The organism is Paenibacillus sp. FSL M7-0802, from assembly GCF_038004945.1.
Taxonomy (GTDB): domain Bacteria; phylum Bacillota; class Bacilli; order Paenibacillales; family Paenibacillaceae; genus Paenibacillus; species Paenibacillus polymyxa_B.
In genome coordinates this window covers 5,849,632-6,080,317 of sequence record NZ_JBBOSD010000001.1, presented here as the reverse complement: position 1 = coordinate 6,080,317, position 230,686 = coordinate 5,849,632, and the positions used below count along the sequence as shown (strand labels likewise).

At 42.6% G+C, this 230,686-nt stretch carries 194 protein-coding genes, 1 rRNA gene, 6 pseudogenes and 1 riboswitch (2 of these 202 running past the window's edge); of the genes and pseudogenes, 147 read left to right on the top strand and 54 right to left on the bottom strand.

Translation table 11 applies throughout. The features are described from left to right. A pseudogene (locus tag MHB54_RS27655) lies at window positions 1-2,130 on the top strand (Tn3 family transposase); its annotated part reaches 468 nt to the left of the window's first position; the annotation flags it as partial. Here the strand turns inward: MHB54_RS27655 and MHB54_RS27650 are convergent. After that, on the bottom strand, window positions 2,129-2,293 hold the full coding sequence (locus MHB54_RS27650; RefSeq protein WP_319640948.1) for a helix-turn-helix domain-containing protein: 165 nt from the start codon (window positions 2,291-2,293) through the stop codon (window positions 2,129-2,131). The pseudogene MHB54_RS27655 and the gene MHB54_RS27650 sit on opposite strands and share 2 nt — an antisense overlap. Before the next feature lie 168 nt (window positions 2,294-2,461). Between MHB54_RS27650 and MHB54_RS27645 the strand changes: the two genes are divergently transcribed. Then, window positions 2,462-2,740 (top strand): DUF6809 family protein, encoded by a 279-nt coding sequence (locus tag MHB54_RS27645; RefSeq protein ID WP_076295897.1) that lies wholly within the window; start codon window positions 2,462-2,464, stop codon window positions 2,738-2,740. A gap of 89 nt (window positions 2,741-2,829) precedes the next feature. On the opposite strand, the gene MHB54_RS27640 is transcribed toward MHB54_RS27645, so the two are convergent. Beyond that, window positions 2,830-3,048, bottom strand: a complete 219-nt coding sequence (locus MHB54_RS27640) for a helix-turn-helix domain-containing protein (RefSeq protein WP_044645949.1) — start codon at window positions 3,046-3,048, stop codon at window positions 2,830-2,832. Window positions 3,049-3,610: 562 nt separating this feature from the next. Between MHB54_RS27640 and MHB54_RS27635 the strand changes: the two genes are divergently transcribed. Beyond that, window positions 3,611-3,907, top strand: a complete 297-nt coding sequence (locus tag MHB54_RS27635; RefSeq protein WP_264453801.1) for a hypothetical protein — start codon at window positions 3,611-3,613, stop codon at window positions 3,905-3,907. 90 nt (window positions 3,908-3,997) lie between these two features. Beyond that, on the top strand, window positions 3,998-4,186 hold the full coding sequence (locus MHB54_RS27630; RefSeq protein WP_149094206.1) for a hypothetical protein: 189 nt from the start codon (window positions 3,998-4,000) through the stop codon (window positions 4,184-4,186). Window positions 4,187-4,656: 470 nt separating this feature from the next. On the opposite strand, the gene MHB54_RS27625 is transcribed toward MHB54_RS27630, so the two are convergent. Together MHB54_RS27625 and MHB54_RS27620 are read right to left on the bottom strand one after the other, a co-directional pair. After that, window positions 4,657-5,403 (bottom strand): class I SAM-dependent DNA methyltransferase, encoded by a 747-nt coding sequence (locus tag MHB54_RS27625; protein WP_023988515.1) that lies wholly within the window; start codon window positions 5,401-5,403, stop codon window positions 4,657-4,659. 413 nt (window positions 5,404-5,816) lie between these two features. Next, the gene (locus MHB54_RS27620; RefSeq protein WP_264453800.1) at window positions 5,817-6,929 is read right to left on the bottom strand and encodes an alpha/beta fold hydrolase; all 1,113 of its coding nucleotides are present in this window, start codon (window positions 6,927-6,929) and stop codon (window positions 5,817-5,819) included. 146 nt (window positions 6,930-7,075) lie between these two features. On the opposite strand from MHB54_RS27620, the gene MHB54_RS27615 reads away from it, so the two are divergent. From MHB54_RS27615 to MHB54_RS27600, 4 genes are all read left to right on the top strand, one after another. Beyond that, on the top strand, window positions 7,076-7,273 hold the full coding sequence (locus MHB54_RS27615; protein ID WP_075154177.1) for a TetR/AcrR family transcriptional regulator: 198 nt from the start codon (window positions 7,076-7,078) through the stop codon (window positions 7,271-7,273). A gap of 146 nt (window positions 7,274-7,419) precedes the next feature. After that, window positions 7,420-9,060: a helix-turn-helix domain-containing protein gene (locus MHB54_RS27610; protein ID WP_053325389.1), complete on the top strand. Its 1,641-nt coding sequence runs from the start codon at window positions 7,420-7,422 to the stop codon at window positions 9,058-9,060. Between the two features lie 128 nt (window positions 9,061-9,188). After that, window positions 9,189-10,160: an ABC transporter substrate-binding protein gene (locus tag MHB54_RS27605; protein WP_075154179.1), complete on the top strand. Its 972-nt coding sequence runs from the start codon at window positions 9,189-9,191 to the stop codon at window positions 10,158-10,160. Between the two features lie 24 nt (window positions 10,161-10,184). Beyond that, complete coding sequence (locus tag MHB54_RS27600) at window positions 10,185-10,973, top strand: hypothetical protein (protein WP_053325390.1); 789 nt, start codon at window positions 10,185-10,187, stop codon at window positions 10,971-10,973. A gap of 95 nt (window positions 10,974-11,068) precedes the next feature. Here the strand turns inward: MHB54_RS27600 and MHB54_RS27595 are convergent. After that, window positions 11,069-11,320, bottom strand: a pseudogene (locus MHB54_RS27595) (alpha/beta hydrolase); the annotation flags it as partial. A gap of 134 nt (window positions 11,321-11,454) precedes the next feature. On the opposite strand from MHB54_RS27595, the gene MHB54_RS27590 reads away from it, so the two are divergent. After that, window positions 11,455-12,030: a TetR/AcrR family transcriptional regulator gene (locus MHB54_RS27590; RefSeq protein WP_264453799.1), complete on the top strand. Its 576-nt coding sequence runs from the start codon at window positions 11,455-11,457 to the stop codon at window positions 12,028-12,030. 165 nt (window positions 12,031-12,195) lie between these two features. Here MHB54_RS27590 and MHB54_RS27585 read toward each other — a convergent pair whose 3' ends face one another. Genes MHB54_RS27585 through clpP form a run of 3 tightly spaced genes read right to left on the bottom strand, consistent with a single transcriptional unit; the run spans window position 12,196 to window position 13,759 of the window. Beyond that, the gene (locus MHB54_RS27585) at window positions 12,196-12,861 is read right to left on the bottom strand and encodes an MBL fold metallo-hydrolase (RefSeq protein ID WP_264453797.1); all 666 of its coding nucleotides are present in this window, start codon (window positions 12,859-12,861) and stop codon (window positions 12,196-12,198) included. Between the two features lie 47 nt (window positions 12,862-12,908). Continuing rightward, complete coding sequence (locus MHB54_RS27580; protein ID WP_053326565.1) at window positions 12,909-13,115, bottom strand: hypothetical protein; 207 nt, start codon at window positions 13,113-13,115, stop codon at window positions 12,909-12,911. A gap of 59 nt (window positions 13,116-13,174) precedes the next feature. Further along, on the bottom strand, window positions 13,175-13,759 hold the full coding sequence (gene clpP / locus MHB54_RS27575; RefSeq protein ID WP_013310269.1) for an ATP-dependent Clp endopeptidase proteolytic subunit ClpP: 585 nt from the start codon (window positions 13,757-13,759) through the stop codon (window positions 13,175-13,177). 200 nt (window positions 13,760-13,959) lie between these two features. Here clpP and MHB54_RS27570 point away from each other — a divergent pair, with 200 nt between their 5' ends. Next, entirely contained in the window at window positions 13,960-14,685 is a 726-nt protein-coding gene (locus MHB54_RS27570) for an RNA polymerase sigma factor (RefSeq protein ID WP_068939465.1), read from the top strand. A 43-nt stretch (window positions 14,686-14,728) separates the two neighbouring features. Then, window positions 14,729-14,932: a hypothetical protein gene (locus MHB54_RS27565; protein ID WP_068939464.1), complete on the top strand. Its 204-nt coding sequence runs from the start codon at window positions 14,729-14,731 to the stop codon at window positions 14,930-14,932. 287 nt (window positions 14,933-15,219) lie between these two features. Here MHB54_RS27565 and MHB54_RS27560 read toward each other — a convergent pair whose 3' ends face one another. Continuing rightward, a complete protein-coding gene (locus MHB54_RS27560) occupies window positions 15,220-15,750 on the bottom strand; it encodes a DUF4303 domain-containing protein (RefSeq protein ID WP_068939463.1) in 531 nt (176 codons plus the stop codon). A 248-nt stretch (window positions 15,751-15,998) separates the two neighbouring features. Between MHB54_RS27560 and MHB54_RS27555 the strand changes: the two genes are divergently transcribed. Then, window positions 15,999-16,493 carry a hypothetical protein gene (locus tag MHB54_RS27555; protein ID WP_053325395.1) on the top strand — a complete coding sequence of 165 codons (495 nt, stop codon included), beginning with the start codon at window positions 15,999-16,001 and terminating at the stop codon, window positions 16,491-16,493. Between the two features lie 216 nt (window positions 16,494-16,709). Here MHB54_RS27555 and map read toward each other — a convergent pair whose 3' ends face one another. Then, window positions 16,710-17,456 (bottom strand): type I methionyl aminopeptidase, encoded by a 747-nt coding sequence (map, locus tag MHB54_RS27550; protein WP_068939459.1) that lies wholly within the window; start codon window positions 17,454-17,456, stop codon window positions 16,710-16,712. 26 nt (window positions 17,457-17,482) lie between these two features. Next, a complete protein-coding gene (locus MHB54_RS27545) occupies window positions 17,483-18,205 on the bottom strand; it encodes a TetR/AcrR family transcriptional regulator (protein WP_068939457.1) in 723 nt (240 codons plus the stop codon). Window positions 18,206-18,604: 399 nt separating this feature from the next. Here MHB54_RS27545 and MHB54_RS27540 point away from each other — a divergent pair, with 399 nt between their 5' ends. From MHB54_RS27540 to MHB54_RS27515, 6 genes are all read left to right on the top strand, one after another. Beyond that, window positions 18,605-18,877: a CD3324 family protein gene (locus tag MHB54_RS27540; protein ID WP_068939476.1), complete on the top strand. Its 273-nt coding sequence runs from the start codon at window positions 18,605-18,607 to the stop codon at window positions 18,875-18,877. 459 nt (window positions 18,878-19,336) lie between these two features. Beyond that, a complete protein-coding gene (locus tag MHB54_RS27535) occupies window positions 19,337-20,308 on the top strand; it encodes an alpha/beta hydrolase fold domain-containing protein (RefSeq protein ID WP_068939455.1) in 972 nt (323 codons plus the stop codon). Further along, window positions 20,308-20,439 (top strand): hypothetical protein, encoded by a 132-nt coding sequence (locus MHB54_RS27530; RefSeq protein WP_256253353.1) that lies wholly within the window; start codon window positions 20,308-20,310, stop codon window positions 20,437-20,439. The genes MHB54_RS27535 and MHB54_RS27530 overlap by 1 nt, the downstream gene beginning before the upstream one ends. A 98-nt stretch (window positions 20,440-20,537) precedes the next feature. After that, complete coding sequence (locus MHB54_RS27525; RefSeq protein ID WP_071558773.1) at window positions 20,538-22,604, top strand: thioredoxin domain-containing protein; 2,067 nt, start codon at window positions 20,538-20,540, stop codon at window positions 22,602-22,604. Window positions 22,605-23,004: 400 nt separating this feature from the next. Beyond that, on the top strand, window positions 23,005-25,005 hold the full coding sequence (locus MHB54_RS27520; RefSeq protein WP_023988532.1) for a methyl-accepting chemotaxis protein: 2,001 nt from the start codon (window positions 23,005-23,007) through the stop codon (window positions 25,003-25,005). A gap of 143 nt (window positions 25,006-25,148) precedes the next feature. Then, window positions 25,149-27,710 carry a hybrid sensor histidine kinase/response regulator gene (locus MHB54_RS27515; RefSeq protein ID WP_023988533.1) on the top strand — a complete coding sequence of 854 codons (2,562 nt, stop codon included), beginning with the start codon at window positions 25,149-25,151 and terminating at the stop codon, window positions 27,708-27,710. A gap of 5 nt (window positions 27,711-27,715) precedes the next feature. On the opposite strand, the gene MHB54_RS27510 is transcribed toward MHB54_RS27515, so the two are convergent. Beyond that, entirely contained in the window at window positions 27,716-28,402 is a 687-nt protein-coding gene (locus tag MHB54_RS27510; RefSeq protein WP_023988534.1) for a response regulator transcription factor, read from the bottom strand. A gap of 591 nt (window positions 28,403-28,993) precedes the next feature. Between MHB54_RS27510 and ectB the strand changes: the two genes are divergently transcribed. Continuing rightward, window positions 28,994-30,256 carry a diaminobutyrate--2-oxoglutarate transaminase gene (gene ectB / locus MHB54_RS27505; protein WP_023988535.1) on the top strand — a complete coding sequence of 421 codons (1,263 nt, stop codon included), beginning with the start codon at window positions 28,994-28,996 and terminating at the stop codon, window positions 30,254-30,256. Between the two features lie 88 nt (window positions 30,257-30,344). Here the strand turns inward: ectB and MHB54_RS27500 are convergent, their stop codons facing one another. The 3 genes from MHB54_RS27500 to MHB54_RS27490 all read right to left on the bottom strand — a co-directional run bounded on the left by MHB54_RS27500 (window position 30,345) and on the right by MHB54_RS27490 (window position 34,689). Beyond that, entirely contained in the window at window positions 30,345-30,863 is a 519-nt protein-coding gene (locus MHB54_RS27500; protein ID WP_028541334.1) for an NAD(P)H-dependent oxidoreductase, read from the bottom strand. A 170-nt stretch (window positions 30,864-31,033) separates the two neighbouring features. Continuing rightward, window positions 31,034-32,158 (bottom strand): GGDEF domain-containing protein, encoded by a 1,125-nt coding sequence (locus tag MHB54_RS27495; RefSeq protein WP_028541333.1) that lies wholly within the window; start codon window positions 32,156-32,158, stop codon window positions 31,034-31,036. A gap of 95 nt (window positions 32,159-32,253) precedes the next feature. Beyond that, entirely contained in the window at window positions 32,254-34,689 is a 2,436-nt protein-coding gene (locus tag MHB54_RS27490) for a GH36-type glycosyl hydrolase domain-containing protein (RefSeq protein WP_023988538.1), read from the bottom strand. A 224-nt stretch (window positions 34,690-34,913) separates the two neighbouring features. Here MHB54_RS27490 and MHB54_RS27485 point away from each other — a divergent pair, with 224 nt between their 5' ends. Then, on the top strand, window positions 34,914-35,648 hold the full coding sequence (locus MHB54_RS27485) for a thioesterase II family protein (RefSeq protein WP_076295940.1): 735 nt from the start codon (window positions 34,914-34,916) through the stop codon (window positions 35,646-35,648). Window positions 35,649-35,667: 19 nt separating this feature from the next. Further along, on the top strand, window positions 35,668-36,522 hold the full coding sequence (locus MHB54_RS27480) for a sugar phosphate isomerase/epimerase family protein (protein WP_068939447.1): 855 nt from the start codon (window positions 35,668-35,670) through the stop codon (window positions 36,520-36,522). Between the two features lie 92 nt (window positions 36,523-36,614). On the opposite strand, the gene MHB54_RS27475 is transcribed toward MHB54_RS27480, so the two are convergent. Continuing rightward, entirely contained in the window at window positions 36,615-36,983 is a 369-nt protein-coding gene (locus MHB54_RS27475; protein ID WP_013310289.1) for a DUF423 domain-containing protein, read from the bottom strand. Between the two features lie 316 nt (window positions 36,984-37,299). Here MHB54_RS27475 and MHB54_RS27470 point away from each other — a divergent pair, with 316 nt between their 5' ends. The 16 genes from MHB54_RS27470 to MHB54_RS27395 all read left to right on the top strand — a co-directional run bounded on the left by MHB54_RS27470 (window position 37,300) and on the right by MHB54_RS27395 (window position 54,995). Next, entirely contained in the window at window positions 37,300-40,248 is a 2,949-nt protein-coding gene (locus MHB54_RS27470; protein WP_264454841.1) for a glycoside hydrolase family 48 protein, read from the top strand. A 134-nt stretch (window positions 40,249-40,382) separates the two neighbouring features. Further along, window positions 40,383-40,886 carry a ferritin gene (locus tag MHB54_RS27465; protein ID WP_013310291.1) on the top strand — a complete coding sequence of 168 codons (504 nt, stop codon included), beginning with the start codon at window positions 40,383-40,385 and terminating at the stop codon, window positions 40,884-40,886. A gap of 289 nt (window positions 40,887-41,175) precedes the next feature. Next, window positions 41,176-41,724, top strand: a complete 549-nt coding sequence (locus MHB54_RS27460; RefSeq protein WP_023988541.1) for a GNAT family N-acetyltransferase — start codon at window positions 41,176-41,178, stop codon at window positions 41,722-41,724. Window positions 41,725-41,781: 57 nt separating this feature from the next. Then, a complete protein-coding gene (locus tag MHB54_RS27455; RefSeq protein WP_023988542.1) occupies window positions 41,782-42,900 on the top strand; it encodes an LLM class flavin-dependent oxidoreductase in 1,119 nt (372 codons plus the stop codon). A gap of 217 nt (window positions 42,901-43,117) precedes the next feature. After that, on the top strand, window positions 43,118-45,145 hold the full coding sequence (locus MHB54_RS27450) for a S9 family peptidase (protein WP_264453796.1): 2,028 nt from the start codon (window positions 43,118-43,120) through the stop codon (window positions 45,143-45,145). A 112-nt stretch (window positions 45,146-45,257) separates the two neighbouring features. Beyond that, on the top strand, window positions 45,258-46,361 hold the full coding sequence (locus tag MHB54_RS27445; RefSeq protein ID WP_023988544.1) for a hypothetical protein: 1,104 nt from the start codon (window positions 45,258-45,260) through the stop codon (window positions 46,359-46,361). A gap of 177 nt (window positions 46,362-46,538) precedes the next feature. After that, on the top strand, window positions 46,539-48,128 hold the full coding sequence (locus tag MHB54_RS27440; RefSeq protein WP_023988545.1) for an acyl-CoA synthetase: 1,590 nt from the start codon (window positions 46,539-46,541) through the stop codon (window positions 48,126-48,128). 47 nt (window positions 48,129-48,175) lie between these two features. After that, a complete protein-coding gene (locus tag MHB54_RS27435; RefSeq protein WP_076161231.1) occupies window positions 48,176-49,408 on the top strand; it encodes an aminopeptidase in 1,233 nt (410 codons plus the stop codon). 230 nt (window positions 49,409-49,638) lie between these two features. Beyond that, window positions 49,639-50,229: a TetR/AcrR family transcriptional regulator gene (locus MHB54_RS27430; RefSeq protein ID WP_023988547.1), complete on the top strand. Its 591-nt coding sequence runs from the start codon at window positions 49,639-49,641 to the stop codon at window positions 50,227-50,229. Between the two features lie 18 nt (window positions 50,230-50,247). Then, a complete protein-coding gene (locus MHB54_RS27425; RefSeq protein ID WP_023988548.1) occupies window positions 50,248-50,874 on the top strand; it encodes an HXXEE domain-containing protein in 627 nt (208 codons plus the stop codon). A 120-nt stretch (window positions 50,875-50,994) separates the two neighbouring features. Beyond that, the gene (locus MHB54_RS27420) at window positions 50,995-51,690 is read left to right on the top strand and encodes a YjgB family protein (RefSeq protein ID WP_264453795.1); all 696 of its coding nucleotides are present in this window, start codon (window positions 50,995-50,997) and stop codon (window positions 51,688-51,690) included. Window positions 51,691-51,840: 150 nt separating this feature from the next. Beyond that, entirely contained in the window at window positions 51,841-52,368 is a 528-nt protein-coding gene (locus tag MHB54_RS27415) for a TetR/AcrR family transcriptional regulator (RefSeq protein ID WP_076161218.1), read from the top strand. A gap of 213 nt (window positions 52,369-52,581) precedes the next feature. Next, window positions 52,582-53,172 carry a sulfurtransferase TusA family protein gene (locus MHB54_RS27410; protein ID WP_264453794.1) on the top strand — a complete coding sequence of 197 codons (591 nt, stop codon included), beginning with the start codon at window positions 52,582-52,584 and terminating at the stop codon, window positions 53,170-53,172. Further along, window positions 53,169-53,684, top strand: a complete 516-nt coding sequence (locus MHB54_RS27405; protein WP_049828400.1) for a DsrE/DsrF/DrsH-like family protein — start codon at window positions 53,169-53,171, stop codon at window positions 53,682-53,684. Before MHB54_RS27410 ends, MHB54_RS27405 begins: the two co-directional genes overlap by 4 nt. Before the next feature lie 76 nt (window positions 53,685-53,760). After that, window positions 53,761-54,027, top strand: a complete 267-nt coding sequence (locus tag MHB54_RS27400) for a metal-sensitive transcriptional regulator (RefSeq protein WP_013310304.1) — start codon at window positions 53,761-53,763, stop codon at window positions 54,025-54,027. 287 nt (window positions 54,028-54,314) lie between these two features. Beyond that, window positions 54,315-54,995 (top strand): YetF domain-containing protein, encoded by a 681-nt coding sequence (locus MHB54_RS27395; RefSeq protein WP_068939434.1) that lies wholly within the window; start codon window positions 54,315-54,317, stop codon window positions 54,993-54,995. A gap of 113 nt (window positions 54,996-55,108) precedes the next feature. On the opposite strand, the gene MHB54_RS27390 is transcribed toward MHB54_RS27395, so the two are convergent. Genes MHB54_RS27390 through MHB54_RS27380 form a run of 3 tightly spaced genes read right to left on the bottom strand, consistent with a single transcriptional unit; the run spans window position 55,109 to window position 59,079 of the window. Beyond that, entirely contained in the window at window positions 55,109-56,215 is a 1,107-nt protein-coding gene (locus MHB54_RS27390) for a GerAB/ArcD/ProY family transporter (RefSeq protein WP_264453792.1), read from the bottom strand. A 32-nt stretch (window positions 56,216-56,247) separates the two neighbouring features. After that, window positions 56,248-57,450, bottom strand: coding sequence for a Ger(x)C family spore germination protein (locus MHB54_RS27385; protein WP_023988555.1), 1,203 nt, complete (start codon window positions 57,448-57,450; stop codon window positions 56,248-56,250). Between the two features lie 9 nt (window positions 57,451-57,459). Beyond that, entirely contained in the window at window positions 57,460-59,079 is a 1,620-nt protein-coding gene (locus MHB54_RS27380) for a spore germination protein (RefSeq protein WP_068939432.1), read from the bottom strand. 234 nt (window positions 59,080-59,313) lie between these two features. Between MHB54_RS27380 and MHB54_RS27375 the strand changes: the two genes are divergently transcribed. From MHB54_RS27375 to MHB54_RS27355, 5 genes are all read left to right on the top strand, one after another. Beyond that, window positions 59,314-60,474, top strand: coding sequence for a trans-sulfuration enzyme family protein (locus tag MHB54_RS27375; RefSeq protein ID WP_068939431.1), 1,161 nt, complete (start codon window positions 59,314-59,316; stop codon window positions 60,472-60,474). A gap of 97 nt (window positions 60,475-60,571) precedes the next feature. Beyond that, window positions 60,572-60,688: ribosomal RNA gene (rrf, locus tag MHB54_RS27370) — 5S ribosomal RNA — on the top strand. Between the two features lie 274 nt (window positions 60,689-60,962). Continuing rightward, complete coding sequence (locus MHB54_RS27365) at window positions 60,963-61,814, top strand: alpha/beta fold hydrolase (protein ID WP_071558761.1); 852 nt, start codon at window positions 60,963-60,965, stop codon at window positions 61,812-61,814. A gap of 272 nt (window positions 61,815-62,086) precedes the next feature. Next, window positions 62,087-62,812: a YjjG family noncanonical pyrimidine nucleotidase gene (locus MHB54_RS27360; protein WP_071558760.1), complete on the top strand. Its 726-nt coding sequence runs from the start codon at window positions 62,087-62,089 to the stop codon at window positions 62,810-62,812. Next, the gene (locus MHB54_RS27355) at window positions 62,809-63,354 is read left to right on the top strand and encodes a GNAT family N-acetyltransferase (RefSeq protein WP_071558759.1); all 546 of its coding nucleotides are present in this window, start codon (window positions 62,809-62,811) and stop codon (window positions 63,352-63,354) included. Before MHB54_RS27360 ends, MHB54_RS27355 begins: the two co-directional genes overlap by 4 nt. A 122-nt stretch (window positions 63,355-63,476) precedes the next feature. Here MHB54_RS27355 and MHB54_RS27350 read toward each other — a convergent pair whose 3' ends face one another. Together MHB54_RS27350 and MHB54_RS27345 are read right to left on the bottom strand one after the other, a co-directional pair. Further along, window positions 63,477-65,753: an alpha-galactosidase gene (locus tag MHB54_RS27350; protein WP_264453790.1), complete on the bottom strand. Its 2,277-nt coding sequence runs from the start codon at window positions 65,751-65,753 to the stop codon at window positions 63,477-63,479. An 82-nt stretch (window positions 65,754-65,835) separates the two neighbouring features. Further along, on the bottom strand, window positions 65,836-66,822 hold the full coding sequence (locus tag MHB54_RS27345) for a LacI family DNA-binding transcriptional regulator (protein WP_025723649.1): 987 nt from the start codon (window positions 66,820-66,822) through the stop codon (window positions 65,836-65,838). 177 nt (window positions 66,823-66,999) lie between these two features. On the opposite strand from MHB54_RS27345, the gene MHB54_RS27340 reads away from it, so the two are divergent. The 16 genes from MHB54_RS27340 to MHB54_RS27265 all read left to right on the top strand — a co-directional run bounded on the left by MHB54_RS27340 (window position 67,000) and on the right by MHB54_RS27265 (window position 86,364). After that, window positions 67,000-68,808, top strand: coding sequence for a cache domain-containing sensor histidine kinase (locus MHB54_RS27340; protein ID WP_264453789.1), 1,809 nt, complete (start codon window positions 67,000-67,002; stop codon window positions 68,806-68,808). Next, window positions 68,801-69,904: a response regulator transcription factor gene (locus tag MHB54_RS27335; protein WP_028541314.1), complete on the top strand. Its 1,104-nt coding sequence runs from the start codon at window positions 68,801-68,803 to the stop codon at window positions 69,902-69,904. The genes MHB54_RS27340 and MHB54_RS27335 overlap by 8 nt, the downstream gene beginning before the upstream one ends. 197 nt (window positions 69,905-70,101) lie before the next feature. Continuing rightward, a complete protein-coding gene (locus tag MHB54_RS27330) occupies window positions 70,102-71,403 on the top strand; it encodes an ABC transporter substrate-binding protein (RefSeq protein ID WP_068938439.1) in 1,302 nt (433 codons plus the stop codon). 94 nt (window positions 71,404-71,497) lie between these two features. Then, a complete protein-coding gene (locus MHB54_RS27325) occupies window positions 71,498-72,376 on the top strand; it encodes a carbohydrate ABC transporter permease (protein WP_053325421.1) in 879 nt (292 codons plus the stop codon). A gap of 28 nt (window positions 72,377-72,404) precedes the next feature. Further along, on the top strand, window positions 72,405-73,247 hold the full coding sequence (locus MHB54_RS27320; RefSeq protein WP_025723644.1) for a carbohydrate ABC transporter permease: 843 nt from the start codon (window positions 72,405-72,407) through the stop codon (window positions 73,245-73,247). Between the two features lie 489 nt (window positions 73,248-73,736). Then, a complete protein-coding gene (locus MHB54_RS27315; RefSeq protein WP_023988571.1) occupies window positions 73,737-74,438 on the top strand; it encodes a response regulator transcription factor in 702 nt (233 codons plus the stop codon). Next, window positions 74,435-75,421, top strand: a complete 987-nt coding sequence (locus MHB54_RS27310; RefSeq protein ID WP_264453787.1) for a sensor histidine kinase — start codon at window positions 74,435-74,437, stop codon at window positions 75,419-75,421. The genes MHB54_RS27315 and MHB54_RS27310 overlap by 4 nt, the downstream gene beginning before the upstream one ends. A gap of 101 nt (window positions 75,422-75,522) precedes the next feature. Continuing rightward, the gene (locus tag MHB54_RS27305) at window positions 75,523-76,302 is read left to right on the top strand and encodes an ABC transporter ATP-binding protein (RefSeq protein ID WP_264453786.1); all 780 of its coding nucleotides are present in this window, start codon (window positions 75,523-75,525) and stop codon (window positions 76,300-76,302) included. Then, entirely contained in the window at window positions 76,268-78,280 is a 2,013-nt protein-coding gene (locus MHB54_RS27300; RefSeq protein WP_028541310.1) for an ABC transporter permease, read from the top strand. Before MHB54_RS27305 ends, MHB54_RS27300 begins: the two co-directional genes overlap by 35 nt. A 209-nt stretch (window positions 78,281-78,489) precedes the next feature. Further along, complete coding sequence (locus MHB54_RS27295; RefSeq protein WP_053325424.1) at window positions 78,490-79,593, top strand: TolC family protein; 1,104 nt, start codon at window positions 78,490-78,492, stop codon at window positions 79,591-79,593. Window positions 79,594-79,628: 35 nt separating this feature from the next. Continuing rightward, window positions 79,629-81,098, top strand: a complete 1,470-nt coding sequence (locus tag MHB54_RS27290; protein WP_264453785.1) for an efflux RND transporter periplasmic adaptor subunit — start codon at window positions 79,629-79,631, stop codon at window positions 81,096-81,098. After that, complete coding sequence (locus MHB54_RS27285; protein WP_076265399.1) at window positions 81,095-81,832, top strand: ABC transporter ATP-binding protein; 738 nt, start codon at window positions 81,095-81,097, stop codon at window positions 81,830-81,832. The genes MHB54_RS27290 and MHB54_RS27285 overlap by 4 nt, the downstream gene beginning before the upstream one ends. Continuing rightward, window positions 81,829-83,043 (top strand): ABC transporter permease, encoded by a 1,215-nt coding sequence (locus MHB54_RS27280; protein ID WP_028541307.1) that lies wholly within the window; start codon window positions 81,829-81,831, stop codon window positions 83,041-83,043. The genes MHB54_RS27285 and MHB54_RS27280 overlap by 4 nt, the downstream gene beginning before the upstream one ends. Window positions 83,044-83,111: 68 nt before the next feature. Next, window positions 83,112-84,005: a polysaccharide deacetylase family protein gene (locus MHB54_RS27275; protein WP_028541306.1), complete on the top strand. Its 894-nt coding sequence runs from the start codon at window positions 83,112-83,114 to the stop codon at window positions 84,003-84,005. 40 nt (window positions 84,006-84,045) lie between these two features. Continuing rightward, a complete protein-coding gene (locus MHB54_RS27270) occupies window positions 84,046-84,522 on the top strand; it encodes an RNA polymerase sigma factor (RefSeq protein ID WP_023988580.1) in 477 nt (158 codons plus the stop codon). Window positions 84,523-84,762: 240 nt separating this feature from the next. Beyond that, entirely contained in the window at window positions 84,763-86,364 is a 1,602-nt protein-coding gene (locus MHB54_RS27265) for an alpha-amylase family glycosyl hydrolase (RefSeq protein ID WP_028541305.1), read from the top strand. 333 nt (window positions 86,365-86,697) lie between these two features. Here MHB54_RS27265 and MHB54_RS27260 read toward each other — a convergent pair whose 3' ends face one another. From MHB54_RS27260 to MHB54_RS27245, 4 genes are all read right to left on the bottom strand, one after another. Further along, window positions 86,698-87,480 carry an HAD family hydrolase gene (locus MHB54_RS27260; protein WP_264453783.1) on the bottom strand — a complete coding sequence of 261 codons (783 nt, stop codon included), beginning with the start codon at window positions 87,478-87,480 and terminating at the stop codon, window positions 86,698-86,700. Window positions 87,481-87,510: 30 nt separating this feature from the next. Then, window positions 87,511-88,560 carry a 2-amino-2-deoxy-D-mannitol dehydrogenase GutB1 gene (gene gutB1 / locus MHB54_RS27255; RefSeq protein WP_028541304.1) on the bottom strand — a complete coding sequence of 350 codons (1,050 nt, stop codon included), beginning with the start codon at window positions 88,558-88,560 and terminating at the stop codon, window positions 87,511-87,513. Between the two features lie 33 nt (window positions 88,561-88,593). After that, window positions 88,594-89,835 carry an aspartate aminotransferase family protein gene (locus tag MHB54_RS27250; RefSeq protein ID WP_023988584.1) on the bottom strand — a complete coding sequence of 414 codons (1,242 nt, stop codon included), beginning with the start codon at window positions 89,833-89,835 and terminating at the stop codon, window positions 88,594-88,596. A gap of 114 nt (window positions 89,836-89,949) precedes the next feature. Continuing rightward, window positions 89,950-91,158, bottom strand: a complete 1,209-nt coding sequence (locus MHB54_RS27245) for an MFS transporter (protein WP_023988585.1) — start codon at window positions 91,156-91,158, stop codon at window positions 89,950-89,952. 491 nt (window positions 91,159-91,649) lie between these two features. On the opposite strand from MHB54_RS27245, the gene MHB54_RS27240 reads away from it, so the two are divergent. The 9 genes from MHB54_RS27240 to MHB54_RS27200 all read left to right on the top strand — a co-directional run bounded on the left by MHB54_RS27240 (window position 91,650) and on the right by MHB54_RS27200 (window position 102,491). Beyond that, window positions 91,650-92,558: an AraC family transcriptional regulator gene (locus MHB54_RS27240; RefSeq protein WP_023988586.1), complete on the top strand. Its 909-nt coding sequence runs from the start codon at window positions 91,650-91,652 to the stop codon at window positions 92,556-92,558. A gap of 117 nt (window positions 92,559-92,675) precedes the next feature. Beyond that, window positions 92,676-93,740 (top strand): Gfo/Idh/MocA family protein, encoded by a 1,065-nt coding sequence (locus tag MHB54_RS27235; RefSeq protein WP_023988587.1) that lies wholly within the window; start codon window positions 92,676-92,678, stop codon window positions 93,738-93,740. A 431-nt stretch (window positions 93,741-94,171) separates the two neighbouring features. Next, on the top strand, window positions 94,172-97,012 hold the full coding sequence (locus MHB54_RS27230; RefSeq protein ID WP_264453781.1) for an alpha-amylase family glycosyl hydrolase: 2,841 nt from the start codon (window positions 94,172-94,174) through the stop codon (window positions 97,010-97,012). A 265-nt stretch (window positions 97,013-97,277) separates the two neighbouring features. Beyond that, the gene (locus MHB54_RS27225; RefSeq protein ID WP_053325430.1) at window positions 97,278-98,306 is read left to right on the top strand and encodes a helix-turn-helix transcriptional regulator; all 1,029 of its coding nucleotides are present in this window, start codon (window positions 97,278-97,280) and stop codon (window positions 98,304-98,306) included. A gap of 158 nt (window positions 98,307-98,464) precedes the next feature. Next, entirely contained in the window at window positions 98,465-99,259 is a 795-nt protein-coding gene (locus MHB54_RS27220; protein WP_068938430.1) for an SDR family NAD(P)-dependent oxidoreductase, read from the top strand. Between the two features lie 93 nt (window positions 99,260-99,352). After that, window positions 99,353-99,655: a putative quinol monooxygenase gene (locus MHB54_RS27215; RefSeq protein WP_023988590.1), complete on the top strand. Its 303-nt coding sequence runs from the start codon at window positions 99,353-99,355 to the stop codon at window positions 99,653-99,655. 526 nt (window positions 99,656-100,181) lie between these two features. After that, window positions 100,182-100,709 (top strand): GNAT family N-acetyltransferase, encoded by a 528-nt coding sequence (locus MHB54_RS27210; RefSeq protein WP_023988591.1) that lies wholly within the window; start codon window positions 100,182-100,184, stop codon window positions 100,707-100,709. Further along, window positions 100,706-101,350 (top strand): SAM-dependent methyltransferase, encoded by a 645-nt coding sequence (locus MHB54_RS27205; RefSeq protein ID WP_080751617.1) that lies wholly within the window; start codon window positions 100,706-100,708, stop codon window positions 101,348-101,350. The genes MHB54_RS27210 and MHB54_RS27205 overlap by 4 nt, the downstream gene beginning before the upstream one ends. Before the next feature lie 373 nt (window positions 101,351-101,723). After that, on the top strand, window positions 101,724-102,491 hold the full coding sequence (locus MHB54_RS27200) for an S-layer homology domain-containing protein (protein WP_264453780.1): 768 nt from the start codon (window positions 101,724-101,726) through the stop codon (window positions 102,489-102,491). A gap of 936 nt (window positions 102,492-103,427) precedes the next feature. On the opposite strand, the gene MHB54_RS27195 is transcribed toward MHB54_RS27200, so the two are convergent. Next, window positions 103,428-104,813: an MFS transporter gene (locus MHB54_RS27195; RefSeq protein WP_264453779.1), complete on the bottom strand. Its 1,386-nt coding sequence runs from the start codon at window positions 104,811-104,813 to the stop codon at window positions 103,428-103,430. Window positions 104,814-104,924: 111 nt separating this feature from the next. On the opposite strand from MHB54_RS27195, the gene MHB54_RS27190 reads away from it, so the two are divergent. After that, window positions 104,925-105,812, top strand: a complete 888-nt coding sequence (locus tag MHB54_RS27190) for a LysR family transcriptional regulator (protein WP_075154203.1) — start codon at window positions 104,925-104,927, stop codon at window positions 105,810-105,812. 170 nt (window positions 105,813-105,982) lie between these two features. On the opposite strand, the gene MHB54_RS27185 is transcribed toward MHB54_RS27190, so the two are convergent. Beyond that, window positions 105,983-106,822, bottom strand: coding sequence for an AraC family transcriptional regulator (locus MHB54_RS27185; RefSeq protein ID WP_264453778.1), 840 nt, complete (start codon window positions 106,820-106,822; stop codon window positions 105,983-105,985). Window positions 106,823-106,971: 149 nt separating this feature from the next. Here MHB54_RS27185 and MHB54_RS27180 point away from each other — a divergent pair, with 149 nt between their 5' ends. From MHB54_RS27180 to MHB54_RS27170, 3 genes are all read left to right on the top strand, one after another. Next, window positions 106,972-109,032, top strand: a complete 2,061-nt coding sequence (locus MHB54_RS27180; RefSeq protein WP_264453777.1) for a beta-galactosidase — start codon at window positions 106,972-106,974, stop codon at window positions 109,030-109,032. A gap of 263 nt (window positions 109,033-109,295) precedes the next feature. Further along, entirely contained in the window at window positions 109,296-110,225 is a 930-nt protein-coding gene (locus MHB54_RS27175; RefSeq protein ID WP_023988598.1) for an ArsR/SmtB family transcription factor, read from the top strand. A 280-nt stretch (window positions 110,226-110,505) separates the two neighbouring features. Further along, window positions 110,506-112,266 carry a glycoside hydrolase family 2 protein gene (locus MHB54_RS27170; RefSeq protein WP_053325441.1) on the top strand — a complete coding sequence of 587 codons (1,761 nt, stop codon included), beginning with the start codon at window positions 110,506-110,508 and terminating at the stop codon, window positions 112,264-112,266. 364 nt (window positions 112,267-112,630) lie between these two features. Here MHB54_RS27170 and MHB54_RS27165 read toward each other — a convergent pair whose 3' ends face one another. Next, window positions 112,631-112,972, bottom strand: coding sequence for a winged helix-turn-helix transcriptional regulator (locus tag MHB54_RS27165; RefSeq protein ID WP_013310350.1), 342 nt, complete (start codon window positions 112,970-112,972; stop codon window positions 112,631-112,633). Between the two features lie 106 nt (window positions 112,973-113,078). Here MHB54_RS27165 and MHB54_RS27160 point away from each other — a divergent pair, with 106 nt between their 5' ends. From MHB54_RS27160 to MHB54_RS27145, 4 genes are all read left to right on the top strand, one after another. Continuing rightward, window positions 113,079-113,993 carry an arginase family protein gene (locus MHB54_RS27160; RefSeq protein WP_071558742.1) on the top strand — a complete coding sequence of 305 codons (915 nt, stop codon included), beginning with the start codon at window positions 113,079-113,081 and terminating at the stop codon, window positions 113,991-113,993. Between the two features lie 253 nt (window positions 113,994-114,246). After that, window positions 114,247-114,933, top strand: coding sequence for a cyclase family protein (locus MHB54_RS27155; RefSeq protein WP_264453776.1), 687 nt, complete (start codon window positions 114,247-114,249; stop codon window positions 114,931-114,933). A gap of 574 nt (window positions 114,934-115,507) precedes the next feature. Continuing rightward, entirely contained in the window at window positions 115,508-116,560 is a 1,053-nt protein-coding gene (locus MHB54_RS27150) for a glycosyl hydrolase (protein WP_071558741.1), read from the top strand. Between the two features lie 539 nt (window positions 116,561-117,099). Beyond that, window positions 117,100-117,204: a DUF6254 family protein gene (locus MHB54_RS27145; RefSeq protein ID WP_023988604.1), complete on the top strand. Its 105-nt coding sequence runs from the start codon at window positions 117,100-117,102 to the stop codon at window positions 117,202-117,204. 324 nt (window positions 117,205-117,528) lie between these two features. On the opposite strand, the gene dapA is transcribed toward MHB54_RS27145, so the two are convergent. Then, window positions 117,529-118,410 carry a 4-hydroxy-tetrahydrodipicolinate synthase gene (dapA, locus tag MHB54_RS27140; protein ID WP_264454840.1) on the bottom strand — a complete coding sequence of 294 codons (882 nt, stop codon included), beginning with the start codon at window positions 118,408-118,410 and terminating at the stop codon, window positions 117,529-117,531. 111 nt (window positions 118,411-118,521) lie between these two features. Between dapA and MHB54_RS27135 the strand changes: the two genes are divergently transcribed. The 3 genes from MHB54_RS27135 to MHB54_RS27125 all read left to right on the top strand — a co-directional run bounded on the left by MHB54_RS27135 (window position 118,522) and on the right by MHB54_RS27125 (window position 122,235). Beyond that, window positions 118,522-119,394 carry a LysR family transcriptional regulator gene (locus MHB54_RS27135; RefSeq protein WP_023988606.1) on the top strand — a complete coding sequence of 291 codons (873 nt, stop codon included), beginning with the start codon at window positions 118,522-118,524 and terminating at the stop codon, window positions 119,392-119,394. 669 nt (window positions 119,395-120,063) lie between these two features. Next, window positions 120,064-121,086: an NADH:flavin oxidoreductase/NADH oxidase gene (locus MHB54_RS27130; RefSeq protein WP_053325445.1), complete on the top strand. Its 1,023-nt coding sequence runs from the start codon at window positions 120,064-120,066 to the stop codon at window positions 121,084-121,086. 123 nt (window positions 121,087-121,209) lie between these two features. Further along, entirely contained in the window at window positions 121,210-122,235 is a 1,026-nt protein-coding gene (locus MHB54_RS27125; RefSeq protein WP_445671136.1) for an NADH:flavin oxidoreductase, read from the top strand. A gap of 163 nt (window positions 122,236-122,398) precedes the next feature. Here the strand turns inward: MHB54_RS27125 and MHB54_RS27120 are convergent, their stop codons facing one another. Beyond that, on the bottom strand, window positions 122,399-123,511 hold the full coding sequence (locus MHB54_RS27120; RefSeq protein WP_023988609.1) for a GerAB/ArcD/ProY family transporter: 1,113 nt from the start codon (window positions 123,509-123,511) through the stop codon (window positions 122,399-122,401). Window positions 123,512-123,689: 178 nt separating this feature from the next. Between MHB54_RS27120 and MHB54_RS27115 the strand changes: the two genes are divergently transcribed. From MHB54_RS27115 to MHB54_RS27070, 10 genes are all read left to right on the top strand, one after another. After that, window positions 123,690-125,219 (top strand): spore germination protein, encoded by a 1,530-nt coding sequence (locus MHB54_RS27115; RefSeq protein WP_028541285.1) that lies wholly within the window; start codon window positions 123,690-123,692, stop codon window positions 125,217-125,219. Beyond that, entirely contained in the window at window positions 125,200-126,423 is a 1,224-nt protein-coding gene (locus tag MHB54_RS27110) for a Ger(x)C family spore germination protein (RefSeq protein WP_028541284.1), read from the top strand. Before MHB54_RS27115 ends, MHB54_RS27110 begins: the two co-directional genes overlap by 20 nt. Window positions 126,424-126,428: 5 nt before the next feature. Beyond that, entirely contained in the window at window positions 126,429-126,659 is a 231-nt protein-coding gene (locus tag MHB54_RS27105) for a hypothetical protein (RefSeq protein ID WP_023988612.1), read from the top strand. 103 nt (window positions 126,660-126,762) lie between these two features. Further along, window positions 126,763-126,909: a hypothetical protein gene (locus MHB54_RS27100; protein ID WP_258296893.1), complete on the top strand. Its 147-nt coding sequence runs from the start codon at window positions 126,763-126,765 to the stop codon at window positions 126,907-126,909. Window positions 126,910-127,220: 311 nt separating this feature from the next. Continuing rightward, window positions 127,221-127,631: a MarR family winged helix-turn-helix transcriptional regulator gene (locus tag MHB54_RS27095; RefSeq protein WP_160790024.1), complete on the top strand. Its 411-nt coding sequence runs from the start codon at window positions 127,221-127,223 to the stop codon at window positions 127,629-127,631. Window positions 127,632-127,704: 73 nt separating this feature from the next. Continuing rightward, window positions 127,705-129,468 (top strand): ABC transporter ATP-binding protein, encoded by a 1,764-nt coding sequence (locus MHB54_RS27090; RefSeq protein WP_023988614.1) that lies wholly within the window; start codon window positions 127,705-127,707, stop codon window positions 129,466-129,468. Continuing rightward, on the top strand, window positions 129,461-131,311 hold the full coding sequence (locus tag MHB54_RS27085; RefSeq protein WP_264453775.1) for an ABC transporter ATP-binding protein: 1,851 nt from the start codon (window positions 129,461-129,463) through the stop codon (window positions 131,309-131,311). The genes MHB54_RS27090 and MHB54_RS27085 overlap by 8 nt, the downstream gene beginning before the upstream one ends. Window positions 131,312-131,431: 120 nt before the next feature. Further along, the gene (locus MHB54_RS27080) at window positions 131,432-131,740 is read left to right on the top strand and encodes a hypothetical protein (RefSeq protein ID WP_025723019.1); all 309 of its coding nucleotides are present in this window, start codon (window positions 131,432-131,434) and stop codon (window positions 131,738-131,740) included. A 344-nt stretch (window positions 131,741-132,084) separates the two neighbouring features. Next, window positions 132,085-132,438, top strand: coding sequence for a beta-xylosidase family glycoside hydrolase (locus MHB54_RS27075; protein WP_053325447.1), 354 nt, complete (start codon window positions 132,085-132,087; stop codon window positions 132,436-132,438). A gap of 245 nt (window positions 132,439-132,683) precedes the next feature. Continuing rightward, complete coding sequence (locus MHB54_RS27070; RefSeq protein ID WP_071558739.1) at window positions 132,684-133,103, top strand: ester cyclase; 420 nt, start codon at window positions 132,684-132,686, stop codon at window positions 133,101-133,103. Between the two features lie 224 nt (window positions 133,104-133,327). Here MHB54_RS27070 and MHB54_RS27065 read toward each other — a convergent pair whose 3' ends face one another. Then, complete coding sequence (locus MHB54_RS27065) at window positions 133,328-134,719, bottom strand: aminotransferase-like domain-containing protein (protein WP_264454839.1); 1,392 nt, start codon at window positions 134,717-134,719, stop codon at window positions 133,328-133,330. A gap of 107 nt (window positions 134,720-134,826) precedes the next feature. On the opposite strand from MHB54_RS27065, the gene azlC reads away from it, so the two are divergent. Next, on the top strand, window positions 134,827-135,558 hold the full coding sequence (azlC, locus tag MHB54_RS27060) for an azaleucine resistance protein AzlC (protein WP_264453774.1): 732 nt from the start codon (window positions 134,827-134,829) through the stop codon (window positions 135,556-135,558). Next, window positions 135,539-135,871 (top strand): branched-chain amino acid transporter permease, encoded by a 333-nt coding sequence (locus MHB54_RS27055; protein ID WP_023988622.1) that lies wholly within the window; start codon window positions 135,539-135,541, stop codon window positions 135,869-135,871. The genes azlC and MHB54_RS27055 overlap by 20 nt, the downstream gene beginning before the upstream one ends. A 182-nt stretch (window positions 135,872-136,053) precedes the next feature. Here MHB54_RS27055 and MHB54_RS27050 read toward each other — a convergent pair whose 3' ends face one another. Then, window positions 136,054-136,407 (bottom strand): winged helix-turn-helix transcriptional regulator, encoded by a 354-nt coding sequence (locus tag MHB54_RS27050; protein ID WP_023988623.1) that lies wholly within the window; start codon window positions 136,405-136,407, stop codon window positions 136,054-136,056. 131 nt (window positions 136,408-136,538) lie between these two features. On the opposite strand from MHB54_RS27050, the gene MHB54_RS27045 reads away from it, so the two are divergent. Genes MHB54_RS27045 through MHB54_RS27025 form a run of 5 tightly spaced genes read left to right on the top strand, consistent with a single transcriptional unit; the run spans window position 136,539 to window position 140,495 of the window. After that, the gene (locus tag MHB54_RS27045) at window positions 136,539-137,195 is read left to right on the top strand and encodes an ABC transporter permease (protein WP_264453771.1); all 657 of its coding nucleotides are present in this window, start codon (window positions 136,539-136,541) and stop codon (window positions 137,193-137,195) included. Window positions 137,196-137,204: 9 nt separating this feature from the next. Beyond that, entirely contained in the window at window positions 137,205-138,116 is a 912-nt protein-coding gene (locus MHB54_RS27040; RefSeq protein WP_028541278.1) for a glycine betaine ABC transporter substrate-binding protein, read from the top strand. A 14-nt stretch (window positions 138,117-138,130) separates the two neighbouring features. Next, the gene (locus MHB54_RS27035) at window positions 138,131-138,901 is read left to right on the top strand and encodes an ABC transporter ATP-binding protein (protein WP_264453770.1); all 771 of its coding nucleotides are present in this window, start codon (window positions 138,131-138,133) and stop codon (window positions 138,899-138,901) included. Further along, a complete protein-coding gene (locus tag MHB54_RS27030) occupies window positions 138,898-139,533 on the top strand; it encodes an ABC transporter permease (protein ID WP_339202175.1) in 636 nt (211 codons plus the stop codon). Before MHB54_RS27035 ends, MHB54_RS27030 begins: the two co-directional genes overlap by 4 nt. Beyond that, a complete protein-coding gene (locus tag MHB54_RS27025) occupies window positions 139,530-140,495 on the top strand; it encodes a zinc-binding alcohol dehydrogenase family protein (RefSeq protein ID WP_339202179.1) in 966 nt (321 codons plus the stop codon). The genes MHB54_RS27030 and MHB54_RS27025 overlap by 4 nt, the downstream gene beginning before the upstream one ends. Before the next feature lie 196 nt (window positions 140,496-140,691). Here the strand turns inward: MHB54_RS27025 and MHB54_RS27020 are convergent, their stop codons facing one another. Continuing rightward, the gene (locus MHB54_RS27020; RefSeq protein ID WP_340982065.1) at window positions 140,692-142,608 is read right to left on the bottom strand and encodes a right-handed parallel beta-helix repeat-containing protein; all 1,917 of its coding nucleotides are present in this window, start codon (window positions 142,606-142,608) and stop codon (window positions 140,692-140,694) included. A gap of 118 nt (window positions 142,609-142,726) precedes the next feature. Here MHB54_RS27020 and MHB54_RS27015 point away from each other — a divergent pair, with 118 nt between their 5' ends. Next, window positions 142,727-143,482 carry a helix-turn-helix transcriptional regulator gene (locus tag MHB54_RS27015; protein WP_053325454.1) on the top strand — a complete coding sequence of 252 codons (756 nt, stop codon included), beginning with the start codon at window positions 142,727-142,729 and terminating at the stop codon, window positions 143,480-143,482. 980 nt (window positions 143,483-144,462) lie between these two features. On the opposite strand, the gene MHB54_RS27010 is transcribed toward MHB54_RS27015, so the two are convergent. Then, window positions 144,463-145,356 carry a LysR family transcriptional regulator gene (locus tag MHB54_RS27010; RefSeq protein ID WP_023988631.1) on the bottom strand — a complete coding sequence of 298 codons (894 nt, stop codon included), beginning with the start codon at window positions 145,354-145,356 and terminating at the stop codon, window positions 144,463-144,465. A 346-nt stretch (window positions 145,357-145,702) separates the two neighbouring features. Here MHB54_RS27010 and MHB54_RS27005 point away from each other — a divergent pair, with 346 nt between their 5' ends. From MHB54_RS27005 to MHB54_RS26995, 3 genes are all read left to right on the top strand, one after another. Next, window positions 145,703-146,143, top strand: a complete 441-nt coding sequence (locus tag MHB54_RS27005) for a DMT family transporter (RefSeq protein ID WP_023988632.1) — start codon at window positions 145,703-145,705, stop codon at window positions 146,141-146,143. 21 nt (window positions 146,144-146,164) lie between these two features. Beyond that, complete coding sequence (locus MHB54_RS27000) at window positions 146,165-147,628, top strand: glycoside hydrolase family 1 protein (protein WP_340982064.1); 1,464 nt, start codon at window positions 146,165-146,167, stop codon at window positions 147,626-147,628. A gap of 86 nt (window positions 147,629-147,714) precedes the next feature. Further along, complete coding sequence (locus tag MHB54_RS26995) at window positions 147,715-149,577, top strand: beta-glucoside-specific PTS transporter subunit IIABC (protein ID WP_023988634.1); 1,863 nt, start codon at window positions 147,715-147,717, stop codon at window positions 149,575-149,577. 350 nt (window positions 149,578-149,927) lie between these two features. Here the strand turns inward: MHB54_RS26995 and MHB54_RS26990 are convergent, their stop codons facing one another. Next, window positions 149,928-150,842: a dihydrodipicolinate synthase family protein gene (locus MHB54_RS26990; RefSeq protein WP_279833697.1), complete on the bottom strand. Its 915-nt coding sequence runs from the start codon at window positions 150,840-150,842 to the stop codon at window positions 149,928-149,930. A gap of 207 nt (window positions 150,843-151,049) precedes the next feature. Next, window positions 151,050-151,694, bottom strand: coding sequence for a YczE/YyaS/YitT family protein (locus MHB54_RS26985; RefSeq protein ID WP_340982063.1), 645 nt, complete (start codon window positions 151,692-151,694; stop codon window positions 151,050-151,052). 114 nt (window positions 151,695-151,808) lie between these two features. On the opposite strand from MHB54_RS26985, the gene MHB54_RS26980 reads away from it, so the two are divergent. The 4 genes from MHB54_RS26980 to MHB54_RS26965 all read left to right on the top strand — a co-directional run bounded on the left by MHB54_RS26980 (window position 151,809) and on the right by MHB54_RS26965 (window position 153,742). Further along, a complete protein-coding gene (locus tag MHB54_RS26980) occupies window positions 151,809-152,261 on the top strand; it encodes a MarR family winged helix-turn-helix transcriptional regulator (protein ID WP_068938417.1) in 453 nt (150 codons plus the stop codon). Window positions 152,262-152,287: 26 nt separating this feature from the next. Next, window positions 152,288-152,806, top strand: coding sequence for a GNAT family N-acetyltransferase (locus tag MHB54_RS26975; RefSeq protein WP_338533596.1), 519 nt, complete (start codon window positions 152,288-152,290; stop codon window positions 152,804-152,806). 83 nt (window positions 152,807-152,889) lie between these two features. Continuing rightward, window positions 152,890-152,988: riboswitch (guanidine-I (ykkC/yxkD leader) on the top strand. Between the two features lie 94 nt (window positions 152,989-153,082). After that, window positions 153,083-153,424: a DMT family transporter gene (locus MHB54_RS26970; RefSeq protein ID WP_023988640.1), complete on the top strand. Its 342-nt coding sequence runs from the start codon at window positions 153,083-153,085 to the stop codon at window positions 153,422-153,424. A 3-nt stretch (window positions 153,425-153,427) separates the two neighbouring features. Then, window positions 153,428-153,742 carry a DMT family transporter gene (locus tag MHB54_RS26965; protein WP_023988641.1) on the top strand — a complete coding sequence of 105 codons (315 nt, stop codon included), beginning with the start codon at window positions 153,428-153,430 and terminating at the stop codon, window positions 153,740-153,742. Window positions 153,743-153,897: 155 nt separating this feature from the next. On the opposite strand, the gene MHB54_RS26960 is transcribed toward MHB54_RS26965, so the two are convergent. Then, window positions 153,898-155,451 (bottom strand): PucR family transcriptional regulator, encoded by a 1,554-nt coding sequence (locus MHB54_RS26960; RefSeq protein WP_340982062.1) that lies wholly within the window; start codon window positions 155,449-155,451, stop codon window positions 153,898-153,900. A 311-nt stretch (window positions 155,452-155,762) separates the two neighbouring features. Here MHB54_RS26960 and MHB54_RS26955 point away from each other — a divergent pair, with 311 nt between their 5' ends. The 3 genes from MHB54_RS26955 (at window position 155,763) to MHB54_RS26945 (ending at window position 158,628) form a co-directional block, all read left to right on the top strand. Beyond that, entirely contained in the window at window positions 155,763-156,728 is a 966-nt protein-coding gene (locus MHB54_RS26955) for a flavodoxin family protein (protein ID WP_340982061.1), read from the top strand. 536 nt (window positions 156,729-157,264) lie between these two features. Beyond that, entirely contained in the window at window positions 157,265-158,026 is a 762-nt protein-coding gene (locus MHB54_RS26950) for an SDR family oxidoreductase (RefSeq protein ID WP_340982060.1), read from the top strand. A 431-nt stretch (window positions 158,027-158,457) separates the two neighbouring features. Next, window positions 158,458-158,628 carry a hypothetical protein gene (locus tag MHB54_RS26945; protein ID WP_155613676.1) on the top strand — a complete coding sequence of 57 codons (171 nt, stop codon included), beginning with the start codon at window positions 158,458-158,460 and terminating at the stop codon, window positions 158,626-158,628. On the opposite strand, the gene MHB54_RS26940 is transcribed toward MHB54_RS26945, so the two are convergent. Beyond that, complete coding sequence (locus MHB54_RS26940) at window positions 158,625-160,328, bottom strand: helix-turn-helix domain-containing protein (RefSeq protein ID WP_068938413.1); 1,704 nt, start codon at window positions 160,326-160,328, stop codon at window positions 158,625-158,627. The two genes, MHB54_RS26945 and MHB54_RS26940, sit on opposite strands and share 4 nt — an antisense overlap. Window positions 160,329-160,525: 197 nt before the next feature. Here MHB54_RS26940 and nikA point away from each other — a divergent pair, with 197 nt between their 5' ends. The 8 genes and pseudogenes from nikA to MHB54_RS26900 all read left to right on the top strand — a co-directional run bounded on the left by nikA (window position 160,526) and on the right by MHB54_RS26900 (window position 168,391). Further along, the gene (gene nikA / locus MHB54_RS26935) at window positions 160,526-162,151 is read left to right on the top strand and encodes a nickel ABC transporter substrate-binding protein (protein ID WP_028541263.1); all 1,626 of its coding nucleotides are present in this window, start codon (window positions 160,526-160,528) and stop codon (window positions 162,149-162,151) included. Window positions 162,152-162,170: 19 nt separating this feature from the next. Next, window positions 162,171-163,112, top strand: a complete 942-nt coding sequence (locus MHB54_RS26930; RefSeq protein WP_025722474.1) for an ABC transporter permease subunit — start codon at window positions 162,171-162,173, stop codon at window positions 163,110-163,112. 4 nt (window positions 163,113-163,116) lie between these two features. Further along, window positions 163,117-163,998 carry a nickel transporter permease gene (gene nikC / locus MHB54_RS26925; RefSeq protein ID WP_023988651.1) on the top strand — a complete coding sequence of 294 codons (882 nt, stop codon included), beginning with the start codon at window positions 163,117-163,119 and terminating at the stop codon, window positions 163,996-163,998. Beyond that, complete coding sequence (locus MHB54_RS26920) at window positions 163,961-164,776, top strand: ABC transporter ATP-binding protein (protein ID WP_048481501.1); 816 nt, start codon at window positions 163,961-163,963, stop codon at window positions 164,774-164,776. The genes nikC and MHB54_RS26920 overlap by 38 nt, the downstream gene beginning before the upstream one ends. 15 nt (window positions 164,777-164,791) lie before the next feature. Next, window positions 164,792-165,655: an ATP-binding cassette domain-containing protein gene (locus tag MHB54_RS26915; RefSeq protein ID WP_049828393.1), complete on the top strand. Its 864-nt coding sequence runs from the start codon at window positions 164,792-164,794 to the stop codon at window positions 165,653-165,655. After that, window positions 165,652-166,881 carry a staphylopine family metallophore export MFS transporter CntE gene (gene cntE, locus MHB54_RS26910; protein ID WP_340982059.1) on the top strand — a complete coding sequence of 410 codons (1,230 nt, stop codon included), beginning with the start codon at window positions 165,652-165,654 and terminating at the stop codon, window positions 166,879-166,881. Before MHB54_RS26915 ends, cntE begins: the two co-directional genes overlap by 4 nt. Before the next feature lie 309 nt (window positions 166,882-167,190). Next, window positions 167,191-168,057, top strand: a pseudogene (gene xerS, locus MHB54_RS26905) (tyrosine recombinase XerS); the annotation flags it as partial. Window positions 168,058-168,178: 121 nt separating this feature from the next. Further along, on the top strand, window positions 168,179-168,391 hold the full coding sequence (locus MHB54_RS26900; RefSeq protein ID WP_023988655.1) for a zinc-binding dehydrogenase: 213 nt from the start codon (window positions 168,179-168,181) through the stop codon (window positions 168,389-168,391). Here the strand turns inward: MHB54_RS26900 and MHB54_RS26895 are convergent. Beyond that, the gene (locus MHB54_RS26895; RefSeq protein WP_028541262.1) at window positions 168,305-168,520 is read right to left on the bottom strand and encodes a hypothetical protein; all 216 of its coding nucleotides are present in this window, start codon (window positions 168,518-168,520) and stop codon (window positions 168,305-168,307) included. The two genes, MHB54_RS26900 and MHB54_RS26895, sit on opposite strands and share 87 nt — an antisense overlap. Window positions 168,521-169,043: 523 nt before the next feature. Beyond that, window positions 169,044-169,343 carry an NAD(P)-dependent oxidoreductase gene (locus tag MHB54_RS26890; RefSeq protein ID WP_179085403.1) on the bottom strand — a complete coding sequence of 100 codons (300 nt, stop codon included), beginning with the start codon at window positions 169,341-169,343 and terminating at the stop codon, window positions 169,044-169,046. Between the two features lie 157 nt (window positions 169,344-169,500). Between MHB54_RS26890 and MHB54_RS26885 the strand changes: the two genes are divergently transcribed. From MHB54_RS26885 to MHB54_RS26865, 5 genes and pseudogenes are all read left to right on the top strand, one after another. After that, window positions 169,501-170,085 (top strand): TetR/AcrR family transcriptional regulator, encoded by a 585-nt coding sequence (locus MHB54_RS26885; protein WP_023988658.1) that lies wholly within the window; start codon window positions 169,501-169,503, stop codon window positions 170,083-170,085. 159 nt (window positions 170,086-170,244) lie between these two features. Continuing rightward, window positions 170,245-170,513 (top strand): annotated as a pseudogene (locus tag MHB54_RS26880) (manganese catalase family protein); the annotation flags it as partial. 91 nt (window positions 170,514-170,604) lie between these two features. Continuing rightward, entirely contained in the window at window positions 170,605-171,036 is a 432-nt protein-coding gene (locus tag MHB54_RS26875) for an RrF2 family transcriptional regulator (protein ID WP_023988659.1), read from the top strand. A gap of 671 nt (window positions 171,037-171,707) precedes the next feature. Continuing rightward, window positions 171,708-172,358: an FMN-dependent NADH-azoreductase gene (locus MHB54_RS26870; protein WP_305953850.1), complete on the top strand. Its 651-nt coding sequence runs from the start codon at window positions 171,708-171,710 to the stop codon at window positions 172,356-172,358. A 749-nt stretch (window positions 172,359-173,107) separates the two neighbouring features. Then, window positions 173,108-174,076: a LacI family DNA-binding transcriptional regulator gene (locus MHB54_RS26865; protein WP_264453757.1), complete on the top strand. Its 969-nt coding sequence runs from the start codon at window positions 173,108-173,110 to the stop codon at window positions 174,074-174,076. A 211-nt stretch (window positions 174,077-174,287) separates the two neighbouring features. Here the strand turns inward: MHB54_RS26865 and rpoN are convergent, their stop codons facing one another. Then, window positions 174,288-175,670 carry an RNA polymerase factor sigma-54 gene (gene rpoN, locus MHB54_RS26860; protein ID WP_264453756.1) on the bottom strand — a complete coding sequence of 461 codons (1,383 nt, stop codon included), beginning with the start codon at window positions 175,668-175,670 and terminating at the stop codon, window positions 174,288-174,290. A gap of 273 nt (window positions 175,671-175,943) precedes the next feature. Between rpoN and MHB54_RS26855 the strand changes: the two genes are divergently transcribed. The 7 genes from MHB54_RS26855 (at window position 175,944) to MHB54_RS26825 (ending at window position 186,141) form a co-directional block, all read left to right on the top strand. After that, window positions 175,944-176,765, top strand: a complete 822-nt coding sequence (locus MHB54_RS26855) for a Cof-type HAD-IIB family hydrolase (protein WP_068938406.1) — start codon at window positions 175,944-175,946, stop codon at window positions 176,763-176,765. Window positions 176,766-176,814: 49 nt separating this feature from the next. Next, window positions 176,815-179,595 carry a sigma-54-dependent transcriptional regulator gene (locus MHB54_RS26850; protein WP_071558717.1) on the top strand — a complete coding sequence of 927 codons (2,781 nt, stop codon included), beginning with the start codon at window positions 176,815-176,817 and terminating at the stop codon, window positions 179,593-179,595. A 201-nt stretch (window positions 179,596-179,796) separates the two neighbouring features. Then, the gene (locus MHB54_RS26845) at window positions 179,797-180,216 is read left to right on the top strand and encodes a PTS sugar transporter subunit IIA (RefSeq protein ID WP_013309476.1); all 420 of its coding nucleotides are present in this window, start codon (window positions 179,797-179,799) and stop codon (window positions 180,214-180,216) included. A gap of 1 nt (window position 180,217) precedes the next feature. Next, a complete protein-coding gene (locus MHB54_RS26840) occupies window positions 180,218-180,700 on the top strand; it encodes a mannose/fructose/sorbose PTS transporter subunit IIB (RefSeq protein WP_023988665.1) in 483 nt (160 codons plus the stop codon). 39 nt (window positions 180,701-180,739) lie between these two features. After that, window positions 180,740-181,510 (top strand): PTS mannose/fructose/sorbose transporter subunit IIC, encoded by a 771-nt coding sequence (locus MHB54_RS26835; protein ID WP_264453755.1) that lies wholly within the window; start codon window positions 180,740-180,742, stop codon window positions 181,508-181,510. 28 nt (window positions 181,511-181,538) lie between these two features. Then, on the top strand, window positions 181,539-182,363 hold the full coding sequence (manZ, locus tag MHB54_RS26830) for a PTS mannose transporter subunit IID (RefSeq protein ID WP_013309479.1): 825 nt from the start codon (window positions 181,539-181,541) through the stop codon (window positions 182,361-182,363). Between the two features lie 163 nt (window positions 182,364-182,526). Beyond that, entirely contained in the window at window positions 182,527-186,141 is a 3,615-nt protein-coding gene (locus tag MHB54_RS26825) for a GH32 C-terminal domain-containing protein (RefSeq protein WP_413630575.1), read from the top strand. Window positions 186,142-186,413: 272 nt separating this feature from the next. On the opposite strand, the gene MHB54_RS26820 is transcribed toward MHB54_RS26825, so the two are convergent. Together MHB54_RS26820 and MHB54_RS26815 are read right to left on the bottom strand one after the other, a co-directional pair. After that, window positions 186,414-187,388 carry a carbohydrate kinase family protein gene (locus MHB54_RS26820; protein ID WP_023988671.1) on the bottom strand — a complete coding sequence of 325 codons (975 nt, stop codon included), beginning with the start codon at window positions 187,386-187,388 and terminating at the stop codon, window positions 186,414-186,416. Between the two features lie 22 nt (window positions 187,389-187,410). Beyond that, complete coding sequence (locus tag MHB54_RS26815) at window positions 187,411-188,445, bottom strand: LacI family DNA-binding transcriptional regulator (protein ID WP_264453754.1); 1,035 nt, start codon at window positions 188,443-188,445, stop codon at window positions 187,411-187,413. Between the two features lie 506 nt (window positions 188,446-188,951). On the opposite strand from MHB54_RS26815, the gene MHB54_RS26810 reads away from it, so the two are divergent. From MHB54_RS26810 to MHB54_RS26780, 7 genes are all read left to right on the top strand, one after another. Next, window positions 188,952-189,836: an ABC transporter permease gene (locus MHB54_RS26810; RefSeq protein WP_264454836.1), complete on the top strand. Its 885-nt coding sequence runs from the start codon at window positions 188,952-188,954 to the stop codon at window positions 189,834-189,836. Between the two features lie 14 nt (window positions 189,837-189,850). Further along, window positions 189,851-190,732 carry a carbohydrate ABC transporter permease gene (locus MHB54_RS26805; protein ID WP_028541253.1) on the top strand — a complete coding sequence of 294 codons (882 nt, stop codon included), beginning with the start codon at window positions 189,851-189,853 and terminating at the stop codon, window positions 190,730-190,732. Between the two features lie 18 nt (window positions 190,733-190,750). Next, on the top strand, window positions 190,751-192,370 hold the full coding sequence (locus MHB54_RS26800) for an ABC transporter substrate-binding protein (protein ID WP_023988674.1): 1,620 nt from the start codon (window positions 190,751-190,753) through the stop codon (window positions 192,368-192,370). A gap of 73 nt (window positions 192,371-192,443) precedes the next feature. Next, on the top strand, window positions 192,444-194,012 hold the full coding sequence (locus MHB54_RS26795; RefSeq protein ID WP_264454835.1) for a glycoside hydrolase family 32 protein: 1,569 nt from the start codon (window positions 192,444-192,446) through the stop codon (window positions 194,010-194,012). A gap of 1,737 nt (window positions 194,013-195,749) precedes the next feature. Beyond that, on the top strand, window positions 195,750-196,583 hold the full coding sequence (gene licT, locus MHB54_RS26790) for a BglG family transcription antiterminator LicT (RefSeq protein WP_023988677.1): 834 nt from the start codon (window positions 195,750-195,752) through the stop codon (window positions 196,581-196,583). Between the two features lie 221 nt (window positions 196,584-196,804). Next, the gene (locus MHB54_RS26785; RefSeq protein WP_053325476.1) at window positions 196,805-198,712 is read left to right on the top strand and encodes a beta-glucoside-specific PTS transporter subunit IIABC; all 1,908 of its coding nucleotides are present in this window, start codon (window positions 196,805-196,807) and stop codon (window positions 198,710-198,712) included. A gap of 24 nt (window positions 198,713-198,736) precedes the next feature. Beyond that, window positions 198,737-200,173, top strand: a complete 1,437-nt coding sequence (locus MHB54_RS26780; RefSeq protein WP_048481502.1) for a glycoside hydrolase family 1 protein — start codon at window positions 198,737-198,739, stop codon at window positions 200,171-200,173. A 78-nt stretch (window positions 200,174-200,251) separates the two neighbouring features. On the opposite strand, the gene MHB54_RS26775 is transcribed toward MHB54_RS26780, so the two are convergent. Next, entirely contained in the window at window positions 200,252-200,629 is a 378-nt protein-coding gene (locus MHB54_RS26775) for an EthD domain-containing protein (RefSeq protein ID WP_023988680.1), read from the bottom strand. Window positions 200,630-200,823: 194 nt separating this feature from the next. Here MHB54_RS26775 and MHB54_RS26770 point away from each other — a divergent pair, with 194 nt between their 5' ends. Beyond that, the gene (locus MHB54_RS26770) at window positions 200,824-201,342 is read left to right on the top strand and encodes a helix-turn-helix transcriptional regulator (protein WP_023988681.1); all 519 of its coding nucleotides are present in this window, start codon (window positions 200,824-200,826) and stop codon (window positions 201,340-201,342) included. A gap of 253 nt (window positions 201,343-201,595) precedes the next feature. Here MHB54_RS26770 and MHB54_RS26765 read toward each other — a convergent pair whose 3' ends face one another. Further along, complete coding sequence (locus MHB54_RS26765; protein ID WP_176716834.1) at window positions 201,596-202,165, bottom strand: TetR/AcrR family transcriptional regulator; 570 nt, start codon at window positions 202,163-202,165, stop codon at window positions 201,596-201,598. A gap of 219 nt (window positions 202,166-202,384) precedes the next feature. Between MHB54_RS26765 and MHB54_RS26760 the strand changes: the two genes are divergently transcribed. The 3 genes from MHB54_RS26760 to MHB54_RS26750 all read left to right on the top strand — a co-directional run bounded on the left by MHB54_RS26760 (window position 202,385) and on the right by MHB54_RS26750 (window position 205,264). Next, window positions 202,385-203,032, top strand: coding sequence for an NAD(P)-dependent oxidoreductase (locus tag MHB54_RS26760; protein WP_028541251.1), 648 nt, complete (start codon window positions 202,385-202,387; stop codon window positions 203,030-203,032). Window positions 203,033-203,075: 43 nt separating this feature from the next. Beyond that, window positions 203,076-203,795 (top strand): DsbA family oxidoreductase, encoded by a 720-nt coding sequence (locus tag MHB54_RS26755; RefSeq protein ID WP_028541250.1) that lies wholly within the window; start codon window positions 203,076-203,078, stop codon window positions 203,793-203,795. Between the two features lie 290 nt (window positions 203,796-204,085). Further along, complete coding sequence (locus tag MHB54_RS26750; RefSeq protein ID WP_023989181.1) at window positions 204,086-205,264, top strand: IS110 family transposase; 1,179 nt, start codon at window positions 204,086-204,088, stop codon at window positions 205,262-205,264. Window positions 205,265-205,410: 146 nt separating this feature from the next. On the opposite strand, the gene MHB54_RS26745 is transcribed toward MHB54_RS26750, so the two are convergent. Together MHB54_RS26745 and MHB54_RS26740 are read right to left on the bottom strand one after the other, a co-directional pair. Next, a complete protein-coding gene (locus MHB54_RS26745) occupies window positions 205,411-206,001 on the bottom strand; it encodes a TetR/AcrR family transcriptional regulator (RefSeq protein ID WP_177235817.1) in 591 nt (196 codons plus the stop codon). Between the two features lie 146 nt (window positions 206,002-206,147). Continuing rightward, a complete protein-coding gene (locus tag MHB54_RS26740; protein ID WP_034095032.1) occupies window positions 206,148-207,056 on the bottom strand; it encodes an arginase family protein in 909 nt (302 codons plus the stop codon). 463 nt (window positions 207,057-207,519) lie between these two features. On the opposite strand from MHB54_RS26740, the gene MHB54_RS26735 reads away from it, so the two are divergent. The 8 genes from MHB54_RS26735 (at window position 207,520) to MHB54_RS26700 (ending at window position 217,541) form a co-directional block, all read left to right on the top strand. Beyond that, the gene (locus MHB54_RS26735; RefSeq protein WP_023988687.1) at window positions 207,520-208,215 is read left to right on the top strand and encodes a response regulator transcription factor; all 696 of its coding nucleotides are present in this window, start codon (window positions 207,520-207,522) and stop codon (window positions 208,213-208,215) included. 3 nt (window positions 208,216-208,218) lie between these two features. After that, on the top strand, window positions 208,219-209,478 hold the full coding sequence (locus tag MHB54_RS26730; protein WP_023988688.1) for a HAMP domain-containing sensor histidine kinase: 1,260 nt from the start codon (window positions 208,219-208,221) through the stop codon (window positions 209,476-209,478). Window positions 209,479-209,565: 87 nt separating this feature from the next. After that, entirely contained in the window at window positions 209,566-210,252 is a 687-nt protein-coding gene (locus MHB54_RS26725) for an ABC transporter ATP-binding protein (protein WP_028541247.1), read from the top strand. Next, window positions 210,249-212,906 carry an ABC transporter permease gene (locus tag MHB54_RS26720; RefSeq protein WP_068938398.1) on the top strand — a complete coding sequence of 886 codons (2,658 nt, stop codon included), beginning with the start codon at window positions 210,249-210,251 and terminating at the stop codon, window positions 212,904-212,906. Before MHB54_RS26725 ends, MHB54_RS26720 begins: the two co-directional genes overlap by 4 nt. A gap of 509 nt (window positions 212,907-213,415) precedes the next feature. Further along, the gene (locus MHB54_RS26715; RefSeq protein ID WP_080751622.1) at window positions 213,416-213,715 is read left to right on the top strand and encodes an FtsX-like permease family protein; all 300 of its coding nucleotides are present in this window, start codon (window positions 213,416-213,418) and stop codon (window positions 213,713-213,715) included. 472 nt (window positions 213,716-214,187) lie between these two features. Continuing rightward, window positions 214,188-215,597 (top strand): DHA2 family efflux MFS transporter permease subunit, encoded by a 1,410-nt coding sequence (locus MHB54_RS26710; RefSeq protein ID WP_081326325.1) that lies wholly within the window; start codon window positions 214,188-214,190, stop codon window positions 215,595-215,597. Window positions 215,598-215,737: 140 nt separating this feature from the next. Continuing rightward, complete coding sequence (locus MHB54_RS26705) at window positions 215,738-215,998, top strand: hypothetical protein (protein WP_023988693.1); 261 nt, start codon at window positions 215,738-215,740, stop codon at window positions 215,996-215,998. 280 nt (window positions 215,999-216,278) lie between these two features. Continuing rightward, window positions 216,279-217,541: an acyl-CoA dehydrogenase family protein gene (locus tag MHB54_RS26700; RefSeq protein WP_023988695.1), complete on the top strand. Its 1,263-nt coding sequence runs from the start codon at window positions 216,279-216,281 to the stop codon at window positions 217,539-217,541. 318 nt (window positions 217,542-217,859) lie between these two features. On the opposite strand, the pseudogene MHB54_RS26695 reads toward MHB54_RS26700, so the two are convergent. Further along, a pseudogene (locus tag MHB54_RS26695) lies at window positions 217,860-219,302 on the bottom strand (DHA2 family efflux MFS transporter permease subunit). Window positions 219,303-219,800: 498 nt separating this feature from the next. Here MHB54_RS26695 and MHB54_RS26690 point away from each other — a divergent pair. Together MHB54_RS26690 and MHB54_RS26685 are read left to right on the top strand one after the other, a co-directional pair. Continuing rightward, window positions 219,801-220,715 (top strand): helix-turn-helix domain-containing protein, encoded by a 915-nt coding sequence (locus MHB54_RS26690; RefSeq protein ID WP_264453751.1) that lies wholly within the window; start codon window positions 219,801-219,803, stop codon window positions 220,713-220,715. 332 nt (window positions 220,716-221,047) lie between these two features. Then, complete coding sequence (locus MHB54_RS26685; RefSeq protein WP_068938394.1) at window positions 221,048-221,356, top strand: hypothetical protein; 309 nt, start codon at window positions 221,048-221,050, stop codon at window positions 221,354-221,356. Window positions 221,357-221,691: 335 nt separating this feature from the next. Here MHB54_RS26685 and xerS (MHB54_RS26680) read toward each other — a convergent pair whose 3' ends face one another. From xerS (MHB54_RS26680) to MHB54_RS26655, 6 genes and pseudogenes are all read right to left on the bottom strand, one after another. Beyond that, on the bottom strand, window positions 221,692-222,762 hold the full coding sequence (gene xerS, locus MHB54_RS26680) for a tyrosine recombinase XerS (RefSeq protein WP_023988768.1): 1,071 nt from the start codon (window positions 222,760-222,762) through the stop codon (window positions 221,692-221,694). 196 nt (window positions 222,763-222,958) lie between these two features. After that, the gene (locus MHB54_RS26675; protein WP_023988769.1) at window positions 222,959-223,909 is read right to left on the bottom strand and encodes a phosphotransferase enzyme family protein; all 951 of its coding nucleotides are present in this window, start codon (window positions 223,907-223,909) and stop codon (window positions 222,959-222,961) included. A gap of 599 nt (window positions 223,910-224,508) precedes the next feature. Next, window positions 224,509-225,715: pseudogene (locus MHB54_RS26670) on the bottom strand (IS5 family transposase); the annotation flags it as partial. Window positions 225,716-226,003: 288 nt separating this feature from the next. Then, a complete protein-coding gene (locus MHB54_RS26665) occupies window positions 226,004-226,324 on the bottom strand; it encodes a short-chain dehydrogenase (protein WP_023988770.1) in 321 nt (106 codons plus the stop codon). Between the two features lie 129 nt (window positions 226,325-226,453). Next, complete coding sequence (locus MHB54_RS26660; RefSeq protein ID WP_023988771.1) at window positions 226,454-227,176, bottom strand: thioesterase II family protein; 723 nt, start codon at window positions 227,174-227,176, stop codon at window positions 226,454-226,456. A gap of 23 nt (window positions 227,177-227,199) precedes the next feature. After that, window positions 227,200-230,686, bottom strand: the 3' end of a protein-coding gene (locus tag MHB54_RS26655; RefSeq protein WP_049828387.1) for a non-ribosomal peptide synthetase. Its footprint extends 6,623 nt past the window's final position; 3,487 of the gene's 10,110 nt are visible here — the last part of the coding sequence; its start codon lies beyond the right edge, outside the window — the gene reads right to left on this strand; its stop codon occupies window positions 227,200-227,202.

The following is a 230,686-nucleotide window of genomic DNA, read 5'->3' as shown; positions in this document are numbered from 1 at the left end:
TACCCACGAAGAAAATTTTTTCCAAGCGACAATCCTGAAACTGCCTCCTTCATCACCAGCGAAATTGGATGCCCTCATTGAAAGCATCGCTATGCTCGATGATACTGGTGAAGATATGCCTTTGAAGACAACGGCCAAGTTTCGTTTCATGAGCTAAAGGCCGATCCAGGAAGGCCGGGTTTAGAAAGCGTAATGAAGGAAGTTCAAAAATTACGTGCGCTTCGACACTTGGAACTTCCGGATGATCTCTTCCGGGATACCCCACACAAGATATTGAAAAAATACAGGCAGCGTGTCTCGACAGAGGACATCCGGGAACTGCGCCGACACCCCGATCCGATTCGCTATGCGCTGTTATGCACGTTTTTCTGGATACGAAGTCAGGAAATCACTGATAACCTCGTGGACTTGCTAGTGCAGATCATTCACCGGATCAGCGTTCGCGCTGAACGGAAAGTAGAGAAGGAAATATTTAATGATCTCAGGCGGGTAAGTAACAAATACGGTATTTTATTCAACTTGGCCCAAAAAGCCGTCGATAATCCGGAAGGTATTATCCGCGACGTGATTTTCCCAGTTGTTAGTGAGCAGACCTTGAAGGATTTAATCAAGGAGTTTAAACATACCGGCCCGGCATACCGCGAGAAAATCCATACCGTCATTCGTGCTTCGTATGGAAGCCACTATCGCCGTATGGTTCCGGAAATTTTAAGCATCCTTTATTTTCGATCCAATAACGAAGTTCATCGACCGGTGATCCGCGCCTTAGAGTTGATCCAAAAATACGTGGACTCGGGGTTGCATTACTTCCCCGTCTCCGAGGACACTCCGATTGAGGGAGTTATTCGCAGCGTGAATCGAGAAATCGTAGTCGAGAAAGACGATAAAGATCAGGAACGCATCAATCGGATTAACTACGAGATTAGCGCATTGCAAGCTCTTCGCGATAAATTACGCTGCAAAGAAATTTGGGTGGTTGGGGCGAATCGGTACCGTAATCCGGACGAGGACCTGCCCGCCGATTTTGAAGAACGCAGAGAAGAAAATTACAAAGCCTTGAAGCAACCGCTCGATGCGGAATCCTTCATTGCTACTTTGAAACAAACGATGAACGAGGGCCTGGAGAAGCTAAACGCCGGGATGCCAAAGAATCCAAAAGTTCGCATTACAGAAAAAGCAGGCGGTTGGATTGCTGTTTCCCCACTGGAGCCACAAGCGGAGCCGATGAATTTATCTCGATTGAAAGGCGAAATGCTGCGGCGCTGGCCGATGACGAGCCTGCTCGACATCATGAAAGAAGCGGATCTTCGAATCGGCTTCACGGAGCAATTTAAGACGGTTGCTAATCGAGAAATCCTGGATAGGGACACGCTGCAAAAAAGATTGATTCTCTCACTCTATGGACTTGGCACCAACACTGGACTGAAACGTGTGAGTGCCGGGGATCATGGCGAGTCATATAAGGACCTGCTCTATGTGCGAAGGAAGTTCATTCATAAAGACAATTTGCGAAATGCCATAGCTGATGTCGTCAACCACATTTTCAAGGTGAGGATGCAAGAGGTTTGGGGCGAGGGTACCACGTCCTGCGCGTCAGACTCCAAGAAATTCGGCGCATGGGATCAGAATCTCATGACGGAATGGCACATCCGGTACCGAGGCCGCGGCGTGATGATTTACTGGCATGTCGAGAAAAATTCAACGTGCATTTACTCGCAGCTCAAATCATGTTCCTCGTCGGAAGTCGCCGCCATGATGGAGGGATTGCTTCGTCACTGTACCGATATGGAAGTCGAGAAGAACTATGTCGATTCACATGGACAGAGCGAAGTCGCGTTTGCCTTCTGCTATTTGCTAGGCTACCAGCTCATGCCGCGTCTTAAGGCGATCCATTCACAGAAACTGTATCGGCCCGAACCCGGCATGGCCGATGCTTATTCCAACCTGCAACTGGTTCTTACGAGGCCGATCAACTGGGAGCTGATCCGCCAGCAATACGATCAAATGATGAAGTACGCTACTGCGTTGCGTCTCGGTACCGCCGAGACGGAAGCGATCTTGAAACGGTTTACACGAAACAATTTGAAGCATCCGACTTATCAAGCCTTGGGGGAACTCGGTAAAGCTGTTATCCTGCCGGGTAGGGCTTTATTTGGTTTGTTCTATTTAGTAAATAGTCTGTGCTTGTATGGTGGAAATTAGCTAGTCTAATTAAGATCTCCGTTGGAATGTCTATTTCCCCACGTTCATAATTGCTGTATATCCGCTGGCTACAATTCAGATAATCGGCCATTTGAGTTTGAGTTAAATCTTTATCTTCACGTAAATCTCGAATCCGTTGATACATCATATTCACCTCGAACTAAGAATATCTTAGCGAAATAATCGCTATTGATTTTTAGCGAATAATTCGCTAAAATTAGTCGGAGGGTTAATAATACATATCAAGAAGGAGTAGATCATGAGTATCTTGGAGAACTTTTATTACGGAAAATGTAACCCAAGTGAACGAATCAAATCGAAAGACACTGAGTTTGAACTGGTCTCTCAGAGAATAGCTGATGCTGAGAAAGCCCTCAAAACAAAATTGCCAGAACAGGATTACAAATTAATTGAAGAACTTTCTGATTTACAAGATGTTTTAATTTCCTTATTGTCCGCTTCGGCTTATATTGAGGGTTATAAAATGGGGGCACTAATAATGATTGAAGTATTTGACGGGAAAGAAGGGTTAAAATAGGTAGTTCAGAAGATTGGAGGGGGCGATTATAAAAATTTTTGAAAGGTAGCTCCTTCATGAGGAGTTACCTTTTTTATTTCTAAAAGTAGCTAGCCTGCCGGATAAGGTTTTTTTTGTTTCGTTCTGTTTAACAAGTAGTCTGTGCTTGTGTTATGGAAATCAGCTAGTTTGATTAGAATCCTTGTAGGAATATCAACATCGCCGCGTTCGTAATTGCTATAAATTCGTTGACTACAATTCAAATATTCAGCCATTTGGGTTTGAGTCAAATCTCTATCTTCACGCAAATCTCGGATTCTTTGGTACATCTTCTCACCTCCAAACCAAGAATATCCCAGCGAAATAATCGCTATTTATTTTTAGCGAATATTTCGCTATTTAGTCGAAGGATTTCATTTAGGTTTAGAGCAAGAAGGGAACAGACGTATGCGCATCCATTTATTGTTTGAAGTATATGATTTTGAGACTCAATATATTTACCAAATATGCGTACGCACCGTTTCTTACTGCACTTGCTTCTGTAGACATGATTTATGTTCTCCTAATATGGTTTTGTTGAAAAATCAAAAGGCCGGCACATTGGCCGACCTGGTTCACCGAGGCTCGAAAGCTGTGGTGTGATCCTTATTTGATTTTCCATGATACAAATATATCACGCTGAAAGTCTAACGAACGGCCATCATTCGGTCAAAAATCATTCAATAAACAGTCTCTTTTCACAGGTTATAATAACCATTTATTATCCAAATCCTATGAATAGATATTATTACAGGAAAAATCATCTACTATATCTCTCTATTTTACAAGTATATATAATTAATGTTAGTATATTTATTAAAATACCAAATATATGAAGAGAGGATTGATTTTATGCAAAAGTTTAAGCAATTGGGTATCGCGTCATTATCAGCACTTATGTTGTCATCGTTTACACTTCCTGCTTTAGCCAATGCTCAAGCTGCAAACAACGTAGAATCTTCTATAACTTCAGTAACTAATATAGACTTGGAAAATGGAATTGTTGATGAAAGAGTAGAGCAAGAATTAAGACAAGTTGATTATGATGACCTTTTCAAAACTGTAGGCACTAATCTTGGAATGGTCGATGCTCAACGTCCATCTGGGGAAGTAAGTACACAAGGCTGGAGATCAAAGTTCGCAAAATAAGTAGCGTTAGAATTAATTTCTAAACTAAAGAATATTGGATCACGTGCTTGGAATGAACAGATAAAAATTTATGTAGATAAGATACCACTTTTGACCGACGGTGCAAAAGAAACTTTGAAATATTATCTTGGCTATCAAGTAATAATGCAAGCTTTGGATATCATGGTAGATTTCACAGGCACAGCAGAGGACGGTCTTGCTTACGCCTTAAAATATGTTGGGTTGCCTGCATGGTTGGCCGAACCCGCATCCAGAGCTATTGTCTTCTTCCTGCTGTAAAACCGAACAAAAGGGGGACTAAACGTGTACATACTCGCATTGATTATACTTATTACTACAGGTTTGGTATCCATAGCTGATATTCTGTTTGATATAAAAGATTCAGGTGAAGGAATCCGGTTGATGGTTAAAACTTCACAGGCTCTATTCTTCTTATCATTGTTGTTTTTCACAGTAAAAAGCGGTACCAAGAAAAGAGACTGAACTCGTCACACAAAAAAAGGGTGGAATTGATATAGTTTATCAATTCCACCCTTTTTAGTTATTGCTGCTTCCCGACGTACAAAGCCAATCTGACGATTCTGCCGAACTGTTTCCAAATATTACTCCACCGCAAGGGATGACTCGGCGATTTTTCTTTCCGGGAATCACTGGAATAGCCTGTTGTTCCTTCAAAAACATGCGAATGACATAGATATCTTACGCGCGGTCGTCAAACACTTGGGATGAACATTCCGGGATTATTCGTTTTAGGCTCCATGTTTTCGACAAACAGTAATGATGGAAGGAGATAAAGGGGTGAACGGTGTTTTATCCCAGTCCGAATATTGATTTTCGATACAAAAGCCGCGGCTCGTTAATAAACGCTGAAGCGTGTCATTATCAGTAAAGCGACATGCAATTCGAGAAATTGTTTTCTCCGATCCCCAATCACGGAACGTGACCCAGTGCATGATCTGGTTACTTGAATCATACGACTGTGTCCCAGATATCTTGACTTTAATTCCATCTTTATCGATAAAATTTCCCCAGATGCTTTCCTCTTGGTTGGATAAATCGGTTCCCAAGGGGTTTCGTGTTTCAAAAACAAATATCCCATTTGATTCTAGGTGCTTGTAGACGGTTTCGAGTAAGGCTCGTTGATCCTCATCGCTCAAAAATGCCTGGAATGCATTTCCTGTCAAATAAATCATGGAAAAACGCTTTTCGGAATCGAATGTACGAGCATCAGCTTCAATAAAATCCACAGGTAAACCTTGAGCTTTAACCCGCGCATATTCAAGCATCGATGAAGAAATATCAACACCTGTTATATGTATCCCCGATTTTGATAAATGAATGGTTGTCAATCCTGTACCACATGCAAGTTCCAGAACCTCGCCTGGGTTCAATCTAGCCATATCAAGATAGAAATTGTATTTATTAGTCTCACCGCCAAATTCAAGATCATAATTAATCGGGTCTCGATACTCTTCAAGATTATCGTGATTTATCAATATGAATCATCCCTTCACTACACTACAGATTCCTTTAAATCATCCTTCATTATACCATCCATTCTCGGTTTTGCGATATATGGAAACCACGTTGATGTTTTATAAAAAAAGGACTGACGCGCCAGCACTTTTAAAACAAAAAAGCCGCTAATTTAGCGGATCTGATGATGAAGGTATAATTATTGTAGGAACAAACAAAGGACTAGATCATTTAACTTACCCAGAAATAAAAAAAATCATAGGGGATAAAATTCTTATTAAATACGCAGATCAAAATGAGACGTAAAAAAGGCGGTTTCCCCTTTTGGGGAAACCATTCGTTATACATAATTCTTTTAAATATTTACTAAATATCCGCATTAACCATACTCTGAATTTTTTATGCAAGAAATTATAGTATTTATATCTCTTTGTTATAGGAACTTCTTCATTTCATTAAATGCTAACTCCCTGTGGCCTGCTTGGCAGTGTTGCTCACCACCCGTTTCTTTAGTAAATACTTTGGTTGTAATAGACGCAGCATTGATTAATTCTTGTTGAATTTGTGCGAGTCGGCTAATAGGTACGTATTGATCATCTTCTCCAGCTAATAAAAGAACATCTTGATTAATGAATGCTCCAATGCCTTGCATCGTGTGCTTTTCGAAATTTTTAATGAGATCAAAAGGCGTTGCTACACCGGTGTTTTCCATCCCTTTGGTAATCTTCCAATGCAAATCAATATTGTGAGTCATCATCTGTTCGAATAATGAATTCACTTGATCTACTTCATTACGATCGACTAGCTGCACTATGCTCTGGTAAGTCTCTTCTGACATTCCCATTTTTAAGGCATCTAAACCACAATAGAAAATGTTAAAAGCAACTACTTTATCGATTCTCTTTTCGAAGGCTGCCGCACGCATAGCTAAATATCCTCCCCAAGAAGCACCTACGAGACTAACATGATCTAATTTGAAATAATCAATCACCGTTGATATGGGCTTTTCCCAGTTATGAATGAATTTTAGGCCGTTTTTTAAAGCAGTTCCTTGGCCAGGGCCATCGAATACAATAATATTGTAATCAATTCCCTTCATAAATCTCATCATTTTAAGCATCTCTTCCATGTAAGAATCATACCCACCAAAGACAAGTAATGTCTTCGTAGCTCCAGGTGTCAATAATTTTACAGCAGGAAGATACGAGTCTTCATAGGGAATCTTGTAGGATTCATAATCAAAATCATGAAAGCCTTTATAGAACATTTCTCTATATTTTCGATACATTTTTTCTTTATTGGGGTCTGTGGTTGCAAGATAAAATTCTGCAGCTTGATAGTAGACTGAGGCTAAGTCATAGTCCTTGCTGTCTTCGCGTTTCTTTGCAAAATTGAGCCAAGCTTCATACCAGCTATGGGTGTCGTTTAATTTCGGAATCATTTCTTCCAAGTCAGCTTGTGCTCGATCATCTTCTTGATAATAATCATTGATAAAACGATTAATTTGAAGATTGAACTGTTCGTTATTGACATAGGATTTAAACATATATTTTCCTCCTTCAATTTGGGTATGTGCTTACTATAGAGTATAGTTACTACATAAAAAATAATTAGTATCGCATAATCTGTAGGATATCTTACACGGTATATATAAAGTGTTCGAAAACTTACACATAAGGAGCAAGTGGTTAAATGAATGAAGATATCAGAATTTATAAAACAAAAATAGCTATTGAGCGAGCTTTAATAGAATTACTCCAACAACATGATTTTAAAGATATTACGATCAAAAAAATCTGTGATCAATCTCTTATCGGACGTTCTACCTTTTATAGTCATTATTTAGATAAGTACGACTTGCTAGAAAAAATAGTTAAACAGTATGCTTGATGTCTATTCAGTGGGTTTTGAAAAATGGCAAAGATGCGAACATCATTTTTCTTTTAGATCAAATGCAAGAATATATTATTAATCAGTTAAAGTCTGACTTGTATCAAGGTTAAATGTTTTAGCTAGTATGAGGGCGGTGAGATTACTTGGTTGATATAGAAAAGAACTTTAAACATAAAAAATATGCACCCCTCGAAGGGATGTGTTTCAAGCTACGAGAAATTGAGCATATCAAGAATCAAGCAAATGATTGGGAGCTAAGACTTCAGTTTATCGAATCCCACACGATTCTTGTTGCGGCAAGCGGTCAAGGCTGGCTAACGATTGATGGGCAATTCACCGAACTTCGACAGGGCAGCGTTTACGTGTGTACGCCAGGAGAACTCATTGAAGCAGCCGCGCACTCCTTTGATGAACGAGGGTTTTATTATCTTCGATTTGATGTTATGGACGATGAGGTATCTTCAGCCCATTCGATGCAGATTATTAAGAAGAACAGCCCGTTTCCGGCTAAAGGGGAAGTTATCGTTACGTCGCCTGTTTCTGTTAATACGTTGTGCGATACCATTAACCAATACTTGCAGGATGAGGATCATTTAAAACGATTTCGCGGGCAAATTCTCTTTCAAGAACTGCTGCATACCATCTTGCAAGATGCCCATCTTGAACAAGGAAACGATTCGGAAACAGCCCTAGACTATATCAAAGGCTATATAGAGCAGCATTACCAGAAAGAACTGACAATCGATCACTTGGCCAAGGTGGGGGGAATGAGTACCCGTCATTTTATGCGATTATTCAAAAAAAGGTATGGCTGCAGCGCGATCGACTATTTGGCAGTGTTCCGAATCGAGCAGGCACAACAGCTGATGAGGTCGGGTGGGCAAAATCGTCTTCGAGATATTGCACGACATGTAGGTTACCATGACGATACTTATTTTCGGCGCAAATTTAAACAGGTATCGGGCGTGCCTCCAGCGGCATTTATGCAGAACAGCAGAAAAAAAATAGTCGCCTACGATTTCCCCAACATTGGACAATTGATTGCGCTTCAAATTAATCCTTTCGCCGCACCAGCCGATCACCCATGGACTGGTTATTACAAGCGAAAGTATCACATGGATGCCGTGCTCCCTCTAAGTTCAAATCAATGGATCAAGAGAGAAGAAATTCGACTTGCTGAACCCGATTTTATTGTTGGTATCGACACTCTGGTATCTCCTGAGGAACAGGAAATGCTGAGGAAAATTGCACCTGCATTTTTTGTACCCTGGGTGAAGAACGATTGGCGTACGCATTTGCGCTTAATTGGGAAATTTCTGGACAAGACCGTAACAGCCGAGACTTGGCTTGAAAAATATGATCGAAGGGCTCTTTTTGTAAGAGAGCAAGTGAAACATGTATTCAAGGATGATCGTCTCCTCATTCTGAGAATCACCGGTGATCGTTACAATGTTTTGGGCAGTAGAAGCCTAGGCACAGTATTTTACGATGATCTGCATGTTCTGCCTGTGCAAGGCGTCGATCTTTTGAGTCAAAATCAGCAGATAACGCCTGACCAACTAGCGAATTTTGATCCAGATCGTTTATTGCTCATCGTAGACGAGGACATTCAGTCACAATTAAGTTGGCAAACACTCATGAATTCTAAGCTATGGAGTGATTTGAAAGCTGTCAGGAACAGCCGGGTGGACTTCCTTCCCTCATATCCTTGGGTAGAATATACGGCTTTCACTCATGAGCTTATGCTGGATGAAGTTTTAAAGATTTGGCGGGATCGTGCATGAAAAAAAGTCGCTATCGTCAATATTCCGAAATTATAAATTCATCTATACTCCTAATATATGATAATGATAATCAATTTTAATTAGAGGTTGTCATAAATAAATCAAATGATCAGGAGGACCACCGAAGAATGAAGCAACAACGACATATAATCGCAGGTTTAATTATCGTATTGTTCGTCATTGTAAGTACTGCTTGTGGAGCCAATAATGCAGGAAACACAGCTAGCAATACTGAAAAAGCGAATAAAGGAGCCGCTGCTGAGCAGCACGTTATTTCAACTTTAAAAGGGGACCTTAGTATTCCAACGGAGCCCAAAAGGGTCATTGGACTCTCTGTTGTTTACCCAGAGTTGTTATATGCACTTGGCGTTACGCCTGTTGCGGTACAAAACTATCATCCGGATTTCCCATCCTATTTAAAGGAACCGTTTAAAGATACACTGAAGATGGGAATTGCCCAAACTCCTAATTTTGAAGCTATTCTGGCCTCTAAGCCGGATTTAATTATTGCCCCTACGTGGTGGTCCGATAAGGATTATGCTCAGCTTTCCAAAATTGCACCAACGGTGCTTTTACCGCAGCGGGATGATTGGCGTGATGAGTTACGGGATATTGGCAAGGTTCTAGGCAAAGTGGAACAGGCTGAAAAGGTCATTCAGGATTTGCAAACGAAAGAAACTGAAGCGAAGGAGAAACTTCATTCTCTAGTTGGTGACGAGACAGTCATGTACATGATGATTATGGCGAAGGAGATCGTTATTTACGGAGAAAATAGTGATCGGGGAATCTTCATCCATAAGACATTAGGTCTAAAGCCGATTAAAGAATATCCACAGGGTGAGCTAAGTCTATCCATTTCATTGGAAAAAATACCGGAATATAATCCTGACCATATCATTTTGCAGTTAGATGATGACTCCAGTCAAGAAGTTCGGAATAGATATGAGGAAATGCTGAACAGCTCTTTATGGAAAAACATGACAGCCGTGAAAAAAAAACAGGTTCACATGATGGGAGGCAAGGAATGGTTTAGTCTTGGCATGTCTCCATTGGCAGATCTTCATGCTATTAACGATGTCGTTCATGCTTTTGAAAAATAGAGAACAATAATGGGAGTGTATGCTATGGGCACGGTTGATTTTCAACATTTGGAAGAAAATTTTTTCCTTACTTTGAATGAGCTCGATAAAACCGTGCTTACCATCCCTGCATTTGATCTATTAAAAGTTGAAAATATGAATCACTTAATCGACACATACGGCACGCTCATCAAAGCTAAAGAACGTTCAGCAGCAGCAGCTTTTTTTATTAGCTGGTACGCCGGGGTATGCGGTGCGATGCAGCACATGCTGTATCAAGGCAACGTGTTGCTGTTGGATTTATCATTATCTAATTTATCCGTACAATTATATGTAGTTGACGGCTATCCGCTTTTTTCATTTAAAATCAACGAAGTGCGATTTAACCAAATTTCGATAATGGACTGGGATGAGGGGGAGAAGAAATCGCTTGATTCCTTTTACAGGGAACAGGTAACGCCTATAATCCAACTTTTGTCCCAACTGGCCCCCATAAACGCTATTCCATTATGGGGACAAATCGTTAATGCGTTGTATGCTCAAATGGAAGAAGAGTTGGCCGAAGCGTCTGATGAAGAAAGTAGAACCAGGATCATTTCTTTTTTCAAATTGCTCACACACGATGTCGATGCTAGTGCGTTCGGACTCCGTAATAACCCGTTTAATATTAAACCAAATTTCATTGAACACCCAAATATCCCTGATCAAAAAATGTTAGTGAAAACAGCTTGTTGCCTGGCTTATTGCTTGGATCGTGAATTTGGTTACTGTTACGCATGTCCGCGATTAAAAGAAAAGGATCGGGCATTAATGAGAGCGAATGGACGTTGTTGAAAAAACATCTGCTTTGATTGGATAATAACGATTGAAGCTATGGAACTACGATTTTGATGGGCATGTTGCGTACGAACAATATATTTTTACAGTTGTTATATGAATTTATTCATTTCATTAAATGCTAACTCCCTGTGACCTGCTTGGCAGTGTTGCTCACCACCTGTTTCTTTAGTAAATACTTTGGTTGTAATGGACGCAGCATTGATTAATTCTTGTTGGATTTGTGCGAGTCGGCTAATAGGTACGTATTGATCATCTTCTTGATAATAATCATTGATAAAACGATTAATTTGAAGATTGAATTGTTCATTATTGACATATGATTTAAACATATATTTTCCTCCTTCAATTTGGGTATGTGCTTACTATAGAGTATAGTTACTACATAAAAAATAATTAGTATCGCATAATCTGTAAGATGTCTTACATGTTATATATGAAGTGTTCGAAAACTTACACATAAGGAGCAAGTGGTTGGATGAATGAAGATATCAGAATTTATAAAACAAAAATAGCTATTGAGCGAGCTTTCATTGAATTACTCCAACAAAATCATTTTAAAGAAATTACGATCAAAAAAATCTGTGATCAATCTCTTATCGGACGTTCTACCTTTTATAGTCATTATTTGGATAAGTACGACTTGCTAGAAAAAATAGTTAAACAGTATGCTTCTGATTTTAAAGTTGAAATTGAGCAGCGTTTTGATCCCATCGAAGATGGTAAGGTGGCAAATGCCATAGAACTTGTAACCGATAAAATGATTAAAAATAAGCTCGAAATTTCAACATTGTTAGCCGTTCATGAAGTAACAGCAGATCTACGTAAGGAATTTGAACAAATTTTGTTTAGGACTTGCTTAGATTATTTAAAGCAACAGAATTCTTCAACTTCGATCGCATTAGAGTATTTAGCAGAACTATATGCTGCTAACTCAATGATGTCTATTCAGTGGGTTTTGAAAAATGGCAAAGATGCTAACATCATTCTTCTTTTAGATCAAATGCAAGAATATATTTTTAATCAGTTAAAGTCTGATCTATATACAAGTTAGCACACGTGGAGTATGGGTTGCAGGAATAAACAATGAAGATCTATTTTGTGAAATGCAAAATAACACTTTGTTAAAGTTCAATCACGAATTAACAAAGTGTTATTTTAAATAATCTTTTCGTTCACAACATTGTTTCACCAAAGGTAACTTACCGGAACTTTAACTTTATAATCCTTGGGTAAGTCCTAATATCTGATCATTCACATGTACATTACTTAATCCCCCGTGATAACAAACTACGGATGCAATGTCGAGATCCAAATACTTTTTTAATGAGAGATGAGCTACTTTTATATCGGGTGTGGTCGGGACATGAATTCCCGCGAGAATCCCGTTTACACTGTACATCGAATCCCCGGCAATAAGAGTTTTACTTTGCCTTAAATAAAGGCTGATATGACCCGGAGTATGCCCAGGCGTATGGATGACTCGAATCCTGCTGCAAAACGGAAGTTCCTGGCCATCTATTAAGATATCATCCACTTTGCCCTTCGGGGGATTCACAAGGTGACCATCTTTTAAAAGAGGGATCTCCCCCTGAATATACGGCTTATCCAGTTCGTGTGCATAGACTTTAATATGACTGCCACACTCCTGCAAAATCTCAGGAAGACTTCCTATATGATCCACATCTTGATGCGTCAAAATCACAGCTTTTAGTTGGTCAAACGACACGCCTACCTTTTCCATAGCCACGCGTAAATCTTCAATTTGCCCAGGAAATCCTGTATCTATTAATACAGCCATTTCTCGATCCCACAAAAGAATGGGGTGAATCATATTCCCATGAAAATCTAGCTGAAGCATTTCTACTCCCTGTGAAATTTCCATAATATCGGGCCTCCGTACATGTAATTGCCACCCATGCTAAAATAGGTTCATGGGGCGAATCCAACTCTGTAGCGTTGCCGTTCCTTAATGTCAATGGATACGGTGCGAATGGATGTAATAGGAATAACAAGCGTCTGATATTGCGTAACGTATTTAACGAACTTGTCGTCAATCTGATCCAATATCCCGTCGCATACATTTGTCCCATCTATAAAATGAATAGTTACTTCCTTGCCTTGTAAGCTTGCTAACATGATATCACCTCGTATTATTTCTTGAAGTTTCTTGCAGATCATTAGGTTTTGAGCATACTTTACAAAGAAGTTATCACTTGATCAATAACACCATATTCCAGTGCCTCCTGAGCGGACATGTAAAAATCCCGGTCCATATCTTTTTCGACTTTTTCAAAAGATTGCCCGGTCCGTTCAGCTGTGATACGGGTTGCCTTTTCACGCGTCCATAAAATTCGTTTTGCGCTGATCGCAATATCGCTGGCCTGACCTTGTGCGCCGCCGTGCGGCTGATGGATCATGATTTCACTGTTCGGCAACGCCGAACGTTTCCCTTTGGCGCCCGCCAGCAAAAGGATCGCGCCAAACGAAGCAGCAAATCCCGTACATATCGTGTGCACATCGGGTTTGATGTACTGCATCGTATCATAAATGGCAAATCCTGCGGAAGTAGAGCCACCCGGGCTGTTGATATACATGTAAATTTCTTTTTCCGGATCTTCTGCCGCCAGGAACAATAATTGAGCAATAATACTGTTAGCCAAATGGTCATCAATGGCTGCCCCGACAAACACAATACGATCCTTTAATAGTCTGGAATAGATATCGTACGATCTTTCACCTTGAGCAGTTTGCTCGACAACATAAGGCACATAAACACTCATTTTTTATACCCCCAATTTCCTGTTTCCAGTTGATTTCTCCTTGTAAACGAACCGAGGCCGTAAAAAGATACGGAGGCTTTAATGGGAAAACGATTTACGTAAATGGTGTAACTTTTACAACCACTTGTTCGTTTACATTGGAGGTAGCAAATGGTTTTGCTCTAGGAAAGGGCAGAATAAGACCGTGGAGGAGAGGACCTATGCGCATAGATGATTCTATACAAATGACAGATAATATAATAAACATCGAGAACTTGGAGGAATTACAGGCGGTCCTGAAACGTTACTGTCTGTCGCTTACGAAATCAAATTGGGATGCGGAAGAACTGGCTCAGGACACTTGGATCAAAGCATTAGGTAAGTTAAATAGCTTCGAGCATACAAATCCCGAAGCGCTTTTGCTACGGATTGCTAAGAACACCTGGATTGATGACATACGGAGAAAAGCAGTCTACACTCGGATATTGAATAGGGAACAAGCGAAAGTAACTGTACCCGATCATGGATCTTTTGAAATCGAGATAGCGCTGCATTCCTTAATGAATCATTTATCTCCGCTTCAGAGAACTGTTTTTTTGCTGCGAGATGTGTTTGGATATTCGATTCGTGAGACATCCGACATGCTTGAAACAACGGAGGGAGCGGTAAAAGTTGCACTCCACCGGGCACGAAAATCGCTTGGAGCAGTCAGGGAGGATCTTCTCAAAGGAGAGTTATCCTTACCGGAAAGTGAAAACTCGAAAACTTTTCTGAGAGCGTTGACGGCGGCATATCAGATGGGAGATATTGCAGCAATGGTTATGCTCTCCCATCAGGATGAAATGGAGCCGGACGTGGTGATCGGAATCGTCAATCATAAGCTGCACCGGAGTCTCGCTACAATAAAACAAACGGATTCCCATACCATGAGTATGATAGCGGCGTAGTTTGCGAAAAGAAATGCAGAGCTGATCATAGTGGTTGTTTCTGATGAAACAAGCTCCCGGTCATTCCAATTTACAGCTCTTAGCTGGGATTAAAATGAAGTATATTAAAGAAGATAGCGGAAGGGGGAAGGTTCAAATAGGTGAATTAGAAAATTTGCTAGAAGATAAGAACCTCATAGTCTTATATCATGCAATGACACGAATCGGAAAAGAAGGCTTCCGTACAGAGAAAATGATAAAAAAATGAAGTGAATTATCATTAAAAAGGGAACCCCAAGATAAACAAAAGAAGAAATATCTGGATTTGAATTTTAGATGAATTTGAAAAAAAGATGGTTTTCCGATTATTTGAAGAAGTCGAATGGTAAGAATTCCTGTTCATCTGGATGAATGTATTTAATTTAAACTTATTTCAACTCGAACCATGAGGAGAAATAAGTTTTTTCATATCTAATGGAGATAAACCAAATGAACAGGATGCGCAATCAATCGGCGCTGGAGAACGAAATGAGTGTAATATTTCAAACTGTACTTCTATTGATAACGATGCAAGAAGTCATCAACTAATTTGGCGTTTGTCATCTGAATTACGGACTGATTTTCCAGTTCCTCGGCCATATCATCATCCGTCATGGACACGAAAAAAATAATATCTTCTTTGGATTGGCCGAATTGATTAAAAAGTACATCGTCTGTTTCCTTAACTACCTTGGCCATAATTTTTATCACTTCATCTTTATAGTCAAACACATTTTCGGTTGCATACAGAAATTTGCTAATATGATTGAGATGTGTTGTATCGCCATATTGATATTCGCTTAATCCCCATCTATAATAATTTTCATCTTCCTTGCTGTTGCACAGGCCTTGGGCTTTCATGTTTGTGATATGTCTAACAAGTGATTCCTCCGTATTAACAGCAAGAAACAAGGTGATAAAATCGCTGTCTGTGCCAAAAGCACAAGCGTAAACCCGCTCATTCTTCACTTCTTCCAGTATGCTTTTAAGATCATCCAAAAATCCTGCCCTAAATCTTTCCTCAAATTCACTTAGAAAATTGCTCATCTGATTCATATACTCCTTAATGTCTCTTTTGATAAACTTAGATTATCAGATTTCTCTAATTAAAGTTAGCTGGAGTTTGTTCAATTAACTGGAAAAAATGTTTTAGAAACCCTTTTATTTGTTTAAAAAAAGTTGTTATAATTGTTAGATCAGTGTGTAGAGATATTGGTACTAGTTTTAATGACCAAAAATATATGTCGCATGATACGTCTACCATCTGAAATATTTTTATTTCGGAGGGAAACAATATGTATAAGGAAGAAAGACTGCCTCAAAACGCAAAAGAAGGTATATTATTTTTATTGATTATTTCAATTATTTCAGTAAACACGATCGCCCCGATTATTATGGGATTGGAGCGCGGCTTTAGTAAAGAAAATTATTTAGAAACGCTAAAGATTATTCCGTTTATGTGGATTATCGTTGTCTTGTTAGTAAGATTGGTTGCGGGACCGTTAGTGGGTAAAGTGATACCCAAATTCGTAGGACAAACAGATGGATTTAATGCTAGAGTTTTATTGAATACTTTATTGAATGTTACGGTCTTATCTGTTCTTCTAACCATTATAGGAACTTGGGTTGGTACGAAACAAATAAGCCTAGAACCTTTTCAGAACTTCTTTCATAGTTGGTTTAGAAATTTTGGTGTAGCATTTTGGATTGAGCTATTGATTGCTCAGCCAATAGCAAGATTTGCAATGAAAAAAATACACGCAAGACAGGCTATCCAAGAAAGAGTGTAAATCCGTAACACGATACCAAAGTCATAATAAAAAACCGCATAACAATGTGGTTTTTCGTAAATCGGTAAAGTTACAAACCATATAAAAAAAGCGCTGGTCCCAGGCTGGAACCAGCGCTTTTTCGCGTTTCAGATTACGAACTTTCGTCAAGCCAGGCAGGCCGGGTTGGCGACTTATTTCCTAAAATGACGCATTGCCGTCCGTTCGCCTCTATTCTTACTGGGCCGTTAAAATCAGTGGTCCGTCCGACGTAACTGCGATCGTATGCTCATATTGCGCTGACAACTTGCCGTCGGCCGTTCTCGCCGTCCACTGATCATCGTCGATCGTGATACGGAACGTACCTTGGTTGATCATCGGTTCAATCGTAAACACCATGCCTTCCTTTAACCGAATGCCTTTGCCGGCTACGCCGATATGCTCGTAGCTTGGCTCCTCGTGCAGGCTCCGCCCGATCCCATGCGCCAGCAGATCGCGTACGACCGAAAACCCGTTTGATTCCGCATGCTGTTGAATCGCCGACGTTATGTCGCCGAGTCGGCCCCCCGGGAGTGCCCGGGCGATCCCCAGATCCAAGCATTCCTTTGTCACCTTCATTAATTTTTGCGCTTCCGGCCGGATATTGCCCACCGCATAGCACCAGCACGAATCGCCAAACCATCCGCCGTATTCCACGACGATGTCGAGCTTCAGCAAGTCGCCGTCCATAAGCGCCTGGTTCGAAGGAATGCCGTGGGCCACCACATCGTTGACCGAAATGCAGGTTTCGGCGGGGAAACCGTTGTACCCTTTCGTAAACTGCTTGCCGCCCAGCTTGGTGATGTGTCTGGCAACAAAGTCATTGATTTCCCGGGTGGTGATCCCAGGCCCGATCAGTTTGGCCACCTCGCGGTAGCAGTCCGCAACGATTTGGCTCGCCGGCTTCATCTCTTCGATTTCCCTAGGTGATTTTAGAATGATCATTTTTGTCTATTCGCTCCTTATCAATTCTATAATTTTAAAAACCGGACGATATCTTTGGCCTCCTCGTGCAGCTTTCCGCGGCGAAGCGAAAGCGAGGCGCAGCCGACCAAGGCGGCCAGCAGCATTTCCGCGCGCTGTAGCGGATACGGCGGCTCCGCCGCGTTTCCGCCGGAAGCGGCAGTCCCGTCCACCGCATGACCGGTTTCCAGCAGCGCGGCAAGCGGCGCGAGCACCTCCCGGCGAAAGGCGGCCGAGAGCGGGGCCGAGCGCGCTTCAGGCAGCGAGGCAAAGCCCTCACCGGCCAGCTTATGCAGCAGGTACAGGGCGTGGTCCTCCGCCCAAAGCTGTAGCAGCCGAATGCCGGCGGCGGCGGCGGGGCCAAGCTCTGCGGCAGCGGCCGTTTCGCGGCTTCCGCTTTGGGAATCCGCGGCAGCCGAGTTCCCGGTGTCCGCCGCAGCAGCCAAGCCGAAATGCCCGCCCGCCGGCGCCTCCCCCGAAGCCGAAGCGCGCGGGGCCTCCAGCCATCCCCCGGCCCGCTCCAACGCGTCCCATAGCAGATCGTGGAGCAAATTGCCCTTATTACTGTAATAATGGTATACCGTGCCATAGCCGAGTCCCGCTTGGACGGCCACATCGCGGATTTCCAGTAAAGGCCCTTTATTCAAAAACACATCGGCAGCGGCTTTCCGGATTTGCGCCAGACGCCGCAGCCGGATCTCTTCGTTTTGTTCCTTCGTGCGTGGAGACATCTCGTCCGTCACCTCTTTTATTTTTGACCTGCTCTTATGTCAATATAAAACATCGGCTTGCAAATAACAAGAGTCGGGCAAACAAAAGTCCCGGCAACACCTCATAAACGAATGAAGATCAGTTATATATCAGCTCAATTTTAATGGTTGGATTGTACTGATATCATTTAGCTGGTCCCAGGTGAGCAGAAGTTATGCTATACTTGCGAAGTAAAAGGGGGTGCCTACTGATGGAGAATCTATTGGGATTGTCTGTGACTTCTTACACTCATGCAAAGCCAATTATTAGGAAAGCGTTACTTTGTATGGGGCGAAACAATTTTTAACGCTGAACAAGCTTTTTTAATATTTTTGGCTTTGCACCTTATTTTAAAGAATCAAAATAAGGGGCGAGCAAAATTGAGATATACGAATGCTACAAAAATTTTACCTAAAAAACTAATTATGGAAATTCAAAAATATGTTCAAGGAGAGACTCTGTATATTCCCAAGCCAAAAACGGAATATATGAATTGGGGCAGTTTGAGTGGCGGGAGAAGGTTGCTTGAACAGCGAAATGCCGCAATCAGAAATGCTTTTCAAAATAGCAGCAGTATCGAGCAATTAGCTAAGGAGTTTTTCCTCTCTACCGAAACCATTAAGAAAATTGTTTATTCACATAAAAATACCTAGTTTGTAAAGTGGCGTGGTACTCTACCCGCATAAATGAATTTAATTTTGGCCTCATAACGTGGTGAGCTTAGGGCGTGATCGGATGATCGCTGTGAACGACCAATCCGGTCACGTCTTTTTTATTTGGCAAAAGGTTTGATGTGTGTTCTCGCATTATCTCCCACATCCAGATTCCGAAATACGTTTTTGGCATTTCATTTTCTCTCTTGAACTTTTTACATACCGTTCTTGATCCCAAAATTCCGCTCACCCTCCCTCAATGATCCAACAGACCCATTCTATTTCAAAGGCTGTACTTCATTTTTTTATTATTGTTTTTATGCCAAAAATGATTCTAAATCGTTGTTTTCATTTATAAAGCTTATTTTAATCTTTAAAATATGAATATAAACGACAGCAACAATTGAAATATGTATTGATTCATTGTCTTTAAAACAAGAAAGCGGGGAAACGATTACTATGGGGGAGCAAAGAAGTAGAAGTAGACATCTGATTGATCCAGAAATTATCAGTGCAGTTGATTTAATACCAATAACCGACCTTACCGAATCTACACTAATGGAAGCACGTAAAAATCAATCTCAAATGATGCAACAAATAGATGTAACGCAGATGTTCCCTATTACATTAGAAAAAAAGGTTGTGCCAAGCTATTTTAGGGGTCCAGATATTCAAATAGAAATCATTAAGCCCTCACAATCAAAGCATCATAAGATGCCTCTATATTATTCGATACACGGAGGCGGGATGGTCTTAGGAAGTCCAGTCGTGGATCGTCCTGCTAATGCATCTCTTGCTTCACAACATGGTTTTTGTTGTGTATCTGTGTACTATCGCCTAGCACCAGAGCATGTACAGCCAAGTCAGTTACAGGATTGTTATTCGGGCCTAAAATGGTGTATTGAACATGCGGAAGAGTTAGGGATAGATACTCAGAAAGTTGCCGTAGGGGGCAGCAGCGCTGGCGGCGGATTGGCGGCTGGCCTAGCCTTGTACATTCGTGATCAGAAGGAATTCGAAATCCATCATCTAAGATTAATGAGGCCAATGCTAGATGATCGCACAAGCACCGCACCAGAGCATCCATACGCAGGAGAGTTTATTTGGACAAAACAAAGCAACTATTTTGGCTGGAAATCTGTATTGGGGGATGAACCGGGTCAGGAGGAGGTAAGTGAGTATTATGTGCCGGCCCGTGCTAAGTCATTGGCCGGATTACCACCGACTTATATAAATATAGGTACCCTTGATTTATTCATTGATGAGGTCTTAGTTTTTGCAAAACAACTGGCCATTGATGGTGTCTTAGTGGAATTACATGTCTATCCCGGGTACCATCATATGTCTCCCGCGTTTCCGGATGCGCATTTTTCAAAAGAAGGGGCTAGAACAAGTGAATATGCCTTACTGAAAGCTCTGGAGATGTTCTAATGAGTATAATGTTAAACTCCTCTAATAAGCTCCGACCTCAGCGTGTCAATGTCGCCAAGGTGATTGCGTTAAAACTCAAGTTGATCGTGCTGGATGAGCCGGTGAGGGAGAGGGATACTGATATATTCTAATCTGATATTATCTTTTTTCATCCCTTCCGACTTTTACCATTCATTTAGGGTAAAATAGTACCAAGCATAAAATCCAACTACGGAAGTGGTGATGTCCCATGACAACGAGCAGCAAACCGAATAGACTAGCCAAGGAAAAATCACCTTATTTGCTACAGCATGCTCACAATCCAGTAAATTGGTTCCCTTGGTCAGATGAGGCTTTTGAAACTGCTAAGCGTAATAACAAGCCTATTTTCCTATCTGTCGGCTATTCCACTTGCCATTGGTGCCATGTAATGGGGAGAGAATCTTTCGAGGATGAAGAAGTAGCTGAGGTATTAAACAGGGATTACGTATCCATTAAGGTGGATCGTGAAGAACGTCCAGATGTGGATCATATCTATATGTCCATCTGCCAGACGATGACGGGGCATGGAGGCTGGCCACTGACGATATTGATGACGCCGGATCAGAAGCCTTTTTTTGCGGGGACGTATTTGCCCAAGGAGCAGAAATTTGGCCGTGTCGGACTGTTGGAGCTGCTGGACAAGGTGGGTACCCGGTGGAAAGAACAGCCCGAAGAGCTGGTGGAGCTGAGTGAGCAGGTGCTTACCGAGCATGAGCGGCAGGACTTGCTTGCAGGTTATCGCGGTGAACTGGATGAACAGAGCTTGAATAAAGCTTTCCATGAATACAGCCACACCTTCGATAAGGAATATGGCGGCTTCGGGGAAGCTCCTAAGTTTCCTTCTCCGCATAACCTGTCTTTTTTGCTGCGATATGCACAGCATACGGGGAATCAAGAGGCACTGGAAATGGCAGAGAAGACGCTGGATGCGATGTCCCGGGGCGGAATCTACGACCATATAGGCATGGGGTTCTCACGATACTCCGTGGACGAGAAATGGTTGGTGCCGCATTTTGAAAAAATGCTGTATGACAATGCTCTGTTGGCCATCGCGTATACAGAGGCTTGGCAGGTGACAGGCAAGGAACTGTACCGACGGATTACAGAACAAATCTTTACATATATCACAAGAGACATGACGGATGCAGGTGGTGCCTTTTATTCGGCGGAAGATGCAGATTCCGAAGGAGAAGAGGGGAGATTCTACGTCTGGGACGATTCCGAGGTAAGGGCTGTATTGGGCGATAAGGATGCCGCCTTTTTCAACGATTTGTATGGAATTACACCTTACGGAAATTTTGAAGGCCACAACATTCCAAACCTGATTGATATCAATCTGGAAGCCTATGGGATCAAGCATGACTTGACTGAGCAGGAACTGGAGCAGCGGGTTAGTGAGCTACGCGCCAAGCTGTTTGCTGCCAGAGAGCAACGTGTTCATCCTCACAAGGATGACAAGATTTTGACCTCGTGGAACGGGTTGATGATTGCTGCTCTGGCGAAGGCGGGACAAGCTTTTGGAGACACGAGATATACAGAGCAAGCTCGGAAGGCTGAGACGTTTTTGTGGAACCATTTGAGACAGGAGAACGGACGGCTGTTGGCACGTTATCGGGACGGAGAAGCAGCTTATCCCGGTTATGTAGATGATTATGCTTTTTATGTGTGGGGCTTGATCGAGTTATACCAGGCGACCTTCGATATAGAGTATCTGCAACGGGCGTTGACGCTCAATCAAAATATGATCGATTTGTTCTGGGATGAGGAACGGGACGGATTATTCTTTTATGGGTCAGATAGTGAGCAGCTAATTGCCAAGCCTAAAGAAATCTATGACGGTGCGATTCCGTCGGGTAACAGCATCGCGGCCTATAATTTTGTGAGGCTTGCGCGGCTAACGGGTGAATCTCAATTAGAGAACTATGCAGCCAAGCAGTTTAAGGCTTTTGGCGGTATGGTTGCTCATTACCCGTCAGGCCACTCCGCGTTGCTCAGCGCGTTGTTGTATGCGACGGGAACGACGAAGGAGATTGTGATTGTAGGTCATAGGGACGATCTGCAGACCGTACAGTTCATTCAGGCAGTTCGAGCTGGGTTCAGGCCGAATACGGTCGTTATTTTGAAGGATGAAGGACAGTCGGAGATTGCAGAGACGGTTTCTTATATCCGTGATTACAATCTTGTGGAAGGCAAACCAGCCGTATATGTGTGTGAGCATTTTACCTGTCAGGCACCTGTTACCAGGCTTGAAGATCTGAAGGTGTTGTTGGATTGAACTGAATAAAGCGATCAAACTTAATCCCCTTGGGGGTAGTAAGCATATGGTGATTATCGAAAATGACCCTATGTTTGCTACATTCAAGGGGATTATTTTCATGTTAAGAGGTAGGTATAGTGAAATGAAACTAATATTTTCTTAACATGTGCTACGCATTTTTTTTAATATTTTTTAGGTATATTATATCAAAGAACCGGTTCCGACCAGCCTTGCTGTTTTCGAAAATAAGTACATATACCTATTTAACTAGCGTGTTTATATCTTTTATGTCCAAGCGTTTTAGCAGCAGATGTGAAAAATGTGAAAGAGAGTCTGTCGGGTGATTGTCATCATCGGCAAGACGAAGAGGTTCACCATAGGTTAGGAAATCTAGGTAATGAAATGGAGATGTTTATTAATGAAGAAGTTATCGGGAAAAAAGTGGCTAGTCGCAAGGATGCTCAGCAAAAATTTTAAAACGAAGCTAATGGTCGCCTTTATTGCCTTTCTGATTTTACCGTCCATGATCGTGGGGGCTTTGTCGTTTGTGAGCGCCAGTCAGCAGATTCGAAACCAGATTGAAGAAAGTGCCGAGCAGGCTATCATCCGCACTAATTTTATTATTGATAGTACTATCGAACCCAAGGTACATGACGCAGAATATTTTGCAGAAAGACTAAAAGGCAATCGGGTAGAGACGGAGGAACAAGCGGCCAAACTGGAAGAATTTTTCAAACAATATGCTGCACTTCATCCTGAAGCAGAATCCATCTCTTATGGTACGAAGGATGGTAAATTTATAACCTATCCACAGAAGCAATTACCGGACAATTATGATCCACGGGTCAGACCTTGGTACGATGAAGCGATAAAAGAGCAAGCAAAGACAGCGATTAGTTCTCCCTATCTTTCGGCAAGCTCGAAGCAAATGACGGTTACGGTGTCCCGGGCAACGTCAGATGGATCGGGTGTTATTGGCATTGACCTGAAAATTAGTGGTATTAAAGAGACGTTGAACAATATTAAAGTAGGTCATGAAGGTTATGCCATATTGCTGGACAGCAACCATACCTACATTGTACATCCGACGAAGGAAGCAGGCACCAAAATTACAGATATTGAATCACGCATGTTTCAGAGCGATACTGGTGAATACGAGTATGAGTATGAAGGCCAGCCCAAATATATGAACTATGCGACTAACAAGCTGACTGGCTGGAAGATAGGCGGAACGCTGTATTTGTCTGAAGTCGATGAAGCAGCAGGACCGATTTTGATCAGCACTTTACTAACCATCGTCGGTTGTCTTGTGATTGGTATTATCATTGTTTATTTCCTGATTCGTTCCATCATCAAACCGATTTTAAAGTTAAAAGAACAAGCGGTAAATGTGAGCGCCGGAGATCTAACACAGGACATTCAAGTAAAGAGCGAGGACGAGATCGGAGAATTAGGAGTGGCTTTTCAAAATATGCAGAATAACCTGCGATCTGTCATTCAGAACGTAGGGAACAGTGCAGATCATGTCGCAATTTCTTCGAATGAACTCACAATAAGCGCGGAACAAACCAGTGCTGCAAGTGAGCAGGTGTCCCAGGCTGTGCAAGAAATTGCCAGTGGTGCAGAGAAGCAGACTACAGGGCTGGAAAATAATTCGGTGGCCCTGGATGAAATTGCACAAGGGATCACCCAAATTGCTGAACGATCGATTTTGGTAGCTGATTTGGCCAAACGATCTGCCTTGCAAGCCGAGGAAGGACGAAAGTCTGTTGAGCAGACAGGCGAGCAAATGAATTCCATTCATCAATCAGTAGAGCGTTCCAACCAGATGATTCAAACCTTGCAAGCCCGCTCTCATGAAATCGGTGAAATTACGAAGGTTATCGGTGATATCTCCAATCAGACAAACCTGCTGGCATTGAATGCAGCTATTGAGGCAGCCAGAGCGGGTGATCATGGAAAAGGCTTTGCCGTCGTTGCTGATGAGGTGCGTAAGCTGGCAGAGCAGTCTCAGACATCCGCCACACAGATTGCCACCTTGATTGCCGAAATTCAGCATGAAACCGAAACAACAGTGAAGACGATGGACAGGGTCACGACTGAGGTGCAGGATGGACTGCAGATTTCCAAAGCAACCATTGTCAAGCTAGGTCATGCGATGGAAGGCATTCGAGAGACAACGCCTCAGGTAGAGGAGGTCGCTGCGATTGCAGAGCAAATATCAGCCAGTGTACAAGAAATTGCAGCGACAGCCAACGAGCTGGCGACGATTGCAACCGGTAATGCCGCCACATCTGAGGAAGTTGCTGCCTCCTCACAAGAGCAACTGGCTTCCATGGAGGAAATATCAGCTTCTGCACAGTTGCTTTCAACCATGGCTGCTGATTTGAAGGTAATGATCAGTCGTTTCAAATATTAAAATGAACTTGAACCCTATGGAATGTATAGTACAATGAATGCTCGGGACAGTTCTTTAAGCCTTATGGCATAAGGAATCTGTCCTGAGTTTTTTTATATTTTCGATATCTCACAAAACATGGAAGATTATAAGGGGGCGAACACTTGGTTCGAGATTTAGTGCTATATGCTATCTTGATATTATTGTTAGTTTTGATTTTTCAGCGGCAGCTTGTTCGTCAGGCGATTACAGGTGTTTTTTATGGAGTGGCAGGAATTCTGTTCTTATATTTTGGCATAAGTGATAAAACACTGCTGACCTGCGTGCTGGAGCTGGGGATGGGTCTAATGTTCATGACGCTGTTTGTGCACGCTTTAACCACCGCTAAGTATTCATATGGACAACGTTTGTTAGACAAAGATCGTGACCTGCTGAATTTACTTCGGGTTCAACCTGGCTTTACCTTTAGGCTGGAGAAAAGTGGTGATGAATTTTATTATAGGCTGCTTGAAGGTGAATTGCTGGAGCGCGTGGGTCTGAATCTACAAGTCAACTACAATAAAAGGGAGCATGTGAAGCGTCTCGGGGACATTTTGGAGCTTTCCTCTGAAACGATGGAGCAGCTAAGTCAATACTACAAACAGGCCTGGTTCGGTGATCGGACCGTATTTGAATTGGAGTTTTGGGAATATTCGGCTCTCATTACCTTACATCCGGTTAGGGAGGACGGGAATACCAGGCATGTTATCGGTCACGTGTTGGATATTACAGAGTATAAAGCCTCTGAGCAGAAGCGAAAGGAGATGGACGAGGCTAACCGTGCGAAAAGCACTTTTTTGGCTCATATGAGTCACGAAATTCGCACCCCGCTGAATGGAATCATCGGTCTGTCAAAGCTGTTAAATAAGACTGAACTGACTGCCGTTCAAAGAGATTACCTCCACAAGCTTCTCGCTTCCTCTCGTACCCTTTCATCCATGCTCAGTAACGTATTGGACTTTTCCAAAATGGAAGCCGGCAGTCTGGAACTGGAAAAGGTAGAATTCGAGCCGGAAAAAATGCTTCGGCATCTCGCAGATACCGTTGGAACTTTACTTGAAGATAAGGAAATAGAGGTCGTATTTATAACGGACCCGGCGTTACCGAAAAGCTTTAAGGGAGACCCGCTTCGAATGGAGCAGGTGCTTTCAAATCTTCTGACCAACGCCATCAAGTTTACGGATCAGGGACATGTATTGTTACAGGTAAAAATGCTAAGTCAGCAGGAAGGGCGAGTAGGCGTTTCTTTTATGGTAGAAGATACGGGCATAGGAATTTCCGAGACGTGTATAGACAAGCTATTCGTCCCTTTTATCCAGGCGAGTACATCAACCAGCCGCAGATATGGGGGCTCTGGGCTGGGTTTGGCCATTAGCAAGCATTTGGCTGAAGCTATGGGCGGGAAAGTAGAGGTGAAAAGTCGATTAGGAGAGTACAGTCAATTTTACTTTAATGTCGAGCTGGAAAATGGGGAATTGAATGCAGGAAGCACACGAATAGAAAAACAAATCAAAGGCAAAGCCTTAATTGTTGCGCAGCATGAACTGGTGAGATACAGCTTGAACGAACTACTGCAAGACTTGGGATTAAAAACATTCACTAATTCATCCTTCCAAGAAAGTGTGGACGCTTTTCAAAAGGGTGAGCATTTTGATTATGTTATCATCGATATGGGGATGGAAGGTTTGAGAGAACTGGACTCCCGGAGGCAGTGGCTTCAAATGCTGGATAGGCAGATAACTCAGATTATTGGACTTACAACCGTGTTTCAGATGGAAACAATAGCTGCAGGGGACATGAATCATAGTGTGGATGCCTTTTTGTCCAAGCCCGTTACCCGAAACGCTCTGCTGGAGGTTCTCTGCTGGAAGAAGGAACAGTCAGTGCCAGCAGATGGTAATACTCTGGAGACTCATGCGACGATGAGTTCCCACAATGAGATAGGGGATACAACACAGAAGTATCAAATTCTCATAGCAGAGGATAACGAAATTAACCAGGTGGTGATTACCGAGTTTTTAGCAGAGCGTAACTTTGAGGTAACGATGGTCACGAACGGAAGAGAACTAATAGCGTTACTGGAACTGCGTTACTGGGATATGGTGCTGCTTGATTTGCATATGCCAGAGATGGATGGTTTTGAGACGGCGAGGCATATTCGGAGAAACAAAGCTTTTAACAGGCTTCCCATTATCGCTTTTACCGCTGATGCTGTGCAGCATGAACAGGAAGTTTGTCTTCGTGCTGGTATTAATGCCGTGTTGTTCAAGCCTGTCCATGAACTGACCGCTGCTAGAGTATTAACTAGCTGGATTAATTTAGCGTGGCTGCAAGATTTACATGGTATTCACGCTGAGCAGTCGATAGCAGGCATGGATGGCAAGGTGTATATTTTTCAATTTGCCCTTTATAAATGGATACAGGAATACCAGTATCTCGATAAAAGAGTTGTGAGAAAAATGGACAATGGGCAGTTATCTTCTGCTCTTCGATTAATCCACTCACTTAAGGGAGGAACGGGGAACCTGTGCGCGCCTGAGTTGCTGGCAAAGGTAATAGAGCTGGAAAAGGCATTGAAGCGCAGCAATGAAACCTCAACAGGAGCACTGTATCCAGACTGGAAAAAGCATCTGAGCACGGTTCAGAAGGATATTAACCAAATCAAGTCATCACTTCCCTGGAGCTGACCGTGTTATTGCATAAATTTGTAGCCGATTCCCCAGATGGTCTTGATTAATTGCGGTTTCTTAGGGTCTTTTTCGATTTTTCTGCGTAAATGGTTAATATGTACGTCCACAGCCCTTTCATTAATAAAGGAGTCTGTGCCACGGAGAGCCTGAATCAAAGCATACCTGCTGAATACAATTCCCCGGTTCAAATAAAAAAGCTTCATGAGCTCAAATTCTGAATATGTTGTCTCCACATTCTGTCCGTTAACGGTAATCATTCTTCTCGCTAGATCCAAAGTAATGCCGGTTTCAGGTTCAGGTGCTCTGCCTCTTCCTTGCAAGCGCGTGATTTCAATACGACGGAAAAGAGCCTCCATCCGTGCTTTTAGCTCTTGCATACTAAAAGGCTTGCAAATATAATCATCTGCTCCCAACGTAAGTGTACGAATACGCTCTGATATGTTGTTTTCTGTAGAAATCACGATGATGGGCACGTCCGTATGCTTGCGTATGAGTGGGCAGGGATTTACCCCATCCAAATCTGGAAGCAGCAGATCCAGCAAAATAATATCGGGCTGTACGATCTCAAGCCGGGCAATACCCTCAGACGCTTGTTCCACTCGAGTAACGTTGTAGTCTTCTCCTGTTAAATACAAGGAAAGGGTCTCTCCCAACATATTGTCATCTTCAATAATTAAAACATTAGACATGATCATATTTCCTTATCTTTCTATCAAATTCGAGCCAAATAGTTAGGATAACTGCAATGTTTACAACAAGTTTTTGGCAGGTCCTGTTGATAGAGTAAACTCCTTTGGACAGTCTGTCAAAAGATCAGGTTTGTTGTGACAATCCTGTGGACAATTAGTCCAGATGTATATCTATTTGATATGGAAATGTACTATTTTTGAGATTTATTACTATAATACGACATTTTTCGTTTTCTTTTAACAATATACTACAAGCCATTGATGATAAATTACAAAAATTTAACAAAACACATCAGAAACATGCATTGACTTAAATGAAAATTATGGTATTTTATTACATAGGAGTTGACATCCTCTGATAGGCCTCTTAGAAAAACCCACTATTTAATCTTCTACTAACATACTCTCATGTGCTATCTCTGTATTTAATTTTCGTACTTTAATTGTTCTTGTGATCATACTTATGATTCTTTGGTGTGGATATCCCAGTGTGAATTCAGACTGTCTACTCATTTAGATTACATATTTACATTTTTTTTGCTTTCCATGCTTGTATTTTTTAAAATCAGGTCAGCGGGAGGACGAGAGATCATGAACACATTCGAAGCGCTGGAGTCCAATGTAAGATCCTATTGCAGAAGTTTTCCAGTTGTTTTCAACAAAGCTAAAAACGATGTACTGTACACGGAGGCAGGCAAGGGTTATATTGACTTTTTTGCTGGGGCAGGGGCTTTGAACTATGGGCATAATAATGATTTTATGAAAAACCGGATATTGGATTATTTAAGTTCCGATCGGATTATGCATGGTCTGGATATGTACACGACAGCTAAGCAAGAGTTTATTGAGTCTTTTTCAGAGCGTATTCTCCAGCCCAAGGGCTTGAATTATAAGCTGCAATTTTGCGGACCGACCGGAACCAATGCGGTGGAAGCAGCACTGAAACTTGCACGCAAGGTGAAAAACAGAAATGGTATTTTCGCTTTTATGGGCGCGTTCCACGGAATGTCGCTGGGTAGTTTATCTATTACCAGCAACAACTCCATGCGAGAGAGCGCAGGGGTTCCCCTGAACAATGTTACCTTCATACCTTATAACAGCACATTTAACGGAATGGATACCATTTTGTATATGGAGCAGCTTTTAACAGACACCCACTCGGGTGTGGAAAAGCCTGCCGCGATCATTTTGGAAACGGTACAGGCTGAAGGCGGTATTCATATTGCAGATACCGAATGGCTGCGTGATTTGCGACAGCTGTGCGATGACCATGATATTTTGCTCATTGTTGACGATATTCAAGTCGGTTGCGGTCGAGTTGGTTCGTTCTTCTCATTCGAGCGGGCGGGAATTGTTCCTGATATGGTTGTTTTGTCCAAATCGATCAGTGGATACGGTTTGCCAATGTCTCTGTTGCTACTCAAGCCAGAATTGGATATATGGAGTCCAGGTGAGCATAACGGCACCTTCCGTGGAAATCAGCTTGCTTTTGTCGGGGCAAAGGCTGCGCTGGAGTTCAGAGATACGGTAGAGCTGGAAGCACAAGTGAAGGAAAAAGAGGCTTTTGTTCAGCAGTTCTTGCGTGAACATATCCAATCGATAGATCCTCTAATTGAAATTCGCGGCATGGGACTAATCTGGGGAATTGATGTATCCCATCTGGGAGAAGCGTTCGCCAAGGAGGTAGCGACTCTCTGCTTTAGTAGGGGACTCATTATTGAACGTGCTGGGCGTAACGATACGGTAATTAAAATCATGCCAGCGTTAACGATAAGCTTGGAAAACTTGCGTAAGGGCTGCGACATTATTAAAGAAAGTATGGCACAGGTAACCAGTACGTTGGTTACGATGTAAATCGATCAGTAAAGCCCCTTGGCTGGAGCTGCCGTCTGCTGTAAAGCAGGTATGGCAGGCGCCGTCCAAGGGGCTTTCTAGTAAAAAATTAAGAAATAACCGTTTGCGCGTATTTTTGTGCGGATTGCTCTAGTTGCTCATCGGTCAAAACTGCAGCACCATATTGTACGAAATAAGGGAGCAATTTGACACCAATCATATGGCCTGTAGCTTCCAGAGGTCTCAACAGCTCTTCGATCGTATACCTGTTCCGTCCGTCATGTTGGTAATTTTCCTCAACGCTGGCAGCAGACAAGGCGATCAACAACTCTTTGCCCTGTAGCTTGCCACCTTCGCTTCCATAAGCCCAGCCGTAGGTTAGAACCTTATCCAGCCATTTTTTCAGTAGGGAAGGAGTGCTGTACCAGTAAAAAGGGAATTGCAGAACGATACGGTCATGCTGCTCTAGCAGTTCCTGCTCCTGGGCGACATTGATTTGCTCATCAGGATATACTTCATACAGGTTGTGAACGGTCACGCCGGATTGTTTCTTGAGTTCTTGCACCCATCTTTTGTTAATGCGAGATTCCGCAAGATCAGGGTGAACGACAATAACGAGGGTTGACATTTAAAAAACCATCTCCTTCGAACTTATTTATTGTTAGTAAATAACCAATACATATGTAACTATTTTAGTTTCAACTTATGGAATTGTCAACTCTATTACATTTTAAGTTCTATATTCAAAAGACTCCGGCAAGCTCATGCCGGAGTCTCATCAAATGAAGTGTTTTTACATTAAGCGATATGATTAAGAGCAACAATTTTGTTTTTCCCGGAGCGCTTAGCTTGATACAGATAGTCATCTGCTTGCTGAAAAAATACATCTTTATCTTTGTTCATTTCCTCTGTATAGCTTTTCAGTCCAATGCTTACGGTTACAGAAACGAGTTGCAATTTCTCCTGAAAGGTCATTTTCTCCACTTCACGACGGATGTTTTCGACGATCTGATAAGCTTCTTCGAAAGTATGCTCGAACATCAAAATAGCAAATTCCTCACCGCCATAGCGAGCCGGAATGTCATTTGCGGTAATCTGTTCTGTAATGATTTGCGAGATGCCTTCCAAAATTTTATCTCCGAACTGGTGTCCGTAAGTATCATTGATCTTCTTGAAATTATCAATATCCACTAACGCCAGATGGATGATCGCGCCTTGTTCGGCATATTCGAGTGCTTTTTCATAAAAGTTTTGAAAGGACAAATGATTGTACAGCTTTGTCAAACCATCAGTCATTGACATTTTGCTGATAATCGCGTTACTGATCATTAATTCCTGTTGCGCGCGCTTTGTTTTATACAAATCCACTAACAAATCGCGGCCGCTGGCCTGAATAATGAGAGCAATAAAGGTGGACATAATCAAAAAGGTTGGAATCGCCACGATATCAAAGTCTGACAAATAGGTACGAAATGATGCATCCACTGCCAGCAACAGAAAAAAGACGACTACTTGTAATACAAAGGAAAGCCATATTAAGCGGCGATTGAAGAACAGGATAGAAGAGAAAATAGGCAACAAGCACAACGCTGTAATAATCCGGATATCATAGTTTAGGCGAATAATCATCCAGCAAATGACGGTACTTGCCATAAACAGGATCACAAAAGAATACCTGTTAAATTTAAAATGAGCCAACTCTGCCAGTAAGTTGGAACCACTCATGATTAGCGTGGGAACAATAAGGGTTCCGACGTAAAATTCATAAGGCGAAGCGTGGTAATCAAGAAATAAGTAGCTGCCCAGCTGGACGATAAAATGTACAGCTATAATCATCCAATACAGTAATAACATTTTGCGTACCCAGCGGGCTTGCTTTGTTTTGTAATCCATGGTTTGAGTAAGCCGTTTTGTCTTGTTCATGATGTCACCACACTTAATGTATCTTTAGCCATTCTCGTATTATAAGATACTATGTGATGAAGTTGAAGCTAATTTTTTTGAAGGCCATGAACTTGTTAGCCTAGCAACACTTTTACTTGGTGGATAGCCCCGTCCCCTGCAACCGGCAGAATATTATTCGTAAGGACGGTGCCATCTAAGGTAACTGTGACTACACCCTTGGAGACATGCTGTGGATTCGTGATATGAATCACGTAGGTATCACCGCGGAAGACGCGGGTGACTGTGAATTCGTCCCAGGCTGTAGGAATGCACGGATCAATACGCAGACCATCCCATTCGGGCTGAATACCGAGAATGGATTGAGTAATAGCTATAAAGTTCCATGCCGCTGTACCCGTCAGCCAGGAATTTTTGGCTTCGCCTGCACGAACAGCATCTTTGCCCGCAATCATTTGAGCGTACACATACGGCTCAGTGCGGTGAATGTCGCTAATGTCCTCTAGATAGGCGGGGGCAATTTTGCTATATAGCTCGAAAGCGCGATCCCCACGTCCTATTACGGCTTCCGCCATCATAATCCAAGGGTTATTGTGACAGAAAATACCGGCATTTTCCTTATACCCGGGAGGGTAAGATGAGATTTCGCCCAGATTGATGTAATAGCGAGAATACGGTGGATTTTGCAGCACAATGCCGTAGGGAGTTTCTAAACGATCACGTGTAGAATCGAGAGCTTTTTGAGCTAGACCTTCTTCAACGCCAATTCCTGCCATGACACAGAAGCCTTGAGGTTCAATGAAAATTTGGCCTTCCTCACAATCCTTGCTCCCTATTTTGTCTCCATAATGGTCATAAGCACGTAAGAACCATTCTCCGTCAAAACCATGCTCCAATGTGGCTGTTCGCATACGATCCACATATGCCTGAGCGGTTGCTGCTTCTTCATCCAGTCCTCTGCGCTTGCAAAGCTCAATAAAATCCGGTCCCGTATATACAAATAGTCCGGCGATGAACACGGATTCGGCTATTCGACCCTCCAGATTCTGAGTTGTCTGATAGGACTCATCTGGTGTAGCAGAAAAACAGTTGAGATTCAGACAGTCGTTCCAGTCAGCCCGGCCAATGAGTGGAAGACCATGCGGGCCCAGATTACCCACAACGTGGTAAAAAGAACGCTTCAAATGTTCAAACAGCGTAGCCGTACGCTCTACATTTCCGTCAAAGGGCACTTGTTCATCCAGTATGCCAAAGTCTCCCGTTTCTTTGATGTACGCTGCGGTACCGACAATAAGCCACAACGGATCGTCGTTAAAGCCACCGCCAACCTCGTGATTTCCTTTTTTGGTTAACGGTTGGTACTGATGATAAGCTCCGCCGTTTTCAAATTGAGTAGAGGCGATGTCGATAATCCGTTCTCTTGCCCGCTCCGGTATTTGGTGGACGAAGCCGAGCAAGTCCTGATTCGAATCCCGGAAGCCCATTCCACGCCCGATACCAGATTCAAAATACGAGGCGGAACGCGACATATTGAACGTAACCATACACTGATAAGGGTTCCATATGTTTACCATTCGGTTCAGCTTGTCGTCGTGGCTTTGAAGGGTATACTTGGACAGCAGATTATTCCAATAGGTCCGCAGCTCACTCAACGCTCGTTCTACATCAGCTTCATCCGCAAACTGCTTAATCATGGCATGTGCTTGTTTTTTATTAATAACACCGGGCGACTCCCATTTTTCTTCCTCGGGATTTTCCACATAACCGAGTATAAAGTTACAGCTTGTTTCTTCGCCTGGCTCCAGCGTTACCTCAATGCAATGTGATCCGACAGGGGACCATCCGCTGGCAATAGAGTTCGAGGCTTGCCCAACGGCGACCGATTGAGGCTGATCTAATCCGTTGTAGAGCCCCAGAAAAGCTTCACGGTCTGTATCATAACCCGCTAACGGACGATTAGCAGAGAAAAAAGCATAGTGATTGCGACGTTCACGGTATTCCGTTTTGTGATAAATGACAGAGTCTTGTATTTCAACCTCGCCGGTGTTCAAGTTGCGCTGATAATTGGTCATATCGTCATAGGCGTTCCACAGACAAAATTCCACGAATGAAAAGAGTTTGATCTTTTTGGTTTGTAACGATGTGTTCTGAAGCTTTACCTGATGGACCTCGCCGTCAAAGGAAAGGGGCACAAAAGCCAGCTGGGTGGCCCGAATACCGCTGCGTTCTCCCATAATTGAGGTATAGCCAAGTCCATGGCGGCATTCATACTGCTCCAGCTCCCGTTTGACTGGCATCCAACCTGGAGTCCAATAATCCCCATCATCATAAATATAAAAATAACGACCACCGTTATCGACAGGAATATTGTTGTACCGGTAACGTGTTAAGCGACGTAAGCGAGCATCCCGGTAAAATGCATAGCCGCCACTTGTATTGGAGATCAGTCCAAAAAATCGTTCATTACCTAAATAATTAATCCAGGGATAAGGGGTTTGAGGGGTGTGGATGACATATTCTTGATTGACATCATCGAAAAAACCGTACTTCATGGCGCAGAACTCCTTTCGATTTGAAAAAATAAAAGACCCAACACATGATTATATTCAAACATAGAGCCGTTCTTTCTTTAGAAAGACACTTCCTGCCTTATATAAAATGTGCTTGATTTTCTCAACCTTTCTTCTGGAATTTGCAAAATATTTAAAATGGGTAAATATACCTTTTTATGCTAAAATGAAAAAGTTAGAACTTAGCAAGGCAGGAGGTTGCAAGAATGGCACCTATCACATTATTTTTCATCCCGTATGCAGGCGGATCGGCGTCGGTCAGCTTCAAATGGAAAAAGTTGCTGCTTCCGCAGATTAAGCTTGTTCCACTGGAATTAGCGGGCAGAGGTATTCGTTCTGGGGAACCGCTAAAGGAAAGCATTGAGGAGATGAGCGAGGATCTGTTGCACAAGATCAGCGAAGAGATAGCCCCTGGCGATCCTTATGCCATATACGGCCACAGTATGGGGACGATGATCTCATTCGAGCTGTACTACAAGCTGGTGGACGGTGGATATGGCAAGCCTGCTCATCTGTTCGTTTCGGGTGGACGGGCACCGCATGTCCCAAGAAATTCCCCGTGGTTACACGATCTGCCCGCAGATCAGTTCAGGACGCATTTGCAGCGGTACGGTCAGCTTTCGGAAGCGATTTTTGACAATCGGGAATTATACGACTATTTTATGCCGGTGTTAAGAGCGGATTTCAAAGCTGTCGAGTTGTATAGGTACATGGCTAAAGCCGCACCTTTACATTGTCCTATCACCGCTTTGACAGGAATGACCGATAACACGGTGACCTTACAAGATGCGGAGGCATGGGCACACCATACGGATCAGCAATTTCGTATGTTTACCTTTGAGGGAGGACACTTTTTTATTCATGATGAAGTGGAACGGATTACGTACATCATCAATGAGACCTTGGAGCAGAGTACGGTAACAAGTAGCATACAACAATAATAATAAGAGGTGATTTTTAGTGACAGTAGGTGTATTGGCACATTTGTTTGGCAAGTTGCCTTATCGTGAATTGGCTGCAAAGGTAGGCGCAGCGGGCTTTACTCATGTTCAGCTGGCTCCGTGGAGAGCGATCAGTGATGTGGATTTTAATAAACCGGGTAAGTTCAATCCGGGATTGGCACTGTCTATCGCAGAAGAATTTCGTAAGCATGGTGTATCCATATCGGTGCTCGGGTGCTATTTACATTTTTTTATACAGGATGAGGAATTGCTGCGTGAAAATGTAGAGCGCTTCAAAGAGCTGATACGATATGCGGGTCTGTTAGGAGCACCAATGGTTGCAGCCGAAGTCGGACGTAATGAGGATGGTACCGCCTATACGGAACGTGACTGGAGAGTTGTAAGGGAAGTAGTGCGTGAATTAGCAGATGAAGCGGAGAAGTGGGGCGTATTCGTAGGATTGGAAGCTGCAAACGATCACTTGGTCGGAACTGCCGTAGAGTTGGCTGCCTTTCTGGAGGAAGTACCTTCTTCACACATCGGTGTTGTGATTGATCCGGGTAATCTGCTGAAAACGGAAAATCTGGCGCAGCAGGATGAGATCATCCGCGAAGCTTTCCAACTGCTGGGCCCTCGGATTATCGCAGCGCATGCCAAAGACCGGCGGTTGTCATCGTCAGGTGAAATTGAGACGGTGCCGCCAGGTTTTGGTGACATGAACTATGCCCTCTACATGGAACTGCTGGAGCAGTACAAGCCGGGGGTTCATATTATTATGGAAGCTGCTCAGGAGCATGAGATGGCAGAATCGAGACGTTATATCGAAGGTCATCGGATAGCCGCTCAGAAGGCGCAACAAGTGCAGACGAAATAATGTATTCTTTCATATACTCAGGAATGCTATGTCAATAATTCGAGAGACTTGGAAGCGCCTCCTTTTCCAAGTCTCTGTTCCTTTATCCTTGTTTAACCTTGCACAACCGCCACGATCACAATGACCCAGCTTGCCAAAAAAGCCAACCCGCCAATGGGGGTGATTGCCCCAAGCTTTTTCACACCAGATATACTAAGGGCATACAGACTGCCGGAGAACAGGAGAATACCCACCAGCATAACCCAACCTGCGGTAACGATGAGAGAAGAATGGACAAGGCTGTCAGCAAGAACTCCAAGCAGCAGCAAACCCAGTCCGTGAGCGATTTGATATTGAATTCCTGTCTGGAATATGCTCATCATGTCTACGGAAAGTCTCTTTTTCAATGCGTGTGCGCCGAACGCTCCCAGAGCTACGGCTAAAAACATCACGATACAACCAAGCAATAGCAAAATTTTCATGTTTTAACGCCTCCCTGTGAAATAGTACCGATTCCAATCGATTTCGTCAATTTTCCTTGTGAATCTCTAAACTTATAGAATTTTTCGACTCTCATTTGGCGCCTAGTGTGGTATATTTTTTCCAGGGCCAATGCGAAGCATTTGGAGCAATAGACAGCGAGTCCTCCACCTTTTTTATGGGAAAGTGAGGTGATGATGCTGTCTTTTTGTGCTGTCGTTTTTCGGAATAAAATCTTGTGTAAAGCCAAAATTGATAATGGAGAGGATGAATGCAAAAGTGATCAGCAGAAAATCAGTGTTCAGGAAATCTGTCTCTATGGTCATGTCAGCCATTTTGGTACTTCCGTTAACCTTGGGCTTATTTCAGGCAGGACCCGACCGTGCATCAGCCGCAACACCGGAATCGACACGCTTTTTACAATTGTATAAACAGCTGAAGGATCCGGCTAGCGGATACTTTTCAAAAGAAGGCATCCCTTATCATTCCGTTGAAACGCTTATGAGCGAGGCTCCAGATTACGGACACTTAACGACTTCGGAAGCGTACAGCTACTGGATGTGGCTGGAAGTGCTGTATGGTCATTATACCGGGGATTGGGGGCATTTGGAATCCGCATGGGATAACATGGAGAAATATATCATTCCTGTTAATGAAGGCGACGGTAAGGAAGAGCAGCCGACAATGAGTAACTACAACCCGAACAGCCCCGCCACCTATGCCGCAGAATACTCACAGCCGGATCAATACCCAAGCCGTCTGAGTGGACAGTATGGTGCTGGCAAGGATCCACTGGACTCTGAGCTGAAGGCAACCTATGGCAACAACCAGACTTATCTGATGCACTGGTTGTTGGACGTGGATAATTGGTACGGCTTCGGAAATCTTCTGAATCCGTCGCATACAGCAGCCTATGTAAACACCTTCCAGCGCGGGGAACAGGAATCGGTCTGGGAGGCTGTACCACACCCATCGCAAGACAATCAAAAGTTTGGCAAGCCTAATGAAGGCTTTATGAGCTTGTTTACCAAGGAAAATAATGCCCCTGCACAGCAATGGCGTTACACGAATGCCACCGATGCAGATGCACGGGCAGTTCAAGCAATGTACTGGGCTAAGGAATTAGGATATGACAACTCCGTATATTTGGATAAAGCTAAAAAGATGGGAGACTTTTTGCGTTACGGCATGTACGATAAATACTTCCAGAAAACCGGAAGCGCTTCCAACGGAAGTCCAATTGCTGGTACGGGTAAGGATGCCAGTCTTTATCTGATGGCATGGTATACAGCCTGGGGTGGCGGACTTGGCCAAAGCGGCAACTGGGCTTGGCGTATTGGTGCCAGCCATGCACATCAGGGCTATCAAAATGTCGTCGCAGCGTATGCGTTGTCCGATCAAGATGGTGGATTAATACCGAATTCACCAACGGCGGGACAGGACTGGGCGACCTCGCTGAAGCGCCAACTGGAGTTTTATACTTGGCTGCAATCCGATGAGGGGGCCATTGCAGGCGGAGCGACGAATAGCTGGGATGGTGCCTACAAGGCTTATCCATCCGGCACAAGTACCTTTTATGGCATGGCTTATACAGGGGCTCCTGTATATAACGATCCACCCTCGAACAACTGGTTCGGGATGCAGGCTTGGCCTGTCGAGCGAGTTGCCGAGCTGTACTACATTTTAGCCAAGAAAGGGGATACTTCGTCCGAGCAGTTTAAAATGGCTAAACAAGTGACGGAAAACTGGATAGCGTGGTCCAAGAGCTATGTATTTGCCAACGAACGGCCTGTGACTGATGCACAGGGATACTATTTGGACGCTCAAGGTAAGCGTATTCTGGGTGGCAAGAATCCGAAAGTGGCTACTACAGCGGCTAAAGGTGAGTTCTGGCTACCGAGCAATCTGGAATGGAGCGGAAAGCCTGAAACCTGGAGCGGATTTGCCAATCATAAAGGGAATACCAATCTCCATGTGGTAACAAAGAATCCGGGGCAGGATGCCGGAGTGCTGGGCAGCTATGTTAAAGCACTTACTTTCTTTGCTGCTGGAACGAAAGCTGAAAAAGGAGACTATTCCGAGTTAGGCAAGGAAGCTAAGGATCTGTCTAAAGCTTTGCTTGATGCTGCATGGGGTTATAACGATGGTATAGGCATTACAACGAAGGAAGCGCGCGAAGATTATTATCGTTATTTTACCAAAGAAGTGTATATCCCGAGCGGCTGGAGTGGTAAGACTGGGCAAGGCAACACGATCCCTGGCACCGACGCTACACCGTCTGATCCGTCTAAAGGTGGTAATGGTACGTATTCCAGCTACAGCGATATCCGCCCTAATATCACCAAAGATCCGCAATGGTCCTATCTTAAAGATAAATACACGACTTCATGGAACAAGCAGACCAAAAAATGGGATAAAGGCGCTCCAGAATTTACGTATCACCGTTTCTGGTCCCAAGTTGATATGGCAACGGCTTATGCCGAGTATGACCGTCTCATTAACGGTAGTGGACCAACCGAGCCTACAGCTCCCAAAGCTCCGGCAAATGTGAAGGCAAACGCAGGGGATGCTCAGGTTACACTGACCTGGAGCAAAGCGACGGGTGCCGATAGCTATACGGTCAAGCGCTCCACAACCAGTGGTGGCCCATATACTACAGTAGTAACAGTAACAGACAGCACTTACAAGGATACAGGAGTGGTGAATGAAACCACTTATTATTATGTGGCAAGTGCAACAAATTCTTTAGGAACCAGCCCGGATTCTGCCGAGGTCAGTGCCAAGCCTACGGCAGCACCCATTCCAGCAACGGGAGATGTGATTGCCCAATACCGCGTGGGCGACACCAACCCGGGAGATAACCAGATTCGGCCACTGTTCCGTATTGTAAACAAGGGTAAAGAAGCAGTTGATCTGAAAAATGTCAAGCTGCGATACTACTACACCGTAGATGGCGACAAGTCACAGGAATTCCATTGTGACTATGCACAGTTGGGCAGTAGTAACGTTCAGGGACGTTTTGTGAAACTGGATAAGGCCGTTACAGGCGCAGATTATTATCTGGAAATCTCCTTTGGAGCTGGTGCGGGAAGTCTGGCAGCAGGGGAAAACACAGGGGACATTCAGATTCGCATGAACAAGACGGACTGGAGCAACTATAACGAAAGTGATGATTTTTCCTATGATCCAACCAAGACATCTTATACGGATTGGGGCAAAGCACCATTGTATATAAATGACAAACGTGTCTGGGGTCTGGAGCCTTGATTGTAAACTAATTGTAGAGATTACGGGCGGAATGTGAGATCATTTAATTCACTTCCGTCCGTTTTTTTGTGATCGGATTCGTGGTACACTATGATCGTTACATTATTACATACATGACCGAGGTGACCTGAGACATGAATGACAATTTGGCACAGGCTCTGAATGAGCAAATGAACTTTGAATTTTACTCCGCTCACGTATATCTGGCGATGGCTGCTTATTGCTCCAGTGAAAGTCTGGATGGGTTTGCAAACTTCTTCCTGGTACAAGCTGAGGAGGAACGGTTTCATGCCATGAAACTGTATAAATACATTAATGACCGTAGAGGACGCGCCACATTGGCTGCATTGCCGGAGCCAAAAAACAGCTACGATTCCATGCTGGACGTATTTGAGCATGGCTACAAGCATGAGCAGCAAAACACGCAAAAATTTTATCATCTGGCTGACTTGGCCCTCGATGGACGCGAGCATGCAACGATCCATTTCCTGAAATGGTTTATTGATGAGCAAGTCGAAGAGGAAGCTCTGTTCGACAGTGTTATCCAGAAGCTTAAGCGCATTGAAAGAGACAGCAACGCCTTTTATATGCTGGACAGCGAGTTTGCCAAACGCAGCTTTACTGCCCCTGCGGAGTAATACAGCATACATGGTGTGTTTTGAATGCCGGAGATATGGCCAGCATTTTATTCGTCTAGAAAGTAAAAAAGCCCGATTTTCGGGCTTTTTTGCGTTGACTTTAATTAACGAATTCCCATCTTTCTAGGGGCTATTGTTATTTTAAATGGAGTTATAGAAAAAATTAATTTGTCGCTGGATGTTGAGCATGCTACAGTTATGTTAATTTTTATATCTGATTAAGTAGATAGGATTAATTATTTTGGTGATTCACGAGCATTATAATAATACTATAGGAAGGCGGGTTAGTATGAGTGAAATCTATCGTCTGGCACTCCAAGAGGATGCAGAAAGATTGCAGTATGTGACGTATGAGGCGTATGAAACAATTCGGCAGTTGGAGCTTCGATGGCCTGCCGCTCAGGCAGATGTTGCTCTCATTCAAGAAAACATTAAAAATAATGATTGCTATGTGCTGGAAGTAGACGGTGTCATTCAGGCTACCGTTAGCCATCTCAAAAATAGAGCCCTTAATTTTATAACCGATCTACCGTTTGTGATGTGGTTTGCTGTAGACCCGGCTGCCCAGGGCAAAGGATATGGGAAAAAACTGCTGAATTGGGTAGAGCAAACGATTATTCGTGACAAGGTCGGTGCTCCTGCTGTGACACTGGCGACTGCGGAAAAGCATCCCTATTTGCTATCCATGTACGAGCGTTGGGGGTATGAACGTATCCATGCTTTTGACCATGGAACAGGGGACGGGACGATGCATTTACTGCGTAAAGTGGTGAATCCTGAATTATTCTCCACCTACATTCGTGAAAAAAATGAAGCCGAGACAGCTAACCGAAATTAGACGCGATCATAGGGAACGGAAGAAGCCGATTCGTTCGCAGAAAGGGGGCAGGAGCGAATGAAGTTTGTATTGTTCAGCCTAATGGCTAATCTGCCTAATGCGATTACCGGAGAAGCCTGGAGTTCGCAGCAAAAATTCCAAAATGTAATTAAGCAGGCTGTGCTCGCAGAGGAGCTTGGTTTTGATGCGTATGGTGTGGGGGAGCGGCATGGTGCGCCTTTTTTGTCGTCTTCACCTCCACTCGTTCTGACCGCTATAGCAGCGAGAACTGAACGGATTCGTCTGCTGACGATGGTAACGGTGCTTAGTATTCTTGACCCGGTACGCGTAGCTGAGGATTATGCGACATTGGATCATTTATCGGGCGGAAGATTAGAACTGATTATCGGAAAAGGCAATGATCCACGCCATTATCCGTTGTTTGGAATTACGGAGGAAGAGCAGTGGGAATCGTTAGCAGAACGCTATCGTCTGCTCAAACGGCTATGGAGCGAGGAAGAGGTTACGTGGAAGGGCAACTATCGGCCCCCGCTGTATCAGGTCACGACACAGCCACGCCCGTATCAACAGCAAATTCCGATATGGCATGGAAGTGCCTCCAGTACATTATCGACGGAGCTGGCTGCACAATATGGAGAGCCGTTATTTTCCTCAAATTCTTTCCATCCTCAGGCCAAGTATAAAGGCTTAATTGATCATTACCGTGAACGGCTGGCTTATTACGGTCATGACCCGGCTCAGGCTGTAATTGGTGCCGGAGCCGGGAGCTTGTATCTGGCGGATACAGACGAGGAAGCGATCAGACGCTATCGCCCGTATTATGATGCTTACCACTCGACGGCGGCGGCTCAGCATAATCAATCCCCGTTTACAAGTTTGGAGGATAACATCCGCAACGGTCCAGTTCTGATTGGTTCTGCGGACAGCGTTCTCGAAAAAATACGGAACTATTATACTGCGTTCGGCCATCAGGTACTCAGCATAAGCGTGGATGGGCTGGGAGAGCAGGAGCAGCTTGAACAGCTGCATCGGTTTGCCGAGGATATCATTCCTGTGCTGCGGCGAGAGATTCCCAGCACTATTTGGCAGCAGGTGCCGAACCTACACAAAGAAAATGGATCACTGGCTGCTATTCCTAATGGGGCTCCCTCCATTTCTCCTATTTTCCAATTGTGATTGATGAATAACGTTACCCTCTCTCATGAAAGCAACCGAAGTAGCGGTGTTTTCGGGTCGATAGCGACTGAGAGAGGGTCTTTTTAGTTTTAGACAAATTGACAGAGATAAATAAAAAGAGTAACGTAATTTGTATATTCATTTAAATCGCATAAAATTAATCGGATTAATTAAAATTTAAAGATGTGGAATCTAATGATATAAAGGAGGAATTTTTTTGAGCGACTCACAATCTAGTACGACCAAGCGCTGTATAACAGCCGAGGATTTATATCGACTTCACTGGGTTAGCGATCCAGCTATTCATCCTATTAGTGGTGAAATCGCTTACGTAGAACAGTATATTAATAAAGAGTGGACAGATTATAACTCAGGAATTTGGCTATTATCGTCCGAAGGCGCTAGCGCATTACCCTTTACATACGGACCGAAAGATGAAACGCCTGTCTGGTCACCAGATGGATCACAACTAGCTTTTCTCCGTACAACAGACGGCAAGCGCCAGGTGTGGATTATTCCAGAACGCGGAGGGGAGGCACGACAGCTTACACACGTAGAGAACAATGTTCGTTCATTAGCCTGGTCTCCTGATGGGACTTGCATATCGTTTGTAGCTAAAACGGCCGAGAACCCGTCAAGCCCTACATCCGATGGAGGAACTCAGGAGGCACAACTTAAGGGACGAGTCGTTAATCGAACGAAAGCTAAATCCGACGGATATGGACTGTGGGATGATACTCGTGATCACTTGTATGTAACTGATGTGACTTCGGGGCACACAGTTCAACTGACTTCCGGCGCTTATGATGTGGCGGAGCCTGTGTGGTCACCGGATGGTCAACGTATTTTATTCGTCGCCAGAATAGCAGAGCATTCGAAAGAGGATACGGATTTACGTAAGCAGAATGATTTGTTTACGATAGCTCCTGCAACTTCAAATGGTGATGCAGCAGCACCGCTTAAGCTGACCCATTCTGAACTGCACATCGAGAGTGCTGCTTATTCTCCTGACGGTTCAACGATTGCCTTTTACGGTCATGATCGACATGCCAAAGGCGCTACTCAGACCCGACTGTACACGGTTCCTTCCAGTGGGGGGACGGCAGTATGCGTTAGTGAGACGCTTGACGCTCACCTCGGTAATGCGGGTATGAGCGACATGCGTTCACATCTTCATGTAGGACCACCACGCTTCAGTGCGGACGGCCAATCTCTGTATACGCTGGTTACCCATGAAGGAAATGTGCACGTATATCAGTTTGCGCTTGATAGGACTTTTAAAATTTTAACCCAAGGAGAGCGGGAAATTTACCAATTCGAGCTTACTTCGGATGAGCAGCATATCATTGCCGCCTCCACCGATGTAGCTTTACCAGGTGATTTATTCCAGATTGCGATTCATTCAGGAACTGAGGAACGGCTGACACGAGTGAATGATTCTCTGCTTGATGAGATTGAGATCAGTGTGCCTGAGAGCTTCTGGACTGAGGTTGAGGATGGACGACGGGTGCAGGGATGGGTGATGAAGCCTGCTGGGTTTAAGGAGGGGGTATCCTATCCTGCTATTTTGGAGATTCACGGTGGTCCTCATGCCATGTATTCCAATTCTTTTTTTCATGAATTTCAGTTGCTGGCCGCTCAGGGGTATACAGTCATCTACACGAATCCGGGAGGAAGCCGAGGGTATGGACAGTCTTTCACCAATGTCGTCCTTGGAGATTACGGCGGACACGATTACACCGATCTGTTGAGTGCAGTGGACGAGGCTATACGTCAGTTCCCATTCATTCATCCGGAAAGGCTGGGTGTAACAGGGGGCAGCTATGGTGGATTTATGACAAACTGGATTGTCGGCCATACCGATCGTTTCCGCGCAGCTGTAACCCAGCGCTCCATATCTAACTGGCTGTCAATGTATGGGGTGAGTGACATAGGGTACTCGTTTACTGAAGATGAAGTCGGCGGGAATCCGTGGGACGATTGCGAGCTCTTATGGAAGCAATCTCCGCTGGCTTATGTGCAGCAAATCAATACACCGCTGCTCATATTGCACGGGGAGCAGGATCTGCGATGTCCTATAGAGCAGGGAGAGCAGCTGTTTACAGCATTACGTCGCTTGGGGAAACCTACGCAATTTGTCCGTTTTCCAGCTTCAAGTCACGAGCTTTCACGAAAAGGGCACCCGCAGCTTCGCGTGGAACGACTGCAACGTATTACCAATTGGTTTGCCCAACACGAATTATAAGTAAATCGATTTCTTGTATTAATGTAAAAATGTCAGGTCCTAACCATAGGACTTGGCATTTTTAGTATGCCTTGCTACAATTCTCTCAACCTCATACAAAAGGAGATATATAATGGCCGAGCCCTTAAAAAATATGTACACGGAGAATTTTCTTCAACTATTCGGTGAAAAAGTACAGTCTGCGTACAGGCCGTTCGATACCAACGGATTCATCCATCAAGTGATGGATGAAAAATGGGATGAACTGGAGCTAAAAGAACGAATACGACGTATTTCGTTAACATTAGGGGCATTTTTGCCCAGTAAATATGAAGAAGCTCTGGATATTCTTTTTGCTATAGACGAGCATTGCAGTGGTTTTCCATACTTGTTTTTCCCCGATTTTGTGGAGGTGTATGGGCAGGGAGAAGAGCATTGGGAACTGTCCATGAAGGCACTGGAGCGATTCACCTCTAAGTCCTCTGCGGAGTTCGCCGTGAGACCCTTCCTTCTGCGTGAACCGGAACGGATGATGCGGCAGATGACGACCTGGGCCGGACAACAAAGTGAACACGTCCGCCGACTTGCCAGCGAAGGCTGTCGTCCACGGCTACCCTGGGGACAGGCGTTGCCTGTGTTTAAACGCGATCCTGCTCCAGTATTGGCCGTATTGGAACTACTGAAGGCCGATCCATCACTATATGTACGTAAAAGTGTAGCCAACAACCTGAACGATATTGCCAAGGATCATCCTGATGTGGTCATTGCCACGGCTCAACGGTGGAAAGGAACACATCCTGACACCGACTGGATTGTGCGTCATGGCTGTCGGACCCTGATTCGCAAATCCATCCCCGAAGTGATGGCAATGTTCGGCTATGCGGATGAAACAGACGGGGCGCCGTTAGTCACGGGAGCCTCTTTCACCACAGACCCTGCCATGCTAAAGCTTGGTGATAGCTGTGAGTTGAGCTACGCGCTTCAGCTTCGTGAAGGTGACCCGGTACGAGTCCGCATCGAGTACGGCATCGACTTTGTGAAGGCGAGAGGACAAGTCTCACGTAAACTGTTTTTGCTATCTGACAAAACGGTCCCCGGAGGAACCCATCTTACAGGTACACGGACACACCGTTTTGCAGACCTGACAACTCGTCGCCATTATGCGGGAGCGCACCGGATTGCACTGCTCGTAAACGGTCAGGAAGCGGCTTCTACAGTGGTAGAACTCCAGTTGTAAATCACGATAGTAGTGAAGAAAAAGAGCCTGTAATTAGGCTCTTTCTTTTTGTCGTTCGCTTTACCAAATTTATTTTTTTCCAAAAAAATGATTCTGGTATTAGAACCTGGTACTAAGACGTGTTATACTACAGTAAGAAAGTGGATCTCATCTTATGTATAAAGGGGAAGGTATAATTTGACAGATCAACAACAATGGCTTGCGCCTGAATATTACAATATGACTTCGGAAATGGAACACCATGATGCTGGTAAAACCGCACTCAAGTGGCTGAGTGAGACAGGAGAATACGAAGAAATCACCTATGGAGAGCTGTTGAAAAAGGCTAACCGACTGGCTGGAGGACTCGCAAATCTGGGATTTAACAAAGGTGACAGAGTTCTGGTCGTAGTACCACGGCGTATTATTGCGTATGTAATTTATCTGGCCTGCTTGAAACTTGGGCTTGCTGTCATTCCATCTTCAGAAATGCTACGTGCCAAGGATATTGCATTTCGTCTTCGCCATTCAGAAGCGCGCGCAGTCATTGCCTGGACCGGAGTAACAAGCGAAGTGGACAAAATAAATGATGATTTGCCTGCTCTGGATTATCGCATCGTGGTCTCCGGGGACGACACGGCAGATGTATCTGGCTGGCTCGTGCTGAATGAGCTGATGGATGGACAGGAAGATACTTTTGAAGCTGTGAAGACGCACCGTGACGACATGGCCATTCTGGCCTATACTTCCGGCACCACAGGAAATCCTAAAGGTGTTGTACATAGCCATGGCTGGGGATATGCTCATCTGCGGATAACATCACCATGGTTGGATATTCAAGCTTCAGATATAGTATGGGCTACAGCTGCACCGGGATGGCAAAAGTGGATTTGGAGTCCGTTTTTATCCGTACTAGGAAATGGAGCGACCGGATTCGTATATAATGGTCCGTTTCGTCCGGGTCGCTATTTGCAGTTCATGCAGCAGTACGGAATCCAAGTGTTGTGCTGTACGCCGACAGAATACCGGATTATGGCGAAAACGGATGGTTTGGATCAATATGATCTATCCCAATTGCGCAGCGCAGTTTCTGCGGGAGAGCCTCTCAATCAGGAGGTCATTAATAAGTTTCAGGAGCAGTTCAACATTACGATTCGTGACGGCTACGGTCAAACAGAGAGCACATTAATTATTGGTAATTTAAAGGATGCACCTCTGCGCACAGGCTCGATGGGCAAATCTATTGCACCGGGACTCGTTGAGGTCGTAGACGAGGATGGCATTCCGTTGGCTCCGGGACAAGTGGGCGATATTGCGGTACGCGCTGATCTGCCGGCATTATTCCATACGTATTACCATGATCCAGAACGCAAATTAGTTAGTGTCCACGGAGATTATTTTGTTACGGGAGACCGGGCTCGCAAAGACGAGGATGGATATTTCTGGTTCGAAGGACGTGGGGATGATATCATTATCAGTTCTGGCTATACCATTGGTCCTTTTGAAGTAGAGGAAGCGCTTATGAAGCATGACTCCGTGCAGGAATGTGCTGCCGTAGCCAGCCCTGACGAAATTCGTGGACATGTTGTAAAGGCTTTTGTCGTACTCAAAGCTGGGGTAGAAGGATCACCGGCGTTAGTGAAGGAACTGCAACATCATGTGAAAACATGGACGGCGCCTTATAAATATCCACGCAAAATAGAGTTTATTCAAGAGCTTCCTAAAACTAGTTCGGGCAAAATACGAAGAGTGGAGCTGCGTGAAATGGAGAAGCAATCCGTACTGTAGTGATGAAATCATTCAATATAATCAAAACGGAACAGGAGCGTGGAAAAATGAGTACATTTGAATCATTGTTGGAGCAATACGCAGAACTGGTCGTAAGAGTAGGGGTTAACATTCAGCCCGGACAGGTGTTTTTGGTAACTGCACCACTGGAAACTGTTGAGTTTACACGCCTGATTGTCAGCAAAGCCTATGAAGCAGGCGCTAAATATGTACAGGTAGAGTTCGAGGATGATTTCATTACACGTAGTCGTTTTGAACATGGTGACGAAGCCAGCTTTGATTACTACCCTGCTTGGAAGGCAGAAATGATGGAGAAATTTGCCGAAGAGGGTGGAGCCACACTAACGATTAAAGTACCGAACCCGGATTTATATCAAGGCATTGATCCACAAAAGGTATCTCGTGCGACTAAGGCGGCAGCTACGGCGAGAGAAGGTTTTTCTAAATATACCCGAAATCATAAAATTAGCTGGTGTTTGATTAAAGCGCCGACGAAGGCTTGGGCCGATAAAGTATTTGCAGATGTAGCAGAAGAGGATCGTATACGTGTCATGTGGGATACAATCTTCCAAATGAATCGTGTAGATGGCTCTGATCCTATTCAGAATTGGCAGAAACATTTGAAAAACCTTGAACAGGTACAAGACAAGCTGAATCATAAAAAGTATAAAAGCCTCCATTATCGTGCACCAGGAACAGATTTGAGAATTGAACTGGCTGACGGGCATATTTGGCGCAGCGGTGGTGGTGAGAACGAGCACGGAGATTATTTTGTCGCGAATATGCCGACAGAAGAAGTGTTCACGATGCCTAAGCGTACAGGTGTGAATGGTCATGTCACAAGTACAATGCCACTCAATTTAAATGGACAACTGGTGGATCGCATAACGTTTACCTTTAAGGACGGTAAAGTCACTGAATATACAGCAGAATCCGGCGAGCAGCATCTGACTCATTTGCTCGCTACGGATGAAGGGGCCAGCTATTTGGGAGAAGTTGCACTGGTGCCGCACGATTCACCGATTTCCAATCTCAATCGCATTTTTTACAATACAGGTATCGACGAAAATGCCTCCTGCCACTTGGCTCTAGGCAGTGCGTATCCATTTAATATGGAAAATGGGACACAAATGAACCGGGAGGAGCTGCTCCAGAACGGTGCCAATGTCAGCCTGACTCATGTGGACTTCATGATCGGCTCAGCTGAACTGGATATTGACGGCGAATTGCAAGACGGAAGCAAAGAAGCCGTGTTCCGCAAAGGAAATTGGGCTATTTAGGCCTTTTTTCAATCTCCATTCAATCGACCCGCAAACGATCTCATTCGTTATGCGGGTTTTTCTATTCCCTAAATCTCAAATTGCTCCTTGTTTTGTGAAATATAAAGTGCTAAACTGAGTTCAAACAGTAATTTAAACAACGTTTTAATTATTGTTTGAAAAGTCATTTACATAAAATCGTCCCATTTCATTCATCCGTTATGATTGGACGAAACAGGAGGAGGAAAAACATGAATCACCCAGACAAAAAACAACAAACCAAAGAAAAAATCTTAGACGCTACGCTGGAATTTATTCAAAAGGAAGGTTTTGAAGCGGTTACAATCAGAAAAATTGCCGACCTATCTGCTACTAATATTTCTTTAGTTAATTATTATTTTGGCTCCAAGGAAAATCTGCTCAGTGAAGCTATTGAAGTGATATTAAATGGCTTTCAGCACACCTTTTCTATTTTGGACAATACAGCGATGCCCCCCCAAGATAGACTGAAACAATTTTTACTTAACTATCTACAGGTCATTCGTCAATATCCAGAGCTTCTTTCGCGAATTATTGCCATGGGCAGCACGCCCTTTACATCTCAACAGGAATACGGAAGGTTTTTAAACATCATGGGATTTCCAAAGGTTCAGAGCACGATCAAGGAGCTGACAGGTGAGCAACAGCCGGAGCGCTTGTTAGCGATGATGCTGCAAATATTTGGAGCTATTTTTCTGCCTGCACTGATGAGTCCGATTCTTGAATCAGGGGCAGTTGTGGAAATACCTTCAATAGAGGAACAATTAAATCTGCTGTTCGAAAGATATTTTGATCAAAAATAAATCATAGGGGTGACTAATATGAATTTTTTAAGAAAATATTGGCAAGATGCAGGGGCTATAATCGGTGTGGTTGTATGTATTGTTTTACTTATGAATCCAGCTATCCTTTCGGATATAACAGGCATGTTATGGTTGAGTTTTGTAGCTATATTATTTCATCAATTTGAGGAGTACCGCTGGCCTGGATATTTTGCTGGTTTATTTAATAATGTTATGTTTAAAAGTGATACACCGGATCATTACCCCTTAAACACTCAATCAGCGATGATTATCAATGTAGCAATTGCCTACGTGTTTTATCTGCTCCCCGTATGGTTCCCGCAAGTAGTCTGGCTTGGACTCGCACCAATTTTTATGGGATTCTTTCAGGTCGTTTGGCACGGTATCGTTGTCAATATTAAAGCAAAAACCTTATATAATCCTGGCTTGTTTACGGCACTTCTCCTGCATGTTCCAGTCGGAATCTGGTATATTCATGAAATAGTACAGCGAGACATCCCAACGGCAATAGACTGGATTGCGGGTACGATCTACTTTGTTTTTGCTGTATACATCTTCATCATTAAAGGGAATATATGGTTGAAGAAGAGTGACTCTCCTTACTCCTTTTCTAAACAACAGCTGGGAGCTTACGGTCGTAAATAGGGTATGTTAGAAAATCATCAATTTCCTTGTTTACAAGTTGGATACAAGTAGAGGTATTCTGGAAACGAGGTTCGGTTACACTTGCTTTGTACCCATGAACAAGGAAAGAGTGATCTTATAATGAAGCATATACATCAATCTCATGATCGTAAAAAATTGGCTTGCAAGCTAATCACCACTAGTGCTTTCTTGGCTATAGGTTTTGCTGTGATGACAGGATGCAGCAATAGCGGGGAAGCAAAATCAACTGCTCCTACTAAAGCAGAAACAGTCAAATCACCTGCTAGTTCTACAGATCAAAACACGGATCTCAATACTAATGGTCAAGGCTCAACCTCTACCCATCAAGAACCTGCCAGTAGTACAGCTTCATCTCACAGTAAACACAGCTCCGCAGCCGCTTTATTCAGCGCAGCCAAGCAGGGGACCTTACCGAATTTGCCTAAAGGTCTTGGCTTGGGAACTAGCAGCGATCTGTTATTTGAGCTGTGGGGGAAATCTGAGTCAGGTTCTACAGGTCCTATGAGAAGCTACGCTAAGTATCATACAGACATCGTGCTGGATGGAAGCGATAAAGTTACAGAAATCACATCTTCCGATCCAGACTATAAGAAGTTGCTTATCAAACAAGTTGTTGACGAATTGGGCCAACCTACGGAAACCGTTGACACCTCTAGAGACATACCTGACACAGCAGAAGCTAATTATACGATCAATAACACATCAGGACTTAGTTATTATTTAGTATTTTCCTATCAAACCAAAACGCAAAAGGTCAATTATATCCGATTATATTTTAACTCTAAGACGCCATAATTGGATGTATATAACAGAGTCGTTTCCGTCAGAATTGCGGAGGCGACTTTGTTCAAACTCATTGCATTTTTAGGTTATGTCGTTTATACTGATTTGTAATTGATTAATCACTAATCAGAAAACTGTGCTAAATTAAAGGATGAAAAAAATATGGCTAAAGCTACGTCAACATCTATAAATCGCCAAAAGGAAATCATATCTGCTGCCATTGAAGTGTTTGCAGAGATGGGCTACTACCGAGCTACAACAGCCAAAGTTGCGGAACGGGCCAATATTTCTCAGCCCTATGTCTTTCGTTTTTTCGCTACCAAGGAAGCGTTGCTTGTTGAAGCCTTGAAGGTTTCATTTGCACGTATCATAGACTCTTTTCACAGAGTTATTCATTCGGCCTCATCTGAACAGCTCGAGCAAGAGCTAATTGCAGCCTATTCGCAAATTATGATGGAATACCGCAATGAAACACTTTTGCAAATGCAGGCGCAGACGATCCGCGAGGATGAGGTTGTAAGCGTGATGCAGCAAGGATTCCGTGAAATTCATACGACGGTTTATGATGCTTTCCGACGGGCAGGTATTGAACAAGCAATGGAAAGAACGATGCTTTTTCTCTCCAGAGGTATGCTGTGTAATATTTCGATGTCGCTGGATCTACCAGAACTGATGAAAAAAGACGATTAATTTTGGTTTATGCATTAGAGTCGCGTTTTTGCGCGGCTTTTTTTGCTTTTAATTTTATTTTGTTCAAGACATGATTTCATTTGCTTCTGAGAAAAAACGGCCAAATAAGTTGACAAGAGAAGCGAGTCTCGTTATTCTAATACCCATAGGGGTATATGTATAAAGAGATTTAACTAAACTAAGTCCCCTCAAAAAAAAGACGGAGGTTATAGAATGTCATCAACTAACAATATCCAAGCAGATCATATTCTTGATTGCAAAGGGCTAGCTTGTCCTATGCCTATTGTAAAAACAAAAAAGGCTATGAATGAGCTCGTTCCCGGAAAGATTATAGAGGTTCAGGCGACTGACAAAGGTTCATTAGCCGATTTTCAGAGCTGGGCTAAAAACACCGGACATCAATATTTGGGCACCCTCCAAGAAGGAGATGTAATGCGACATTATTTACGCAAAGCAAATCCGGCTGAAGTGAAGAAGGAGCAAATATTTTCTTCTACGATAAGCCATGAAGAGCTACAAGCAAAATATTCTGGAAAAGAGAACTTCATTTTGCTTGATGTTCGTGAACCCGCTGAATTTGCGCTTAAACATATCCCTGGATCTAAGCACATCCCTCTTGGCGAACTGGAGAACAGACTTTCTGAGCTGAACTTGGAAGAAGAGATCGCAGTGATTTGCCAAGCTGGAGCACGCAGTGAAATGGCTTGTCAGTTCTTAGTTTCCAAAGGCGCTAAAAAAGTCAAATCTGTGCTTTCAGGCATATCCGAATGGGCTGGAGAAACTAAGGGAAGCGAATCCATATGAGTACAACAGCAGGAATTTATACAAATAATCAAGAACATGTTCAGTCCAAAACAACGATTGTATTATTCAGCGGGGAGCTGGATAAGGCGATTGCTGCATTCATTATTGCGAATGGAGCGGCAGCATATGATCATGAAGTAACTATTTTCTTTACTTTTTGGGGGCTAAATACGCTGCGCAAGGATGAAATCGTGAGCACCAATAAGGGAATGCTCGAAAAAGCCTTTGGCTGGATCATGCCTCGTGGACCCAAAAAGCTTGCACTATCCAAAATGAATTTTGCCGGACTCGGTCCACAGATGATCAAGCATGTCATGAAAAAGCACAATGCGCTTTCCTTGCCGCAGCTTATAGAGTTGGCACGAGAGCAGGGGATCAAGCTCGTCGCCTGTACCATGACCATGGATTTGTTAGGACTGCAGCAAGAAGAGCTAATCGACGGTTTGGAATATGCTGGAGTAGCCGCCTACTTGGGGGATGCTTCGCAGGGGAAGGTGAATCTATTTATTTAGGGTATCCTATTTATTTTTTTGGTTTATAATATACCTATACGTGTATATGGTAAGTCAAAAAAGGAGTGCATTACTTATGGATTACAATTACAGTGATGAACTGAAAACGCGCCTGAGGAGGATTGAGGGACAGGTACGTGGGGTACTTCGTTTAATGGATGAAGGTAAATCGTGCAAAGACGTCGTTAGCCAGTTATCTGCCGTACGTAACGCATCAGATAAAGCGATTGCCCAAATTGTAGCAGAGAATCTGCAACGATGTATATTGGAAGAGCAAGAGGCAGGAGGAGACACGGATAAGCTGGTTAAAGAAGCGATTCAGCTTCTTGTGAAAAGTAGATAATCATGTCTCCAGAGTCCATGCTAGCGGGCAATGATGTTACTATGTACAAAATTACGGGAGCTGGCATACTGCCTTTACCCAGCCACATATATTGGACGTTGTTAAGAAGTTTTTTGATAAACATCTGAGAGATTAAGATTATATACTAGCCATAATTAAAGTTCGCTGCCTCTAGTTGGTAGCGGGCTTTTTTAATCGGACATTTTAGGAATAACCCTCTGTTTATGCTGAGGTAGACAGGTGTAAATAACACATAAGGAAAACAACTTCTTCCGGGAGGCCTATTTATGGAGGTATTTGTTACGATTGGTGTCAAATTGATCATCAGCTTTTTTGGCTTGTGGATCATTACTTTTATTACAGGTCGAAAAACACTCAGTCAGTTAACACCACTCGATTTCCTAACATCATTGGTGTTAAGCGAAATTGTGGGAAATACGTTATATGACGATAAGGTGACCATTGGGCAGCTTTTGTTTGCATTGGCACTATGGTGCGCGCTGGCCTACTTTTTTGAAAAGGCGACGACCCGTTTTGTGAAATTTGGATATATGGCAGAAGGTCGAACAGTGCTACTCGTGGATAAGGGCCAGGTCAATCAAGAGATGCTTGAAAAATATGATATAGAATTTACCCAGCTGCTCTCCATGCTACGCCAGCAAAATATTTTTTCTCTTCGTGAGGTCTGGTACGCCACGTTAGAAACGAATGGTTCATTGTCAGTCATGCGCAAACCCGAATACGAGCCACCCGCCGCTCAGGATATGGGAATAGATGCACAGCCTGACCTTTTTTCTGTAACAGTCATTGATAAAGGAAAGCTCCTGAACGAATCTATGCGTGGGAAGTCAATCGATATTGAAGAGATTAAAGTAAAGGTGCGCGAGCAGGGATATGATAGTATCGACGAAATCGCCTACGCAGAGTTTAGCGAGGATGGAACACTTCACATCGTGCCGATGAAATAGAAAAAGCATCATAAAATTTGAATGATAGGCTACTACAGTTCTGCGCTTCTTACCGTGTATGGTGTAGCTACTGAGATAGAGGCAGAACTTTGGGGTATTGAACTACCATCTTCTCATGAAGAGGACTGTTTATTTGTCTTTTTTCTTCTTTTAATAATAATAACTGTAAACAGAAACAAAGGGAGTACAATCTGAAAAATAGGGAACCAAGTATTAATTACAATTTTTCGACCGATTACCATGTGATGAGTAAAGTTAGGGGACAAAGAAGAAAGCCCATAAATAAGTGCTGCAAGGGGGAAAATCCACTTTTTAAATCCGACTCCAGTTATTTTTTCAAGTCCTATCACGGCGCCATTAAAAAATAAGGACATTTTGATGATCAATCCAAGAAAAAGAAGCAAGGTGAAAAGGGCATCCATTCGTTCGAACACATCCGCCAATTCAATCAACTGAACGGCTTCCAACAGAGGAAGTGTACTATCTACGGCGATCTTAGGTCCGAGAACAAAAATATTCAATTGATTGATAAATATCAGAGAAAGGGCGGTAATACTATAGGCAAAGATCACAGTTTTTGTGAGATTCCGGTCTTTATGTACAAGCGGATAAAATACAAGAAATAATACAATCTGTCCGAATGGAAAGGAGATAAGCTCAGGAATAGCGGCTTTAAAAATGGGTTTCCATCCTTCCTCTAGAATCGGAAGAGAATTTTCAAAGTGAAAGAGACCGGTTGCCGGAATTAGTATAGTAATTATAGTATATCCAAGTACAAAAAAAGGGAAAAGGAATAAGGAAAATAGGAACAATACTTTGTATCCGTAACGAATCGTATTGGATACAACCATGATTGTGATCAACATGATGAGCCACAAGGGGGTTTGGCGTAGCAAAGCCAGGACTGTCACCTCGCCTAAATCGCGTAAGCTCCGAGAAGCTTCATATGTGAAGTACATCACAAAAAGCAGGTTAATCGTTGTACCCACATATTTTCCTATGTAACGGCGAAACAACATGAACAAATCTAATTCAGGGTCTTGATGATGGATAGCAAGATGGAGCATTAACAGAAGTAGTCCTGCTAAGGCGCCTATCAACATGACTAACCAAGCATCTTGCTTTGCTTCAGCTCCCATTAAAAACAAAGTTGTACTTCCAACTTCAAACAAAGACATACAAACGATCAGCTCTGATACTCGGATTGAATTTTGACGCATTGCTTCAATTCACCTCTGCCTGTTTATTCCATTCATTTCAATAGCTCGTTAAAAGACTCTCCAAATAATCCTGGACGTGCAAGTTTCATTTTTACATTTATTTTTATATCCATGTTTGCTAACTCCTTAGGCCACGTTTCCTTTATTTTTTTCCAGTCTTTTGGGTTCTTCTGATGAATTTTATTCCCAATACCAATAAGGTCGATATTATTTTGCTGTAAGGCTTTCCAGCCTTCCCGGATTTGCAACTCGATAATTTCTGCTGCTTGCTTCTGCAATTGGTCTATACTTTGCATATTTTTCATTTCTCTTTGCGAAGAGGCTGACAAAAGATCTCCGGTAGTTTTAACGTCAACGTTTAGGTAAAAATGATTTAAGTTCTTTATTGGCGTAATCTTAACCTTGGCCTTCCGGATGAGGAAAGCAGCCGTAGCATTCCCATCCACATAGTTTATAGTGGTGTTTTTAATCTGGTTGTTTAACCATGAAACCCCTATACTTTCCTTTTCATTTAGGTGTCCGACTCTCTTGTCTTTCCGGAAAATGCTTAGGCCCGACAACTTAAGTTTACTTTTAGCGGATGTTTCTTTGAACACATCAACAGAATCTAGTTTCTCCGGCTCGGAGCCCTCAAGAGATATTTCTGGAACTCCGGCTGCACCACTATCGGAGCTAATTTTCGAAATAAATTCATACATAGATACGGATGGATAAATCGATCCATATCTTCTGTTTTTTTCTATAATATTTTCTAAAGCTTGACCGGGAATTTTCTCTGGTGGTACAAGCTTTTTTAAATAATCACGAGCCTCTCCGTTGGCAATAAATACTTTTACAGTTTCCCGTGAATCAAGGTTACGGAGGTAAATATCAATAATTTCTTCAATGCCTTGTTCTGCTGCTTTTTTTCCAATAACGATTACATTATTTTGAGCAAAATACAATTTACGTGGGTATTCCAGACTACTCTTCGTAACGGTCTCTCTTAGTGTTTTTCCATGTGTAGAAAAAGTATGTACAGCGCTTTGCGATGCCCCCGTGGAAGAACCACCTGAGCCAGTCGTCATAGCTGATGGAATGATGATTTGATAAGTATTGATCCAGTCGCCTTGATGTCCATCAATTCCAGTTGCTGTTGTGATGCCTAATTCATTCAATTCTGTTCGATCCACGCACCCTGTAAGTAATAATCCTGCAATACACAGAACGTAACTAACTCTAAATTGGCTCACCATTGATCTCTCCTATTTTTCGGTATCAGACTTGTCATCATTTCTAATTTCATCTGAAATGGCAGGGTATTGGTGAGTTGCCTGTCTGGTTTTGTTGGAAGCTGATTTTCCATTTGGTCTTGTTTTCATAGCCCACCACGGTACTCTAATGACAAGATCCTTCATATTGGACTTAAAGGAGGGGCTGTAGGGCATAAAATAATCAACTCCAAATGATTTGAGTGATACAAGATGAACTAAAAGGGGGATAAGCGCTATCAGAATACCGAATAAGCCCAGAGCCCCCGCTATTAGCATAAGAGCAAACCGCAACAATCGGACTGCTGAAGCCAAGGTGACATATGGGATCACAAAGTTCGATATAGCTGTGAAGGCAACAACGATTACCATTGCACCTGAGACCAGTCCGGCTTGCACCGCTGCCTGCCCGATAACTAGAGCTCCTACGATGGAAACGGCTGGCCCGATGACCCTAGGCATTCGCACACCGGCTTCACGAATTACTTCAAACATCAATTCCATCATTAATGCTTCCAATAATGCGGGAAAAGGAGTTCCTTCCCGTTGAGCCATCAGTGTAATTAACAGCGTGGTAGGGATCATTTCCTGTTGAAAAGTCGTCAGGGCTATAAATAGAGAAGGGAGCAACAAAGTGATTAAAAAAGATACCACACGAAGAGCCCTTAAAAAAGATGAAATGTCATATCTCTGGTAGTAGTCTTCAGCCGTCTGAAAGAAATTAAAGAAGGTTACAGGTGCAATCAGAGCAAATGGCGTCCCATCAATCAGAACAGCTACTTGTCCGTCTAAAAGGCTTCCTGCGACTGTATCCGGACGCTCTGAGTTCAGCATGGTGGGAAAGAGACTAAGTGGTTCATCCTGTATGAATTCTTCTATGTAGCCACTTTCAAGTATACTGTCTGTATCAATGGATTGAAGCCGTTTAGTAATTTCATGCACGACTTCTGGATTAGCGACACCTTCAATGTAAGCTAATATAACTTTAGTTTGTGTATATCGCCCAATAATATGACTTTCAAACTTAAGGTCAGGTGTCCGCAATTTTCTTCTAATCAGTGTGATGTTGGTTGAGACATCCTCCGTAAATCCTTCTTTAGGACCCCGAACTACGGTTTGAGTACTGGGTTCCTGAATAGCTCGTCTTACTCCGCCGGCGATGGAAACTGTCAGGGCATATGTACTTCCATCGATAGCAATGACAGCATTACCGGAGAGGATGGATTGATAAATTTCATTTTGCGAGTGTATCATTTGAATATTTCCTGACGGGATTGTTCTCTTTATTAGCGAAACTGCGGTATTTTCTTCAAGCTTAAAAGAAGCTGCGAAGACCGGCTCTGTAATTAAGCCCTCCATTAAATCGGAAAGCAAGTTTTGGTCAATCAGCCCCTCGATATAACAAACGGCGAGATGTCCAGCATGGACAGGACTTTCGGAAAAATCACGAATGATAAAATCAGAGCTTTGTCCGAGTTTTAATTTTAGTATTGATAGAGTATGTGCTAATGATGGATTTATGGGTTTTGAAGAGGCCTGCTGTTTAGATTTTTCGATATCCTGTGTGTACCTTTTTCCAGGTTTCAGAACATTTCTAATCCAACGTGTCAACACAAGTGAACCCCCTCTTTATTGATAAAGCATATCTTTGCCCTGCACCCCAAAAATATACGCTATTTTTATGAATTGGATATTTAGTGAAAGACATTTGGAAGCCTCATAATTATCCGATTTCGCAAATCAACCAGCATAGGGTCTAGAAGAGTTTGACGTATAGAATATTTGAGTCCCGGATTGAGGAGACTACCTCTTATAGGTTTGAAATTTTTTAGAAAGTGGTGATCAGGTTTGAGTTTCTCGGATGATCAGCTTATCTGTCTCCGATTTGAGGACGAACTAGGGTATTTTGCTAAGGCTGCTGCTCCTCCTATTTATGAGACTGCTCCATTTTTCTTTGATACTTACGAAGATTATGCTGAAGCGGCTAATAATGAAAAGGAGCATTATGTCTATTCGAGGGGAACCAATCCTACCGTTCAGATTGCAGAGCAAATGATTGCTGCGCTGGAAGGTGGGGCGGATTGCAAGTGCTTTGCTTCCGGAATGGCTGCTATCAGTGCCTCTCTAATGTGTAGCTTATCCGCAGGGGACCATCTGATTCTGGTCGGACACATATATGAAACCTCCGTCAGCCTAGCCCAATATTTAAAGAGGTTCCATATAGACTATACAATCGTACATTCGACTTCTACGGAAGCAGTTGCTGATGCCATCAAATCGCAGACCCGTGCTATTCTTATGGAGTCTCCTACCTCATTCACATTCGATATGGTAAATATTCAGGAGCTAACTTCGCTTTCCAAAGCAAAGGGTATACGTACAATCATAGATAATTCATGGGCTACACCCCTTTTCCAAAAACCATTGAAATGGGGCGTAGATATCGTTGTTCACTCCGCATCCAAGTACTTGGGTGGTCATAATGATTTAATTGCAGGGGCAGTGATCGCTTCTAAAGAGATAATAAACCGTATGTATGCTGAAGAGTATGAGTTGATTGGCGGCTCGTTAGCTCCTTTTGAAGCCTGGCTACTCATTCGGGGTCTAAGAACACTCCCGCTCCGTATGGAAGCCCATCAAAGGAATGCTCTGTTGGTTGCTCGTTTTCTATCAGATCATCCGTCCATTTCCAAAGTGAATCATCCCGGACTTCCTTCTCATCCACAACATAAGCTGGCATGTAGACAGCTCAAAGGGTATGCTGGATTATTCAGTTTTGAACTAAAGGATTCGACTTATGAGGATATATGTAGAGTGATCAATAAACTGCGACTGATCCGGATCGGTGTATCTTGGGGGTCTATGGAGAGCCAGGTGATCTCACCAAACTACGGCTTCAATAAGCAGAGTCTAAAAAAACAACACATGCCTGAATCGCTTATCCGCCTGGCTGTAGGGCATGAGCCTGCTGAACTTTTGATACAGGATTTGGCTACAGCTTTAAGCTAAGCGAACATTTCAGTATTTTATCTAAAAAAGCGAAAGCAGCTCACGATAAGTGATGAACCGAATAACCATACGGAAGAATTTACGATGTAAATTCATGTTTGGTGGCGATAGCGGAGGGGTTCCACACGTACCCATCCCGAACACGACCGTTAAGCCCTCCAGCGCCGATGGTACTTGGACCGCAGGGTCCTGGGAGAGTAGGACGTCGCCAAGCAAATAAAAGTATGACCTCTACATAAAAAACCGCGATTATCGCGGTTTTTTTGTTTCCAAAAAGATGTGCTTGTCAAAAATGAAGTATGAATCCCTTAAGTCAAGACAAGTAAGACAAAAGTAAACCAGTTTTGTTTTTGAAAAAAACATGTTAAACTTTTCTCATAAAAATTGTACTTTCTGAGGTGAGTTGAAGTGTTGGAACGTTCTATGGAGAATACAAGGGAATTACACAAAGGAAAGGGAGTGATTTAAAAAAGAAAAGGAGATTATAAATGAGCACTTATCAAACAGTTATTAGTGATGGATTTGAGCTGAAATATGCTATAACAGGTAACGGAAGGCCGATATTGGTGATCGGCAGTAGTGTATATTATCCTCGCTTATTTTCAGACCATTTATATAAAAAGTTTCAGTTTATTTTTCTGGATCATAGAGGGTTTGCAAAACCGACTCGAGCTTTAAAACTAGAAGACTATACTTTGGATAAAGTTATTAATGATATAGAAACAGCAAGACAATGCCTTCATCTAAACGAATTTATCATATTAGGCCATTCCGGGCATGCCTTTATGGCTTTGGAATATGCTAAACAATACCCGGACTATGTTCAAAAAGTGGTGCTTTTAAATTCAGCACCTACGAACAGCCAGGAAAGACAGAGGCAAAGCGCTTCATTCTTTTATGAAACGGCGAGTCCAGAAAGAAAGGAACGTTTTGAAAAGGACATTGTTTTATTAGAGGAAGATATCAAAAGAGACCCTGATGGAAGATTTGTTCACATGTGTATACGAATGGGAGCCCAAAGCTTTTATGATTATGCCTATGATGCGGCTTACACGTGGAATGATGTGTACACGAACATGCCTATCATTGATTATTTATGGGGAGAAGCTTTCGGTAACATGAATTTGATACAATCCCTGGCGGATATCCATAAACCCATATTTATTGGTTTGGGAAGGTATGATTATTTGGTTGCACCTGTTTCATTATGGGATAGGGTCGATGACACCTACGAGAATGTGAAAAAAGTGATTTTTGAATATAGTGGGCATAACCCGATGTTTGAAGAATCTCATTGTTTTGATCAAACATTAGCCAAATGGATTAATGAAGATCACTAGGATTCTTGCTAAATCATCTCTTAGATGCTCAGTGGCCCGTAAAATGAGATCACCTTCATTTTACGGGCATTCTTATTGAGCGTTATTTACCTTTTGCACTGATGACAAAATACTATGACTTTGTTATTAGTGACTTGACGGCTTAACTAGGTTCTGTATAATAACCGAAAGGTAATAATGTATTGTTAGTTTTTCGTTGTACTTCTATCTGGAACAGCTCAAAGGATCAAGCGGACTGAACAATTTAGTAAAGCAATGATATGGAGGTTGTAATGAAATACGAAATTATTTTGTTTGATGTTGATGACACGCTGTTTGATTTTAAAAAGGCAGAGAGTCATGCGCTACATAATACGTTTACCCAATTTGGCTTGCCACAAGGGGCCACTGAGTATAAAGCTAGTTATGATGAAATCAACGGCGCGTTGTGGCGAGAGGCAGAGGAAGGACACATTACCTCAGCGCAACTGCGTGTGGAACGGTTTAAGCGATTATTTACTATTCATGATCTAGATTTCAATCCAAATGCCTTTAGTGCAGCATATTTACGTTATTTGGGTGAAGGTGCTTTTTTGATGGACGGAGCGGTAGAATTATGTGATATGCTGTCTGATTGTCGTTTGGCGATTATTACGAATGGAATCAAAGAGGTGCAAACCTCCAGAATTCAGCTTTCACCGCTGCGTGATGTATTTGAGCAGGTAATTATTTCAGAGGAAGTGGGTTGCCAAAAACCACAAGCTGGTATTTTCGATTATGCATTTACTAAGCTAGCCATTTCAGATAAAAGTAAGGTTCTCATGGTCGGTGATTCTTTGACCTCGGATATTCAAGGAGGGAACCAATACGGAATCGATACCTGCTGGTTCAACCCTGCTGGGAAAACAAACGCGTCTGGTATTCAACCCACTTATGAAATAAAAAGCCTGATGGAGTTATCGAATCGTGTGCTTTCAAAGCGTCTCGTACTGAATCGTACATCGGCTGAAATTAGATGAATAATGTCGAAATCAGAAGGCCAGAAATTAAGGACATCGAAAAGATAAATGAATTGTTTAGAATTGTGATTATAGACACGTTTGCTAAAGAAGGCATTGGTCATATGCTGGAAGACATAGATGAGGAAATTGAGACTAAGAGGGTATATTTGGAACGTGACTTTGAGAGTCACGGTGAACAACGATACTTCTTAATCGCTGTAGATGGGAATCATATAATAGGTTCTATTGAATATGGACCAGTAAGTGAACTAATAAGTAAATCTACCAATGCTACATTTAAAAATTTGTGCGAGGTAGGAACTGTATTTCTTCACCCTGACTACCAGAAGATTGGGGTAGGGAATTTATTGTTGAAATCAATGTATCTGACACTGAAAAATAGAGGAGTAGAAGAATTTTGTTTAGATAGTGGATATCGTATTGCGCAGAAAATATGGAAAAAGAAATTTGGCACTCCTGATTATTTATTAAAAGATTATTGGGGAGCAGGCTCTGATCATATGATATGGAGAATCAAAGTCAAGGATGCTATTAAATGATCAATTGCTTGGCAATCTCTTGTGTGTCTTTAATCTACAAGGACCAAAGTTATAAAACAAGGCAGGCCGGAAAATCGGCCTGCCTTGTTTTAATTTTTTTATCGTCACTGGCTGGTCCATGATTAGCAGGAGACAGCTTTAAGGCGGAAGGTAGAGCTGGCGAAATCTCCAGTGAGATCGGAGACCACAAGCCCAATTCTCATTAGGCGGTCACCTCCGAAAATTTCTCCATCAAATGCTACGCGGAAGGGGGAACCGTCATCTTCCACTAAGGTATTACCCGTATGGACTGCAGTGTTGCCCGTCGCTCCGTGTTCGATTATATACTTTTTATCTGGGTCAAGTCCTTTTAGAGTTAGTCGCCGGATGGGCCCATTCGGTTCAGCTAGTACACGGAAGTAAGCGACAAAAGCTTCGGACTGGTCCTCGCTAACGAACATCCAGGCCGTGTCGCCTCGGCCCTCAAATGGACTAAGGAGTCGATACATATCTCCTTGCTGTACAAGGGAACGAATTTCCTTATACTGGGCGATTTGTTTGGCAGCGAGCTCCTTTTCTTCATTTGTAAAGGCAGTTAGGTCAAGTTCGTAGCCAAAATTCCCGCTCATTGCCACGTCGCCGCGTATAGCGAGAGAGGTGATTCGCCCCACCTGGTGATTCGGTACATTCGATACGTGTGCGCCCATGGTACTGGCCGGATACACGATGCTTGTGCCATACTGGATAGCCAATCTTTCAATGGCATCAGTATCGTCACTGGTCCATGTCTGCGGCATATAGTAGAGCATTCCTGGATCGAATCGTCCACCGCCTCCGGAACAGCTTTCGAACAAGATGTCCGGGAACTGGGAAGTCAGACGTTCCAGAAGATCGTAAAGTCCGAGCATATAACGGTGCGCAGTTTCCTTTTGTCGCTCGCTAGGAGCTGTAGCCGAAGCAATCTCCGTCATATTACGGTTCATGTCCCACTTGACATAAGTAATCGGAGCGATCGAGAATACGGAGCTAAGCGTCTCGTACAAGTAGTCGCATACTTCCTTGCGGGAAAGATCGAGCACCAGTTGGGATCGGCCTTCCGTCCGCCGCCGACCTTCCGCATGTAGGCACCAGTCGGGATGGTTGCGGTACAGTTCACTATCAGGTGATACCATTTCCGGCTCAACCCACAAGCCAAACTGTAATCCTTGTTCATTAACCCGTTTGGCCAGGTCGGCAAGGCCGCCAGGCAACTTGCGACGGTCTTCAAACCAGTCCCCAAGCGAATTGTCGTCGTTGTCGCGCTTACCAAACCAACCGTCATCTAGAACAAAGAGCTCAATTCCAAGGGGCCCTGCTTCCTTGGCAATCGCTTCGATTTTATCGGCGTCAAAGTCGAAATACGTGGCTTCCCAATTGTTCACGAGAATAGGACGCTCTTTGTCACGGTAAGCCCCCCGGCACAGGCGTGTGCGATAGAGTCGGTGATAGGTGCGTGACATGCCCCCAAGACCTTCTTCAGAAAAGACCAATATGGCTTCAGGGGTCTGGAATGACTGACCCGGCTCAAGCCGCCAGGAGAAGTCAAAAGGATTGATTCCGACACTTACACGAGTCTGGTTGAACTGCTCTACTTCTGCCTGTGCGACGAAGTTGCTGCTGTAGATTAGACTGAAACCGTACACATCCCCACGATCTTCAGTCGCATCAGGACGAAGCAGTGCCAGAAATGGATTCATTTGGTGACTGCTGGAACCCCTTCGGCTCTCGAGCCGAAGGGAGCCGGGTCCGAGATCGCGGCGTTGGATATGTCTTTCCCGAACCCAGGCTCCAGGTAAGTAGAGAGCTTGGTAGTTGGAATCGGCGAAGTCGACAGAGGCGCTCATGGCGTGTTCAATATTCATGGTAGCGCTTCCCTTTTGTTCAAAAAGAGTAGACCTCGCAATGGCACTGTGATTCGCAAATACAGTATAGAGCAGTGTAGTCTTAAGCCCAGAGTATGGATCCTCAAGGATCAAAAAGAGGGTTGTGGCTTCATCATCCGATTCGGTATAGACGGAAGGAAGTCCTTCGAGCTTTGGTTTACCCGGTTCAATACGGTAACCACTATATTTCAGCTCCGTAGTCCGAGTCCCGTCCGCAAGTGCAACCTGGTAAGCTGGTTGACGAAAGTCGCTTGTTCCATACTGGGGGTATTCCTGTGGAAGCGTGTCCAAAGAAATTGTACGGCTGGAAGAAACGGGAGTGGGAGAGAAGGAGCAACGCTCCCTAAGCTCCAATATACTTGCGAGACTTTGGTCATGATGAAGTTGAGCTCCCCAATAGACATGTGCGGGATATCCTTCTACAAGCTGGATAATATAGCTGCAATCCTTGGACTGCAAATGAAACAAACCAAGCGCCTCGTTAACATGAATGTTCATGATATTCACTCCTTAGGGGGTTATCATTATTGTTTTACGTAAGGATACTGATCAATGACAATAAGGCTCTCAAGTACTGATTTTAGCCTTTTTTGCATGAACTCTCCCGAATGACAAGCTTAGTCCCGATCACGCTATACGCAGGTGGTTCACGCCCCTCAAACCGTTCAGAGAGCAGTTGCACGGCAGCCTTTCCCATCTGTTCAGGATAGGCACGGACGGTGGTTAGCGGAGGCTGCACGAAGGCTGCCATCTCAATGTCGTCGAAGCCGACAACAGCCATATCCTCTGGTACCTTGACTCCATGTCCATGAAGGGCGCGGAGGGCACCAATAGCGAGCGGATCGCTTGCAGCGAAGCAGGCCGTCGGTCGTTCCTGTTGGGTTAGAAGCTCGTTCATCATGAGATAACCATCCGCGGTACTCCAGGCACCTATACGGACGAATTGAGGATTGTACAACCCCTGTTCCCGCATGAATCGTTCAAAATAATGCGCTCTTCGCTCACCGTCGCTCTTACCGCCGATAAATCCGATTTGTCGGTGGCCAAGCTCAAGTAGATGTCCGAGCGCCTGATCAACAGCTTGCCGGAAATGAAGTCGTACAGAATCATACTCCAGCTGTTCATGGTACTGGTCGACAAGGACAATGGTGTTCTTGTCAGGATGAAGTTTGAATACCTCTTCAGGATCAACGCCGCCCACAACAATCAGACCGTCCGCCTTCTGCAGGGTGCCGATGGATGAGCGGCCTCGCAAGGTCTGGCCCAACGTCAGTCCAAGCTCTTCACAGCGCAGTTCGATTCCACGGCGGATCGAGGCGTAATACGGATCGTCTCTTTCCTCCTCAATAGAACACCACAGCAGGAGGGAGACGGTTTTCCCGGCACGTTCCGTATTCTGCTTTAATTGCCTCAGCCGGGTAGGCTTATACCCGAGTTGCTCGGCAACCAAAAAAATTCTGCTTTTGGTGTCTGGGCTTACGGACAGTGACAGATCGTTATTTAAAACCCTTGAAACGGTTGCGGCAGACACACCCGCTTCGCGGGCAATGTCTTTAATGGTTGCCAAAAGAGCTCACACCTTTTTAGTTAATAATTTTACTAAAAATCGACTTTATCCTAACACATCTTTAAAGCACTTTCAAGATGGACGGTTGAATTTTTTTAACATTATTTTTGATCTACTACTGTAGAGATTGTTTGTGTTAACATGATGAATATTCTCTTGATGACGGAGGGGTCCTAGTTGAATATTCTGTCACTAGCTCGTAAGTGGTTTGGTCGACTTCGCTTTAAAAGCAAGGTTATAACGGTATTTCTTCCGCTAATTATTGTTTCTCTGCTTACTCTTGGACTGTTGTCCAACCAGCTTTTCAGCCGTTCTTTGATAGACCGAACCACCAGCAACGTGGTCGATGAGTCTCAGCTTATCTTGTCTCGGACCGATTACATATTCAGCAGTGTGGAAACAGCGGCCAATATTATGGTGACGAATATTAACCGGATGTATGATTCATACGGTGCCAAACCTGGTACTGCGATGGAGTCTATTCAGTTTGGAAACTTGATGCAGAGCCGCCTATCCATTGATTTGTCAATCTTTCGTGAGGTGGATGCCGCTGTATTTATTGATAATGAAGGGACAATTTTCGCCTCTTATACCGAAAGCGGGGATGATCGCAAGATCTATAGCATGCTTAAGCGGGTAAGGGAATCCGAAAGTTATGGACAGGCACTCTGGTTTGATATGGAGAAGAGGGATTTCCTAACACCAGATCCGAACTCTCCGGTTTTGACGTTGGGGAAGACGGTCATTAATATAGACACGGGCGAACCCTACGGAACCCTTTTTCTGTTAGTGAAGGAAGAAGGTTTGTCCGATTACTTCCGTTCCAGCGATCCGGATGCGCCCAAATCTTATTATTTTTTAGATAACGGAATGCGCGTGGCGGTGGCAGAAGACAATGAGATGCTGATGAATCCGGTGAATCCACAGCTAGGTGAGGCCATCCAACGTTGTGCGCCTAATGCATCCCAAGGAACGTGCTCATTCGAGGATGAGGGCAATCTGGTAACGGTCACTGATTATACCCGGATGGATTGGAAGTTGGTCAATATCGTATCTCTTAGCCTGCTTACGGCTGATGTCCGGCAAAATGTTAGATTGTCGCTCTTAATCGGCATATTGTGCCTTGTTTTTTCCTGGCTGGGCGCTAGCTTTCTATCCAAAATGGTCGTTAGCCCTCTCGAACATCTGACTAGGGCCATGCGAAAAGTAGTAACTGGTGACCTGCAAGCGGTTACGACAGTCCGCACAGAGGATGAGATCGGTACGATTGCTGAAGCGTTTAACTTTATGGTAAGAAGAGTTCGGGAGCTGCTGGATGAGGTAAGGCAGGAACAGAACCGTAAGCGTGAATATGAGCTCGCACTGATAAGCGCCCAAATTAAACCGCATTTTCTGTACAACACTTTGGATACCATTTATGCACTCAATGAGTTAGATCGTAATGATGAGGCTAGAGATACTACAAAAGCGCTGGCAGATTTTTATCGAATGGTGCTGAACAAGGGACGGGAATTAATTACTTTAGAAAAGGAAGCTCAGATTACTGATGATTACCTGACGATTTTGCAAATCCGTTATCCCGATGTGTTTCGCTATGAAGTGGATATCCCTGCCGAGCTTGCAGGTACACCTATCCCGAAGCTCTCGCTTCAGCCGCTTGTCGAGAATTCGATTTACCATGGTCTTAAGAAGAAAGGAACAAAAGGTTTTATCCGTATTTTTGCCTTTAAACAGGGTGATAAGGTGATCGTTCGGGTGGAGGACAACGGTGTGGGGATGGATGAATTCCAAGTTCAGACTATTATGTCCAGACATTTACCGAAAGAAGGAATACGATCAATCGGTACCTACAGTGTTCAGCAACGACTGAGTCTGTATTTTGGCGAGGAGTATGGGATATCCGTTCAAAGTATTCTCGCGGAGGGAACAACTGTTGACCTGTCGTTGCCGATGCTGCCAAAGGGGAGTGAACACCAAGATGTATAAAGTGATGATTGTCGATGATGAGCCGCTGTTCCGAGACTTTCTGCGTATAAAGATAGATTGGGAAAGTCATGGCTTTCGGGTTTGCTGCGAAGCAAGGAACGGACAGGAAGCACTTCAAGAAGCCGAGCGGCATCAGCCGCATCTCGCCCTCGTAGATATCAATATGCCCTTCATTGATGGAATTGAATTAGCCGAGAGGTTGAAAGTCAAGTTCGAACGCATCGTTATTGTATTCATATCTGGACATAACGAATTTGAATACCTACAGAAGGCGGTTCGAACCGGAGTGCAGGATTATTTGTTGAAGCCGTTCAATGCAGAAGAAATGCTCTCGATGTTGGAACGTATTAAGCCGAAACTACCGGTGTTTCTGCAGGAGAGCGAAAGTACCGAGTGGGGTCATGGTAGCGAAGCGTTGCACGGCAGAGCAAGTATGCCTGATTTGGGCCATCTGCGTGATGCAGTCGTGCTAGACCTTCGATTGAAAGACAGTGAAACGTTAGAGGAAGTCCGTAAGGCAATCCAGCAGCTTAGTATATATAAGTGGGGGGACGAATACGCGGACGCGATGCTTATGGGAATCGTATCTCTAGCACTTTCCTTTGCAAGTGAACGCGGCATTCCTTATGATCGGCTATGGGATGAAGGTTTGAACAAGTCTCCTTATGACCGGCTTCGGGAGTTAGATTCCTGGGAGGCTGCTGAAGGATGGATGCTCGCTTTGTACCGCAGGCTGATCCAATTGATGGAGAATATGCACTCTACGAAGGCTTCCAATCTTTTTGCTGCGGCGATCACCTATATCGAGGAGCATTATGCAGACACAGAGTTGTCTGCTGAGCAGGTTTCGTGTGGGGTTTTCGTCGATCCCAGCTATCTGCGGCGCGTCTTCCGCAAGGAGTCCGGCTTCTCCATAGTGGATCATATTACACATATTCGGATGAAGAAGGCTAAGGAGCTCTTACTGAACAGAAATCGGAAGTTGGCGGAAATCGCTGAAAGTGTTGGATACAGTGACCCCAATTATTTCAGCAAATGCTTCAAGAAACGCTTTGGCATGACACCGACTGAATATGAGCAACTCCAAAAAAGGTAGCTCTTGTCCTGCGAGGCAGAACAACATCGATTTAAGCCTGGCGGTTTTCCTATATGGAGAACCGCTGCTCTATTTGTCCCGTTTTTTACTGATTATGCCCGTTTTATTCCTTAATCAAGAAAAGAAGCGGGAGTATACTGTAGTTATGAAAATGAAAGCGCAAACATAAAACACACTGCATAAGGGGGATTAAACAAATGAAAAAAACTTACAGAAGTTGGGGTGCAGCTTTGCTAGTGCTCACCATGTCTATTGGATTGGTCGCTTGTGGTGGAGATAAATCAGCTTCCTCCCAGGGCGGGACGGGAGACACAAAGATCAAATTGAAGGTATATGCGCAGCATTTTGACGCCGATACCACCAAGCCGTTCGATTATGCGGTGGAAGAACTCAAAAAGGACATGCCAAACGTTGAGATTGAACTGGATCCTGCCGTTCAGGACGGGTACCAGAAGCTGAAGACTTATGCAGCGACAGGAAACATGCCGGATATTTATTTCACGGATTGGCCAACTCTGCAAACTTTAGCAAAATCCAAAAATGTCGAGGTGCTGGACAACTATGAGACAACGGCTAAATTCAAGGAGAATCTTAATCCGGGTGTTGAATCTCGTTTAGTAGCTCCAGATAATCATGTGTACGCTTATCCGGATACAGGCATTGAATTCCAGCTTATCTATTACAACAAGTCGATTTTTGAGAAGGCGGGGATCGAAACGCCGATTAGGACGATTGATCAAATGGGCGAAGCAGCTAAAAAGTTGAAAGCTGCAGGTTATGTGCCCATGTCGATCTTTGCCAAGGAAAAGTGGATTACGACTGCTTTTTATAATGGGCTGGTCACAAGAGAGCAGCCGCAAGGATTCGGAGCACTTGATCAGAAAGGTGTAAAAGCATTGCCAGAAGCGTTTGTAACGGCAGCACAGCAGATGAAGCAATTGCAGCAAGCCGGATTGTTCGACGCAAATGCCACGAACACCAATTATGATCAGGCATCGTCCCTGTTCTATCAGGGAAAGGCTGCCATGTTTGTGAACGGACAATGGGAAATTTACAGTTCACAGGAAAAGCTGGGCGACCAGGTCGACTGGATGTACTGGCCAGCAAAGGATGAAGCAACCTACGAGAAGTCCAAATATTTTATCGACGGTGCAGGCTCGCCACAGGGTTACGCAGTATCGTCGAGTAGCGAGAACAAGGAAACTGCCGTAAAGGTAGCAGCATTCCTTGCGACAAAGTCAGCCGAGTACAAATATACCCAACTCGGAAGTCCTATCGTTTCGCCGAAAGTGGATAAGCAAATCGCCTCCACTGTTCCAGCAATGATGCAGCGAGTCGCCAAAGAGTTGCTGCCAAACGCCAAGGAATATGCTCAGCTTCTGAGCAATACCAAAATTCAGAACACAATCAATGACAATACCCAGAATCTGATGGTGGACAACTTTTTGGTAGAGGGTTTTGTGAACAATCTGAACAGTACATTGGAGAAAGAAAACTGAGGAGAAAGAAAACTGATAATCCAGGGACAAGCAACCTCTGGCGACATAAGTCGCTGGGGGGAGCCGTCCCGAAAATAAGGGGTGGAAGCAACACATGAATAAATATTTGGGGAACAAACCGGCGCTGGCACTGTTTCTGCTCCCTGCTTTGATCCTGTACAGTGTGATCCTGATTTATCCTGTTCTGCAGACCGTTCTTCGTAGCTTTTATGAGTGGGATGGCCTTAGTACGCCGATCTTTTCGGGATTGAGTAATTACCGGGAGCTCTTTTCCGATCCTTTACTTTCCACTTCGCTTAAGAACGGATTGATATTTGCAATTGTACTGGTGGTCTTTCAGATTGGACTGGGAACGCTATTGGCGCTGATTTGTGCAGACCCGCGTACACGCGGGCGGAAAATACTGAAAACGGCTTATTTTATTCCGGTTGTTCTGTCGGTAACTGTGGTGTGCCAGCTGTGGATCGCCATTTACGACCCGACCAACGGACTGATCAACCGGCTGTTCGATCTTTTGAATATCCCGTATCAGCAAAATTGGCTGAGCTCCCCGACAGCATCAATTATTGCCATCGCCTTCGTTAATGCCTGGCAGTTTATGGGGTATCAATTCGCGCTGCTATATGCAGGGGTTAAGTCAGTACCTGAGGACTATTTTGAAGCCGCCACGATTGACGGTTGCAGCAAATGGAGAGCGCATCTGCATGTTACACTTCCTCTGATGAGGGAAACGTACAAATTCTGCTTTATTATCGCGATTACCTCTGGGATAGGCGCCTTTGTGCAGATGCTGATTATGACTAACGGGGGACCTGGTACTACAAATTATACAATGACATTCATGATTTACCGCTATGCTTTTATGGAGAGCAACTATGGCTATGCGTGTGCTGTATCTGTGCTGCTTGTACTGATCTCGCTGCTGGCAACTTTAGTTATCAATAAGCTGTTCGATCGCGGACAAACCGCCTGATGAGGTGCGTATTGAAAAGGAGAACGAAATGAGTAAAACCGCTGTGAGCAAGTTCAGACAAGCTGTCCTGCAGATACCGCTGTGGTTGTATGTGATTGTTTCGATTTATCCGTTGTTCTGGATGGTTTCCTACTCGTTGAAGAACAATGATGAGATCTTTGTTACCAACCCATTCGGACTACCAACGCATTTTCGTTACGAAAATTACATCAATGCTTGGACGCAATTTAATATTCCTCGTTACTTTCTAAACAGTCTGGTCGTATCAACGATTTCGACTCTGTTCATCCTTTTATTGGCACTGATGTTTGCCTTTGCAGTGGCTCGCATGAGATGGAGGTTTCGTTCTGCTGTCCGAACTTATATGATCATAGGAATGTTTATGCCGCTACAGGTTATTATGATACCGCTGGCGATTCTGGTTCGCGATTTTCATCTTACGAATACGTATGGAGCTCTTATTCTTCCCTATATCGCAATTGGCCTTCCTTTCTCGTCAATGATTTTCTATGGGTTCCTGGCAGGAATTCCTAAGGAGATTGAAGAGGCGGCATGTATGGATGGAGCTAATATTTATAGACTGTTCCTAAAAATCATTATGCCGCTTGCAATGCCTGCAATTGCGACTGTAGCCATTTTTCAGTTCTTGAACAACTGGAATGAGTTCACTTTGGCCTATATTCTGATTTCTGATGAGAATATGAAGACCTTGCCGCTAGGCTTGCTTTTCTTCCAGGGCTCCTACAGCACGGATTGGGGGGCCATGGGAGCTGTTATGACTATCGCTTCCCTACCGATGGTACTAGTCTATCTGTTCTTGAGTGAACAAGTGGAGCGGGCAATGACGGTGGGTTCCGCTGTAAAAGGATAGAAAGGATAAACTGCCCAGGTTTGAGAATCAGAAAAAAGATTCTCTAGCCGGGCATTTTTGTTATGTACATACGCTAGTTTAATCTGACGATGGTTTGTGGCTAATCAGAAACCTTACAACAAAATAAAGGTTTTTGTAAGTTTCAACTGTTGTTCATTATGTAGAAGCTGTTATGCTGGTAAACAGCTAGGCAAGGAAAGAAGTGAGCAGATTTTGAAAGATCCAAAGCAAAGTTTCAATGAAACATTAAAAATTCCTAAAAGAACCATTATAACAGTCACCGTTATTGTTATTATAATTATATTGTTAATCACTCTGGTGCTCGGCACCATGCATATTATTCGGGATTCAATATACACCACCATGAAAACCTCCTAAATCTACAACCAAGGGGGTTAGATTGTTGTTATTGCTTGAACGATCGAATAAAGGCATTATATAGAGAAATCAGTTGTTAAAAATTCAAGCACTAAGAAGGTAGAAAACACGATGCAAAAGATATTAATAGTAGAGGATGATCCTCAAATCAGTTCCTTGCTCCAATCTTATCTTGAGAAATATGGTTATCAAGGGATTAACGTTTCAAATTTTGATCAAGTTCTGGCTATATTTCAAGAGGTAAAGCCTGATTTGGTACTACTTGATGTGAATCTACCTCGCTTTGATGGATTTTATTGGTGCAGGCAAATACGGACTCAGTCTACATGCCCCATCCTTTTTGTTTCTGCACGCGATGATAAAATGGATCAGGTCATTGCTTTGCAAAACGGAGCAGATGATTACATTACGAAACCATTTTATCCCGAAGTACTGTTAGCCAAAGTAGAAAGCAATCTGCGACGTGCCTATGGCTCTTATGCTGTTGCCCCAAAATCACGTTCCTTAAAAGTGGCAGATTTGACGCTATATCCCGATATTATGGAACTTGTATTCCATGACAAGCAGGTAGAAATTAGCCAGAAGGAAGCAGCACTGCTAGAGCTATTGATGACGTATCCTAAGCAGGTTGTGGGTAGAGTTCATCTCTTAGAGGCTTTATGGGATGATCACCAATATGTGGGCGAAAACACACTGAATGTTTATGTCACTCGGGTCCGCAAAAAGCTGAGTGAGCTGGGACTAGGGGATATCATAGAGACGGTTAGAGGGGCTGGCTATCGGCTTCACTTGAGTGAGGAGGAAGAACGGTGAAGCTTTTTTGGCGTGACCATTTTTCGCTGGTGATTTTTAATATCATCCAACTTTTTCTTGTGTTAAGTATCTATTGGATGGATGGTTACCGCAACTGGTCGACGGCCCTGTATTCCGTCTTTTTTGGGGCCTCCATATTGCTGGTTTATTTGCTCTTCCGGTATGTCATGTACTCTGGTTTATATCTCATATTATCCACTGCAAACATTAGAGATTTAGATGAGCTTATTCAGATGAAGGTACTTAATCCGTTAGCCTCTTCTTTGCAACATTTGCTTTTACAATATTACCGATTGTATCAGTCCCGAATTCATCAGTTAGAGCATCAGCAGCGCGATCATATTACGTTTATCAATCAGTGGGTTCACCAGATGAAAACTCCTCTTTCTGTTATTCATTTAATCCTTAAAGGAAAAATAGATCCCGAATCGGATCAGATTCACGATGAGATTGATCGAATGGGAAAAGGACTGGACATGATTTTGTATATGTCACGATTGGAATCCTTTGAACCTGACTTTCATGTGGAGCCTGTTGTATTACGAAAACTGGTTAGTGATGTGATTTATGATAACAAAAGATTATTGATTCGCAACGAAATTTATCCTTCCAATGAAGTGGACGAGCAGTTGAGTGTGATTACCGATGCCAAGTGGCTAAGATTCATAATTAACCAATTGGTGACCAATGCGGTGAAATACTCTTCAGGTCATGCCCACAGTCTGAAACTAATGTCTGACGTAAGAGAGCATGTCATTGTGTTGGAAGTACAGGATGAGGGGATTGGTATCCCTAAAAAAGATGTAGAACGGGTATTTGAGGCTTATTATACAGGTGAAAATGGGCGGAAGTATCGTGAATCAACCGGGATGGGACTCTATTTGGTGTCTGAAATCTGCAAAAGACTGAATCATGATATTCAACTGAAATCGACAGTTGGTGAAGGGACAACGGTTCAAATCCTGTTTTCAATTCACAAATGAGAAACCTTACAACACATTTAAGGTTTTTGTAATGTTAATCGATCGCTTCACTTGTCTGGATGGATTATGATCATAACATAGAACAAGGAAAGGAATGAATTATGGAGATTGTACGAATGGATCAAGTCACCAAAATATATTATGGCAAGGTTTCCTACCGAGCCCTTAACAACATCCATTTAACGATCAAACAAGGCGAGTTTGTTGGTATTATGGGGCCGTCTGGTAGTGGGAAGACTACATTATTAAACATGATTTCTACCATTGATATGCCGACTTCTGGCGAGGTTTGCATTAAAGGGGAAAATCTAAATCAGCTCAAGAAGGATAAGCTGGCTTTATTTCGTCGCAAAGAGCTGGGACTTGTATTTCAGGACTTTAATTTGCTGGAAACCCTCACTTTGGGAGAGAACATACTGTTTCCTCTGATGCTGAATAAAAAAGGATTAAAGGAAATGGAGCTTAAACTGGAAGAGGTAGCGAAGAAACTGGATATTTTTGATGTTTTGGATAAACGGCCTTATGAGGTGTCAGGGGGACAAAAGCAACGGGCAGCCATTGGTAGGGCTATTATTCACTCTCCTTCACTCCTGCTCGCAGATGAACCCACTGGAAATCTCGATTCCAAGTCTTCACGTGTTGTGATGGAAATGCTGGGACTTATTCACCGTGTAGATTATTCCACAATCGTGCTGGTAACACACGGTGCAATGGAAGCCAGTTATTGTGATCGGGTAATTTTTATAAAAGATGGTGAGTTATATAATGAAATCCACCGTAGTCATAGTCAGCAAATATTTTTTCAGGAAATCATAGATATGCTCTCCTTTTTGGGGGGAAGTAGACATGCACATGAGCTTTCGTCTGTTAGCATGGAATAATCTCAAACGCAATGTACGTGCTTATGTACCTTATTATTTAAGCAGCTCATTGATGATTTCGATTTTTTTCGTATATGCGATATTTATTTTTCACCCGGATGTCTCAAATGCAATCACAGCAGCTAATGTAAAAAAAGGATTACAAGTTGCTGATCTGTTGATTTTTGTATTTTCCTTTTTTTTCGTATTATACACAAACCATATCTTTGTAGCTGCACGTAAGAAAGAATTGGGTATATTGACCATTTTAGGGACACATCACAGACAAATATATTTTTTGGTCGCATATGAAAATCTAATTATAGGTTTTTTATCCTTGGTTACCGGGATTATCGGAGGATTTATTTCAGCGAAATTCTTTCTGCTTTTGGGTTCCAATGTCATAGGAATGTATTTAACGTTTTATTTTCCTTGGAAAGCACTGGCTTTCACAGGAATTGGCTTTATGTTTTTGTTTATATTGATCTCACTTGTGTCTGTTTTCTTCATACGCCATTTTAAATTACAGCAGCTTTTTAACAAGGTTCCACAGCTCAAAAAGGAATTAAAAGCTTCATGGAGTCTTTCCTTTCTTGCGATAGTGTTAATAGGAGCGGCTGTATATTTAATGAAGCTTGATTTTCCACCATACATTTATCTGGCACCGTATCGTTTAGGGACTCTTTCTTTTTATATATTGCACTATTCGGTTGGAGACACATTTAAATACACAATTGTAATGGGGTTTATTGGTACTTACTTATTTTATACTCAATTATGTGTACTATTCATTCAACTGCTTAGAGCTAACAGGAAATGGTCTTGGAGCGGAACACGTTTGTTATGGTTATCTGAGATCACATACAAAATTAGGAATAATGCCGGGCTGTTTTCATTGATTACCTTAATTTCTATCATTTCCTGTGTAGGAGCAGCGTCAACTTTTGACTCCATGCAGCAGCAAAAAAGATTTCTAAGGGAGCAATCTTATTCATTTGCACTTTCTTCTGATGTAGTAAGTTCTAGAGAGCTTGAAAAAGAGATTGACCAAAATCTTTATACGGCTGGGGTAGATTATTCGAAAAGTGAAATACTGATCTTTCCCTTTCGTGAACAGTTCGCACCTGTGATGAAACAATCCAACTATGAAGCTCTTATTTCCAGGTTTAAGGAACTAAAACAGACAGCCGCACTTCGGGATCATCAAGGCTTTTTCATTTTTGATTCTAATGGAATGTCTTTAGAAGAACAGAAAACCTTTTTTGAAAAAAAGCTAACTTACAATCAAGGAAAATCTCAGATTATGAATATTCAGATTATGGATACTCAGAAGATAGACCACAGCATAAAGTTTGTTGAAAACATCATCTCTGAACTAGGAAGGTTACTTGTTGTTTCAGATCGAACTTACGACCATTTAGTTGAACAACGGTACTTCAATGTTCCATTAGCATACAAATCTGTTTATTATTTTGTGCCAAAATGGAAGAATGGTCAACTTTCATTAGAAACTTCTGAAACTCAACAGGAGATATGGTTGTATTCCGTGTTGGCCAACAAGGTGAACAAAGGGGTACTTAACTCTAGAGCAGTGGATTATTTGACATCGGAGATGGATCTGAATATTAGTGAATTTATTGGCGGATTTATCGCCATTATTATGTTGGCAAGCACTGTAAGTCTGTTGTATTTCAGATTGTATGTAGATCTTCAACGGGATGAGGAAATATACCGAGCTTTATCGAAAATCGGATTAAACTCAAGGGAAATGAGACGAGCTGCATCCAGACAAATTGCTTTCCTATTTCTTCTGCCATTAGTCGTATCATCCGTAGGAGTAGTGCTTTGTTTATTTATGTCAGAACCATCTGGAATAAATGTAGCACCCTTTCATCTTACGCTTATTCAGATTATGCTTTGCTTTTGGGCAATCCAATTCTTTTCCTTTCTTATTGTACGTTTCCTGTACCTTCGTCAATTGGATTTAAAGATGCTGTAAAGAGCGATAAGCCGTGTGTGAAAGAATAGCAGGAGGGCAGGATTATACCTCCCTTCTGGAATCTGCACGGATGATAGAAGATGCAGTTCTCAATTCATGACATCCTTGATGGAGAGTTGTGCAAAGAAATTGTAATGAAGAGGAAGAATCAAAATTCATATAACAACGTATTTATTAGACTTAATGAAACTTAGAAAGAGGGGGGTTCTATGAAAAAACGTATGTTCATTTTATTGTTGTTGGCCTTATCGGCCAGTTCATTTTCAGAGTCCTTTGTTCATGCAGAGCGGCAGCAGGTTTCCAATGCAAGTGTGAAAATAACACTGAGTCAAGCACAGCAATGGGCACGATCTAATAGCTTTAGCTTGAAGGAGGCTCAGCAAGCGATAGATCGTAACCGGATTAACCTAAAAAATGCAGGTAAGAATCTGGATTTCATCCCAGCAGGTGCGGGCAACGGTGAAGAGGACGCGGCTAGTAGTTCAGCCTGGAAAGGGTATGCCTCATCGACGGTTTCTTATTTGGAATCCAAAAAGCAAATCGAACTTGCCCAAGATCAGGCGGATTACTCTGCAATGAAGAATTATTATGACGTACTTCTAGCTGAAAACAAAGTAAAGAGCAGTGAGGATGCACTTTCGCTCGCACTACTGGAAGAAAAAGCTGCTGAAGCGAAGGCCAACCGTGGAAAAATTTCTCCAGGTGATCAAAGCACGATTATTCAGACTCGTATAGAGGCTCAAAAGAATGTAGACATTGCAAAGGCTGCACTGCAAAAAGCGATGGATTCACTAAATACGCAAATGGGCCAACCTCAAGGTACGGTGTATGAACTGGTGGATCGACCTGTTTACCGGAAGATGGATAACACGAATTTAGATACGCTTGTGACGCGTGCCATCTCGGCGAGTCCTTCGGTATGGAGACAGGAGGAGGCAGTCAAGCTAGCAAAAATGGAAATTAAATATTACACGTGGAACTCGGGAACTGACGATTATGAAATTAAACAGATTGATGTAGACTCAGCGGAAGGCGGATTGGAAAATACCAAGGATCAATTAGCAGAAACACTGAAGAATATGTACTTTAACTTACAGCAGAGTTATGAACAATACGAACAAATGCAAAGTAATCTACAGAACGCTAATAAGGTATTAGATATATCTCGTAGAAAAAAGGAACGGGGATTTGCTACAGGTACGGAGATTGCCACGAATCAGTTAAAAGTGAAGCAAATTGAACGGAATAAGGATGAACTAATTGTTCAAATGACGCTGCTGCAACATGCTTTAAACAAACCGTGGAGCGTATAGGTTTTAGAAAAAATACATTTTAAGGGGATATAACATTGTCGGAAACAGAAAAGAAAGATGCATTGCAAGTGTTAAGAAGGAAAAAAAGATTGAGAGGGATCATAGGTATTCTTGTCTTGATCATTATAGCGGGAATTGGAAGTTTTGTTTATATGAAAAAGGGGCAGGAAAAGCCCGTGGAGAGTCCTGCGAACCAGATTGTACAGGTACAGAAAACAAACATGACGGATTCGCTTAAAGTGACTGGGACCGTTCAGGCTTCCAAGGAAGTAAATATTAATTTTACAAATGTCGAGGGTGCCAAGCTCATCGCTGTCAATATCAAAGCAGGAGATAGTGTCAAAGCAGGTCAGGTTCTAGCACGATTAGATGATTCGGATGCCAGGCTGCAAATTAAGGATGCCGAATCCAATGTCGCGATTGCAAGGGCCAAGCTGGAGGAAGCCAAGCGCGGACCCAAAACCAATGATATCGAGCTCCAGAAAACCAATGTCTTAAAGGCACAAATGGCGATTAAAACAGCCAAGAACGATATGGAGTTAGAGGAAGCCGCTGCACAAAAGGTGGCAGTCAAGGTGACTTTGGATAAGGCCCAGAAGGATTATGATGACCAGGCTTATCTGGTTCAGAATGATGCGGCAGCAGAAAGTGACCTGGCGACAGCCAAGCAAAATCTGGATAAGGCAAAACTGGATATGAGCAATGCGGAGCTGCAGTACAAGAAGGCACAGACCAAACAGACTGAGGCAATTGAGGAGGCAGAAATGGGCTTTAAAACAGCTTTAATACAATTAAAGGCTACACAGTCCCCGCCTGAAGCTTCCAACATCCAATCTGCACAGGCTTCTTTACAGCAGGCTGAAACGGCATTAGAGCAGAAGAAAAGTGTCCTGAGCAAATTACAGGTTACGGCACCGTGGGACGGGATCATTTTGAAGGTCAACGGCGATGTGGGTACTAGTCCTACTGCACCTTTTATTGTAATGAATAACTCCAATACAGGCGTTATGAAGGTTCTTACCAAGGTTAACGAAAGTGATATTGCTAAATTGAAGACCGGACTTCAGGCGACAATGCACTCGAATTCATTCCCGGACAAACAATTTAAAGGCGAAGTACGCTTTGTTTCTCCAGAGCCGGTGACGGAATCTAATGTGACTACATACAAAATTGAATTGTCTTTGGATAGCCAAAAAATAAGGCTGCAACCGGGGATGAACATGGATGTATCACTCCTCTTGGCTGAACGTAAAGATGCGCTGTCTGTTCCATTGTTTGCACTGAGATCTGAAGGTGGAGTGGACGGAGTATATGTAGCGAAGAACCCAGCAAACCCTGCAGATTATGAATTCAGACCTGTGAAGCTGGGTGTTTATACAGCGGATCAGGCCGAAATCAAGTCCGGTGTCAAGGAAGGCGAGACCATTGTTATTCCGCCTCAGGGCGGTGCTGGTTCGAATGGCAGTCAAGAGGGCCAGGACCCTGATGGAGGTCAGGCACAATGAACGAAGTTCAATTAAATAAAAACGTTATTGAAATTAAAGCATTAAAAAAAATATATGAGGTAGGCGGACAGGAGATTCAGGCTCTACGTGGTGTGAATTTATCTATTAGCGAAGGTGAGTTTGTTGCCATCATGGGTCCCTCTGGTTCGGGTAAGTCCACCATGATGAATGTCATTGGTTGCCTCGATCATCCTGATACCGGGAAGTATTATCTGGATGGGTATTCCATATTGGATGCTCGTGAGAATGAGCTTTCCGAGATTCGAAATCAGAAACTGGGTTTTGTGTTTCAAAAATTCTATCTACTTTCCCGAACTACAGCATTAGCAAATGTAGAGCTACCTATGATGTATGCAGGTATACCTGCCAAGGAACGCCGGGAACGAGCCGTGGAGGCGCTTCGAAGTGTAGGCCTTGCAGAACGGATGTACAACAAACCTAACGAGCTTTCTGGCGGTCAGCAGCAACGTGTCTCTATTGCGCGTGCGTTGGTGAATAATCCTGTTATTTTGCTGGCGGATGAGCCTACGGGGGCACTGGATACGAAGACGAGCGTCGAGATTATGGAGCTATTTCAGGGTTTGAATGAGCAGGGGAAAACCATCGTCTTGGTTACTCATGAGCTGGAAATCGCTGAATATGCCAAGCGGTTGATCAGCTTTCGGGATGGGGATATTGAGCGAGATGAATGCATTACCAATAGAAGAATTTCATCAAGGATGGCGAGCCTATGAATTTGATGGAAACGATCCGTGTATCAATTAATAGTTTAACGACCAATAAGCTGCGCTCCTTTTTAACGATCCTCGGTATTATTATCGGGGTGGCAGCGGTTATTGCCATTATGGCGATCGGAAACGGCTCTACAGCCCGCATAAAAGCAGAAATTAATAAATTAGGGAATAACGTATTGATGGTTGCTCCAGCTATGACAATGGTCGATGGTGAAATAGATTTGGACAACACGCCCTCGTTTACTTGGGCTGATGTCGAGGCGTTGGAACAAAAGAATTCTATAGATGCATTGATGCCAAATATATCGAGCAATTCAAAAGCTGCGTGGGGGCGATATAACTATAACGCTACTATTGTAGGGACTTCCACTTCATTCTATAAGGTCAAAAAGTTTTCCTTTGCTGAGGGCAGAACATTTACCAACGATGAGATGGATAAACGCATGAATGTCGCCATTCTTGAAAGCCAAGCGGTTCAACGTCTTTTTGGTGGAGATACCCAAAATGTATTGGGACGAACGTTTCAAATTAAACAGATTCCTTTCAAGGTGATCGGAGTATTGAATACTCAGCCAGTTACGAACTTAAGCTATAGTACTAATGAACAAATTTACATCCCTGCTACAACCATGATGAACCGTCTGGGTGAGAAAAACATTACGGGATTGGACGTGTCTGCCAAGTCACCAGCTTTGATGGATCAGGCTCGTCTAGACATATTGGAAAGCTTGCGTGTGACGCATCAGCTAAAACCCTCGGAACCGGATCAATTTCAAATTATGAGTCAGTCAGAGGCAGCAGGTGCAGCTTCCGGTGTAGATAATATCATGACCAGCTTACTGGGTGGTGTAGCCGCGATATCGCTCGTGGTAGGGGGAATCGGAATTATGAATATTATGATGGTTTCGGTTATAGAGCGTACAAGAGAAATCGGTATTCGGAAAGCCATTGGTGCCAAGCCGAGAGATATTATGATTCAATTTCTATCTGAAGCGGTCATCTTTGGTCTGTTAGGAGGTACAATCGGGGTTGTAACAGGCATAGGAGCGTCCAAAATAATCGAAGCAACGACACATATGACCATTGAATTTACGATCTCGCCTATTATATATTCGTTTCTTAGCTCTGCGGGCACAGGCATCCTATTTGGAGTATACCCGGCTTATAAAGCAGCAAGTTTAAAGCCTATAGATGCATTGAGATACGAATAATTTCAATTGGCACATGGTCGCAAAATGAAACGTAAACAGCTTCTAGATTTTTGGAGGAACATATACTAATGGAAAAAAGCTATACGCATAATAGAACCAGAGCTCATCGGATGAAGAGAAATAGAAGAAGACTACTGTTTATTATTATCATTTGTATTGTTCTAATTATTTTAAAACTCTTTGATATCTTTAGTAGTAAACAACAGCCGGTATTAAATAACGAATCCAAAGGGAGCGAATCACCTCTAAAAAATGTTTCGGGTGTTGAAGATGCAGCATTTGTTGAAAAATACTTGAATCAGCAAATGCAAGGACATCGGCCTGAGGGGATAGACGGTAAAAAAGTAGTCTATTTATCTTTTGATGATGGCCCATCGGTCACCGTAACGCCTAAGATATTGGATGTTCTTAAAGAAGAAAATGTGAAAGCAACGTTTTTTGTGGTAGGAAAGGCAGTAGAAGAAAATGAAGTGGCTAAAAAAATAACAAAAAGAGTAGTTAAAGAAGGACATGCTATCGGAAATCATACCTACTCACATGACTACAGTTATTTATATCCTAATCAAACTGTGAATTCGAGCATTTTTATGAAGGATATTGAAAAAACAAATCAAGTTTTAAAGCAAATATTGGGGCAGAATTTCTCCACAAGAGTAATTCGTTTTCCAGGTGGCCATATGACATGGCAGAGAAATGATCCCAATGGTATGGAAGTGCTGGACAAAGCTCTACATGATAAGGATTACCATCAGATTGACTGGAATGTGTTACCTAAAGATGCAGAAGGTGCACCTAAGAATGCTGAACAATTAATTCGCGAATTCATAAGGAACATGGGGACTAGAGAAAAAGCAGTTGTACTCATGCATGACACTTATGGGAAAGAAGAAACTGCCAAAGCCTTGCCTGAAATCATAACATATTTAAAAAAGCAGGGATATGAATTTAAGACTATAAAGTGACTTACCGATTCCAATCAAAACAGAAGGGACAAGCAGTAATATGGATATTAAAGATGTGGAGGATCAATATTTATCTTGCAAATCAGATCTCTTTGGCTATCTATTAAGGATATTGCATAACAAACAGGATGCCGAAGATTTGTTGCATGAGTGCTTTATTCGGTTTATAAGAGCTTCACCTGACTTGCCTCAAGATCGTATTCGGTTTTACCTTTTGAGAATTGCCAAAAATTTAGCTATAGATTTAATCAGAAAACGAAAAAAGATGGATGAATACAACTTACGCAAGGAACTGCTTTATTATCACTGGGATATCCTCGATTTTGAAATTCAGGAGGAGGTCAATCGAATTCTTTTGATGGCAAGTAATACCGAGCAAAGGACGGTACTTGAATTGCGTTTAGTCCGAGGATACTCCATAAAAGAAACGGCTAGAATCTTAAACAAGAGTGAAAATTCAGTAAAGTCTTCGCTGCACAGAGCTTCAAAACGCATTAAATTAAGATATATTTCCTGAACTGATTTGGACGACAGCAGACAATCTTTTATTCAGCAAATCGAAAGTACTAAATCTAAGAAAAAGAATAATTTCCGAAAGAGGAGTAGACATAGAGTCTGCTCCTCTTTCGTTCGATACAGAGATAAAGCAATAAGATCGATATTTTCCACCATAATAGATAATAAATATCCCCTTTTTTTGGATTGTTTCTATTTATAATGAAAACGCACCCATAACAATCAAAGGAGCTGATTTGTTTTGACACGTAACAAACGCTTAAGAAGATTGTCCACCGCCATGTTAACGGTGCCTATGCTCACGATGTTCGCTTCAGGTGCAATGGCAGAGCAGGAAATGAACGGACATAAGCCTCCGGTTTCTACTGGAAGCGGCGTATTTTATGAAATTTATATCAATTCTTTTTATGATTCGAATGGAGACGGACACGGTGATTTGAAAGGAATCACACAAAAACTTGATTACTTAAACGATGGCAAACCCCATTCGGGTAAGGATTTGCAGGTCAGCGGCCTCTGGCTTATGCCCCTTAATCCATCTCCAAGCTACCATAAATATGATGTAACTGATTACTATCAGGTGGACCCGCAGTATGGGAGTCTTAATGATTTCCGCACCTTGATGAAAGAAGCGGACCGAAAGGGCGTCAAGGTGATCATGGACCTTGTTATCAATCATTCGAGCAGCGAGCACCCATGGTTTAAGGAGGCCAGTGCCAACCCACAAAGCAAATACCACGACTATTACGTATGGGCGGATGAGAACACAGATCTGGAAGAAAAGGGCTCGTGGGGTCAGCAGGTATGGCATAAGAACCCGAATGGCGAAGGGTATTTCTACAGTACATTCTGGTCGGGCATGCCGGATCTGAACTTTGACAATCCCGAAGTCCGCAAAGAAATGATCAAAGTCGGCAAGTATTGGCTGCAGCAGGGTGCAGACGGGTTCCGGCTTGACGCGGCGATGCATATTTTTAGAGGACAGACGAAGGATGGTGCGGATAAGAACATCGCATGGTGGAATGAATTCCGTTCCGAGATGGAGAAGGTAAATCCAAATGTATATCTGGCAGGAGAGGTATGGGACAAACCGGAGACCATAGCTCCTTATTACGGACCGCTCCATTCCCTGTTTAATTTTGACCTGGGTGGAACGATTTTGAACTCCGTGAAAAACGGCCGAGATCAGGGTATCGCGGCATTCGCCGAGAAAACGCTGCAACTGTACAAATCGTATAATAAGGCGGCACTCGATGCTCCGTTCCTGAGCAACCATGACCAGACCCGTGTCATGAGCGAAGTGGGCGGAGATGTGCGAAAAGCCAAGCTGGCTGCTTCCATTCTTTTGACGCTTCCGGGTCAGCCGTTCCTCTATTATGGGGAAGAAATCGGTATGAAGGGAGAGAAGCCTGATGAGTATCTTCGTGAGCCTATGCGCTGGTACAAGGGAGATGGCCCTGGTCAAACGACGTGGGAGAAACCCAAATACAACACAGGCGAGGTATCAGTGGAAGCGCAGCTGAGGGACGATGATTCCCTGCTGGAAAGCTATCGCACACTCATCCGTCTGAGGGAAGAACATGAAGCTTTACGCAGCGACAGTCTGCAACCTATACAAGCAGGTTCTGCCAGCGTGACCGCATTTAAACGTACTTCAGGCAAAGAAACACTATATGTATATCATAACCTGTCTGGAGAGCCGGTTACCCTGCAGATGAAAGATTTCGATAAGGGTAAATGGAAAGTGGTCTTCTCCACCTCAAAGAATGTAAAGGTGAAGAAAGGAACAGTTACAATTCCGGCTTACAGTTCTCTAATTACCGAAGAAGACAGAAAGAGCTGAATATACGGCAAAATTACTGTTCAGATGAAGCAGGATATATATCGATGAATCCAGTTTGGGGTGTTAACAGCACCCCATTTTTCTATATAAGTTTTGCTGCATACGAATAGAGGATTTAAAACCGTCAGGAGATCAGTTAAATGTCAAAAAGACAGTTTTTACGACGATTGTGTGTTGAACCGGGAAAATTACTCGTTTCAACTAGACCACTTCGATGTAAAGCACGCCCCTTAGAGTACACACAGGGAAGGATAAATGCATTCTCCAGTGTATATTCCAAGGGGCATTATTTAATACCCTCAATCATAGTAAAGATTGGACGATTCCATATGATTATAAAGGGGGTATGCCTTCCGGTACATTTCGGCTCTTGCTCTTAGCAAGCAACTGCTCATCAAACGGCAGATTCTCTCTGATCGCCCACAGGTCGTCATAGCTGAGAATCCAGCGATCGGCTCTAGACAGATCCTGCCGGCCGGAGCCGGGGTTGTGGAAGCCGATGCAGTGCATTCCTGCACTTTTGGCTGCCTGGACCCCGTTCTGTGAATCTTCAATAACGATGCAATGGGCCGGTGCAATGCCTAGCTGTTCGGCGGCGTATAAGAAGATGTCCGGTGCTGGCTTACCCTGCAATACCTCTTCACCGGTGATTCGAATGTCGAAGTAACGGCCAAGTCCTGTCTTTTCCATAATGAGATCAATTAGCGCCCGTGGAGAGGAAGAGGCTACCGCGACCGGAATCCCCTTCTCTTGCAGCCAGTCTAGCCACCGTTCCAGTCCGTCGATCGCCAAAAGGCCCTCGTGTGCAATCATCGTCTGCATCACGTTTTTTCGGTGATAGGTCAGGGCCTCTTCCACCGTATTGGTGAGCTGATGTCTGTCCAGTACCTGACGCCACATAGATTCGAGTGTCACTCCAACATAGGTATGGTGCTCTTCTTCCGTCATGGACGCACCGAAATGGGCAAAGGAGCTGCGTTCAACTTCAAAATAAATCGGTTCGCTGTCTACCAACACCCCGTCCATGTCGAAGATGACCGCTTTGACTGGAACGGACGCTGATGGGTCTCCTGTGCATTCATGATTCGTCGGTGTAACATGATGAATGCTCGTCATGTCCATTCTCCCCCTTGTTAGTAGCTAAATTTAGTTGCCCGAGCCATTCGATTGCAGCACAATCTTGATCGCCTGAGACGAAGGCTGAAGTGTCCGCTCGCTGATATTGCATCCAAGTGTCTTAAAGGCTTCATGGTAGTCATCAAGCGGATACGAGTGGGTAATGATTTTTTTGGCGGGAATGATCTGCTGCTCAATCAGGTAATGCGCCGTGGAGAACGTGCCCAGAGAATCAATCGAGCCGATGATTTTAAGGCTACGGTCAACGACCTCTTTCGGATTAAACGAGCTTATCCCATCTCTCAGCCCCACCAGCATCAAATACCCGCCGCTCGCAAGCTGGCTTAATACCTCAGTGCCGACCACTCCTGTGGTATCCACAATCATGTCCACCTGATTCTTTAACGGAGCTAGCTCATGAATGGCCGACTCCAGTGTGGCGTGCGCGGACCATCGCTCAGGGGCAATGGAATCCGCTATGGCGAGCCGCTCCTCCGAGATGTCAACGAGGCAACCAGTTACACCTTTCGAAGCAAGAGCATAGCTGTACAGAATCCCGATCGGACCTGCGCCTAGAATAACGGTTGTGAAGTTCGGCAGCAGGTTAATCTGGTTGATCCCGGTTAGCATACAGCTCAGCGGTTCGGTCAGCGTCGCTTCTTCGTAGCTGATATGATCCTTCAGCTTGTACAAAAAACGGTCCTCAGTCACATAATAATCGGTGAACGTACCGTCGGCGCTGACTCCGGTCTCTGTTACGGCTTTATGTGTGCAATGATTCTGTCTTCCTGTCCGGCACATTTCGCATTGACCGCAGTAATATGTTGGATCAATCACCACACGGTCCCCAGGCTGCAGTGAACTGACGGCTGATCCTACAGCGATCACATCCCCCGCTGATTCGTGGCCTAAGATCGTGGACGGCACGGCATGATATTTGCCACTGATGATGCCTAAATCCGTACCGCATACGCCTGTCGCCCGGATCCGGACGAGTACATCGTTATCTTTTTTAATCTCCGGGACAGGTCTTTCCTCAAGTGCGACATCCCAAGCTGATTTGTATACCAGTGCAAGCATAAATAGTCCTCCTTTTGCCTGTTAGGCAGATGGTTAGTGTAGGGTGGTCAGAACAGTGTCAAGCCGCTTAACAATTTCGACAATCTCATCTTCCGTAGCCGTGAGGGAAGGTCTCACTTTGACCACATTGCCATAACCGTAACGGGAGCCTCTGAGAATTAGCTGCTGTTCGGCAAAAGCGCGGTCGATAATCGCATTGCTCTTAACTGCATCTGGGGCATTATCCTCGTCGACAATTTCCAGTCCCCACATCAATCCGACGCCGCGAGCCTCACCGATGATGCAATCGTGCTTGTCGGCCATCTCCGTCAGCAGGGTTCCGAGCAGGCTTCCTTTGGACCGAACGGCTTCCAGAAAACCGGGCTCAGATACAACCTCCAGCGTGGCTTTGGCTGCCGTAACCGAGATTAGATTGCTGCCTGAGGTGAAGGAGTGCTCGTGCTTCTCCAGGACATTAAGCCGAGACTGCATTAATACCGCTGCTACCGGTACACCAATGCCGCCGAGACCCTTGGCGAGAGTAATGATATCTGGCTGGATATCCAACAACTCACTTGCGAACATGTAGCCTGTCCGCCCAATCCCGGTCTGCACCTCATCAGCGATCAGGATCAGCCCATACTCGTTGCACAGCTGACGGAGCCGCTTAAAATATCCTGCAGGTGGGATGATATTGCCTCCGTTGCCCAAGATGGGTTCAATAATCATGCAGGCCACAGAGCCTGAGCTTGCATACTCAATGGCATCCGATATGGCTTCGACGCATTGATAACCACACTTGTCAGGCGAAGAATTAAACGGGCAGCGATAGCAGTAGGGAGCAGGTACATGCAGGGAATTTGCTGCAGCCGAGTTGGGAAATTTCCTCCGCCGGAAGGCGTTGCCGGATATGCCTGTTGCGAACTGGGTCTGCCCATGATGGGATAAATACAGGCTGATTATATCGAGCGCTCCTGTATATTTCTGGGCTAGCTTCACAGCGCATTCGTTCGCCGTGGAGCCGGTAATATCTCTCATCCATCCCGCGTCGATGCCGTTCGGCGTATACTGGATCAGATGATCCAGGACTTCCTCGACGTAAGGCTCGGTAAAGGATGAGGACATGTGGGCAAGATTGGCGACTTGTTCCTGTACCTTGGTGACGACATGAGGGTGATTATAACCGAGCGATAGATTGAAGGTGCCAGACACGCCATCCAAATATTCCTTACCGGAATCGTCAATCAGAGTAATGCCTTTTCCGTATCTGAAGCGTTCTTTGGTTAAGGTATGCACGATGTTTCCCTCCATATCAGAATATACATTCTCATTAAGTACATTCTTTAAAAAGTGTACTGCCCTGCTACAACATAACGCGGCGGGCCTCACCTCCCTCAAGAATAAAGAATCTCATCCTTCCTTGCCCTGATGGACAAGGGAGTCAACTACCCGTCTGCTCCTGCCATTCCACAGATGCGAGAGAATGACTGCCAGCAGTAAAATTAGGCTGAAAGCCGCCAAAATCCAAAGGGTAGTCGTCACCGACCATTCGCTCATGCTCCAGCCTGTTACATATTGAAGAACTGCTCCGCCAATTCCGCCTGACGCAATCAGAATGCTGGTCGTTCTCTCGGTCATTCCCGGAATCAGCAGGTTCGCATAGACGAGGGCAATACAGAAGAGACCGGACATGAATAACCCTGCACCAAAAATCAGAAGGTATGTAGCCCACTGACTGGATACAAACGCCATTGCAACCAGAAAGCAGAAAGTTCCGATTCCGCTCCACAGTAGGAAAGGAATATATCCTGCTGACTCAGCAATCTTCCCTGAGAACATGCGGCCGATGATCATCGCAATCCAGAGTATGCTAACACCCAACGAGGCTACGGATTCCCGAATCTGCAGGGTCTCGATCAGAATAGAGGGCAGGAAGTTCATGAGCCCCAGTTCAAGCCCCATGTAAACAAAGAAGAATACAATGAATATTCCCAGTAACACACGGTGCTGTACCGAGTACCGGGCTTGTTCGACCGATCGCTCAGAGGTTTGGAGATCTGCTTGGGTAAGGTGGGAAGAGGAGGAAGCAGGCATGGTAATCCAGAACAGTCCCAGAATAAACGTCAGAAGGGAGATGGTGTAGAAGGTCAGATACCACATTCCAAGCCAGATATACAGGCTTACCACTGCGGGAATGAGCAGTGCACCAAGTGCAAAATAGACATCCAGCTTGGACATGGCTACGGCTTTCTGCTCTTCGGTGAACTCAATCGTGAACGCTCCGATGGACGACTCAATGATGCCTGAGCCGAAGCCAACCCAGATGGTCATCACGATAACCCAGGTCCATGAGGGGAGTACACCCAAGAAGGCATACCCTGCCACGATACTAACCAGAGCAATGGACAGCATAGACTTGCGACCGATGTGTAGAGCCATGAAGGGGGAGAACAGAACGCCGACAAGAAATCCGAAAAACTGAAGGAACAACAATAATCCGCCATCGCTGTACCCCCGTCCATAGTAAGGCAGTAGAACCGGCAGTAATGCTCCAAGCACCACACTAGTAATGCCGATTAGCAGATAGAAAGCACAACTTAAAGCGAATAGTCTCTTCAAGGTCCGTCCCTCCATAAGTCTATATTTTTTATATGGATTCTGTTGCTTTACTAGATTATACCTTTTTATTGGAAATGTATATATCTCTTTATATAAAAAATGTAAAAATAATCGTTCGACAATTTTACACGTATTTGCTTAATCTAGTTAAGGCGAAACTTGGTTATCTGAAGAAACTGCAAGCGGAAGGGAGAAATAAGATCAGCCCAAATTGTTTTCGGGCGCCAAACCGCTCATAATTGAGGCATAACTTTGTGTTTGCAAAATTAGGTTAGTAAGGATACCTAACAGTGGTTTTACTTAATACAACTATGATTGATAGGGTAGGAAAAAGAATGTTAAACGCTTACAATTCAAAAGGGAGAGGGAATTTTATTCGAAAGTTGAGAAGGAGAAAAATGAAGAGGAGAAGAAGGAATGCAGTGCAGCATAATTATCAATAGTCATGTGTACGGCTTTTTTGAACTTTACAACAAAAGGAGTCTACCAAAATGAATTTTTATTTGGAAATCCCGGAGCTTGACCGACATTTTCCTTTCCGGAGCTTTATTAATAAAGGTGACGTGCTTTGCTATCCTCATTGGCATAAAGAAATTGAAATTATTTATGTGACTCAGGGAACCTTGGATCTGGGAATTAACGATATTTCGATACGGATGAAAAAAGGTGAAGTTCAGTTTATAAATGGGGGTGATGTTCATTATTTTTTGGCTTCTCCCGACAGCGAACGGGTGGTTATTCAATTTGATCTGAGCTTTTTTCAAGAGGTTTCCACATTAAGTGATCAGAAACGCCCTCTTAGATATATATTTACGGAGATGGAGCAATCAAGCTGGAACTGGCCAGAAGAAACAGCAGCTAAAATGCTTCCTCTGATTCAAAGCATTTATGATGAGAACGTCAACCACCACGAAGGTCATGCTTATATGATCAAAGCCAAGCTGTTTGAGATGTTGACTCTTATTATGCGTGAAGTGCCGAGAAGCATGACGCCAAGGCTTTCTGAAATCTCTGAAAGAACCTTAACACAATCAAAGGACACCCTTTATAAACTGGAACGTATTTTTGAGTATGTGGAATGCCATTATCATGAAACCATCTCGCTGAAGAATGTCGCTGATTATATGGGTTTCAGTCCCTATTATTTCGCCAGACTGTTTAAGAAGAATACGGGGATGACCTTTGTAGCATTTTTGAATGATTACAGACTGAATAAGGCAAAATGGATTTTGTTGAATGAAAACAATCCGATCACTGAGGTCGCAGAGGCAGCAGGATTCAGTAGTGTAAAGACGTTTCATCATCTCTTTAAGGAAGCGACAGGAACATCACCATTGAAATACCGCAGGACAATATTCGGGAATAATACAGCAAGAAATGAGGAGGAAAGCTTTTCATGAGATTTGTATGATAGAGCTATCCGACGAAGTGAAGGGAGAGTTACGAGGACATTAAAATTTATGGATCCATGAGCAACCGCTTGATATGCGGTAGGCTTAAATCAGAAGTGGAGGAAGATGAAAATGGGCAATCGTATATACAATGTAGTCATTATCGGTTATGGAGGCATGGGAAGCTACCATGTTCAATTGATCGAATCTAATCAGCAACTTGCCGTTGGCGGTGTATATGATATTGTTGATTACCGAATGGAACTGGCTGCGGCTGCTGGCTATAAAACCTACGCTAGCCTGGATGCTGTTCTGGCAGATCAGGCCGTGGATATTGTTTTGATAGCAACACCTAATGATGTTCATAAGGAAATCGCGATCCAGGCGCTACAAGCTGGAAAACATGTCATTTGCGAAAAACCAGTTACGATAACGAGCGCGGATTTCTTGGATATTGTTGAGGTGGCGAAGAAAGAAAATCGTGTGTTTACGGTACATCAAAACCGTCGATGGGATGAAGACTTCCGAATTATAAAAGATATAATTGGCAATAAGACCGTAGGCGAGCTTTTCCAGCTGGAATCGCGAGTTCAGGGGGCTAATGGGATTCCAGGTGACTGGCGGCAACTAAAGGCGTATGGAGGAGGAATGCTGCTGGATTGGGGAGTACATCTATTGGACCAGCTGCTTCAGATTACGGACAGCAAAATAGAAAGCGTAGCTGCTACCCTAAGCTATATTTTGGGGACTGAAGTGGATGACGGCTTTACCAGCTTTATTGAGTTCAAGGACGGCCTGAAAGCAGTCATTGAAGTGGGTACAACCAATTACGTAAAGCTGCCGCGCTGGTATATTAAAGGAACCGAAGGAACCGCAGTGATTAGGGATTGGGATTTGAGCGGAGAGATCGTCACCCGAAATCCAGATGTCGCTCACGTGGAACCCAAGCCGATTCAAGCAGGTCAAGGATTAACGAAAACGATGGCGCCGCCGTCTGAGGAATCCACCCTTAAGTTCCCGATTGAGAAAATACCTGCTGCTGCAGAAAGCTTTTATGAAAATTTTGTCTCCACCATCGAAGGAAAAGCGGAGATTGCAATCAAAAGCGAAGAAGTACACCGTGTATTGGTGCTGATTGAGACGATTTTTGAGGCGGGGGCAACCAAAAGCGTGATTCGAAGAACTATTTAGATCTGCTGCTTTATTTTCGATCCGTCATAAGAGAGATATATAGGAGCCTGGAGAGAACCAAACAGATTTATTTAATGAAATTTTGGGATGCATTTAAGTAATCAGAAACCTTTGAAATGGTGAGCAAAATAATTTTGCCCACCATAAAACACAAGCGGGTATCGCTCCACAACCGAATTCTATTGCTTGATCATTTTTAGGTTGCTGAGATTTCGAATAGGTTTAATTTACACGTAAAAAGAAAAAGATGTTTTTACATAAAATCCGCTATTTCCTCCTTATAAATCAACATATTCCACTCTAAATTCTTCCATAAAAACATAAAATAATCCATGAAAGTGCTAGAATAATCATTTGTATGAGAAAGAGGAAGGGAGAGATCGTTTATTGTACTGTGCGACCAGAAGAATATAGATGAAGGGACGTAGAGAATGAGGAGTTATAAACGAAGATCTTGGAAACGCTTATTTTTACTCATGATCACGGGGATACTTGTATTAGCATCAGTAAGTGTTGTTACGCCGATCAATGCTGATGAATCGCCTAAAAACGTTACAAGTACATCAGTAAAACTTTCATGGAAAGCCTCCGAAGACATCTCCAATGGTAGTAGAGTATCAGATTACGATCTCTATCGCAACGGTTCTCTCATCAAGCAGAATATCTCCGATGCAACATATGCCAATCTGCCGAAGAACCTTGATTTGACAGCCCTTCCAGACAACCAAGCGATAGTTTACTATTTTAAGAAAAGCCGTGGCTGGAGCGATGTAAATATCCACTATGCTCCCGATGGTTCATCCTGGACATCCCCGCCGGGTATCAGCATGAATGAAAACGCTTGCTTGGATTGGGCCAAAAAAACTATTGATCTTGGCTCCAAAACATCGATGAAAGCAGCATTTAACAACGGCTCTGTCTGGGATAATAATAAAGGCGCTGATTATCATTTAGCTGCTGGTTTAAGTACCGTCAAAGACGGTATCGTCACAACAACCGGAGCTAAGAATCCGTGTAACCCTCCGGTTATTGATTTAGAAGCACCTTCTATACCTCAATTATTGATAGCCAATGCCGATGGACTACGAATCCAATTAGAATGGGATCCTTCTGTTGATAATGTTGGTGGAAGTGGAATCGGCGGGTATGAGATCACTCGCACAGGAGGAACTAAAGGCAAAAAGGTCTATACGACGACCCGTACTACCTTCCAAGATTCATTATTGGAAGCGAAAACGACATATACGTATACAGTTAAGGCATACGATAAAGCAGAACCAGCCAACAAATCGGAAAGTAGTATTGAGGTAAGTGCAACAACAGGAACTTCATCACCTCCTGCTTCAAAGGGAAGCCCGATCGGAACAGATATGCGTGAAGATTCAATTTACTTTGTGATGACTGCCAGATTCTATGATGGGGACCCTTCGAACAACCGAGGTGGTGCGAATCATGTTTCAAGCGGCAATGCAGTCAACAGTGATCCAATGTTTAGGGGCGATTTTCAAGGGTTAATCAATAAACTGGATTATATCAAGGCTCTTGGCTTCTCAGCGATTTGGATTACACCGGTTGTATTGAATCGATCTGACTATGACTTTCACGGCTATCATGGTTACGATTTTTTTCGAGTGGATCCCAGGTTAGAGTCACCAGGTGCAACATACCAGGATTTGATTAATGCTGCACACGACAAAGATATTAAAATTATACAGGATGTTGTGTACAATCACTCTAGCCGCTGGGGTGCAAAAGGTCTATTCACGCCAAAAGTATTCGGTATTCGAGATAATCAGTGGACCTGGTACTATGACGAACCTCAAGAAGGAATCGAGTACGATGGCCTTCAGCAGAATGACGCAGGCAAGCCGTATAACGGTGACCTATGGTCAACGAAGGAACCGGAGGGCAACACCTGCCGGAATTGGGGAATCCCAATGAACTCAAAAACCTACAATTGCCAATGGCCCAACCCCACCTCTGGCATGTTTCCTTCACAGTACTATCACAGTTGCTGGATCGGCAATTGGGAAGGGGAAGATTCACGGAGTTGTTGGCTGCATGAGGATCTGGCTGACTTTAATACAGAGTCGAAGCCTGTCCAAGATTATTTAATTGAAGCGTACAATCGATTTATAGATATGGGTGTAGACGGGTTTAGGATAGACACCGCTGTGCACATTCCACGCGTTACCTGGAACCGTCATTTTCTTCCTGCAGCGCAGGAGCGGGCGATTGAGAAGTTTGGTGAAAAAGGACGTAATTTCTATATGTTCGGTGAAGTAGGTGCTTTCGTTAACGATAAATGGAACCGAGGTTCTGTGAATCATTCGGCTCAATTCTTCACTTGGAAGGAGCGCAAAGAGTACAGCACCAATGATGAAGTAGCTGCGTTGGAACAATATCAACACGAAAATAATCTTGGTACAGCCAATCAGCCTTTATCTGATAATGCATTCCTCAAAGGGAATTTGTATCATGAACCGGACCATTCGCAATCCTCCGGGATGAATGTAATTGATATGAGGATGCATATGAATTTTAGTGATGCGAATAACGCATTTTGGAATGGCAAGGATTCGGATGACAGTTATAACGATGCGACCTATAACGTAGTGTATGTAGATAGCCATGATTATGGACCTAACAAATCATCGACCCGGTATACGGGGGGCACGGCTGCATGGGCTGAGAATATGAGTTTAATGTGGACTTTCCGTGGAATTCCAACATTGTATTACGGCTCAGAAATCGAATTTCAGGCAGGCAAGCCAATCGACTGTGGTCCAACGTGTCCATTAGCAACCACAGGACGTGCTTACTATGGAGATCATATTGAAGGTACAGTAGTAGCCTCCGATTTCGGACAGGTAGCTTCTGCTTCAGGTTCGGTTGCTCAAACCCTGCAGCACCCACTTGTAAAGCACATTCAGCGACTGAATCAAATTCGAAGAAGTATTCCTGCCTTGCAGAAAGGACAGTATTCTACAAAGGATGTAAGCGGACAAATGGCGTACAAGCGACGTTATACGGATTCATCAAAAGGCATAGACAGTTATGCTTTAGTTACTGTTAGTGAATCAGCTGTTTTTCGGAATATTCCTAACGGCACTTATAAAGATGCTATTACCGGAGACGTCAAAGAGGTCACGAATGGGACGCTCAATCTGGCAGTTTCGGGCAAAGGAAACTTAAGGGTATATGTACTTGATCTCCCGGGTAATCCTGCTCCTGGTAAGATCGGTGAAAACGGGCCTTTCTTGAAGCCTTAATTTTTAAATATAAGAAGCATGGAGGGAATGACATTCCTAGGAGTGTCGGTGGTTTGAGGTTTTAAAAACACACTCATAAACATATGGGTGTGTTTTTTTGGTGTTAAAGTAGCACAGATACCAAGAAGATGTAACATTTGCCGCAGCTTATTACGTTAATGTAGACACCTTAACGTACTTAAGAGTATTCTTATGTGTACTTAAGAGGGACCCCATTGCAACCAAAACTAATGAATATGTAAGTATATAAAGGAGGCCCATATGTATGAAGTCTCATACCTCTGACCGTATTAATATCCCGCCAGGATTGTGGGCAGGATTATGTCAATTAGGGTTTGGCGCTCACGACGTCGCTCGCAAAGCACGATTGCCGATCACCATTGTTACTGAACCAGTAGTCACCACCGCCCAATATTTCGCGATCTGGCAGGCATATTCTGATCTCATTGGTGACACTGCCCAAGGAATCATCAAGCTTGCGACCGTCTTTGATACAGCGAAGTACCCACCGACCGTCTTAGCGACTTACCACGCTCGGGACTACCGCGACGCTCTAAACCGAATGGCTCGGTACAAACAACTGTGTCCCCCTGAAAGCCTACATATCACTGAGGAGGGCGAGCACTGCACAATTGATCTGGAATGGCTATCTCCCGAGCAATCTGGTCCGCCGATGCTGGTTGGTATCACGCTGGCTTGTCTTCTGGAGATTGGACGCCGGGGCACAGGTCAACCTTTGACCGCGCAGCTTGTTGAATTTTCGCACTCCATGGGCGATGTACAGGCGCTTGAAGCTTACTTCGGCTGTCGTATCCGGATTGGTGCAAAACGTAACCGATTGACGCTGCATCGAAGAGATCTGGACCGCCCCTTTGTCTCGTACAACGAAGAGTTGCTGGAAATCCTGACTCCTGTTCTGGACCGATCGTTGGATGAACAGCAGCGCAACCGCTCAATTACCGAGATGGTCAAATGGATCATGAAACGTAGCCTTACAGGAGGGCGCCCCGACATTCAGGCTGTGGCGAAGGAGCTCGGTATGAGCGATCGTACCTTGCAGCGCCGGCTTACTGACGAAAACACGAGCTTCAAGCTTCTGTTGACACAAGCTAGACATGAGCAGGCACGAAAGTACTTGGTAGACCCCTCGCTTGATATTAAAGAGGTGGCATTCTTGATTGGATATGAAGACCAGAACTCGTTTTACCGCGCCTTCCGCCTATGGGAGGGTGATACACCTTCAAATTGGCGGACTGAACATCTAGGTACAAACTCGATATCAGGAGCACGCTAGGACTGCCGACTATTCATTGATTCAATTCCTAATGAGTTTTGTCATTTGGCGTGTTAAACAAGAACTTTGGCGCATTATACTAGTTACTGGACAATCCAGACAAGATAATATAATCACTATCCGGAGCACAAGACTGTTTTAAAAAGGAGAAGTGTATTATGGATATGGGATTAAACCATAAAACAGCTTTAGTTACAGGATCAACGAAAGGTATAGGTAAAGCAATTGCCATTGAACTAGCCAAAGAAGGTGTTAATGTACTAATTAATGGACGAAATTATGAAGAGGTAGAACGAACTGTAAATGAAATTAAGTCAGATTTCCCAGCTACCTCTCCTCAAAATGCCACAGCCGATATTGTGGATATTGGACAAAGAGATGCTTTATTCGAAAAATACCCCAATATTGATATTTTAGTTAACAATACGGGTATTTATGAAATTATGCAATATGAGGACGTAGACGATGAAGTATGGGAAAAATACTTCCGCACTAACGTTCTTGCTGCAAATGGATTATCAAAATTTTATTTACCTAAAATGTTGAAAAATGATTATGGCCGCATTATTTTTATTGCGAGTGAAGAAGCAATTATGCCTTCAGGACAAATGCCTCAGTATTGTATGACAAAATCTATGTTGTTATCATTGTCAAAAAGCTTATCTAAATTAACAATAGGAACAGAAGTTACAGTCAATACGATCATGCCAGGACCAACACTCTCGGAGAATGTGCACCAAATCATTGAGAGTATGTATCCTCATGAAGATATGACTTTTTTAGAAAAAGAGAAGGATTTTATGGTTACCAACCTGCCTCAATCTGAAATACAGCGATTTATCAAGCCTATTGAAATAGGTAGACTAGCTACATTTGTATGTAGTCCTTATGCATCTGCATTTAAAGGTTCTCCAATCCGTATGGATGGGGGAATGGTACCGACTATTTTTTAGCGCTTGTGGAGAAGCTTGCTGAAATTAGCGCTGACATTGCGGAACATTATGATAAGATGAAGTCAAACATTACTCGAGGGTAGGATGAGGATCATGAACCATTTTGCTATGTATGGAAAGTTGACGGCACGTCCAGGGCAAAGGGACGCTCTTGCAGACATCTTGCTAGAAGCGGCCGATCTGTTGAAGTCGAATAATGACTGCTATTTGTATATAGTCAATGTGTCAGACGACGACCCGAATGCGGTGTATGTGACCGAACTGTGGAAAGATGCAGATGCCCATGCAGCCAGTCTTAAGAACGAAGAGGTACTGGCGTCGATACAACGCGGCCGACCGTTGATTATCGGAGCGGAGCCCATTAAACTGCGTGCTATAGGGGGAAAAGGCCTGTAGGGTCATGATGCAATTGCTGCTACCACAGCAGCCGATACTCGGTTGCTTTTAAGCTAACCAGCAGGATAGTCCTAATGAAACGCTTTTGTAACATGTGAAAGGTTGGCAGATAAAATTGGCCCTGGTATAATAAGGGTAATTCACTAAGGAGAGATTTTTTTGTCTGGAGCTGTTCTTTACTAATCCAATTCCATAAAAAGAGGTTTTCATGCACCTACTATTCGTCTGCCCAATTTTTGTATTACGGGTGGGATTTGAAAGCTTCGGAATTAGTTAAGAACAACGGATATTACCAGATCCTTAGGGATACCTGTTATAATGAGTCCAATCCGTGCTGGTTCAGCGCGGATTTTTTTTATGGCTCAAATAGCAGGTGATATGAGGGTAGGAATGACGTATGTTCATTCCTGCCCTTTTCTAATTTTTAGCAAAGGGGGATAGAAGGGAATTACTCCAATTTGGTCAAATACATCCAGACTTCTTGAATGAAAGATTCAATCTAAGTAAATAGAAAGGTGGACAATACATGAAACTTCAAACGAATCGGCTTATATTAAAAACACTTGATCTTAATTTAATCGAAGCAGCAGCCCAACGTGATATAGGTGCTATTGAAGCTTTGGGTTATAAAACCAGTGATGAATGGCCGGGTCCTGATTTCTTTGAAGCTTTACCTTATTTTCGAGAACTTTTGATAAAAAATAATGGCACTAGAGGTTTTGACTCTTGGATCATTGTGGAGAAGGATACCCAAGAAATTGTTGGAGGGATTGGTTTTTTAGGAGATCCTGATCAGAACGGTATGATTGAGATCGGTTTTGCAACGAATGAAAGCCATCGCCGCAAAGGCTATTGCTATGAAGCCGCTCAAAAATTAATAGAGTGGTCCTTAAATCATGAAGAGGTCCAAATCGTAACGGCAAGATGCGTACCTGACAATATCAGCTCTAAGAATTTGTTATTGAAGTTAGGATTTCAAATTGATCACAAAGATGAAGAATTGCTTTATTGGAAATATGAAATGAAGAAAGTAGGAGGGGGTCAGCAGAAATGATCCGTCGAGATCTAGATGACATAGATTTCATAAGAGCAAATTTAATGGGGCCTAGTTCGATTATCATGCTCGAGGAGCTATCGAAAAATTTGCCTTTGCAGAAAGGAATGCGAGTGCTGGATTTGGGCTGTGGGACCGGACTTACTTCTATCTATTTGGCGCAAAAGTTTGGCATAACCGTGTTTGCTGTCGATTTATGGATTAGTGCAACTGAAAACTATAGAAGATTCAGAGAGTTTAGTTTGGAAAGCCAAATTATCCCCATCCATGCAGATGCCTGCCACTTGCCTTTTGCGGAACAATACTTTGATGCAGTTATAAGTGTAGATGCGTATCAATATTTTGGAGCGAATGAGCAGTACTTAGATGACCATCTTGCGCCGCTAGTTAAAGAAGGAGGTAAATTGGCTATAGCAATGCCAGGGGTAAAGATGGAGTTTGATGGGGTTATACCCGTGGAACTGCAGCCGTTCTTGTCACTTAGTGAGGTTGATAATCAGTGGCATACATGCGATTGGTGGCGGAAATTATGGGAACAGTCGCCAAATGTTTACGTTGAATCGGTAAGAGAAATGAGATGCTTCTCGAAAGCTTGGTATGAATGGCTTCAGTGCAACAACGATTATGCACGTGCTAATTAAAAACGATAGTTCAACGCTATCAAAAACAGCCGAGCGCTCGGCTGTTTTTTAACTAGTGGGCAGATTACATGAAGTGGTTAATCGATGCCAGGGTCGAACTTACAGGCTTAGGTCGGAAGAGTAATACAGGAGAAATTGGCCCATGAAGGCCTCCACAAGCTTTCTCAATTCCCGACGGGCTACCCGAATATGGAGAGGCTTTAGAACTTGTATCCATAGCATTTTTTAAACACAGATTGTCGATATTCCAAAATACTGTTTAACAGTACTTTTTTTCTCTCTGATATCATCATTTTCTTTTGAAATGCCGATATAAAATTGAGTCTAGAGAACTATTTTATACATAAATTTTACCTAAAGGAAGTGGAAAGAGATGTTGAAAAAGAAATGGCTTATCACCCCGTTGGTTGCGACGACACTGTTTTTCGGTCAATCTGCATTCGCGGCAAACACGTTTTCTGATGTGGAAGGAACAAAATATGAATGGGCTGCCGAATCGATTCGTTCCATGGTCGACAAGGGCGTTGTCAAGGGCTATGCAGATGGGACCTTCAAGCCAAGCAAAACCATAACGAAAGCGGAATTTGTACATATGTTTCATAAGCTTTTTCCAGAAATCGATCATTCTTCCGGCAAATCTTCCGACTTTGTGGATGCGCGTAAACACTGGGCGAATAAAGATTTTGCAGCAATATTCAACGGGGACTATGTTTGGCCGTATGCTGAAAGTGTTGGGGGGAAATATCCAAACTATCAATTCTATGTCAAGCCTGACAAACCATTGACCCGCTGGGATGTGATGATGATTGCCTCTCTTCGGACGGATTATACCAATCAGACGCTTCATCCTGAGATTGAGGAAGTGATTTCCGCAGCTGCGCAGTACAAGGATATGAAAGTTCGTCAGGCCAATTACAATGACAATTTCTCGGCCTACTATCCGGTCCTGTACATCGACAAGACTGGAGAAGAGTACTCCTATGATGGCGATTCCCAGGATCAAAAGGCAGAAGCATTCTACACCCTAACCAAGATGGGGGTCCTTACCGCTAATGAAGGATACCTTCGCCCCAAAGCACTAGTTACACGGGCTGAAGCTGTTACCATTTTACAGCGTTTGAACGAAGCCACAACGAAGTAATTTTTATAAATCAATGATGATCCGACAAAAGCAAAAAAAGATCCAACAAATGGCTTCATTTACACCTCAAAAGGTAGTGCTGTTAGGTTTTGATAAGCCGAATTCAGAAAATAAACAAATCCAAAAGTATGTTGATGAATTTGTGGGAAAATTGAGATTTCTAACCGCTGATTTGATTTCTTCAGATCAGCGGTTTTTTTAGGGGTGCGGAACTGGCTGGACAAGTTCGCCTATTATTTCTTCCTAGACGTCACATCTGCTGACAAAGAGTCGATCTACCGCGCCATCTAGGCAAAGGTTAAGCAAGGAGGTCAGTAGAGGATCGACACTAGCCGCTTGCGTATTGTAGCCATCAAGGAGACTGCCTGCATAAGGAGATAAACCGCTTTGGAGTTTTCTACTTATTTAGTTACGTATCTATGCCGACGCCTAACCGTCGATTACTGTCGAAGGACAACAACTATGTATAAAAAGTCGCCGAATTGGCGGCTTTTTTTGTTTTAAGCAAGAGATTTTGTTGTTTTTTTGTTGTACCCATCTTTAAGCCAAAAACATTAAATCAAACGTTATATTGCCCGATAGAATACCAGAAAACGACTGATTCGTATCCAAGAAGTCAAAAGATTATAGTAATGTACTGTGATTAACTAATGTAAACGACGAATAAAATATCATTAAATATGTGTTGAGGAAGTTTTCCTGTTTGATTGTCCAATTTTCAATCGCACAAAAAAAGCTTCCATTATTAAAAAAATAGCTAATAGTTTGCTTCACAGAGAGAAACATCAGAATTAATTAGAATAGTGTGTAAAGGTTCATGCAACCCGCTTTAAAAACCGTTCGTTTAGGGGAAACACCATCTTTACGCCAAATAAATGACATTTGATGCATGATGATTGGTGCCGCGCAATGGTTTGAGATATGAACTTAGTGAACCTACGACTCATGCAATTGTGCTGACTCTCGGTGCCGCCGACTCATGAATACCAAAGACAATGCAATTACCGTGAGGATAATCCCGAGCATTTGAAACCCCTTGAAGCTAAACGTGCCTCCCATTACGATAGCTATCAATAATGAAGAGGTAATGGTTCCCAGATATCTGGATGTGTTAAATAATCCGGATGCTACACCGATTATTTCTTTTGGAGAACTTTGGAACAGGGCTGCTTGCATACCTACATTGTTCAAACCGTTGCTAATTCCGAATGCAGCTAAAGCCAGACACACGCTGATAACCGGTGAAGTTGGATTCAATGTCACGAGCCACACTGACCCCAATGTCATCAGAATTGCGGACACCAGCAATGCCGGTCTGGGTCCTGATTTATCGATCCATTGTCCTGCAATTGGAGAAGTAATTAGCGAGCACAAGCCTAAGCTTAGCATGAGAATGCCTGTTTGGAACTCGCTGACATGACGTACCATTTGCAAGTAGGACGGAAGCCCGAAAAAGAGCGAGTAATATAGTACATTAACGAGCATGAATTCAACATTCACCCAAGTCATTGCAGGGTACTTGGCGAATGTGCGTAAAGGGATAAAGGGTGATGTCGCTTTTAACTCATGTCGTACGAATATCCCCAGCGCAACGAGACCTATCAGCCCGACAATGACATTTCCTAATGAGATATGTCCAAATGATTTTGCTGAGAGTAATCCAACGAGTAGGGTAACCAAAGCCACTGTGAAGAGCAGAATCCCTGATGCATCAATCAATTCAAACCATTTACGAAAGGACATGTTGCGTGCTAAGGATGTTGGCAGTTCATCCTTAGGAATATTCCTCCAAGCCAATACAAAGCTGGCCACCACAAACGGAATATTGATGAAAAAGATAGCAGGCCAATTCCACCAATGAATCAAGACTCCGCCAATAAAGGGGCCAATTGCTGCTGCTCCAGATAGGAATATGGACAAAACAGACAACGCAGTTGCTTGTTTTTCTGTAATATGAATTCGAACAATAGCCATTCCAACCCCAACCATCATGCTTGTTCCGATGGATTGCACAATGCGGAACACGATGAGCCACCCGAAATTTGGTGATAATGGAGCCAATAATGATGCAATGAAGGCTACAACAAGCCCGGTAAGAAATATCTTTCTACGACCGAATAAATCGCTGGCTTTTCCCATGACAGGTTGAGCGATGCTACTTGCAATGTAGAAAGAAAAAATAATCCAGGAAACACCTGTAAAGTCAAGTTGGAACACTTTTTGCAGACTTGGAATAGCAACAGAAACCATCGAAGAATTTAATGGGTTCAATAGTATCCCTAGACCAACTGAAATCATTAACCACCAGCTGCGAACGCTCATTTCTGGTCCCCCCATAGCGAATTAATGTCATCGTACTTGAAACCGATTATTTATTCCAACGCATTTGATGTTATAATCTCATTGACTTGGGGGAATGAATGGGGGATCATAATGGAACTTCTTCAACTGCAATATTTTCTGACGGTAGCTCGTTTGGAACATGTGACCGAAGCTGCACGAAGTCTGCACGTTACTCAATCGTCGCTGAGCAAAACGATTCAGCGCCTGGAGGAAGATCTGGGGGTTCCTCTATTCGATCGAACAGGGAGGAAACTGCGATTGAATGAGTTCGGAAGCAGATTCCTTCACCGTGCAGAGAGGGCTTTATTTGAATTGGAGCAGGGGAAGCAGGAGCTTAGTGATTTATCCAGCCCGGAACATGGCACTCTCGAATTGGCGGTGACCACCGCTAGCACATTACCCAATATCCTTCGAGAGTTTCGGAAAAAGCGACCCTATATTCAATTTCATGTGCAAATGCTGACTACGCAGGAAATGGTAACGCTTCTTCATAGAGGCGAGGTCGATTTTTGCTTGTCCTCACCTCCAATAGAGGGAGATGACATCGAATGCCAAATCGTGTTTATCGACCCAATCCTTGTAGCTGTTCCAAAGGGACATCGGCTGGCAGATCGAAGCAGTGTAACGTTGACAGATCTAAGGGATGAATGGTTTGTCGGTGTAAAGAGAGGCTACGGTACTCGCGATTTAGTGGACTCTATATGCAAATCGGAAGGTTTTATACCTAAGTATGTGTATGAGGGGGATGAACCTGCAAGGCTTAGTACGCTTGTGGAAGCTGAAATTGGCATAGCCTTCATACCAAGCACGGCAAGAAATTCACGGGAACATCTTAAATATCTCCAAGTAGAAAATCACGAATTGGTACGGGAGATCGCTTTATTATGGCACAGGAGTCGGTATATTTCGCGGGCTGCTCTGGAATTCCGTGAGGTAGTTGTAGAATATTTCGGAGCGATATCCAAACAGACAAATTAATCCCAAATATAAGCGAAATAAAAAACATTAACAAAAGCGGTAGCGTAGGACATGTTAACCAAACGTCCTAAGCGGCCGCTTATTCTTTTATTCAACTGCATAATTTGTAATTTCGATTTGTACGCTGCCATACACACACGCCCAGCTATTGAAGGAGTTTTTGGATTGTACTAACCCATCCTTCTCAGCTGGCGGAACTGCTCCGGCGTGATGCCTGTATGCTCCCGAAATCTCTTGATAAAATAGCTGCTTTGATGAAAGCCGGTTTCCAGTGCAATCTGCTTTACAGTGAGTGCCGTAGATACAAGCAAATGTTTGGCCAGCGTTATTCGGCATTGGAGCAAATATTGAGTTGGAGTACTACCCATGATCTGATGGAAGAGTCGGCTAAAATGAAAGGAGCTATAACCTGACGTTGCAGCCATTGTCTTCAAATCGAGCATGTTTCGACAATGCATACGAATATATTCCGCCGTATGACGAATCCTCTCATGGACAGTGCCGCCGGGAGAGGTGCCGAAAATTTGGTGGGAATGATGGACGATCTCCAGAAGGACTTCATAAAGCAGGGAAGAGATCTGTACATCATAGTCGTGACGGTAAGTTTGGGCAAGTTGCAACATTTCTTCCATCAGCGGTTTTAAACGTTCTGGCCGGTGGAGCGAGAACAGATACGGTTCGTGCATGCTTCGACCTTGTAATAGCGAACCTACATCCTGCCCGTCAAAATGAATCCATCGGACATCCCAGGGATCCTCGGGTTTAGTTCGATATTGCTGCGTCGTATGCTTGCCGAAAAGAAAGCCCATGCCAGGGGTAAGCTCGATTTCCTTCCCATCATGCACAATAGCGCCTTTGCCTGCAAAAATGATATGTAAATTGTAATCTTTCAGTAATCCTGCATTCCTTCGCTCCCCATGAGTGGGGAAGTTCTTGTAATGCCCTAACGATTCGGGAAACAGCATACCTTTTAGAATGGGTGAAGGAAGATAACAATCTATTTTAATCATGTATCCATCTCCTTGAGTAAGTTAGCAAAAAAGTAATTCAATTAGCAAAATCGAGTTATTCTAATCCTTTTATTCTTATATTACAATAGATACGATTATCAGATAATCACATTTTTGTACTATCACTTCTACTGAAGGAGAATTGGAGCATGCCGAAATTCTTATCTTTAGATCGCTTTCATTTAGGAGCTTGTTATTATCCTGAACACTGGGACGAATCGTTGTGGTCGGACGATCTCATAAGAATGAAGGAACTGGGCTTCAGCATCATTCGGATTGGAGAATTTGCTTGGTCGATCTTCGAGCCGGAGGAAGGAAAGTTCGAATTCACGCTGTTTGACCGTTTCTTGGAGCAGGCAGACGCGAACGGGATTCAAGTGATCATGGGCACACCAACAGCTACGCCACCGGCATGGCTTACTTATAAGTATCCCGAGGTGCTGAACGTATCCATGGAAGGGGTCACGTTCCAACACGGTCAGCGTCGGCATTATAACTACAGCAGTCCCGTTTATTTGGAGCTTTGCGCACGTATTACAAGAGAGATGGCACAACATTACAAAGATCATCCGGCCATCATTGGGTGGCAAATTGATAATGAGCTGAACTGCGAGATAAACGTCTTCTATGCCGAGGCAGATCATCAGGCTTTCCGGCGCTGGCTAGAGGCAAAATACGGTACGTTGGAGCAACTCAACAAGGCCTGGGGGGCTGTATTCTGGAATCAAACTTACGACAGCTGGAATCAGGTCCATCTAACTCGTCCGACCGTATCCGGGTCAACGAATCCTCATCAGGCTTTGGACGAGAAGCGATTTATATCCGATAACACCATTTCGTTTGCCAAGCTACAAGTGGACATTATTCGGTCAGTGGCGCCTAATCAGTGGGTGACAACCAACGGTGTATTCGGGCATTTGGATAGCCATAAAATGACGGATCAACTGCTTGATTTTTTCTCGTACGATTCTTACCCTCAATTCAGTACCATTTATCCGGACCAAGGGGAGAAGCCATTGCTGGATCGCAAGTGGGGGCTTACTTTAAGTAACGTCAGAGGGATGTCACCAAATTTCTGCGTGATGGAGCAGCAATCCGGTCCAGGAGGATGGGTGAACAGGATGGAGATGCCATCTCCGCGCCCGGGGCAGATGCGATTGTGGACCTACCAAAGCATTGCTCACGGGGCAGACATGATTTTGTATTTCCGCTGGAGAACGGCAACGTTTGGTACGGAAATGTACTGGCATGGAATTAATGATTATCACAATCAGCCGAATCGTCGGGTCGCAGAAGCAGGCCGCGTCGGAAAGGAGTTGCAAAAGGTTGGAGGGCGGATTCTTGGCAAACGTTACGTGGCAGAGGTTGCTCTACTTCGTGACTATGATAACGAGTGGGATGGCGAGTTGGATAAATGGTATGGTCCCTTGACAAAGCAAAGTGAGCTCGGCTGGTACAAGGCACTGCAGTATGGACATATACCTTCGGATATGGTTACAATCCGTCCGGGTATGGAATCAGAACAGCTGCGGGAACTGGCCAATTACAAGGTGCTGGTATACACGCATCCGGCGATCCTACGAGACAGTACGGCAGCTATGTTACAGAAATATGTAGAGGATGGGGGCATCCTGATCTTCGGCTGCCGCACCGGTTATAAGAACGAGTTCGGTCACTGCCGCATGCAGCCACTCCCAGGCCCTGCAGCCGCAATGAGCGGCGTCCACGTAGAGGACTTTACGATGATAAATGGGACGGCATCACCTGTATCGGTGCGATTTAAGGATCAAGCTCTTGATTTTTGGGCTCCAGGCTTCAACGATATATTGAATGTTCATGCTGATACGGTAGAAGTACTCGCAGAGTACGCATCAAGCTACTATGAAGGGAAACCGGCCTTGACCGTCAACCGTGTCGGCAAGGGACTGGTCTACTATTGGGGTGCAGCTTTTGACCTAGCATTAGCGGCTGAGCTCCTAAGACAGCTGCCGGTGACATCTCCGCTTGCGGGGTGGTGCAAAGCTCCTTCGACGGTAGAAGTCGCTATTCGTGCGGATGTACAAGAAGAGCTGGTATTTCTACTGAATTACAGCGGAGAAACGGCTCAGGTTAAACTGAGTGTTGAGACGGAGGAACTCCTTTCCGGTAGCAGGCTTACTGGTACCGTACCATTGGAACCGTATGGAGTATGGGTATTAAAGAAAGTTTAAAATGAAGAGAGCATCAGCCGCTGATCTTAATCCGAAGATCAGTGGCTTTTTATTGCATAAAGCAAAGGAATAACGTGTTGCATTTGTATACAGGGTTCCGCTCAAAAATCGCTGTCTTTCCTATGGGTTCTTGAACCAGAGAAATCGGACATGATCGGTATTTAATACAAAATTAATAATTTAATACAATATTATTGACTGTTTCAAAGCATACAAGTAAACTTATTGTAATATAATCACAGTAAATTGAGATGGGTGATGCAATGCTTGAGCTTAGTTTTGATGATCCGGACAAGCTGGTAACGGTTACGCATGCTTTATCCACCCGTTCCCGAGTTGATATTCTCCGCCTCTTGATTTCTAAAAACCTTAATATTGTAGAAATAGCGGAAGCTCTTCAACTTCCGGTGTCTACGGTAGCCAACAATATCAAGGTTCTGGAGGCTGCTAGACTGATTAATACAGAGCTGCTGCCTGCCTCTCGCGGCGCGATGAAGATGTGCAGCCGCAATTATGATGACATTCATATTGCGCTAAATCTTGAAAAAGCAGTACCCAAAGGGGATGTACAGATCTACGAAGTGGACATGCCGATCGGTCATTATAGCGATTGTGAGGTTTCACCGACGTGCGGTATGGCCAATGCAGACGGGATGATCATACGCGAGGACGAACCGGCGAGTTTTTTCCACCCGAAGCATATCGGAGCCCAGATGATATGGTTCCGCAAGGGCTATGTCGAGTATTTAATGCCGCTCGAAATACCGGCAGGAGCGCGAATAGAATCGCTTGAGCTATCGATGGAAATGTGTTCTGAAGCACCAAACTATGACAACAATTGGCCTTCTGATATTTCCTTGTGGGTTAATGGCGTGGAGATTGGCATGTGGACGTGTCCCGGTGATTTTGGAGACAGGCGCGGCAAGCTGAATCCTGCCTGGTGGTATGAGTGGTCTACCCAGTATGGGTTGCTCAAGACCTGGCGAGTAGATAAAGAGAAGACTGCGCTGGATATGGAGAAGGTTTCCTCGGTTACACTGGATCAGCTCAACCTGCAAAACAGCCACAAATTGCGTTTGCGGATCGGAATTAAGCCAGATGCGGTGCATCAAGGTGGGCTCAACCTGTTCGGAAAGCAATTTGGAGATTATGATCAGAATATCAAAATGACTGTGAATTATGTTATGGATTGAGATATTGGTGAAATGGATAGGCTTTAGTTGCAGGTGCTCTGTAGCTAAAGCCTTATTCAGTTTATTAGTTACATAAAATTAACTTGAAAGCGTTGACATTAAAAATGCATCACTATATAATCCCCTAAAGATACAATAATAGTGTAACAAATCGATTTTATTGTTTGTATTTCGAAGCGGAGGTAAAGGATGACGATCGGACCTACAGATGATAGCAATGCACTGTAAAGTCATCAGGCTAAGGTGACTAATTATATATCAAAGGATAGGTGGAAACTGTATGACTACAAACGCTTATATCAAAAATTATCCAAGGCCGCAATTTGTACGTAAAGAGTGGCTGGATTTGAATGGGGTGTGGGATTTCGCCTTCGACGACGGCAAAGTGGGTGAAAGCGAGCAATGGTATCATCATTTTCCGAAGGGAGCCAAAATCCTCGTACCTTTTACTTATGAAACCAAGGCAAGCGGGATCGGAGTCGAGACCTTCCATCCGGTGATCTGGTACTGCAGGAGCGTGAAGGTCCCGCAGGAGGCAATAGCGAAAAGGACAATTCTACATTTTCAGGGTGTAGATTATAAAGCGAAATGCTGGGTGAACGGATTTATGGCTGGTGAGCATGAAGGAGGTTATGCTGCGTTTTCTTTCGACATCACACCCTATATCACTTACGACTCGGAGAATAGCATCGTGCTTAAAGTGGAGGATAGTCAGAGCTGCACGCAGCCCCGGGGAAAGCAGCGTTGGGTGGATCAAAACTTTGAATGCTTTTATGTACAGAGCACCGGAATCTGGAAAAGTGTGTGGATTGAATATGTGAATGAGGTAAGAATCAATGAGGTCAAGATAACACCGGATATCGACCGTCATATGATCCGCTTTGACTTTCAGCTCATGGGTATCGAGGGTAAAGATAATTTACGCCTAGAGACACGGATTACGTTGAAAGGACAGCATGTGAAAAAGGTCAGCCTATCTGCCGACAGGCCCTGGATAACGGTAGAGGTCCATGTATTTCATGAAGCCGGTGGTCCATGGAAGCAGTGCTTGTGGTCACCGGAATCGCCAAACTTGTTCGATGTAGAGTTTATTCTGTATGAGGATGAGAAAGAGTGCGACAGGGTGTATTCTTATTTTGGCATGCGGAAAATATCGATTGAAAACGGACAGGTTCTATTGAATAATGGTCCTCTTTACCAGCGGCTGATTCTGGATCAGGGCTACTGGCCGGAAACACATCTGACTCCGCCGTCTGAAGAAGCTCTTATCGAAGATATCGATAAAATAGCCGCGATGGGATATAACGGGGTTCGTAAACATATGAAGTTGGAAGACCCTCGCTTTTTATATTGGTGTGATGTGAAAGGCATGCTCGTCTGGTCGGAAATGGCGGCGACCTTTGAGTTCAATGATCAGGCGGTTAGCCGCTTTACGAAGGAATGGCTGGAAATCGTGCCGCAGCAGTACAATCATCCGAGCATCATAACTTGGGTCCCGTTCAATGAATCGTGGGGCATATCGACCATTGGACATGATGTAAGGCAGCAGCAGTTCACGCAAACCATCTATCATCTGACGAAGACGATTGATCCGTATCGTCCGGTGATTACCAATGACGGATGGGAGCATACAGTCTCGGATATTTTAACCCTTCATGATTATGTGGAGACGGGCGAAGAGTTTTTGGAGCGATATCAGGACAAGGAAAGCATTGTAAACAACAGCATCTCCTTTAACAATTGGAAATATGCCTTTGCAGAAGGATATGCCTACCGGGGACAACCAATTATCATAAGCGAATTCGGCGGCATTGCCTTCCAGACGGACATGGGCTGGGGATACGGAAACCAGGTGAATTCAGTCGAAGCTTTTATCGAACGTTTCCGTGCAGTCACCGGAGCAATTAAAGCGACCCCCTATCTCTCAGGCTATTGCTATACACAGGTAACCGATGTACAGCAGGAAGTCAACGGATTGTTGACGGAAGACCGAAAACCGAAGGTTCCGCTTGAAGTGATTCGGGAGATAAATCTGGCTTGAAGCGATAATTAAGATAATAGAATTTCTAGAACGGCTGCATGCTGATGTCCAGTCATTGCTGCATTCACCTGTCGTACAAGGTTTTTGTTACACACAGCTGACGGACGTGGAACAGGGAATCAACGTTCTGCTGACGCACGATAGACACCCGAAGATGCCGACCGAACAAATCAGAGCCATTATGGAAGGCCGCCTTTCCTCTTCGGTTGGAGAATAAGAGGAAGTATATGAATACGGCATCTTCAGCATTTAGAGCTAAATAAACAAAGTGTCACTGCTGTTAACCATAGAGTTTAACTTGGGATAGCAGTGTTGGAAAACAGGACAATTTTTCGCATACAGGATTTTTAGTAGAAAACTGGATTTAATTATTTTGGTTTTTTGTTCCCCACTCACATAACCCTTCCAAAACAGGTAATAGTGTTTCTGCTTTATCTGTGAGACTGTACTCGACTTTAGGGGGGACTTGAGGATATTCTTTTCGATTCACCAGACCATCCGCTTCCAGTTCTTTTAGTTGTGAACTCAATGTTTTATAAGTAATAGCCCCTATCTGTCTTTTCAGATCATTAAAGCGAACTGTTCGGTTTTCGGCTAGGAGATAAATAATAACCATTTTCCATTTACCACCAATCAATGAAACTGTATAACCAAAAGGTGTATCTTGAATATTTTTAACTTTACCTTTAAATTCAGCCATACTCATGTTTACACTATCCTTTCGGGTAGTACCTATCAAAATAGTGCGTACTACGTTTTTATTTGTGTTCAGTTTATACTAACCTTACTTTTGAAGTAAAGGAGAGAAAAACATGACTAAAAAAACAATACGCCTGTTAATGCCACAATGGCAAGGGGGAAACAATCCTAATTACTCTTTTGGAGCCGAACTGCTTGCTTGGCTAGCTCCGGATAATGAACAACCTCTTATTCATGTTCCAGTTCAAGCTTATAAGGGTACTCCGCTTGAAAACGAAAACGGTATGAATGGGAGAAAACAGCTACTTGAACAGTTAGAGGCTGCTCAGCATATCATTGATGCTCATAAGCCAGATCGCATTGTAATGTTTGGTGGTGACTGCTTAGTGGAACAAGCTCCATTTGCCTATTTGAACGAACGATACGGTGGGGAATTAGGTTTAATTTGGATCGATGCTCACAGTGATTTAGTTAGATATGTGGGCTATGATAACGGTCATACATTACCGCTCGGAAATCTTTTGGGAGAAGGAGATGAGGAGTTCACAAAACATGTGAAAATCCCACTAAAACCTGAAAATGTCTTTATCGCGGGATTAGCGGCTCCTACAGAACAAGAATCAGAAGTCATTTCAGAAGCGTTTCAAAGACTAGATATAGCTCCTGTAGAATCAGACACAGAAATGATTCAAAGACTAGGAATTAAAACTGCAGGAACCAAAGAGTTAACGAATAGTACTGAATCTATAAGAGAGTGGATTAAAGAAAGTGGCATTAAGCACCTAGCTATTCACCTTGATTTAGATGTGCTTGACCCAAAAGCATTTCGTTCTTTATTATTCGCCAACCCTGAAGCACCTTATAATTTTTCTCCTGCGGGAACAATGCAAATGCCTCAGCTACTTAATCTGATTAAAGAACTATCTGAAGAAACAGATGTAGTTGGATTAGGTATAACGGAGCATATGCCGTGGGATTCTATTAACTTAAAGAATCTGCTTGGAGAGATACCTATTTTAATATCTTAGGATAATCGTTTATTATTTTTATATTATCTTTCTTAAAAGGACAATCAAGGAGAAGTGGTCGTACGATTTCAGGAAAGATAGGGCGATTGAATATAAAATATAAATTAAAATGAGGGAGTTGACCTGTAGGGGTATGGTCTTTTTATCAGTTTGTCTGTTTGTACTCCGCTTATACTTTTCGGAAGCTACACATTAGGCGAATATCCCCTATAATAATGGATTCTTAAAACTAAAATTACAGGAGCGTCTTAGTATGTCAAAATACGTTGAAATCGGTTACCCAATATATGAAGGAATGCCTGTTTATCCAGGATTGCCAGAAGTGAAGTTAGAGCCTAGAGAGCGTTTGGACAAAGGGGATGCCTGGAATGGAAGTGTGTTAAGTATGTATCTTCATGTCGGCACCCATGTCGATGCACCGTGGCATCATTTAAATAACGGTAAGGGAATAGATGCTGTTCCGATTGAAGAATTCATCTATCGAAAACCGCTATTAATTGATTGTCCTCTTGATCCGAACGGCTTTATTACCATTGAAATGCTTCAGGAATATGAAGAGCTGCATGAAGCGGATATTCTCATCTTAAATACAAGCTATTGGAAACACCGAGATACGGATTTTGAGAAATACGCTAATAATTTCCCAGCCGTCTCTCCCAAAGCAGCGGAATTCATCCGTAAAAATTTGCCGAACTGCAAAGCTGTGGCCATTGATACCATGAGCATTGAAAATCTGGAAGAAGCCAAAAGAAACGGCTATTTTGTTCACCATGCCTTCTTAGACCATGAAAAATATGAAGAGCCGACAATGCTCATTTACGAAGACATAAACCCTGCACCATTAATTGGTAAAAAGCTATTATCTGCTTTCACAGCACCACTTCGCATTAAAAATCACGATGCATCTATGGTTAACATCATTGTTGAAGTTGAAGAATAAAAGCTAACGAGGAACAATAAGTTGGTGGAACACAGGTGCAGACTTCAGCACTGCAAGGAGAGACAACAACATATACGCATAAGAAGTCGCCATTTTGGCGGCTTTTTTGTTTTTGCGAAAATCTACGCTAAGCCTTCAGATGTAATCGACTTATTTTGATAGACGTTGGTTAGCCGCTATTTATTTCTTTTGATTTTTATAACATGGCGTGTCAAATGTGCGGGCATAAAGTCTTCTATATAGCACATAATAACAATAATTTGAAAAGAATATTTTCATAAGAATGAAAAGGAAAATATTACTTTAAGCATATTCTTATCTCTAACATTCTTTGTGAAGTTGAATGATAGTTGTTATAAGAACTATTTTAATCTATTCATTTGAGGTCGATATAAATGAGCTGCTTTTATTCGTAAAAGTAAAATTTTCTAGGAAGTTGGTATCAACTTCCTAGAATGAAAAATAATGTAGCTTGCAATCAGAAGTGTCATAGGGAGAAATATCACAGTGAAATCAATTAAATGAATACGATGGTAGAAATCGACCAGCCGTTCCTTTAGAGAGGAGGTGGTACATAAGAATATTGGGGATTCTGTTAATCGCTTCGACTTTCTCACAGACAGCATCTGCACATACGGTGAATCCTAATGGACAAGCCACAACCAAGGAAGTGATGAACTGGCTCGCTAATCTGTCATCGGAAAACCGCGTAGTGTCAGGAGCATTCGGCGGGTACACAAATGCGTCATTTTCTATGACCGAAGCTAATCGAATTGAAAATGCAACAGGACAGTCCCCTGCCGTGTATGGCTGTGATTATTCAAGAGGATGGATGGAGACTTCTAATATTGCCGATTCGATCGATTATAGTTGTAACACCGATTTAATCTCTCATTGGAAGAACGGAGGTATACCTCAGATCAGTATGCATCTGGCTAACCCTGCGTTTAACTCTGGAAATTATAAAACCCCAATCTCAAACAGTCAGTATGAAAGAATCCTAGACTCATCAACTGAAGAGGGCCAGCGATTAGACGCTATGTTAAGCAAAATTGCCGATGGCCTTCAGCAGTTAGAAGATGAAGGTGTTCCTGTTCTTTTCAGACCTCTTCACGAAATGAATGGAGAATGGTTCTGGTGGGGACTCACCGACTATAACCAAGAGGATAGCGAACGTATCACTTTATATCAACAGCTTTATAAAAAAGTCTATCATTATATGACCGATACAAGAGGATTGGACAACCTGATATGGGTATACGCACCAGACGCCAACCGAAACTTTAAGACAGACTTTTACCCTGGATCTTCATATGTTGATATTGTTGGATTAGACGCTTATTTCTCAGATCCTTATTCGATTCAAGGATATGACGAGTTAACAGCTCTTGATAAGCCTTTTGCTTTCACAGAAGTCGGTCCGCAGGCAACCAATGGTAGTATGGATTATTCTTTATTTATCAATGCCATTAAAGAAAAATATCCGAAAACCATTTATTTCTTAGCTTGGGATGAGGGATGGAGCCCCGCAGCTAATAAAGGTGCCTACAATCTTTATAATGATGGTTGGACACTGAATAAGGGGGAAATGTGGGAAGGCAGTTCACTTGCATCATTTGCTGAGTAATTGATCATTAGTTCATTAAATAGGACTATGAAGAATACAAGTTCTTCATAGTCTCTTAAAAAACATGTCCTTTAGGGAGTTACAATAACAGCTAATGTATGAACATGATAATATTTTTTATATCACTTACATAACTATTTCTCGGAAACTAGCGGTTCAGCCGATAAGTAGCCTTCTTACACACCTTCCAATCTTTCGGGCGCATCACCGATATTTCTAATTATTTGTGTTGTATTATATGTACTAAATCCTCTTTTCGGAAGGCAAAGGCCGATTTCTAGTATGTTAAGGAGAAATCGGCTGTTTTTTAAAAATTGTTCCCAGTGCAGCGCTTGAGTAGCGCCGTCTGCTCAATTAATGCAATCTCCAGCAAACCCAGAATACATGAAGCCATGCTCCCAGCTATTCCTTTGAAACGGTTTGGAACCCCTGAATTATTACAAAAATCCAACGAATTTAGTTTTATGAATGAACAGAGCTGAGAAATGACAACTTAAGAAAGTAGTATACATCACAATTTCCAAAGGAGGATATCTGTTATGGCTCACCAGAAGAAAAGGAAAGAAGCAGCCTGGAAGTCACGAAAGCAAGAACAGCATCCCCATGGTAAAGTCAAATCGCTCAAGGAGCTGTCCAGCGAATAGGAGTGAGGAGTATACTGCTTGGAAGAGAAGGACTGTCGGTGAAATTCACCGGCAGCCTTCTTTTTGCAATAATTTCGCTTACATAAAGAATTCCCTTAATGCTGCAACTGGATTTACTAACAACCATCTAGCTATTGCTTGTAAGCTTTTCAGATTGCGGACCTCATTAGGATGAAAACACCGATACAGCGTTCTACCATAGAGAGTATCTTCTTAAATTCGTTTTTCTGAAGGTTGTCAGTTCCGGCTAAAAATTGAAGCATCTCCTGTCCAGGAGATGCTTCTTCTACGTTATGATTGGGTAGTCTGAGATAAGCTGATTTATCAGGATACGATTGAATTCAGGAGACCCTGCTTCACCTGATCCGACAGTGGCATAAGTGGCAGACGCAATTGCTCGGCGGCAATAATCTCTTTCTGGGTAAGCCACCACTTGATCGCGGCCGGGGCTGGCTCTGCAAATACATGCTGGATCACCGGTTCCAGTAGCATGAAACTGTCTCGCGACCCGTTTATGTCGCCAGCCACAAAACGTTGGTATATATCCACATACTCCTGGATATTGAGATGAGCGGATGCAAGCATACCACCGGCAGCTCCCTGGCATAGCATGGCATGGAAATAGGCATCCTCTCCGCAGAGGACAGGCTTGGTCTCGTACTGGGTCAATTTTAAAAGCAGATCAAGACCGCCCGTGCTGTCCTTGAGCCCAATTACGCCATCCAGGTCCAGCACTTTGCGTATTGTATCTATTGTCATGCGACTGCCCGTGCGAACAGGAATCTCATATACAAGCACAGGCAGGCCTACACGAGATACGACACGGAAATGCTCCAAGATTCCTTCCTGCGTCGGCCGGTTGTAATACGGAGTGACCACCATGGCTGCATCCGCTCCTAATTCAGCCGCCATTTCCGTCCGATGCACCGTTGAATAAGTATCGTTCGTTCCCGTGCCAATGACGATCGGAATGTTTTTGTTCATGCTCTTCAAAACATCCTGCGTCACCTGAACCATTTGCTTCACTTCATCCCAGGATACGGTTGGCGACTCTCCTGTCGTACCGTTAACGACCAGACCCTGGATGTCATGGCCTGCAAGATAGGTAACATACTTCCGGTACGAATCGATGTCCAACTTATAGTCACGCGTAAAAGGTGTAATCAGCGGTATGAAAATCCCATGAATATGTTGTTCGTTCATCATCATCAGTTATCCCTTCCCGTTGAATTAAATCTAATGTAACATAGGAGACAGCATCAGAGTTATCTATAATAAACGATGATTCTAATCAAAATTTCCGATGGGGTGGCCAGATTGGATTTCATTTATCTTCAAACATTTCGGGAAGTTGCCATTCGTGAAAGCTTTACAAGAGCAGCAGAAGTGCTCGGTTACGCACAATCCAGCGTCACGACCCAGATTCAAAAGCTGGAGAAAACGTATCAAGTCAAATTGTTCGAGCGCTACAGCAACAACAAGATTCGTCTTACCTCCGCCGGGGAAGAGCTATTCAAGCTTGCCGGACAAATGCTGGAGCTTTTTGAGCAATCGAAAGAAAAATTGGCTAAGCAGGGCGGGGGCTCCATGACGATCGGTACTATGGATTCCATCGCTTCGTATTTTCTGCCGCCGTATATGCAGGCGACTCGCAAAGAATACCCTGATCTGAACATACGATTGCATACGGATCGCGAAGAGATGATTTTGCACCAGGTCAGGGAAGGGGAGGCCGATGTCGGGCTGATCCTCGCGGACGATTCAAGCAATCCGGCCTTGCAGTGGATTACGATTCGAGAAGAACCGCTTGTGCTGATTGTCCATCCAAACCATCCGCTTATCGCTAAAGAGCGAATCAGCCTGGATGATCTGGTAGATGCGGAGTGGATTATGCCCGAGCATACGTGCAACTACAGACAACTGTTGGAGAGAGTGCTTCGAGCAAATGGAATCACCTATCGCGTGAGCCTGGAGCTGGGTAATCCGGAAGCGATCAAACGGAGCATCAAAACTGGAGAGGGTATATCCATTCTACCTCTAATGGCTGCACTGGAGGAGATTGAACGGGAAGAGTTGAAGGTGTTACCCTTTGAGCATGCTGAGCTCAAGCTGGAAATTCAGCTTGTTCTTCATCCCAAGAAGTGGGTGTCCAATGCATTGAGCTTTTTTATGGAGAGCATGAGAATGTAGATTTTCCTCCACATCAAAATTAATATACAGTACGAGCGCTTCCTAGTGGATACCAGAAGCGCTCACAGTTTAACGTGCCGAAGAGGATGAGAACTTAGAATGAAAAGAGAAAGCAAAGTTTATTCAAATCATCCACGTATTTTTTTGAAAAATAAGCAATCCATATTTGCATTCAAAACTTGACAGCAAGTAATTTTTTCACTAAATTAAATGCATGCGCATGTTTTTTATTTTGGTAATGTGCTAAACCATTCGGTTACTTAATATTTAATTAGAACAAGATGTCAATGCAGAAGTTCAGTCATTGGTGAATTTCACCATAGACCATTTGGGCCGTGCAGATACATTAATTAATTGCGCAGGCTGCTGCGGAGAATATCACCTATGGCAGTATCCCTCGTAAGGATGTAGCCCATGCCATTGTGGCAGCTTTAGATGAGAAGAACACATACAAGCGAGCTTTTGATCTGATTACTGGTGACGATTCAGTTGTTGATGCATTGCAAAAAATCTGAAGATGAGGACCAACGAGTAAATGGCGTATTTTACTTTGAAGTTTTGAAATCATACCTAAAGTTGACAAATGAAACAAACGTGTTAATATATATGCGTGTGCATGCATTTGATTGATATATTTCATAATATACCTCAGAGAGGAGTCTTTCTCACATGAAAGATTTATTTAGTCCCTATACAATTAAAGGTTTGGAATTGAAAAATCGCGTAGTTATGCCTCCAATGTGCCAATATTCGGTTGACAAAAAGGATGGGATCGCCACAGATTGGCATTATATACACTACGTTAGCCGAGCGGTAGGCGGAGCTGGTTTTATCATGATTGAAATGACAGATGTAGAGCCGGATGGTCGTATCTCCGATTTTGATCTTGGTTTATGGTCAGATGAGCAGATTCCTGCTCTCAAACGGATTGTAGATGCTTGTCACAGCTACGGTGCCAAAGTGGGAATCCAGATCGCGCATGCCGGACGCAAGGCGGAAGATGCTGAAGTTCCTGTAGCGCCATCTGCCATTGCATTTGATGAAAATTCAAAACAACCTCGCGCGCTTACAACAGAAGAGGTTAAAGGACTAGTTGAGAAATTTCGTGCTGCTGTAGCTCGCGCTGTCAAGGCTGGATTCGACACCATTGAAATTCATGGTGCACATGGCTATTTGATTCATCAATTTCATTCGCCGCTTACGAACAAACGGGAAGATAGATACGGTAAAGATCTTACCCTTTTTGGTCGGGAGATCATTCAGGCAGCGAAGGGTGAGATGCCGGAAGATATGCCGCTCTTGATGCGTATTTCTGCCAAAGAATACGTAGAAGGTGGATATGGTATTAAGGAAAGCATTGCTTTTGCCAAGGAATATCAAAAGGCAGGAGTAGATATGTTTGATATTTCATCTGGCGGTGAGGGACCTATAGCTGCATGGGGCAGACCAGGAACTCACGCAGCGTATCAAGTCCCCTTGGCAAAAGAAATCAAAGAAGCTCTGGATATTCCGGTGATGGCCGTTGGAAGACTAGAAGATCCAATTTTGGCGAATGCAGTTATCGGAAATGAAGAGGCCGATCTGGTTGCTGTGGGTAGAGGGATGTTGAGAAATCCTTATTGGTCACTGGAAGCCGCTTCAAAATTGAAAAAAGAAACTGCAATCCCTACACAGTATACTACAGGGTTCTAAGATCGACTGTATGCATTATTGGTTGATCCTGCTTGGGTCAGCAAAATTCGGGACGGAAGATTGGACGATTTAATTTTGTAGAACTAAAAAATAGTGCTGAAAAATCGATTAGGTGTTGCACCTATGACACGCACGAGTGCTTCTCCAGAAGGCTTTGCAACGGATCAAATGGCACAATACTATGCTTCATTTGCACATGGCGGATTTGGTTTGATTATTGTTGAGGGAACCTATACAGATGAGCTGTTTAGTCAGTGTTACTTCAACCAGCCCGGGATGGCCACTGACGAACAGGCTAAATCGTGGGAAAAGGTGGTGGAAGCTGTTCATAAGGCTGGCGGAGCAATTATTGTTCAGTTAGAACACGCGGGTGCTTTATCTCAAGGTAACCGATTCGAATCAAATATATTGGCTCCATCAGCAGTGCAACCACAAGGAGAGCAACTTGCGTTTTATGGCGGTGAAGGAGCTTTTCCGATGCCTGTGGAAGCAACGAAGAAAGATATTGAAAACGTAATTCAGGGATTTGTGAATGCTGCTGTTCGTGCCAAATCAGCTGGATTTGACGGCGTAGAAATTCACGGTGCAAATGGTTATTTACTGGATGAGTTTCTTACGGACTATACAAACCAGGGAACGGATGAATACGGAGGTTCCCTCAGCAATCGTGTTCGTTTATTGGTTGAGGTATCGAGTGCAGTTCGGCAAGCCGTAGGAGAAAACTTTATAGTTGGGATTCGAATCTCCCAAGGGAAAGTAAATGATTATGAGCATAAGTGGGCTGGTAAAGAAGAAGAGGCAAAAGTGATTTTCCAACAGTTAGGACAGTCGGGGCTTGATTATATCCATGTCACGGAATATGAGGCTTGGCAACCAGCCTTTCCAGACAGTAGTAGACAATCTCTTGCTGAGCTTGCCAAGAAGTATGGAAACATTACAGTGATGGCTAATGGACACCTGGAAGATCCATCTAAAGCAAGTCAGATGGTCGAAAATTGTACAGCCGATATTATTACTTTGGGCAAAGGAGCTCTTGCTAATCATAATTGGCCTGTCAAAGTTAAAAATGATGAACTGCTAGCTATATTTGACCAGGAAAAGATTTTAAGACCGAATGCAACGATAAAGGACTTTGAATTGGTCGATTAAGAAAAAAGTACGTCCTTTAGACCTTCTGTAAAGTACTCTATCAAGGTACTCTACAAAAGGTCTAATTGAATGAACTCTGCGATCACGGAGAGCATGGAAGATGGAAGAAGGTTTGCAATTGTGGAGGGAGAAGTGCGTAAGATTGCCGAATATGCCCCGAAAGTTACGTTAGCTGGTTGTTGTGACTGATACGTTTCCTGATATGATAAACAACGAGCAGGATTAACGGGAAAGCGATGGCATGGGTGAAATCCCAATCTACCCAGTAGGCGGGGATCTCCTTGACGTAGAAAATAATATTTTTTGCAATCAGATGCGACAGTCCGTAAATCAGAAATGCCACTGGAAAGATCAATGGCCGATAGGATTTTAGCTTTAGTAGCTGAGCTGTCCCCAAAACAAATGCGTAAAAGAAAAGCGCTGTTTTGAAATAGGTGCTAATGATCCACGTGGTGGCCATTAAAGCCTCAATCCGCTGCAAAAAATTGGCAATGTTGATTCTCTGGGCAAGAATATAGGCAGCGTAAAATTCGTGTTCTGAGAAATATGCCCCGAGTACTGTTAGGGAGAGAAACAAAATGAGGTTGAGTCCAACAGCTCCGATCAACAAAGAAATGAATATATTGCGGCTCGTATTGCTTTGTTTTTGGACATAGGGATACACCATGAAGAACACGCACATTTCTCCAAAGGGATAAAATACACCGAACATAATGGTGTGCAGCATGTCAGGAAACGATGTATTCAAAATAGGATGGATACGCTCCATCTTGACATCGGGGAACAGGAGAACGATTAGGCAAATCAGAAAAAACGCAAAGAAAGGAAAAAAAATCTGGGCTGCTCTGCCCAGCGTTTCAAGACCCAGCCGCAAGCCATACACCAACAGAAAAATCGCCATGAAGCGAATGACCCCGCCGGGTGTCCCTTCGTAAATCTGTGTGCACATGAAATCTTCGATTTCTCTGATATAGGTGGAGGCTGCAATCAGGAAAAAGAATAAATAACTCAACGCTACAGCTCCACCCACCCATTTTCCTAATACTTGTAATGAAAGCTCAATAATCGTTTTAGTTGGATCAATATTTGATGTAGATATCATCAGCTTTACGCATGCAAGTCCTAGCGGAATACTAATCAAGGCGGCAATCCACGCATCCTCGTGGGCTCCGGTTGCCATTGCTGCAGGATACACAAGTGCCATTTCCCCGATTAGCGAGAAAAGTCCAAGTAACATCATTTGAGCCGTACTGATCCGGTCTTTTTCAAGATTCATGAGATTCCTCCAAATCTGCTGCAAACTGCCCCTCAAGTTTTCTTTTGTCATTTCCTTTAGTATGTGATTTTATAACATAATTATTAATTGATAGTCGAAAAGGAATGTTAAGGGGATAATTATCAAGTTCTTCTGTCATACTATTTGTAGTTTGCTCACGGAATGCGGAGGTTGTGACATGAAGGATACAATTACTGGCACATTATCACACCGCTTGGAGGACAATTTGGTGCAGTTGGTTCAACTGCTCGGGACAAGCACCGATTTGATCACTAAAAAGCTGGAATTGGATGAGTCTACGCATATCGCTTTGCTTTATATTGATGGTCTTGTGGATACACAGGTTCTGCATAATTCCATATTATTTTCGCTTCAGGAACGTTGTACCCCTGACCAAATGAGAGATCTTGATGCTAATCAGAAGATTGAGCTTTTGCGAAAACGTATGCTGATTGCGGGGGATCTATCCGTCACGCATGACCTTGGGCAATTTGTTCATGAGCTGTTATCCGGTAATATCATGGTGCTGGTTGACGGAACATCCAGCGCCCTACGGATCGGACTGCCTGGATGGGAGGACCGCAATGTAGGCGAACCAAGCTCACAATCAGTTGTACGTGGGCCGATGGAAGGGTTCACGGAAAATATGCGGACAAACACGGCGCTGATTCGAAGGAAAATTAAAGATAGCCAGCTATGGCTAGAAACCTTCCAAATTGGTAAGGTGACTCAAACCAGTGTATCCATTATGTATCTCGCCAACATCGCTAATCCTGACCTGGTGCAGGAGGTGAAGCGCAGATTGGCCAAAATAGATACGGACAGTATCCTGGAGAGCGGATATATTGAGGAGTTTATTCAAGATACGGCTGCTACGCCGTTCCCCACGATCTATAACAGCGACCGGCCGGATACTATCGCAGCGGGAATCCTGGAAGGCAAAGTGGCGATTCTTGTGGATGGAACCCCCTTTGTCCTGTTGGTGCCTACCTTTTTTGTCGCTTTTTTTCAATCTGCCGAAGATTATTATCAGCGGGCCGATATTGCCACCTTGCTACGGTTCATCCGTTTTCTTTCCTTTTTCATTACGTTGCTTGCGCCTTCATTTTATGTGGCGGTTACGACTTATCATCAGGAGATGATCCCTACCAATCTGGTTATCAGCCTTGCCGCACAGAGAGAAAGCGTTCCTTTTCCTGCATTTGTGGAGGCAGTACTCATGGAATTAACGTATGAGATTTTGCGGGAGGCGGGAGTGAGGATTCCAAAAAATATAGGGCAGGCGATATCCATTGTTGGAACACTTGTAATAGGACAGGCGGCGGTTGCCGCGGGCTTTATCTCATCAGCAATGGTTATCATTGTATCCATTACGGCCATATCCAGTTTTGTGATACCAGAGACGGGCATGTCGATCGCTGCAAGAATCATTCGCTTTGTTCTTATCGGACTAGCTGGCTTTATTGGACTATACGGAATACTATTCGGTATCTTTTTAATCGTGCTGCATTTGGCGAGTCTGCGTTCTTTTGGCATGCCCTATATGAGTCCGATCGGTCCATACCGTTCAAATGATCTGAAGGATTCCATCTTCCGCTTTACCTGGCCGCGTTTAAAGACAAGGCCGGCAGAAAGTATGATTCAAAATCTTGACCGTCAAAGCACAACCAAGCAAAAGGAGTCGGCAGATGAGCCCAAAAAACCGTAAAACTGTTTCGCGACTGCTGCTTACCCTTTTGGTCCCTATGCTGCTCAGCGGGTGCTGGGAAAGACAGGAGTTAAATGAAATGGCCTTTGTGCTGGGAATGGGGCTAGATAAGGCTGAATCTGGCTATAAGGTTACACTGCAGGTGGTTATTCCTTCAGCAATTGCCTCGCAGGCGGCGGGAGGGACGGGAGGTGCCGGGGTGCCAGTGATTGTATCTACCTTTACGGTCCCAACGATTTATGAAGCCCAGCGCAAGTACAGTCTGGAAAGTGCGAGAGCCGGCTACTATGGACATATCCGTATACTGGTGATTGGAGAGGAGCTTGCCCGGGCAGGAATTAGCGAGGCACTTGATATGATGAAGCGGAGCCGAGAGCCGCGTAATGATTACTATGCCATGGTCGCCAAAGACACCACTGCCGAAGATGTTCTGAAGGTCCTTACCCCGCTAGAGAGATTGCCGGCAAGTAAATTATATAATTCCCTGGACAAATCTTATAAGACATCGGGCAAAACAGTCGCTGTTTCTTTGAACCAATTTATTGAAGATTTGTTGTACGAGGGGAAGAATCCGGTGCTAACCGGAGTGAAGATGTCCGGCAGTGTTAGTGAGGGCGAAAAGAAGAGCAATGTGGAAGATAGCTCGCCCACAGCCAAATTACAGTACAGTAATATAGCCGTATTTCGGAAGGATAAGATGATCGGGTGGTTAAGCGATAACGAGACGATTGGCTACAATTATATCACCAATAACGTTGTCAAAAGCTCAGGTTCTGTAATAGGAGACGACGGACGGCCCATCGTCATTGAAGCACTTCATACAGACACCAAACGTAAAGTCAAGATTATTGACGGTGAACCACATATTTACATCCATGTAAAGGCCTTGTGTAATGTTGAAGAGGTAATGAGCAAAGATAATCTGGAAGCAGAGCGCGTGATTACAGGGCTGGAAAGGAAATCGGAAGAACGAATTATCTTGCGGATGAAAACTGCAGTTAAGCAAATTAATGAGCGCTATAATGTGGATATTATGGGCTTTGGACAGTTGATCTACCGTGCCAACCCCCAAGCTTGGGCTAGGCTACAACAGAAAAAAGGGGACAATTACCTAAAATCGCTACCTATCCATTACAAAGCCAGCGTGTCGATTAACCGAATTGGTATTACAGACAAATCTTTTATTGAAGATATCAAGGAGTGAGCGCAATGGTGTTACTGCTTTTTCTGGCAACAGCAGCGGTTTGTGCGGTCATCGATGTGCCTTTGCTGACACGAGGAAGCAGGCGCCGTGACCTTCTGGTCTGGGGCTTGTTTTGGATCACGGGCATTGGTGTAGTGGTCTGCTCCTTGTACAAAATCAATGTGCCGAGCCCATTGCTTCTGGTCATGATGATCTATAAACCGGTTAACAATCTGTTTACATCCTGGTTTTATTAGGTTGTAAGGAAATTCACCTTTTGTAGCTCGGAAAGCGCTCCGTTCCTAATAGTTTGATCTTGTTGATATCATGGGTCACAGTTGAGTGGCGGGAGATGGTTGCTTGAACAGCGAAATGCTGCTATCAGAAATGCTTTTAAAAATAGTAGTAGTATCTTTGATTTTAATGGTAGAAGTGAATGTTGGTAAAAGCAGCAGCAGTCTAAGACTTTATTTTTCAAGTCCTAGTGAGCTGCTGCTTTACTTTTAGAAGCAGTCTCTTACATATCCCCGATAAGTGAGAAAAGCCCAAGTAATATTATTTGAGCCGTACTGATCCGGTCCTTTTCAAGATTCATGAGATTTCTCCATATCTGTTGCAAACTGCTCCTCAAGTTTTCTTTTGTCATTTCCATTGGACTTTTGTGTAGAAAAATTGGTAAAAATGCAAGCTGGTTACGAAGGTTTTTTTGTATTCCATATTTTCTCTAATTGACTTTGTAACCCGACATTATTATTATCTTATACTATAAGATTAATTATCTCATACTATAAGGTATTAGGGAGAAGGTGTTGTGACCATTGGATTATAAAGCATTAGCGAAAGAACTATTCGAGTATATCGTCAAATCGCGGAAACCAGCATTAGAGGAACGAGGGCACTTTTCACGTGGCGAAATGGGGATTCTCATTTGTCTGAATTTCAATAAGGACGGGGTTACCTCTGGCCACTTGAGCGAATACTTGTCCGTTAGTACGGGACGGGTGGCAACGGCACTGAAGAGCCTGGAGAAGAAAGGACTAGTTGTACGGCGTACTGATGTCAACGACAAACGTAAAGTGATTGTATTCATTACGGATTCAGGTAAGCAATTTATGATTGATAGGTATAATGAAGGAATCGCATGGACCGAGAATGTTCTTCGAAAGTTAGACGAAGAAGATGCCAAAGAACTGATCCGACTCATTAAGCTTATTGTCTCTAGAAGCTGAATTTCTATGCAGAGCAGGATGCACTATACTTCACCAAACATCAAAGACTATCAGATAAAAGGAGAGCAACAGAATGCTAAAGATATTCAAATATCTCAAGAAAAATGAATGGATGCTTGTGGTTTGCAGCCTAGCCTTCATCGTTGTGCAGGTGTGGCTTGATCTGAAGCTACCTGATTATATGGCGGAAATCACGACCAAGCTGCAAACGGAAGGAACGCCTGTGTCAGAACTGCTGATTCCCGGCAGTTACATGTTGTTTTGTGCCGTCGGCAGTATGATTGCATCTATTATTGTGGGATATTTCGCGGCAAAGGTGGCTGCAGGGCTGGCTATGCGTCTGCGTGCGATGGTCTTTGACAAGACCTTATCCTTTTCAATGGAAGAGATGAATAACTTTTCGACGGCAAGCCTCATTACCCGCTCCACGAACGATGTTACGCAGATTCAAACGGTGGTTGCGCTGGGGCTGCAGGTGATCATCAAGGCACCGATTCTGGCCGTGTGGGCCATTGTGAAGATTGCGGATAAAAACTGGCAGTGGACCGCCTCCACAGGAGCGGCCGTGGCTGCTCTGATCCTGATGCTAAGTGTCATTGTTGTTTTCGCTCTTCCAAGTTTCCAGAGAATCCAGCGTCTCACCGATAATCTGAACAGGGTAACACGTGAGCATCTGATCGGACTTCGGGTAGTACGCGCTTATAATGCAGATCAGTATCAGCAGGAGAAGTTCGAGCAGGCTAACGTCGAGTTGACGAATACAAACCTGTTTGCGAACCGTTTAATGACGATGATTGGCCCAGGTATGACCTTTATTATGTCAGGTCTGAGTGTCTCTATCTATTGGATCGGCGCTTACCTGATTAACGGGGCGGCCGTACCAGACCGCATCACGCTGTTCTCCAATATGGTCGTATTCTCCTCTTATGCAATGCAGGTGGTTATGGCCTTTATGATGGTAAGTATGATATTCATCCTGATGCCTCGCGCCTCGATCTCTGCCAAACGGATCATGGAGGTTTTGAATACCGAATCCAGCATCGTTAATGGGCATGAGACGACTGGAGAAGAGAGCGTTATGGGGCAAGTGGAATTCCGTAATGTCAGCTTCAAATATCCGGACGCGGAGGAGGCCGTGCTTCGCAACATCAGCTTCACGGCGAAACGAGGCGAGACGGTTGCCTTTATTGGCGCTACAGGCAGTGGCAAAACCAGCGTGATCAATCTGATTCCCCGTTTCTATGATGTGACCGAGGGAGAGGTACTCGTGGACGGTGTGAATGTCAGGAACTATAATCAGCAGGCACTCCATAACAAAATCGGGTATGTTCCTCAGAGAGCTGTACTGTTCAACGGTACGGTGGTATCCAACGTTTCGTACGGTGATAACGGAAGAGCAGGAGCTTCGGAGAAACTTGTCAAAGAAGCCGTTGGTATTGCTCAAGGAACGGAGTTTGTCGAAAAAATGGATGGTCAATATCAGGGTAGAATTTCGCAAGGTGGAGCGAATGTGTCCGGTGGTCAAAAGCAGCGGCTGTCCATTGCGCGTGCCATCTACCGTCAGCCGGAGATTTATATTTTCGATGATTCCTTCTCGGCACTAGACTACAGAACAGACCGGATTCTGCGCTCCGCTCTCAAAAAAGAAACCGGCCACGCTACGACACTTATCGTTGGTCAGCGCATAGGTACGATCAAAGACGCTGATCGGATTATCGTGCTGGACCAGGGAGAGATTGTAGGGAGCGGCACGCATGAAGAGCTGATGACGAACTGCAGCACCTATCAGGAGATCGCATATTCGCAGCTTTCGAAGGAGGAACTCATACATGGATAAGAATGAACACACCGTCGACAGCCAGCAAATGAAAATGAATCAGGGAGGTCCCATGGGTAAAGGCCCTGCGGGGGGCAAGGGTGCTGGTGAAAAAGCGAATAATTTTAAAAAGACCATCAGCCAGCTTGTATCCTACAGCAAGGCCTATGTGCCTATGATTGTACTAGCTATGGTACTGGCCCTGGTCGGCTCCACCCTCAACGTGATTGGCCCGGATAAGCTCAGTGATATTGCCAACCTGATTCAGGAAGGAATCGTAACCGGGATTGATGTAAGTGCTGTTCAGAAGATTGTTCTTGTATTGGCGCTTTTATATGGATTTGGTCTTATCTTTAACTATTTCCAGGGCTTCATTACAGCAACCGTCTCACAGCGTCTTACAAAGAAGATGCGGACAGAGCTGTCTCGAAAAATCGATTATATGCCTTTGAAGTATTTTGACTCTACGAGTTACGGTAATGTGCTTAGCCGCGTAACCAACGATGTCGATACCATCGGACAAACGTTAAACAACAGTCTCGGCACGCTTGTCGGTGCACTGGCTACCTTCGTGGGCGCCTTGATTATGATGCTTTATACAAACTGGATCATGACCATTACCGGAATTGTAGCTACGCTGATCGGCTTTTGCCTGATGAGCGTGATTATGAAGCATTCACAGAAATACTTTGTAGCACAGCAAGCGGAGCTTGGCCAGATCAACGGTCATATCGAAGAAACCTATGCTGGTCATAACGTAGTCAAGGTATATAACGGGGAACAAGCAGCCAAGGAAGTGTTTCATGGCATTAACAGCCGCCTATATACAAATGCATGGAAGTCCCAGTTCATGTCTGGTCTGATGATGCCAGTCATGATGTTCATTGGAAATTTTGGTTATGTCGCGGTTTGTGTCGTGGGAGCTTTGCTGGTCAACCAACAGACTATAACTATCGGAACTATTGTCGCCTTCATGGTGTATATTCGTCTGTTTACACAGCCCTTGTCGCAGCTGGCACAGGCCGCAACCAATCTGCAGTCGGCGGCTGCCGCCAGTGAACGTGTATTCGAATTTCTGGGTGAAGAAGAATTGGCAGATGAGCGTCACAAGACCATAAAGATGGACACCGCCAAAGGGGATGTCGAATTCAAACATGTCCGTTTCGGCTATAATACAGATCGTATGATTATCAAGGACTTTTCCATGAAAGCTGAAGCTGGTCAGAAAATTGCCATTGTTGGTCCGACAGGTGCTGGTAAGACCACGCTCGTGAATTTGCTCATGCGGTTTTATGAGCTGAACGATGGAGAAATCTACATTGACGGAACCCCGATTAGTCAATTAACGCGTGAGAATATTCATGAATTATTCTGTATGGTGCTTCAGGATACCTGGCTGTTCGAAGGAACGATTCGTGACAATATCGTCTTTTCCAAAGATCATGTTACCGATGAGCAGGTGGAAGCTGCTAGTAGAGCGGTGGGGCTGCACAGCTTCATTAAAACACTGCCGCAGGGCTATGATACAGTGCTGGACGACAAAGCCAATCTCTCCGCCGGTCAAAAGCAATTGATTACCATTGCAAGAGCGATGATTGAAGATTCACCCATGCTCATTCTGGATGAGGCCACAAGCTCGGTTGATACGCGTACGGAATTGCTGATTCAACAAGCGATGGACCAGCTGACTGTGGGGAAAACCTCCTTTGTGATTGCTCACCGACTTTCGACGATCAAGAATGCGGATCTGATTCTGGTCATGAAGGATGGTGACATTATCGAAATGGGTAACCATGAGGAATTGCTGGCTAAAGGCGGCTTCTATGCTGATCTATACAACAGTCAGTTTGAACATGCATCCTAAAAGTAACTGCTTGAAAACATAATAAATATCCATATAGTTCCATCAACATTGACATCAGCAAGTGGACATTATAAGGTATGAAAGCCAGAATTTCTTAATCATAATTGTGGAGGCAGATCAATGAACCAGCGTTTTCGAATCACCCGTTCCATGCAGGAAAGTCCGGTGGAGCAATCCATTTCCCTGGAGGAGTGCAAAGATTACTTTGCATCCCAGCCAGACTTTTCGTATTCACGAGTGCTTATTATACAAGGTGCTGAGAGCACCATGTCGATTGAGGGAGATTTTTTCATGTGGAAGTATGCTGACGTAGAAATACCTTTTCGCCATTACATGGGGGATGTGTATGTGGCTATTTCCGATGAGGCTGTCGTGCCTAAGATGATTGAAATTGCAACAGATTTGCAAGCAGATGTGGTGGATGGGTGAAGAACTACTCACTATTTTTATTCTGCTGAAGGTTATTGACTTCGTAGTGTATCTTTACAGCAATGGACAGTGCTGATTTCTGACTGCTGACATCGAGTTACATAGATGTCAGCATTTTTGTTAACCACGTAACTGCAGTGGACATAGTAAAGCTACAAAATGGTAGACTTCATCCGCTGATCGCCTCTTATTGGCAGATGTGAAGAAGACGGAAGACCTGATATGTCAATATACTGGTAAGAACAATCCATAACCACAAAATACATATTCATTGGCTGGATGCTAAGAGACTTAACAGCTGGATCAACGAAAGGGGGGACGTATGCTATGTTAGAGATATTTCGTTGTTTCTCATTACGGGAGGCAGTTCAAGCTGGAAAATTAGCGAACAACCGTTGACGGTAAACTCCCAGGATGTGGACCAGGCAGCGAACAATCCGATTACGTCCTACAGCAATATTGCGTATACGCTTCGCTTTTATGCAGGAACACATTTTCAGTCGCTCAGGAGTTATGACGGTAAAGAATATGAAGCTATTGGAATTGGCTTAGATACCACGATATTCTCTGATGAATATAGCAAGTATGGTGAGTTTACAGGTAGTTTTGTTGGCTTGACCTGTGCCGATCGTGTTAAACATCAACAATATGCTGATTTTGATTTTTTCGAATATAACGTTGATGAAATGAATGAATAAATAAGTATTATTAGTTACCAAATGGTTACTATAGAACATTAAGGTGCCTACTTCACAAAAAACACGAGCGAACTTATTATGAATTTGAAAACCTAGGTTAAATTAATATTGTAACTTTGAAGTCTTTAGTTATCAATTATGATATTGATGTGTGAGGGAGATTTACTGATCAAGCAGGAACCTTTTACTTCAATGGTGATGGGCACGAAACGAAAAGGATAAAAAATTTTGAAAGGAATTTGAGAATGACAATTGAAGCGAATAAACAACAGATGCACCGGTTTACAGAGTTCATAAATACGGCTAGCGTAAAGCTAGCAGAAGAACTTATTGCCCCAAATGCGATTTTCTATGTCCCAGCACGGGAAGATGCGATGAAGGGACCGGATGGATATCTTGCAATTATCCAAATGATGCGAACTGGCTTCCCTGATATCCAATGGACACTGAAGGAGATGGTTGCTGAAGGCGATAAGGTGGCTGCGCGATTCATTATGCGAGGTACGCACCAAGGCAGTTTCTTCGGTTTTCCTCCAACAGGGAAAACCATCGAGGTTCAAGCGATGAATTTTTATCGATTCTCTGATGGGCAAATTGTAGAAGAATATGGTCAACCCGATATGCTTGGATTACTTCAACAAATTGGCGCTGTTCCAAGTTCGTAGAGGTTCATTTCAATACGACATCTGATGGTGTTCTTTGTTCGATGGATATGTAGCTAAGTAGGACAAATGTTCGTTTAAAATGGAAGCTACATAGGGAAGCTTTCCATTTTAGACGAATAAAAGACATACACTGTTTGTGCTGTGAACATTCGTACTTTGTTATGAAATATAAATAAAATAATGCCTGAGCCTTTGAATGTAGCTATACGCATCAAGACATCAATTCATTCGAGGCTCTCTCTTAAAATCTCTAATCCTCTTCTTAATTCCTCTAAAGAACTAGTGGATGAAAGCGCTACTCTTAGATAATTTTCTTCTGCATTCCCACCGCTCAGAAATCGATTGGAATGAAATACACGAACCCCTTTTTCCAGAAAAAAACCTTCAGAATAAGCTTCGTGCATAACTTTTGGTAAACGTAGCCATCGATAAAAACTCAGTGGATGTCCCCCGTGGAGAGTATTTGGGAAGAATTCAGCAAATAACTGGTTGGCTGTCTCGGCCAATTGTTTTTTCTTCGTAACAATCATATTTGCTTTTCCTGACAGAATCAGCTCAGTTACGATCTCTGCGTCCAAAGAGGATGTTTTGACGTTGACGTTGTATATGGCCTTCATCATTGTGTCTTTGAATGCTTCGTTAAACACGATATAGGCCACTCGAAGACCTGAGCAGATGGATTTGGCGGTGCTACAAATATAAACCGTTTGTTCAGGGAGCAGCTGATACATCGGCTGACCATAATGATCTATAATGTCCGCTGACAAAAAGGCATGAATGTCGTCCTCAATCAGGATCAAATGATGTTTTTGAATGATCTGAGCTAATTCTTTTTTTCGCTTTTCCGGAATTACAATGGTCGTGGGATTAGCGCAGGAAGGCATTAAAAACACACCATGTAAATTCGATTGAGAACATTGGTCTTCCAGAGCTTCAGGTAACATACCATACTCATCCCCTGAAATGGGAACTAGTTTGATACGAAACATTTTGGAGACTTCAATAAAATTGGCATACGTATACTGGTCAACCGCAATTCGGTCCCCGGGTTCAAACAGTGCTAAGAGTGTAATAGCTAATGCATTTTGGGCTCCTGAAACGATCGCCATATGTTCAGTATCGGCCTGGATGCCAAAAGCCTTCATCCAATTGAGAGCAGCCAGTTTATGATGCGGGATACCTGCAGGATCATTGTAATTCAATAGCTGTTCCAGATAACTTTTCTCTACCACGTGCTTTAAGGCCTCAGTAACCAGATCATTGGTTTGCTCAAATGAGGCAACAAAACCAAGGTCAATATGTACGTTTGAGGATGGATCTTTTGAAATGGTGACCGACCGAGCCGCGTTGGCTGAAACAAAGGTGCCGTTTCCGGTCACACCATGAATTAATCCTTTAAGCTCGCAAAGCTTGTATGCGCGTGTAATCGTTGTGAAGTTCACATCCAAAAAATCGGCCAGCTCCCGCTGAGGGGGAAGTTTTGTACCCGGAGCCAAAAAGCCATGTCTGATGTCATGTTCCAGCAATAGGGCGAGAGAGCGATAAAGCGGTCGTTGCAATCTATCCCTGTCAGGTTTCCACGACATCGGATAATGTTCAAACGAATTAAATGGCATAGCACACCTCACAATATTGTAATGCATACAATTGTATCATTGATTGTATGTATTTGCATTGCTAAACTAACGAAGAAATGTAATCTTGTCAAGGAGATGTAGCAACGATGATACACAGAAGTAAGCTTCAATTGGCCTTTAAATCAGCTTTCCCTTCCACACTTCCCATACTGGCTGGATTCTTGTTTCTAGGGATTGCCTACGGCATTCTTATGAATATATCTGGCTTTGGTGCGGGGTATGCGATCCTTATGGCCCTATTTATTTTTGCCGGATCCATGGAATTTGTTGCAGTGCATTTACTGCTCGGTCCGTTCAATCCACTAGGTGCCTTGCTAATGACCTTAATGGTGAACGCCCGGCATTTATTTTATGGCATATCCATGCTTGAAAAATACAGAGGCACCGGATTCAAAAAGTTCTATCTAATTTTTGGACTATGTGATGAATCGTTTTCAATTAATTACACTGCAAACATTCCCAAAGAAGTGGACAAGGGATGGTATATGTTTTTCGTAACTCTGCTTAATCATAGCTACTGGGTATTTGGCGCTGCCATTGGTGGATTTTTCGGATCTCTGGTGCGCATTAATATGGAGGGGCTTGAGTTTGTGATGACAGCGCTCTTTGTTGTGATCTTTGTTGAACAATGGATGAAAGAGAGCACACATCATAGTGCAGTGTTGGGTTTGGGAATTTCGATCCTTTGTCTGCTTATTTTTAATAGCGAAAATTTCATCGTTCCATCTATGATAGGTCTTCTTATCGTGCTCTCCTTCATGAGAAAATCACTAGATAGAAAGACAGGTGAGAGACACGATGTCCATGACTTTGTTTGAAAACATCACAACGATAGGAATGGTCGTCTTGGGAACGATAATGACCCGATTTATTCCATTTATTTTGTTCCCTTCGGGACGTCCCACACCTAAATATGTACAGTATCTCGGCAAAGTGCTTCCCTCGGCAGCTTTAGGACTGCTGGTCATTTACAGTGTTAAGGATGTCACTTTTTTCTCTGGGTCTCATGGTGTGGCCGAATTGATTTCCATTGTCGTCATTATTATGCTGCATCTCTGGAGAAGAAACATGCTGATATCCATCGCTGGCGGTACACTGCTCTATATGTTCCTGGTCCAATTTATATTCTAAAAGTTGATCATCTCCGTTGTTGCAGGTTAGCTATTGAAACTTTACACAAAATAGTTGGTGTGACTATCAGTTGCACGAACAATAACCAAGAGGACTAATGTTAACCTTAGTCCTCCGTTGTTTTTAAAATATTCAAAGGCTTGTCATTCTCGTCCTCAAAACACTTAATCGGGCTCAGTTTTTTAAGAATCCTTCATGTTACGAGGAATTTCCTCATTGAGCTTATGATATTCCAAACCCCACGTTTCCATAACATTAATGATGGGTCTTAAAGTATTCCCTAAATCACTCAAGCTGTATTCGACTCTAGGTGGTACTTCGGCATACACGGTTCGAATGACGATACCATCCTCTTCCATAGACCGCAAATTTTCTGTTAGAACTTTTTGACTGATTTCTGGAATACTTTTACGAAGTTCACCAAAACGTTTGGTTCCTTTCAAAAGGTCTCTCATTATTAGCAACTTCCATTTGTTTCCTATAAGTCCAACCGTTGTCGCCACCGGACAAAGAGGCAACTCTTTTTTTGTAATCATTCGGTCTAATCCTCCAATAGTTACTTTTTGGTTCCTATCTAATAAAAAGGTGCCTACTTTCAAAACGATTATATTGCTTATATTATAAAGCGGTCGAGGAAAAAGCAAATTAAACGAAAGGTGGAGAAACCTTGAATGGCAGCTTATGGATGCAATTAACAGCCTACTTTTCAAATAACATGCATGTTTTTTTAGCAACTGGGAAAGAGCATATAATAATAAGTTTACTAGCTTTACTCTGCTCTGCCTCCATTGGAATTGTGTTGGGTTACGTAACCTGTAAGTACAAACGAACAGAGAAATGGATCGTATCCTTGTTCCAAGTTCTAAGAATTATGCCTAGTTTAGCTGTTCTACTCCTTCTAATCCCTATTATGGGGACGGGAACAAAACCAGCTTTAATTGCCCTGGTACTGTTGGGAATTCCTCCTATATTAATGAATATGATAGCCGGTTTAGAGTCTGTTCCCTCTTTTTTGCTTGAAGCTGCTCATGGAGTGGGTATGTCAGAACAACAGGTAATGTGGCGAGTCAAATTCCCATTAGCTGCGCCAATGATTCTGACAGGGATTAAAATAGCTGCCATTGAGGTCATTGCGAGTGCTACCCTGGCTGCCAAAATAGGAGCGGGTGGATTAGGGGAAATCATCTTTACTGGTTTAGGACTTAATCGAGTGGATTTACTTTTGATTGGTGGGTTTTCGGTGGGAATTTTAGCAATTACAGTCGGGGTAATGCTTGATATGTCCGAGCGTATTTTGTTTAAATATAGATTTTTGAAAAGGTAGGTAAAAGATATGTCTAGAAACAAGAGAAAACTGTATTTTTCAATTTCAATTTTTCTTGTATTGTCGCTCATTTTAAGTGCATGTGGTGATAAAACAGAAAATGCTGAAGATAAAGCAGCAACGATACGGATCGGTACGAAAGATTTTACTGAGAATTTGATTGTGGGTGAACTTTACGCTTTGGCTTTAGAGGGTGCGGGATATAAGGTAGAGCGAGTACCCAATATTGCGGGCTCCGTTATCCATTCATCTATTGTTAACAACGATATCGATATGTATCCAGAATATACAGGTACCGGTTTATTATCCATATTGAAAGTAGATATGCTCACTGATCCTGACGCGGTTTATAAGAAAGTTAAGGAAGAATATAAAAAGCAATTTAAAATTACTTGGCTAGATTACTCTAAAGCAAATGATGGAGCAGGACTTGTTATTCGTTCGGAAGTTTCTAAAAATCTAGGAATTACTACAATTACTGATCTACAAAAACATGTAAGTAAGCTTCGATTCGCCTCACAAGGAGAAGTTGACCAACGTGCAGACGGAATTCCAGCCCTAGAGAAAGTGTATGGTAAGTTCAATTGGAAGTCATCTAAAGTATATGATAACAGCTTGAAATATGAAGTGCTTAAAAACAATGAAGCGGATGTTGCCCCAGCTTACACAACAGAAGGGCAACTAGTTAATAAAGATCAGTTCACACTGTTGAAAGATGACAAACAAGTATGGCCTCCGTATAACTTGGCTCCTGTTGTTCGTGATAATGTGCTGGATACAAATCCAGAGATAGCTGAGGTTATTAATAAGGTGAGTGCGGCGCTGGATACGGAAACGGTAACCGCCTTGAATGCAAAAGTGGACGTGGATAAAAAAGAATATGAAGATGTGGCAAAAGAATTTTATGACTCAATTAAATGAGTGTGGGGGATAACATGAGTCTTATAGCAATTGAATTCCAAAATGTGTGCAAAACATACGCAAACTCCAATGACTTAGCTGTTGATCATGTCAATCTGTCTATTAGGGAAGGCGAATTTATAACCATACTGGGTTCGTCCGGATCAGGAAAAACCACACTATTGAAAATGGTAAATCGTTTAATTGAACCTACCCAAGGGAAGATAAAACTATTTGGTGATGACATTGCTGAAATTGATCCTGTAGCGCTACGGAGAAGGATTGGCTATGTTATTCAGCAAGTGGGTTTGTTTCCTCATATGACCATTGGACAAAATATTGCTACTGTGCCCCGGCTTTTGAAATGGGAAAAAACGAAGGTGGAAGAAATGGTGCACAAATTGTTACTTTTGGTTGGGTTAGATCCAGTAAACTACCTAAATCGTTACCCTTCTCAACTATCGGGAGGTCAGCAACAGAGAATTGGACTAGCTAGGGCCTTAGCAACAAATCCTAATACAATGTTATTGGATGAACCTTTTGGAGCCATAGACGCCATGACTCGTCTAAATTTGCAGGATGAACTTTTGCGGATTCATGGGGGAGTTAAGAAAACCTTCCTATTCGTAACGCATGATATCAATGAAGCATTTAAGCTGGGAACCAGGGTAATAATCATGAATCAAGGTAAAGCCTGTCAGTTTGATACGCCAAGAGAAATTGTTGCTCATCCCGCAGATGAATTTGTCGCATCGCTTATTCAATCTTCAAGAGAGCAAGAACGTTTCTGGGAGGGGTTAAAGTGATCGAATATGCCATTAAGCATCCGGATAAGTTAGGAATTGCATTACTGGAGCATGTGGAGATGCTAATTGTGATCATGCTGATCTCCATTGTCGTCACAGTACTCTTAACAATTTTAGCCCTGACTTCAGAAACGATATCCAGGTTACTCATTTATATTTTTTCGATTCTTTATTCAATTCCCAGCTTGGCCCTTTTCGCAATCATGATCCCCGTGACAGGCTTGGGTAAAACGACAGCGATCACCGTGCTCATAGCATATAACCAATATATCCTACTACGTCAGTTTATTGCAGGTTTGAATCATGTTGAACAGTCTATTATTGAGGCAGCCACTGGGCTTGGTATGAGCCGTATTCAGGTATTGCTTCATGTTCGTGTGCCTTTGGCCATCAAAGCTCTTTTTACAGGATTAAGGCTAGCATCCGTATCTACGATTGGAATGGCGACTATAGCAGCATTTATAAATGCAGGCGGGTTAGGCTCGATATTAAATGATGGCTTACGAACCATGAATATAGATAAGATTCTGTGGGGAAGTGTATTGTCAGCGTGTCTCGCTATTGGAACGAATGCATTATTCATTCAGTTTGAAAAACGAATCTACATTAGATCGGGGAGATCACTTTTATGAAGGCTGTTGTACTGGAAGGGGCCTGTAAACCTGAAGAACTAAAGATAAAAGAAGTTCCAATCCCCAAAGTTAAACCAGGTTGGGTACTTGTTAAGATCAAAGCTTTTGGAATAAACCGCTCTGAAATGTTTACAAGACAGGGACATTCCCCATCCGTCAAATTCCCACGGATTATTGGTATTGAATGCATAGGGCAGATCGAAGATCCATCTGACAGCACATTTCAAAAAGGGGAGCGTGTTGCTTCATTAATGGGGGGATTAGGCCGAGAATTTGATGGAAGTTATGCTGAATATGTTTTGATTCCTTCAAAACAGGTTTATTCCATTCCAATTGAAATGAAATGGACTGAGCTCGCTGCAATTCCAGAAATGTATTATACGGCGTATGCGTCCTTATTCGAATGTCTCCAATTAACTGCTGACGAAGTGCTTCTCATTCGCGGTGGGACGAGTTCTGTTGGTCTGGCTGCCCTTCAGCTAGCAAAAAGTACAGGCGCCACAGTCATATCAACCACTAGGAACAGCGGAAAGCTGGCATATCTTCAGCAGGCTGGAGCAGACTTTGCTTTACTCGATGATGAGTATTTTACAAAAGAAGTTTATAAAATCGCTCCAAATGGCGTAGACAAGGTCCTGGAGTTGGTCGGTACCGTCACAATAAAGGAATCATTGCAACTGGTTTCAGAGCAAGGGACCTTATGCATGTCAGGGATACTGGGAAATGAATGGACACTTGATTCCTTTGAACCGTTAATTGATATACCGACAGGTGTTTATTTTACGGCATTTACAAGTGAAGTTATCAAAGAAAACGTACTAATCGACCTGTTCTATCATATTAAAGAATATGGAATTGTTCCGCCGATTGCTAAAGTTTTCAAGCTAGAAGAAATCCGGGAAGCTCATCTTTTAATGGAGAGTAATGATGCGAATGGTAAGATCGTAATTTTGAACGATTAGTTCAGAAGATTAAGATTTCAAGGGTAGTGACACATCGTTGTTGATGTTCTCTAGAACGTGATGCAAGCCTAAATGTGCCAGATCATTAATAAAATTAAATTCAAAAATCTTATATTTGAAAAAATATTCAAGCGATATCAGTGAAAGAGGCCTTACACCATAATTTATAGAGGTGTAAGGCTTTTTCTATAAGGGATTACCAAACTTTAATATAATTTTTACCTTTTTTCAAAAGTGTAATCGGCCCTATTGGAGACTTTTCTACTCTCTGCATATCCAACAAATCAGTATCCAGGATCACTTCACTACCATCGGGGCGCTCAAATTCAGCGTCAACGATACGTACCCGTGCTAATGTTGCTGTTGAATGTACTTCACCTAGAAAAACATCGAAATTTTCCGGTAATTCACAGGAAAGATAAACTTCTTCTCCCTTATCAACTATTCTGAAGTTTGGATGAAAGCTTTTGTCAACTATCTTATCTTTTTCTCTTTCAAACGGTTCTGCTCCGGCCAAATACGCATTGTTATTAATATAAACAGGTTGTTCCACCAAGTTAAATATTTCAGCGTCTCCGGGATTTTTGTGTACGTTTTCAATATACGCTTCTAAAGAAGCCGTGTGGTTTTTATAATGGGACGTTCCGACACCTTCTAATCCATCAGCTCCAATGAAAATATTATTATAAAAACGGTCATCACCGCCGTAAATGAAAGAAAAACCTGCGATTTTGGTGCTGTGGGGGAGGTGATACTGTGTAGATCGTGTCATTTCTTTCCAATGATTCATCTTACCGCAGATTAGGTTGTTTATGTAAGCTCCACCCTGTGACACATTGTCCAGAGAATATTCAGAAGCCATTATATTGTGATCAACGATATATGGCCCATGGCTTACTTCAACAAACAAATCACGATTATTGCTATAAAATAAATTCTTACTAATCCTTGTTCCCTGTGTCTGCCAATCTGACCATAATCCTAAAGAGCAGTCATGGATACGGTTATGGTGAATCTGGACATCTATGGCTGCATGGAGCTTGATTCCTGCAATTTCGTGACCGTAGAATTCACGTTTCAGAGCAATTTTATATATATGGTTGTGATGAATTTCACTAAAGACACCGCCCAAGTGACCCACAATTCCATTTTGACCGCAATCATAAATCGTATTATTACGGATAATATGGGAGCCGATTTTTTCCTTGCACCAGCCATTACGTTCAGCAGAAAAGACAGATTCAAGCTGGTACTGGTATCCGGGTTTGTCTTTCCGGACGGAGCGATAATTATGCCCGGTGGAGGCTTCTTTACCAATACTGATGGCGCTGCATTTTGCATCGTGAAGGATATTGTTTTCAATAATCCAACCCTTGCTCCAATTGGCGCCAAGCAGTCCAGGCTGATCCGCTGTCGGAGGTGCCCATGGTGTTGCGGCCTGCGCCATTTCAAAGCCTCTTACTGTAATATAATCAATCCCTGTCTCTTGGGGATAGAAACAAGATCTGCGAACGTTAACCTCAACAAATTCTCTGTTCGGATCAGCGCCTTGGAAATTCGCATATATGGTTGTATTATCAGCATTCACTTCTGCAAACCAGACATATTTTGTCTGTTCCTGATTATGAACAGGAACCATTTTTCTTGTCCAGTGGTCCAATACTTCTGTTGTAACCTTCGGATCGATCAGTTGTTCAAAGCGGCTAACTTCATAAAAAGACATACCGTTTAAATAAACGTCTCCTAAATGCTTGGTTTCCTCAATTGTTACGAGCCAATCTCCGGACACTTCAAGAGCATATGGGTTATAGTTACCAAAAAACTCATTCGGCAATACAACCTTCCAAACATTCTCTTCTGCATGCTGCCAACTTTGAATATGCTCTGAGCCTTTAATGATTACTTTTTCACCTTTTGCAGCTTGATAAGTAATTCTTCTCTTGGTGCTTAATCCTTTAAATTTTGGTTTTACCCATTCACGATATACCCCTCCATGGACAATAACCGTGTCTCCTGCCACAGCAGCAGAAGCTGCTTTATTGATTGTCAGAAATGGATCTTCCTGACTCCCCTGGCCGTGATCTGAACCAGTTTTTGCTACGTGATACTCCATAGTCTTATATCCTCCTTTAAATTCAATTTATTTTATTATAGGAAATAATATTTGTTAATTCTATCCAAAATATAGTACACTTTAAGACAATATTAGTGTTCTGGCAAAGGAGAGTTGTATGGTCTTATTTGAAAAACATGGAATGGAGGGGGAAGAATTCTTTCATTTTTTTCCTTTGAAGAATTATAGCTTTCCCCTTCATTTTCACCGAGCATATGAAATGATCTATGTTAATGATGGACAGCTATATGTATCCATTGATCAAAAAGAGTATCTTTTGAAGGAAAATGATCTGGTCTTTATCTTTATAAATCAAATGCATGAATTTAAGACCATCGATTACTCTAATATTACAATCATCCTTTTTTCGCCAGAGTTGATCGGCGACTTTTTTATGAATTTAAAAGGCTTAATTCCAAATGACAGTGCATTGCATTTGGAGAGAGCTATTGATTTTAGTAAGCTGAATTCAATCTATAGCCAGAAAAGTTTTTTATATGCTGTTTGTGCTGATCTGATAAATCAGAAATCGTTTACCCTAGTTAAGCAATCACCTCAGACAAAGGTGCTCTATAAGATGCTGCTTTATGTAGAGGAAAATTATTCTACTGATTGCACATTAAAAGACATTGCAAAATATCTGCAGTATGACTATCCTTATCTATCAAAGTTGTTTGTCCAACAAATGAACATCACCTTCACAGACTACTTAAATCATTTTCGGATTTCACAGGCATGCTATTTGCTGAAAAATTCCCAGCAGGCGATTGGTGAAGTTGCAATCAAGTGTGGTTATAACAATTTAAGAACCTTTCATCGTAACTTCAAGGAAATAACCAGGAGAGCGCCTAGAGAATATCGAGCAATGGACTAAAGAAGAACGGCATAAGCATAAGGTGAATGCGTTGAGCACTTTGTTGACCTTCAGCTTAAACTAGCTGGTGATTATGTTGAAAATATAATCATTAATTCTCAACAATCTTCAGATCATAATTTACGATCCTTCTAATCCAAAGTTTTGCTAGCAATAAATTAGAAAATCCATAAACGCAGCCATCCAATTACCAAGAATTTTTCTACATGACGCACACCATTTTAAATCGGTTATGTGAACAGGTGCGGCAATCCCTTGTCATCTAAAAGCCGTGATTTACGAGGGCTTATCAGAATATCTGGTAAGTGGTTTCAAAGGGTTCGTTTCCTGTCTGGTCACAGGGTAGAAGCTCACTCGGTTGTGATGCGCTCGGCAACAAAAACGATTCGATTCGTACACAGTATACATCACACAACAAATGTTTTCGGTACGTTCGCTGTGGCAGTATTCACTTCATTCTTAAGGGTCAAGTCGCCAAAACTTAAAAATAGCAAGTCTCTTGCAACTTAGAGACTTGCTATTTTGTGTTTTCGGTTCATTAAATTTTGTGAAAAAAAATAGTTCCAAAGTTATGAATTTTCTAAAAATTTATACTTTTAACAGCCGAAGGGCACTGCGGTTGGTACGTCATGTCGGAACGAGGAGATTGATTCAAAAAAATTGGTTGGTAAACTTGAGCTTTGAGTTAATAAAAAAATGTCGGATGACAAAAGCCATGTTGCATTAGGAGCCGCCTAAATGACGGCTTTTTTGTTTTAAGAAATCAAGTTCATGCTCCGAGCCAAGGACAAGAACTTGATTATTCCATTGCCGATTAGATATCTACCTATTTAATGCTCACTATACCGACCATCCAGTTGTCGCAGGAGCAGACGACCTCATTCTGGAGCGGTTGAAGCGAGGTTCGTTGACTGTCAAATAAGAAGCCCTTAGTGAGCTTTTTTTAGACAATTCTTTAATAGATAACCCAATTTATAAATTTATACTGTGCAGCTTTGAAAAAGCTCAATAAACTTCTGAGCTGCTGAAGAAAGGGGCAAGTCTTTTTTGATAGCAATACTTAAAAACCTTTTAGGTATGATTTCTTGGATGGGCACTATGAATAGCTGTTGTTGATCCAAATCGCTGCGAACAAAATCCTCGATTACACACGATATGCCCAAACCTTTTTTAGCAAACTCAATTAACAGTTCCATGGTACTCAGTTCTATTTTAGGTATTACTTTTAAGCCATATGAAGTGAAAAAGTTGTCAATATATTTTCTTGTATTAAGTCCTTTCTGCATGAGAATGATCGGGTAATTTACTACTAGTTCTTTTAAGAATATTGGTTTATCACATATTTCTTTAAATCTCTCACCTACTACAAAACAATCTTGTATTTCTATTTTTCCAATCACCGTCAGAGAATCTCTGCTTCCGTTCAGATTGATGATTCCTATGTCAACTTCGCCTGACTCTAGCTGCTTAATTGTAGAATGAGTAGATTGATCTTTGATATAAATCTCGATATTAGGGTAAGCCAAGGAGAATGTCTCTAGGTATTGCATCAAGAAGTTACTACAAGCTGTTGTGCTTACGGCTATTCTTAGTTGGCCAGCATCTAAATTCCTTAATTCCAAAAATTTTCTTTCAGCCGCCTGTAATAACTCATAGCTTTGTTCTACATATTGATATAATATCTCTCCTTCCGCAGTAAGGGACACTCCTTGTGCCCTTCTATGGAACAACTGTCCACCTAGCTTATTTTCAAGCAGTTTTATGGACTGACTAACTGCCGATTGTGATGTAAATAGTTCCTTTGCCGCATTAGACATACTTCCAGCTTTTACTGTGATATAGAAGATCTTATAGAGTTCATAATTAATATCCATATAAGTATTTAGTATACCTCCTATACTTATTATTAATTTTACTTATTATACTGCGTGAATTATACTCGGGTTGTCAATGATTAATCGATAAATTGAGAAGGTGATCAATCTAGTATTCCCATATTTAAGATATATTATTGACTCATCTGTAGGAGATATTCAATCTTCAGAATTTGAGAGGGGATAATACTGTGAGGCGGGATTACTTTTGCAATGGACACACTTGAAACCGTTCTTTTGGTATTTTCTTTTCTCGTGGTTCTAAAATCGGATAAACGATTTATTGAAGCACTTCGTTCAATTTCAGATTGGCTAATTGATCAAAGTAAGAGAAAGGGGAAAATACATGGCTATCATATTCATAATTTTCGCATTATTGGCAGGAATGGCCTTGCCTACACAATTTAGTGTTAATGCGCAGCTAAGGACAGTGGTGGGATCACCTATTGTTGCTTCGGCCATTTCTTTTACAGTAGGTGCCATCTCATTAATAATCATATCTTTTTTTGTAAAAGGATCGTTGTTCAAAAAAGAATGGTTTGAAGCTCCCTGGTGGATGTGGACAGGAGGACTACTGGGTGCTTTCTATGTATTGGCGACAACCATTCTCATGCCCAGAATAGGAGTAGCAGCTACGGTTGGATACGTTTTAGCTGGACAAATAATCGTGTCGGTGATCATTGATCATTTTGGATTAATTGGTGCTAGTATGCACACTTTGAATATTCCTCGATTATTGGGAGCTCTTTTGGTTATTGCAGGAGTCTTTATCGTACAAAAATTTTAAATACATTTGGGGGAAACGTACATGAGCAAAATAAGAAAAGACTTTCTGTGGGGAGGGGCTATTGCTGCTAATCAAGTAGAAGGTGCACATCGCAGGGATGGAAGAGGGTTAAGTACCGCTGATATTCAGCCGTTTATTCCAGGAGCTGATCCTATTGATCTACATTTTAATAACATGGATTCAGAAACATACGAAAAATACAAACATGGGACATACTATTTCCCTAAGCGCCAAGGAGTACATTTCTACGAACGATACCGTGAGTATATCGATGCGTTAGCAGACATGCATGTAAAAACGTTGCGGTTGTCTATTTCTTGGAGCAGGATTTTTCCGAATGGAGATGATACCGCTCCAAACGAGCAGGGTTTGGCCTTCTATGATCGATTATTTGAGTACATGAAAGAAAAAAATATTGAGCCAATCGTCACGATTTTCCATTATGAAATGCCTTTAAATTTGGTTGAGCAATATGGCGGTTGGACAAACCCGAAACTGATTGATTTCTTCGTGAAGTATGGGGAAACCGTCCTGCAAAGATATCATCAAACCGTTAAATATTGGATCATTATCAATCAAATTAACCTTGTCCACAAAGAGGCATTTGCCTCCCTTGGCATACTGAAAGATAAAGTTGATCATTACGAGCAGTCTCAGTTTCAAGCGGTTCATCACCAATTCGTAGCTTCTGCAAAGATTACTGAGTTTGGCCACAAGCTAAATCCATCCCTTCAAATGGGAATGATGTTGGCCGATACGTTAACCGCCCCTTATTCATGTGAACCTGCAGATGTCGAACTGAATTTCAGACGGAATCGAATGCAATATTTCTACAGCGATGTTCTGATTCGAGGAGAGTATCCAGAATATGCATTGACGTATTTCGAAGACCATGACATCCAGCTGGAAATTACGGAATCGGAGAAAGAGTTGCTTTGGAACAATACAGCCGATTTCCTTGCAGTCTCTTATTACTGGTCAAATACTGTTAAAGCTAGTGAGAATACGATGGACCCTAATTCTACCGTCAAAAATCCCCATTTGAAAGCGAATCGCTGGGGCTGGTCTATAAATGCTTCAGGATTATATCTCTGCATGTCTAAGTATTGGGACAGGTATCATGTTCCCATGATGGTGGCTGAAAATGGTCTTGGATTTAAAGATGTTTTAACAGCGGACAATAAAGTTCATGACGATTATCGCATCGAATACCACCAGGAGCATATTGCAGCACTGAAAGAGGCAATACATGAAGGGGCAGATGTTTTTGCCTATTGTACCTGGGCGCCTTTCGACATCATCAGTGCAGGTACTGCTGAAATGAGCAAAAGATATGGCTTTATTTATGTGGACTATGATGATGAAGGTAATGGAAATGGGCAATTCCATTATAAAGATAGTTTTTACTGGTATAAGCAAGTTATTGATACAAACGGCGAGGATCTTCATAGAACACAAACGATTAGGATGAGAATCACTAAATGATGAAGGCACCCCCGGATCATTTTGTATCGTTTCAGTAGTACGGTATGTGGAAAATGGTCCGGGCATTTATAATAGGGGGGACAACTATGAGTTATCAAAAATTGGCAAAGGATATTCTGGATGGCGTAGGAGGAAAAGAGAATGTAAATGCGGTGTGGCATTGTGCCACTAGATTGAGATTTAAATTAAATGATGTGAGTACTGCAGATACCAAAAAGATTGAAAACACAGATGGGGTCATTACCGTCGTCAATAGTGCCGGACAGTATCAGGTGGTTGTTGGTAATTCCGTTGCTCAAGTCTATGATGCACTAACATCATTACCTGGAATGGCATTACATGCTTCTAGCAACAATGAAAGCGCTTCAGAAAAACGAACTGGGAAATTTAATCCTGTCAGTCAGTTGATGGATTTTGTTTCGGCCGTATTTACGCCATTTCTGGGAGCCTTGGCTGGATCCGGAATTTTGAAAGGCATTCTAGCTTTATTTACAACAATGAACTGGATATCGACTGACAGTGGTGCGTATAAAATATGGAATGCAGCAAGTGATGCCATTTTCTATTTTTTGCCGATTTTCTTGGCATTTACTGCGGCCAAGAAGCTTAAAGTCAACCCATTCGTAGCCGTTTCGTTAGCTGGTGCACTCATTCATCCGTCTTTAGTAGAGATCGTATCCAATTCACAAACGATTGATTTCTTTGGCATACCGATCATACCAATTACGTATACGGCGTCTGTGTTTCCCATTCTGTTGTCGATTTGGGGCCTCTCTTACTTGGAACCTTTGTTGAACAAATTCTTTCCGGAATCAATTCGTAATATGCTAACCCCTCTGGTTTCTCTAGTGATTATGTTGCCTTTAACTTTGGCTGTTATCGGCCCTCTAGGCACAAAGATCAGTGACCTGTTCGCCATGGTATTGTTAGCAATCTTTGGTTTCTCCCCATTACTTGCTGGGTTGGTTTTAGGAGCGTTCCATCAGTCGATTGTCATTTTCGGAGTCCATTGGGCGCTGATTACGCTGATGATAAACAATGTCGCTAATCAAGGATACGACCAATGGTTGCCAATTGTATGTGCAGCCGTACTTTCTCAAGCAGGTGCTGCTCTAGGCGTATTTTTGAAAACCAAGGATGCCAAAATCAAAGGCCTATCGGGTTCTGCAGCAATCACAGCCATTTTTGGTATCACTGAACCGGCAATTTACGGCGTAACCCTTAAATTAAAGCGTCCATTCTACTGTGCAATGATCGCTGCTGGTATTGGAGGCGCTGTTATTGGATCGTTTGAAGTACATGCATCCACATTTACATTTCCTAGCTTGTTGGCTATTCCAACTTATTTAGGCCAAGGTTTCATTGGAGAAGTCATCGGATTGATTATTGCATTCTTTGGAGCCGTCATTTTAACTTATTTCTTCGGTGTTTCGAATAAGAGTGTGACGAATTTGAGTGATCAAGCAAATCCAAACGAGGTTGTGGTACCTGTGAATGGCCAAATTGTTCCTTTAAGCAGTGTAAGCGATGAGGTGTTTGCTTCTGAAGCGATGGGTAAAGGAGCAGGGATTGTTCCAATTAGCGGAATTGTTACAGCTCCGGTAAACGGAACGGTAAGCAGCGTGTACAAAACCGGGCATGCGATTGGCATTGTATCTGATTCCGGTATAGAACTTTTGATTCATATCGGTATTAATACTGTGAAATTAAAGGGACAACACTTTAAACCATTGGTTAAGGAAAATGATAGAATTGGCATTGATGACAAATTAGTTGAGTTTAACTTGGAGCAAATTAAGGCTGCGGGTTATGATCCTACGGTAATGGTTATTGTTACGAATTCATTTAATTATGATCAAGTGCATGTGAATCTGGAGGATCCAAATTCAAAACAGTTATTACATGTGATTCCTGCAAAACCTAGCGTTTCATCTTCAAATTTGGTTTAACACAGGACAGCATGGATTTGATCTTGGAAGTAAATTGAAAAAACGTATAACAGCCAGCTATAGCTATTATAGCTGGCTGTTTTTAGTAGATAGTTCTGTTGCTAACGAAGAAAAGGATTAAGAAATTACGAATGCTTGGGTAGTTCAGCAAAGTATTGGACAATAAGGTCTCGAAATAGCCTTATCGACTTCGAGAGGTAATGAGTTTGCTTCTAGGACAATGTAATTCAAAGCCTCTAGAACACGTTCAGCACCAATTGCAAATGTGAACCACATCTGTTGTTCCTCCAACACTCATAACGAAAAATTTTAATGCAAACGTGCTTAGTAGTCTCCCCTTCGAAAAGGTATTAGCCGAATGGTGAACAGAATGTTTCTGTAGACTGAAGATCCTTTAGTATGAATTTCAAGTGTTCTCTAGCTGATTGATTCAATGGTTGTAAGGGCAAAGGAAGACTGGGACTTGAGATCAAGCCACTTATTTCTGCTGCTGCTGAAATAACGCGAAGGCTGCCATATTGACGAAATAACGACCAAAGCGGTTCAAGTAGCGCCGAGAGTTGTTTCGCTTCTTCAGCAAAACCGGACTGGGCCAAACGGGTCATTTTTTGGCACGCCCTTGGAAACAAACCACCAAGAACTGAGTACCATACTTCACAGCCTGCATCCAAGCCAGTGACTGCGGATGAGTCTCCACTTATTCCTATAGTTACATGGGGAGGAATGGCCGTTCGCAGTTTTCTAATGCGTGCCTTGGCTGCTTCAGGATCAGAAGGCACTCCAGGAATCTTGATAGAACGAACGTTAGGCAGCTCAGCAATCCGACCGTGCAACTCATCACTGAAATGAAAATGTGTAGTCCCCGGATTATCATATACGCAGAGCGGAATAGAGAGCGAGCTTGTCACCTGTTCATACAACGAATATACCTCTTCATTTGTTAATGCCTGGTAAGAAACAGGAGCTAACAGCACTGCGCTTGCTCCTGCTCTTTGTGCATCTTCCGCTAATCGAAGTACTTCAGAAGTACGAATCGCACTTATACTTGTCATCACGGGAATCCCCTCAGATGAATGGACAGCAAGTCGAAGCACACGTAAACGTTCTTCTCGATTAAGATATGCATAATTTCCAGTTGAACCCAATGCACCAATTGAGTCTACACCAGCTGCAACTAATCGTTGAATTAGTGTCACAAATGCTTTTTCGTTAATACCTGTCTCGTTAACTGGCGTGAGTGGAAAAGCAGATAATCCACAGAACATAAAGCTACACTCCTTTATTAATTGACCTTCAAAATACAAACACATTATAAAAATGAATTAGACACAATTAAAGTACCAATTGAGAGACAAATAACAGTACCAATTCTTCTAGAGAAACTTAAGATCGAAACAAAGAGAAGCTTCGGTGTCAACTTGGATATTACATCTTTTAACAGATCAGGTTAGTTGAGAAAGATAAAAAGCATTCTATATAGAATGCTTTTTATCTTTCTCATGATTTAGTGATGTATGAGAGTGTGTTAATATGCGGTCAAGTACGTTTTCAGTAAGTGGCATAAAGTAATTGAGTATTAACCCCCCTAAACAAACGGTTAACAAAGTTCCAATGCCAATGGGGCCATTTAAAATGACTGCTATGATCAAGAATATAAGGTAGATGAGTGTTCTCGAAAAAAATAGATTTGTTCTAGTTAATTCTTGTATGATTAATGTTAATCGGTCAACTGGAATTGGTGCAAAATTTGTCTGTAAATATGTTGCAGTTCCTAATCCTACAACAACTAAACCAATTCCAAAACAAACAACTTTGCTGTACCATAGTTCAGGTGCTATCAAATTGTGTAATAAAAAAAGCCACATATCAATACCAATACCCGTTATAAATGCTGTTAACAACCCCAAAACTTCTGGTCTTTGTCTTTTTAAAAGCGAATTACAACATATCAATATTATAGCTATTATGATTTCCCAACTTCCCACAGTAAGCCCCACATTTATGGACAGTCCTACCAAAAGTGCATCAAAAGGTGAAGTCCCAAGGTCTGATTGTATAGTGAACGAAATTCCAAGGGATAATATAAAAATTCCTAATACAAAAAAAATATATTTCACTTTACTCGACCTCTTTAATATATTTTTTTGTTGCAAATGCAATAAAAATAAGGTAAATTCAATATATATCATTTTTATTGCATTTGCAATAAAATAGGGGCAAAGGAGTTAACTATGAAGGAAGTGCTTCGTGAAATTGGAATGATCGCAAGGGCATTAGATTCTATAAGTAATATCGAATTTAAAGAATATGACCTTACAAAAGGGCAGTATTTGTACCTTGTGCGAATATGTGAAAACCCAGGAATCATTCAAGAAAAGTTAGCCGAGATGATAAAAGTAGATCGAACAACTGCATCTCGTGCTATAAAAAAACTTGTAATTAATGGCTTTATTGAAAAGAAAGAAGATAACCATAACCAAAAAATTAAAAAACTCTTTCCAACAGAGAAAGGGAACAATGTTTATCCTTTTATAAAAAGAGAAAATGATTATTCCAATAACATTGCATTAGAGGGATTTTCGGAAAGAGAAGTAGAAACCATTTTCAATCTTCTTCAAAGAGTAAGAGAAAATATAGGGGATGACTGGGAATTTGTAAAAAAGGGGAACAAAAGAAATTATTGATTTACATGAAGGAGAGATGCATTAAAGTGACTGTGAAAATAATAAAGTGCAGCCGTGAAGATTTACAAATACTCCAAGAAATAAGTATTGAAACATTCAACGATACTTTTAAAGATCAGAATTCACCTGAAAATATGAAAGCCTATATGGAAAGAGCATTTAACTTTAAACAGTTGGAGGAGGAATTGTCCAACGTCTCTTCAGAAATCTTTTTCATCTATTTCAATGAAGAACCGGCTGGATATTTAAAGGTAAATATGAATGACGCCCAATCCGAAAAACTGGGTGATGAGTCGCTCGAAATTGAGAGGATTTATATAAAAAATAAATTTCAAAAACATGGGCTTGGTAAATATCTGCTAAATAAAGCTATGGAAATTGCGATGGAACATAATAAGAAGAAAATCTGGCTCGGTGTATGGGAAAAAAATGAAAACGCCATTGCTTTTTATAAGAAAATGGGGTTTGTTCAAACTGGCGCGCACTCTTTTTATATGGGTGATGAAGAACAAATTGATTTCATAATGACCAAAACAATAATATAAGTTTAGGATGATATACGAATTCTTATTAATTTTATATTGTAATTTATTCACTAATGTGTATAATGTTAACTATAATTGAATTCAAAAATGTTTTCTAGGGTTCCGCGATGTAATATCGGCTGGTCCGAGAGAAAACTCACAGTCGTCGTACTGTGCCACGGAGGGATAAAAGCCTGGGAGAAAAACTGCTGTATGCAGTATTCTCTCAGGCTTTTTTTATTGCTGCTATAAATCCATACTACATTTGTAGCATTATCAAAAAGGAGGAAGCACAGAATGAACAAGACATGGTTATCTGTTGTAATTGCGGCATTATTTGAAGTTGGATGGGTCATCGGCCTGAAACATGCCAGCGGATGGTTAGAGTGGGGGGGTACTTTAGTTGGAATTTTAGTAAGTTTCATACTCATGATTATGGCTTCCCGTACGCTTCCGGTAGGTACGGTGTATGCAGTGTTTGTCGGGTTGGGAACGGCCGGCACTGTATTGGCAGAAATTTTGTTGTTTGATGCTGAGGTACAGGGATCTAAATTGTTGCTAATCGGGGTGCTTCTGCTCGGAGTTGTAGGGCTCAAAATACAGAGCAAAGAGAAGAAACAAGGAAAAGAGGTGCACTGACGTATGAACTGGGTATTTCTAATTTTGGCAGGCGTATTTGAGATGATGGGAGTTCTTATGATTAATAAGCTCCATAAAGATCGGAATTTCCTGTCTGCTTTTTACTTGCTTGCAGGCTTTGGATTGAGCTTCTTGTTTCTATCCCTGGCCATGGAAACACTACCCATGGGAACGGCCTACGCTGTCTGGACCGGTATTGGGGCTTCTGGCGGGGCCATATTGGGCATGATCTTTTACAGTGAACCGCGTAATACCGCGAGAATTCTGTTCATTGCGATGGTACTCGGTTCAGCAGTTGGCTTAAAGCTGGTAAGCTGATTAATGATGGAATTAGACATACTGGTCATCTTAGAACAGCAGCGAACTATCTGAATGCTTATGGGCTATCATTAAATTTAAAAATAGAAAGAAAAGACCAGCGTGCAGACAAAGTATCGATAAGAAATTTTGTCTGCATGTTTTTTTGCATTTGCTTACCCTTCTATACTCTGATCTTTAGGATCGCCGCGTTGTGTTTTCAGTTTTAGAAAATGAAGAGTCATTTGAAGTTTCAGACGAATATCACCATCGCTTAGATCAATCTCGAAAAGCTCACGCATCCTGTTGATTCGATAGAACAAAGTATTTCTATGAATAAAAAGTGTTTTAGCAGCAATATTTGGAGTGTCCACATATTGAAGATAGGCTTCAAGGGTAGGTAGCAAACTTGTTTTGTGGGCATTGTCATAAGCAATTAACTTTTGGATAACTGGATGGCAGAAGTCAGCGAGATCGTTCTGTTCCGATATGATCTTTCCAATATGCTCGCAGAGATAGTCCTCATACATATATACTGGCTTGTTAGAATTAAGTTGGAAACCAATCTCGATGGCGGTTAGGCATTGCTTATAATATTTTCGCAAAAAGGTTAAATGACTAAAGTAGTCACTCAGCGAAGCAGTTAGGCCGTTTACTTGGAGAAATTCCAGAATTCGTTTGTCTTCAGCAATGATTTTACAGGATGAATCAACGAGGGAAATGAGAAATACAATACGTCCCTGATATACGTTCCAACGGCTATCCGGAAGTAATTGGATCATATGCTGTGCAACCAACTGAACTTTCCCGTCAAAAAAGCCGTTCTTCAGGTCTGTCAAGGTCATCACTCTCAGGTAAGGTGTAAGCGTCCATTCCAGATGAGCCAGTCGCATTGCGATGACATTAGCATCATTGAGCTCGCCTGTAAGCAGTTCGGAAAGCAAAAAACTATGCATCATTCCTTGATTGCAATTATAAAAGTCGTTCTTTTGCAATTCTACCGAAACCAACTCACAAAGAAATTGTACGAGTTCAAAATCAATATCTGTAAATTTACGATCCAGTTCCATAACACTGACCTGCGCGAATTCTATACCATGTACGTACACAAAAGCTGTTATCCAACAGTCGTTGGTCTCGGGATCGCGTGAATAATAAGGAGTAAGAGCCATACGGGTTAATTCGTACAGATTGGATTTCTTCATGCTCTCAATATTATTGTCAAGAATATAACCCAAATTTCGCTGCTGTTCGATATCAGGTCGGCTGGGGATGGGGGCCTGACACATAGCGAGTAACTTATAGCCTGCGTCGACAATGATTACCGGATTACCAAAGATGCGTGAGGCCTCGTTTGTCAAGTATTGCAAACCTTTGTTTGAGTAAAGTGCGGATATCAGAGTGTGCATATGCTCAATGAGCCGATTCTCATGAGCAAGTATAGATGAAATCTTTCCCGAAAGATCCAGCAGGTCCAGTCCATTTGGCAGAAGGGTAAGGCAAGTATAAGAGTCTACAAGTGCATCACAATCCTGAATGCAGAAAAGAGGAGTGTCTGTAGGAAAGTCCTTTGGCAAATCCGAAAGATTGCCTATATAAGCGGTGTCAGCCTGGAAAACGGAACTCAACCGCAGGATAGTAAATTCACTGATTTCTTTTGTTTGCATGGCCTCTTCGGGCAAGGAAAGATAACAGTCGCTAAGTTTTCTGATTATTTTTTGAATTTTCACGAGAGCAGCCTCCAAAAGCTTTTTAATCCTTGTGCAATATTACAAAATATCGTCACTATATCGGCCCTGGTTTAAATTCCAGCACATAGGATATAACGCTTTCATTATATATACTGAAATTATTACGCGCTGCAATAAATAACACTTTAATCAAAAAATGAGTAATATTGTTTAAAATCAAAACTCTGTGAGGGAATAGTTTCGGAATTATGTGAGCAAATTTATGCGAAATTAGTGGAGAAAGCTGAAACTCTCGCATGGATTTGCTTCAGGATCTATGCCTAACAAATACAAATTGCAGGAGGATATTAATGAAAATTTTAGGGATCAGTTGCGGTAGAAGGATGAGTAATTCAGAAATCCTTGTCAAGGAAGCTCTGATGGGTGCTGAAGAACTGGGTGCCGAGGTAGAGCTTATACGTCTTAATGACCTGCAAATTAAACCTTGCACCGGTTGTAATGCTTGTGTAGTCAGCCTGCTTGAAAAGTGTGGCTCAGGAGATTGTGTGATAAAGAACGATGATTATGGATTTATTGAAGAAAAAATAATGGAATGCGACGGGTTAATTGTGAGCTCAGCCATTTATGAGAAGAGTCCGAGTGGACTGTTGAAGACTCTGAATGACCGGATGGGCCCTTCCCATGACATTGCCTTCCGAATGATTGCCAAGAAGCAACGCGAAGAAAGAGGAATAACTACTGGTAAAGGCCCAGATGAAAGAAGCTTTAAGCAAAGAGTGGCTTCTCTTATAGCTGTAGGAGTGAGTGAGTGGGACACACTTGCACTGCCAATGCTCCATCTTTTCACGCTGCCGATGCAAATCAATGTTGTAGACAAAATGCTGGTCAATTGGGTTGGCTTGCCTGGATCAGTAGTCTTCAAGGAAAATGAATTGAACAGAGCTAGGCAATCTGGTCGTCATGTGGCTGAAACACTAATGAACCCGAATACGGAAGCGAAATATATTGGCGAATCTGGTTTATGTCCAATCTGTCATTCCAAACTCGTTGAAATCAGGAATCATGATGATAATTATCCTGCAATATGCGGAATTTGCGGTGTAAAGGGCACTTTGGAGGTTGAACAGGGCAAAGTTAAATTCAATGTCGCGGAAGAAGATAGAGCGCATTCTCATGTTCTAATCTCCGGGAAATTCGAGCATGCGGATGAATTATATAAAGTTTCATTAAAACCTAATTCCAAGGCTGGCGAGTTGCCTGAAAGATTAAAAAAATACAAAAACTATTTATCTTATTCCAGACCTGCTCGTAATTGATATTCCGGATAAAGTGCTTATTCTTTTTTTGAAAGGCTGAGAGCGAATTTGGCTGGTAAGATGCTTGCTGAAGTAGGCATGGTTGGAGCTGGTCTAAACGGCGTCAGTTTTTCATCTTATACACTCTTTTGGTTTATAGGACCTAAGATCATTAATGATTAATTTAGTTGTTGGGAAAACTTCAAAAAGTATCACTCTGGAATATCACTTAGTTATGTAAAGACCAGTCAGATGCAATAAGTTTCTGAACATAAATCCTTTGTTGCTGTAACTAACCGCATCACCTGGATCAATCCCTAAAAATTGACCTGACACTAATCGTTAAACTCCTTCGAAAAGATTCATCAGACTAGCTCCAATACGTGAACTAATCACCTACACAGTTCTTCAGGGACTTTCATGAGGCAGCCTTTTGAGGTGCTCGTTCTTGAGAATCCCCCGTTCGGGCGTGTACTTTCGTACAATTGACTTTGATTTAGAATTTGATCCATACTTCAGATGAACGGTTGTTCAAAAAAACATTGGAGGGATTTTTCATGCGTTTGGGAGGAAAAGTTGCGGTCATTACAGGCTCAGCATCAGGAATGGGGAAAGCAATTGCAGAATTATTTGCAAAAGAAGACGCAAGTGTTATTGTTTCAGACCTGAACATTGAAGGAGCTGAATCGGTTGCAGCAGGAATTAAATCAGCTGGCGGAACCGCCGTCGCAGTAAAAACCAATGTTGCTGATTTAAATGATATTCATGCTATGATCGATACTGCTGTTAATGAATTCGGAACTCTCGATATTTTAGTTAACAATGCGGGCGTTATGGATAACATGGCGCCTGTAGGAGATGTGGACGACGAGACATGGGATTTTATATTCGATGTTAACACAAAAAGCGTTATGCGTTCGATTCGAAAAGTTATCCCGATCTTCCTGGATAAAGGGAATGGAGTGATTATAAATACGGCATCTACGGGCGGCTTCAGCGGCGCGCATGCGGGCGCTGCTTACACTGCCTCAAAGCATGCGGTAATCGGTATTACGAAAAACACGGGGTTCATGTATGCTCAAAAAGGTATCCGATGCAATGCCATTGCGCCAGGAGCGACAGCCACAAACATTACTTCAACGATTCATAACTTAAATGAGTTTGGCGCGTCCCGAACGAAGGTTACACAAGGCGTAATTCCTCGCGTAGGGCAGGCGGAAGAAATCGCAAAAGTAGCCCTTTTCCTGGCATCAGACGAATCGAGCTTTGTGAACGGGGCTGTTATAGCTGCAGACGCGGGTTGGACGGCAGGCTTCTAATCCACTGTTTAACGAGCACACATGCTTCAAAATATATAATCATCGAAGTAAGATCCTTGCAAGGTTAAAGTAATATTCAATTGAAAGAGATGTAATGTCAAAAATAATGTTATAAAATGACAGGAGCGTTGACACACGATCCCGTCATTTTTTAGTTATATTTAGATATCATTATCATGAATGTGAGCTGCATATCGTTTTTCTCGTTTTTTGCGATCGAATAAGGAAACACTAGTCACCGCAGATCCCCGAGATTTGCGCGAATATTATCTGAATACATACTACAAGGATGTCGAGGGACAAGAACAAGGTCCCATTGAAAGTCGCTATTTTATCGGCTTTTTTATTTTATCGGTACAGTTCTTGTCCCAAGCCAAGATAATCAATAAAAAACTTACAGTGAACAAACATCAGACGAGGAACATTGACATATGAAAAAAACCATTGGATTTATTGGAGTCGGTAATATTGGAAGTATGATTGCTTGTTTTGCAGTGGCTGCAGGATATGACGCTGTAGGGGATAGGGATGTAACCAATCGTAGTAAGAGGCGATTGATTACATCCCTATTTTTGGCGTGGAGAAATCAATGTGGTCATTAGTGACTTTTCTTCAGAATCATCTGAGGAAGCTCTAGCAACAATCTGTCCATCGTGAGCGGATCATCGAAATTGTACTTGTTCTCGGTAAGAATAATACGGTCGATGCTTTTCGAGTTCCAGTATGGTAACTGCATCAGTCTTCTGTATAACCGGATCGTACGGGGATCGTTATCCATGAGAATAAAATGGGTATCGGCTTCATAGCTACAGGCATGTTCCGGTCGCGTCAGTTGAAAAGGAATGCCTGCCCGGATTAGTTCCTTCACCTTCGGAGGAGGCTGCATGCCGTCAGGGTGGTATACAGTAACTGCAAAGCCTTTCATGCTCATGATGTAGAGATTGCCCTCAACGATGGAAAACACAGCTGCTGTTTGCTTAACATCCATATGCTTCGCCAGGCCTATCCACATTTGTTTACTTGCAGCGCGATGCCGATAAATCCATTGTTGTGCAAGCTTCTGCCGGTTCATTAGCTCTGCTGTTTGCATGATTCTTGAATAGACGTGTTCATAGCGATCGATGAGCACGGTTGGGGCAATGGATGCCAATTCTTCGATCCAATCTTGACGGAAACCAGAATGAATGATCAGGTCAGGAAGAAGCTTACGTATTTTGCCCGGTTCACCCAGTAATCCAATATCCTCAATACCATTGATGGAATCCCAGTACAGACCTCTTTTACCTATGATCTCCACATCTGCGCCTATCGGCGTGATACCCAAGGACAATAGATCGCCCAGCGAATAACCAACGGCAACGATCCGTTTGTAAGGAACCTCGGGCATGAGCACGGGAGATGAGCTGACTGAAGCAGCCTCCTCGTACTGGCGGGGAGTGATCCCTTCCGTTTGTCTAAACTTGCGCGCAAAGTAACTCTCATCCTTGAATCCCACGGCTTGGGCAATCTGTGCAATCGTGTCCTCGGTCTGTAACAACAGCCGCTTGGCGTGTTTCATACGAATATCCAACACGTAGTCCAACGGTTTTTTTCCTGTAATGGACTTGAATAAGGTACTGTATTGCCATTTAGCCACACCTGCGATGCTGTACAACTGGCGGGCCGTAATGTTTTGCTGATAGTGAGATTCGATATAAGTGACTGTATGCTTCACCGCTTGAATGTTATCGGATATTTCCGTATTCCGTCGAATGTTTTCCATCAGGAACAGGAGTAGTTCCTGCAACGCAATCTGCTGTTTCAATCTCGACTCTTCGGGGACGGGAGTGGGGCGCTTCAATGAGAGGTCGAGCGTTCCTGCCAAATCAAGTAACCTTGATTCGTCAGTAATGTTCATGCGCGTCTCGTACGGAATCATGGACAGTAATTCATTGGCTGGTTTCGACTCTCCAAGCCGGTATACACTGAACACGATGACGATGGCCGCCGCGGTATTCAGCTGCGTGGCGGACGATGAAGCCCCCAATGTTTCTTCGTGCGGATCGACGAATTGAATGCTGGCCTGCGCATCAGGTGCAAGCAGTAAGACATCGTTTTTTTCGGTCTGCACGAAATGCTTCCTCAAGTGCAACACACCGGATGTCGACTTAAACACGACGAGGCGATGCGCCCCAGGCGAGCTCGGGATAAGCTGTTTGCAGGACAGCCTGCGGAAAAGGCTCACGCTTTGAGGGATGTATATGTCGTATCCTTCATTCGGCAAAAAGGAAATTTCTTTTCCGTCAATTGTTGAACGTTCCATGTTGTGCTCCTTAACCAAATGTATTTTGAACCGCGGTTCCAAGCAAGACATGCATAGACAAGTCAATTGTCGCAAGCCCGGTTCTGTTTTTTGTGCTATAAAAAATCAGAAATATATCCATTGTTCAATCATACCAAACTCCTTAACATAAATTGAAGATGATTTTCATTCTCATTAATGTTTTAGGGGGCTTTACCATGCGAAAGAGAAAAATGTTCCAAGGCATACTTGTCATGCTATTTATGCTTCTGCTTGCTGTGACAGCGGCATGTTCCAAAAAAGAGGAGGCAGCACCATCTGCGTCAGCTAACGGGGAACAGGAAAGAGCTAAAGAAATAACGGTTTCATGGATGAGGGATTTGGGTCCATCTAATCCGCACGCGTACTATCCATCACAGCTGTTCTCACAATCCATGATTTACGAACCGCTGGTTGAGTACGGCGAAGGGGGAAAAATCAAGCCTCATTTGGCCACCAGTTGGGAGATTAGCGAGGACGGCAAAGAATATACTTTCCATCTTCGGGAGGACGTCCAATACTCGGACGGAACACCGTTCAACGCCGCTAGCGTCAAGCGTAACATAGACGCGATCCTGCAAAACAAGACGACGCATAGCTGGCTGGGAACGGCCAAATTGCTGGATCACCTCGAGCTTGTTGACGAGTACACCGTCAAGCTTGTCATGTCAGAGCCGTACTATCCGGTTTTGCAGGACTTAACGACCGTGCGTCCATTCCGCTTCTTGGCCGATGCAGGCTTCCCGGAAGGGGACAATACGCTGGAAAGCATTCAGTCTCCCATCGGCACGGGGCCATGGATGCTTGAAGAATACAAGCAGGATGAATACAGCGTATTCGTGAAAAACCCGAACTATTGGGGCGAACAGCCTGAACTGGACAAGATCACGGTCCGCATCATACCGGATGCCGAAACTCGGGTACTAGCCTTCGAGAAAGGCGATCTTGATCTCATTTTCGGAGAGGGTTCCATTAGCCTTGACGAATTCACGCGCCTGCAAAAGAACGATGCATTCGAAACGGAAGTATCGGGCCCGTTGGGCACGCGAAACTTAATCCTGAATACGCAGAATGAAAAGCTGACGGATATGCGAGTAAGGCTTGCATTGCATCACGGATTTGACAAGGCTGCGATGGTCAAAGGCATCACGTCTGACGTGGAACAGCCTGCGACGCAGGTGCTAACGACCGATTATCCTTACGTTAGTCAGACGTTCCCTGGATTTGCATACGATGCCTCCAAAGCAGCAGCTTATCTGGACGAGGCAGGATGGAAGGTTCCGGCATCGGGCGGTACCAGGGAAAAGGATGGCGAGAAGCTGTCGTTTGAGCTGATGTACGATACAACTGACCGCATCCAGAAAGCGATGGGCGAGACACTTCAGGCCGAATGGGCTGGACTTGGCGTTGAACTTCAGTTGACGGGACTTGAGCTGACCGAACAGACCAAACGTTTCCGTGAGGGAGACTATGACATGAACTTCTGGTTCAACTCCGGAGTGCCTTACGATCCACATACATTGGTCAATGCGGTAGCGGAGCCTACCTTTGGCGTTGCAGAGGCACATCTCAATATTGAAGGCAAGGCAGAGCTTGACGAACAGATCAGGCAAGTACTGGCTTCCGTTGACGAGAAACAGAGACAAGAGCTTTATGATCAGATTTTACAAAAAGTTCAGGAAGAATCGGTTATTATACCCCTGTCCTATATTCGTCAATATAACGTATACCAGAAAACACTGGATAACGTTTCATTTCCAGAGAGCAGATGGGATCATCCATTTAATAGCATTCACCTAAAATAAAGAAAAGGAAGGGCCACTTATGGCAGGTTATATTTTTAGAAGAGCACTGACGCTGGTTCCACTCGTGCTGTTCGCCACCTTCGTAGCTTTTGTGCTAATGAGGCTCTCTCCGGTTGATCCGGCCGAGGCGTACTTCTCGGCAGCTCATATCAAGCCTAACGAGCAAATGCTACAGGAGAAGAGGGGAGAACTGGGGCTGGACGATCCCTTTATGTCTCAGTACGTGCAATCTGCTGTTCGCATGCTACAGCTAGACCTCGGGACGTCGTACCTGTCCTCCAAGTCTGTCTGGGGAGAGATTTGGCAAAGGTTGCCCGCAACGTTGCAGTTGACGGGGAGCAGTATGTTGATCGCTTTCGTAGCTGTTGTCACACTAGGGTATCTCTCGGCCGTACACGCCGGGCGGTGGGTAGATTATGCGGTGCGCATTCTTTCCTACATCGGCGCATCCTTACCGCAATTCATGCTGGGTTACTTACTGATCTATCTGTTTGCCCTCCACTGGGACTTGCTTCCCGTGGAAGGAAAGGGCACATGGCAGCATTTGATTTTACCATCATTGACTCTCTCTTTGGCACTTGTGGCAACCTATGCCCGACTGTTTCGCGAGAGTATTCTGGAGCAGATGAAGCAGGCTTACGTGGACTATGCGCATACACGAGGATTAAAGCCGCGCAGCATCATGCTCAGACATGTGGTTCGACTGGCCATTCTCCCCATCATTACCGGATTCGGTATGAATCTGGGTAGGCTTATCACGGGAACGATTGTGGTAGAACGAGTATTCTCCTGGCCCGGTTTGGGGCGGTTTTTCGTGGAATCCATTTTCAACCGGGATTTACCAGTCATTCAGGGCTATGTTTTTTTTGCTGCCTGTCTTTACTTATGTACAAGTCTCCTAACCGATCTTCTGCACATGGCTGCTGATCCGAGGCTTTCCTTGCAAGAAAGGAGCAGGTAGGAATATGAAATTGAAAAGTTTGTTTTTTGGCAAGCGGCTGGTCGTAGGCTTGTGCCTGTTCTTTTTGTGTGTTTGCGCAGTAACAGCTATCTTTGCTCCATGGATAGCTCCCCATGATCCGAATCAGATACGAATGGCTGACAAGCTCGTTCCATCCTCGGCTGAGCATTTACTGGGTACCGACCATTTGGGCAGGGATGTGTTGTCCAGACTCATCTATGGTGTCCGGATTACGTTTGGACTGGTGTTGGGTGTCTTTTCCATATCTGTGCTGGTTGGTGTATCGATTGGCATGTTATCCGGTTACGTAGGCGGTTGGCTGGATCAGCTATTAATGCGGATTTGCGACGGCATGCTTGCATTTCCGAACCTCGTCCTTGTGCTTGGCATCGTTGGTATGCTTGGACCAGGGATATATCAGGTCATTATTGCACTGCTGCTGGTACAGTGGGTGTACTATGCACGTATGACTCGGGGTCTGGTGTTGCATCTGCGTTCCGAGCCGTATTTGCTGGCTGCCCTCATTTGCGGTTCCAGCCGATTAGCGATCCTGAGAAGACACGTTTTTCCGCATATTTTCCCGCAAATTGTGGTGATCGGTACGCTAGAGATGGGGTGGGCCATCATGGATATTTCAGCTCTTTCCTTCCTGGGACTCGGCATTCAGCCGCCTACCGCGGAATGGGGAGCGATGATTAATGAAGGACGCGGCTATTTGCGCGAACACCCTTCCCTAATGCTATATCCGGGATTGTGTATTTTACTTGTAGTCACCGCGTTCAATGTACTGGGGGAGTCGCTCTCCCAACTGCTCGGCGTAAAGAAAGTGAAGGAGAGGAGCACCCGCAATGTTCGAAGAACATCACGTCAGATCGGCAACCCCTGAACCATTGCTTGCACTTCATAATGTCTGTGCCGATGTGATCGAAGACGGCGCTTCTCAACGATTGCTGCATGATGTTTCGTTTTCGTTGCAGCCTGGACGCGTCGTAGGTCTTGCAGGACAGAGTGGCAGCGGCAAAACGCTAACCTGTCGATCGATTCTTCAGCTACTCGATCCTGCCATCCGCATAAACGGCAGCATCAGACTGAGAGGTGATGAACTGAACGGCATGACTGAAGAGCAGTTACGCACCATTCGCGGAAATGATATTGGATATATTGTTCAAAATCCAATGAATGCACTGGTTTCTGTTCATACCATCGGAAGCCAGTTTGTCGAAACGATCCGCACACATGCCCGGTGTAGTAAAACGGATGCGTTGACACTGGCTGTGCAGGCACTTGAAAGTGTAAGGCTGCCTGATCCGCTGGAACTTCTCAAACGATATCCGTTCGAGCTTAGCGGAGGCATGCTGCAACGCGTGTTGATTGCGCTAACGATGTGTCTGTCACCCTCCATCGTCATTGCGGACGAGCCCACCACAGCCCTCGATACCATTAATCAATACCATGTATTGGAGGAACTAGAGAGACTGCGGATGAACCAGGACGTTGCCATCCTGCTTATTACGCATGATCTTGACGTCATCGCAGAGATGGCAGACGAGGTCATCGTGATGCATGAAGGACGGATCGTGGAACATAACGACGTATTATCCATATTCAATCGACCACAACATTCCTATACACAAGAATTGCTACGCAGTCGGTTGAATGAATGAACGGAGGGAAGAATAATGGAACTGCTAGAACTTTCTGGCGTCACTCACACGTATGATTCTGCGAACAACTCTTGGTGGAAATCGAAACAGAAGTTGCAGGGAGCTGTCGTGAAGGATATCTCCATGACGCTGGAGGCAGGACAATGCATCGGTTTGTTGGGGGGGAGCGGTGCAGGCAAGAGTACACTCGGCAAAATCATGCTTGGCTTGCAGCGCCCTCAACGGGGCTCAGTACTTGTTGATGGTAAGGATATGTATGCTTGCGACAATCGAACGAAGAAACAGTTACGGAAGCATGTACAGGCCGTATTTCAGGATTGTTATTCTTCGGTAAATCCCAAGATGACGGCAGCACAAATCATCGGGGAGCCCCTGGACAATTTCGAGCGACTAACGAATGGGGAAAAGGATTACCGCATCGGCGAAGCTTTGGACATCGTCGGACTACCTGCAAGTGCCATGAACAAGCTGCCAAGACAATTAAGCGGTGGACAACTACAGCGCATTAACATTGCACGCGCCATGATCTCCAGACCCAGCTTTATCGTGCTCGATGAAGCTGTCAGCAGCTTGGATATTGCCAACCAGGTACATATTATCGATGTTTTACGCGATTTAAAGAAACAACGGGATATGTCCTACGTATTCATCACGCACAACCTGAAGGCTGCTTTTGCACTATGTGACCGATGGACTGTATTAGATCAGGGTAGCTTATGCGGTAGCTTCTCGACGATAGCCGAGATGAAGGTATCCAGGGAACCAGCAGTTAAGCAGTTGTTAGACGCCTCATTATCCGGACATCCGGAGTTGGGTACAATTCGGAAGGATAGGCCTTTCTATGTTGACGCAGGGCAGCGTAAAGGCGCCTGGGCATGAATCGAAGCAAAGATTTGCCATACGCTCGCAACGGTGCATTTTCCCCCGTGTTGCTACGCCTATATACCCTCACTTTTTTGTTTTATAGTGCTAACGCCTTCGTTCAGATGATATTGCCTCTCTATACGCAAAGCATTGGCTATGGAAACGACAAGATCGGTATGATCGTGGGGATGTATTTGCTAGTTAGCATGCTGCTGCGACCATGGGCGGGAATCGTCGTTGAACGATTCGGGATTGCCCGCATTCTACGTTTTATTCTGGCGGGGCATCTGTTAGTTTTGCTATTGTTTGTATGGCAAGGCAACGTTTCTTACATTATTGTCCGGGGTTTGCAAGGCGCTGTCGCCGCATTCTTTTCGTTGACCGTGCAGATGGCTGTTATGGACCTGTTGCCCGAGCGTGACCGTGCTCAGGGATTATCTCTATACTTGTTGTTTGGTTTGCTACCCTCGGTTATGATGCCTGCACTGGGATGGATCGCCTGGGAAAAAGCTGGACTGAACGGATTTTACGCAGGCCTTTTGGTTTTGGGCGCATTGACGCTCATCTCGGGCTATGGAACAGGAAGAGCCACGCAGCACATCAAAGCGGCAAAGCGTCCCGCGAAGCAAACGACAACCAAGCATGAAATAGATAGAAGCGCACGATCCACGCTCTGGAACCGTCACTTCATGCTGAGCAGCCTCGTGATGATGAGCGCAACGATTGGGTTTGGCGCGGTAACGGCGTTTCTTGCCTTGTATGTGATACAGACCGGAATCGGCAATGCGGGGGTGTTTTTTGCTATTCAATCGGGCGTGGTCGTGACAGCAAGATTTGCTTTCCGTAAGAATCTGCCTTCGGACGGGAACTGGCATTCCGTATATGTCGGCATGCTGTTGGTTTCGCTCACGATAGGTCTGGCACTTGTAGCTTTTGCCCCAGTAACAGGTAATGCATGGATGCTGTACGGGGGCGGTGCGATGATCGGCTATGGCATAGCTAATGTGTATCCTGTGCTTGCCGCTTACCTGAGCATCACACTCGGAAAAGAACGTCGAAAAGTATGGATGGGGTTATTTATCTCCATGTCCGATTTTGGAACCGTGATTGGTAGTCTCGTTCTAGGCCTGGTGGCAGACTCCGCCGGTTACAGAGCCATCTTCTGGATTTCTGCCAGCGTTTCTCTCTGCGTTGCCTTGTTTGTTGCCTTGAGTAGCCGCTGGATGAAGGCCCAGCCGTAAGATTAAGAGAACATACACTTACCTGATCAAGAATCGAGTTTAGCATTGGCATCGTTGAGAGATGGCAAGCTGCCAGTCATCGGTGTAAATTAGATATGGGGTAGGGCTTAAATCGTTCTTGGACGATTTAAGCCCTGTTTTGTTCGTCGGCAAATAAGTCTTGAACGTTCTTGAAGTGAATATCGCTAAGAACGCTCGATATTTTTTCTATGGATAAACGGTCCTGTTTTTGAACCCAGTAATGAATAATGCCTGTTATACCAGAGAGCAAATATTCAAGCGAAATCTCGAATCGTTCCAGGGTAGAATTTAGCTACTTTAGAGAAACTAACCATTCGTGAAGTGGAGAATTTTTTATCTTTTTTGGAGTATCAACTCGACAATACTAAGCTAACCATTAACCGTAAATTGTCCTCACTAAAATCCTTATTTGATTACTTACAGAATAAAGCTGAAATAAGTGACCTAGAGCCATATATCCAGCGCAATGTTATGGCCAAAATGGATTTAAATGTAGTTAAAGAAAGCCAAGAGACGATTGCCAATCGTATTGATGGGAAAATTCTCAGAGAAGACGATTTTGAGTCGTTTAGGTTATTTGTAGCCCATGATTACGGAAAGATTAATAAAGAGAATAAACATATTTTCAATTTCCATCAATTTAATCGTGAACGAGATACAGCCATTGTTTCCCTCATTTTAGGATCCGGTCTTAGGCTCTCTGAGGTTGCAGGCATTAACCTTGAAGATCTGGATATGAATAAAGCTTTAGTAAGTGTTATCCGTAAAGGTAATAAAGAACAATATGTGTATTTCAGCAAGCAAGCTTTACTGGATTTAGAAAATTATCTTCAGATCAGAGAATCCAGATATATTCCAGAAAGAAACGAAAGCTTTTTGTTTATAGCAGCTCCTGTTGGTCGCAAAGGAAAAAGCCGACGTTTAACGCAGAGATCCATTGAAAAACTGATTGAAAAATACACTATAGCTTTTGGAAAGCTGGCTTTAACCGTGCATTCTCTGAGACATTCATTTGCAACCCGTTATCACTTGGAGAACAATGATGTGCCTAGATTGAAAAACCAATTAGGACATTCCTCAATACAAACGACTATGATTTATACTCATTTAACTGATGAAGAAATGAGGAAAGCAGTTAATAATATGGATAAGTAATAAAGCTTAGTCATGTAATGACACAAAGTTTACCCTGTTCAAGGGGGAATGACACAAAGCTTCTCTATAGCGACTTAGTACCAGCTGTCATTGAGTGAAATAGGGGATAAACTTGTTGTCAATGTACAATTCTTTAGCACGTAAGAATCAAAATGAATATCGCTTTTTATTTGTGCAATCCAATGGAAGTCAATTACAAGATACCACTAAACTTGTTGAAAAAGAAAATATCAAGCCCTCTATAGATTCAACTTATACGTTTGGGGACATTAACAAAGCGTTGATTAAAGTGTCGACGGGTCACTCCCAAGGCAAAGTTGTTGTGACCTTCTAAATAATAATCGAGTCCCGCTTCATCCGGCATTTTGGCCATTTGCAAAATAGCTGTAACCCGCTCAGCCACTTCGATCCTTCGCTTGTGCTGTTCCGCAATCAATTCGCCCAGCGAATAAATGTTTTCCATCCATATTTGACATTTTGGGCAGCCTTTCTTTTAGTTAATTAATAGAGCAGGAACAGCGGTAAGAAAGGCAGGATACCGAGAATAATAATCGTCGTCGTTTCTAAGGCCGTCTTTTACCCGAATATGAGTCATGATACTGTAATACCCAAAAGGAGTGCGCCGGCTGCGGCAAAGCCGCTTTTCCAGAATCCCGCGTCTGTTAATTCTACAGAAACATGGCTGCCAATAATCCTTGTATAATCCATATTGTAATTGTCATTTTTCTCCTTATTTATTAAAAACAATCGGCATTTTTTTGTATATAGGCAGATTTACAAACAAAATCGTACAAGCATTTCGCAACGTTTTCCCGAGATACATTCATGCCTGACTTCGTATCACCGAACGAAATTCCATAGCTCTTGCCGTCTTGTTTGATATTCGGATTGATAATGCGTACGACAGTCCATTCTATGTTTGATTTGTGAACGGTCTTCTTTTGCTTTCACGGTAGGCGTCCCCAGTGTGACAAAACGTTTTTTATTTAAAGCCTGCATGGTTTGAATGATGGTTTCATGAGCCCGGGGATCGACAAATCCTTCACTTTTCTGGATTTATCCTGCGCCGGTCCAAGCGCGCTGATCACGGCGTCTGAATTTGTAAACGCATCTTTCATTTTGCGGTGGTCATCCAGGCTACCGACAACCACTTGTAAATTCGGGTGATTTTCAGGCAGAGCATCCGCTCTTCTTACATAAGCCACTACCTGGTCGCCGTGTGTTAAAGCTTCTTTTACGACCAACTTTCCTATAGCGCCGCTGGCGCCAAAAATTGTAATTATCATAACGTAGCCTCGTCTTTCATACATCTATTATTTCTACAACACTTGTTGTATAGTTATATTGTAAGTACTGGTAGCTAATGTTCAACCGATAAAATTACGTTTTTATCGGATATACGACATATGCAGTGAAATGTCTAAAAAGTGGAGGTGAGATGAGATGACGGAAAACAGGCTCGATCCACGTTTTGTACGTACACGCAGATTAATTATGGATGCATTTCTTCTCCTCTCAACGAAAAAGGATTTTAAGAATATCAGTATTAAAGACATTACATCAGAAGCAACGATCAACCGTGCCACCTTTTACTATCATTTTATGGATAAATACGATCTGCTCGAAAAAACACTGGAAGAACATCTAATGACGAACGTAATGAGAGAAATTTCAATACATGACCAGCTCAATGAAACGACGCTTGCCAGTGTATTTATGTCGGTTACTCAATTTCAATCTTCGCTGGCTTCCCAATGTCGAAAAAGCTTCGAATCATTTACTTCTGTAATAGAAGCGATAATTAAGAAAGAACTTGAGCAAGTATTTTTCGAGATGATGATGAATCAGAATGCAGGAGTCCGTGAGGAATCCGTTCGAATTGCATCTGTAATGTTAAGCTGGAGCATTTACGGGGCGGCCGTTAACTGGCAATATAACGATACAAGGCCAGCTGAAGAATATATCCAATTGCTGATACCTTATCTTTCTCAAGGGCTGAAATTTTTTATTGAGGAAGGTGTACGTTAGTTGTTCAATCAGACAAAGTAACGCTCTCTCTAAGAGAGATCTTCTTATGCCGAACAGTCTTTATTAAAGGGGAACTTAATCTAGGGACATATAGTCAACAAACAGGTCATTATGCTAACTGGGTACGTTAGTTAATAAAGCAGCGGCAGTCTAGTAGTCTTGTTCTACAACAGTGCAACAGGGGTTCCGTTCATCACGACCTACACGTGGCTAGAGGTGATCCACTGGCAGATTTGTATGAGTAAATAGCCGCCGAAGAAAAGGCCCAAGCTACATACCAGTGGCTGATTGACAAGACGGATGATGTGGATCTGTAAGACAGCCTCAAGTTTCTGCGGGAGCGGGAGATTGTGCATGCGCTGCGGTTTAAGGAGTCGGTGCAGATTATTATTGAATATACGGGAAAGAAAAAGGTATATATTCTTTAGCAGAACGAATTGAGAATATTTAAAGCTTATTATCAGTTCCAATTCAGTTTAAATAACCAATAATAACTAAACAGAGAAAAGGTGTGTTCATATGAGTACAGCAAATCGCGGAATCCACATTGGTCCTCCCCGTTTTAAAATAGCCGTTCATTCTGTCGTATGGCTAGCAAAAAGTAACAGCGTTTTATCTAGTGCAATGATTGCGAGTCAAGTTAAATCGCATGCTACATTCATGAGAAGAGTCATGCAGTCTTTAACCATTGCAGGTATCGTGGAGTCAAAAGGTGGACGTGAGGGGGGCTACATTTTACGAAAAGCTCCCAGTCTAATTACTTTAGGTGATATTTATTATGCAGTAAATACGGATATATCAGAATCTGATTTTGATATCGATTGTGGAGATGCCGCTAAACAGCTTGATCTTGAATTGGAAAAAATTCTGTATGAAACTGAACAGCACACTATAAAATATTTGAGTCAGTTTACAATCGATGATGTCGCTAACCGTATAGATTTACTTTAATTAGTAAAAAAATAAAAAACAGGCATAAATTTGTAATGTGCTGTTTCAAAGATGCATCTCAAAAGCTTTAACCAATGATGCTGCCTTAGTGGTTAAGAGTTAAAGATGTCGCCATATTGGCGACTTTTTATTTTCTTGCTGGATTTTGTTATAACAGTACACTGATCGCTCATCCCCACAATTGCGCATACTTGCAACTATTGTATATAGAGAACAGCACTGGTATGGTAATACCGGTTAAAGTATTAAAGGATACTACCAGAATAGACCCGTTCCCAATATCTTTTAGATAGTCATATAAATTTTGATGGTAAGTTCAATCAATAGACGAAAGTAAGTTATTTAAAACCCTAGTTGTAAGAAAAATGTTTAAAAGTATACCTTCTCATCGATCACGGTTAGTCATCTATAGATGTATTCAGATGATAGATATATATGGTTACGAATACTGTGAAAGGGCTCCCCCTCAAAACGCCATTGCTCCTACTGACCAAACAATCAGGTGTCACTCCTGTACTACAACGTTATAAAGCATATTATGTAACCTAACATTCGTACAGAAATAGGAGTTGAGATTAAGGAATAAATGAATTATAATGTGCTCATCGCAGTTGCATTTAAAAGTTTTAAATGTGCTTAAAAAAGGCACAATATGAAATGAACTGAGATAAATATCTTACTATAAGGGAGAAATTACTATGTCCAATGTACTTTTTATTAAAGCGAATGATCGTCCAGCAGATCAAGCAGTAAGTGTTCAGATGTATGAGACTTTTCTCAAGACTTATAAAGATACCCATTCGTCTGATGTAATTACTGAACTTGATTTGTTCGTAGAGAACCTTCCTACTTATGGGAATACTGTGATCACAGGCATCTATAAATTAAGTCAAGGTTATGAACTTACGGCAGAAGAGTTGGAAGCCACAACAACGTCCAATCGTTATCTGGATCAATTCCTTGCCGCAGATAAAGTAGTCATTGCCTTTCCACTCTGGAACACCATGGCACCTGCACCGTTGGTCAACTACATCGCTCATATCTCCCAGGTTGGCAAAACATTTAAATTTACTGCTGAAGGTCCTGTTGGTCTTGCCGGTGATAAAAAAATCGCATTGCTAAGCGCACGTGGAGGAATGTACTCGATAGAGCCGATGGCATCCTTCGAATCAGCGGTTAAACCAGTGAAGATGAATCTTGGCCTTTTCGGAATTCAAACTACCGATGTTATTATTGAAGGACATAATCAGTACAAGGATCGTGCAGAAGTGATTGTAAAAGAAGGACTTCAAGAAGTAGCCAAAGTAGCATCAACGTTCTAAGACACTTTCCAGGAAGGCTTTACCTGTTTGGCACCAGCGGCTCTATTGGGCAAATGTTGATACGGCAAGCACTTGAGAAATGTGCTCTTGTAAGGCCTATATACGCAAATCTGCAAGCCTATTCTAGAAGATAAGAAATATAATTTTGCAGACACTATTTAAACGTAAAGGCAGCCGATTATCGGCTGCCTTTACAAATTTAACGTGATCTCTTCGATAAATTGGCAAATGGGACTAAAGAAACGGTGGGCACGTAACTTTTAATAACGCTATTCGTGTCTTTCGGGGGAAATTTAGGATTAACCACTAAAACAAGAAGGATAGAGATGAATATGAACAGATGTAGAGGACAAGGACGTATATCTAATGGAATCCACACTGGCGCTTCAGCTCGGCAGGGAAGATAAAAAGCTTTTATAAAGGCCGTGGGCATTTGTAGTCATGAAAAGGGCAAGCTCGAGGAGCAAATCATTTTTCTGACGGATGTACTGGAGAGAACGCTTGAGCAAGCATAGGCATATTTCCGGAACAAAAATTGATACAGATTTTAACCGTTCTCTCTAATGATAATTTTCATCACAAGCCTTGTTTTTTAGATCCGCATACAACTGACAATAGAGCTTCATTAAAGCGAAGACATTCTTTAGGAAGCATGAAAACAGTCAGCAAAAAAAGCGTTTCAAACATAATTGAAACGTTTCCATCTTAGTGTTATTATAATTTTCATAAAGAGAGATAGGGGGAGGGAGATGCCAAGTATTAAAGATGTAGCTAACATAGCTGGCGTAGCTGTGGGAACGGTGTCCCGCGTTATTAACAACTCGGGCTCTGTAAAACCAGAAACACGCAGGAAAGTGGAGAAAGCTATACAAGAACTGAATTATTTTCCTAATGAAGTCGCTCGAAATTTCAAGATGAGGAAATCCAAGATGGTAGCCTTGCTGCTTCCAAGTATCTGGCATCCTTTTTTTTCTGAACTGGCTTATTACATTGAGGATGAGTTGGATAGGGAAGGCTTTAAGCTCATGTTATGTAATAGCGGCGGCAAGCCCGAAAAGGAACTATATTATCTGGATATGCTACGGCAAAACAAAGTGGCTGGTATTGTCGGCATTACTTACAATGATATAGAGAATAGCGTAAGCAATGACATTCCGATTGTAAGTATTGATAGGCACTTCAACAAAAAAATTACCTGTGTGACCTCCGATAATTATGAGGGAGGGCGTCTGGCTTTGAGGGAGCTTGTTAAAGCGGGAGCCCAGAAACCGGCTTTTATGGGAAGCGTCACTTCCGTTTTCAGTGAAACCATGAATCGGAGAAAAGGTTTCATTCATGAAGCGCAAACATTGGGAGTCGATTATGTAATCTACGAGAAGCCCGACCCTATAGTGGACGACGATGCCTATTTTAACGAGTTCCTAAATGAGCACCGCGATGTGGACGGCACTTTTGCTATTACCGATATGTTAGCCGCCAGCTATATAGAAAGAGCGCGCAGGGAGGGCATTCGCGTTCCAGAGGATGTAAAGGTTATCGGCTACGACGGGATTCAGGATCATCCTTATTTTCATCCGATATTGTCTACAATCAGGCAGCCAGTGGAGGAGATGGCACGTATGACAATCAGATTACTTTATAAGAAAATCGAAGGTGAAACTTTAGATCAGCAAGTGTATCGTCTCCCCGTTGTCTTCAAGCAAGGCGAAACTACATGATTTTATTGAAAAATATTAGCCTCATTCTTTCGATTCATAGTGTGGATCTACTAACTGACGTTTTTCTTACAGCAAATTGGAAACGTTTCAAAAGTGAAAACATCCTAGTTCAAGAAAGGGGGTGTAATGGTGAATTCAAGAACTAGCGAGTCGGATCAAGGCTTTCCTGAGACGTTGCCTGTCTTGCTGCATCGCCACTATCTTTAACCATTCAAACTTCAAACTTTTTTCTTTTGGCAGAAGAAAGATATCTTAGTTCTTCTCGATATTTCGCCACGGTTCTGCGTGATAAATGCAAACCTTCCTTTCCCAGCAGGGTAGTAATAGCCTGATCCGATAACGGTTTTTGCTTGTCCTCATCATCTATCAAATTTTTGATACGCTTTTTTGCACTCTCCGATGAAGCAGCATCTCCGTCCGCTGACGTCAAGGAGGAAGTAAAGAAGAATTTGAGTTCGAACAATCCGCGAGGCGTCTGTATAAATTTATTACTGACCGCCCTGCTGACCGTGGATTCGTGTAAGCCCGTCTTTTCGGCAATCTCCTTTTGGGTGATTGGTTTGAGGAAATACACGCCATGCTCAAAAAAATCCTGTTGCTTTTCCACAATGGCCTTGGCAACCCGTAGAAGGGTCAGCCGACGTTGCTTCAGGCTATTGATCAGCCATTTTGCCGTATTCATCTTCTCATGGATAAAAAGTTTGGTTTCACTATTCGGTAGATCCCGCATCATTTGCTGGTAAAAAGGGTTGATCTCAACCCGCGGCGCACTAATGTCATTAATCAGGACAAGATATTCGCCGTTGGCTTTTTCGACCGTGATATCTGCTATGATGTATTGCTGCTCTTTATGAGCAAATGCTGCGCCCGGGCATGGATTTAGCTTGCGAATTCGATCGGCCATCTGTATAACCTCTCGCCTACCGATTTCAAGAGCATCCGCAATTTTTTGTATCCGATTGTTTGCCAGATCAGCCAGATGGTTGCTTACCATTCTGACTATGCATTCATCATCCATGCCAGCAAGCTGGAGCTGGAGAAGAAGACACTCTTCCAAGCTGTAAGAGGCGATCCCCGGTGGATCAAAACTCTGTATCACCAAGAGCATATCCTCAATTTCGGCTATGGGAACGTCCACTAGTGAGGCGACTGTTGGAACATCAAGTTCTAAATATCCCATTTCGTTCAAATTGCCAATGAGGTACCGTGCCACCATACGCTGTGAATTTGTAAGCCCACATACCAGTCCAAGCTGCCTGTTCAGGTGTTCAAACAGGGTATCATTCGGATTGGGAACAAAATCCAGAAATGTAACGGGGTTTGCTTGCTGGACCGATGGATATTTTTCTCCGCCACGATAATGTTCAAGCAGATCTCCTTGATCTTTCTGTGAAAACCGCTCTGCTTCTTCTTTAGTACTGCCTATGGACATATTAAACTCCGGCAAATCAATGACTGGATTATTGTTCGCCTGTTCATGCAGAAAGGATATTAAATCAGCCGAAGAATATTGCAAAATCGTGATTGCTTGTCGCAATTCGGGCGTCATAACCAGCTTGAATCCTTGTTCCTGTTGTAATCCATATCGTATCATTGACTTATTCAAACTCCTTTTCCATACATTTCCGGCACAAATTCACAGTCAGTCATTTATGAAAGATCTACTTCTCTATGCCTATGCAATTCTCCTGCCTAGATGTTAACGTTACCGAGTAATTTTATCTGATAGAAACGATTCAAAACAAGCCAAAGCTTGTCGTAATAAGTAACAGTTATTATGTGTGTTGTATTTTTGGTTATATACACTATCTTTCTTGTATACTCATTCATTGAATAACAAAATACACTGGAGCTGGAGGAATCATTTATGGAAACTTATAAAATTGTCTGCATTGATATTGACGGGACGCTGCTTAACTCGGCGCATCAAATCACGGAAGCAACCAAAGAAACCATTCTCCAGGTTATAAATGATAAGCAGATTCCAGTGGTTCTTGTCTCTGCGCGAATGCCAAAAGCAATTATTCCATTGCAGAAGCATCTTGGTATTTCGGAGCCTCTCATATGCTACAGTGGGGCACTTGTTATAGATAAACACGGGAACAAGCTGAACACCCGTTATATAGATAAGAAAATGACACAGCGTTTGCTTGACAGCCTGGCTGCCTATGATCTTCACGTAAGCCTGTATAAGGATGATGAGTGGTATATTGAGCAATTGGATGCATGGGCGCTTCAAGAACGTGACATCACCAATATCGAGCCTCGCATTTATAGTTTTTCTAAGCTTACCAATGGTTGGAGGGAAGAGACTGATGGAACCAGTAAAATTTTGTGCATGGGTGATCCCGAAGAGATCAGACGCGTCCTTCAAGTATTGCGACCCGTATACGGCGAAGAAGTAAATCTCTACTTATCCAAGCCTACTTATCTGGAAATCATGTCAAAAAAGGCTTCCAAAACCGCAGCCATTCAAATTCTGCTAAAAGAGTACCAACTGAAACAAAGCGATTGTCTGGCTATTGGTGACAACTACAATGATATCGACATGCTGGCCTTTGCAGGACTTGGCATTGCCATGGAAAATGCTCCCCTTGAGGTCAAAGCTGCTGCCAACACCGTTACTCTTTCGAATGACGAGGATGGAGTAGCTCATGCGCTGAAAAACCATATTCTGTTCCCTAAATAAGCAGGTTGAAATCAATTTCCAATGACTGATTCAGGCTGGAGGAATACAGGTGAAAAGAATAGATAAGATTTTAGAGTATATTGCCGAAAGCACCAAGAAAATTTCCAAAGAGGCTTTATTTGCGGGGGAAGGGATTACGGCTGCGGAAATTGCTGATGATCAAAAGATGTTGAGAAACAATGTGAGCAAAGAGTTGAATAATCTGCTGCGTGACGATCTAATCCTTAAAATCAAAGGAAGACCGGTCAGATTTCTGCACAAGCAAATTATCGAGGACACCTTTCGGGTTCGGCTGAAAGAGAAACAAATTGAGGTCAAAAGCATCAAAGAGGTATTGCTGCCTGACGAACAGGTCGATCCGTTCCATGCCTTGATCGGTTTCAGGGGCAGTATGCGTAACCAGGTTGAGCAGGGGAAGGCAGCGATTCTGTATCCTCCTAGAGGTCTGCATACCCTGATAGTCGGGCAGACGGGTGTTGGAAAAACTATGTTTGCCAGGTTGATGTACCATTATGGCAAGTATATGAAGCGGTTTTCAGAGCATGCGCCATTTATCGTTTTTAACTGCGCTGATTATTTCAATAACCCCCACTTGCTACTTTCCCACATCTTTGGTCACGTTAAAGGGGCGTTTACAGGCGCTGATCATGAAAAAGCAGGGCTGGTGGAGAAAGCTGACGGAGGCATCCTGTTTTTGGATGAGATTCACCGTTTACCCCCGGAAGGCCAGGAAATGATTTTCTATTTCATGGATACTCACACCTATAACAAATTGGGCGAAACGGATCGAAAAAGAGATGCGAGTGTGTTATTGATTGGAGCTACGACGGAGGATCCCGGATCATCCATGCTGAAAACCTTCATTAGGCGCATACCCATCACAATCAATATCCCTTCCCTTCAGGAACGTGCAATTGAGGAGCAAATGCTGATTTTGAAGCATTTGTTTGCTAACGAGGCCAATAGGGTAAACAAGCCGATTAGGATTGAACCAGAGGTAGTAAGAGCACTGATCGGCAGCGTCACCTACGGCAATATCGGCCAGTTAAAGTCGAACATCCAGCTGGTATGCGCTAAAGGTTTTTTAAACAGCATACATGAAAACAAAGAAGAAATAGGACTTGATTTTAAAAACCTGCCGGGAAATATCCGAGATGGTTTGTTTAATATTGATAAAACGCAATATAAGATGAAGGAAATCGGATGTATTTCCTCGTGCCTATACATTACTCCTGAAGGAAGAAAAGCTTTGGATGAAGAGGTTGTTTCCGAGCTGCCGTTTAACCTTTACAAACTAATTGAAGACAAGATTGGCATGCTGAAGGAAGAAGGGCTAGACGACGCCTACATCCACAGATTTATTGCTACGGATGTCAATATCCATATTAAAAGCTTTTATAACCGTTTTTATAACACCAAGGGGAGCAGGGAACGAATTCTGAAAATTGTGGACAAAGACATCCTTGAATTCTCCGAGCAGATTAAGGAAATGGCCAAAAAGGAACTAAACCGAATTTACAGCGAGAGATTCGTGTATGCTTTCAGTCTTCATTTAAGCGCCTTTTTCAAGCGCACCAGAGAGAAAAAATACGGTGATGCACGAATCTATGAACCGATGAATGAACATGATGAAGAGTACAGACTGGCCCAGACTATCAAAAGTTTGATCGAGTCTAAGTTTGGTGTACATGTACCGGAGGCCGAAATAACTTATATGGCGATTCTTCTGAAATCTGTTGAGGAAGAACGACAGGGTAGTGTGGGAATTATTGTGGCAGCACACGGTACCAGTACAGCGAGCAGCATCGTCGGCGTCGTAGACAGCTTGCTGGGCAGTTCTAATCTTTGTGCTGTTGATATGCCTCTCGATGTCAGTCCTAGGGAAATTTTGGAGCTTATTATCGATAAAGTAAAGAGCATTGACCGTGGTAGAGGCGTGTTGCTGCTGGTTGATATGGGCTCTTTGCTCAATCTTGAAGAAACTATTATGGAACGTGTTGGAATCAATGTAAAGACTATTGATATGGTTTCAACTCCGCTCACGCTGGAGGCTGTCCGAAAGGCCAGTGTTTTTGACATGGGGATAGAGGAAATATACCAATCGCTAAAGGATTTCAGGGGATATAACAATAGCAGCGCCGCAGTGAAAGTAGTTCATAAGGCAATTGTGACGGTTTGCTCCTCCGGCAAAGGTGCAGCGGTCAAATTGAAAGAGTTTGTAGAGAAAATTGTCTGCGATTTGACGGATGAGGAAATACTTGTTGTCCCGGCAAACGTAAGGGAGTTGGATAAAGTGGTCCAGGATATGCGGTCTAAGCGAACAATTCTTGCTGTGATTGGAGTAAAACGGCCAAGCGAGCCGGAAATCCCGTTTATTCCTTTGGAAAAGCTGATTGAAGCAAGCGGTGAGCAGACATTGAGAGAGCTACTGCTGAATAACAAACAGATCCCTGCTGTGGATCAAAGTGTAGTCGTCAGGGAGTTATGCGAGGAAAGCCTGAAAGAATTTATGACTTATTTGAATCCCCACAAAATTCTGGGAATGGTGATGAGATTTGTGCAAGAGCTGGAACTTGGATTAGAAGTCAAATTTGATTATGCAACAAAAGTCCAAATTTCTACTCACACAGCTTATGCGCTGGAACGTATGGTTATTCGCGATGGACTTGTTTATCAGGGGGAAGTGAAACAGCTCGACCAGCACATATTCGAGGTGGTAAACCGTTCATGCAGCATATTTGTTTCTGGTATGAATCTTACTCTTTCTGATGACGAAAAATATTATATTTGCGAAATGTTGAGCGAAGTATATAACTTTATTCCACAGTAATGGCCAAAGAGTATAAAACGCTTTCATATGTGTATGAAAGCAGTGGAGATTGATAAATAATGATCTGTTCAGACTGGAAAAAACCTCCGACGCAACGGGGGTTTTTTTGTTGTTTACAAAATTCCCTCTGATCTATACAGAAGTTTGGCACAGAACTTGCATCATAGATATATGTGGAGAGAAACAAAGGGGGTGAGACAGATGATCGGTGTAATTGTTGGGACACACGGGAAATTTTCTGAAGAAATACTGAGGTCAACAGAAATGGTTTTCGGCCAATTGGATAATGTGGCAGGTGTTACGTTTGAACCAGGTGAAAGTGTCAGCGGACTTGTAGAGAAATATAAGGCTGCGTTGGCATCGCTGGATTGGACGGACGGTGTTATCTTCCTTGTTGATCTATTCGGCGGCAGTCCTTATAATGCTGCCAGCCGAATTGCAGTTAACCATGAAAAAATGGATATTGTGACAGGAGTAAACCTGCCAATGATCGTTGACCTTCTTGCAAACAGAGGGATTGAACAAGTGGAGAATTTGGTAAATCTAGCGATACATGCGGGGCACGATTCCATGATGTCTTTTCGTGCCATTCGAAACAGTCAATTAGAGGAGGAATTATAGAATGGAAATTGCATTAGTTCGTATTGATGACCGTCTGATTCACGGTCAGGTGGCGACCGTTTGGGTGAAAGAAGCGAAGTGCAACAAGATCATCGCGGTTAGCGATGAAGTCGCAGCGGATACATTACGCAAAACCTTATTGCTTCAGGTGTCGCCGCCTGGAATTAAGGCGTATGTCGTAACGATTAACAAAGCGATAGAGGCTTATAATAACCCCAAATACAGTGATTTTAAAACATTGTTCCTCTTTACCAACCCTACGGATGTACTGCGGGTTGTAGAAGGGGGAGTACCCATCCGCTCGGTGAATGTTGGAGGAATGTGTTTTAAGGAAGGAAAGACACAGATTACCGGGGCGGTATCCGTAAACCAACAGGATGTAGATGCATTTCGTAAGCTGCATGAAAGAGGCATTGAGCTGGAAATCAGAAAAGTAGCCAGTGATCCGAAAATCAACTTGATTACCAAACTGCAGGATTTGTGATCGTAAATACCAGGCGGCAACTAGAGAGGAGTTATAGAAATGACTGTTTTTCAAATTGTGATGGTAACACTGGTAGCGGCCATATGTGGCATGGGTAGCGTTCTAGATGAAGGGCAAACCCATCGTCCTCTGATTGCGTGTACGTTGATTGGCCTTGTCCTTGGTGATCTCAAAACTGGCATTATACTTGGCGGTACTCTGGAATTAATGGCTTTGGGATGGATGAATGTAGGAGCATCCATGGCACCAGACGCTGCTCTAGCCAGTGTGGTTTCAACCATTTTGGTCATCGTCGGCCATCAATCGATCGGCGCCGGAATTGCCGTTGCGATTCCAATTGCAGCCGCCGGACAAGTGCTTACCATTTTTGTCAGGACGATTACTGTCTTCTTCCAGCATTTAGCTGATAAGTATGCGGAATCTGCAAATTTCAAAGGAATTGAGCTATGTCACTTTATTGCCTTACTTTTGCAAGGTCTGCGCGTTGCTTTGCCCGCTGTTTTGGTGGCAGTTGCCGCAGAAACGGGCCTGGTGACTGCTATGCTTAACGCAATTCCGGAGGTTATCACAAGAGGACTACAAATTGCGGGCGGCTTTATCGTAGTCGTAGGGTATGCGATGGTCATTAATATGATGGCAGCCAAATACCTGATGCCATTCTTCTTTCTGGGCTTTGTCATTGCAGCTTTTACCGGCATTAATCTGGTTGGTTTTGGGGTCATTGGCGCGGTTCTGGCTCTGCTTTACATCCAGCTGAGCCCAAAATACAACCAGCGTAATGAGAAGATGGAAGAAATTGAAGAGTTATAGTAACTACCTGAAGGGAGAGGAGAGCACTATGAAAGAAAAGAAGCTGACTAAAAGTGATTTAAATAAGATGTTTGTCCGTTCATGCTTCCTGTTAGGCTCGTTCAATTTTGAGCGAATGCAGTCGATCGGTTTCTGTGTCACCTTGATCCCTGCGATTAAGCGGCTGTACAGCAAGAAAGAAGATCAAAAAGAGGCATTGAAAAGACATCTGGAATTTTTCAACACTCAACCGTTTATCTCGGCGCCTATTATGGGTGTAACGGCTGCGATGGAAGAGCAGAAAGCAAGCGGCCAGCCGATTGACAATGCCACCATAAGTGGAGTCAAAGTCGGTTTAATGGGACCCCTTGCGGGAGTGGGTGACCCCATTTACTGGGGGACTTTACGCCCGGTTCTGGCTGCACTCGGAGCCTCAATCGCCTTATCCGGCAGCCTTGTCGGACCGGTTCTTTTCTTCCTTCTCTTTAACACCGCACGCTTGGCAACGAAATGGTACGGTCTGAAATACGGTTATCACAAAGGTACGGAGATTGTCTCCGATATGTCTGGAAACCGGTTGCAAAAACTCACGGAGTCAGCCTCCATACTGGGGCTTTTCGTTATGGGCGCACTTGTTTCCAAATGGACCACCCTGAATGTGCCGCTGGTGGTATCAAGATATGTGGGAACGGATGGAAAAGAGGTTATTACGACCGTTCAGATGATTTTGGATCAATTGATGCCCGGACTTTTACCACTATTATTGACCTTTTTATGCATGAGGCTACTGAAAAAGAAAGTGAACGCAATTGCTCTGATTTTTGCTTTATTCGCAGTAGGCATTATTGGGTACGCATTTGGGGTTTTGGCTTAAAACGTGCCGGTCAGGGAGTCATCCTTGGCCGGACTTTGTCGGATTTTTGTGACCAAAACAGCGTAAACATAAGATATTGAGTTATAGAGATAAATGTAAACGCTTTATTTGTGGTGTTAAGAATAACACTAGGTGTTCAAAATATTAAAATAGGATGTGAAAGATGGTGAAGAGGAAGTTAAGTATGCTGCTTATTTGCTTTATGGTATTTAGTTTACCGTTAACTCCCGCCTTTGCAGCGGATCTTGGTTATTACGATGAACCTTACCGTAATCAGATTCATTTTTCGCCTGAGGCTAACTGGATGAACGACCCGAATGGAATGGTTTATTATAAGGGTGAATATCATCTTTTTTACCAGTATCATCCTTATGGGACGAAATGGGGACCGATGCATTGGGGGCATGCGGTGAGCAAAGACCTTATTCATTGGAAACATTTACCGATTGCGTTATATCCAGATGAAAACGGTCAGATTTTCTCGGGAAGTGCTGTGATCGATTGGAACAATACAGCAGGGTTCGGAAAAGAAGCGATGGTTGCGATCTTCACTCATTCCGGGGATAACGGCCAGGTTCAAAGTATTGCGTACAGCTTAGATAGAGGCAGAACCTGGACCAAGTATGAAGGAAATCCGGTAATGCCGGATCCCCCGATATCGGATTGGCGAGACCCTAAAGTATTCTGGCATGAAGACTCCAGACAATGGGTGATGTCTTTGGCCGCAGCGAATAAAGTAATGTTGTATACTTCCCCCAATTTAAAACAGTGGACCTATGCAAGCGAATTTGGTGAAGATAACGGAATACAGGCCAACAGTGTGGATACCACTTCGTACGCTATGTCTTCACAGGAAGGCGGTTCATTCACCTATGAGGGAGATATTACTCTTAATAAAAAGAATGGCAGGGAAGGCTCAGGAGGTCTGGTTTTTCGTGCTGACAAGAATGCGAAAAACGGTTATGTCGTCAGCCTGGATGCCAAAAATGATGTCGTTACTTTAAATAAGAATGTCGATGGATCGAATACAGAAATTGCTAGCAAGTCTTTAACCCTGGGAACCTCATCAACTTACAACGTGCAGGTAGACGTATATGGTCATGACATTCAGGTGTTTATAGATAATCAGTCTGTAATTAAAGAAACGGATACTGAATTTGATTATGGTTATTACGGTCTGACCGCCTGGAATTCAACAGCTTCCTTCCGAAATGTGAATTTCAAGAACACCTCTAACTTTGCAACCAATCTATCTAATTGGACAGCTGTAACCGGCCGGTGGGAAGATACCATGGAGGGGAAAAGCGGTACATCTGCAGATGATGCTTTTATCATAAGTGGTAAGACTGGGGACAACTTTATATATAATGCGATTATAGATTTGTCAGAGGGAGGAGATGAAACAGGATCACTTGTTTTCCGGACGGATGCTGATGCGAAAAATGGATATATGGCGAGTATCGATGCTTTAAACGATAAAGTGAAAATTGTGAAAATGGAAGACGGGAATAAAACGGTTCTGGCTGAAACCACAGTAACGCTGGATACTTATCAAAGCCATGATTTAAAAGTGAGCACATTTGGAACAAATATAAAGATGTATCTGGACGGAAATCTCATTCATGATATCGATGATGCAACCTTCCTGTCCGGCCATTTTGGATTACATCTTTTGCACTCTTCTGCGATATTTCAGGATGTTCAACTGGGTAGAAATATCATGACCGATGAGAAAGAAATCATCAATCATGATTTTGAAACAGGCGATTTAACCGGATGGACGGTGACCCAGGGTGATACTTTTTCGAATGATCATGTATCCAGTGAAGCGACTTATTGGGGTGGACCCTTCGGACATGAGGGGAATTATCACTTGTGGGGATATTCCAAGCTTCACGAGGGAGATGAAGCAACGGGTGAACTGCATTCCTCCTATTTTAAATTAAGCGGATCCGGAGAAATCAATCTGTTACTAGGAGCAGGCGATGATGGCGACAATACCTATGTATCATTGGTCAGAGCAGCCGACGATCAAGAATTGATCCGCCAGGCCAATATAAAATTTAATGAAGAAAAATATTCAAAATACGTATGGGACGCGTCCAAATATATTGGTGAAGTATTATATATCAAGGTAGTAGACCATGCCAAAGATGGTTACGGTCATATAAATGTTGATGATGTTAATGTTTATAATGAAGGGACCATATCGGATAAAGTTGACCAGGTTGCAAAAGAGCCGGAGAAAACAGATATGAAACAAAGCGGTCTCCTCACAGATTGGTCCGCTGTTTCTGGACAGTGGATTCCTTCCACAAACGGCAGCATCGGAGGAGTATGGGAATGTCCTACGTTAGTCGAATTGCCGGTTGATGGCGATCCTTCAAAAAGAAAGTGGGTCCTACAGGTAAGTATAAATGATGGTGCTCCGGCAGGCGGATCGGGCATGCAGTATTTTGTAGGCAGCTTTGACGGTAAAACGTTTAAAAATGAAAATACTTCCGATAAAGTGTTATGGACTGACTATGGCGCTGATTTTTATGCTGCTGTGGATTGGAGTGGAGTAGAAGGGAAGAAGGGTGAGAAATATTGGCTCGGCTGGATGAGTAATTGGAAGTATGCCAACGATACACCCACCTCAACGTGGAGAAGTTCAACAACACTGCCGCGGAAGATGGAGCTCACTCAAACCACAAAGGGTCTACGTTTAAAACAAACCCCTATTTCGCTAAAAAGCATTCGTGACAGAGGGGATCGTATATCGTATACCAATAAAATGATATCGGGTAACAGCCATCTTCTTTCTAATTTATCAGAAGATACATTTGAACTGATCGCTTTGTTTGATGTATCGGATACTAAGGCAACAGAATTTGGCTTCAAGATCCGTGAAGGAAGTGATCAATATACTACTGTCGGTTACGATGTCTACAACGAACAATTATTTGTAGACCGGACTCATTCAGGAGATTTCGATTACGGAAGTAGTGTAGTTGGCAAGCATGAGGGACCATTACAGGCAAAAAACGGCACGGTTAAATTGCAGGTAATTGTTGATAGATCAGCTGTAGAGGTGTTCGGTAATGATGGTACGACCGTGATTACCGATCAGATATTCGCGGATTCTGCAAGCAAAGGATTAAAAATTTATAGTAAGGGCGGAAATGTGAAGCTGAAATCTTTGGACCTATATCCTCTAAAGAGTGTATGGAAAGAAAAGAACTCTTCTTTTAAATCAAACTTATCAGGTTGGACCATCGTTAACGGGAACTGGGCGGACACCATTCATGGAAAACAGGGACAGAGTAAGGGAGATGCTTTCATAGTATCAAAAGTGACCGGCAGGAATTTTGTATATGAAGCCAATATAAACGTGCCAGATACAGATTCCCACCCCGGTAATTCTGAAAAAGATTTGATAGATAACTCCATTGGAGCAGGTTCATTGGTTTTTCGTTCTGACTTAACTGCAAAGAATTCGTATGCAGCAAATGTTGATATAAAAAATAATATTGTAAAATTAATTAAATTTGTTGATGGAACCGGATATGAAATTGCGACATATAACAATGATGGAAAACTGGATTTACAGCCAAATACAGATTATCATCTCAAAGTAGAAGCGCAAGGCGACATCACTAAGGTTTATTTGAACAATAAATTAGTTATCGACACAAAAGATCAAACTTATAAAGAAGGAAACTTTGGTCTCAATGTATGGGATACAACGGCTTTTTTTAATGAAGTTAAAGTGAAACTAAAACATAAAGATGAATGATTAAAATCAGGCTAAGTGTAAATTGACTTAATGCAACCACTCTATTTGTATAGGCTTGGTTGCACAATTTTTGGTACTTCGCGAATAATTTTTTCTTTCATTTGCGATATAAAAGTTTTCATTTTCATCGACCAAGCTTTTCGTCATTCATTGGAAGGTGCCCTGATCAGCAGCATCTTTCCAATGAACGACGGATCACTACATAAAAAAGTGTCCAGCAACCTTAGAGATCGTCGGACACCTTTTGCAGTTCTTACGCTTCATTCCTTGATTCAACCTTGCGCTACGAAACGATTAACTTCTTCCAACGACGGCAAGGCTGCAATCGCTCCAACTTTAGTGCACACGATGGCGCCAACTTGATTGGCAAGTGTCACAAATTCCTGCTGCTGCTTCGCGTTAGAGGTAAATGCCTTAGGCTGACTCAACTGGCTGATTTGATACAGCATTGCTCCGACGAAGGCGTCTCCGGCACCAGTAGAGTCGATCGATTTAACAGCGATACTGCCGATTAACGAACGGGAGGCACCACTTGAGATGAGGGTTCCTTCTTTTCCTAAGGTAACTGCCACCGTCTTGGCTCCCAACCCATGCAAAAGATCCAATGAAGCATCGCGGTCAGCCAGCCCTGTAATGATGTTTAATTCCTCTTCGCTTACCTTTACCAAATCCGCATTGTGTATTCCTCTTCTGGACAGTGTGATAAATTCCTCCTGCCTGTCTTTCCAGAGGTCTCCCCGGTAATTGGGATCAAAGGAGGTGAATTGCCCATTGGCCTTCGCTCCATCCAATAAAGACAAATACGCTTCTCGGAAAGGATCGGCGAGCAAGGCCGTTGCCGAGCCAAAATGCAGAATGGCAGCCTGCCGGGTCCATTCTCTATTAATGTCCTGCAGAGACAGTTGACGGTCAGCTCCGCGGTTGAACACGAAATCCCGTTCGCCGTTAGCGGCAAGGGAAACAAAGGCCAGTGTAGTCGGCGTTGCCGGATCAAAAAGGAGCATGGACGTATCCACATGCTGCTCATCCAGAGTTTGCTTCAGGTACATGCCAAAGGGATCGGCTCCGACTTTTCCCAAGAATGACGCTTTTCCTCCGAGTTTGGCTACGGCTGCGCTTACATTTGCCGGAGCACCGCCGGCCTGCTTGGAGAAATGCTGACCCTTGGCAAGATTGACATCAATATCCGTGCAGAAAAAATCAATAAGCAGCTCGCCCACACAAAGAACCGTTCCGTCATTTTTCACATTAATTCACCTCTTGGTAGATTTAGTTTAGAACAGGCGTCGAGTCCCGGTATACGATATCCGTTGCAACATGAGTCACTCGGTATGGCATGTTATTGTCTTTGATTCTGGACAATAACATTTCGGCTGAAATAATACCCATCTGACTACTATAAATATGCACGGTTGTAAGATGAGGCTCGACAACCCGGGATTCCGAAGCATCATCGAACCCGCAGACAGCAACATCTTCCGGAACTTTAATCCCTTTGTTTTTCAAAGATTTGATCACGCTGATGGCAATGAAATCATTGGCACAAATAAAGACGGAGGGACACTCCCTCAGGGCATCCAACTGCTGTTCCATCCAGTTCTCCTCTATAAAGAAGTTGCGGTCAGGCGCTACAATGCTATGAGCAGGATCTACGGCGATTCCTGCTTCAGCTAAGGCCTTATTAAATCCGGTCCAGCGTTCATTGAAGCTTTTGCAGTGATTGTAATCGCCTACAAAACCGAAGCTTTCATAGCCATGATTAATTAATTTCCGGGTAACACAGTATGTGCTGTGTTCATTTTCCATTAATACCAGATCCGCCTTCAATTCTGGATACATCATATCCGCAGCGCAATCAATAAAAATGGTTGGGATGCAAAGATCTGTGATCATCTTGCTGTATTCCTTGCTGAACATTTCGATGCAGAAGATGCCAGCCACATTCGAAGATTCGAAATTGCCGGGCAGGGTCATCGAATTGATATCGTTCTCACGGACAAAATAAATGGATAATGTATAGCCCTGGTTGCTGATTTCCTTCTCCAGCCCGCTGATCAGTAGCGATCCAAAGTGTGAACTATTGGGAAGATTACAGGTCAAAAGTGCGATATTGCCCTGTTTTTCAGAGGCTGTTTCCATATAAGAAAATTGTTTGTATTTAAGCTCCACTGCCTTTTTGATCACCTTGTCCCTCGTTACGGCAGGAATATTCTCTACTCCATTAAGCGCCTTGGATGCAGTGTTTCTAGAAATCCCCAAGGCATCAGCGATATCTTGTATCGTAACCTTTGACTTTCTCGTCATTTTGTTCACCTTATTCTCCGAATTAAGATTCTCCATATTTCTAAATATATAGTATTTTCATGTTTTTAACAATGAATTTATTCAAATGAACAATAAAAATTTACATTTGTTTATTTATATCGTGTGTTTTTGATGTATTTTTGCTAAAAACATTATAATTATCTTGAAATATGCTTTTTGAATGAATTTATTCACCCGAAATATATTGACTAATTAAATATACATCTGCTAAATTGTAAGAGTAAAAAGTGTTCAAATGTAAATTGTAAACCCATTCATTTTGGGGATGTGTAAAATTCTAGTTCTGTTGGAGGTGTGGATATTACAAGCAAGTATTTGAAAACATCTTGGTGAATTATGTCAGAGAGGTGACATAACATGGCTTATATTTTGTGTCGTATAACAAGCCGTGAACAGTAGGAGGGAAAACATTGGGGAATTCGATCGTTCAAAAAAGGGGACTAAAGGCTTCAGAAACAAAAAAAAGAAACCATTGGTTAAGCTACATGGTTCGAAATTATATATTGTATTTGTTTCTGCTTCCGTCCATGATTCTTACCGTCATTTTCAAGTATATTCCCATGTACGGCTCGATCATTGCGTTTAAAAATTTCAGCCCAAGAAAAGGAATCATGGGCAGCGAATGGGTTGGATTTGAACATTTTCAGCGCTTTCTTTCATCACCAAATTTTTATGACATTTTAATGAATACGCTTAAATTAAGCGCTTACGGTCTTATTCTCGGTTTCCCAGTACCGATTATTCTGGCCTTAATGCTAAATCTGATCAGAGGAGCGAAGCTCAAGAAGAATATTCAGCTTATTGTATACGCACCTAACTTCATCTCGGTTGTTGTTGTTGCCGGTATGCTGTTTGTTTTTCTATCGCCAGCTGGAATAGTGAACGCTTTGGTAACAACCTTCACCGGCAAGCCGATTTCTTTTATGACTGATCCCGCCTATTTCCGAACGGTATATATTTTGTCCGGTATATGGCAAACAGCGGGCTGGTCCTCTATCATTTATGTGGCCACCTTAGCCAATGTGGACCCGCAGTTGCATGACGCTGCAACAATTGATGGGGCTTCATTGATGAAGAGAATCTTCCACATTGATCTGCCAGCTCTTAAACCCGTCATGGCCGTCCTGTTCATTCTCGCTGCAGGAGGTATTATGTCGATCGGCTATGAAAAGGCTTACCTGATGCAGACGGCTCTGAACACACCAACCTCGGAAATCATCGCGACTTACGTATACAAGGTGGGGTTGCAATCCGGCGATTATGCTTATTCTACGGCAATCGGGTTGTTCAATTCCGTAATTAATGTAGTCCTGTTGATTTTCGTAAATACCGTCGTCAAGAAGCTGAACGAAGGAGAAGGGCTGTATTAAAGAAGGAGGTATTTATGGATATTCATTACACCGGGAAGGACCGGATTCTGCTCATTATCAATTATATTCTACTTGGTTTTTTTGTTCTCGCTATTCTGTTACCGCTGGTCTATGTGGTGCTTTCGTCCTTTTTAACTCCAAATACCCTGATTACCAAAGGGTTTGCCATTACATCATCAGACTGGACACTCACGGGATATGCCAAAATCCTAAGCAACAGTGCCATGATCCGCGGTTTTTTTAATGCTATTTTTTATTCAGCAGCCTTTGCGTTCGCAACCGTATTATTTTCCGTCTTCGCGGCTTATCCGCTTGCGATTGAAGAGTTGGTAGGGAAACGGTCCATTATGATCTTTTTCCTGATAACGATGTTTTTCGGTGGGGGTCTGATTCCTACCTATCTGGTGATTAAGGATTTAGGCATGTTGAATACGGTCTGGGCCATTATTCTGCCCGGCTCGATCAGCGTATTCAATATTATTCTGGCAAAGACTTATTTCCAGGGACTTCCGAAAGAGCTGTTCCAGGCGGCGAGTATAGACGGAGCTTCCGAGCTCAGTATTTTCTTTAAAATCGTTCTGCCGCTTTCCAAGCCTATTATTTTTGTTCTAGCTTTATACGCTTTTGTCGGACAGTGGAATTCTTATTTCGACGCCATGATTTATTTGGATGATCCGAAGCTGTTTCCGCTTCAACTGGTACTGCGCTCCATTTTGATACAGAATCAGGTTCAGCCCGGCATGATTGCCGATGCGATGGCACAAGCGGAGCTTAAGAAATTGTCTGAAATGATTAAGTACTCTGCCATTGTCATATCAAGTTTGCCTTTGATTGTCATGTATCCATTCTTCCAGAAGTATTTCGAAAAGGGTGTCATGGTAGGTTCGATCAAATAAAAAACCGGGGGTATAGAGATGAAAAAAACATTACTAACATTGTCTGTGTTGGTACTTTCTACTTCACTGCTTGCCGGATGTGGCGGTTCAGGCAATAATTCCGCGGCATCCGAAGATTACAAGCTGGAAAATGTTACTCTGCCGCTTAAAGAGAAAGTTACTTTGCATTTTATGACTCAAAGCTCGCCGCTGGCACCTTCCGATCCAAATGAAAAGTTGATTTATAAAAGACTGGAAGAAAAAACAGGGGTGCATATCGATTTTACCAACTTCACCTCCGATTCCTTCATTGAAAAAAGAAACCTGGCTGTTGCCAGTGGAGATCTTCCAGATGCCATACTGGATGCCGGCTATTCCGACTATGATTTGTTGAACCTCGGACAGGATGGAACCATTATCCCTCTGGAGGATTTGATTAATAAATACATGCCGAATCTACAGAAGGTATTGAAGGAAGCACCTGAGTACAAATCCATGATAACTGCACAGGACGGGCATATTTATGCTTTTCCTTGGATTGAAGAGCTGGGGGCCGGGAAGGAGAGCATTCATTCTGTAAACGACATGCCATGGATCAATGTGGAGTGGCTGAAAAAGCTGGGACTTAAAATGCCAAAAACCACCGAGGATTTAAAAAAAGTTCTGCTCGCATTTAAAAATGACGACCCTAACGGAAATGGCCAGGCGGATGAAATCCCGCTGTCCTTTATACTCAATAACGGCAATGAGGACCTGAATTTTCTGTTTGGATCATTTGGTCTTGGGGACAACGGCGATCATACTGTAGTGACCAATGAGGGGAAAGTGGTCTTCACTGCCGATCAGGACGGTTATAAAGAGGGGATCAAATACCTTAATGAGCTTTATAAGCTGAACCTCATTGACGAAGAGTCATTCGAGCAGGATTACAATACGTATCTGGCTAAAGGACAGAATGAAAAATATGGTCTCTATTTTCAATGGGATAAGGCGAACATTTCAGGAGACAACGATAAATATGAATTGATGAATCCGCTCGCGGGGCCAAGCGGTGAAGTCAATGTGACCCGCACGAACAATCTCGGCTTTGACCGGGGGAGAATGGTGATTACCAGTGACAACAAAAATCTTGAGCTTACAGCAAAATGGATTGACCAACTGTATGAACCCATCCAGTCCGTACAGGACAACTGGGGCACCTACGGCGACAAAACTCAGCAGAACATTTTTGAATACGATGAAGCGAGTCATATGCTGAAGCATCTTCCGCTTAAGGGAACTGCGCCAGTCGAGCTGCGTCAAAAAACGAATATCGGTGGTCCATTGGCAATTCTTGACGAATATTACGGAAAAGTAACGACCAAGCCCGACGATGCAGTGGGGCGGCTCGAGCTCATAAAGAAAAGACTCGTTCCTTATATGAAGGCTGACCATAATTTCCCGAAAGTCTTCTTCTCGCTGGAGGATCAGAAGCAGATCTCCACACTGGAAACCGATTTGTTTGCTTACGTTAACCGCAAACGGGCAGAATGGATCAAAACAGGCAAAGTGGAAGAAGAATGGGCGGAATATAAGGCCGAGCTGTCCAGACTGGGACTAGACAAATGGCTGGAAATCAAGCAGAAAGGCTACGACCGATATCTTAAAGATCAAGGCTGAAATATATAAAAGGTGGTTGGGGCTGTTAAACACCTTATCAACAATCAATAGGAGAGTGGATACCATTAAAGACATGTTCCTAACGGGCGACAGTAGCAGCAGAAAAGGATCACGAAACAGTTATTATAGGGAGACATACAGGCCTCAATTCCACTATTCACCTGAGAAAAATTGGATGAACGATCCCAACGGCTTGGTTTACTATGAAGGAGAGTACCACCTGTTCTACCAGCATACGCCCCATGATACGCAGCCTGACTTTGGCCGCATGCATTGGGGGCATGCGGTAAGCAAGGATCTAATACATTGGGACGAACTCTCACCGGCAATTCCGCCTGGAGAGGACGGAGCGATCTTCTCGGGAAGTGCGGTGGTGGATAAGAACAATACAAGCGGATTTTTCAACGAAGAAGGATCAGGATTGGTTGCAATTTATACGAATGAGGGCAACAGGGCTCAGCCCGGCAAGCCGCAGGTGCAAAGCATTGCTTACAGCAGGGATAAAGGTCGAACCTGGACAAAATATGAAGGTAACCCGGTTTTATTCCCAATGGAAACGCTAGACTTTCGTGATCCGAAGGTGTTTTGGCATGATGAATCGGCGATGTGGATAATGGTCCTTGCCGTAAGAGAACGTGTAGAATTTTACACATCTCCAAACCTGAAAGAATGGTCTTTTGCAAGTGAATTCGGTTCTGACATTCCGCATATCCACCGAGGGATATTTGAATGTCCTGATATATTTCAAATCCAAGTGGATGAGGATCCTAATACCACGAAGTGGATTCTGATGCTAAGTGTCGGGGATAGAAATGGTGTGAATCCAGATGATCCGGAACCACCGGCAGGTGGTTCTGGCATGATGTATTTCATAGGCAACTTTGACGGTAAGGCATTTGCTCTGGATGGAACGTTGGAATCTTTCGATACTATTAAATGGGTAGACTACGGATCAGACTTTTACGCGGCCGTGACCTGGAATGGGATTCCAAACGAGGACGGTCGAAAGATTTGGGTCGGCTGGATGAACAATTGGCGTTATGGTACCACGCTACCTTCAGAGGAATGGCGGGGCAAGATGTCAATTCCCCGTGAGCTACAGCTTAGGACTTATCCGGAGGGACTTCACTTAATCCAAGCACCCATAAGTGAATTAAGTCAGCTAAGAAAACCAATTTTGTCTCTGCAAGACTTGACGATTAAGCCAGGTATGAACGTGTTGTCTGATTTCTCTGCTGCAAAGGCAGAAATTATTGCAGAATTTGAAATCAGCACTGCCGTGGAATTCGGGTTCAAAGTGCGGAAGTCTTCTAATCAGGAGACGATCATCGGATACAATAGCTCGAATGGGGAGTTGTTCGTCGATCGGACGAAGTCGAGCGCCATTGATTTTCATTCCGATTTCACAGCAATACACAAGGCCCCTATGAAGCCAGAGCATGGACGGGTACAACTGAGTATTTACGTGGATTGGTCAAGTGTCGAGGTCTTCGGAAATCATGGAGAAACAATCATCTCAGACATGATATTCCCGGACTTGGAGAGCAGGGGGCTGGAACTCTATGCCATTGGCGGAGAACTAAGGGTCGTATCGCTTCAAATCAATGATCTAGTAAGCATTTGGGGAAATGAGAATGTTTAGACGTTAACTATTGATATCATTCAAATTTTAATTATCTCACGACGGAACTCGTTAAGCATTGGCTTGATTCGACGAAGTGGTTACAGCCCGGTTGCGTGCATCCGTATCTGAAACTTGGTCCTCAAAACCAATTAAAGTAACATTTTTCTGCCTGGACACGTAACACCCGGTCGGCTCACAACCGTATCGGGTGTTTTCATATCCTTGGAAAGTTAGCAGAACTCGAAAGACGACCACGGAGCAATCTCATTAAAAGTGAATAAGGGCTATTGCTCTGCAGTGGTGAAAGGCGTAAGAATCTGTCCGTGCATGCCCTGGTCAATTATCCTCAATTATAATTTCCATAAGAGAGAGAAGATTATAATTGATGGTCTTGAGTTCTTTGAACTTAATAAGAGATACGATATGTTAGAAATCAAGTTTTCATTTCTTGAATATACTCTAGCTGATGGAACGGGAAAGAAAAAGAACGATATTTAGAAGTGATTTCGTGTATCAAATGAAGATCAAACATGGAAATTAATAAAACATGATTTTATAAGGTTATATGTTTATAAAATATGGGGTGGCAATACAGTCTCCCAAGTTAGAATAATTCGCCACGTTTAAAATCCCCATTACTGCAAGTTGAAAATGCATCTCATCCATAAGGCTGCTTAGGAAATGGCTTAGCAGTTAATACAGATAATTAACCCTTCCGTATGACCTAGTTCAGGCAAATTGTGCTCCAATATGTGTTATTCCATATCTATTACCTCTATTAGGTAGTATCACCTAAATAAGAGAGATTAATTTCTAAGTAGTGTTAGCAGGGGCATGTTTTTATGTTTAGATTTTCTAAGAGCAGTATTGGTGATTTGAAGGAGATAAATTAATAGGTTTTCTAATTTAAAAGTGACTTTTCAAGGGGGATAACAGCTTGGGAAGAGATGCTGTACGCAATTAAATAATGGTCAAGAAACATCCAGACAGAATTAGACTTATTTTAAATTTATATACTATATACAGTATACAAAATATATATAAACACATTATATAGGGTATTTAGGAACGTATTTTTTATTTTGCAATTGGCTTTTACTATAAATCGGACTAAGCTTGAAATAAAAAAGGGCTTATAGCTATGTTTTTTATAGTCTATCTATAAAGAAGAGTTAAACTTGGGGAAACTAACAGAAAGTAACAGACAATTGCATAGTGTTGGAAAAATTTAAACACCTTCAAGATAATACCCTATTTATGAGAGAGATCGGGAATAATCTTGGAGGTGTTGTAGATTAATCACACTGATTCGCTATATATAAAATTTCTCTGAGTGGAAGTACCGCCAAGTAAGGGCAGCGGGAAAGCATCCCTGGCATACTCGTGATGCCTCGCTCGAACTAACTATGACTTTCAGAGGATGATATTAAGAGTGGTAAAGGTTAGTAGAAAAATCTGGCGTTGACGTAATCCTCGCCAGGTGGCATGGAAAGTTGCAACATATGGTTCATATGGTTTGTAGGACGCCTATTAATTGTCTCTTACTTGTCTGAGAAGTCTTATTTTAGCTAAAAAAATCATGTCCGTAGTAAGTGCAGCACAACAAAAATGTTGATGGCTACACAGCCTTACATTGAATTTGATAATTGACGTTCATTTGAGCAAAATGTTAGAATCACATACAATTCAGACAAGCGTAGTGATCAATGGAGACTTGTCTTTTTTTGATGCTTTTTGAACATTGGGGGGATATTCATGTTGATTTCAAGAGTGATCAACAATAATGTGATCACGGCGATGAATGAAGACAACAAGGAATTGGTGATTATGGGTTTAGGGATTGCTTTTCAAAAGAAAAAAGGCGACACCGTTGATAAGTCCAAAATTGAAAAAGTATTTAGCCTTGAGAATAAGGAACTTACCGATAGACTAAAGACGTTATTAAACAAAATATCGTTGGAGGTTATGTCGCTTACAGAAGATATTATTAACTATGCTATGCAGAAAACGAATCGAAAACTGAATGAAAGCATATATATTTCGCTTCCCGATCATATTAATTTTACAATCGAACGTCATCAACAAGGGATAGATATTCATAATGCACTCCTTTGGGAAATAAAACGATTCTATAGATTGGAATTTGGAATCGGCATGGAAGCTCTGTCCATAATTAAAGAGCGTCTTGGTGTGGAACTCCCTGAAGATGAGGCTGGCTTTATTGCCCTCCATATCGTTAATGCTCAAATGAACGAAAATGTACCTGAAGCGGCAAATATCACAAGATTAATTAAGGAAATCCTAAACATTGTTCAATATACATTCAGAATTGATTTGGATGAAGAATCGCTTAACTATTTCAGATTCGTAACTCATCTCAAATTTTTTTCCCAGCGGATGTTTAATAAAATTATGACGGAAAGTAAAGATGAGGAATTGCTAAATATTGTGAAAGAAAAGTATAAGCCATCTTATGAATGTGCCTGGAAAATCAAAGAATACATCAAGCTAAGCTATGATTATCTCTTAAACAAGGACGAATTACTCTATTTGACGATCCATATTGAAAGAGTGGTCAACAGGAGTTGAGATCTTTACACCTGATGTAAGCGTTGACAGATTCCAAAGTACGTGCTAAATTATGTTCATATTCACAAACCGAATAATTCTTTAGGATAAGTAGGATTGTAACTGCTTCGAGCAGGCAAGACCTAAATTCTAACGAACTTACGACTACCGCGGGGCGTAAGTTGGTTGAATTTGGGTCTTTTTTTGTTTCCGTTTTTCATTAAAATCCCGGGGGGATCAGCATGAGCAATCAGAAAATTGCACGAGAAATACTGCCTTTATTAGGTGGAGAAGAAAACGTAAAAGATGTAACTCACTGTGTAACTCGATTGCGTCTTACCCTTAAAGACAATGAGAAAGCAGACAAAGCTGGTATTCAGGCTATACAGGGTGTTATGGGAGCGACAGTCAATGGGGGGCAATTTCAAATTATTGTTGGGGATAAGGTATCCGATGTTCACAGCGAATTTATAAAATTACTGGGTAACCGTCAAGTTGCGGATGATAGTAGTTCTGCATCAGGTTCGAAAGGCTTCAAAGGGATTCTCAATTCCTTCTTTAATGTCATCTCAAGTATTTTTGCTCCAATCATTCCAGCAATCATCGGGGCGGGATTACTTAAAGGGATTATCACATTACTCTCATCTTTTGAACTCGTATCTTTGGAAAGTAGCACATATAAGTTGCTATCTGTATTCGCTGATGCGGCTTTTTATTTCTTGCCTATCCTTCTTGCTTTTAGTACGGCGAAAAAGTTTAATGCTAACCAATATGTCGCTGGGGCGATTGCGGGTGTTTTGATTCATCCTAACTTAGGTGCTCTTTTGAACGGTGAATCACCTGTCACCCTAGTTGGCATCCCGATTACTTCAGTCATATACGCATCGTCTGTATTACCCATTATTCTGGGCGTGTGGTTTATGTCTTATGTGGAAAAGGTTTTAAAACGTATCATTCCTAAGGTTCTTCAGTCTATCTTTTTGCCACTGCTTACATTGTTGATTGTTTCTTCTATCATTCTTATTGCGCTTGGACCTGCTGGTACACTCATAGGAAATGGAATCGCCGTCGGATTTATTTCACTATACATGAACTATGGATGGCTAGCGGGGCTTCTTCTCGGAGGATTTTATCCGCTGATTGTCATCACAGGTATGCATTACGGGTTCTTGCCAGTCATGTTCCAATCCCTTTCTAAGTATGGTGTTGACTATATAATGGGGATTGCAGTTGCAGCCAATTCGGGTCAGGCAGGGGCGACTCTTGCGGTATATTTGAAAACCAAAAACAAAGAATTCAAGGCTGTAGCTGGAACAGCAGCACTGAATGCCATTATCGGGATTACCGAACCTGCTCTTTACGGTGTAACCGTTAAGTTAAAAAAACCGTTGATCGCAGCTGCCATTGCTGGAGGCCTGGGCAGTGCAGTAATGGGATGGTTTAAAGTTGGTGCCACGGGAATTGGTACCGGGCCGATTGCAGGGTTACCATTTTTCTTCGGTTCCACATTCCTGTATTTCTTGATCGGCTGTGCAGTTAGTTTTGTTGTTGGTTTTGTTCTGACACTCATTATTGGATTCGAAGATATTCCAGAGAGAAAAGAAGCTGTAGCCGTCTCTTCGAATAATACAATTACAGGGACGATAGAGAGTGATCCTAGAGCACCCGTAACGGTACAATTTAATAATCCAGATCGTGTTCAACCTATTCTTAGTCCTATTCATGGAGAAGTGGTAGAACTCTCGCAAGTCAGTGATCCTGCCTTTGCAGCTGGTATGATGGGCAAAGGAATTGCAATTAGACCCACTACAGGAAGAGCGGTGTCACCTGTGAAAGGTACGGTCGCGACTGTTTTCAAGAAGAAACACGCCATTGTTGTTGTGGCTGACAGTGGAGCAGAAATATTGATTCATATTGGCATAGATACCGTTAAACTGAATGGTCAACATTTTGAGACTCACGTTGAAGTAGGTCAACATGTTGAGGCTGGCGATCTGTTGGTTGAGTTCGACATAGAACAGATTAAAAAAGCTGGCTATGACACGGTAACTCCTATTATTGTAGCTAATTATAATGACTATGTCGATGTTAATGCAGAATCAATCGGAAGTATTGATGAAAAAGATCCTTTAATGAAGGTAATCGGATAAAGAAAATTTGGAGGGTGAAAAACAATGGATTTTACAAAAAAATCGGTGAATGAAATTAAAACGTCGGGGGATTTATTCCCCCCTGACTTTCTCTGGGGCGGAGCCGTGGCTGCGAATCAGATCGAAGGTGCATATCTGGAGGATGGTAAGGGATTATCTGTCTCAGATGTGTTGTCGGACGGAATATTCGGTCAGATCCTGGATAAGCCTGATGGTGAATATCTCAAACACCAGGCCATTGATTTTTACCATCGTTACCCCGAGGATATCGCATTGTTCGCAGAAATGGGGTTCCGAACACTAAGAACTTCTATAGCGTGGACCCGGATTTTTCCGAATGGAGATGAAGCCATTCCTAACGAAGCAGGTCTGGAATTTTATGATCGGTTATTTGATGAACTGCTCAAATACGGAATTCAACCATTAGTTACACTTTCTCATTATGAAATGCCTCTTGGACTCGTCCATAAGTACGGTGGCTGGTCTAATCGAGAAGTGATTACTCTTTTTGAACGTTTTTCGAGAGTTGTTTTCGATCGGTATGGGGACAAAGTAAAGTATTGGCTGACATTCAACGAAATTAATATGATGCTTCATGGTCCTTTTATTGCAGGAGGAATTTATCCTGATCAGGCAACTGAGCAAGTAACTTATCAGGCTATCCATCACCAATTCGTTGCAAGTGCTTTAGCAGTGAAGGCTTGTCATGAAATTATTCCCGATGCTCAGATCGGGTGCATGATAGCGGGTGGCCCAATGTATCCTCTTACACCTAAACCAGAGGATGTGTTGGAAGCCATGCGTAAAGACAGGGAGAATTTCTTCTTTGCAGATGTGCAAGTCAAAGGTAAATATCCTGGGTATATACTGCGTTATTTCAGAGAATCCAATATTGATCTCGATATCACAGAAGAGGATCTGAAGACACTTAAACACACGGTCGATTTCATTTCTTTTAGCTATTACATGAGTTACTGTGCAACGACAGATCCTGAACTTAATGAGCAATCCAGAGGCAATATTATGAGCGCGGTTAAAAATCCGTACCTTTCAGCTTCCGAGTGGGGTTGGTCAATCGATCCAAAGGGATTGCGCTACACGTTAAATCAGTTCTATGACAGATATGAAAAACCTTTGTTTATTGTCGAGAATGGCCTAGGCGCAATAGATGTCCCGAATGAGAAGGGGATTGTTGAGGATTCCTATCGGATTGATTATATCCGCGAGCATCTTGTGCAAGTCGCAGAAGCGATTCAAGATGGAGTCGAGGTCATGGGATACACTAGTTGGGGATGCATAGACATCGTAAGCAACTCCACCGGAGAGATGCGTAAACGTTATGGCTTCATTTATGTCGATCGTCACGATGATTTATCGGGAACTTTTGAGAGAACACGAAAGAAGAGTTTCAATTGGTACAAAGAAGTCATCGCTACCAATGGAAAAATCATTACAGAGTAGAGGTAAAACAGCCGAAACATGTTCCATAACGAATGGAGGTGTTTCGGCTGTTTCAAATTTAATGTTATGAACATGAATTTAGAGGACTTGCCGAGGGATAACAGGCAAACTAATCATGGTCTCAGTATCTATAAATTTTAGTGTATCTTCATCCACTAACAAACCTTGCGGCGAAACCCAAGCTGCCTCTGCTACGGCTGCATTTTCGAAGATGTATAACGAAACAGCATCATAGGGTGCTTCGTCGGGGACGTAGGCTCCATCTCCCTTCCCCGGTTTTCGAGTAGGATGCTGCCGATAAGAAATAAGCCCCGGAAGCTTGGTAGCAAGAGCTCCATGAGTGAATTCATAATGATAGCGAAACTCTTCAAGTGACATCCCTGGTTTTCTTCGGAACACAAACATGATGCTATGTCCTTTTTCAGGATATACATTTAACTCTTTTATACTTTCCATTATGGTTTAGCCTCCTCGAGTTAGTTTATTTAACATATGGTTATTATAGCAATGGAAATGAACATCCTAATAGTGTCTTAATCTAGAGTTTTATGGTGCAAATCAATTTTTGTTTGGAATGTGTACTGTTTCACGTTATGTTTTATTCCATAAAACTATTCGTATACTTCGAGCATAAAAGGGGGAAGGAACTCATGGGTGTTCTTCTTATACAAATAGACGAGAATGATTTCATGGAAGTGAAGGAGCTGATCACAAGGAATTATGCAGGAGCTAAAGTCATTACTGTGAATCAGTTGCCCGGGGATACGGATTGGCTTCTAAGTATGACAGAAATACCTGATCTTTTGGATAGACTTATCAATACAGCTGGGGAACCTGCGGTGCAACGCGTTTTACATTATATAAACTGTCACTTTAGAAGATCATTAACGTTGGAGGAGGTATCTTCTGAAGTCCATTTGAATCCAGTCTATTTCAGTCAGTGGTTTAAGCAGAAGACCGATTGTGGGTTTAAAGAATACATTACACATATTAGACTTCAGGAGGTACGACACTGGCTGCTAAATAGCGATCACACCATCAACTGGATCGCTGAGTATGTGGGGTATCAGGATACAGCACATCTATCTAAACTATTCCGAAAACATTTTGGTTTGGCTCCAGGGATGTATAGACAAAAGATAAGAAATGAACGCCAAGCATCAAGATAGTCCATTTTCAAAAAAGTATTTGAGGAAAAGGGTCACCAAGCTCAGGATTCGGCATGGGTCCTCTAACATATTTCATTAAGCATATAGGTGTTCAAGGAAAATAAAGTATTCTTTGGGAGAAGAAGGACGATTAGTAACTATGCAGAATTGTGATACCTCATTTTTCATACTCGTTGAGAACATCGTGTAATACATGATGTTCTCAAATAACTTGTTTTCGCTAATCTTTAAGTTAAAGAACGGGTTATCTCGCTTATGAAGGGTACACCTGATTCCTTTTAAACAATCCCCATACCTGTTCGGCCATGTATTTCGGTGAATGTGGCATGTTATTTATAATCCACCATTCGATTACCCCAATGAATGCAAAGGCCATAAAGTGTGTGATCAATAGCTTGTCATACCCCTTATTAAGGTCCTCCATATTGACTTGGTCTTTTATGTTCCCCGTCACGATCTCTAACATATGCTCCCGAAATGCAGGGATTCCTTTATTCGAAAGCATGGAAGCGAAAAACGTATGGTTCTGCTCAAAGTATTGAAAAACAGGTAACAAAGAATGAATAAAATCAACCTTTTCCTGATTTGGATCGGTTGAGATGCAAACGGAGATCATTCTGCTCAAATGCTCATCGATGCATTTGTTAAGAAGATCGTATTTATCGGTGTAGTGAAAATAAATGGTTCCCCTGTTAACATTCGCTCGATCCGCAATCTCATTAATAGTTATTTCTTCAAAATCCTTCTCCGAGATCAAACCTATAAATGCATTAAATATGGCTGCCTTTGTTTTTAGGATTCTACGATCGATTTTAACTCCCATAATGTATAGCCTCCAGAAGATATTTAACAAATTATTCGAATCCGTTGAATATAAAACAAAAATCACTTTTTTAGCGATTGAAGAAATCAACATAATCCATATAATAATAACCAACGGACGTTATATATTCAACAAAAGTTCGATAAAGTTTTGCTGTAACCTAAATGTTCATTGGGTCAAAAGAGCAATCTAACAATAAAATATCGAGGTGATCGACTAATGAACATAACGCTTTTTGGTGGTAGTGGTGCAATTGGGAAAATTTTGACTGAGGTAGCAATTCAAAACGGGGATAACGTTACCCTTTATGCTAGAAATGCGGGGAAAATTGGACAGAAACATGAGAAGCTAAATGTTGTCGAGGGTCAATTATCTAATCAAGACTTGGTGGAACAAGCACTGTCGAATGCCGATGTCGTCATTAGCACATTGGGACCCGCACTTGATACGTCCAGAAAATTAAAAGGTACCCCTGTTGCGGATGGTCATGAGGTTATTGTAAATGCGATGAGAAAGTTAAATAAGAAACGACTCATTACACTTGCTACTCCAACCTTGAAATCTGATAAGGATCGGAATTCGATTGCCACAATTGTACCGGGAATTATGGCCAAGGTGATGTTTCCGAATGGTTATTACGAAATGAAAAAGCTTGAGGAAATCATCAAGCGATCTTCTTTAGACTGGACAGTAGTTCGGATTATTAATCCAAATGTAAGGCATAAGGAAAACGTTCATTATGCTTACTCGCTAGGCGATCAGCCAGCCAAAATGGGGGTATCCCGAGAAAATATCGCTAAATTTATGTATCATGCAGCTTCCGAGCCATCCTTAATTCATCAAATGCCGATTGTATACAACAGTTGAGAAAGGATTCGATCTGTTTATCAAGTGAAGGGAGAGGAACGAAATGAAAGTAGAGATTTGGTCGGATATTGGCTGCCCATTTTGTTATATCGGAAAACAGCGTTTCGAGGACGGGCTGGGGCTGTTTGCATCCAAAGATAAAGTGAATGTGGAGTACCGGAGCTTCCAGCTAGATCCTTATGCCGAGAAATACCCAGCTTACGATGTACACGACTTGTATGTTTCAAAGCATGGTGGCAGCAGAGAAGAAGCCAAGGCCATGCATAAACAATTTGCCCAACAAGCGAAGGGTGATGGAGTGGATTTTCAATTTGACCGAATAATCCCTACTCATTCGCTCGATGCGCATCGATTGATCAAGTTTGCGGGTACCTATGGCAAGAGTGCGGAAGTGTTGGAGCTTCTGTATAAAGCATATTTCACAGATTCCAAGCATATCGGTGACGCGGACACACTGGCTGACATAGCGGCGGAAGCTGGTATGGATCGCGAGAAAACGCTCAACGTGCTGGAAAGCACGCAATATGTGGATGAAGTTCGTGCAGATGGGCGTGAAGCAAGCAGCCTTGGAGCTACAGGTGTACCTTTCTTTGTCATCAACCGCAAATATGCGATTTCAGGCGCACAATCAAGTGAAGTGTTTCTGGAGACGCTGCAAAAAGTATGGGACGAGGAACATCCGCTGATGACGTTAGATACGACTCTAAACCAAGAATCAGGCAATGTTTGCGAGGATGGTTATTGTACGCCAAAAAACAGCTGACGGAGGCGCCATTAAAGTAATCGTAAAACAGCGGCAGTCTAGGACTTTATTTCGTATTATTAGGTCAACCAGAGATTTCTGGTTGGCCTTTTTTCTTAGGCGTCATATGATGGCGGTAGCCGAGAGAACGTGGACTTTATTGGGGTCAACCCCGTCGTGAAAACAGTTCTCTCACTGCCCCCAATGACCATGTTTGAGCTGGTTGAGACAGGGATCTCGTATCACAAGCGAAGCTATGGGTTTGGAACCATCGCGGGAGTGACGGCAACTTTAAAATTAGGGAGTGTGTTATGGAGCCGGTTGTAGGATTAGATGTGGCTAAAGGAGCCAGCGTCGTTCAGGCTTTTCTAGGAAGGAATGAACCTTACGGAATATTGGAGAGTATTACGCACGAGGAGAGCGGTTTTGAACGATTGGGAGAATTGCTTGATGAATTGAAGGTACTCTCGGGCAGGGAGCCCGTTATTATTTTGGAAGCAACCGGCCATTACCATCGAGGATTAGTTTCCTATTTAATACGTGAGGAGTACAAGTATTTTATAATCAATCCACTTCAATCTAAACGTGCGAGAAACACGCAACTGCGAAAAGTAAAAACCGACGCTGCAGATGCATGGCACTTGGCCGACATGTACTATCGGGGTGATGTAACGCCACATCGTACATGGGACGAGTTGTACACCGAGCTACAGCATGTGACGAGACAACATGAGTTTATAACCTCGATGTATGTTCAGGCAAAGCTAAACTCGAGAGCTTTACTGGATCAGGTATTTCCCGCGTTTGAGAAGGTGTTCAGTAATCTCTTCTCAGCTACTGCACTTAGAGTGCTGCAGAGTTGTCTGAACGACGAGTTTGAAAAGGTAGAATCTATCATTCAGGAACAAACCGGGAAGTCTCATTCGAAAGATTGGGTAGGAGAGAAGGCAAATCAGTTGAGACAAGCATTACTTGAATGGGCCAATAATAAAAGGAGCATAACGCAAAGCATGGCCCTTGTAGGGATGGTATCCCTCCTACTTGAGTTCCAGAAGCAATTAAGTAGGCTGGAAGAAACCCTGGAGGAAATTTCCGCGACATTACCAGAAGTGGAACTTTTAAAGACCATTCCGGGAATAGGCGACAAACTTGCTTCGGCGATCATAGCGGAGATCGGAGATGCCCGTCAATTTAGGAGTGCTAAACAGCTTGTTGCCTACGCAGGTCTTGATCCAAGTGTCTACAGTTCGGGTAAGTATACGGCCTCTAGAAATCGGATAACGAAGCGAGGATCCAAAAGACTTCGAAGAGCTCTATATTTAGCCGTTCAATGCGGACTACGTGGTGGAAGAAATAGCAGATTAAAGGATTATTATGATATGAAAAGAAAAGAGGGCAAGCCCTACAAGGTGGTTGTGATTGCTTGCGCCAACAAGCTACTCCATCACGTTTACGCCATCCTTAATAAAGACCAACCCTACCACATTTAATTCCCACAATTATCCACAACCCTTCACGCCAATGAAGGATTATTTGTTGTGCTCAAAAAAAAGTATATCAGTTTTTAAAATATTTTCCACACTGTAGCTTGACAACTATTAGCTGGTTTTCTCGTCCATGGCTACCGCTGTTTCTTTTATTGGAGCTCTTTGGGTTTTAAAGCTTGGCGAATCAGTTGATTGAATTGACTCATATGGTGATCAAAACTGAAATGTTCGTCAGTGGCTGTACGTGCAATAAGGCCGTCAATCAGCGCATACAACCAGAGAGAAAGGGTCTCCACATCATAATCTGGATCTACTTGTTTTTCATGAATAGCACTTGTAAGCAGATTTTTGAATGATTCACGCATGATGATATCACTTTGATTGAAGACATGTCGCACGCCCTTATTGCGTGAAGCTTCAGCCAAAATTTCGATCCATAATCTCTGGTCCATAGGATATACGGGATTACTGACACAACTAGTTATAATCGTCAGAATCTGTCCGAGAGGATCTTTTTCGGTTTCTTTAAATTCCATTTTGGCCAAGGCATGGCGCTGTTCTTCTTCCACCAGTGCAATAATAAATGCATCTTTACTTGGAAAGTGGCGGTACAGATTCCCTGCACTCATTCCTGCTTCTTTTGCAATTTCGACAATGCCTGTTTTGTGAAATCCATTGCGTGAAAAACATCGAACAGCAGCCTCGATGAGCAAGCGTCTGCTATCGTCTTTTTGTTTCATTCGTTTCGATTTAGGCGGTTCAGAGTTATTCATTGTACTTCAAATGTACAGGGATACCTTCTTGGCTCTTATCCCTGCAACCTCCTTGTTTCGCGAAATAATGTACATCCATCATACCATGTACATTACCATAGTCTGCATTTGGATTAAAGTGTATTAAAGACTGGACGCTCTTTATTATCAATATCTCCAAGCAGAGGTAAACGAGACAGCATGTTCGCCAAGAAATAAGAGTCCCAAGGGAAATGTTCAGTGATCCCTAGACCGACTACATCATAGGATTTGGCTACATCTTGCAAAACTCGGATAATGGTTTCCATACTTGATCCTTGTGGGAAGCTCTTGGTGTATTCTTCGTATGTTCCCGGATAAGCAACCAGAAGAGAACGGAATTCTTTCATATCCAGAACATCCAGATCAAAATGAATAATAATCTTGGACGGTTTTTTCTCAGCTAGCCATTGGAGCACTTTAGAACTATCCTGCTTAATTTCATCGGGACCTACAATATCTAATTTCATGTTTTTCATGGGCTCTGAGTGAAGAGCATCGATCATGTCGTTCAATCCTACATATAGGATTTGTTCAGGTTTAAAAAGATGGGGCACCTCTGCAACAAATTCCTGATCACCTACCCCAAGCAAATTGGCAAGAACATGAGCATGATGATTTTCAAAGTCTTCAGGGATCGAGACATCAGGGTGAGCATCTACCCATAACAGAGCAACATCTCCATCATATTTCTCATTCAAATAAGAAAAAGGAGCAAGTTCTACACTGCAATCCCCTCCAAGGACAACGATACGTTCAGGGTTATGTTTATGAATTAGACTTTTGGCTGATCTAGCTTGTTGCAATACGGTACTTTTGGCAATTATACCTTGTTCTTTTTCTACATTAGGGTTCAGATCGACGGGTACTTCTTCAAAAGGACCATTAGACTTGGGAGCAAGCCAGTTTAACAAGTGAGCTCCCAGAACGTAAGGAGGGTTGTTCCCTCCTTGCCATTGAGGGAATAACAAACGCAGTGTACGGCTTGTATCCATTTCATTCATAAGATATTTCTCCTTTTATTTAAGTTAGTGATCGTTCATTCACTGAAAATGATACAAGATTACTTTTTATATTGCAAACCCTAAATAACAGGGAATGCCTATTTGAAATTATGCTGATTATACAATGACAATCATTGAGCTTATAAAAGGCAGGCGTTGATGACGGCCATTGCACAGAATGTGAAGAAAATGGCCCGACACCTACATGTCTTTTGTGGCTTAGAAATAGGCTTTCTCAACTTAAAAATTATTCCACATTGGTTGATGATTTTTTGTGACGTTTAATGGGTGAACCAGAGTTATCTTTAATAAATTTTCCACTAAACAGCTTTGTGAAAGATATCTTTCATGATACAGTGGAAAAACGGTGTAGTTTTACCGCCGCCATTTATTTGAAAGTGGAATTATGTACTATAATAAGTAAGCATTTTAAAAACTTTCTTGAATTAAACTGAGGTGCTCAATGAATCGAATTTTACTGGTTGAAGATGATGATAATTTGGTGTTCGGTATTGAATATACTTTAACAAGTGAAGGATATGGCGTTGTTCTTGCGGGTAGCTTGGAAGAAGCCAGAAAGGCATTAAAGACAGACGACGTCGATTTAATTTTGTTGGATATAAATTTACCTGATGGTTCAGGGTATGACCTGTGTAGGGAAATCCGTGCATTATCCCAGGTTCCCATCATTTTTTTGACAGCTTTGGATGAGGAGACAAATGTTGTTGCTGGTCTTGATTTGGGAGCAGATGATTATATGACCAAACCGCTCCGTACCAAAGAACTTCTCTCTAGAATGAAAGCCGTATTAAGGCGCAATCATAAGCCCAAGGATGAACCGAATAGATGGATATCCGACGATATTGAAGTTCGAGTTCTAGAAGGAATTGTTCTTAAAAACAATCAGGAACTTTTATTGACGGGGCTGGAATATCGATTGCTATTGATGTTAATGACTCACCCCAAGCAAATTTGCAGCAGAAGTATCATCCTTAACAGTCTGTGGGATATGTCAGGAGAATTCATTGATAACAACACCCTTTCAGTTCATATCAGAAGGTTAAGAGAGAAGATCGAGGATGTTCCTGCAGTACCGAGATACATCATTACCGTTCGAGGAGTCGGATATAAATGGAATGCAGATATTGTAGGGAGATAAACCATGAATGAATTCGTCCGTAATCCAGAGTGGAAGTCTATTACTGTTAAAGCGATCGTATTACAAGTTATGTTAGCGGTAATCATATTCTTTTATATGAGTTATCAAGTCAGTCAGATCAATAAGGCCGTGGTTAATCAAAATGCTGCATTGATTGGTTATGTTTTGAAGCAAGCTCCTCAACTAGAAAATGAAATTATCCACTTTATCACTCAGGGTGCACAAGAAAATGAAATCGTAGAGGGAAAACGCAGCCTGGCTCAATATGCATATAAGGAAGATATGCCCGTAAACGATCAACCTGTACTCTCGGATAACGCCTTACCCATGAAAACGGCGGCTCAGGTTTTGCTTTATAGTATTCCATTACTGCTGTTATTGGGATGGGAATACCGCAAAATATTTAACAAGATTCGAACCATAACCTTTGCAGCGGAGCAAGTTGTTGAACATCAGTTTGATCAACCGCTTCCGGAGAATGATGAAGGGGACTTTGGCGCATTAGGACGAAACTTTAACGCGATGGCCGAAAGGTTACACAACAGTCTTCGGCAACTCCAACAAGAGAAAATGTTTCTACGCAACTTGCTTTCCGATATTTCGCATCAGCTCAAAACGCCACTAGCAATCCTCATCGTTTTTAATGAAAATTTGCTAAATGATCCTCATATGAAAGAAGAAATGAGAACGAAATTTCTGGATCGAGGCCGTCAACAACTAGAGCGAATGGAATGGCTGATTATCAGTTTGCTGAAGCTGGCACGGGTCGAAGCCGGAGCAATAACGTTCCTGATAGAACGCGTTCGAGTAAGAGAAATGATCGATCATGCTGTACATTCGTTGCGAATGTTATCCGAGCAAAGGAAGCAGAAGATTCACATTCATGGTGGAGAAGATATGTATGTTTGGGCGGATGAAGAATGGCTAACAGAAGCCTTGATTAACTTGATTAAAAATGCACTGGAACATACGCCACTAGAGGGAGGAATTGATGTTATTTTAGAAAAAAATTCATTATTCCAGACAGTAATCATTCGAGATCAAGGAGAAGGCATTTCCCCAGAAGATTTGCCTCACATTTTTGAACGATTCTATAGAGGGAGAAGAACGACAAAGCCGCAAAGTCTTGGCATTGGCTTGTCTTTATCCAAGTCCATTATTGAAGAGCAAGGCGGTATGATCACCGTTGTAAGTCAGTTAGGGCTAGGAACAGAATTTAGAGTTTCGTTTAATAAATGGGATAGTGGAGGAAGCTTACAATAACGTAAGCTTCCTCTTCACTTTATTGTAAGCTTCGATCTTTATAATAACAAACATACAAAGTGAAACATTAGCTCAGGAGGTAAACAGGTGGAAATACTAAAAACTATTAATTTGTGTAAAACCTATGGAAGTGCAGAGGCAAAGGTTGAAGCTTTAAAAAATGTCAATTTCTCTGTTCAACATGGAGAATTTGTTGCCATCGTAGGAGCCAGTGGATCAGGAAAAAGTACCTTAATGCATCTTCTAGGTGGAGTGGACCGCCCGGCTAGTGGACAGGTCATCATCGATGGTACGGATCTTTACTCCAGAAGTGAAGAGGAGCTCGCTGTATTCCGAAGACGGAAAATTGGATTTATTTTTCAATCATACAATCTGATCCCGGTCCTATCTACAGAGGAAAATATCAAGTTACCGATGCTATTAGAGAACAAAAGGGTAGATGAAAATTATGTTCAGGAATTAATGGGTATATTAGGTCTGACCGAGCGGAGACATCATCTTCCATCCGAATTGTCAGGCGGACAACAGCAAAGAACGGCGATTGGCCGTGCGTTAATTAATAAACCGTCGATTATCTTGGCGGATGAACCTACCGGAAATCTGGATAGTAAAAACAGCAGGGATATTATGGACTTACTTATGTTTTCAGTTAAAAAATATAATCAGACGTTAATCATGATCACGCACGATTTGAATATTGCTAAAATCGCAGATCGAGTCGTAAGAATCGAAGACGGAGTCCTTCTACAGGCAAATGAGGTGAGTGAAAGTTGAAAAGCTACACAGATCTTACTGGAAAATATTTAAAGGGACAGAAAAAAAGATCGATGCTTACAATCTTAGGTATAATCTTGTCGGTTACACTGTTTACTTCCATTGGAACAATCGGGATGAGCTATTGGGATAAGTCAGTCAGACAAACCATGCAGGACTTCGGAGATTACCACGTCTCTTTCAATGGTATTTCAGGAGAAGCAATCCCGAAAGTCAAAAACAATGCAGCCGTAAAAAGTGCCGGCGTCATCAGTAGAGAAGGATATGCTGTCCTTAGGGAAACAAAAGAGAAGGAAAAGAAGGAAGATCCGTTTGCCGCACCCTACCGGTACTTGAATGTCAAGGGATATAATGCGAATGCAATGAACATGCTTCAGTCACAGCTAGACTCGGGCAGGTACCCGGAAAATTCGAATGAAATTATCCTTTCATCTTCGAGTCTGAGTTATTTTTTAAAAAAACCAAAGCTTGGCGAAACAATTACGCTAAACCTTGGAATCCGGAAGGTGGCGTCAACTGGTGAAGACAAAAAGATTAACGGACTTGGCGATTATGGTTGGGATCTTGACGAAGCCTTCCAAGCTCAATCCCAAAGAGAATATACTGTTGTAGGCTTTATGAAGCCGTCAAGCAAAGAGAATTGGTCTTCCGGATACATCTTTCCTGCAATTACTTTCAATGATAACAAGAGTATCGATAACTACAAAAATTACTTTATTTACGTCAAAATGAAATCTTTGAAGAACATCAAAGAAAAGACGGAAGCCTTGATGTCCTCTTTACAGCTGAGTAATGTCGAACAAGGTTCCGCTATGCAACTGGATAGGGATAACTTTATTGAAAATGTAAGAATTGAGTACAATAATGAACTGCTTAAATTGTATGGCAAAAGCATTTATGAAGGTGTGAATAACAGCTTAATCCTAACTTTCGCTGCTGTCATTGCGATTATAATGATTTGTACGATTGCAATGATTTATAATATTTTTCATATTTCTGTACTGGAGCGGATCTCACAATTCGGTATGTTAAGATGCATTGGAGCTACACCAGCCCAAATTCGCAAAATTGTGATGCAAGAAGCAACCCTGATAAGCTTGATCGGCATACCCATCGGGATTCTCACAGGAACCCTTTTTATGAAGGTATTGTTTTACAATATCAGCTTGTTAACGTTAGGTTTCTTAAATGATATGAGAATGGTCATTTCCCTACCGATTCTAATCTCTGCCGGTTTATTGGGCTTGCTGAGCGTATACCTTTCCGCTATTGGACCAGCAAAACAAGCAGCTCGCGTATATCCTCTTGAAGCGCTGAAAAATGCGGGAAGCTCGAAGGTTGAAAATATCACAAAGGTCAAAAAGTCTCTGTTTGTTAAAAAGCTGTTTGGCGTCGTAGGGCAATTCGCCAGCAGAAACTTGCAACGGAACAAGAAACGTTTCCGGATTACAGCCTTTTCCATGATTATTAGTATTATTTTATTTATTGTCTTTAGTGGTTTGGTTGATTTCATGCAGCAAATAACACAGCTCTCGGGTGCGCAGTATTCTTATTCGCTTTCCTATGATGGTCCTTCAAGTCGAATAGACGATACTGTGTATCGGGATGTTTCTAAGCTTGATGCTGTTCAACAAGCCTACAAATTTTACAGTAATCAAGTAGATGCAATCATCCCTAAGGATAAGATCAATCCCATATATTATGGATTTCATAAGGATCGATACATCGTTGCCGAAGGGGAAGGGTATCGAACAGATAATAATTTCCTTGTGTCCTACGGAGACAATGGCTTGGATGCTCTGCAATCCAAACTCACGGCCGGGAAGATTGACAAAGAGAAAATGAACCAAGAGAATGGCGTTATCGTCCTACAAAAAATAATGATGATGACAGAAGAAGGCAAACGACTAATTCTCGATCAAACCCAATTTAAGGTTGGAGATCACATCAAAATCCGAACAATTGACGGAAATCATAATGAATATCAAACCGTGACTGTGGTCGGAATTGTCGATCAAGATTTGTTATCGAAGAAATATAGTACAGGTCAAGATCTTTCATTTATTACGACGCCGAAAGTATACTCCAAGATTATGGGTAGCGACACTTATTCCAGAATATTTATCCTCGCTAATCCCGATATATCAAATCATCCTATAACGGACTATCTTAAATCATTAACTGATAAAAACGCTGGTTTTAACTACCATGATCGAGTGGCAGAGGTCGCTCAAGCTAAAAACGATGCAAAGACTTTTAGTATCTTGCTTTACGGTTTTATCGGTGTCATTGTTCTAATTGCTTTCTTGAACATTGTAAATACAGTAAGTACGAATCTAATTCTTCGTACGAAAGAATTTGCAACCCTCAAGGCCATCGGCATGACCCAGAAGGAAGTGAGAAAAATGATTATTTTAGAAGGCGTATTTTATGGACTATTTGCCGCCGTGATCGGAATTATCCTAGGGACGACGCTGAATTATGGAATACAAGTTCTCTTTGCGAGTGCTTTGGATGCAGATTGGGTGTTCCCGTGGTACAGTATCGGCATCGCTTTCGCAGGTTCGATGATTACGACGATCGTCGCAACGATTGGGCCGATGTACAGGTTGAATAAAGTTAGTATCGTAGATGCTCTCCGGAGTGAGAACTAGGATCGGTTGGTTAAAAAGTGTAACACAAAGCCAGCTAAAAATAATGAATTTAAAACAGGCACCCTTTAATCATATGGGGTGCCTGTTAAATCGTTCTTTAAATATTTCAGTAGTGATTCAGCGGGGGACGGTACGGCTATGAGCTGCTAACATCTGATATAACTAATGATATAAAATCCTTACTAGTAGATTGATCCAAAAATAATGTAACTATATTCTCATATGTAATTACGTAAAATAGTGTGCCCAAAGTGATGTAGACATTTGTCGCGGGACAAGAACATTTTGTCATTGCGGATTAGATAATTATCTAAGCAAAGTTTCTATCTTGTAGCTTATACTTTGGAAACACGGGTAAACGGAGAGGTGACAAAGAAAATCAATTGTAGGAACGTTTCCCCATTAATAACGTGTATTAGAATAAAATTATAGAAGGGGTACAGTTAAACAGATAAAGTGGAGCAACTTGCTCAAGCCAAGAACGACGCGACAACCGCCAGGATCTTTTTATATGGATTTATTGGTGTCATTGTCCTGATTGCATTCCTGAATATACTGAACACCGTCAGCACAATGTCATTCTGCGTACCAAAGAATTTGCAGTTCTTAAAGCCCTCGGCATGACACAACGTAATGTAAAGAAAATGATTCTGTTGGAAGGCGTATTTTACGGCCTATACGCTGCGGTATACGGTAGTATACTCGGAACAGTATTGAGCTATGGTATACATCGTCTCTTCAAAGGTGCTGTCGATGTAGGTTGGACGATTCTAGGGGCAGCATTGTTCTTGCTTGTGCAGGTGCCATAGCAACAACGCTCGTTGCTACAGCTTGGCCGATGTATCGATTAAATCAAACGAGTATCGTTGAGGCTTTGAGAAAGGAAACGTAGATAACTATAAAATAGATTATCACTTAGAAAGTCGCATAGATCGCGGCTTTTTTTGTTTTAGAGATTCAAAAAAAAGGGGGTTGACTTTTCCTTTGGTTTAGGGGGGGACTTGACATGCGTGTGTTATTATCAAAAAGTTGAAAGTTCTCCTCTACAGATTTGGAGAGAGAATGAGATAAGTATGCAAGAGGAGGTTTACATATACACATAACACAATGCGCTACCTGTCATCGCGGTTCTGGTAAACATTATTTCTAAGTAAAGGTATTCTGTAATGCTTTGTTTATGCTATGCAGTGAAAATTAGAAAGACACAGAGGAGTGAAGGTTTTGCAATCAGGAACTATTTCAGAAGAGCAAAAGGTCCCAAATGTTAAAGTTTTACCCATAATGTTCGCATTAATGCTTGCAGGTATCATAGGTACGTTTAATGAAACAGCAATTAATATCGCTATCAGCGATTTAATTAATCAGTTTGCAATTACGGAGTCCACGGTCCAGTGGTTATCAAGTGGTTATTTACTCACACTGGGAATTTTAGTTCCCCTTTCAGGATTATTGATACAGTGGTTTACAACGAGGCAACTTTTCCTGACATCAGTCATTATTTCAATCGTAGGGTCAGCAATAGGTGCTATGGCGGGAAGTTTCGATATATTGCTATTAGGAAGGATACTTCAAGCTGCTGGAGCAGCCCTGCTCTTTCCTTTGATGTTTAATACTGCTCTCATTATATTCCCAGCCGAGAAACGCGGAAAAGCGATGGGGCTGGTCACTCTTGTGTTCACAGCGGGACCTGCTTTAGGTCCAACCACCTCAGGTCTATTGATTGATAATCTGAGCTGGCACTGGATATTCTGGGTATCGTTAATGACTCTGGTGGTTGCTTTGGTGATAGGCGTTACATTTATAAAAAATGTAGCACCAATAACTAAACCACGTATTGATATTTACTCTCTGGTTTTGTCGACAATTGGTTTTGGCGGATTGGTTTACGGTATTAGTACTGCTGGAGAAGGAGATCATGGCTGGGGTAACCCTGTAGTCATTGTATCTCTGATCGCCGGTGTTGTTGCATTGATACTATTTGTCATTCGACAACTGAACATGAAAGAACCTCTTATGAACGTAAGAACACTTAAAAACCCGATGTTTGCCATCGGTACGGCGCTAGTATTCATTTGTATGAGTGTTGATCTTGCAGCGATGTTTGTTCTTCCTATGTTTTTGATTCGTGTTCTTGAATTAAGTGCTTTGACAGCTGGATTGACTCTTCTTCCAGGCAGCATCATTTCAGCTGTGCTTTCTCCTGTTGTTGGGTCGCTCTTTGACAAATTCGGACCTAAGTTTTTGGTAGTTCCTGGTCTAATTCTAACTGCGGCCACCCTATGGTTCTATTCTGATATTACGGTTGCATCGTCAATCGCTTTGATTGTCGTCTTACATACCTGTCTGATGGTTGGAATTATTATGGTGTGGATGCCTGCTCAGACGAATGGTCTGAATCAGCTACCTGCTGAGATGTACCCGGATGGTACGGCTATTATGAACACGCTGCAGCAAATTGCAGGAGCGATCGGGATTGCTATGGCGGTTAGTGTCATGACAAGCGGAGTAGGAGACTTTATGAACAATGTTGCTGATCCTTCAAACCCGGCTAATGCAACATTGGCTTTGACGGCTGGTATGCAGAACGCATTATTCTTCGTGATGTTTGTTGCCCTTGCCGGCCTTGTTCTTGGCGTATTTGTTAGACGAGTGAAAGTCCAAAAGTGGTCAGGAGACTCCGATTGGTCATAATGCTTCTCAAGAAGCATTGTTGATTCAACCACAGATTTATTAAAAGGTGTAAGAGCGAATAGATTATTTACGATTATCTATTCGCTCTTCTATTTCATTTGTTGGAGGGTGAACATCGCAAATGAAGAAGAGGTGAGTCTATGCATATGTCTGAAGCCGATCTCATAGAATTCCTTACATCGAACCCTCATGTGAAAATTCGAGAACCGCCTCGGGAGCCTTTACCTACTCAACGTCTTACATTTGATAGCCAAGCGGAGGAGCGCTTCTATAATAAGCGGGTTGTTCCTTTAATTATTGCAGGTTACCTTCATAAGCTAGAGCTTCATAAAACCTTTGAGATCATGCAGGCTGTGGAACACTGTGGCAAGAAGTATAAAAAAACGTGTGTATACACCTGATTTCTACATGGAACACAAAGATGGTTCTGTTGAAATCGTTGAGGTTAAAGGACGGATGATCAAAATAATGCAACGAGATTATCCTCTTCGTCGTCATATTTTTTATTTTAAAGTACTGTCTTCCAAATAACTAGAAGTTTATTGAGGTACATGATGATGAGATATAGCGCGAGGATGAATAACCCGAAATTGAATTGTATCGATATAAGAATAGTTTAAGAGTCTTTTATATCATGATCCATATTAAAATCTAATACGTGTAAAGAGGAGAGTGTTTGGAATGTCAAACCTAAGTAAAGTAATTTCACTTACCAATGAAGAGCAAAAACTTCTTCAGAATGCTACGGAATTAGTTCCATTCTTAAAGGAATATGGTACGGAAATTGATAAAAACATGCACATACCGGAAGAAGTTATCGAAAAGCTTTCAAGTGCAGGACTTTTTAAGCTCAGAACACCGAAGAAATATGGTGGATTTGAAGTTAGCATAAGGGCAATGATTGAAATTGTCTCTGAAGTTGCGAAAGGCAATGGTTCTGTTGGATGGGTGATTCAAAATTTAAATGGAAATAACTATAGTGCATCCCAGCTACTACCCTCAAATGTGGTGAGTAAAATCTTCAATCAAGTCAACGAAGTGAGATTCTGCTCGGTACTTCAAGCCATCAAAACAGTGGTGAGGAAAGTTGAGGGAGGTTATCTGGTTGAGTATGGTCGTTGGGCCTTTGGTTCCGGGTCTAAGCATGCAACACATGCATTGTTAAATTTAAAGGATGCGAGTGGAATGCAGCAAGATCCCAAAATGCAGCTTGCTGTTGTTCCCATGGATGAAATTAAAATTATTGATGATTGGCACACGATGAGCCTAAAAGGATCGGCAAGTAACAGTTTGGAAATGAATGATGTTTTTATTTCTGATGAGTTTGTCGCTTATGAGGATGCAGAGCAAGTTGATGAAAGCATGCTGCAGCATCTAAAAGGCGAAGACAGATTCAAACCTTATTTATTTTTGATAACCAGTCTCACAACAGGAATTAGCACAATTCTGGGACTTGCAAGAGGAGCGTTGGAACACTTTGTTGAAAAGGCACCCCATAAGGGAATAGCCATGACAATCCACAAATCCCAGGCAGAAATTGGACATATCCAGTACAAGGTAGGACTGGCAGCCATGAAGATCGAATCTGCTCATCTTCATATCCATCGATCCGTTGAAATTCTAGAGACTTATGAAAAGAACTGTGAGCTCCTAGATCAACAAAACTTCGCGCGGGTTCAAACGGATATTGGATATGCGGCAATGTTATGTTGGGAAGCCGTTGAAATGTTAGTGGTCGAAAGCGGCGGAAGTGTAATACTGGATTCGAACCGACTATCCCAAATATTCCGCGATATTCGTGGTGGGGCTAATCATGCGTTTACCACAGCTTCTACTTGCATGGAACTGTACGGAAGAGTGCTTCTAGGGCTGGAACCACAGCATATTGTAACGCTAAGCAGTACACATGTAATAAGAGATACTCATAAAAAGGAGCTAGTATAAGGAACTAACGACAAGCTAAGTCAGAATAAGTCTATTACATGAATAAGAAGCCACTGATTTCCCAGATCAGTAGCTTCTTATTTGTATATTGTCTGGTAAAATATTGTCACATTGTTCCTAGAATAAAGGTAAAGTTAAATCCATTATTCTTTACTTCACAACACGGTAAAGAAAATGAAAGACGTTGCTGTTCCTAAAACATATACCACAAAAATAATAAATGAATTTCGAGATTAATTCTGAAGCGCTTAAAAAATACTAAGTTAAACTCAAAATTGTGAAATTGGTTATGATACTAAGTTATGTGATTATTACTATTCAAGAGAAACTGGGGTGCAGTTTCTCTTGAATAGTAATTGTACTTTGCTTCCTAAAACGTATGATGAAGAGTTCTACTATAATGGATATTACTGAAAGTATGAGTCCCAGTGCATAGACTCCTTACAAGCATGCAACCGAAAAAGCAACTATCTCTGCAGAATCGGCCAAACACTTGCTTTGAGCCGAAAACATTTTGCTGATAAGTAAAGCGGTACCTAAGGCCCCTGCCATTTGCAGCAAATGGCGTACAGTGAGGATATAATTCTTTGGGTAACTGTTCAGTCCAGGGGTTTACACTGGCATCAACACAAGGGATACTCCCACTAAGAATATAGAATGCATTAGGATAATATACGTTGTGGTAGTCGAAGCATCAATTCCTGTAAACATCCACATTGCAAATGCAACGATGACCACTCATGGAACAATGACGACCCGCGGCCCGAAAATATCAAACAGTTTTCCGGAAATAGGTCCCATCAAACTGTTTATAATACTACCAGGAAGCATAATAATACCTGATTTAAAGGCTGTAAGTAGTAATACTCCCTGCAAATACATAGGCAGTAGTGCCATCGTGGAGAACATACTCATCATCATGGTGATCATCAGCACAACCATCAAGGCAAATATAGGGTACTTAAAGGTGCGCAAATTAAGAATCGGATTTTTGATCCTTAGTTGTCTGAAGATAAACCACGCCAATGACAAACAAGCAACACTTAGCGTCCAGTAAACTTCCGGATTTGACCATCCAAGTGAAACTATAAACAATGCCACCAAAGCCGAGTGTAGATAAAATGATGGATAGAATATCAATCTTGGGCTTGGTGATTTCCATAACATTGGTCAGGTATTTCACTCCTACAAAAATAGAAATCATAGCCAAGGGAATGAGGATGTAGAATAACCAGCGCCAGTTTAATGAATCGATAATAACACCTGAAAGCGTAGGTCCAAGTGCTGGGGCAGACATGATCACTAGACCCATCAGGCCCATTGCAGCACCGCGTTTTTCCGGCGGGAAGATAATCAATATCGTATTCATCATCAGAGGCATCATAAGCCCCGTACCAAATGCCTGTACAATCCTACCTGTGAGTAGAAAACTGAATGTTGGAGCAAATGCCGCAATCAAGGTTCCAGCAAGAAACGTAACCATTGCTGCTGTAAATAACTGCTTGGTTGATATCCATTGCTGCATCACCGCTGTACTGGAACTAGTACGCCGACGACAAGCATATAAGCGGTAGTAAGCCATTGAATGGTTGAAGCTGTCACTCCAAATTCCTGCATCAGTTCAGGCAATGCATTGCTTAACAAAGTTTCACTAAGAATTGCTATAAAAGCACCTATAACTAATGCTACCAATATCGGAGTTCTTTTGATTTTGTATAAATCGATCTTGCTGCTTGAAATAACGACACCGGCGGTACTCATTAAGTATTCTCCCTTTTCACATCGTCTACAAATGTAGACTAGATATACATTTGAGGATAATCATGCAAGTTTTCGAAAAAAATAATCATTATACTGAAATTCTTAAAAGATGAAATATTGATCTCACAATACAAAATGAACAGCAGGGTTCCGATGAAATTAATAGCTTTTTAATACATACCAAGGAGGATTATGATATGACATCCGAGAAGAACAGAACTTGATTTGAATGCATTTATAGCTCAGCTAACATATTTAGAGAGTTAGGATTACGACATGAGGTATTGCGCTCTTATTAAATTTTGAGCTAAATGAACAAATGATCTGAGCCTAGGAGTAAAGTATCTATTACTGTTTCCTGTTATCTTATAGGTAAAGTTAGAACGCAAGACCTTACGGATGGAAATCCAACTAAATCTCAGGGAAGTCAATTCCAGTTCTATTAACTAATTACGAAATTATCCTTAAGGTGATGTAGGAGAAAAAGGGGGATTCCTAATGTCCATGAGAACTAGCAAGTTGATCAAAGCTCCGCAAGAGCTGGAAAGTGCACCAGATAAAAAAGGAAGTCTAAAGCAGAACGGGTTATCCGTCATTAAATTTTATTTGCATACACAAGGTGATATAGGAACATGCTTCCTGAAGGAACATCTTTTGTTGTTTGTTAAATCGGGCATTTACACGGTACGTTTTAGAGATCAAGAGTATATCGGCCGGAGCAATGAAATGGTGTTTATTAACAAGTCTATGCTGGTTGAATACGAGAAATCAGGGGAACCCGGTTCTGAATACATGCTTAATTATATGATGTTTTTCCTGAATGAGAAATTGGTTGAGGAATTTGTCCAATTCGCTGGTTTAAAACCGATTTATCCAGTGAACGGTGAAGTTCCTGTATCCATTATTAAGGTTAATGACCTCACTCTATCTTACATTGAGTCTTTAAAACCCTATTTCGACAACCCAGACGATGTTAGAGATGCACTCGTTCGGATCAAGTTAATGGAACTTCTATTTCACCTGGTAGACTCAAATGATCATTTTCAATATCAACTGTTGCAACTATCTAACCATGATAGGAACAGTAGTATCGATAAGATTATGGAAGAAAATTTCACAAATCCCGTATCCCTCAATGATCTGGCTTATTTGTCTGGTAGAAGCCTGTCAACGTTCAAACGGGAGTTTCAGGCAATATATCATACCTCACCGTTGAAATGGATTCGCAATAGGAGGTTGGATAAAGCTAAGAAGTTACTGTTAGAGACGTCACTGTCTGCTACCGATGTCTGTTTCACTACTGGGTTCGAAAGCGTTGCTCACTTTTCCAAAGTGTTCAAACTTCGGTTTGGACTCCCACCGTCGGAGTTTAGACAACAGTTTAAGCGAAGAGAGGAGGGGTTGAAGGAATAGCATGTAATTTTCTGCTAAAAATATGTGATTAGCCTGTTTTCTTGGCAACTCATTCTTTTTCGATTTAAGTGTAGCGATAATATAAAATAAGAAGTTTAAAAAGGAGAAGATCGTATCTTGAATCGTTGGTTTAGGGATTTACTAATTATCAGACTTTTGAAATTAATTGAGTATGAAGAGGAAGAAATGTTCAAACAAATATATTGTAGTTTTCTTGAAAGAATAAAATAGAGGCTTAACAGAGGAATACGAACTGGTCCGGACATATTGTTCCGGCAAGACACAGAAAACGCACAATTAAAGATTCCACACAAATTAAGGAGAGAACGAAGATGGTTACGGTACTACTTATAGTTATTTACCTCGTATTTATAGGTCTCGGACTGCCAGATGCCTTACTTGGCAGTGCATGGTCCATTATGAAATTTGATATCGGCGCCGCAACAGAAATGGCAGGTTATATATCGTTAACGGTCTCGTTTTGTACTGTTGTATCCAGTTTATTTGCAAGTAGATTATTGCATAGATTTGGTACAGGAAAGGTAACTTTATTCAGTATTCTATCTACAACGATTGCCTTGCTTTGGTGTCAAAAACGAGGGGAGATTTGTGTCAATCAACAAGAACGGCAAAAACCTTAAAAACAAGGGGTAAAACCGATTTATATACATATGTACAAAATACGAGTTTTGTGAATATGTATATAGAGAAACGCATAACAGCACGATTTTCCTCTCGTGATATTTGTACATTGACACAAAATCCCCTACTAAAATGACACAAAGTTCCCTACTTTAGTAGTTAAATCATACTTTTGAGTGACTTAGTTCTTTTTCTTCAAGCGAATGAGGTAATTTTTTTTATTTATCAAGCTAAGTAGGTAACTTTGTGTCACTCACCCAGTCAAGTAGGTAACTTTGTGTCATTCTCCCAGTCAGGTAGGCAATTTAGTGTCACTTACTTGACGCGCTCTACATTACTTATCCATATTATTGACTGCCTTCCTCATTTCCTCATCTGTTAAATGTGTATAGATCATGGTTGTTTGTATTGAGGAATGTCCTAATTGGTTTTTCAATCTAGGCACATCATTGTTCTCTAAATGATAGCGCGTTGCAAATGAATGTCTTAGAGAATGCACGGTTAATGCTGGTTTTCCAAAAGCTGAAGCATACTTTTCGATTAGTTTTTCAATAGATCGCTGCGTTAAACGTCGGCTTTTTCCTTTACGACCTATGGAAGCTGCAATAAACAAAAAGCTTTCGTTTTTTTCTGGGATATATCTGGATTCTCTAATCTGCAGATAATTTTCTAAATCTAGTAACGCTTGCTTGCTGAAATACACGTATTGTTCTTTATTGCCTTTTCGTATAACACGCACCAAAGCTTTGTTCATATCTAAATCTTCAATGTTAATACCTGCTACCTCAGAGAGCCTAAGACCAGAACCTAAAATGAGGGAAACAATAGCTGTATCTCGTTCACGGTTAAATTGATGGAAATTGAAAATACGTTTATTCTCTTTATTGATTTCTCCGAAATCATGAGCTATAAACTGCCTAAATGACTCAAAATCGTCTTCTCTAAGAATTTTCCCATCAATACGATTGGCAATGGTTTCTTGGCTTTCTTTAATCACGTTTAAATCCATTTTGGCCATAACATTGCGCTGGATATATGGTTTTAAGTCATTTGTTTCAGCTTTGTTCTGTAAGTAATCAAATAAGGATTTTAGTGAGGACAATTTACGGTTGATGGTTAGCTTGGCATTGCCTAGTTGATACTCCAAAAAAGATAGGAAATTTTCCACTTCACGAATCGTTAGTTTCTCCAAAGTAGCTAATTTAATGTTTTTACGGCTATCTTCAGTAAAATTTTCTGCAACTAACCAATCAAAAAAAATAATATAGTCATGGCAATAGTTCAGAAGCGTTGTGGGAGAAAGTTTTCGTTTTCTACTATCAATAAATTCCGTAATAAACCACGGAAGATCAGACAATTTTTCATCGATTCGATTCATGTAATGCATTTTCATTTGTTTATCCATATATGTATAACCTCCGTAAATTATTATACTTCAGTTATAAATATTCGTCAAAATTATATTTTACGTAATTATCAAATGAGGTCACAGTAGGTCGAAATACTTCCAAGTAATTAAACTGGTCTCTTCCTTGGTTTAGGTACATTATTATTTTCCTTATGATGTCGCGTTGCAAACGAATACCTAAGAGAATGTACTGTTAGAGACCACCCAGCACCTTAAGTCCACAAACATCTTTGCTTATGGCTATTAACAAATTAATCCCTGACTCGAAAAAATGTTTTTTTGAATATTGTCGCGCCCACATATTCCAGTTCTTAGCATGTAAGCCTAGCCACCATAAATGACGGGCAAAAATTAAGAAACGTATTAGGCCTTCCTCCTCCTGGTTTAAAAAGCGTATAGAGGAGTACCCTGAAATAAGCTCTTTCCAAATTTCAGGGGTCCCCCCTCTCCCAAAAGTGCCCCAGATTGCAGTCGCTAGATCATATATTCTCCACTGCCAACCAACATCTTCAAAATCGATTATCACAGTTTGTCCAAGAGTTGTTTGTATTGCATTTAAGTGGTGTGCATCCCCATGTGAGCATCCAAATAAAGATTCATCGTTATACTTTTCTAATATTACAGCTATTGTGCTTGTTAGTCGTTCAGTCAATAAGAGACTTTCACAATCATTGTAAGAATTTCTTATTGCGTCCAATGAGTTATATAGTAACTCATTAATTGTAATATCTCGGAGCCAACTCGGCTTCTTCATCTTATCCCAAATATTGTGTATATGACCAATTGAAGTGCCTAGTGAGAAGAAATTGGATTTATTAATTTGTAGTGCATGACCTTCAACAAACTCATAAGCCCTTGCCATAAATGCCACTTCATTAATTTGTATTATATTATTCTCTTCTTTGAGGGGACGTGGTACGGGAGCTCCTTCGCGAAATAGTGTTTGTATAGCAAGATATTCACGTTGTAATCTATCCAAAGAGTTGATAGGAAGAATCTTCAAAAGAAAATCTTCACGCGCTGTGATGGCTTTATATACATAACTTCTATTTAATGATAGTGGGAGTAATTCTTGAATTTTCATGTGTGGAAATATAGAATCAAGGTGAAATAACAATGTTTGAGTATTTGAATGATACTTCAATCCATTAACAACTCCATTCTATGACGTTCACAAATCCAAGGAAGTGTTGATACTCGTTGTAGCTGATTTGTACTTTCATGTAGCTTCGGTCCATTTCTCTTTAACTCTAATAAATCTAAATCGTAATTATCTGTTACAAAAGTTGAATTCTCAAAACCATCTTTAATGTTACCCAAAGAAAACTCTCTCAGCCCCACTAGTCCATAGCAAGGATAAATATAACCATCACCATCAATATATAATCTTAAATGATTTGCACACTGGTTAATTGGATTTTCTGGAATTGTGTTCCAAAAATTGCTTGTTTCACTTTTAATCGGATATATCGTAATGTCCATTGAATTAACAGATTCATAACTGAGAAACCCGTATTCCCGTAAAGTTGAAATCGAACCAATAATTCCGATTGGTCGGCGTAAATTTATTAATAATCTCATAAAGTCTTTAATTGATGTTAACTTTGCTAATACAAAGAGATTGTCTGTAGTTACTCCAACTGATGAGAGCAGCGAATCATCGCAAAGTGATTTTAGGTGAGTGTAGTTATGAAATAGCTCGACTATATCTAAGGTTATTGAAAATGCGAAACCATTATTAATACGACCCAACTGCGGTCCGCTTAAGCGAATTCCCTCTTTGCAGAAGCGCAAGTTGTCGCGGGTTCGATAGATCTGGTCGGCCAGCACCGCTTTGGGATAATAACCAAATCTGGCGCGGTAACGCTCTACGGCGTCCTGCAATGTCTGCCCTTCGTTGTAGCTATCCCACGACAGATGCTCGCGGAAAGCGTAGCCGTTCACCACGCTAATCGCCAGCTTCTCTCCGAACTCGACGTTTGCCCTGGCTTTGCCGCGCACGATCGGTCTGACATGTGGCTGTGCGATACTGACAATCCGATCCGATATGCTGTGTGTCCGCTTGTCATACATCGTTTGCTGCTGACGATAAAGCTCTTGAATGACCAGCAGTTCCTTGTACAAACGCCGCGGCAGGCCGCTCGTCATATCGGCGAGTTCGGCGATCATGCGCAGATCACGGGAAACGAACCTGAGCTGCTTGCCGATCGCTTTTCGTATCGCGCGCGGCTTCACGCGCCGCTGCTTGGCAACCGCCAGATAGGCTTTGCGGGCACGCTCTCGGTATGTTCTGGGCTTGCGGGTCTTTCCACGTTCCGGTTCGTGCAGGATGTCGATGATCTTCTCCAGCTTTTCTCTGGCCTGATTCAGTAACGACAAATCCGTCGGGTAGGCGATATCCGCCGGCGCGCAGGTAGCGTCCAGCAGCAGTTCGCCCTCGTTCGTCAGTTCCATCTGCTGTGGCTGCGTTTCTGAAGGCTTACCGGACGCTGCGTCAGTTCCGCTGCCAGGTTCATCGTCGTCCGATGAATCATCCGACACTTGCGCGCTTCTTCCAGAGCGATCCATTCATTCACTTCATCCAGAATTTCGCCACCCAATCGCTTGCGGAAATGCGTCATGAGAGAATGATGAAACGGACGGCGGTACCGATATTCCGGCAGACCGAGGAAGTACTGCAGATACGGGTTCTCCAGAATCTGACGAAGTGTCTCCCGATCATCGGTGCCAACCGCTCCTGGATGATGAGTGCGCCGAGCGCGATACGGATCGAAACGGCTTTTTGGCCCTTGAGGCTTTTCTTGAAGTTTTTCGCATACTTCTCTTCGAGCATCCACCACGGAATCATCTGGGCCAGCAGCACCCAGCGGTTATCTTCTGCGAGCTTTCCGCCGAACGGCAGAAAAAAGTCGACGGGCAGGTTCATCTGGTTCTCGGTTCGCTGATACAATCCTGACGCCTCCAAGTGCACGGTTTTTCACGGGGCTGCCCCGTTTTCCTTCGACATAAGAGGCCCTAAACCCTTGTGCCTGTTGGAGTTTTGATTCGTTCAGCAAGCCCTAGGTAAACCGTGTCCTATGGGCATCGGCGCACGTGTTTAGACTCCGATGCCGCGAGGCTCATTGTCAAGGCGAATACGTTGTTTACATGTCTTCGATGTACACGCCCTTGATAATCAAGGATTTTCTAAAAGCGAGTTGAGATAATTAACGAAAATATACGCTAAGTATTAAACGGATTAATGACCCTTTGGCGGCTCAAACATCATATTGTTTAACTGGTTCACAAAAATACCTTCGTTCGGGCCCGGGTTGTTTCGAAATACTTTCGCTTCTTCCACTAGAACCTCGTCCGCATCCGTACCAAGTACCTTCATCGTTTCATCAATGAATGATGCTAGTAGCATAGAGCTCGGATCGTTATTGAAATACGTTTGAACCCCTGGCGGCGCAATTTCCAGGATTTTCACCGATGTGTCTTTAAGCATGTACCGTTGGGATAGCGTATAGGAATGGAGCGCTGCTTTCGTCGTAATACAGAAACATGAAAATAATTCCAATAGGACGTAGGTTCTACTTTCTTGAAATTTTTGATTAGACTGGAAAGAGGCTAAGTCTACAGGTCATTAAAGTCAACCTAAAAACTTAGCCTCTTGATTTCATATTAAATTTTAAATAAACTTCAGTCTTCACATACCATTGTCTGCAAAGTCGATGAGACTACTATTTATTATTGCTGCTACATCCTTTTTGTAATCGTGTATAAAAAAATGATCCCCGTCAAACATATGAATTTTACAACTTTTGGACGTATAATCATGCCATTTTGCAACGTCAAAAATAGTGGCTCCCTTTTCTCTTTTTCCCCACAATACACTTATATCGCAGTCAAGCTTAGCGTTTTTTTCAATGTGCCTGTATGTGTCAGTAATTCTAAAATCCTCTCTGAGTATCGGTAAAAACAACTCCATTAATTCATTGCTTTTCAGAACCTCTTTGGGCGTGCCTCCCAGCTTAAATACCTCATCCACAAACTCCTTATCCGGCAAATCATAGAGTACCTTCTTCTTACTTACAAAACCCGGAGGATATCTGCCGGAAATAAACATATGGACAGGATATGGATGTCCGAGCTCCTTTATTCTATAGGCAAGTTCATATACAAGTACACTGCCCATACTGTGGCCAAACAACGCATAAGGTTGTTCTTCAAGGTTGCTTATGATAATACGGTGTATATCTTCAAGCGCTTCCTCAACACTTCCGTAAAACGGTTCACCAATCCTGCTGCCTCTTCCCGCAAGCTCAATCGGGAAAAGCTCAATCCTATCATGCAAGTATTGTTCCCAATATTTATATACTGCTGCAGAACCTCCTGCATACGGCAGACAAAACAATTTAATCTTATCCATTATATCTACCCCTTATATCTGAACTATTGGTTGATCTCTTCCAATATTTCTTTAATAATAGCCGCATTTTTATCTATATATCCTGTACTTAACATATCAAAATGACTGCCAAATCCGTTATATACTTTGAACTCTCCCGTTGTTGCCTCTCTCCATCCTTCACATAAATCAGCTTCACCTTCATTGTCTTGCTGCTGTGATATAATAAGATGGATATTGGAGTTTATCTGTCCCGAGTTTATAACACTTCTAGTGTATTTATGATAATTTCTCATTCTTTCAATGGCCTTTTCAATAACTGCCTGGTTATCTCCAAACATGCCTTTTATAAGTTTCTCATTTTCTTCTATAAATTCTTTATCCTGTTGCTCAGCAAGTTTCTTAGCATCTTCGCTTTCTTCCTCAATAAGGACAAATGATTTAGCCGAATCCAGAAAGATTATATCGGATACATGATGTCCAGTTTCAATTAATACTTTAGCAACTTCAAATGCCAGATTACCTCCTGCCGAGTAACCAAATAGAATATATGGGCCCTCGGGTTTGACAGAAGTAATTGCCTTCACATACTCCTCCATCCTGCTCTCATTTTCTATAAAGTCAAAGGAATATATGGAATAAGCATTCATTTGTTTTGATAAACTACCATAAGCTATTCCATTTCCTCCTCCTGGAGGGAATGCAAACATAAGACTCTCCATTGCTGAATTAAAATGAATTGCCGGACTTGGTGTAATATAATCATTGGCGTACGTATTGTGTATAAAACGGGCAATTTCCTTTATGGTTGGGGCCATATAAAAGTCTTTTAGTGGTACCTCAACATTTAACTGTTCATAAATTCTGCTTATAAGGGATATTGCCTTCAGTGAGTATCCTCCCAGTTCAAAGAAGTTATCATTCACACCAATTTTTTGTACTCCAAGGGCATCATGCCACAGCAGTGCAAGCTTCTCCTCAACTTCACCGCAAGGCTCTACATACTCTACTGATGTAGCTAAAGTACCGTCATTTTGGGGTAAATTATTCCGATCTATTTTGCCATTGGCTGTCAAAGGCAGCTTTTCCAGCTGAACAAAGTATTGTGGTATCATGTAATCGGGAAGTTCTTTTAAGAGAAGCGCCCTTAAATCTGATATTGTAGATTCACTTTCCCCTGCTATATAAGCACACAAATACTTGTTGCCCTCCTGGTCTGTCTTTGCAATTACCGCAGCTTCTTTTATTGAAGGATGCTTTAATAGCTGCACTTCTATTTCCCCAAGCTCTATCCTAAAGCCCCTAATCTTTACCTGATGGTCTACTCTGCCTATAAATTCGATGTTTCCGTCAGGAAGCCACCTTCCAAGATCACCGGTACGATACATTCTTTCTCCAGAGCTGAAAGGATTAGCTACAAATTTTTCCGTAGTCAATTCAAGTTTGTTCAAATAGCCTTTTGCCAGCCCATCTCCAGATATATATATTTCACCAGTTGTATTAACCGGTAAGATATTCATGTCTTCATTAAGTATATATATCTTATAATTCTGCAATGGCATACCTATAGGTATACTTGTTAGATTTCTCACCTTCTCACGGCTTAAATGGTAATAAGTTGAATCTACGCAGCATTCTGTTGGACCATAAACGTTTGTTATAGTAGGGTTATTATCTTTAAACCGATCATAGAAACCTTGTATACCTTTACATGAAAGTTCTTCCCCTCCGATAATAAACTGCATAACTGAAAGACTTTCGCCAGGCCTGGCAGTATCTGTTAAAAGCTTTATATGTGCTGGTGTTCCGTCTGAAACAGCAATTGAATTCCTGTTATAGTACTTTAGAAGGCCCTCACCATCTAGCCTTGTATCCTCAGGAACTATAAACAGCGTATGGCCAAGGAGAGAAGCCGCAAATATTTGTTTTACAGATGCGTCAAAAAAGTAAGGGGACACAAGGGCAACATTTAAATAATTATCATAATTTTCATAGACAAGCTTTCTTAGTCCATAAACCAAGTTAACTACACTTCGATGCTCTATCATTGAACCCTTCGGAACTCCAGTAGATCCCGATGTATAAATGATATAAGCTAAGTCCTCTGGTTTATTTATTTTATCAAGGTTTTCAGCACTTCCAATGTATATTTCAGGGGAATCAAGCAGTAATATATTACCGTAAAACTCTGCTTTATCCGCTAAATGTGATTGCGTCAACAGCATAGTTGCATTACTATCTTCCAGTAATTTTTTTATTCTTAGTTCAGGAAGTTTGGTTGAAATTGGTAAATAGACACCTCCTGCTTTTAAAATTCCCAGTATTCCAACCTGCATATCTACGGATCTTTCTACCATTATTCCAACTATGCTGTTTTGCTTTACACCATTACTTCTTAGTGCTCTGGCAAGCTGATTTGCCTTTTCATTGAGCTGCCTGTAGGTTAATTGCTTGTCCTCAAACACTACAGCTACATTATCAGGTGTCCTTTCCACTTGGTCTTGGAACAGCTCATGTAGAGTCTTATCCCTAGGGTATTCTGCCTTTGTATCATTAAAACTATTTAGTATTTGCTGTTTTTCATCCTGAGATAGTATATTTATTTCGGACAGCATCTTTTCGGGGTAAGCTGTGATCTCTTCCAGTACATTGATGAAATGGACCCCAAGTTTTTCTATTGTCTCTTTCTTAAACAGACGAGTAGCATACTTTAACCCAAATACAATATTATTCTGGGTCTCTTGGGCGTTTAGGGTCAAATCAAATTTGGACGCCCTGAACTCATTATCATAGGGCATGAACCTTAGCCCATTCATCTTAAATTCTGATGCCTCTTTATTTTGCAAGACAAACATAGTATCAAACAGCGGATTTCTGCTCAAATCCCGCTTAATGCTAAGCTTCTCCACAAGTTCCTCAAATGGGTAATCCTGGTTTTCATAAGCCCTTAGAGCATTTTCTTTTACTACCATCAAAAACTCGCTGAAATTCTTTTTACCTTGAGGGTAATTCCTCATAGCTAGGGTATTGACAAACATGCCTATGATGTCCTGCAAATCTGTATGTGGCCTTCCTGCTATAGGGCTTCCAATTACGACATCTTCCTGTCCGGTGTATTTGAAAAGAAGCACATTGTATGAAGCTAGAAGCACCATATACAGTGTTGCTCCATGATCCACGGCAAGCTTGTTCAGTTTATGTGCAAGTTCCCGGCCTGTTTCAAAACTGACCATATCGCCTTCAAAACTCTGTATAGCCGGCCTTGGGTAGTCTACCGGCATATCAAGTACTGGTATTTCTCCCCTAAATGCCTGGAGCCAGTATTCTTCTTGTTTACTGATTGTGCCGTCAGCAAACAATTTATTCTGCCATACGGAATAGTCCTTGTACTGAATCTGAAGTGCTGGAAGATTCATTCCTTCATACAAGCTTATGAATTCTCTTACCAGTATTTCATCCGACACCCCGTCAGATATGATATGGTGTTTATCAAGCATCATGACATGCCTGTCTTCTCTAATTTTTACGAGC

Excerpts from the sequence above, each read along its gene's own strand:
- MHB54_RS26800 (WP_023988674.1), top strand. The coding sequence starts at position 190,751 with ATGAAAAAAACATTACTAACATTGTCTGTGTTGGTACTTTCTACTTCA.
- MHB54_RS27005 (WP_023988632.1), top strand. The coding sequence starts at position 145,703 with ATGGCTATCATATTCATAATTTTCGCATTATTGGCAGGAATGGCCTTG.
- MHB54_RS27650 (WP_319640948.1), bottom strand. The coding sequence starts at position 2,293 with ATGGCCGATTATCTGAATTGTAGCCAGCGGATATACAGCAATTATGAA.
- MHB54_RS26950 (WP_340982060.1), top strand. The coding sequence starts at position 157,265 with ATGCGTTTGGGAGGAAAAGTTGCGGTCATTACAGGCTCAGCATCAGGA.
- MHB54_RS27460 (WP_023988541.1), top strand. The coding sequence starts at position 41,176 with ATGAGTGAAATCTATCGTCTGGCACTCCAAGAGGATGCAGAAAGATTG.
- MHB54_RS26795 (WP_264454835.1), top strand. The coding sequence starts at position 192,444 with ATGTTCCTAACGGGCGACAGTAGCAGCAGAAAAGGATCACGAAACAGT.
- MHB54_RS27475 (WP_013310289.1), bottom strand. The coding sequence starts at position 36,983 with ATGAAAATTTTGCTATTGCTTGGTTGTATCGTGATGTTTTTAGCCGTA.
- MHB54_RS27425 (WP_023988548.1), top strand. The coding sequence starts at position 50,248 with ATGAATTTTTTAAGAAAATATTGGCAAGATGCAGGGGCTATAATCGGT.
- MHB54_RS27295 (WP_053325424.1), top strand. The coding sequence starts at position 78,490 with ATGAAAAAACGTATGTTCATTTTATTGTTGTTGGCCTTATCGGCCAGT.
- MHB54_RS26730 (WP_023988688.1), top strand. The coding sequence starts at position 208,219 with ATGAATGAATTCGTCCGTAATCCAGAGTGGAAGTCTATTACTGTTAAA.
- MHB54_RS27510 (WP_023988534.1), bottom strand. The coding sequence starts at position 28,402 with ATGTCTAATGTTTTAATTATTGAAGATGACAATATGTTGGGAGAGACC.
- MHB54_RS27020 (WP_340982065.1), bottom strand. The coding sequence starts at position 142,608 with ATGGAGTATCACGTAGCAAAAACTGGTTCAGATCACGGCCAGGGGAGT.
- MHB54_RS27405 (WP_049828400.1), top strand. The coding sequence starts at position 53,169 with ATGAGTACAACAGCAGGAATTTATACAAATAATCAAGAACATGTTCAG.
- MHB54_RS27455 (WP_023988542.1), top strand. The coding sequence starts at position 41,782 with ATGAAGTTTGTATTGTTCAGCCTAATGGCTAATCTGCCTAATGCGATT.
- MHB54_RS27170 (WP_053325441.1), top strand. The coding sequence starts at position 110,506 with ATGACTACAAACGCTTATATCAAAAATTATCCAAGGCCGCAATTTGTA.
- MHB54_RS26745 (WP_177235817.1), bottom strand. The coding sequence starts at position 206,001 with ATGAAACAAAAAGACGATAGCAGACGCTTGCTCATCGAGGCTGCTGTT.
- MHB54_RS27615 (WP_075154177.1), top strand. The coding sequence starts at position 7,076 with ATGAATGAAGATATCAGAATTTATAAAACAAAAATAGCTATTGAGCGA.
- MHB54_RS27120 (WP_023988609.1), bottom strand. The coding sequence starts at position 123,511 with ATGAATCTTGAAAAAGACCGGATCAGTACGGCTCAAATGATGTTACTT.
- cntE (WP_340982059.1), top strand. The coding sequence starts at position 165,652 with ATGAATCGAAGCAAAGATTTGCCATACGCTCGCAACGGTGCATTTTCC.
- MHB54_RS26765 (WP_176716834.1), bottom strand. The coding sequence starts at position 202,165 with ATGGGAGTTAAAATCGATCGTAGAATCCTAAAAACAAAGGCAGCCATA.
- MHB54_RS27055 (WP_023988622.1), top strand. The coding sequence starts at position 135,539 with ATGTCCATGACTTTGTTTGAAAACATCACAACGATAGGAATGGTCGTC.
- MHB54_RS27495 (WP_028541333.1), bottom strand. The coding sequence starts at position 32,158 with ATGAACAAGACAAAACGGCTTACTCAAACCATGGATTACAAAACAAAG.
- MHB54_RS26735 (WP_023988687.1), top strand. The coding sequence starts at position 207,520 with ATGAATCGAATTTTACTGGTTGAAGATGATGATAATTTGGTGTTCGGT.
- MHB54_RS27490 (WP_023988538.1), bottom strand. The coding sequence starts at position 34,689 with ATGAAGTACGGTTTTTTCGATGATGTCAATCAAGAATATGTCATCCAC.
- MHB54_RS27360 (WP_071558760.1), top strand. The coding sequence starts at position 62,087 with ATGAAATACGAAATTATTTTGTTTGATGTTGATGACACGCTGTTTGAT.
- MHB54_RS26750 (WP_023989181.1), top strand. The coding sequence starts at position 204,086 with ATGGAGCCGGTTGTAGGATTAGATGTGGCTAAAGGAGCCAGCGTCGTT.
- MHB54_RS27040 (WP_028541278.1), top strand. The coding sequence starts at position 137,205 with ATGTCTAGAAACAAGAGAAAACTGTATTTTTCAATTTCAATTTTTCTT.
- nikA (WP_028541263.1), top strand. The coding sequence starts at position 160,526 with ATGCGAAAGAGAAAAATGTTCCAAGGCATACTTGTCATGCTATTTATG.
- MHB54_RS27400 (WP_013310304.1), top strand. The coding sequence starts at position 53,761 with ATGGATTACAATTACAGTGATGAACTGAAAACGCGCCTGAGGAGGATT.
- MHB54_RS27195 (WP_264453779.1), bottom strand. The coding sequence starts at position 104,813 with ATGAGCGTTCGCAGCTGGTGGTTAATGATTTCAGTTGGTCTAGGGATA.
- MHB54_RS26990 (WP_279833697.1), bottom strand. The coding sequence starts at position 150,842 with ATGTTCTGTGGATTATCTGCTTTTCCACTCACGCCAGTTAACGAGACA.
- MHB54_RS27025 (WP_339202179.1), top strand. The coding sequence starts at position 139,530 with ATGAAGGCTGTTGTACTGGAAGGGGCCTGTAAACCTGAAGAACTAAAG.
- MHB54_RS26915 (WP_049828393.1), top strand. The coding sequence starts at position 164,792 with ATGGAACTGCTAGAACTTTCTGGCGTCACTCACACGTATGATTCTGCG.
- MHB54_RS27220 (WP_068938430.1), top strand. The coding sequence starts at position 98,465 with ATGGATATGGGATTAAACCATAAAACAGCTTTAGTTACAGGATCAACG.
- MHB54_RS26835 (WP_264453755.1), top strand. The coding sequence starts at position 180,740 with ATGACTGTTTTTCAAATTGTGATGGTAACACTGGTAGCGGCCATATGT.
- MHB54_RS26815 (WP_264453754.1), bottom strand. The coding sequence starts at position 188,445 with ATGACGAGAAAGTCAAAGGTTACGATACAAGATATCGCTGATGCCTTG.
- MHB54_RS26885 (WP_023988658.1), top strand. The coding sequence starts at position 169,501 with ATGACGGAAAACAGGCTCGATCCACGTTTTGTACGTACACGCAGATTA.
- MHB54_RS26965 (WP_023988641.1), top strand. The coding sequence starts at position 153,428 with ATGAACTGGGTATTTCTAATTTTGGCAGGCGTATTTGAGATGATGGGA.
- MHB54_RS27620 (WP_264453800.1), bottom strand. The coding sequence starts at position 6,929 with ATGTTTAAATCCTATGTCAATAACGAACAGTTCAATCTTCAAATTAAT.
- MHB54_RS27230 (WP_264453781.1), top strand. The coding sequence starts at position 94,172 with ATGAGGAGTTATAAACGAAGATCTTGGAAACGCTTATTTTTACTCATG.
- MHB54_RS27180 (WP_264453777.1), top strand. The coding sequence starts at position 106,972 with ATGCCGAAATTCTTATCTTTAGATCGCTTTCATTTAGGAGCTTGTTAT.
- MHB54_RS27000 (WP_340982064.1), top strand. The coding sequence starts at position 146,165 with ATGAGCAAAATAAGAAAAGACTTTCTGTGGGGAGGGGCTATTGCTGCT.
- MHB54_RS26995 (WP_023988634.1), top strand. The coding sequence starts at position 147,715 with ATGAGTTATCAAAAATTGGCAAAGGATATTCTGGATGGCGTAGGAGGA.
- MHB54_RS26955 (WP_340982061.1), top strand. The coding sequence starts at position 155,763 with ATGAAAATTTTAGGGATCAGTTGCGGTAGAAGGATGAGTAATTCAGAA.
- MHB54_RS26775 (WP_023988680.1), bottom strand. The coding sequence starts at position 200,629 with ATGGAAAGTATAAAAGAGTTAAATGTATATCCTGAAAAAGGACATAGC.
- MHB54_RS26740 (WP_034095032.1), bottom strand. The coding sequence starts at position 207,056 with ATGAATGAAATGGATACAAGCCGTACACTGCGTTTGTTATTCCCTCAA.
- xerS (WP_023988768.1), bottom strand. The coding sequence starts at position 222,762 with ATGGATAAACAAATGAAAATGCATTACATGAATCGAATCGATGAAAAA.
- MHB54_RS27300 (WP_028541310.1), top strand. The coding sequence starts at position 76,268 with ATGCACATGAGCTTTCGTCTGTTAGCATGGAATAATCTCAAACGCAAT.
- MHB54_RS26700 (WP_023988695.1), top strand. The coding sequence starts at position 216,279 with ATGTCAAACCTAAGTAAAGTAATTTCACTTACCAATGAAGAGCAAAAA.
- rpoN (WP_264453756.1), bottom strand. The coding sequence starts at position 175,670 with ATGATACGATATGGATTACAACAGGAACAAGGATTCAAGCTGGTTATG.
- MHB54_RS26710 (WP_081326325.1), top strand. The coding sequence starts at position 214,188 with ATGTTCGCATTAATGCTTGCAGGTATCATAGGTACGTTTAATGAAACA.
- MHB54_RS27330 (WP_068938439.1), top strand. The coding sequence starts at position 70,102 with ATGAAAAAAACTTACAGAAGTTGGGGTGCAGCTTTGCTAGTGCTCACC.
- MHB54_RS26760 (WP_028541251.1), top strand. The coding sequence starts at position 202,385 with ATGAACATAACGCTTTTTGGTGGTAGTGGTGCAATTGGGAAAATTTTG.
- MHB54_RS26890 (WP_179085403.1), bottom strand. The coding sequence starts at position 169,343 with ATGATAATTACAATTTTTGGCGCCAGCGGCGCTATAGGAAAGTTGGTC.
- MHB54_RS27070 (WP_071558739.1), top strand. The coding sequence starts at position 132,684 with ATGACAATTGAAGCGAATAAACAACAGATGCACCGGTTTACAGAGTTC.
- MHB54_RS27580 (WP_053326565.1), bottom strand. The coding sequence starts at position 13,115 with ATGTTAGCAAGCTTACAAGGCAAGGAAGTAACTATTCATTTTATAGAT.
- MHB54_RS27605 (WP_075154179.1), top strand. The coding sequence starts at position 9,189 with ATGAAGCAACAACGACATATAATCGCAGGTTTAATTATCGTATTGTTC.
- dapA (WP_264454840.1), bottom strand. The coding sequence starts at position 118,410 with ATGATGAACGAACAACATATTCATGGGATTTTCATACCGCTGATTACA.
- MHB54_RS27215 (WP_023988590.1), top strand. The coding sequence starts at position 99,353 with ATGAACCATTTTGCTATGTATGGAAAGTTGACGGCACGTCCAGGGCAA.
- MHB54_RS27465 (WP_013310291.1), top strand. The coding sequence starts at position 40,383 with ATGAATGACAATTTGGCACAGGCTCTGAATGAGCAAATGAACTTTGAA.
- MHB54_RS27435 (WP_076161231.1), top strand. The coding sequence starts at position 48,176 with ATGAGTACATTTGAATCATTGTTGGAGCAATACGCAGAACTGGTCGTA.
- MHB54_RS26810 (WP_264454836.1), top strand. The coding sequence starts at position 188,952 with ATGGTTCGAAATTATATATTGTATTTGTTTCTGCTTCCGTCCATGATT.
- MHB54_RS27110 (WP_028541284.1), top strand. The coding sequence starts at position 125,200 with ATGAGCCCAAAAAACCGTAAAACTGTTTCGCGACTGCTGCTTACCCTT.
- MHB54_RS27090 (WP_023988614.1), top strand. The coding sequence starts at position 127,705 with ATGCTAAAGATATTCAAATATCTCAAGAAAAATGAATGGATGCTTGTG.
- MHB54_RS27280 (WP_028541307.1), top strand. The coding sequence starts at position 81,829 with ATGAATTTGATGGAAACGATCCGTGTATCAATTAATAGTTTAACGACC.
- MHB54_RS27530 (WP_256253353.1), top strand. The coding sequence starts at position 20,308 with ATGAGTATAATGTTAAACTCCTCTAATAAGCTCCGACCTCAGCGTGTC.
- MHB54_RS26705 (WP_023988693.1), top strand. The coding sequence starts at position 215,738 with ATGCATATGTCTGAAGCCGATCTCATAGAATTCCTTACATCGAACCCT.
- MHB54_RS26900 (WP_023988655.1), top strand. The coding sequence starts at position 168,179 with ATGTACAATTCTTTAGCACGTAAGAATCAAAATGAATATCGCTTTTTA.
- ectB (WP_023988535.1), top strand. The coding sequence starts at position 28,994 with ATGAACACATTCGAAGCGCTGGAGTCCAATGTAAGATCCTATTGCAGA.
- nikC (WP_023988651.1), top strand. The coding sequence starts at position 163,117 with ATGAAATTGAAAAGTTTGTTTTTTGGCAAGCGGCTGGTCGTAGGCTTG.
- MHB54_RS27165 (WP_013310350.1), bottom strand. The coding sequence starts at position 112,972 with ATGAGTATGGCTGAATTTAAAGGTAAAGTTAAAAATATTCAAGATACA.
- MHB54_RS26840 (WP_023988665.1), top strand. The coding sequence starts at position 180,218 with ATGGAAATTGCATTAGTTCGTATTGATGACCGTCTGATTCACGGTCAG.
- MHB54_RS27335 (WP_028541314.1), top strand. The coding sequence starts at position 68,801 with ATGTATAAAGTGATGATTGTCGATGATGAGCCGCTGTTCCGAGACTTT.
- MHB54_RS27525 (WP_071558773.1), top strand. The coding sequence starts at position 20,538 with ATGACAACGAGCAGCAAACCGAATAGACTAGCCAAGGAAAAATCACCT.
- MHB54_RS27385 (WP_023988555.1), bottom strand. The coding sequence starts at position 57,450 with ATGGTGAGCCAATTTAGAGTTAGTTACGTTCTGTGTATTGCAGGATTA.
- MHB54_RS27350 (WP_264453790.1), bottom strand. The coding sequence starts at position 65,753 with ATGAACATTCATGTTAACGAGGCGCTTGGTTTGTTTCATTTGCAGTCC.
- MHB54_RS27130 (WP_053325445.1), top strand. The coding sequence starts at position 120,064 with ATGAAAGATTTATTTAGTCCCTATACAATTAAAGGTTTGGAATTGAAA.
- MHB54_RS26940 (WP_068938413.1), bottom strand. The coding sequence starts at position 160,328 with ATGGAACGTTCAACAATTGACGGAAAAGAAATTTCCTTTTTGCCGAAT.
- MHB54_RS27585 (WP_264453797.1), bottom strand. The coding sequence starts at position 12,861 with ATGGAAATTTCACAGGGAGTAGAAATGCTTCAGCTAGATTTTCATGGG.
- MHB54_RS27545 (WP_068939457.1), bottom strand. The coding sequence starts at position 18,205 with ATGTCTCCACGCACGAAGGAACAAAACGAAGAGATCCGGCTGCGGCGT.
- MHB54_RS26785 (WP_053325476.1), top strand. The coding sequence starts at position 196,805 with ATGAGCAATCAGAAAATTGCACGAGAAATACTGCCTTTATTAGGTGGA.
- MHB54_RS27365 (WP_071558761.1), top strand. The coding sequence starts at position 60,963 with ATGAGCACTTATCAAACAGTTATTAGTGATGGATTTGAGCTGAAATAT.
- MHB54_RS27145 (WP_023988604.1), top strand. The coding sequence starts at position 117,100 with ATGGCTCACCAGAAGAAAAGGAAAGAAGCAGCCTGGAAGTCACGAAAG.
- MHB54_RS27155 (WP_264453776.1), top strand. The coding sequence starts at position 114,247 with ATGTCAAAATACGTTGAAATCGGTTACCCAATATATGAAGGAATGCCT.
- MHB54_RS26865 (WP_264453757.1), top strand. The coding sequence starts at position 173,108 with ATGCCAAGTATTAAAGATGTAGCTAACATAGCTGGCGTAGCTGTGGGA.
- azlC (WP_264453774.1), top strand. The coding sequence starts at position 134,827 with ATGATACACAGAAGTAAGCTTCAATTGGCCTTTAAATCAGCTTTCCCT.
- MHB54_RS27535 (WP_068939455.1), top strand. The coding sequence starts at position 19,337 with ATGGGGGAGCAAAGAAGTAGAAGTAGACATCTGATTGATCCAGAAATT.
- MHB54_RS27160 (WP_071558742.1), top strand. The coding sequence starts at position 113,079 with ATGACTAAAAAAACAATACGCCTGTTAATGCCACAATGGCAAGGGGGA.
- MHB54_RS27235 (WP_023988587.1), top strand. The coding sequence starts at position 92,676 with ATGAAAATGGGCAATCGTATATACAATGTAGTCATTATCGGTTATGGA.
- MHB54_RS26980 (WP_068938417.1), top strand. The coding sequence starts at position 151,809 with ATGAAGGAAGTGCTTCGTGAAATTGGAATGATCGCAAGGGCATTAGAT.
- MHB54_RS27520 (WP_023988532.1), top strand. The coding sequence starts at position 23,005 with ATGAAGAAGTTATCGGGAAAAAAGTGGCTAGTCGCAAGGATGCTCAGC.
- clpP (WP_013310269.1), bottom strand. The coding sequence starts at position 13,759 with ATGAGTGTTTATGTGCCTTATGTTGTCGAGCAAACTGCTCAAGGTGAA.
- MHB54_RS27640 (WP_044645949.1), bottom strand. The coding sequence starts at position 3,048 with ATGTACCAAAGAATCCGAGATTTGCGTGAAGATAGAGATTTGACTCAA.
- MHB54_RS27260 (WP_264453783.1), bottom strand. The coding sequence starts at position 87,480 with ATGACGAGCATTCATCATGTTACACCGACGAATCATGAATGCACAGGA.
- map (WP_068939459.1), bottom strand. The coding sequence starts at position 17,456 with ATGATCATTCTAAAATCACCTAGGGAAATCGAAGAGATGAAGCCGGCG.
- MHB54_RS27085 (WP_264453775.1), top strand. The coding sequence starts at position 129,461 with ATGGATAAGAATGAACACACCGTCGACAGCCAGCAAATGAAAATGAAT.
- MHB54_RS26945 (WP_155613676.1), top strand. The coding sequence starts at position 158,458 with ATGAAAAAAACCATTGGATTTATTGGAGTCGGTAATATTGGAAGTATG.
- MHB54_RS27410 (WP_264453794.1), top strand. The coding sequence starts at position 52,582 with ATGTCATCAACTAACAATATCCAAGCAGATCATATTCTTGATTGCAAA.
- manZ (WP_013309479.1), top strand. The coding sequence starts at position 181,539 with ATGAAAGAAAAGAAGCTGACTAAAAGTGATTTAAATAAGATGTTTGTC.
- MHB54_RS27080 (WP_025723019.1), top strand. The coding sequence starts at position 131,432 with ATGAACCAGCGTTTTCGAATCACCCGTTCCATGCAGGAAAGTCCGGTG.
- MHB54_RS27325 (WP_053325421.1), top strand. The coding sequence starts at position 71,498 with ATGAATAAATATTTGGGGAACAAACCGGCGCTGGCACTGTTTCTGCTC.
- MHB54_RS26920 (WP_048481501.1), top strand. The coding sequence starts at position 163,961 with ATGTTCGAAGAACATCACGTCAGATCGGCAACCCCTGAACCATTGCTT.
- MHB54_RS26875 (WP_023988659.1), top strand. The coding sequence starts at position 170,605 with ATGAGTACAGCAAATCGCGGAATCCACATTGGTCCTCCCCGTTTTAAA.
- MHB54_RS26930 (WP_025722474.1), top strand. The coding sequence starts at position 162,171 with ATGGCAGGTTATATTTTTAGAAGAGCACTGACGCTGGTTCCACTCGTG.
- MHB54_RS27590 (WP_264453799.1), top strand. The coding sequence starts at position 11,455 with ATGAATGAAGATATCAGAATTTATAAAACAAAAATAGCTATTGAGCGA.
- MHB54_RS26805 (WP_028541253.1), top strand. The coding sequence starts at position 189,851 with ATGGATATTCATTACACCGGGAAGGACCGGATTCTGCTCATTATCAAT.
- MHB54_RS27645 (WP_076295897.1), top strand. The coding sequence starts at position 2,462 with ATGAGTATCTTGGAGAACTTTTATTACGGAAAATGTAACCCAAGTGAA.
- MHB54_RS27185 (WP_264453778.1), bottom strand. The coding sequence starts at position 106,822 with ATGATTAAAATAGATTGTTATCTTCCTTCACCCATTCTAAAAGGTATG.
- MHB54_RS27105 (WP_023988612.1), top strand. The coding sequence starts at position 126,429 with ATGGTGTTACTGCTTTTTCTGGCAACAGCAGCGGTTTGTGCGGTCATC.
- MHB54_RS27065 (WP_264454839.1), bottom strand. The coding sequence starts at position 134,719 with ATGCCATTTAATTCGTTTGAACATTATCCGATGTCGTGGAAACCTGAC.
- MHB54_RS27305 (WP_264453786.1), top strand. The coding sequence starts at position 75,523 with ATGGAGATTGTACGAATGGATCAAGTCACCAAAATATATTATGGCAAG.
- MHB54_RS27275 (WP_028541306.1), top strand. The coding sequence starts at position 83,112 with ATGGAAAAAAGCTATACGCATAATAGAACCAGAGCTCATCGGATGAAG.
- MHB54_RS27445 (WP_023988544.1), top strand. The coding sequence starts at position 45,258 with ATGGCCGAGCCCTTAAAAAATATGTACACGGAGAATTTTCTTCAACTA.
- MHB54_RS27320 (WP_025723644.1), top strand. The coding sequence starts at position 72,405 with ATGAGTAAAACCGCTGTGAGCAAGTTCAGACAAGCTGTCCTGCAGATA.
- MHB54_RS27430 (WP_023988547.1), top strand. The coding sequence starts at position 49,639 with ATGAATCACCCAGACAAAAAACAACAAACCAAAGAAAAAATCTTAGAC.
- MHB54_RS26660 (WP_023988771.1), bottom strand. The coding sequence starts at position 227,176 with ATGGATAAGATTAAATTGTTTTGTCTGCCGTATGCAGGAGGTTCTGCA.
- MHB54_RS27570 (WP_068939465.1), top strand. The coding sequence starts at position 13,960 with ATGCGCATAGATGATTCTATACAAATGACAGATAATATAATAAACATC.
- MHB54_RS27270 (WP_023988580.1), top strand. The coding sequence starts at position 84,046 with ATGGATATTAAAGATGTGGAGGATCAATATTTATCTTGCAAATCAGAT.
- gutB1 (WP_028541304.1), bottom strand. The coding sequence starts at position 88,560 with ATGCTTGCACTGGTATACAAATCAGCTTGGGATGTCGCACTTGAGGAA.
- MHB54_RS26690 (WP_264453751.1), top strand. The coding sequence starts at position 219,801 with ATGTCCATGAGAACTAGCAAGTTGATCAAAGCTCCGCAAGAGCTGGAA.
- MHB54_RS26770 (WP_023988681.1), top strand. The coding sequence starts at position 200,824 with ATGGGTGTTCTTCTTATACAAATAGACGAGAATGATTTCATGGAAGTG.
- MHB54_RS27010 (WP_023988631.1), bottom strand. The coding sequence starts at position 145,356 with ATGGATATTAATTATGAACTCTATAAGATCTTCTATATCACAGTAAAA.
- MHB54_RS27210 (WP_023988591.1), top strand. The coding sequence starts at position 100,182 with ATGAAACTTCAAACGAATCGGCTTATATTAAAAACACTTGATCTTAAT.
- MHB54_RS26845 (WP_013309476.1), top strand. The coding sequence starts at position 179,797 with ATGATCGGTGTAATTGTTGGGACACACGGGAAATTTTCTGAAGAAATA.
- MHB54_RS27555 (WP_053325395.1), top strand. The coding sequence starts at position 15,999 with ATGTATAAGGAAGAAAGACTGCCTCAAAACGCAAAAGAAGGTATATTA.
- MHB54_RS26825 (WP_413630575.1), top strand. The coding sequence starts at position 182,527 with ATGGTGAAGAGGAAGTTAAGTATGCTGCTTATTTGCTTTATGGTATTT.
- MHB54_RS27225 (WP_053325430.1), top strand. The coding sequence starts at position 97,278 with ATGAAGTCTCATACCTCTGACCGTATTAATATCCCGCCAGGATTGTGG.
- MHB54_RS27415 (WP_076161218.1), top strand. The coding sequence starts at position 51,841 with ATGGCTAAAGCTACGTCAACATCTATAAATCGCCAAAAGGAAATCATA.
- MHB54_RS27390 (WP_264453792.1), bottom strand. The coding sequence starts at position 56,215 with ATGCGTCAAAATTCAATCCGAGTATCAGAGCTGATCGTTTGTATGTCT.
- MHB54_RS27200 (WP_264453780.1), top strand. The coding sequence starts at position 101,724 with ATGTTGAAAAAGAAATGGCTTATCACCCCGTTGGTTGCGACGACACTG.
- MHB54_RS26970 (WP_023988640.1), top strand. The coding sequence starts at position 153,083 with ATGAACAAGACATGGTTATCTGTTGTAATTGCGGCATTATTTGAAGTT.
- MHB54_RS26780 (WP_048481502.1), top strand. The coding sequence starts at position 198,737 with ATGGATTTTACAAAAAAATCGGTGAATGAAATTAAAACGTCGGGGGAT.
- MHB54_RS27635 (WP_264453801.1), top strand. The coding sequence starts at position 3,611 with ATGCAAAAGTTTAAGCAATTGGGTATCGCGTCATTATCAGCACTTATG.
- MHB54_RS27485 (WP_076295940.1), top strand. The coding sequence starts at position 34,914 with ATGGCACCTATCACATTATTTTTCATCCCGTATGCAGGCGGATCGGCG.
- MHB54_RS27050 (WP_023988623.1), bottom strand. The coding sequence starts at position 136,407 with ATGATTACAAAAAAAGAGTTGCCTCTTTGTCCGGTGGCGACAACGGTT.
- MHB54_RS27035 (WP_264453770.1), top strand. The coding sequence starts at position 138,131 with ATGAGTCTTATAGCAATTGAATTCCAAAATGTGTGCAAAACATACGCA.
- licT (WP_023988677.1), top strand. The coding sequence starts at position 195,750 with ATGTTGATTTCAAGAGTGATCAACAATAATGTGATCACGGCGATGAAT.
- MHB54_RS27355 (WP_071558759.1), top strand. The coding sequence starts at position 62,809 with ATGAATAATGTCGAAATCAGAAGGCCAGAAATTAAGGACATCGAAAAG.
- MHB54_RS27420 (WP_264453795.1), top strand. The coding sequence starts at position 50,995 with ATGAAGCATATACATCAATCTCATGATCGTAAAAAATTGGCTTGCAAG.
- MHB54_RS27565 (WP_068939464.1), top strand. The coding sequence starts at position 14,729 with ATGAAACAAGCTCCCGGTCATTCCAATTTACAGCTCTTAGCTGGGATT.
- MHB54_RS27600 (WP_053325390.1), top strand. The coding sequence starts at position 10,185 with ATGGGCACGGTTGATTTTCAACATTTGGAAGAAAATTTTTTCCTTACT.
- MHB54_RS27115 (WP_028541285.1), top strand. The coding sequence starts at position 123,690 with ATGAAGGATACAATTACTGGCACATTATCACACCGCTTGGAGGACAAT.
- MHB54_RS26855 (WP_068938406.1), top strand. The coding sequence starts at position 175,944 with ATGGAAACTTATAAAATTGTCTGCATTGATATTGACGGGACGCTGCTT.
- MHB54_RS27500 (WP_028541334.1), bottom strand. The coding sequence starts at position 30,863 with ATGTCAACCCTCGTTATTGTCGTTCACCCTGATCTTGCGGAATCTCGC.
- MHB54_RS27285 (WP_076265399.1), top strand. The coding sequence starts at position 81,095 with ATGAACGAAGTTCAATTAAATAAAAACGTTATTGAAATTAAAGCATTA.
- MHB54_RS27560 (WP_068939463.1), bottom strand. The coding sequence starts at position 15,750 with ATGAGCAATTTTCTAAGTGAATTTGAGGAAAGATTTAGGGCAGGATTT.
- MHB54_RS26685 (WP_068938394.1), top strand. The coding sequence starts at position 221,048 with ATGGTTACGGTACTACTTATAGTTATTTACCTCGTATTTATAGGTCTC.
- MHB54_RS27175 (WP_023988598.1), top strand. The coding sequence starts at position 109,296 with ATGCTTGAGCTTAGTTTTGATGATCCGGACAAGCTGGTAACGGTTACG.
- MHB54_RS27125 (WP_445671136.1), top strand. The coding sequence starts at position 121,210 with ATGACACGCACGAGTGCTTCTCCAGAAGGCTTTGCAACGGATCAAATG.
- MHB54_RS27015 (WP_053325454.1), top strand. The coding sequence starts at position 142,727 with ATGGTCTTATTTGAAAAACATGGAATGGAGGGGGAAGAATTCTTTCAT.
- MHB54_RS27470 (WP_264454841.1), top strand. The coding sequence starts at position 37,300 with ATGGTCATGTCAGCCATTTTGGTACTTCCGTTAACCTTGGGCTTATTT.
- MHB54_RS27315 (WP_023988571.1), top strand. The coding sequence starts at position 73,737 with ATGCAAAAGATATTAATAGTAGAGGATGATCCTCAAATCAGTTCCTTG.
- MHB54_RS27395 (WP_068939434.1), top strand. The coding sequence starts at position 54,315 with ATGGAGGTATTTGTTACGATTGGTGTCAAATTGATCATCAGCTTTTTT.
- MHB54_RS26895 (WP_028541262.1), bottom strand. The coding sequence starts at position 168,520 with ATGGAAAACATTTATTCGCTGGGCGAATTGATTGCGGAACAGCACAAG.
- MHB54_RS27240 (WP_023988586.1), top strand. The coding sequence starts at position 91,650 with ATGAATTTTTATTTGGAAATCCCGGAGCTTGACCGACATTTTCCTTTC.
- MHB54_RS27205 (WP_080751617.1), top strand. The coding sequence starts at position 100,706 with ATGATCCGTCGAGATCTAGATGACATAGATTTCATAAGAGCAAATTTA.
- MHB54_RS26755 (WP_028541250.1), top strand. The coding sequence starts at position 203,076 with ATGAAAGTAGAGATTTGGTCGGATATTGGCTGCCCATTTTGTTATATC.
- MHB54_RS27190 (WP_075154203.1), top strand. The coding sequence starts at position 104,925 with ATGGAACTTCTTCAACTGCAATATTTTCTGACGGTAGCTCGTTTGGAA.